The following is a 186882-nucleotide window of genomic DNA, read 5'->3' as shown; positions in this document are numbered from 1 at the left end:
GGCCGCGCCCCCCCCCCCCGCCTCAATTCTTTTTTTTGTTCGGGGGGGGGGGGGGGCCCCCCCCCCCCCCCCCCCGCCGATCGGCGTTCGGCCGGCTTCCCGCCGTCAGTCGTCGAGCGCGGCTAACCGAGCCTTCTCGGCATCGACGTCGAAGTTCGCCGGTGGCCAGGACAGGTCGAGAGACTCGAGGGTCTCCAACAGGATCTGGGCCACGGCGAGGCGGGAGAACCATTTCCGATCGGCCGGGATCACGTGCCACGGCGCGGCGTCGGTGTCGGTCCGATCGAAGATCTCCTGGTAGGCCTGGAGGTATTCGTCCCAGTAGGCGCGCTCGGTGAGATCACTCGGGTCGTACTTCCAGAACTTGTCCGGCCGTTTGAGTCGCTCGGCCAGCCGTGCCTTCTGTTCGTCCTTCGAGACGACGAGCGCGCACTTGATGATCGAGGTTCCCGACGCCGCCAACTCGGCCTCGAACGCGTTGATGTCGTCGAATCGCGGACGCCACACCGACTCCGGCACCAACGAGTGGACCCGCACCGGAAGCACGTCTTCGTAATGTGAGCGATCGAAGACGCCGATGTGCCCCGGCGCGGGCAGCGCTTTACGGATGCGCCACAGGAAGTCGTGCGCCGCCTCGGTTCGCGTCGGCCTTCCGAACCCGGTCACGGCCAACCCTTGCGGATCCACCAGACCGCCGACATGACGCACGATGCCGCCCTTGCCCGCGGTGTCCATCCCCTGCAAGACCAGCAGTACCGAGCGGTCTCCGCCGCTGCGCGCTTCGGCGAACAGCATTTCCTGCAGCGTCGACAGCTTCTCGCCTACAGCAGCCAGCTCGGCCGCGCCCGTCTTCTTGTCGCCGTCGTATCCGGGCGTCGACGCCGGATCGACCTGTGCGAATCCGCCGACCGACCGGGCACGTAGCATCGCTCGCGGGCTCGACGACCAGCCGGTCACGGAGCGTCGCCCGGAAGCGGTGGCATCGGCAACGGGTCCGCCGCGAATGCCACCGGATCACCGTTGCGGGCGACGATGCCGACCAGCGCGCTCCACACCAGCATCGTCAACTCGTCCACGAGTTGTGTCGTCGGCTGATCGCGCGTCACGAGCCACCCGTCGACGGCGCGGATGATCGCGCCGACGATGGCCGTCGCCCACGTCTTCGCGCCGTCGATCTGCGCACCGCGCACCCCGAGACGCTGCTCGATCGTCGACCGTACGGCACCGGTGAAGATCCGTTCCGTGTACGCGGCCGAATTGCTGCCGGCCGACCGTCCGGTCGTGAACACGTACACGTTCGGGTCCGCCGAGACCGTGTCTACATACACGCCGATGACGGTCCGCACCAGGTCGTAATCCGCGAGATCGTCGGTCAGCACGTCGGTGAGCAATGGCAGCAGCGTCGACTCCATGTATGTGACAGTGACCGCTGCGGCCAAGTCGTTCTTGTCCGTGAAGTACCGGTAGAGCACAGTCTTGGAAACCCCGACGTGCGCCGCGATCTCGTCCATTCCGGCATTCGGTCCGAGCGCTCGAATCGCCTCGACCGTGCCTTCGGTCAGTTCGGTGCGCCGAGCCTGCTTGTGGTGTTCCCACCGCTGCTTGCGTCCGTCTCCGGCGACCGCTTCCACCGCGGGTGTGAGGATCCGCTGCTCGAGTTCACGAGTCAGCGTGCGTGCGGCGTTCACAGCGACCGAAGCGGTCGACAACGGGTTCAGGGTAGGCATCACCTAGCAACAGTAGTAGGTGTTCGGGAACACTGTGTACGTGTCGACAACCTTCCGGTCCCAGCCGTCCGCGCCGAAATCGACTCCGACCGTGCTCGGGGCCGCAGGCGACGAGCAGCGGGCGCGTGACCTTCGCAAGATGAAGATCGTCGCCACGGGCTTGCTCGTGGGCGCTGCGGCGATCTACTTCGTGATGCGCTGGATCGAGCACCGCGACGGCTCCGACACGGCGGCCTGGGTCGGATTCGTGCGCGCGGCTGCCGAGGCAGGCATGGTCGGCGCGCTCGCCGACTGGTTCGCCGTGACTGCGCTGTTCCGTCAACCGCTCGGCATCCCGATCCCGCATACCGCGCTGATCCCGCGGAAAAAGGATCAGATCGGCGAACAACTCGGCGAGTTCATCGAAGAGAACTTCATGACTCCCGAAGTCATCGTCGAACGCGCTGTCGGGCTCGACATGCCCGGACGCGTGTCCGGATGGCTCGCCGACCCCGCCAATGGGCCCCGCGTCAACGACGAGGTGTCGCGCGCCATCCGGCTCGGCTCGGAGATGCTGCGCGACGAAGACGTCGAGAAGTTCATCCAGGCAATCCTGAAGTGGGCAGCCGAACCGCTGTGGGCTCCACCTCTCGGCCGGGTCCTCGAGCAGCTCGTCGATGAGAACCGGGTCGAACCGATCATTCAGATGCTGTGCGACCGCGCCCACGAGTGGGCGCTGGACAGTCAAGGGCTCATCGACCGGGTCGTCGACCGTGATGGCCCCGCCTGGGTGCCGTCGTTCGTCAACAATCTCGTCGGCGACAAGATCTACCGCGAGCTCACCGAGTTCACGTACAAGGTGCGGGCCGAACCCGACCACGATCTGCGACGTGCCATGCACGACTTCGTCAGAGACTTCGCGGACGAGTTGCAGCACGACGAGGCGACCATCGCCAAGTTCGAAGAGATCAAGGGCGAGCTCCTCGGCCGTGACGAGGTGACCGGGGCGGCGTCCACCGCCTGGCAGGCGGGCAAGGACGTCATCGAACAGATGCTCGACGACCCGTCGTCGACCCTCCGCACATCGATCTCCGACGCGGTCGTCCGACTCGGCGTGCGGATCAGCCACGACCGACCACTCCAGCACAAGATGAACACCTGGATCGCGCGGACCGCCAAGCACGTCGCCGACAACTACTCGACCGAGATCATCTCCGTCATCACCGACACCGTCCGCGGGTGGGACGCCGAGGAAACCAGCCGCAAGATCGAACTGCAGGTGGGGCGGGACCTCCAGTTCATCCGGATCAACGGCACCGTCGTCGGCTCGCTCGCCGGGCTCGCCATCTACTCCGTCTCCGTTCTCGTGTTCGGGTGACCAGCCCCACCGCCCCGAGTGCTTGCATCTGCTAGCACAGTGTCGGCACACTGGGTACGGGCGAGTAGAGAAGGTAGATCTGACGTGAGCAGCTCCATGCAGCAGTCCGACGACGAGCCGGTCGGCGACACCGGCCCGGCCGAAGTGGTCGCCGCCGCGGCCCAGGACATCGGCGGATTCATCCGTGCGCAGCGGCTGTCGGCGCAGGTCTCACTACGCCAGCTTGCCGAGCGAGCGGGGGTCAGCAACCCGTACCTCTCGCAGATTGAGCGCGGACTCCGCAAACCGTCGGCAGACGTCCTCGCCCAGATCGCGAAGGGGCTGCGCGTCTCGGCCGAAGTCCTCTACGTGCGTGCCGGGATCCTCGAAGAACGGCCGGCTAGCCCGGTTCGCGACGCGCTTCTCGTCGATGAGTCGATCAGCGAACGGCAGAAGCAGATGCTCCTCGAGATCTACGATTCGTTCCGTCGCGAGAACGGGCAGGTCGGCGAGAACTCCGGAGCCAAACGTGTCCCCGCGGGATCGTTCGGCGACCCTGACAACGCGCGTGGGTAAGGTGGCGGAGTGACCGTTCAAAGCGTGGTTCTCGACGCCCGGATGTACATCCTCCTCGTGGTGGGTGTGATCGCCGGGCTCTCGTCGCTCGCCGCGTTCGTGCACGCGCTGATCACGCGGCCGGACGCCTACACTGCCGTGGACGCGCAGTCGAAGACCTTCTGGGTCGCGATCCTGGCCGTCGCGAACCTCCTCATCTGGCTGTTCGTCGTCGGGGGGATGTCGGTTCTCATCCTGTTCCTCGTCGGTGTCATCGCCACGATGATCTACATCGTCGACGTCCGGGTGCGGGTCGACGAGATCCTGAACCGCAGCTGGTTCCGGAAACTCGGATGAGCGTTTCTGCGACGCACAGCATCGACAGGTCGGATCGACAGGCTGGGCAGTGACCGAATACCGCATCAACGAACTCGCAAACGTCTCGGGCGTCAGCGTCCGCAACATCCGCGTCTATCAGGACCGCGGACTGTTGCCCGCGCCCGCGATCCGCGGGCGCACCGGCTGGTACTCCGACGAGCACCTCGTCCGACTCAACCTGATCTCCCGCATGCTCGAGCGCGGCTACACGTTCGCCACCATCAGCGAACTCCTGCACGCCGCCCACTACGGGATGAAGGTCGAGCACGTTCTTCGCGAGTCGCCGAAGAACAGCCGGTTCAAGAACATCAAGCGTGCCGCCACGATCACGATCACCGAGCTTCGCCGGTCGCTCGGGGCGTCCGACCGGTCGATCGCAGTCAGCCAGAAGCTGGGCCTTCTGGCCAAGGACGGCGCGCATTACGCGGTGCGGAACCCGGAGGTCCTCGCGGGTGCGGAAGCGCTCGTCAAAGCGGGCGTCGACATCGATGTGCTGCTCGACATGTGGGTACGCGTCGAACAGGATCTCGAAGACGTCGCGCACAGCTTCGTCTCGCTCATCACGGACAAGTACTTCGACGAGAACCTCCCCGGCCTGGGGGACCAGACGTTCACCCGCATCGCCGAACTGATCCAGACGGTGCGGCCGATGGCCCACGAGATCGTCGAGTCGGCGTTCAGCAAAGCTCTCGACGACGAGATCTCGCGGGCCGTTGGCCAAGCCGGTGAATACTTCGAGAACCCGCGCGATCCGAACTCGGACGCCGCGACGGACTAGATAGGGGAAGACATGGCTGACTCACGACGCGGATGGCGGTGGGGAGCGCGAGCGCTGGCAATCGCAGGAGCCGTCGGTGCAGGGACCGGCGGTGTCGGGCTGGCCGTCATCGCAGGCTCCCTGCTACGTGAGGCGTACCGCTACCCGAGGCCGGTGCAGGACGGGCCGGACCCCATGCTCCAGGCTCCGCCGCACACTAAGTCGTCAGTCGTCGCAGCCTCCGACGGAACACTGCTGCATGTCGTCACCTCCGGTGACGTCGACAGAAGTGACGAGATCCTTGTGTTCGTTCACGGGTGGACCTGCAACACCGGCTTCTGGAACGCCCAGATGCAGCACTTCGGAGACCGTCACGCGACGGTCGCCTACGACCAGCGCGGACACGGGCTCTCCGAACTCGGCAAGACCAGGCTGACCCCCGACGTCCTCGGCCAGGACCTCCAGGCCGTCCTCGAAGAAGTGATTCCCGACGGCAAACGCGCCGTCCTCGTCGGACACAGCATGGGCGGCATGTCAATCATGTCGTGGGCCGCGCAGTTCGGCGCGGGCATGGAGGAGAAGGTGTCGGCGATCGTGCTCACGTCGACCGGGGCGTTCACCGTCGTCCAGCGACAACTGCTGATCCCCGAGGATCTCCCCGCGATCGTCCGCCCGCTGGAGCCGTACGTCGAGCGCGCGTTCGTGTCGACGGCGCTGCCGTTGCCCACGAATCCGGTGAGTGAACGGCTCACGCACTACATCGCACTCGGCCCGGTGGCCCGCCAGGCGCACGTCGACTTCAGCGATGAACAGATCGCGGCGTGCTCACCGACGGCGCGCGCCGCGTGGGGTGCGGCCATGTACGACCTGGACGTGCGCCCGGGGCTCGGCAAGATCACCGTGCCGACGGCCGTCGTCGTCGGCACTCAGGACCGATTGACCAGCCCGGTGCACGCCGAGGAGTTGGCGGGTGTGCTGCGCGCGAACGGTGTGCTCCATTCGCTCACCGAGTATCCGGGCGCCGGACACATGGTGCCGATCGAGCGTTCCGGCCCCTACAACCGCCTGCTAGGCGCCATCCTCGACGATGTCAGCGAGGCAAAGAGCAGTTGACGAACACCGGCTCGGGATGCAGGTCGACGCCGAAGCGTTCGAGCACACCGTCCCGGACGGTCGCCGCGAGTGCCAGCAGATCGGCGGTGGTCGCCGCGCCCCGGTTCGTCAACGCCAACGTGTGCTTGGTCGACAGTCGTGCCGCGGCGTCCTCGTTTGGGTAGCCGCGCGTGAATCCGGCTCGTTCGATGAGCCAGCCCGCGGAGAGTTTCGATCCGCCGTCGGCAGGGAAGCGCGGGATCGGCGCGTCGCCGACCGCGGCTGCGATGCGTTCGAGGACGCGGTCGATCGCGTCGTCGGCGACGATCGGGTTGGTGAAGAACGAACCGGCGCTCCACGTGTCGTGATCGTCGGGGTCGAGCACCATGCCCTTACCGCGTCGTAGTTCGAGGACCATCGCCCGGACCTGCGACGCAGATGTCGTTGCCCCTTCCTGGACGCCGATCCGACGCGCCAACTCGCGGTAGGCGATCGGCGCAGAGACGCCGTCCACGTTGAGGCGAAGACTCACGGCGAGCACGACATGGTCGTCGCGGCCCTTCAGATTGGACGTTCGGTACGCCAGCGCGAGCTCCTCGGGTCGCACCCACCGGACGTCGCCGGTCGCCCGGTCGAGCAGTCGTACCTCACGCAGCAGGTCGCTGATCTCCACGCCGTACGCTCCGACGTTCTGCACGGGGGTGGTCCCGGCGGCGCCCGGGATGCCCGACAGGCACTCGAGACCGCCGAACCCGGCGTCGATGGTCGCGGCGACGAGCGTGTCCCAGTCGGTGCCCGCTTGCGCTGTGACATATGGGCCCGCGTCGTCGGAGCCGAACTCGACGCCCTCGGTCGCGACGACGACCGCCGTTCCGGCGAAACCGTCGTCGCCGATCACCAGATTCGACCCGCCACCGATGAGGAGCACCGGGGTCCCGGCGCGGTCGAGTGACGTGACCGTGTCGATCAGCGCGGCCGTCCGGGTGCATTCGACAACGGCGTCGGCGGGGCCCCCGAGACGCAGCGTGGTGAACGCAGACAGCGGCTGTACGTGACTCATGCCGGTAACGGTAACCTCTCACCCATGTCGAGCAACTTCGAGCACTCGGTCACCTACCCGTTCTCCACCAAGGACTATTGGGCGCTGATCACGACCGAGCAGTACTGGCGTGACCTGTTGGCCGCGACGAACTCCGATCACGGATCGCTCGAGTCGTTCACGCTCGACGGCGACGAGGCGACCGTCGTGACCAAGCAGGGCGTCGATGAGTCGAACCTGCCGAAAGCGGTCACCGCGGTCCGGCCCGGCGATCTGGAGATCCCACGCACGTGTGTCTTCCGACTCTCCGGCGACACCATCATCGGGCGCATGGAGGCGTCGGTGACGGGCGCGCCAGCCACGATCTCCGGTGACATCGTGATCACCGGAGATCCGGCAACTGCCCAGTACACGGGGGTCGTCGACGTGTCGGTCCCGTTCGTCGGCGGACGCATCGAGAAAGCGGTGATCGAGCAGGTCGTGCACCTCCTGGACGCCGAACACGACGCCACCGTCGATTTTCGTCAGAGTTAACCAGCCGGTTACTCTGGGCGTCATGGCACGACGGCTCAGTTATTCCGCCCGCTACGAGCACCCGGCGGAAAAGCTCTACCAGGCGCAGATGCAGCGGCAGTACTGGGACGACCTCATGGAGGGGTTCCGGGAACTGACCCCGATCTCCAACGTCGAGGAGTTCGAGACCGGTGCGGGCGGCATGCGAGTCGTCCTCAAGCAGACCCTGACCCGGGACATGCTGCCGCCGATCGCGCAGACCGTGATGATGAAAGACATGGTCATTACCCGCGTCGAATCGCTCGACGCGTTCGACGCCACCGGCACTCCCGGCTCCTACACCGCTTCGATCCCGGCCGGTCCGGGATCGTTGACCGGCGAGCAGGAACTGTTCGACACGGAGACCGGGTGCACGGTGCGCAAGACCACCGAGGTCAAGGTCTATCTGCCGTTCGTGAACGGCAAACTCGAACAGCTCATGCTGGTGAACCTCGTCGACCTCTTCCGCGGCGAAGCTGAGTTCACCGCCGATTGGGTGGCCAAAAACCTGGCGTGATCAGGATCGGCTGAGCCGCCGTCACGGTGACGCGTGCGGAACGCCTGCCGTCACGGTCCCGTGCAGGCGGCGGGTGGAGGAACCTGTTGACCGTTCCCTGATCGGTCGTCGCCTGATCGGATTGATCGGGCGACTCGGACACGTCCTGGCCGTCGGACGCGGCTAGGATGAGCGCATGTCGAGGCCGGGGCACGGGGAGTCGCAGCAGGATGGTGCGGGCGGGCACGTAGACCACTACGCCGAAACGATGCACGGTGGCACCCTCCCGGAGGTGCCGGGGCAGCAGTACCCTGCGGGGAACTATCCGCCGACCGGCCAGTACGTATCGGGCCAGTATCCCGGCGGCCAATATCCCAGCGGCCAGTATCCGTACGGTGGCCCATACCTAAACGGTGGCCAGCCCGGTCCGCCCCGTGACTCGAATGTCGCGCGTGGCATCGCGATCGGACTGGCGATCGCGTGCGTGCTCGCGCTGGTCGTCGCCGCCGTCGTCATCTGGGCGAAGGTGGCGGGCAAGGACGACCACGCGGACGCGCCCTCCGCCGACCAGGTGACCGTCTCGGTGCCTGCCACGGACACTCCGACGACGTCGACGGTCGTCACCGATCCGGAGGACGACGCGCGAAAGGAACTGTCCTCGGTGTCGCAGACGGACACCGCAGACGTCCGCGCCCGCTACGACGATCGGTGGGTCGCCCAGGTGAGTGCGAAATGGCCTGGCGTCGTCGCGGAGGGCCAGACCTGGGACAACCAGTCGATCCTCGCCGAGTACGAGGGCATGAAGGCCCGCTATCCGAACGTGAAACTCCTGCGGTCCTCGGACTGGCCGGTGTTCTCCAGCCCCGACTGGTGGATCATCGTGTCGGTGCAGCCGTTCGCGAACCCGGAGCAGGCGTTGTCGTGGTGTGCGAGCCAGTCCCTCGACAAAGACCACTGCTTCGCGAAGCTCATCAGTTCGACGCGAGGCCCCGAAGGCTCCACCCGATACCAGCGGTAGGCTCCACCCAATACCAGCAGTAGGGTCCACTCGGTACCAGCAGTAGGGTCCGATCGCCTCCTCAGCCAGGCCCTCTCCGCTGGGTGCGCGTCCTGCATTTCATCGATCCCCTGGCAGTCGCCGGTGACGGCCGACTAGCGTTGACATCCAGACTCGCCCCGGATCGACGACATTCCGGATCGACGACAGTCCAGCCCGACGATATTTCAGGAGGACCCCGCGTGCGCCTCGCGATGGCCCAAATCTCGACAGGCACCGATCCAGCTGAGAATCTGGCCAGAGTTCTCGATGAGACGCGGCAGGCAGCCGCGGCCGGCGCTGACCTGATCGTGTTCCCCGAGGCTGCGATGTGCCGATTCGGGGTGTCGCTGCACACTGTCGCGCAGCCGTTGGACGGCCCATGGGCCTCTGCGGTGTCCGATGTCGCCGATGAGACGGGCGTCGCCGTCGTCGCGGGCATGTTCACGCCGTCCGACGACGGTCGGACCCGTAACACGCTGGTGGTCGCCCGCCCCGGGCTCCCTCGGCTCGCCTACGACAAGATTCATTTGTTCGATGCCTTCGGCTTCGAAGAATCCGCGACCATCGCGCCGGGTGACGAGCCGCTCGTTTTCGACCTCGGCGACCACCGGGTCGGGGTGGCCACATGCTACGACATCCGCTTCCCCGAACTGTTCACCGAACTCGCACGCCGCGGCGCCGATCTCATCGTCGTCCCAGCGTCGTGGGGGTCGGGCCCAGGCAAGATCGCCCAGTGGGAACTGCTGGCGTCGGCCCGTGCACTGGACGCGACAGCATTCGTCGCAGCCGTGGGACAGGCGTTGCCGGAGGACGCTGCGGCGCGAGATTCCGCGGCCCCCACCGGCATCGGTCATAGCCGAATCTCAGATCCGTTCGGTAGCGTGATCGCCGACTATGATTCCGGCGAGCGGGTGGAGCTACACGATCTCGACCTGTCCCGGACTGACAAGGCGCGTGCGGCGCTGGCGACGCTCGCCAACCGCCGGGACATTCCCCGCCTGGATGGGACCGATGCGAAATGACGGACGAGGACAAGAACGAACCGGTCGAGAATCCAGAGACCCCGGAGACTCCTCCGGCCTCGGCTACTCCGACGCCGGAAGGCGTCCATACCCCGGACACTTCAGCGACCTCGGACACTTCAGCGACCCCGGACAGCCCGACAACTCCGCCGACTCCCGAGGACTCGCCGACCGGCGAAGTGGTGACCGGCCCGATCGACCAGAACCGTATCCAGCCTCGTCCGCCCGCGCACGCCCGGCCGGACCCGGCGACGCACGCCTATTCGCAGACGAATCCGTCCACGAAGCAGATGGAGACGCCCGGAACCGGTGAGTTCGGGCCGATCGGGACCGACCCGTCGCTGCCGGCGTCGTCGCCCGACGTGCCGGTGACCCGCTCGGCGCCCGCCGCTGGCAAGCACGGTCGTCGCCGCACGTACGGCCTCGTCGCGGTGGCCGTCGTCCTGCTCCTCGTGATCGCCGGAGTCGGCACCGAGCTGTACATGCGCAACAAAGTGACCAGCTGCATCGAGAACGCGTTCGGCGATCTCACCGGGGCATCGACGGAAGTGTCCGTCTCGCGTAAACCGATGCTGCTGTCCGTGTTCGGAAGCAGTGTGCCGTGGGTGCAGGTAGACACCAGTGACGGTGAACCCACCGATATGCGCCTGCACGCGCGAGCCGAAGGCATCAGCACCGACGGCGGCACGGTGGACCACCTCGACGGCACCGGGTACCTGCCGTACAAACGGATCACCGAGCTGAGTAACGACTCGGGCACCCAGGGCGGCGCGAAGATCACCGACATCGCCGCAGACGACAAGGCTGGGACCATCAAGATCAGCACCGAGGTGCCGATTGCGATCATCTCGGTGCCCGCGACCGTCACCCTGAAGCCGAAGCTGACCAACGGAGCCGTCGACTTCCAAGTGACCGATGCGACCGCACTGATGTTCGGTCTGCCGTCCGACTTCGCTCAGCCGATCGTCGACCAGGTGACCGACTCGATGTTCGGCCCGCTGTTCAAACAGATCAAGGTCGACGAGTTCACGGTCACCAAGACCGGGATCAACTTCAGCTTCGCGGGCGACGACGTGAACATGAAGGAAGCCGCCGAGAGCCCGGACTCGTCGGGCGAGTCGTCGGGCGGCTGCTCGATCTAATTTCGCGGACTAGTTCTACTTCCCCCCGACACAACTAGTTCTACTTCCCCGACACAACTAGGCGAACACGACGGTCTTGCGGCCGTGGACGAGGACACGGTCTTCGAGATGCCACCGGACGCCGCGCGACAGGACCAGAGTCTCGATGTCCCGACCTTGCCGGACCATGTCGGCCGTCGAGTAGTCGTGGTTGATGCGGCTGACGTCCTGCTCGATGATCGGTCCCGCGTCGAGATCTGCGGTCACGTAGTGACAGGTGGCTCCGATGAGTTTGACGCCGCGGTCGAACGCCTGGTGGTAAGGCCGTGCGCCGACGAAGCTCGGCAGGAAGCTGTGGTGGATGTTGATGGCGCGGCCCGCCCATTCCTGACACAGGTCGGCGGGCAGGATCTGCATGAACCGTGCGAGGACGATCGCGTCAGGCGTGTATCCGTCGACGAGCTTCTGCAGAGCCGCGAATGCTGCGGGCTTGCCGTCGGCGGGAAACGGCACATGGTGGAACGGCACACCGAACCGAGTCGTCAGATCTTCGAGGTCGGGATGGTTGCCGACGACCGCGCGAATGGTCGCGGGGAACTCGCCGCGCTCGGCCCGGCCGAGGAGGTCGATGAGGCAGTGGCTGTCGCGGCTGACCAGTAAGACGACGGACTTCTCCACACCCGTGTCGGTGAGGGTCCATTCGGTGTCGGGGCCGATCTGTGCGGCCACCTCGCCGAACCGTCGTCGCAGATCGTCGACGTCGAGGTCGACGCTGTCGGCACGGACCGCCTGCCGGGTGAAGAACCAGCCGGACTGCGGGTCCGAATGGTAGGCGGCCTCGGTGATCCATCCGCCGATCTCAGCGATGAAACCGGAGATGGCCGCGACGATGCCGGTGCGGTCGGGGCAGCCGAGTGTCAAGACGAGACGGCGTTCGTCTGCAGCGACGGGAGAGGCACTTGCGGGGGAGGGCGACGAGGTCGGGGAGGTGCTCACCCTGTCAAGTGTGCCAAGCTCGTATGTTGTGACGAACAGCAACCTGACCGGACCCCACGACAACCCGAATCGGGCGGCCGTCGCGGCCCTCGTCGACCACACGCTCCTCAAACCCGAAGCGACCCGAGCCGACGCCGAAGCGGCCGTCGCCGAAGCCCTCGACCTCGGCGTCTACTCCGTGTGCCTGTCGCCGTCGATGCTGCCCATCGAGACCGGCCCCTTGAGTACCTGTGTCGTCGCCGGGTTCCCGTCGGGGAAGCATCACTCACTGGTCAAGGCTGCCGAGGCACGCTTCGCGGTCGAGAACGGCGCACAGGAGGTCGACATGGTGATCGACGTCGGCTCCGCGGTCGACGGTCGATACGACGAGATCCTCGCCGACGTCCTCACCGTCCGTGAAGGCGTGGGTGCCGACACCGTGCTGAAAGTGATCGTCGAGTCGGCCCTCCTGTTGGAGGCGATCGGCGACGACGGACTGGCGGCCGTCTGCCGCAAAGCCGTCGAAGGCGGAGCCGATTTCGTGAAGACGTCGACCGGATTCCACCCGGCAGGCGGAGCAAGCGTCCACGCGGTACGGGTGATGCGTGCAGCCGTCGGCGGATCGATCGGGGTCAAGGCCAGCGGCGGCATCCGGACGGCCGAGTTCGCGGCCGAGCTCATTGCGGCAGGGGCCACCCGCCTCGGGCTGTCCGGGTCACGTGCGGTGCTTGAGGGGTTCGCCGAGTAGCGACAGTCGCCAGGCGAGCGAGCATCACACTCTCAGACCACGGCCAACGGATCGACGTAGACGGCCGACAGCGCGACGGCGACGGCTGCCGCCTCGGGGACGTGCACACCGAAACACGTCGGGACGATCTCGAGCGGTCGGTCGATCCTGGTCGCCTCGTCGAATGCGGCCTGCACCGGCGCGAGTCCCTGCGGGTGGGCGGCGAACGCGTCGCCCGCCACGACGATCTCGTCGGGGTTCACCACGTCGCGCATCGCAGCGACCGCCTGCCCGAGGACGCGGGCACGTTCGTCGGCGAGCCGATTGGCACCGGGTTCGATGCCGAGGCGGACGGCCGCGTCGACCAGCGCCTGGGTGCCAATCACCGATTGAAGCGGGGCGACGGCTGTCTCGGCGAGAGCTCCAGGGACCACGGTCAGGCCGGCGATCGTGCCGGCCCCGCGCGCGGGCTGATACACCTGGCCGTCGAAGGTCATCGCCATGCCGACGGTCTCGCGGGCGTAGAAGAACAGTCCGGAGGGTCCGCGGACCATGGCACCGGACAGGATCAGTTCGGCGGCGGCCATCGCCTGCACGTGTTCGGACACCGACACCGGCACGCCGAGTGACGTGGTCAGTTCGTCGCCGAGCGGTTGGCGCCGCCACCGGAGGATCGGATGGTCGACGACGCCGGACTCGCTGTCGACGGCACCGCCGATCGCGACACCGCCCCACAGCACGCGGCGCCCGGAGAAGCGGTCGGCGAGCTCGCTCAACTGGCTGCACAGATCGGTGATGTCGGTGGTCCGCACAGCATGCGAATACAGAGTCCGGCCACGCAGGTCGGCGATGACGAGCGCGGTGCGCCGAGCGCCGACGTGCATGCCTGCCACACAGAAGTGGTCGCGATCGATCGTCAACGGCAGCTTGGGGCGTCCGATGGCTCCGGGGTCGACGAGGTCGGGCCGCTCGCTGACGAGCTTCGCGTCGAGGAGCGCGTTGACCTGCCGGTTGACGGTCGCCGGCGACAAGTCGACGGCGGCGACGATCTGGTCGCGAGTGACGGGCCCGTGGACGCGGACCGCGTGCAGGACGGCCGCAGTCGGTCCGGTTCCGACGCGCAGACTTGCCGGAACCACTCCGCTACCGATCATGGCGTCGAATCTAGCAGCCGGGCGCCGCGGCGGGCCGTCTCTTAGACTTTAGATTCATGGGTATCTCAACACAGGCGGCAGACGGGTCCGAACGCAAGGTCGCGGTGGTGACCGGCGCGAGTTCGGGCATCGGCGAGGCGACGGCGCGGGCATTGGCTCACGACGGCTACCACGTCGTCGTCGGCGCCCGCCGCACTGAGCGGATCGAGGCGCTGGCCGCAGAGATCGGCGGTCGCGCACACCATCTCGACGTCACGGACGCCGAGTCGGTCGAGCAGTTCATCGCCTCCCTCGACCGGGTGGACGTCCTGGTCAACAACGCGGGCGGAGCGAAGGGCTTGGCGACGGTCGCGGACGCAGACCTCGACGACTGGCGGTGGATGTGGGAGACGAACGTCATCGGCACCCTGCGCGTCACGAAGGGCATGCTGCCGCTGTTGGAGGCGTCGGGCGACGGACTCATCGTCACCATCACATCGATCGCGGCGATCGAGACGTACGACAACGGCTCCGGCTACACTTCGGCCAAGCACGGCCAGTCGGTGCTGCACCGGACGTTGCGGCCGGAACTGTTGGGCAAGCCGATCCGGCTCACCGAGATCCTGCCGGGCATGGTCGAGACCGAGTTCTCCCTCGTCCGATTCGACGGAGACGCCGAACGAGCGGACGCCGTCTACCGCGGACTCACCCCGTTGACTGCGGGCGACGTCGCCGACGTGATAGCGTTCGCCGCCTCCCGCCCACCGCACGTGAACCTCGACCAGATCGTCCTCATGCCGCGTGATCAGGCGAGCGCCCGCCGCAACGTCAAGACCGGGTGAACCCGGCACGGTCGCCTTACGACCGGGCGAACCCGGCACGGTCACCTTACGACCGGGCGAACCCGGCACGGTCGCCTTACGACCGGGCGAACCCGGCACGGAGCTCGACGACCGCTGCCAGGACCTGCGCCACCTCGTCGGTGTCGGCGATTCGGAATTTGGCTGCGGTCGCGCCGCCGCCGACCTTGACGCTGACATCGCCGGGCAAATTAAGGTGCGCGAACGCCTTCTCGTCGGTGATGTCGTCACCCAGGTACAAGACGGCTTGGGCGTGGACGCGGTCGCGAAGCCGGTCCAACGCATGCCCTTTGCTGGTTTCGATTACGGCGAGTTCGACGACGGCCTTACCGTGAGTGACGTCCACGCCCTTCCATGAGGCGGGGCCCTCGACGGCGAGCGCGAGCGCGGCCCGGGCGTCCTCGTCGGACGCGTTGCGCACGTGCAGCGTGGCGCTCGCCGGTTTCGTCTCGACAGTGGTGCCGGGGAACCGAGCGGTGATCGCGTCGAATTCGGTGACTATCGATGCCAGAAGCGACCGCTTCTCGTCGGTGAGCGGCTCGTCGAAGCCGGATTCGAACTCGGCTCCGTGGCTGCCGACGAGCGTCACCGGGTCGCCGAGCCCGGACAGTGCTGCAAGGTCGGCTCGGGCCCGCCCAGACACGAGCGCCGCCCACGTGTTCGGGAGTTCGGCGGCCGCAGTCAGGGCCGCCGCAGACGCCGGGTCGGGCACCGCGTCCTCCGGACGCGACACGATCGGCGACACGCAGCCGTCGTAGTCGGATGCGATGAGCACCCGATCGAGCGACGCGAACTCGGCGAGTGCGTCGCCGAGGGGCGTCGCCCGAGACGTCGGACTCACCGGGCGGCTTCGTTGGCGGCGGCGGCGCCCGACAGGCACTGTAAGAAGCTCTGCGACCACAAGTCGACGTCGAAGTCGAGGACCTGCTGGTGCAGGACGGCCATCCGCTCGCGACGGTCCTCGGGGGAGTCGGTCACCGCGCGGACCACGACGTCGCGCACATTCTGTCCGTCGTACGGGTTCACCAGGTATGCCTGCTCCATTTCGGCTGCGGCCCCGGTGAACTCGCTGAGCACGAGGGCACCGCCGAGGTCAGCGCGGGCCGCCGCATACTCTTTCGCGACCAGGTTCATGCCGTCCCGCAGCGGGGTCACGAGCATGACGTCGGCGGCGAGGAAGTACGCCAGCAGTTCGTCGCGCGGCACGGGCTGGAGTAGATACCGGACCGGGGGGCTGCTCACCGTGCCATGGGTTCCGTTGATGTGCGCTACCGAGCGCTCGATGCGGTCGCGGACCGCGATGTAGCTGTCGACGTGCTCCCGGCTCGGGCTGGCCAGCTGCACCAGGACGGTGTCGGCCGGGTCGAGTCGACCTTCGCGGAACAGACCGTCGAGCGCGTCGAGCCGGACGTCGATGCCCTTCGTGTAGTCGAGTCGGTCGACCCCCAGCAGGACCGTCGACGGGTTGCCGAGTTCGGCGCGGATCGCTGCAGCGCGGTCGGTCATCGCCGCGGCCTGTTCGGCTACCGCGGAGGCGTCAATCGAGATCGGGAACGACCCGACCCGGATGGTGCGTGAGCCGTCTCGGACGGTGCCGAGTCCGTCGCGGACACCGACGGGGTCCCGCGAGGCGTCCAAGTTCAGGACACGGCGGACCAGAGTCAGGAAGTTCTCGGCGCCGCCCGGCAGATGGAATCCGACGAGGTCGGCCCCGAGGAGACCGCGGAGCAGCTCCTCACGCCAGGGGAGGCGCGCGAACAGTTCGAACGAGGGGAACGGGATGTGCAGGAAGAAGCCGATGCGCAGGTCGGGGCGAAGTTCGCGGAGCATCGACGGGACGAGCTGCAGCTGGTAGTCGTGCACCCACACGGTCGCGCCCTCGTCAGCCGCCTCCGACGCGGCTTCGGCGAACTTGCGGTTGACGACCACGTACGTCGTCCACCAGTCGTGGTCGAAGACCGGCTCCACGAGCAGATCGTGGTAGAGCGGCCAGAGGGTCGAATTGGCGAAACCCTCGTAATAGTCGGCGATCTCATCGCTCGACAGCGGAACCGATCGAATGCCGATTCCGTCGATCCGGGGGTCGTCCGACGAGTCAGGGACGCCGCTCCATCCCACCCACGCGCCCGACCGCGAAGCCAGGGTCGGAGTCAATGCAGTGACGAGCCCGCCGGGCGCACGCTTCCACGTGGTGGTCCCGTCGGGCTCGACACGTTTGTCGACCGGGAGGCGGTTGGCGACTACGACGAAGTCAGCCATGCCGGTTCAGGCGGCCGGCTCGTCCGGTGCGATTCCGAGCATCGAGAGGAGCATCCGGCATTCGTCGGCGTCCGTCGCGTATGCGGCGACGACGCGCCGCGCGGACAGCGCGGTCTCGTCGGCCACGGGCACCAGTTCGTCGTCTGCGGCGATATCAGTTGTCTTAGCAGGCATGCTGCAGATTCTACCCTTCCCCGCTCAACTGCTCCGGTCCGCGTTCGCGACGATCGCATCGCGCACGTACTGCGCCAACCCCGGTTCGAGGTCGTTGTACGTCGCCGCGAACCGCGGGTCGCTGATGTACATCTCGCCCAGACAGCGGTGGAATTCGTGGTCGCAGTCGTAGAACCGCTCGTCCATCTGCCCTCGCGCGCGTTCGGCGATCGCCACCGCGACGTCGCCGTCGGCCGGTTCGCCCGCACGCTTGGCCGCGATGAACGCGTCGTTCGTAGCGTCCTGCTCGTCTTTGATCTGCGCCCAGTCGGCTTTCGTGTAGCGGGCGGTCCGAGCCTGCGACTGGGCCCACCTGTCGGTGTCTCCCCACCGCTCTTGTGCTTCGGCCTGGTACTCGTCGGAGAACCCGTGCCCGAACAGTTCGCGCATGTCCTCGTCGGTCGCCGGTCGGTTGTTCATCTCTCGCTCCAATGCTTGATCGATCGCGTCGACGAGCACCTCGAGCTCGTCACGCCTGGCCGCGACGACGTCACGCTGACGGCGCAGATGCTCGACGGTTCCGTCCGGACCGTCGAGCAGGTCGGCGATCTCGTCGAGCGGCAGCTCCAGCCGCCGGTACACCACGATCTGTTGCAGCCGCACCAGATCCGCCTCGGTGTAGAGGCGGTATCCGGCGCTGCTCCGTTCGGTGGGGCGCAGCAACCCGATCTCGTCGTAATGGTGCAGGGTCCGCACCGTCACGCCGGAACGGTCGGCGAGCCGCCCCACCGTCCAGGTGGCGTCCTTGCGTGTCATCGTCACGCCTTCGATCGTCGACTCTCACGTCGCGTGAGAGTCAAGCCTTCATGTCGGTGCCGTGTCGGCCGGGCCGGCGCATCACCGGTTTAAGCAGGTCAGGTCGCTGCGGTATGCGGATGAGGCCATTGGGAAGACGCGGGCGCCGCAGGGAGCGGGCCAGGAACTCGCCGAGGGTGACTCCGGCGGCGAGCGCGCACCCGGTCGTCAACGCGGCGGCGACCTCACCGAACCCGATCAGCGACTGGCCGCTCATGATTCCGTAGAGGCCACGGTAGATCGAGAGGCCGGGCAGGAGCGGGGTGATGCCAGCGACGGCGACGACGAGCGGCGGGGTGAGCGCCCGGCGGGCGGCGAGACCACCGACGAGACCGACCACGATTGCGGCCGCGGCCGAGCTGAGAATGGTGCCGGAGTCGGTGAGGGCGAGACCGAACGCGACCGCCGCCGCGACGGCGCCCGCTCCGAACGCGACCGGGATGGCGCGTCGTTCGGCGTAGCTACCGACGGCGAACGCTCCGGCCGCGATCGCGCCGCCGACGATGCGCGCGGCGAGGTCGGTTGGGCCGAACGGCATCTGGGTGCCGAGACCGGGCAGGATGACGCCGAAGCTCTCGGTCATCCGCAGACCCAACGCGACGCCTGCGAGGATGCCGCCGGTCAACAGGACGACTTCGCAGAAGCGCGCCGTTCCGGTGATCGGGGCTCCGGTGATCGCGTCCTGCACCGAACCGACGAGCGACAGCCCGGACAGGAGCACCACGATGCCGGCCGCGATGATCTGGGACGGCACGAACGTGTCGTCGAGCCCGAGCGCGTCCCGCCAGTGAAACAGCAGCGCCGCGGGCACGATGGCGATGAATCCGCCCGCGAACTGTTGGAAGAACATCGGGGTCCCGACTCGGGCGAGACGTCGGTTGAGGGTGACGATGACGATCGTCGTGATGAGCGCGGTGATGCCGACGATCCAGGTGCCGCCGAGCAGGATCGAGATGCCCGACGCCATCACTCCCCACCCCGTGTTCGCTATCCAGTACGGGTAGGGGTGCGGGGCCCGGGTGATCTCGTCGACGATGCCGTGCGCCGTCGCAGGGGTGATCGCGAGTTGCCGGATGCGACGGACCAGTCGGTCGACGTGTGCGAGTCGGGTGAAGTCGAGCGACCTCGCGTACACGGTGCGCACACACGTCACCGGCGGCAGGTTGTTCCCGCGCTGCGCGCACACGAGGATCGTGTTGAACGTGACGTCGATGTCGACATCGTCGAGACCGTAGATACCCGCGACGAACTCGATCTGGCGTCGAGTATCGATCGCGCCGGTCCCCGAGTCGAGGAGGACCGCGCCGATCTTGGCAGCGAGGTCGAGGACCTCGGTGATCGCGGCTTCGTCGTCGATTGCGATCGGCTTGCGCGGTGCGACGACGATGCTGCCCGGCTCGATCGTGTCGATCGTGGCCTGGGCTGTTCCGAGGACTCGGTTGAGTCCTCGACGGATGAACGCACGCACGTGCGTGGCCTCCTCTCGGTCCGGTAGGTAGACGGGTGGGTGCGTGGTGTCGCGGCTATGCAAACGATGCTAGTCCCGGCCGGGCGGCGGGCGACCGTTATACTTTTACCCCGCACGCCTCCTTAGCTCAGTGGTAGAGCACTCGCCTTGTAAGCGAGCGGTCGTCAGTTCAATCCTGACAGGGGGCTCCACCACGTTCCCTTCGGTTGTTCGCCGGAGGGAACGTGTGCGTTGCGCACTGTGATGGACGTGGCATATCGCCGAGGTCTCTAGTGCAGAACGCACTGTGCTCACACCGGATTCGCACGGTCTTCTCAGCGGCCGTCCGTAGATTCGCCGCATGAGTTCAACAGCTGACAACTTCGTGCAGACCCGATTCATCGACGGTTGGTCCAGAACGAACGGGGTCCACGCCGCGGTGCTCGCGACTCGCGACGTGGACACCATCGCGCGGGCCGTCGAACGGGTGGCCGACGAGTGCCCCGACGCGCCGAGATATCTACGGCACGGAGTGATCGCGCGAGGGCTGGGACGCTCGTACAACGAGTCGGCGCAGAATCGAGCGGGCCTCACCATCGACATGACCGCACTCGATCGGATCCACCGGATCGACGGAGAGGAACTGGTGGTCGACGTCGACGCAGGCGTGAGTCTCGACCGGCTGCTGCGGACGCTCGTCCCGCTCGGGTTGTGGCTGCCGGTGCTGCCGGGGACCCGACAGGTCACTGTCGGCGGGGCGATCGCCCACGACATCCACGGCAAGAGCCACCACAGCACCGGCAGCTTCGGCGACCAGGTTGTCGACGTCGATCTACTGGTCGCCGACGGCCGCATCCTCACCCTGACGCCGGATGGATCGCCCGACGACCCCGACGGATCGCTGTTCTGGGCGACGGTCGCCGGACTCGGCCTCACCGGCATCATCCTGCGTGCGCGTCTGCGGGTGCAGCGCACCGACAGCGCGTACTTTCTCGCTGACGGTGTCGTCACCACCAGCGTGGAAGAGACGATCGACCTGCATCGCAACGGGTGGGGCGACTCCGCGGACTACAGTGCGGGCTGGTTCGACGCGGTCAGCAAGGAACCCAGGCTCGGTCGCGGCTTCTTCACGCGCGGTCGGCTCGCGACCGTCGAAGAACTGCCCGCGAAGCTGCGGAAGAATCCGCTGACGTTCGACGCCCCGCAATATCTGACGGTGCCCGACGTCTTCCCGAGCGGGCTCGGCAACCGGTACACGTTCGGTCTGATGAGTGAAGCGTACTTCCGCACCGGTTCGACGTTCACCGACAAAATCCACAACATCACCGGGTTCCTGCACCCGCTCGACATCATGGGGGAGTGGAATCGCTTCTACGGTCGGAAAGGATTCCTGCAGTACCAGTTCGTGATTCCGCCGGAGAACCTCGAAGCGTTCGGTCCGCTGCTGCGCGCCGTGCGACGCTCCGGGCACGCGAGCTTCCTCAACGTCCTCAAAATGTTCGGCGACGGCAACCGCGCGCCGCTGTCGTTCCCGACAGCCGGCATGACCGCGACGTTCGACTTCGCAATCAGCCGTGGACTTGACCGCCTCGTCGCCGACCTGGACCGCCGCGTCCTCGACGCGGGCGGACGTCTCTACTCGGCGAAGGACTCGGCGACATCGCCCGCCACCTTCCGCGCGATGTATCCGCGGTTGGACGAGTGGATCGCGGTGCGCCGCCGCATCGACCCGACGGGGGTGTTCGTCTCCGACATGGCGAAACGGTTGAACCTCGTGTGAGAGGAGGCCTCAGCGCAGGGTGAGACGGCCTAGTACAGGGCGATCAGGTCGGTCCGCAGATCCTCCTGCGGGGTCGACGACGGATCGTTTACGTAGATCTCGATCGTCGCGCGGGGCGTCGACCCGCCGTTGGCCTCGTGCACCTCCATCAGCGCCTCCCACGCCGAGCCGAGACCGTCGAAGCCGCCGATGTGGCTCATGATCAACGCCTTGCCGGACGGGAACACCTCGTTGGCGATGTCGTGCGGGTTATCGGGGTCGCCGAAGTCGACGGTGTCGACCGGCGCGTCAACCGGGAAGCCGAGCGTCAGGTCGAACACGTCGGTCGGGTCGCCCTCATACATCGCGTAGCCGGGGCCAGCGGGCCGCGTCTGCGCGAGCGTGTGGAACGACTCGTCGAAAATCTCCCGCAGGTCCTCGAGCCGGACGTCGTAGAACTTCTGAGTGACGACGGCGATCCCGTCGGGCAGCGTCACTTCCATGGGCTGCAGGAACGAGTCGTCACGAAAGAACAGCGGGATGCTCATGCCAACAGAGCGTACGGACGCCCCGATGCGCTCGCACTGCAGGCCGGTGCCGGTGACGGCACAATGGGACTGTGAACTCCGATGATCTGGTCGTCGACACGTCCAACGGACCGATCCGAGGCATCGCCAGCGAATCCGTCGACGTCTGGAAGGGGATCGCCTACGCGCGGCCACCGGTCGGCGAACTGCGGTGGCGGCACGCCGTCGAACCCGCGTACCACGCCGACGTCATCCCCGCGGACACGTTCGGTCCCGTCTGCCCACAACCAGTGATGCAGGTGGTCGAGCTCGCGGCAGGCACTCGGCAAGAAGAGGACTGCCTCTACCTGAACGTCGCGACGCCGCGCGGGGCGGCGGCGAGCGACGCGGAACTCCCCGTCATGGTGTGGATCCACGGCGGAGCCTATCTGTGCGGCGCAGGCTCCCAGCCGATGTACAACCCGGCCTCGTTGATCACGACCGGCAACAGTGCGGGCACCCCGACCGTGATCGTGACCGTCAACTATCGGATGGGCGCGTTCGGCTTCACCGACCTGTCGGCGTGGTCGACGGCCGACCAGACGTACGAGGCCAACTGTGGGATGTCCGACGTCCTGGCCGCATTGGGATGGGTGAACCGGAACATCGCCGGGTTCGGCGGCGATCCGTCGAACGTCACCGTGTTCGGCGAGTCGGCGGGCGGCGGCATCGTCACCACCCTCCTCACCATGCCCGCGGCCGACGGCCTGATCCACCGGGCGATAGCGCAGAGTTCGCCCGCCACCAGCGTGTACGGACGCGAACGAGCGGAGAAGTACGCCGAGCTGATGCTCGCGCCCATGCCACCGGACCGGGTACGGCCGGGCATGCTGCGCAGCGTCCCGGTCGGCGCGCTCGTCGCCGGATCGCAGCGCGCGTTCCTCGACGTCCCGCGAGACTTCCCAGGAACCATCGCGCACACACCGGTGATCGACGGCGATCTGATACCCGACGATCCGCTGCGGGTCTACGACAGCGACGGTGCGCTGCCGGTGCCTCTGCTGATCGGTACCAACCGGCACGAGACATCCCTGTTCAAATGGATGTCGTCGCCGCTGATGCCGGTCAAGTCCGAGCACGTCGACGCGATGTTCGCGCACATCGGCACCGAACAGCCGGAGCTCCCGCTGCCCGAACCCGACCACCTCGACGACTCGTATCAGCATGTGAAGACGCGGGTGCGGAGCATGGCCATCTCGCGCGACATCGGGTTCCGGATGCCCGCGCTGTGGATCACCGAAGCCCACCACCGACAGGCGCCGGTGCACCTGTACCGGTTCGACTGGGCGACTCCGTTGCTCCGATTCATCGGCTTCGGCGCGGCGCACGCCACCGAACTGCCGTACGTGTGGGGCAATCCGACATCCACCAAACGCGACCCGATGTATCGACTCGGCGGCCGCCAGACCGGCGACGACGTGTGTCGCCGCGTACAGCGTCGCTGGCTCAACTTCGCGGCGTCCGGCGACCCCCGAATCGGCGACGGCAGTGATGAAGCCCGGTGGGAGCCGTACACCGACGACCGGCACGCGTCGTTGCGCATCGGCGCGCACGACACGGCATCAGTCGGTCTCGACGACGCATTGCTGCAAGCATGGGGTGAGGAGGTGCTGAGTTTCCGATGACTTACCCACACGTGCGCAGGCACGGTTCACAGGCATTGTTCGACGGCGGATTCGCCTATAGCGCAGAGGTTCTCGACGGTTCGGTGCTCTTCACCGCCGGGGTGTCGCCGTTGGATCGGGACGGCGAGGTCGTCGCTCCCGACAATCCCGTGGCGCAGACCGGGCACACTGTCGCGCTGCTGACGAAGCTGCTCGCCGAGCGCGGCGCGACGATCGGCGACATCGTCAAACTGACCGTCTACGTCGCCACCTCCGATCGGACGGACCTCGCCGCCGTCTGGCAGGTGCTCGCCCCGGAGTTCGGTGCCGACATCCCGCCCGCCGTCATGGTGGCGGTCACCGTGCTGCCGTATCCCGGGCAGCGCGTCGAACTCGACGCCGTGGCAGCAGTCCGATGAGTCGTCCGTTCGTCGACGACGCTCAACGTCGCAGCCGCCTCCAGCGACGGCAGTTGTTGGCCGACGATACGACGCGCGACGTCGTCGACGTGGCCGACGCCGTCGTCGGCCTCCACGCGACCACCGCGTCGACCGTGCACCTGTCGGTGTGGGCGCGCAGCCCGCAGACTCTGCCCGCAACGGTCGACACCGCGCTCTACGACGCCCGCACCGTCGTCAAACAACTCGCCATGCGCCGGACGCTGTTCGTGATGAGTCGGCCGGTCCTGGCCGACGCCGTCGGCGCAGTCGGGAGCCGAGTGGCCGCGTCCGAGCGGACCAGCCTGCTGCGCGATCTTCGGCGGGACGACGGCCCCGCCGACCCGGAGCAGTGGATCGCCGACGCGCGATCCGCCGTCCTCGCACTGTTGGACGGCACCGAACTAACCGCTGCACAGGTGCGGAAGGCGTTGCCCGACTACGACCTATCGATTCTGCGGGACGTCGGCAAGAAGTACGGCGGACCGTCGCCGATGCTGCCGCGGCTGCTCAACCACATGGCCGCCGCGGGCGACGTCGTCCGCGGAACCAACCGAGCCGAATGGTTCGTGTCCCGACCGGGGTGGACGTCGATGACATCGTGGCTCGGTGAGCCGCTCGCCGAGGTGACCCCGGTCGACGGCCACCGCGATCTGATCGCGCGCTGGTTGCGAGCGTTCGGGCCTGGCACCGAGACCGACCTCGTCTGGTGGCTCGGGTCAACCAAGTCCGCCGTCCGGGCAGCGCTCGCCGCACTCGACGTCATCGAAGTGGATCTGGAGTCCGGTGACGTCGGATACCTGCTCGCCGACGACGCCGGCCCCGTCGAGCAGGTGGCTCCGCGGGCACTGCTGCTTCCGGGACTCGATCCGACGACGATGGGGTACAAACAGCGGCGCTTCTACCTCGACGACGCCCACGTCCCGCACTTGTTCGACAGCAACGGCAACGGCGGTCAGACGGCATGGTGGGACGGGCGGATCGTCGGAGGGTGGGTGCAAGAGGACGGCCGGGTCCGCGTCCAACTGCTGCAAGAGGTTCCGGTCGAAGCGGTGCGGGCGTTGACAGCGCGCGCCGACGAGTTGGAGCAGTGGTTGGGGGGAGTCCGCCTCGCTCAGGGGGCGTTCGCATCGCCGCTGATGAGAAAGACCTCGACACGCGACACTAGCGACTCGCGTTCACAGGAAGCTCCCAGGGTTCGGCCAGCGGGAGAGTAGGCGGCAGGGGCATCATCGGTTGGTATGAGCGAGACCCCTGCCGCCAAGATTCTTGTCGTCGACGACGAGGAGAACATCCGAGAACTGCTGTCCGTGTCGTTGAAGTTCCAGGGACACGAAGTGCGGACAGCGGCGAACGGGCCCGCGGCCATCGACATCGCACGCACCTACAAGCCCGACGTCCTCATCCTCGACGTGATGATGCCGGGAATGGACGGATTCGGCCTGCTGCGTAGGCTACGCGCGGACGGCGTCGCGGCGCCCGCGCTGTTCCTGTCGGCCCGCGACTCTGTCGAAGACAAGATCAACGGCCTCACCATCGGCGGCGACGACTACGTGACGAAACCGTTCAGCCTGGAAGAGGTCGTCGCACGGATCGGCGTCCTGCTGCGTCGCAACGGCCACGGCGACAAGGCGACCGAACCGTCACGCATCGTCTTCGCCGACATCGAGTTGGACGAGGACACACACGAAGTGTTCAAGGACGGGGATCTCGTCGCGCTGTCGCCGACCGAGTTCACGCTGTTGCGCTACTTCATGGTGAACGCGGGGACGGTGCTGTCCAAGCCGCGCATCCTCGACCACGTGTGGAACTACGATTTCGGCGGCGACGTGAACGTCGTCGAATCGTATGTCTCGTACCTGCGACGCAAGATCGACACGGGCCCGCAACGGCTCATCCACACCCTTCGCGGCGTCGGGTACGTGATGCGCGAGCCACGCACGTGAACGCGCTCGCAGCACGCCTGCGGGCGATGCCGTTGCGGGTGACTCTCGTTCTGTTGACGGTGATCCTGGTGCTCGTCGGTCTCGGGGCGTCCGGCATCGCCGTCACCTCGGCGATGCGCAGCGACCTCACCTCCCGTGCCGACGGGGAGCTGATCGACGCGGTCAACGGCTGGGCGCAGCCGCACGGGCCCCGTGAGGACGACTCTCCGGGGCCGCCCGGCCTGCGGCGCCCGCCGTCGCAGTACTTCGTCGCGGCCTCCCTCCCGAACGGGTTCCAGATCACCTTCAACGACTACGGCTCGGCCCCCGACCTGTCGTCCCTGCCCGACGGCGACGCGGCACCGCGCACCGTCGGCTCGGAAGGGTCCGGCCCCAACTGGCGGGTCGTCAAACGTGTCTTGAACGGGACGTCCAGCGTCGTCGCGATGCCGTTGACCGACATCGACGCGACGATGACCCGGCTGATCTGGCTGCAGGTCGGGGTCGGCTGCATCGTCCTGACCGTGATCGGCGTCCTCAGCTATCTCCTGGTGCGGACCAGCCTGCGGCCGCTGCGTCGCGTCGAGGAGACCGCGCACGCCATCGCAGGAGGCGACCTTCACCAACGTGTCCCGGCGCGCCCAGTGAACACCGAGGTGGGAAGCCTCGGCGAGTCGGTCAACGCGATGCTCGCCCAGATCCAGGGAGCGTTCGCGGCGACCGAGGCCTCCGAACAGCAGGCTCGTGCCTCGGAAGAGAAGATGCGCCGATTCGTCGCGGACGCCTCACACGAACTGCGGACGCCGCTGACATCGATCAAGGGGTTCGCCGACCTCATGTCGATCGGCGCCGCACCGGATCCTGACGACGCGGTCCGTCGGATCTCCGGCGAAGCCGACCGGATGACGATGCTCGTCGAAGACCTCCTCGTGCTCGCCCGACTCGACGCGCAGCGGCCACTGGCCATCGAACCGGTCGAAGTGCTTCCGGTACTCGTCGACTCGGTCGAGGCGGCGCGAGTGTCCGCTCCGGGTCGGGACATCGACCTCGACATCGTCGGGTTAGACCCGGTGACGACGGTGGCGGGCGACCGGTTGCGACTGCGGCAGGTCCTCGGAAACCTCGTCGGGAACGCGATCGCACACACCGGTGGCTCCATCACCGTGTCGGCGAAGGTCGACGGCCCCGACGTCGTCGTCGCCGTCCTAGACCACGGTCCAGGACTCACTGCGGTCGAACGCGACCACATCTTCGAACGCTTCTACCGCGGCGACCCGTCACGCCACCGCGAGGAGGCCGGATCGGGCAGCGGACTGGGACTGTCGATCGTGGCGGCCCTCGTGCACGCGCACGGAGGCCGCGTGGGCGTGCGTTCCGAGCCGGGGGAGGGTGCCTGCTTCTGGTTCGCGCTCGCGCGCACCAGGGAGTCGGCCACGGACACGGACGAGTCCGCGGGCACGGGCGGACGGCAGTAAGGTCGGGGCATGGCTTCGGTATTCACGCACATCATCAACGGAGATCTGCCCGGGCGTTTCGTCTGGAAGGACGGCCAGTCCGTCGCGTTCATGACGATAAATCCGGTCACACCGGGACACGTGCTCGTGGTGCCGCGCAAAGAGATCGACCATTGGGAGCAGATCGACACGCCCACGTTCACGCATCTCATGGACGTGTCGCAGAAAGTCGGTCGCGCAGTGAAAGACGCGTTCGACGCACCGCGGATGGGCCTGCTCATCGCCGGACTGGAGGTGCCACACCTGCACATCCACGTGTTCCCGGCTCACTCGCTGGAGAGCTTCGACCTGTCGAAAGCCGACCAGGATCCGTCGCCCGAGTCGCTCGACGACGCGGCGACCAAGATCCGGGCCAGCCTCCACAGCCTCGGCTACGGCGAATACGTCGCCGACTGACCCCTTTCCATGACCTACGCAGTCTGATGCACGAGCATCGGGGAGACGGCCGAGGCGCCCGCTTCGCGCAGTGACGCCGCGGCCAACGTGATCGCCCACCCCGACGAGGTCTCGTCGACGACGAGCAGCACGGCCAGCCCAGCGACCTCGGGCGGCGCCGACCCCAGATGGTCGCGCCAGTAGGCTGCTTCCGTCGCGCTCGTGGCGTCCCGGCTCGGGACCGGTCCAGCGACGACCGGATACGCCGAGCCCGGGCGTCGTCCGACGCTGCGGAGACGTTCGGCGAGATCGGCTGCCAGATCCCCGCCGCGCAGATCCAGGGACACGATCGTCTCGGGGCGGATCCCACCGCGCCGTCCCCAATCCGCGAGGACAGCGACCGCGGACTCCGACAGTCGGTCTCGCGCGGTCGCGTCCCCGTTCTTGGCGGCGTCGAGCACATCGCCCCACTGCGGCGCGTCAGCGAAGGCCAGGACCCGCCCGGCCTCCGCCGCGAGTTCGGCGGGGATCCGGCCGCGGCGACCGAACGACCCGCCCGGCCACATCTTGCGCGGCGCCAGGATCTGCGCGTCGCGACGGAGGACGGCCGACAGAGTCGCGACCGTCTCGTCGTCGGGGCGCTCGTTGAGCCCCGGAGTGAGTTCGCCTCGGCACACCGAGCAGCGGCCGCAGTCGTCGGCGGCCGGATCGTCGAGCGACTCGGTGAGCAGTCGCATCAGGCAGCGTTCGCCGCGGACGAACGCCCGCATGATGTCGGCTTCGCGTTGGCGCACCGCGACGACACCCTCGTAGTGCGGTGCGTCGTAGACGTACGGTCGGCCGGTCGCCGCCCACCCGTCCGGCGTCCGCTCGACCACGCCGTCGACGGCCAACTGCTTCACCGCCAACTCGACCTTGCCGCGCCGGACACCGGTCGCCGACTCCAGATTAGGCACGCTCACCGGCCCGCCCGCCTCGTTCATCGCGTCGAGGATCCGATTCATCCGCTTCGGGTCGGGGATGGTCGCCGTCGCGAAATACTCCCAGATCGAGTCGTCGAGCCGCGATGCGAGGAGAACGACTACCGCCTCGTCGAGGGCGCGTCCCGCACGACCCACCTGCTGGTAGTACGACACCGGTGACGGCGGAGCCCCGACGTGGACGACGAACCCGAGGTCGGGCTTGTCGAAACCCATCCCGAGCGCGGACGTCGCGACGAGCGCTTTCACCCGGTTGTCCAGGAGTGCGTCTTCGAGCTCATGACGCTCATCGGCCGGCAGCTGCCCGGTGTACGCGGCCACCCGGGGTTCGTCGCCCCACACGGTGCGGATCGCGGTGACCAGCCGGTCGGCATCGGCGACCGTCAACACGTAGATGATGCCGGAGCCGGGCAGGAACGGCAGCTCCTGCGCCACCCAGCCGTACCGCTGAATCGGTGAGAGTCCATCGACGACGTTGAGGTGCAACGACTTCCGCGCCAGTGCGCCGCGCAGAACGAGCGTGGCCTCGCGGTCGAGTTGATCCGGCCCGCTCGCTTCGCTCCCGGCGCCGAGTTGATCCGGCCCGCTCGCTTCGCTCCCGGCGCCGAGTTGATCCGGCCCGCTCGCTTCGCTCCCGGCGCCGAGTTGATCCGGCCCGCTCGCTTCGCTCCCGGCGCCGAGTTGAGCGGCGATGTCATCGGTCACGCGCTGGTTCGCGGTCGCTGTCGTCGCGAGCACCGACGTCTGCGGATTCAAGTTCTGCAGCACATCGGACACCCGGCGGTAGTCGGGCCGGAAGTCGTGTCCCCAGTCGGAGATGGCGTGCGCTTCGTCGATGACGACGAGACCGAGCCGGCCCGCGAGCGCGTGGAGGACGCGAGCGCCGAAACCGGGATTCGCGAGCCGCTCCGGCGAGACCAACAGGACGTCGAGGCTCCCGGCCAGCAGATCGCCCTCGACGGCGGCCCACTGGTCGACATTGCTGGAGTTGAGCGTCGCAGCGGTCAGGCCGGCGCGGCTCGCGGCAGCGACCTGGTCGCGCATCAGCGACAGGAGCGGCGAGACGATCAGGGTCGGGCCGCCGCCCGCCTCCCGGATCACCGCGGTCGCCGCCCAGTAGACGGCGGACTTGCCCCAGCCGGTGGCCTGCACGACGAGCGCGCGCGAACCGGGAGTCGCGAGCGTCGCGACCGCCGCCTCCTGGTCATCGCGGAGTCGGGCGTCGGGCCCCGCGAGCGCGGTGATCACGCGGTCGGCCACAGATCGCTGGGCATCAGTCAGAACCGTGGGTGTGCTCATGCGACCAAGGTATAGGCGACCGGTGACGAGATCGAATGCGTTATCCACAGGAGCGCCACTGACCCTCTCGTTGGTGTCACCAGGTAACACCGTCGAGAGGGCTAGTGGGGTGCGGGCAACGCGACGCTCACCTACCCGCTGCGGTAGCCGACTGCGCGAGCCTGCCTCAGCGATTTCACAGGTCGAACGCAGAGGTGTCGGAGGTTGAGCGGCGAATGTGGTCGCCATGAAGACAACACTCGCCTCCGCACCGGCCGCCGAGGCCGCACTAGTGCCACGCCCGCCGGTCCTCGACATCGTCGTCCCCGTCTACAACGAGGAGGACGACATCGCGACCGCCGTCGAGCGTCTCCGCGATCACCTGGCGCAGCACGTCCCCTACCCGGCCCGCGTCACCGTCGCCGACAATGCGAGCACCGACCGGACCCTCGCAATCGCGGAACGTCTCGCCGAACAGCACGACGACGTACGGGTGGTCCACCTCCCGCAGAAAGGGCGTGGAGGTGCGCTCAACCAGGTGTGGCGAGCGAGCGACGCCGAGATCGTCGCCTACTGCGATGTCGACCTGTCGACGGACCTGAATGCCCTGATGCCGTTGATCGCACCGTTGATCTCCGGGCACTCGGACATCGCGATCGGCACCCGCCTCGCGCACTCGTCGCGAGTCGTCCGCGGACCGAAACGGGAAGTCATCTCGCGGTGTTACAACTTTCTACTGCGCACGACGATGCACGCGCGCTTCTCCGACGCACAGTGCGGATTCAAAGCGATGCGGACCGACGTCGCGCGACGTCTCCTTCCCTATGTGGAGGACACCGGATGGTTCTTCGACACCGAACTGCTGGTGCTCGCCGAGCGGGTGGGGTTGCGGATCGCTGAAGTGCCCGTCGACTGGACAGATGATCCCGACAGCTCGGTGGACATCGTCGCCACCGCGCTCGCCGACCTGCGTGGATGTGCTCGTATCGGATGGGCGTTCGCACGGGGAGCGCTCCCGATCGCCGAACTGCGCGCGACTCTCGGACGTGATCGCCACGCCGGACCTCAGGTCGACGGTGCACCGCACGGAATGGTCGGGCAGCTCGTCCGCTTCTGCGCAGTCGGCGTCGCGTCGACCCTCGCCTATGCGCTGCTGTACTTGGTGCTCCACTCGGTGTTCGGCGCGCAGGCAGCGAACTTCGTCGCCCTCGCCGTCACCGCGGTCGGGAACACCGCCGTGAACCGACGGTTCACCTTCGGAGTCCGAGGATCCGAGCGGGTCGTCCGCGATCAATTCGTCGGACTCTGCGTCTTCGGCTTCGGCTGGGCCGTCACCGCGCTGTCGCTCGTCGTCCTACACGGCTTCGCACCTGACGCCGGACGCATCGTAGAACTCGCCATCCTGGTCGTCGCGAATCTCGTCGCCACCGCGACGCGCTTCGTCGGGCTGCGGACGCTGTTCGCGAGCCGTGAACGCGCTGCGAACACGGGTGTCGCGTGAACGTCACCGGCACGACCGTGCCGGACTCCGCCGAGCGGCCTGAGCCGTCGCGGCGGGCGACGCTCTGGTCGCTCGCCGTGCTCCTCGTCGGCACCGCCGTCCTCTACCTGTGGAATCTGTCGGCGAACGGGTGGGCGAACTCGTTCTACACGGCGGCGATCCAGGCCGGCTCGCAGTCGTGGAAGGCGTGGTTCTTCGGCTCGTCCGACATGGCCAACTCCATCACCGTCGACAAGCCGCCGGCCTCCCTGTGGATCCCGGGGATCGTCGTGCGGGTGTTCGGGTTGAACTCGTGGACAGTGCTCGTCCCCGAAGCCCTGATGGGCGTGGCGTCGGTCCTCCTGCTGTACGTGATCACCCGTCGACTCTTCGGGCACTGGGCGGGCATCGGTGCGGGCGCGGTTCTCGCGCTGACTCCGGTCGCCGCGATGATGTTCCGCTTCGACAACCCAGAAGCGCTACTGATCCTCCTGATGATCGCGGCGTGCGGTGCCCTGTTGACGGCGATCGAGACCGGTCGCCTGCGGTGGATGATCGCCGCAGGCGTCGCGATCGGCTTCGGCTTCCTCGCCAAACAGCTCGAAGTGATGCTGATCGTGCCCGCGATGGTCATCGTGTACTTCGTGGCTGCGCCGGGCAGTTGGAAGCGCCGCGTCGGGCATCTCTTCGCCGCCCTCGGCTCGCTGATCGTCGGCGCCGGATGGTGGGTTTTCGCCGTCACGCTGTGGCCCGCGTCGAGCAGGCCGTACATCGGCGGCTCACCGAACAACTCGATCCTCGAACTGACACTGGGATACAACGGCCTCGGCCGACTCTCCGGCGACGAGGAAGGAAGCGTAGTCCCCGGTAAGGGAATCCGAGAGCAGACCGGCCGACTCGCCGAAGCAGGCTTCGGGGGCGGCGCTGGGGGCGGCCCCGGCGGGGGCGGCGGGATGTGGGGTGAGACCGGCTTCTGGCGCATGTTCGACTCCGAACAGGGCGGCCAGATCGCCTGGCTGATTCCGGCAGCGGTCATCACCCTCGTCGGGGCTCTCGTCGTCCTCGGTCGAGCACCGCGCGCGGACGGTCGCCGCGCCTACCTCCTACTCTTCGCCGGATGGCTGGTCTCGATGGCGGGCACCTTCAGCTATATGGCTGGCATTTTCCACAGCTACTACACCGCGGCGTTGGCGCCCGCGATCGGCGCCGTCGTCGCCGGATCGGTCGCGATCCTCTGGCCACAGCGAGAGAAGCTGTGGATTCGGGCGGTCTTCGCAGTCACGACCTGGGGGACGGCAGGGTGGGGATTTACGCTCCTGGCCCGCTCGTCCGAGTTCCTTCCGTGGCTCCGATGGGTGGTCCTGGTGGGCGGTGTCGTGGCCGGGGCACTGCTGCTCGTCGGCGGCGTTTCGGCGCGGCAGCGGCGGCTCGCCGTCGGCGCTGCGGCCGGCGCGATTCTCGTTGGTCTCGCCGGTCCGACCGCGTACACGCTCGACACCGTCGCGACGGCGAAGGACGGATCGATCATCAGCGCGGGACCGCAGACCGGTGGCCCCGGCGGCCCGGGAGGGCACGGTCCGGGTGGGGGTCACCGGGGCGGAATGCCCGGCGGCCAGATGTCGCCCGGTCAGATGCCCGGCGGCGGGCCGCCCGGAACGTCAGGCGGCGGGCCGCCCGGAACGTCAGGCGGCGGGCCGCCCGGAATGTCAGGCGGAGGCGAGTTCGGTGCCATGGGCGGTGGTGGACTGCTCAGCAGCTCGGAGCCGACGGAGAAGCTCACCGCCCTCCTGCGCGAAGACGCTGACGACTACACGTGGATAGCCGCAGCGATCGGATCGAACGAGGCCTCCGGTTACCAGATCGCGACCGGCTATTCGGTGATGCCGATCGGCGGCTTCAACGGGACCGATCCGTCGCCGACCCTCGCCGAGTTCAAACAGCTCGTCGTCGACGGGAAGATCCACTACTTCATCGGCGGTGGCGGAGGTGGGTTCGGGAGCAGGGAGGGCACTGCGTCCGAGATCACGGATTGGGTTGAATCCACGTTCACCTCGACGACGGTCGACGGCGCGACGCTGTACGACCTGAGTGGCGACACAGACTGACCTCCGGCGCCTGTTGCACGCCCGATCCACGGGACGCAGTCTAGTGTGACGGCGTGCCAAAACGAACTCAGTTGCAGCGGATGGTCGGGCGCGACCCAGACGAGGGCGAACGGGCGGGGAGCGGCCTGGAAGTCTTCTACGACCTGATCTTCGTCGTCCTGTTCTCGGTGGCCGGCGTCCAACTCGCCGACTACCTAGCCGAAGGCGAGGTTTTCGTCGCGGTCATCGGCTATCTCCTCGTCGCCTTCGCCGCGATCTGGGCGTGGATCAACTTCGCCTGGTTCGCGTCGGCGTTCGACACCGACGATCCGTGGTTCCGCCTGGCCGTCCTCGTCCAGATGATCGGCGTCTCGGTGATGGCGGTCGGGGTGCCACCGGTGTTCTCGTCGATCGACGCCGATGCCCACGTCGACGTCAAGGTCATAGTCTTCGGTTACATGGTGATGCGGCTCGGCCTCGTGCCGCAGTGGTTGCGCGCCGCTCGAGAGTCGGCGCGATGCAGGCAGACGTGCCTGACGTACGCGGTGGCGTGCGTCGTCGCCCAGATCGGGTGGACGATCGTCGCCCTCGCCCCGATGGGGTTGCGGATGACCCTGGTCGCGATCGTGATCTGCATCGTCATCGAGTTCCTCGGCCCGTACATCGCGGAGACGAGGCTGACGGCCACGCCGTGGAATCCCTTCCACATCACCGAGCGGTACTCGACGCTGATCGTGATCACCCTCGGTGAGGGCGTCGTCGGCACGGTCGCCGTGCTCCAGGCGCAGATCGGTCGCACCGGCTGGACCCTGCAGACCGTCGTGCTCGGTGCGACCGCGCTCGGTGTCACCTTCGCGATGTGGTGGCTGTACACGGCGATGCCCAACGGCCAGGCGCTCGCGGACCGCCGCGACCGCTGCTTCCCGTGGGGCTACGGGATGGTCCCCATCTTCATGGCGTGTGCGGCAGTCGGCGCGGGCATGGATTTGATCGCCAAGTGGATCGAAGGCGAGACTCATGACTCTTCGCTCATGGTGATGGCCGCCGTCGCCATCCCGTTGGCGGTCTTCACCATCGGTGTAATCGTCGCCCACTACTACCTCGTCGGCCCGTCCGGCATGGAACTGATTCTGATCGTCACCGCTCTGATTCCGATCGTCGTCGGACTCGTGCTGGTCGCGGTCGGGGTGCCACTCCTGGTGACTGTCGTCGTCGGCGCTCTCGCACCCGTCCTGCCCGTCCTCATCATCGAATTTAGCGAGAGGTTCGAACCCGCTACGCTGTGATGCGTGCGCGCACTGGTGATCGGCTCGGGCGGCCGCGAACACGCCCTTCTCCTCGGACTCGGTCGGGACCCGTCGGTGACGGAGCTTCACGCTGCACCCGGCAACGCAGGCACCGCAGCGATTGCGACCAACCACGCGGTCGATGCGAACTCCGGTGACGCAGTAGTCGCGCTCGCTCGAGAGATCGGCGCCGACCTCGTCGTCGTCGGACCCGAGGTACCGCTGGTGCATGGTGTCGCCGACGCGCTCCGCGCCGCGGGCATCGCAGTGTTCGGCCCAAGCGCGGAGGCCGCGCAGATCGAAGGGTCCAAGGCGTTCGCCAAGGATGTGATGGCCGCGGCGGGTGTCAACACTGCGCGCGCGGAGAGCGTCACGGCGGTCGCCGACGTCGACGCGGCCCTCGATCGTTTCGGGCCGACGTGGGTCGTCAAGGACGACGGGTTGGCAGCGGGTAAGGGCGTCGTGGTCACCCCCGATCGGGCTACCGCTCGTGCCCACGCCGTCGACGTCATCGAGAACGGACACCCGGTGCTTCTCGAGAGCTTCCTCGACGGGCCCGAAGTCTCCCTGTTCTGTCTCGTCGACGGCGAGACAGTCGTCCCGCTGCTGCCGGCACAGGACCACAAGCGTGTCGGCGACGGTGACGAGGGCCCCAATACGGGCGGCATGGGTGCCTACACGCCGCTGCCGTGGCTGCCCGACGGCATGGTCGATCGCATCGTCGACGAGGTGGTCCGTCCCGTCGCCGCCGAGATGGTCGAGCGAGGCGTCGGCTTCTCCGGTCTGCTGTACGCCGGCCTGGCCATCGGACCGGACGGCCCGTCCGTCGTCGAATTCAACTGTCGCTTCGGCGATCCCGAGACGCAGGCCGTTCTCGACCTACTCGAGTCCCCGCTCGGCGAGGTCCTCGGCGCCGTCGCGAACGGCACGCTCGCCGATCTCCCCGCGCTGCGCTGGTACGACGGCAGCGCCGTCGTCGTGGTGCTCGCCGCCAAGAACTATCCGGGCAGCCCGCGCACCGGCGACGCGATCAGCGGGGCCGGCACTGTAGGCGTCCTGCACGCGGGCACCAAGATCGATGATTCCGGCGACATCGTCTCCTCGGGGGGACGTGTGCTGTCCGTCGTCGGCCGCGGCGCCGACCTCGCGCAGGCGCGCGCCCAGGCCTACGCCCGCCTGTCCGAAGTGACCCTCGACGGTTCGCACTTCCGCACCGACATCGGCAAAGCGGCCGAAGACGGTCGGATCAAGCTTTAACACTGAGTGCCGGGTTGAGTACGACGCACTTCGGCACTTTCTTTCGGCGTCAGGCCGAAAGAAAGTGCCGAAGTTCTTCTAGCCCGACGGCCAGCCGCGACACCACGATGCCGCGTCTCAGGCGGCCAGCGAGCGACCGAGGAACGCGATCTGATCGGGGAGCGCCGACCGCCAGTAACGGTTGGTGTGGCCGCCCGGCGACGTCGCGAATGCCGCGGGTGGGTGCAAGTCAGCTGTCCACTGCCGCGTGTACATGTAGAACTGGTCCGATGTCCCGACACTGATCATCAATGGGATGTTCGCGAACACATGCTGCTGCCCGAACATCGAGTTCGCACGGTAGTCGGCGTACGAGTCGAACGCGCGCGGTGGGAACTGTGCGGGATCGGCCCACATCGCAGGTGAACTGACGGCGATCGCGGCGACGCGCTGCGGCCCGAGGATCGCGCCGATCCGCAGCGCGCCGTATCCGCCCATCGACCAGCCGAACAGGCCGATCTTGTCGGTGCGAAGATCGAGCTCGGGACTCTGTTCCAGCATTGGAACGAACTCGTCGATGATCATCGCCGCGCCGTCGGCACCGTCGGTCCGCAGGTGGAAGTAGTTGTTGCCGACGTCGGCGCAGGCGACCGCGAACGGCGGGTTCCCGGCGTCGACGTGTTGTTGGACGAAGCCCTGAATGTTCAGACCGTGACTGAAGATCGTCTTCTCGTTGGTGTTGAGGGCGTGCGCGACGACCACGACCGGCAGTTCGCCGGTCACGCCGCGCGGGCGGGCCACCGCCCAGCGCGTGGGCCGTCCGGCCATTTTCGCCGACACGAACTCACCTGTGACGACCGGCGGATCGTTCGGGATCGTCGCGGGCGTCGTCTCGATCGCCAGTTCGTCGTCGGCGCCGACGTGTGCCGCGCCGTGCGGGGTCAGCGGGTCGTTCGACGCACAGGCCCCCAGCCCGAGCACCGCCAGACCGGCGCCGCCTGCGAGGAGCCCGCGCCGTGAGATCGCACGCGGAAGTGCGCCACCGGACGTCAGCGAACTCGAGAACTCGCTGAGGTGAGGTGTCGTTTCAACGGGAGTGGAACGGTCGTCGGCCATCGCCCGCGAATTCTACCGGGACGGCGGCCGTAATCCGACCTGTCAGCGAGGGCAGGTGCAGCGCTGGTCTTGCGGTACCGGAGACATGACTTCGTCGACATGGGCGCCGCAACCGTCCCAGGTGATCTTGCCGCAGGCCTTGCACGTGACGGGATAACACATGAGCTCGAGGATACGGGGCGCCGCGCATGCGATCGATCCCGACTCCGACTCGGCAGAAGGGCTCGATCCCCAGAAGGGGTTCCCCAGAAGGGTTCCGCAGAAGGGTAGGGATTCGGCAGGTGCACTGGACACCACTAGACTGCACAACGTGGGTAAACCTGCTATCAGCAATGTCCTTGCCAATCGATACGCGTCTGCCGACCTGGCACAGATCTGGTCGCCGCAGCACAAGATCGCGTTGGAGCGTCAACTCTGGATCGCCGTGATGAAAGCGCAGCGCGCCCTCGGGATCGACGTCCCTGCCGACGCCATCGTCGACTACGAGCGGGTCGTCGACCAGATCGACCTCGAGTCGATCGCCGACCGTGAGCGGGTCACCCGCCACGACGTGAAGGCTCGAATCGAAGAGTTCAACGCACTCGCTGGGCATGAACAGATCCACAAGGGCATGACGAGCCGGGATCTCACCGAGAACGTCGAGCAACTGCAGGTCCTGTTGTCCCTGCAGCACGTGCGCGCACACGGCGTCGCCGTACTTGCCCGCGTCACCGATCGTGCGGCCCAGTATGCGAGCGTCGTCATGGCGGGTCGTAGCCACAACGTGGCAGCCCAGTCGACGACCCTCGGGAAGCGTTTCGCGTCCGCGTCGGACGAACTGATGATCGCCCTGACCCGTGTCGATGAACTGATCGCGCGCTACCCGCTCCGCGGCATCAAAGGCCCCATGGGTACCAGCCAGGACATGCTCGACCTACTCGACGGCGACGCGAGCAAGCTCGACGAGCTCGAAGGCAAGGTCGCGCAGCACCTCGGCTTCGCGACCGGTCTGACCTCCGTCGGCCAGGTGTACCCACGCTCCCTCGACTACGACGTCGTCTCCGCGCTCGTGCAGGTCGCGGCCGGACCGTCGTCCCTGGCCACCACGATCCGTTTGATGGCGGGTCACGAACTCGTCACCGAAGGCTTCCAGCCCGGCCAGGTCGGCAGTTCGGCGATGCCGCACAAGATGAACACCCGCAGCTGTGAGCGGGTCAACGGCCTCGCCGTCATTCTTCGCGGCTATGCGTCGATGACCGGCGAACTCGCCGGAGCCCAGTGGAACGAGGGCGACGTGTTCTGCTCGGTGGTGCGACGTGTCGCGCTGCCCGACGCCTTCTTCGCGATCGACGGACTCATGGAGACGTTCCTGACGGTCCTCGCCGAATTCGGCGCCTATCCGGCCGTCATCGCTAACGAACTCGACCGCTACCTGCCGTTCCTCGCCACCACCAAGGTGTTGATGGCATCGGTGCGCGCAGGCGTCGGACGCGAGACGGCGCACGAGGCCATCAAGGAGAACGCCGTCTCCGTCGCCCTCGCGATGCGTGAAGAGGGCCGCGAACCGGATCTCCTCGACCGGCTCGCCGCCGACAGCCGCATTCCGCTCGACCGGGCACAGCTCGACGACCTGATCGCCGACAAGTCGGCGTTCACCGGGGCGGCCGAGGCACAGGTCGCGTCGGTCGTCGAACAAGCACAGAAATGGATGGACGCCCACCCCGACGCCGCCGCCTATACGCCCGCGCCGATCCTGTAGCGCCCGCGCCGATCCTGTCACGACGTCTCCGACCCTAAGGTTCACTCACCCCATGCGTCCAGCACTCGAGTCCTACCGACACATCGCGTCCGGCAAGGTCCGCGACATCTACGAGATCGACGAACAGACGCTGTTGCTGGTCACCTCCGACCGGATCTCGGCGTACGACTTCGTCCTGTCGACGCCGATCCCGGACAAGGGGCGGATCCTCACCGCGGCCAGCTTCTTCTGGTTCGATGCGCTCGGCGTGCCGAACCATCTCGCGGGCGGCCCAGACGACGAGCGGATCCCCGCGGACCTCGTGGGACGCTCGATGGTCGTCGAGAAGCTCCCGATGGTTCCCGTCGAGTGCGTCGCACGCGGCTACCTGACGGGGTCCGGGCTCGTCGACTACCGGGCGACCGGCTCAGTGTGCGGGGTGCCTCTGCCCGACGGGCTCGGCGAGTCGGACAAGCTGCCGGAGCCGATCTTCACGCCAGCCACCAAAGCCGCGGTCGGTGACCACGACGAGAACGTCTCGTTCGAACAGGTCGCAGCCACCGTCGGCGATGACCTGGCGCAAGCTTTGCGGCACGCGACACTCGACATCTACCGGCGGGGTTCGGATCTGGCCGCTGACCGCGGAATCATTCTGGCTGACACCAAGTTCGAGTTCGGACAGGCGGCCGACGGGTCACTCGTCCTCGCCGACGAGGTGCTGACACCCGACTCGTCCAGGTATTGGGACGCGCAGGCGTACACGCCCGGACAGGTGCAGCCGAGCTTCGACAAGCAGATCGTCCGCAACTGGCTCACCGGAGACGGTTCGGGGTGGGACAAGGCGTCGGAGCAGCAGCCGCCCGCGCTGCCTGCGGACATCGTCGAGCGGACCCGACAGCGCTACATCGAAGCCTACGAACGCATTTCGCAACTGTCTTTCGCCGACTGGGCGGACCGACTCTGATGCCGGCCGCGCCAGTGGCGAAGAAGGTCCACTCCGAGCGGATCCACCACGGGGACGTGTTCGCCGATCAGTACGAGTGGCTGCGCGACAAGTCCGACCCCGAGGTGATCGCGTACCTCGAAGGTCAGAACGCGTACACCGAGGAGCAGACCGCGGACCTCGCAGACCTGCGGGCGACGATCTTCGGCGAGATCAAAGCGCGAACCAAAGAGACCGACATGGGGTTGCCCACGCGCAGCGAAGGCTACTGGTACTTCGCGCGCACCACTGAAGGGCAGAGTTACGCCACATACTGCCGGTGCCCGATCCGCGGTGACGATGACTGGACGCCCCCAGAAGTGTCGGTCGACGCCGACCTGCCCGGTGAGGAAGTCTTCTTCGACGCCAACGACGAAGCGGCGGGCACCGAGTTCTTCAGCATGGGCGCGCTGTCGGTGTCCCACGACGGCACTCGGCTCGCGTACAGCGTCGACACCGACGGCGATGAGCGGTACACGCTGCGGTTCCGCGACCTGGGGACCGGGAAGGATCTGCCGGGCGAGGTCCGCGACACCGCGGGCGGCGCCACCTGGTCGAAGGACGGCCGGTTCGTCTTCTATCTGACGGTCGACGACGCATGGCGTCCCGACACGGTGTGGCGGCATGAGGTCGGCGCGGGCGCCGACGACGTGAAGGTGTTCCACGAGCCCGACGAGCACTTCTGGGTGGGTGTCGGATCGACGCCGAGTGACGAGTATCTGTTGATCGGCGCCGACTCGAAGCTGACGTCGGAGATGTTCGTGCTGGCCGCCGACGACCCGACCGGTGAGTTCGTCTCCGTCGCGGGCCGGACACCGGGTACCGAGTACGGAGTCGACCACGCACACATCGACGGCGACGACTACTTCCTGATCGTGCACAACGGTGAGGTCGACGGCGTCAAAGCCGTCAACTATGCGGTGGACATCGCTCCCGTCGACGACATCGCGGCGCGTCGACCGTTCATTCCGCACGATCCGGTTCGTCGCATCGAGGACGTCGACAGCTTCCGCGACTACCTGGTGCTGTCGTATCGGTCCGACGCCCTGCCGAAGCTCGCCGTCGCCGATCTGCGTGCGGTAGTGGGTGTTCCGACTGTCGACGACTTCGTCGAAGTGACGTTCGATCAAGACTTGTGTTCGCCGGGACTGGGCTCGAATCCCGAGTGGGGCACGCCCCGGCTGCGGATCGTCTACACGAGCTTCGTGGACCCGGTGGAAGCCCTCGATCTCGACGTCGCGACGGGGGAGCGGATCCTGCTTCGGCGCCAGACCGTCCTCGGCGACTACGACCCGTCCGATTATGTGGCGACCCGCGATTGGGCGACGGCCGACGACGGGACTCGCGTCCCGGTGTCCCTGGTGCGACGGCGGGACCTCGCCGACGGTCCGGCCCCGGTGCTGCTGGTCGGCTACGGCGCGTACGAGACGCCGATCGATCCCGGTTTCGCTGTGTCCCGGTTGTCGCTGCTGGACCGTGGCGTCGTCATGGCGTACGCGCATATCCGCGGCGGCGGTGAGCTCGGTCGACCGTGGTACGAGGACGGTCGGCTCATGCGCAAGCGCAACACGTTCACCGACTACATCGCGGTCGCGCGGCACCTGATCGATTCGGGCCGTACGTCGCCGCAGCAGTTGATCGCCGACGGTGGCTCGGCGGGCGGACTCCTGATGGGCGCGGTCGCAAACATGGCGCCTGAACTGTTCCGAGGTGTCCTCGCGGCGGTCCCGTTCGTCGATGCGCTGACATCGATGCTCGATCCGAGCCTGCCGTTGACCGTCACCGAATGGGACGAGTGGGGCGACCCGTACCACGACGCCGACGTGTACGAGTACATGAAGTCGTACTCGCCGTACGAGAACGTCGCCCCGCGCGACTACCCGGCGATCCTGGCGCTCGCTTCCCTCAACGACACCCGCGTGCTCTTCACCGAGGCAGCCAAATGGGTTGCGAGGCTCCAAGAGTCGACCACGTCGGGCCACCCCGTCCTACTCAAGACCGAGATGTCCGCGGGGCACGGCGGTGTCAGCGGCCGGTACAAGCAGTGGGAGGAGACGGCCTACGAACTCGCCTGGATCCTCCGCGAGTCCGGTGCCGTGACTGTCTGAGGATCGTCCAACCGAGGCCGACCAGCCCAGACAACTCCGCCGTTCTGGACCGCATAGCGGCACAGATCGGCGGAGTTGTCTGTCTAGCCCGCTGTCCTCACAACCGTGGATCCACCGGTTCGGACTCGAGGGCGAGGACGGCGAAGACGCTCCGATGTATCTCCCACAGGGGTTTGCGGTCGACGAGAGCGGCGAGCGCATCGAGACCGAGGCCGTGTTCTCGAGTCGCCATCGACCGTTTGCGCCCGAGGCTGCGTGATCGAAGGGTGTCGAGTGAATCGGTGTAGTCCGGACCGTAGATGATGCGGAGATACTCGCGTCCGCGAACCTTGAGACCCGGCTGGATCCGAGGCGATACGACGTCGGCCGGTTTGACGACCATGCCTTCGCCGCCCGCAGCGGTCAGGTCGAGCCACCACCGGGTGGCCGCGGCGCGCTCGTCCGTCGACGTCAGGTCGACGCTTCGGTGCCGAGTCCGCGTCAACAACGGGTCGTCGAGCGCACCGAGCGTCGCCATCTGCCATTCGTGCGACTGCGACGTCGCGAGCAGTCGCCCCTCTGCGGCGAGGATCGCGAACGGTGCCACCCGCACCGCCTGCGACTCTCCCGGTTCGCAGTATGCGGCGTACGCGTCGCGGAAGGCGCGGGCGTGGTCGAACCGCCGAGAGGTGCGCGCAGACAGCGCGGCGACGTCGAGCCCACGGTCGGCTGCCTGCGCGAGCGCGGCGTGCGCGGCAGGCAGCGTCGCCCTCGCCGCCGCACCGACCGACGCGTACTGCGCGGTGATGAGCGGCAAGGCCTTCGCCGACCAGGGCAGCAGTTCGCAGTCGACGACCAGCCAATCGGTGTCCAAGGCGGTGAACAGTGGGGACATCGCAGTCCTCAGCCGGTCCACGAGATCCGTCGACTCGGTGAAGAACGGTCGACCGGTCCTCGTGTAGATCGCACCGGACGACCCGTCGGAGACGCCGAAGCGGCGTCGGGCGACGTCGCTGTCCGTGGCGAGGACGGCGACAGCCCGCGACCCCATGTGCTTCTCTTCGCAGATCACCCGATCGACACCCCACCCGAGGTAGTCGTCGAACGCCTTCTCGGGATGCTCCAGGAAACCGTCGACCGTCGATGTCGACGCAGGCGACATCGTCGGCGGCAGGTAGGCAAGCCAGCGGGGATCGACGGCGAACCGGCTCATCACCTCGAGCGCCGCCGCCGCGTTCTCCTCGGGGATCTTGATCTTCCCGGCATGCGGGCTGTCGATCCACTGGGTGCCTGCGACGTCGTCGAGCCGCAGCACCGAGGGGTCGCGCGCGGGCTCCACCGGTGCGAGCGGGCGCGTCGGCGCATACCATTCCCGGTCGGCGGGCACCGAGACCAGTTCGCGCTCCGGATAGCGCAGGGCCGTCAATGATCCGCCGAAGACGACGCCGGTGTCGATGCAGATGGTGTCGTTGATCCACTCCGGAGTCGGCGTCGGAGTGTGCCCGTAGACGACGACGGCCGAACCGCGGTACTCGTCGGCCCACGGATACCGCACCGGCAGCCCGAACTCGTCGGTCTCACCGGTGGTGTCGCCGTAGAGCGCGAATGCGCGAACGCGGGCCGACGAACGGCCGTGGTAGGCCTGCGCCAATCCGGCGTGCGCCACCACCAGTCGCCCGCTGTCCAGCACATAGTGACTGATCAGCTTCTCAAGGAATGTCTGTGCACGGGACCGGAACTCAGTGTCGCCCAGTGCGTCGAACTGAGCCAACGACTCGGCGAGCCCATGCGATACGGTCACCTGCCGTCCGCGGAGCGCACGCGCCAGCTTGTCGTCGTGATTGCCTGCCACACACAGTGCGTTGCCCGCCTCCACCATCCCCATCACCAGCGCGACCACACCGGGGGTGTCGGGGCCTCGGTCGACGAGATCGCCGACGAAGACAGCCGTGCGGCCATCGGGGTGGGTTGCGTTGATCGCCCGCCTGGCATCGTCATAGGCGATCGTGTAGCCGAGGTCCACGAGCAGCGTCCGGAGTTCACCGGCGCAGCCGTGGACGTCGCCGATCACGTCGAACGGCCCGGTCAGATCGGTCCGGTCGCTCCACGAACGCTCGGTGCGCACCGTCGCCGCGTCGATCGCATCCACGCCGCGCAGGTGATGAACCTTCCGGAATCCCTCTTTGCGCAGCTTCTTCAACGACCGCTGCAGGTCCGCATGCTGACGCCGGATCACCGCTGCGCCGAAGTCGCGGTCGTCCCGAGCCAGGGTGCGCTCGACTGCGATCTCTTGTGGCACGTCGAGGACCACGGCATCGACGAGGACGTCGTTGTCCTTGGCGACCTTGATAAACGATGCGCGCGCGGTCCGCTGAACGTTCGTCGCGTCGACGACGGTCAGCAGTCCCCGTCGCAGTCGGATGCCGACGAGGTGGTGCAGAAGATCGAAAGCGTCCGGGGTCGCCGCGAGGTCGTTCTCGTCGTCGGCGACCATCGCACGGCAGGTGTCGCTCGACACGACCTGTGTCGGTCCGAACAACCGTCGTGCGAACGTCGACTTGCCTGCGCCGGACGTCCCGACGAGAAGGACGAGCCCTTTCTCCGGAACACCGATCTGAAATGTGTCAGCCACGAGTGAACACCGCCATCTGCGTCGGCGAGCCGTACGTTTCGTCGGTGTCCCCGACTCCGACGAAACGTGTCCGGTAGCCGTGGTAGTCCGCGACTCGGTCTGCCCACGACGCGAACTCCGTACGCGTCCACTCGAACCGGTGATCGGGGTGCCGCATGCCGACGAGGGCGGGGTACAGCACGTTGTATTCGCTGTTCGGTGTCGTCACGAGCACGGTGTCGGGGCGCGCTTGAGCGAACACGACGTGCTCGAGTGCCTCCAGACGTGCGGTGTCCAGGTGTTCGATTACCTCCATGAGGACGGCCACGTCGAACCCCTCGATCCGCGGATCGAGGTAGGTGAGCGCCGACTGGAACAACTCCAGTCGCGCCGACTGGTGCTCGGTCAACTCGTCGACGTGGAGTCGGTCCGCTGCTCGGCGGAGCTCACGAGTCGAGACGTCGCATCCTGCGATGCGTCCGATGCCGGTGCTGCGAACCACCTTCGACAGGAACTGGCCCGAACCGCACCCGAGGTCGATCACCGACGTCGGACGCAGGTTCTCGATCTCGGCGAGCACGGCTTCGTGGCGTCGAACGTTCAACGTCGGATTCCGCGGCGCTGCATCGTCGTCCCGGATGGTCGCGTCGACGTCGTCGAGTTCGGCGAGCCGCGCACGAGCGACCGCATCGAGGCCGCCCGTGCGCGCCAGATAGCGGTCGACGATCGTGTCCCGGTCGGGGTGAGTCTGGAGCCAGTCGCCGCCGGCCGAGATGAGCTTGTCCACCTCCGCCGTGGTCTGCCAGTAGTGCTTAGCCGAGTCGAATACCGGAAGCAGCACATACAGCTGGTTGAGGGCGTCGGCCAGTCGCAGCTCACCGCGGAGCGTCACGTCGAAGTACCGGGAGTCTCCCCACTCGGGAAACGCATCGTCCAGCGGAATCGGTGTGGCATCGACCTGCCAGCCGAGGGGAGTGAAGAGCCGATCGATGAATGTGCGGCCGTCTCGGCAGCCCATCGCGCGGATGGTGATCTCGAGGTCGATCGCCGAGTCTGCGAGCTCCTGGCGGGAGTCGCAGCGTCCGGTGCGGGCGGTGCTGAAGATCTTGCCGAGAGCCACCGCCAACAGTGACGACGCCGCGTACGGGCGATCGTTCACGTACTGGCCGAGAGCGAAGTCCGGTGACCGCTTTCCTCGCGAGCGGGCGAGCGCTATCGGATCGACCTCGAGCATGAGTGCCGCCGTGCACCGCTGCGGTGTCGCCTCCGGGTAGAAGACCGTCGCAGTCCCGGTCGGCTCGGCGAACTCCTGGACTCGATCGGGATGCTTGTGCAGCAGGTAGCCGAGGTCGGTTGCCGGTAGGTGAGTGGTCGAGACGGTCAGCAGCACCCGATCAGTCAAACATCGGAAGCACCGGACGTCCAGGCGATTTCGCTCGCACAGACGACTGTGCCCCGCTGCTAGTCACAGCGGGGCACAGTCGGTGGATGCTTGGACGTGTCAGTGCACCATGACCGGGGCAGCCTCGACGCCCTCGGTAGGTGCGATCTTCTTGCGGGGCAGGAAGATCGCCGGGATGATCGTCAGTGCGACGAGGACGGTGCTGACGATGAACGTCGTCGCGAACGCCGACGCGGCGTCGTCGAAGCCGAGGTCGAGCACGCCTTGCGGGATGTTCGCAGGAACCCGGTCGGGTGCGACGTGGGACGTGATCGCCAAGCCTGCGCCTGCCGACAACAGTCCGGTGTAGATGACCGTGATCACCGACGAACCGATCGACGACGCGGTCTGCTGGACGACGTTCACCAGGGTGGAGCCGTCGTTGACCTGCTCGGGCTTCAGCGTGGCGAGGGCAGCCGACATGATCGGCATCATCGTCATGCCCATACCGAGTCCCTGGATGAACAGCGCGCCGCACAGGTACAGGTACGACGTGTCGGGGCCAAGGAAGACGAACGCGCCGACACCGATGACGAGCAGCACGAGGCCGCCGAGCACGAACTTGCCCGGACCCATCTTGTCGGTCATCTTGCCCGCGATCGGCATGGTCAGGATTGCGCCGAGCCCCTGCGGCGCCAGCAGCAGGCCGGCGATCAGGGTGGTCTCGCCGCGGACCCCGATGAAGTACTGCGGGTAGAGCAGCGACGACCCGAAGAACGCGATCATGAACGTGACCATCGTGAGCACTGAGACCAGCATGGTGCGGTTCTTGAACAGTCGCAGGTCGAGCAACGGGTTCTTGGAGCGCAGCGCGTGGAAGACGAAGGCGACGATGAGCAGGGCGCCGATGATCATCGGGATGTACACCTTGGGTGCGCCGAACGTCTGCTCCTCAGCGCTCGAGGAGACACCGAACAGGAACAGGGCGAGGCCGGGCGACAGCAGCAGCAGACCGATGCCGTCGATCGACGGGCGGACGGTGTCCTTGTCGGTCGGCAGAGCGAACCACGCGTAGACGATGGCGATGATGCCGATCGGGATGTTGATCAGGAAGACCCAGTGCCAGGAGGCGACCTCGATGAGCCAGCCGCCGAGGATCGGGCCCGCGATCGGACCGAGGAGCATCGGGATGCCGAGGACGGCCATGACCGAACCGACGCGAGCCGGGCCGGCTGCGCGAGTCATGATCATCATGCCGATCGGCATGAGCAGGCCGCCGCCGAGACCCTGGATGACGCGGAACGTGACCAGGGTGCCGATGCTGGTGGCCATCGCGCACAGCACCGAGCCGATCAGGAACAGGACCAGCGACACGAGGTAGACGTTGCGGGTGCCAAATCTGGATGCCGCCCAGCTCGCGATCGGAATCACCGCGGCCAGCGCCAGGGTGTACCCGGTCATCGACCATGCGACGCTGGCGGGCGAGGACGAGAACTCCTCCGCGAAGGTGTTCTGTGCGACACCGACGACGGTCACGTCGAGGATCGACATGATCGCGCCGAGGACGACCACACCGGCGACGATGAACACATCGCGGCCGAGTTTGTCCGGCGCAGGGGCCGAGACGGATGAAGTCATGAGGTCACTTTCTCTGGTGAGAGGTGGGTGAGAACGTCGGACAGAGTGTTGCGGAAGGTGTTCCGCAAATCCTCTGGCAGTGTGGCGACCACGTCGGTCAGATCGTCCGCGTGCTGGGTGAACTGTTCGTCCAACAGTGCGCGGCCCTTGTCGGTGAGTGACAGGCGCTTCACCCGTCGATCCTCCTGGTCTTCTCGTCGATCGACGAGTTCGAGCCCGACCAGCCGGTCGGCACCGCGACCGGCCGCCGCGAGCGACAGTCCGACGGCGTCGGCCAGCGTGTTCACTGAGACGGCTTCGTTCTCCCGATGTAGGACGAAGAGCATGCGTAGCTGGGACAGGGTCATGTCCGTCGCCGCGAGCGAATCCGCAGTGCGGGCGCTCTGTTGGCATGCGAGGGTGTCGAGGAAACGAAACAGGACAGCGCTCGTCGCACTCACTGATTCGTCGATGTCATTGATCGCAGGCACCTGAGAGAACTTACGGGCACGCAACTATTGCTGCAACACAATTAGCCGTGAGGTTACTCACGCTGATTACTGTGTGGGGTATGAGTCACTCCAACATCAAGTCCATCCCGGTCAACGCTCTCGACGGAACTCCGTTTAACCTCAGCGACCTGCCCGGACCGCTCCTCGTAGTCAATGTCGCGTCCAAGTGCGGGCTCACTCCGCAGTACACCGCGCTCGAGCAACTGCAGAAGGACTACGGCCCGAAGGGCCTCACCGTCGTCGGTATGCCGTGCAACCAGTTCATGGGCCAGGAGCCCGGAACGGCCGACGAGATCGCCACCTTCTGCTCCACCACGTACGGAGTCAGCTTCCCGCTGCTGGAGAAGGCCGACGTCAACGGCGAGCACCGGCACCCGCTGTACGCAGCCCTCACCGAGACGCCCGACGCCGACGGCGAGGCAGGCGACATCCAGTGGAACTTCGAGAAGTTCCTTGTCTCCTCCGACGGCGGGGCCATCGCTCGGTTCCGCCCGCGCACCGAGCCCGACGCACCCGAAGTGGTGTCGGCGATCGAAGCCGCGCTCTGACTCGCCGCCCGCGGCCGGTGAAAGGCCTGCGGCCGGGTACGATACGGCCGTAGGACTTTCTCACCGAAGGAGCGGTTGCCTGATGGCACGTGTAGTGGTCGATGTCATGCCCAAGGCCGAGATCCTGGATCCGCAGGGGCAGGCGATCGTCGGCGCGCTGGGGCGTCTCGGATTCGCCGGCGTCGCAGACGTCCGGCAGGGTAAGCGGTTCGAGTTGGAGGTCGACGACGCGGTCAGCGACACCGACCTCGAGCGCATCGCCGAAGATCTCCTGACCAACACGGTCATCGAGAACTTCACCGTCTCCCGCGCGGCGGAGTGACGGCGGATATGACCGCACGTATCGGAGTCATCACCTTTCCCGGCACCCTCGACGACGTCGACGCGGTGCGCGCGGTTCGCCTCGCGGGCGGCGAACCCGTCGAACTGTGGCACGGCGACGCCGACCTGAAGGGCGTCGACGCCATCGTCGTCCCCGGCGGCTTCTCGTACGGCGACTACCTGCGAACCGGGGCCATCGCCAAGTTCGCCCCCGTGATGGGTGAGGTCGTCGCCGCGGCCACGAACGGCATGCCGGTCCTCGGGATCTGCAACGGCTTCCAGATCCTGTGCGAAGCCGGCCTGCTGCCGGGCGCGCTCACCCGCAACCTGGGACTGCACTTCGTGTGCCGCGACCAGTGGCTGCGCGTCGAGTCGAACGTGACCGCATGGACGAGCCGCTTCGACGCGGGCGCCGAGATCCTGATTCCGCTCAAGTCGGGGGAGGGGCGCTATGTCGCGTCCGACGAGACCCTCAAGGAACTGCAGGACGAGGGGCGCATCGTGTTCACCTACGCGGGCGACAACCCGAACGGCTCGCAACTCGACATCGCCGGAATCTCGAGCGCAAACGGTCGCGTCGTCGGCCTCATGCCGCACCCGGAGCATTCGATCGAGGCGCTGACCGGGCCGTCCGACGACGGTCTCGGGCTCTTCTACTCGGCACTCGACGCGGTCGTCGCCGCCGTCTGATCGGTATGACGACGACGGCGAGTGCGGTCGGGCTCGGCGAGTTCATCGACTCCTCGCCGTCGCCGTTCCATGTGTGTGCGACGGTCGCGGCGACGCTCGATGACGCCGGCTACACGCGAGTCTTCGAGGACCGTCCGTGGTCCGGTGACGCTCGGCGCGGCTACGTGGTGCGCGGCGGATCGATCATCGCGTGGGATGCGTCCGTCGTCGACTCGTTCCGGCAGCCGGGAAACCTGCCGTTCCGTATCGTCGGCGGTCACACCGACAGTCCCAATCTTCGTCTCAAGCAGTATCCGGACCGTCGTGCCGCCGGACTGTCGACAGTCGCGTTGGAGCCGTACGGAGGAGCCTGGCTGAACTCGTGGCTCGACCGCGACCTCGGACTCTCCGGACGGATCGCCTACGCCGACGGCGCGTCCGTCGCGCACACGCTCGTCGAGATCGACGAACCGATCCTGCGTGTTCCGCAACTCGCGATTCATTTGTCCGAGGACCGCAAAGGCGTACATCTCGACCCGCAGCGGCACGTCGACGCGCTGTGGAGCCTGGACGAGACGGCCTCGATCATGACGGCCGTCGCCGAGCGCGCAGGAGTCGATCCGGCCGCCGTCCTGGGCTGGGAGCTCATGGCGCACGACGTGACACCGTCACGCATCATCGGCGGTGCAGGAGAGTTCCTCAGCGCACCGCGACTGGACAACCAGGGCACCTGCTATTCGGGCCTGCGGGCGCTCCTCGACGCACAGCGGAGCGACACCGTCGCCGTGCTCGCGCTGTTCGACCATGAAGAAGTCGGGTCGGGCTCCGAACGCGGGGCCTCCAGCGATTTCCTCGTCACCGTGTTGGAACGGCTCGTGGCCGTGAACGGCGGCGGTCGGGATGAGTTCCTGCAGGTCATGGCCGCCAGTGTCTGCGCATCCGGCGACATGGCGCACGCCACGCACCCCAACTATCCGGACCGGCACGAGCACGGCCACCGCATCGCAGTGAACGGCGGACCGGTCCTCAAGGTGAATCAGAATCTTCGGTACGCCTCGGATGCGACGGGCGAAGCTGAGTTCGCGATGGCGTGCCGTGACGCCGACGTCCCGTTGCAGCGGTACGTGCACCGCGCCGACCTGCCGTGCGGTTCGACGATCGGTCCGCTCACCGCGACGCGCACCGGACTGCTGACCGTCGACGTCGGCGCTCCACAGCTCGCCATGCACAGCTGCCGTGAACTCATGGGCGTCGACGACGTCGTCATGTACTCGAAGGCCCTGCGCGCCTTCTTTGAGCGTCCTTCTCGCTGATCAGACAGAGCTGTTCGACCTATCTTGCGTCGTAGGCTTCGCGCGCCTTCTCGACGTCGGGGAGACGACCTTCGACGAGGTCGATCAGCCCGTCCAGTCGCTCCGCGACATCGGCTCCGAGCTCAGTGAGCGAGTATTCGACTCGCGGCGGAATAGCTTGCAGCACTTCGCGAACGACGAAGCCGTCCCGTTCGAGTGACTGCAGGGTCGACGACAGCATTCGTTCGCTGACACCGTCGACGCGACGTCGGAGAGCGCTGAAACGAAGCTCGCCCTCACGCAGTGCCACCAGGGCGAGCAGGCCCCACCTGCTCGTCGCGTCCTGCAACACACCGCGCGACGCGCAGGCGCGTGAGAACACGTCCGGCTCCAACGTCGGGTCGACGTCGTCGGACGGGGCTGAGGCTGTCATGTCCGCCATCTTACACCTACGATTGTGCGCGTGCTGATCAAATCACTTGCACTATCAAAATAGTAAGTGCACGATTGTGGGGATAACTCAACCGATCGTAGGAGAACCTCATGACCACTTATGCAGTCACTGGCGCCACGGGCGGCCTCGGCGGTGCGGCGATCGCCGCACTCATCGCCCGCGGCGTCTCCCTGAGCGACATCGTCGCGATCGCACGCGACGAGGCGAAGGCGGCTCCGCTCGCGGAGTCCGGCGTCACCGTCCGCATCGCCGACTACGAGCAGCTTGAGACCCTGGTCGCGGCCCTGGCCGGAGTGGACCGGCTCCTTCTCGTCTCGGGGTCGGAGGTGGGGCGGCGCACCCCGCAGCACCGCAATGTCGTCGACGCGGCGAAGACGGCAGGAGTTGGTTTCATCGCGTACACGAGCCTGCTCGGCGCGGATACGTCGCCGCTGCTCCTGGCCGACGAACACCGGGACACCGAGGCGTACCTCGCCGAGAGCGGTGTCGATCACGCGATCCTGCGTAACGGCTGGTACTCGGAGAACTATGCGGCGTCCGCTGCAGCAGCGGTCGAGGGTGGCGTCTTCTACGGATCGGCGGGCACGGCGACCGTGGCGCCTGCCGCGCGTGCCGACTTTGCGGACGCGGCCGCCGCAGCCATCATCGCGCCGGAGACCGGCCGCGTGTACGAGCTCGCCGGATCCCGGCATCTGACATACGCCGACATCGCCGCGGTGTTCGGCGAGATCGCCGGCACGACCGTTCGTTACCAGGACCTTCCGGCCGCCGACTACAAGGCGGCGTTGCTCGCCGCAGGCCTCCCCGAGGAGGCGGCGGAGATCGTGTCTGATTCGGACGCGGGCGCGGCCGCAGGCGCACTCGACTCGTCGTCGACCGAATTGGACGATCTGCGGGGCGGAGCCGCGCAGACGCCGTTCGCCGACGTGATCCGGGCGGCGAGCGCTATCTGAGCACGCTGAGCGTCGAGCCCTGGACGAGGACGATGCGGCCGTCGATGACGGACGCGTCACCGTTGATCGGGAATGTCCACGCCTGGTCGCCGGTGGACGGACGGAATGCCGTCAGCTGACTTCCGTTGCCGAAGACCGCGACCTCGTCGGAGGCTCCGACGCACGACAGCATGTCGATATCAGCCTCCGGATGGCCAAGCGCGGGCTCGGGGAGTTCGCCGACCCGCGCGCCGTCGGCGAGCGTGAAGAACACGCGCGAGCGGTCCTTCCGGGCGAACGACACCTGTGGACCGCACGGGCGGGTGTGGACCTTCGAGAGTTCGGCGTCCGCCACCTCCCAGACAGCGCGGCCGGTTCCCGGGTCGAGGATCTGGTAGCGGCCGTGCGACTCGAGGACGGTGTCGCCCGCCGCGGTCACGACGGGCAGCGTCGACGGGCCGGGCACCACCTGCAAGCCGTCGGCACTCCGGGTCCGATCGGGGTCGACGACACCGTCGGAGACGCGATAGAAGTCGAGGGTGGTGGTGCCGTCGTGGCTGCGCGAGACGACGAGGCCGGTCGGATATGTCGTCACCTCGCAGTCCTGGCAGGCGACGACGTCCTCGCCGGTCGCCGGGTCGAGCACGAACCGAGCCCCGTCCGAGGTCGTGACGACGAGGACGCCGTCGGAGACGGCCGGCGTCGCCGACGATGCGAAGGTGCGGCTCCATTGTTCGTCGCCCGACGGGGAGCGGCGGGACACCCCGTACCCGCTGTCGTTCACGTGGATGTAGTCGGCGCCGATGCCGACGAGGTCGGCCGTGTCCGAGCCACGCGACGCCGGCTCCAAATGTCCGGATTCGCGGTCGACGAGGAAGAAGCCGTTGTCGGGTCCGTCGGTCCGGGTCCGCACCGCGCAGCCGATGTCCCCCGACTCGTCGAACGCGCACGCGCCGAATCCGGCGTTGACGGGGGCGTCCCACCGAGACGCGCCGGTGTCGGCGTCGACGAGCACATACACCCGTCGGATGCCCGCAGTATAGGAGACGAGCCAGTCGTCGCCCGAGGTGTCGGCGACCTCGATGTCCCCGTCGCCGGTGAGCCCGGGCAGCGACTGCTCGTCGAGGGTCCATGCCGTCTCCGGCGCCGATGCGTAGCCGTGCAGAACGCCGTGACCTCCGGCGATCTCGTCCTCGGCCGGCTGACCCAGGACGAGGCCCGCAGTGATCACGAGGGCGGCCGAGCCGAGGGCGGCGACGGTGCCCATGCCGAGCGGGAGGAGGCGGGAACGGGTCTGGATCGGCATACGGTCAGTCAATCACGCGGTCGCGCCGCGGGCGCGCAGGAGAAGCGTCATTTGTCCGACCTCGTCGCCCTGCTCGGTGATCATCGACAGCGCCAGCCGTCGGGTCGGCGCCGACGCGGTATCGGAGTTCTGAGCGGCCGTCGCCATCTCGATGCCGCCACGGTGGTGCCGCACCATCAGTTGCAGAAACAGGACCTCCGCGGCGGTGCCCCGCGCATCCGACAGTCGCGCGAGCTCGTCGGTGCTCGCCAGTCCCGGCATCGGCGGCTCGTCGTCGTCGACGGTCGTCTGCTCATGATCGTGGTCGCCGGGATGCATCCACGCCATGGGCCGGTCCGAGGTTGGCGGGAGACCGAACCAGTCGAGCCATCCGCGCATGGTCGCCGCTTCGGCGGCCTGCGTCGCGGCGATTCGGTCGGCAAGCCCCTTGACCTCCGGTGCGACGTCGGCGTTCACGGTGTTCGCGATCAGGATCGCCTGATCGTGGTGCACGCTCATGTCCTGGGCGAACCCGATGTCGACGGCGTTCGGTTCGTGGGAGTTCTCTTCGGCGCGATGGTTCTCCCAGGCGATGCCGCCGAAAAGGCCTGCAGCTGCCATGACGAGCGCCAGCAGGACGGCGCACGCGATCGTGGACGCACGTGTCATCCCGAGACGGACTCTTGATCTGCGGGCGGGGTGTAAACGGACGGACTCAACCGCAACGCGTAGAACCCGCCGTCGGAGCACGTAGTCCACAGTTGGCTGCCGTGGAACTCGGGCGGCGAGAAACACCAGTCGGTGGACATGTCGCCGCCGACGACCATGCCCGAGCGTGGCCCGAGCGCGTCGTTGAGCTTGGCCTTGCCGTTGACGATCGACATGCCCAGACTCAGGAATTCGATCGCGGGAACGCCGATGATCGAGCTGAGGACGTGCCCCGAGTTCGGCAGGTCTGCGATGGTCGAGTTCTTCTGCGCGGGCGGGTTGAAGTAGGCGATCTCTCGGATCTTCGTCAGATCGCGGATGTCGAAGACGCGGATTCCCGACGACTCCCAGGAGCAGGCGAGCGTCGTCGGGTCGTCGGGGCGGTCGGCAGCGCAGTAGTGCGGGTTGCTGCTGAAGAGACTGTTGCCCATCGAGTCGCGAAGATTCGAGTCGAGATTCTCCGGGAGGTTGATCTCCAGTTTGATCTGCGCGGCGTATTTCGGTTTGTTCACCCTCGTCACGTCGAACACCTTGACGCCGCCCGACCCGCCTTCGTCTGCGGTGATGATGTGCGGCCGACCGTCGTACGTCACCGGAATCGAATGCTGATTGAGCTGGCCGTCCGGCCACAGATAGGCCGCCAGATGTCTGACCTGCGGGAAGCGCGCTCGGCGTTGCACGGAGCTGATGTCGAGGACCGTCACGCCCGCCATGTTGGACAGGTACATCCGGTTCCCGTCCGGGGAGATGCCGAAACCGTGGCCGAGGAAACTGTGCAATCCCTGCCAGATGACGCGCGGCGACGACGGGTTGGAGACGTCGATGGCGCTGAGATGCCCGGGGAAGACCCCGGACGCCCAGTAGGTGCGGCCGTCGGGCGACCAGCCGCCCTCGTGTGAGGTGAACGGCAGCGGTGTCGCCGTCCCCGCGCCGTGGTTCAGCAGGCGGGGGTGTTCACAGTCGGAGATGTCGTAGACGGCGAAATACCCGCCGCCCCACAGCAGTGGAACCGAGGTTGCGGCGAGGAGCTTCCGCTTCTTGTTGACCTTGAGCGTCTCCCAAGTGCCGCCGCGCATCGCGGGCGCAGTCAGGGAGTCGACGACCTTCGGCGCACTCGGATCGGCGACGTCGACCACCTGCACGCCGGGTTGGCGGACGAGGTTGTTCCCCGGGAACAGGCTGCCCGTGTAGCTGCAGTGATCGTATGTCGCAGACACGATCCCGCCGCCCGCACCGCGCACGTTGCCGACCTGCGTGAGGTTGCAGTCGTACCCTCGCCGCGAGCGGCCCGAGTTGCGGTCCTCGGCGGTGACCTGGCCCTGCAGGGCGCGTTCGGGGCGCGATCCCGCGCCGCACTCGGCCCGTGGAACGGCGACGTCGGAGATGTCTCCGAAGAAGTGGTTGGCGGCGTTCGCGGCGGGCGCGACCGCCGTCGAACCGACTAATGCGATCACTGATCCGATCGCGATGACGGCGGCGAAACGCCCCTTGGAAGTCCGTGCACGCGCCATGGCCAGTCCCCGCAGTCCGGATGATTATGGTGTGCCGCAAAGTAACACGCAGAACTCGTGGTCCGCGGCCTGTTCAGGGAAATCCGGTCGCGCTGCCGCTGCGTTGAGTGACGTTCGCTCACGGCGTAGACGGCCGGGAACATCATTCCTGCGTGCAGCGTTGTCAACCTCAGACCCCCATCGTGGTCGACGGCATCCGCCCGAGACCGGAGTAATGCGCGGTCGGCTCGCTGCGACCACTAGAGTGGACGTAGGGCTGGTCGTCATACTCTGCCGCGGCTGCGCGGCAACGACCGGGGCGCAAGCTATCGAGGGAGAACAATGTTCGAACGGTTCACCGACCGCGCACGCCGGGTTGTCGTCCTGGCGCAAGAAGAAGCGCGGATGCTCAACCACAACTACATCGGCACCGAGCACATCCTGTTGGGCCTCATCCATGAGGGTGAAGGCGTGGCAGCGAAGGCGCTCGAGTCGCTCGGCATCTCGCTCGAGGCCGTGCGCAGTCAGGTGGAGGAGATCATCGGCCAGGGCCAGCAGGCTCCGTCCGGTCACATCCCGTTCACCCCGCGCGCCAAGAAGGTCCTCGAGCTGAGCCTGCGTGAGGCGCTGCAGTTGGGCCACAACTACATCGGCACCGAGCACATCCTGCTCGGCCTGATCCGCGAGGGCGAAGGCGTCGCCGCGCAGGTGCTCGTCAAGCTGGGCGCCGACCTCAACCGGGTCCGTCAGCAGGTTATCCAGCTGCTGTCGGGATACCAGGGCAAGGAGCCGGAGACGGCGGGCACCGGCGGACGTTCGTCCGACTCGGGCACTCCGTCGACGTCCCTGGTCCTCGATCAGTTCGGCCGAAACCTCACGACCGCGGCGTCGGAGGGCAAGCTCGACCCCGTCATCGGGCGCGAGAAAGAGGTCGAGCGGATCATGCAGGTCCTCTCGCGTCGTACCAAGAACAACCCGGTCCTCATCGGTGAGCCGGGCGTCGGCAAGACCGCCGTCGTCGAAGGTCTCGCGCAGGCGATCGTCGCGGGCAACGTCCCGGAGACACTCAAGGACAAGCAGCTGTACACGCTCGACCTGGGTTCGCTGGTCGCTGGCAGCCGGTACCGCGGCGACTTCGAGGAGCGCCTCAAGAAGGTCCTCAAGGAGATCAATACCCGCGGCGACATCATCCTGTTCATCGATGAGCTGCATCAGCTCGTCGGTGCGGGCGCGGCCGAGGGCGCGATCGACGCTGCCAGCATCTTGAAGCCGAAGCTGGCTCGCGGCGAATTGCAGACCATCGGAGCCACCACGCTCGACGAGTACCGCAAGTACATCGAGAAGGATGCGGCGCTGGAGCGTCGTTTCCAGCCGGTCCAGGTCGGTGAACCGTCGGTCGAGCACACCATCGAGATCCTCAAGGGTCTCCGCGACCGCTACGAGCAGCACCACAAGGTGTCCATCACCGACGGTGCGCTCGCCGCTGCCGCATCGCTGGCCGACCGGTACATCAACGACCGGTTCCTGCCGGACAAGGCGATCGACCTCATCGACGAGGCGGGCGCGCGCATGCGCATCCGTCGGATGACCGCTCCGCCAGACCTGCGCGAGTTCGACGATCGCATCGCCGACGCGCGCAAGGAGAAGGAGTCGGCGATCGACGCGCAGGACTTCGAGCAGGCAGCCAGCCTTCGCGACAAGGAGAAGAAGCTCGTCGCCGAGCGCGCCGAGCGCGAGAAGCAGTGGCGTGCGGGCGACCTCGACGTCGTCGCTGAGGTCGACGACGAGCAGATCGCCGAGGTCCTGGGCAACTGGACCGGTATCCCCGTCTTCAAACTCACCGAGGAGGAGACCAAGCGTCTGCTCCGCATGGAGGACGAGGTGCACAAGCGGATCATCGGCCAGGAGGACGCCGTCAAGGCCGTCTCGAAGGCGATCCGTCGCACGCGCGCCGGTCTGAAGGACCCGAAGCGTCCGTCGGGCTCGTTCATCTTCGCCGGCCCGTCGGGTGTCGGTAAGACCGAGCTGTCGAAGGCGCTGGCGAACTTCCTGTTCGGCGACGACGACGCGCTCATTCAGATCGACATGGGCGAGTTCCACGACCGGTTCACCGCGTCGCGTCTGTTCGGCGCCCCTCCGGGATACGTCGGCTACGACGAGGGCGGGCAGCTGACCGAGAAAGTCCGCCGCAAGCCGTTCTCGGTGGTCCTGTTCGACGAGATCGAGAAGGCGCACCCGGAGATCTACAACACGCTGTTGCAGGTTCTCGAGGACGGTCGTCTCACCGACGGCCAGGGGCGCACGGTCGACTTCAAGAACACGGTGCTGATCTTCACGTCCAACCTCGGCACCGGCGACATCTCGAAGGCCGTCGGCATGGGCTTCAGCAACGACGACGGCAGCGGCAACAACTACGAGCGGATGAAGCAGAAGGTCAACGACGAGCTGAAGAAGCACTTCCGCCCCGAGTTCCTGAACCGCATCGACGACGTGATCGTGTTCCACCAGCTGAAGCGGGACGAGATCCTGCAGATGGTCGATCTGATGATCGCCCGTGTCGAGACGCAGCTGAAGAACAAGGACATGGCGATCGAGGTGACCGAGAAGGCCAAGAGTCTGCTCGCCAAGCGTGGTTTCGATCCGGTGTTGGGTGCGCGTCCGCTGCGTCGCACCATCCAGCGCGAGATCGAGGACCAGCTCTCCGAGAAGATCCTGTTCGAGGAGGTCAAGGCGGGCCAGATCATCCTGGTCGACGTCGAGAACTGGGACGGGGAAGGGGACGGCGAGGACGCCAACTTCACCTTCACCGGTTCGGAGAAGCCGCGCGACATCCCGGACGACGCGGTCGAGCTGACCAAGTCGGTCGGCTCCGGCGACGACGCCTAGGCGATCTGACTCGGTAGCGATCTACGACGAACGGCCGACGGGTACATCCCGTCGGCCGTTCGTCGTGTCCGGCCGGCGGGGCTGGCAGTGTCCCGAACAAATGACGGCGATCTGTGTGGACGACCGTTCGTATGTTTAGGATTCACTTGCGAAAGATCCGGCCTATCCGGCCGATCGTGATCAACGAGTCGGGAGACGAACCATGACATACGGACCGCCGAACCAGCTGCCGCCCAATTTCGGGCAGCAGCCGCCGTTTCCCGGTGCGCCTGTGACGGCAGGACAGAACGGGAAGCCGTCCGTGCAACGGGCGATCCTCGCCCCGACGGCCGCGCCGAACAAGAAGAGTCTGCTGGTCGGTGTCGGTGCCGCAGTCGTCGGCGCTCTGCTGATCATCTTCAGCTTCCTGAACTGGTTGTCGGTCAACGTGTCGTCGTCGCAGTCGATTCCGGGCGCAGGCACGATGTCGATGAACATGGAATTGTCGGTCAACGGTGTCGGCAGCTATGCGACCGACGTCGACGTCGACCTGCCTGATGGCATACCGGACTCCATCGCGGACGACGTGAGGACGAGTGCCGACGAAGGATTCGCGGAAGGCGCAGACGACGGACCGGGCTCGCCCGCTGTCTGGACGATCATCTTCGGCGTCCTGCTCATCATCGGTGGTGCGTTGATCGCGGCTCGTCGGTTCCCCGGTATCGGGTCGATCATCGTCGCCGTCGCGGGTCTGGCGACGACGCTCGCGACGATCGTGTTCGTCGCCGACCCGCTCGGCGCGTTCGGCGGAGACATGGGCGACATGGACGGCGGCGGAGCTGAAGCCAGCGCCGGTTACGGCTTGTGGCTGATCCTGGTGTTCTCCCTGGTCGCTCTCGTGGTGGGGGCGCTCGCTGTGCTCATGACGGTGGCTCCCGAGAAGTTCGGCACCGCGTCGCGGCCTGCCGGGCCGGGCGTCGGCGCTCCGCATCAGTTCGGCGCCCAGCAGCCGGGCTTCGGCCAGCCGCAGCCGGGTCAGCCTGCTCCGGGCCAGCCGCAGGGCGGCTTCCCGCCGGTGCCGCCGCAGGGCCCGAACTACGGTCAGCAGCCGCCGAACTACGGTCCTCCCCAGGGCTGACGTTCGGCGCGACGCCACTGATTCTCTTTTCGTCCGAGAGTTCGGACCACTCGGTGGTCTCAACTCTCGGACGAAAGTGTGTGTGGTCTCGAGTGCTGGTCGAACATCACACGCGAGAGGTCCAGCAGATTCGTGATGTTCACAGGTTCCTATGTGAAACTACAACTCATGTCCTCGTCTCGAATCCCATTGTCGCGCGTCCTGATCGTCGTCATCACGATGGCGATCGTGGCGGGCCTCGGCGTGGCGATCGCGACTGCGCGGGACGCTGACGGTGCCGCCGTCGCCGAACCGTTGATGGCGGCCAAGAACTCACCGGCCGACAAGCCCCGATACGTCGCAATGGGCAGTTCGTTCGCGTCCGGCCCGGAGTCGAACAAACGCGGTCCCAACAACTGTGGCCGCAGTCAAGACAACTACCCCAATCGGGTCGCCGACGCCCTCGGTTACCGGCTCGTCGACGTCACCTGCGCGGGGTCCACGACGTCGGAGATCCTCGGGCCGTCCAAGAGGTACCACAAGCCCGCGCAGATCGACGCCGTCACATCCGGCACGGACGTCGTCACCATCACCACCGGCGGCAATGACGTCGGTTACATCGGCCGGCTCGGCGTGCAGAGCTGTGTGAACCTGGCGATGACCGGCAAGCGTCCGTTGCGCTGCAACGCCAACCGGGTGCCGTCGCCCGCCCCGGTCACCGAATCGTTCGTCTCCGTCGAGCGCCGCATGGAGAAGATGGTGCGCGCGGTGAAAGCCCGCGCGCCCAAGGCTAAGGTCGTCTTCGTCGACTATCCGCCGGTGGTGTCCGTCGCTGACGTCGCCTGCCCGAAGCTGCCGCTGGCGCCGTGGGAGATCGTCGAAGCGGGACTCGTCGCAGACTCGTTGGCCGCAGCCACCGCGCAGGCCGCACGCGCGACCGGCTCGGTCCTCGTCCAGCCGTCCCAGGCGGGCAAGGCGCACACCGTGTGCTCGGCCGATCCTTGGCTGCAAGGCTTCCCCGGCACTCCGCCGTACCATCCGACCGAGTCGGGCAAGGACGGCGTCGCGGATCTCGTCATCAACGCGATGCGCTGAGACGCCGAACAATCCTGGAAAGAACTTCGTCCGCCGATCTGGACCACAGAGTGGAACAGATCGGCGGACGAGACGTATGCGCCGTCAGACCCGCGGACTGGGGTCCACCGACGACTCCGCGTCCTGGTCGATCGGTGCGTCGGTGACTGGGTCGTCGAGTTCGTTGACCTGGGACGGTGCGTCCGCAGCGAGGGCCGTCGCGATGTCGGCGGCACGCTGTTCGCGCGTCTCCGACAACTGGCGGTAGGCGACGACCGCAGCCGACAAGAGGAGCAGCGCGCTGATCGCGGCGATGAGCGAGCCGATCGATGTGTTGCCCCAAAAGCGCAGGGCGAGACCGAACGCGATGCCGCCGGCGGCGACGAGAGCCGACTCGAAGGGGCGCTGCTGACGCCAGTCCTCGCGCTCCCGGCCCGTCGTGATGAGGCTGACCGGGCTGCGGCGCAACGTCTCCACCAGTGCCACCGTCAGGAGGATGGTGATCAGATACGTGAAGAAGATCATCCAGAACTGGCTGAGGTTGATCCACTGACGCGTCGTGCTCATGACCTCCGACAGCACGAAGACGTGCGCCAGATAGATGCCGTACGACCGGTCCGAGCCCTTGCGCAGGATCGTGTCCGGAACCGAGCCCGGAGTCCGGCGCGACTGCCATACGGTGCCCAGGATGTACAGGATGCAGATGATCGACAGCAGCGCGAACGCGTTGTGCAGCATGAAGACGTTCGTCGCACGGAACATCTCCTCGGTGCCGGCGGCCGGATCTTCCATACCGGTCGCGATGTTCGCCTTGCGGGCGAAGTAGACCAGCGTGGTGATGATCGTGGCGAGGCCCGCGCCCACGATGAACCAGCGCCACCGCTTCATGAAGCCGGTGAACGCGTCGAAGTGGTAGGCGGCCAGGCAGCCGGCGAAGATGAAGAACTGGTACGGCAGGATCGTCACCGGCAGGTAGCGCCACAGCGCACCCAGGACGCCCGACTCGAACAACGCTGTCGGAGCGCCGCGCACCATCTGGTACATGAACCACGCTTGGATGAGCGCGCTGAGCGCCAGCAGGTAGCGGTGATAGCCCCACGTCCGTTTGATCATCCACAGGACGGCCGGGAACACCAGGTAGATCTGCATGCTCACCGACATGAAGTACAGGTGATACGCGGCATGGCCGGTGATGAGGTCGTAGCCGATGCTCTTCACTGCGAGCCCGATGTCGTGGGCACTCGAGAAGATCTGGGTGACCCCGTCGATGCCGCCGTGGTCGTAGTGCTTCTTCAACCAGTAGAAGAGCGACCAGACCAGGAACGGCAGGCCGATCAGTTTGTACCGCTTGCGCCAGAACGTCGGAGCGTGCAGTTCGCGGTTGCGGTACTGGTAGGTCAGCACGAAGCCGGTGAGCGCGAAGAAGCAGTAGCGCGTGTACCGGAGCATCAGACCGACGCCCTGCGCGACGACCGCCGTGTACGGGACCATGCCCAAGATCACGTGGTCGAGAATCACTCCGGCGAACGTGACCAGACGGACGAAGTCGATCTGGTAGAGGTGCCGGTCCTTCTTGGCGGGCTTGGCCTGTACCGGGGTCTCGACCTTCTCTTCGGTGAGGTCGCCTGCTTTATCTGACATAGGTGTAGCGGTCCGTCTCGTCCTTCGGGGCGCGCGCGGGCGCGTTTGGTGACTGTAGGCAGGCTACTCGCCCGGCGGGTGACTTTCCGCATCGCGATGGTCGGAGGACGGCGTGTTGCCGGGATTGGGGCGCTGCTTCCGATTCCCGAATCACGTCCGGGCACGCTAGACTGCTGGGACAGATGTTTCTAGTGAGGCTGGTGGGGTTAATGATGCGAGTGTCTGTCGTGCGTGGGGTCGCCGCACTCTCTGTTGCTGTCGCGGCGTGCTCGGGAGCGGGCACCGCGTTCGCCGAGCCGTCGTCGACGACGCCGCGCGTCCCGGCGACGGCGCAGTTGCCGTCCCGCATCATCTCGACCACCGCCGTCACGCCGCGCGAGGCGCTTCTCGAGGTGTACTCGGCGTCGATGGGGCGCAACATCTCGCTCACCGTGCTGCGACCGACCGACCGGGCGCGCCCGGCCCCGGTGCTGTACCTCCTCAACGGTGCGGGCGGTGGTGAGGACTCGGCCACGTGGAAGGCCAAGACTGACTACAAGGCGTTCTTCGCCGACAAGCACGTCAACGTCGTCACGCCGAACAGCGGCGCGTTCTCGTACTACACCGACTGGCAGAAGGACGATCCGGTGCTCGGCCGCAACAAGTGGCAGACGTTCCTCACCCAGGAGTTGCCGCCGCTCGTCGACAAGGCGTTCGACACCACCGGCGCCAACGCGATCGCGGGCATTTCGATGTCGGGAACGTCGGTGCTCAACCTCGCGATCGCCGCGCCCGAGCTCTACCGCTCCGTCGCCGCGTACAGCGGGTGCGCCCGCACGAGTGACCCGCTGGGGCAGGCGTACATCCGGACCGTGGTCGGCGACCGCGGCCGCGGCGACGTCACCAACATGTGGGGTCCGCTTGACGGCCCGGGCTGGAAAGAGAACGACCCGTACCTGCACGCCGACAAGCTCAAAGGCGTCAAGGTGTACATGACCAGCGGCACCGGGCTGCCCGGCCGGTACGACGTGCCGAGTGCGCGACTGATCGACGGCGACCCCGCCGTCCTCCTTGATCAGGTCCTCATGGGAGGGGCTATCGAGGCCGTGGTCAACAGCTGCACTCAGCAGATGAAGCAGGCTCTCGACAAGTCAGGCGTCGACTCGACGGTGACCACTCGACCGACCGGCACTCACTCGTGGGAGTACTGGCAGCGTGACCTGCACACGACGTGGCCGTCGATCGCGAAGGACCTCAGCGCCCCTGCCTGACGGCCTGGGGCCGGTCACTTGGGTGCCGTCAGCTGGGCGCCGTCTGCTGGGCGCCGTCTGCTGGAATGTCGGCTACTTGTCGAGGAGTAGCCGAACGGTCAGTTCCATTCGGTTCGTGACGTCGGTCGCCGAGACACGGCGGGTGAGCCATTGGACGAGGTTCGACATCCACACGTCCGAGATGACTCGGGCGATCGCCAAGTCCTGCTCCGACGGCTCGCCGGGGTCGGACGGGTCGAGGATCGCGCCGGCGAGGAGCCGGTCGATCGTGCCTGCGACGCGGTCGACCTCGGCCGTGGCCGAGGCGTCGGCGAACATGAATGCGCGCGTCATGGCCTCGGTCAGCAACGGGTCCCGCTGCATCGAGTAGGTGATCATGCTGAGCACATGACGCAGACGTTCCATCGCGTCGTCGCCCGGCAGCTGGGTTCGGTCGACGCGTCCCTCGACGCGCTCGAACTCGCGAGCCAACGCGGTCACCAGAAGGTGCACCTTGGACGGGAAGTAGCGGTAGAGCGTGCCGACGGCCACATCGGCCTTCTCAGCGACAGCACGCATCTGAACCGCGTCGTAGCCACCCTTCGATGCGAGCGCGAGCGTCGCGTCGAGGATGCGACGGCGTCGCTCCCGCTGGGCGGCCGAGCCGACCTCGGCGCCCGAAGTCGGGGTGGCGACGGGCGGCGCCGCCGGTGCGTCGTTCTCGCTCGTGGTGCTGGCCGTACCTGCCATGTGCGGCGTCCTCCTCGGATGTCGGGTGGTCGCTGGTTGGCAGCGGCACTTGGATGGTGTACACCCTAGGTGTCATTAGAACAGGTTCTAATTGGCCGCACCAACAGAAACGCAGAGGAAACACCCGTGACAATCGCCACCTCATCCGACCAACTTGCTGTGTACGACAGTGTAACCGAGTGGGCGAAAGCGAAAGCCGTGGTCGACGCGGTGCGGGCCGACGTCGACGGGGCGGGCCCGTCGTGGCGCGGGCTATTCGTCGAGCTCGGCGAACTAGGGATCTTCGCGGCTGCCGTCGACGATTCTCGCGGTGGCGCAGGCGGGACTCTCGTCGACGTCGCGGTGATGTTGGAGGCCTGCGGTTCGTCGCTCGTGCCGGGGCCGCTCGCGGTGTCGGTCGCGGCGGCGTACGCCGCCGCCCAGCAGGAGTCGCCCCACGCGCCGTCACTGCTCGCGGGCGAGCGGCCCGTGGTGGCTCCGGCCGCCGCGATCGCCTCGGGACGACCGTTCACGCCCGTCGACGGCGTCGTCGACCTCGGCCCGGTGCCCGGATGGGTGGACGACGCGTGGATCGCGGCGCCGCTCACCGCTGACGACGGCAGCTCTCGTTGGTGCCTGATCGACGCTGCGACGGTGACGGCCGATGTCGCCGAGATGGCCGGTCCGCTCGATGGGACCGCTGTCCCGCGTCGAGTGCGGTTGTCGGGCGTCGACGACGCGACCATCGTCGATCTGGTCGACGGTCAGTCCTTCGGTGCGGTGCTCACGCTCGGCATCGCCGCCTATCAGGCCGGCGTCGCCCGTCATGCGCTCGATGTCGCGGTCGACTACGCGAAGGTGCGGACCCAGTTCGGCGCGCCGATCGGGTCGTTCCAGGCGATCAAACAGATCTGTGCCGACATGCTGTGCCGCAGCGAGCAACTCGCCGCAGCGACCTGGGACCTGGCGTCCGCGCTGGACTCCGGCGACCGCGAACAGGTCCGGCTGAGTCGGCTCGCCGCCGCGGTCCTCGTCGCCGACCTGGCCCCCGCCAACACGAAGGACGCGATTCAGGTCCTCGGCGGCATCGGATTCACCTTCGAGCACGACGCCCACCTGTACCTGCGGTCGGCGCTGGCGGCACGCATGATCCTCGGGCAGGGGAAGGCGGCGCGGACCGAGCTCGCGCAACTGGGACGAGACGGCGCGCGCCGTGAGTTCTCGCTCGACCTCGACTCCGTGGAATCCCGTCGAGCGGAGATCGCGGCGGCCGCAGACGAGGTGGCCGCGGTCCCCGAAGCGGAGCAGCGGGCGGCGCTCGCGCGGACCGCACTGCTGGCCCCACATTGGCCGGAGCCCTACGGCCTCGGCGCGGGGCCGGCTCTGCAGCTGCTGATCGACGCCGAGCTGGACCGCGTCGGCGTCGTCCGGCCTGATCTCGTCATCGCCGGGTGGGCGTTGCCCACGATCCTCGAGCACGGGACCGACGCGCAACGCGAGAAGTTCGTGGCACCGACGCTCGCGGGCGACATCCGTTGGTGCCAGCTATTCAGTGAGCCCGAAGCTGGATCGGACCTCGCGTCGCTGCGCACCAAGGCCGTGCGGACCGACGGAGGCTGGTTGCTCACCGGGCAGAAGATCTGGACGTCGGAGGCGCACATGTCGCAGTGGGCCGTGTGCCTGGCGCGCACCGACTCCGACGCGCCCAAGCACAAGGGCATCACCTACTTCCTGGTCGACATGGCAGCCTCGGGCATCGACATCCGCCCGCTGCGCGAACTGACCGGCCGTGCGATGTTCAACGAGGTGTTCCTCGACGGAGTGTTCGTTCCCGACGAGATGGTCGTCGGCGAGATCGACGGCGGGTGGCGACTGGCCCGGACGACTCTCGCCAACGAGCGTGTCGCCATGGGCGGATCCGGGCTCGGGAAGGAGGTCGACGCACTGCTGACGCAGATCGACGGCGTCGACCTCGACGACGACCAGACTCGGGCACTCGGCGGGATCGTCGCCGACGCCCACATCGGTCGCGTGCTGGACGCGCGCGCCGTCGTTCAACGTCTCTCGGGCACCGACCCGGGCGCCACGTCGAGCGTTCGGAAGCTGATCGGCGTCGTTCATCGCCAAGCCGTTCCGGAGTTCGCGACCGATCTGCTCGGCGTCGAAGCGCTCGCGTCGACCACAGCGACGGAGCTGCTTCTGCTCAACCGCTGTCTGTCGATCGCCGGCGGTACCACGCAGATTCTCAAGAATGCGGCCGCTGAACGGATTCTAGGTCTGCCTCGAGGCTGATCTCGTGACCAGCGACACCCTCCATCTGATACAAATAGAACAAGTTCTAGTTATTCAGATTGGAGGCACGGGTGGACTTCACCCTGGACCCCGCGGCTGCGGCCGTCGGCGAGGCTGCGGACGAGGTCGTGCGACGTCTCGAGCCCGATTGGGAGAGCAGATTCGCCGGGAACGGATTCGACGCGGACGCGTGGCGCGCGTTCGTGGAGGCAGGCTTTCCGGTGATGCCGCTGCCGGAGAGTGTCGGCGGTGACGACCTCGATGTCGACTCGTTGCGCCCGCTCGTCACACGGGCCGGACGCGACGCCGTCGTCACGCCGCTGCTCGGAACACTGGCCGCCGGACTGATCGTGCGCGCGGACGTCGGTGCGGTCGCGGTCGCGATCGGTGAGCCCGGTTCGGCGCTCGGCGACCGGCAGGCCACAGTCCTGTCGGACGGCGTCGTCACCGGCGTGAAGACCGGCGTCCTGCATGCCGACGCGGCCGACGCCCTCCTGGTCACGACCGACGGCGGCGTCGCGGTCGTGGCGGCAGACGCCGACGGCGTGCAGATCACCCGGACCACCTCGTCGTCGGGGTGGGGTGAATGCACGATCCGCTTCGACGGCGCCCGCGCCGATCGTGTGCTCGCCGACGACGTGTCGCGACTCGTCGACGTCTACCGCTCGCTGCTCGCCGCGTACGCGTCTGGTCTGCTCGCGGGCGCTATCGCCCGCACCGCCGAGCACGTCAGCACGCGCAACCAGTTCGGCAAGCCGATCGCCGCCTTCCAAGCCGTCGGACAGCAACTCGCCGACGTCTACGTGGTGTCGGCGACGCTCGACCTGGTCGCGACCGCGGCCGCATGGGAGCTCGCACAGGGGCGTGACGCGGCGACGGACCTCGCCACCGCGGTCTACACCGTCGCCTCCGAACTGCCCGCCACGATGCGAACCATGACGCACCTGCACGGCGGGATCGGCGTCGACGTGACGTACCCGCTGCACCGCTACTTCTCCATCGCCAAAGACCTCGCCCGACTGGTCGGCGGCGCAGACCGCACTCTGGGGGTGCTCGCGTGTTCATAGCGCTCACCGACGATCAACTCGCGCTCCGTGACGAGCTGCGCACCTACTTCTCGACCCTCATCAGCGACGACGACGCTCGGACGATGAGGACCGAACGCCACGGGCCCACGTACCGCAAGGTGATCAAACAGATGGGCTCCGACGGGTGGCTCGGCGTCGGCTGGCCGACGGAGTTCGGCGGCCGCGGGTTCGGCGAGATCGAACAGCAGATCTTCACCAACGAAGCGGTCCGCGCGGACGTGCCGCTGCCGTCGGTCACCCTGCAGACCGTTGGCCCCACCCTGCAGAAATACGGGACCGCCGAACAGAAGGACATGTTCCTGCCGCGGATCCTGGCAGGCGACGTGCATTTCGCGATCGGCTACACCGAGCCGGACGCCGGAACCGACCTCGCCTCGCTGACCACGAGAGCAGTGCTCGACGAGACCGGCGAGAACTACATCGTCGACGGTCAGAAGATATTCACGACCGGCGGCCATGACGCCGACTACATCTGGCTCGCCTGCCGCACCAACCCGGATCTGCCCAAGCACAAGGGGATCACCATCCTCATCCTGGACACTCGTGATCCGGGTTTCTCGTGGACGCCGATCATCACCGCGGACGGCGCCCACCACGTGAACGCCACCTACTACAGCGGAGTCAAAGTCCCGGTGTCGATGCGGGTCGGCGACGAGGGCGACGGTTGGAAGCTGATCACCACCCAGCTCAACCACGAGCGGGTCATGCTCGGCCCGTCGGGCCGAATCAGCGGGATCTCGGACAAGGTCCGCCAGTGGGCGCAGGCCCACGACGTCGACGGCGAACCGGACGTGCGGCGGACCCTCGCGAAGATCGACGCCTACGAACGGCTCAACGAGTTGCTCAACTGGCAGGTCGCCTCCAGCGGCGAGATCTCGATGGCGTCGGCGGCCGCGACCAAGGTGTTCTCCACCGAGCGCGTTCAGACCATCCACCGGATGGTCGACGAGATCGTCGGCCGTCACGGTGACTTGACCGATCCGGCCACCGCCGACCTCGCCGACTGGCTCGACATGATGGCCAAGCGCAACGCGGTCATCACATTCGGCGGCGGCGTCAACGAGGTGATGCGAGACATGATCGGCACCGCCGGTCTCGGCCTGCCGCGAGTGAAGAGGTGACCCCGTGACGAATGTGACTGTGACGAATGCGAACACGACTGCGTTCGGGACGATCACGCCCGACTCGACGGACGACGAGATCCGCGCGGCGGCCGACGCCATCAAGGCGGCGGGTGCGAGCGCACCCGCCGCGGGGCGCGACCCGGTCAACCGGCCGATGATCCACAACTGGGTCGAGGCGATGGGCGATACGAACCCGATCTACGTCGACGACGACGCGGCACGTGCCGCCGGACTCGACGGGATCGTCGCACCGCCTGCCATGGCTCAGGTGTGGACGATGCGCGGACTCCGCGGCGCCCGCACCGACGACGACCCGTTGGGGCGGGCGACCGCGCTGTTCGATGCGGCCGGTTACACCTCCGTCGTCGCCACGAACTGCGACACCGTCTACCACCGGTACGTTTCGCCCGGCGACGAGGTGACCCTCTCGGCAGAGCTCATCGACATCGTCGGCCCCAAGCACACCGCCCTCGGCGACGGCTGGTTCTTCACCACGAAGAACACGTGGAGACGGACGAACGGGCCGGACGGCGACGGGGGCGGCGAGATCGTCGCCGAGATGAACTTCCGAATCCTCAAGTTCGCGCCCGGTCCATCGAAAGCCGAGAACCCGGCGCCCGACCTCGACCCGTCGAAGCTGATCCGTCCGACCACCTCGCGGGACACCGCGTTCTTCTGGGAGGGCGTGGCCGCCCACGAACTGCGCATCCAGGAGCTCGCGGACGGTTCGCTGCGACACCCGCCGATTCCCGCCACCTGGAAGCCACGCGGTGACGACGGCGAGTTCGGGACCACCGACTATCGTGTCGCATCCGGTCGCGGAACCGTGTACAGCCACGTCGTCCACCACGCGCCCAAGGTGCCTGGACGGTCGTTGCCGTTCGTCGTCGCACTCGTCGAACTCGAGGAGGGCGTCCGCATGCTCGGCGAGCTGCGCGGCGTCGACCCCGCCGACGTGCGGATCGGGCTGCCCGTCGATGTCACGTTCCTCGACTTCCCGGCAGACGGCGACGAACCCGCGTGGACGCTGTATGCGTTCACGCCGAGCGAGGGAGACGGCCAGTGACCGCACCGACGATCGCGGTGGGCGCAGCACTCACCCCCTTGACGATCGAGGCGACCCCGACGTTCGTGGTGTCGACTGCGATCGCCACACGCGACTTCCAGGACGTCCACCACGACCGGGATCTCGCACACCAGAAGGGGTCCAAGGACATCTTCGTCAACATCCTCACTGACACCGGGCTGGTGGAGCGTTTCGTCACCGACTGGGCCGGACCGACGGCGAGGATCGCGTCGATCGCATTGAAACTCGGGGTCCCCTGGTACGCCTACGACACGTTGACGTTCACCGGTGAGGTGACCGAGATCGAGTCCGCGGGCGTGGACGGCGAACGTGTGACGGTGGCCGTGACCGGCACCAACTCACTCGGTAAGCATGTGATCTCCACTGTGGTCTTCACCAGGAAGGATGCCGCGTGATGACTGACCGCGCACTGTCGGGGAAGGCGTCGATCGTCGGCATCGGCGCGACTGACTTCTCCAAGAACTCTGGTCGCAGCGAACTGCGACTGGCCGCCGAAGCCATCACCGCCGCCCTCGACGACGCCGGGCTCACCGCAGCGGACGTCGACGGCCTCGTCACGTTCACCATGGACACCAACATGGAGATCGCCGTCGCCCGCGCCGTCGGGATCCCGCAGCTCACGTACTTCTCCCGCATCCACTACGGCGGCGGGGCAGCGTGTTCCACGGTGCAGCAGGCGGCGATGGCGGTCGCGACCGGTGTCTGCGACGTCGCGGTGGCCTACCGTGCGTTCAACGAGCGCTCGGGCAACAGGTTCGGCCAGGTCAACGCGGCCGTCGCCAACCAGGAGAACTCGTCGGGCACCGACAACGCGTTCTCCTATCCGCACGGCCTGTCGACGCCCGCCGCATTCGTCGCGATGACCGCCACCCGTTACATGCACGAATACGGGGCGACCAGCGAAGACTTCGGTCGGATCGCCGTCGTCGACCGCAAACACGCGGCGACCAACCCGAAGGCCTTCTTCTACGAGAAGCCCATCACTATGGAGGACCACCAGAAGTCGCGGTACATCGCCGAACCGCTGCACCTGCTCGACTGCTGCCAGGAGTCCGACGGTGGTGTCGCGATCGTCGTGGTCTCGGCTGAACGCGCCAAGGATCTGCGCCGGACGCCGGTGTCGATCGCGGGCGCCGCCGCGGGCAGCGGCAGCGACCAGTTCATGATGACCAGCTATTACCGAGACGAGCTGCCGGCTCTCGAGGAGATGGGCCTCGTCGGCCGCCAGCTGTGGGAGCAGTCGGGCCTGCGTCCGGACGACATGGACCTGGCTATCCTCTACGACCACTTCACCCCGTACACGCTCATCCAATTGGAAGAGCTCGGCTTCTGCGGTCGCGGCGAGGCGAAAGACTTCGTGTCCGAACCCGGCGCCCTCGAAGTGGGCGGACGGTTGCCGTTGAACACGCACGGCGGACAGCTCGGCGAGGCCTACATCCATGGGATGAACGGCATCGCCGAAGCCGTGCGCCAGCTGCGCGGCGACTCGGTCAACCAGGTCGACGGAGCGTCGAAAGCCATCGTCACCGCGGGAACCGGCGTTCCGACGTCGGGCCTCGTCCTCACCCTCTGATTCCACTCCCCTCTGATCCCACTCCCCTCTGATCCCACTCCACTGCCACCATCAAGGAGACACCGAGATGAAGTTCAACCTCGCCGACGTGTTCGAGACCGTCGCCGACTCCGTGCCCGAACGCGTCGTTCTCAGCTATGAGGGAACCAACTACACCTACGCGGAGATGGACGTCCTCACTACGCAGGTCGGCCACATGTTCGCTGGGCACGGGATCGGACTCGACGACCATGTCGCGTTGTTCCTCAAGAACAGCGTCGAACACGTCACCAGTCTGCTCGGGCTGATCAAGGTGCGGGCCGCCCCGATCAACGTCAACTACCGGTACACCGACGCAGAGCTCGAGTACATCTTCGAGAACTCGGATTCGTCGGCGATCATCGTGGAGCTGCCCGAACACCAGCAGGCGGTTGCCCGGCTGCTGCCGAAGCTTCCGTTGGTGAAGAGCGTCTTCGTGATCGGCGACGTCGACGACGAACTGTCGGCGACGGTCGCGGGCCTCGGCGACGGGCGGACGGTCGAGATCGTCGACTTCGCCGAGCACACGAGCGCCTCGACGGAACGCGATTTCGAGCCGCGCACCGGCGAGGAGCGCTATGTGCTCTACACGGGCGGCACGACCGGCTACCCGAAGGGTGTCGTGTGGCGTCACGACGACTTCTTCCGTAAGCCGATCTCCGGCGGGAACCCGTACGGCGACCCTCGCGAGGACCTCGCCGAGATCACTCGGGAGGTCAAGAACTTCCCGTCGATCGCGGCGCTCATCGCGGCGCCCCTCATGCACGGTGCGGCGTCGTACCTGCTGTTCACATTCATCTCGCTCGGCAGCCGACTGATCGTCGAACGTGACTTCAACGCCAAACAGATCATCGAGAACATCCCCCGCGACCAGACACAGATCATCCTGATCGTCGGCGACGCGATGGGCATCCCGCTGGTCGAGGAGATGGAGAAGCAGAAGGACACCACCGACATGTCGTCGCTGTTCTCGATCACGTCGGGTGGCGCGATCTGGAGCAGGAGCGTCCGTGATCGGATGGTGGCGGTGAAGCCGGAACTGCTGATGCGCGACAACTTCGGTGCGTCGGAGTCGGGCAACGACGGCGAGATCATGATGGACGAGAAGGGCAACCTGTCGGTGCCGCCGTCGGACAAGATGATGATCGTCGACGAGCGTTTCAACGAGATCACCACACCGAACGAACCGGGCCTGCTCGCCCGCATCGGCAACGTCCCGGTCGGCTACTACAAGGATCCGGAGAAGTCGGCGCGCACCTTCCCGACGCTGCCTGACGGCCGTCGGATCTCGGTGCTGGGTGACATGGGCTACGTGACCGAGGACAAGCACATCGTGTTCCTCGGCCGCGGCAGCCAGTGCATCAACTCGGGCGGCGAGAAGGTGTACGCCGAGGAGGTCGAGGCTGCGCTGCACGGTCATCCCGCGATCGCCGACGCACTCGTCGTGCCGGTTCCCGACGAGCGGTACGGGCAGCGTGTCGGCGCCGTCGCCAGCCTCAAGGAGGGTGCGGACGAGCCGTCGTTGGAGGAGATCCAGGTGCACTGTCGGGAGACGATCGCAGGCTACAAAGTGCCGCGGAGCATCGTGTTCGTCGACGAGGTGAAGCGCACGCCAGCCGGCAAGGCCGACTACCGATGGGCGAAGTCGGCGGCGGCCGCGACCGCCGAGACGGTCTGATCGACTGGCCCCGACAGGTCAACCGACCGACAGCGGACCCCGCCCGTTCTAGGATGTTCGACGTACATCTTCTGAATGGACGGGGTCCTTATTATGCGTTTCCGTGCTGTCACCGGCTCCGGTCTGGCCCCCGCCGCCCTCATTCCCGCCGCCCTGGCACTATCTGCTCTGATCCTGTCTGGGTGCTCGTCCGTCGACGGCACGCCGACCGTCGCCGACTCTGAGCGGGCGGGCATGTCGACGTCGACGTCGTCCACGGCTGGCCAAGACGGCCCGTCGGACGACATCCCGGGGAGCAGTTCGCCGACCAGCAGTGACGAACCGTCCTCAACGGGTAGTACGTCGGGTGAGGGAATCTATCTGAAAGTCGTCCGACAGGGTGGCGCCTTCTCGGATGTGAGCGACAGCGACCTGATCGAGCAGGGCGAGAAGGCCTGCGCGGATCTGCGTTCGGGCAAGAAGTTCCTCGATGTCGTGGACGATGTCGAAGTCGCCAAGGGCGACATCAGCAACGGCGCACGTCTCGTCGGCGTGGCGGTCGGTGCGATGTGCCCCGATCAGACAGACAAGATCAGCAGCTAGTCGCGGTCGGCAGGTGGGCACGATCAGCAGGTAGGGCTCGGGGCGGACGGTAGCGCGGTTAGAGTGAGATGACCCTTCCAGATCGGAGTCCATCCATGCGTGTGCGTACCCTGCTCATCACCCCGCTCATCGCGAGTGTCGCGCTGCTGTCCGTTGCCTGCGGGTCCGACTCCGACTCCGACTCGGACACGAACTCGACGCAACGACAGGCCTACTTGTCCGCCGTGAAATTGAGCGGCGTCACATTCGCCGACGACGACGAAGCGATCTCGGTGGGCCGCAAGATCTGCGAAGACGTCAAGAGCGGCACGAGCATGTCTGACGCCGCGAAGAGCGTGAGTCAGGCGTCCAACACCGCGCAGGGCGCCGCGGTCGTCGGCGCCGCGATCGGGTCGTTGTGTCCGGGCGCGGCGAGCGAGATGCTGCCGGACTCGTCCGACCTGCCGACCATGCCGAGCATCGATCTGCCGGGCTAGAGTTCGGGTGACCTGCCGACCATGCCGAGCATCGATCTGCCGGGCTAGAGTTCGGGTGACCTGCCGACCATGCCGAGCATCGATCTGCCGGGCTAGAGTTCGGGGCGCTACAGTTCCGGACGCTGCCGCATCGATCCGCTCGCGTCGAGTTCGAGCACGGTGTCGATGCCGATCCGCTGCAGGAACGGGTAGTCGTGGCTGACGACGACGAGTGCGCCGCGATAGGCGTCGAGCGCCTCGGCGAGTTGCTGCACGCTGGTGACGTCCAGGTTGTTGGTCGGCTCGTCCAGGATGAGCAGCTGGGGCGGCGGTTCCGCGAACAACAGCTTGGCGAGGACGACGCGAAAACGTTCGCCGCCGGACAGTGTGGACACTGGACGGTCGACGGCCGCTCCGCGAATCAGTAACCGCGCGAGGCGGTTCCGGATGTCGCCGGGTTCGGCGCCGGGGGCGGCTGCCTGCACGTTGGCGAGAGCACTCGCCGCGTCGTCGAGCCCGTCGAGTCGCTGGGGGAGATAGCCGTAGGAGTCGGTGAGCAGTCGCCCCGCCACCCGCCCGGTGACTGGATCGGCGCCCGTCACGAGATGAGTCAGCAGCGTCGACTTGCCCGATCCGTTCGGCCCGACGACCGCGACTCGTTCCGGACCTTGAACGACGACGACGCCGTGCGCGGTGGTGAACTCAATCAGACGTCGGCTGCGCGGCAGGTCGGGTGCAGGCAGGTCGAGGCTGATGTGGTCGTCGTCGCGGATACGGGCGTCTGCGGCGTCGACTGCCGCCTGCGCCGCATCGACCTTGCTGTCGAGGGTGCCGCGCAGAGACCCCGCCGACTCCTGTGCCCGACGCTTGCGCGCCCCGGCGAGGATCTTGGGCAGCCCGCCGTCGGCTTGCGCCTTCTTGCCCGCGCGGGCGCGGTGCGCGAGCCGGGTTTCGGCGTCGACGCGTTGGCGCTTCTCGGCCTTCAACGTCTGCTGGGCGGTGCGCGCGGCTTGGACCGCCGCCGACTGCTCGGCTTCGACGGACTCGCGCCACGCGCTGTAGGGTCCGCCGAACGTCGTGATCGAACCGCCATACAGTTCGGCCGTCACGTCCATGCGTTCGAGGAGTTCGAGGTCGTGGCTGACGACGATCAGGGTACCGGGCCAGTCGTCGACGAGGCCCGCGAGCCTGGCCCGGGTGGCTCGATCGAGGTTGTTGGTCGGCTCGTCCAGCAGGGTGATCGGGGTGCGGCGCAGGGACAGGCCGGTGACGGCGAGGAGCATGGCTTCCCCGCCGGACACGTCGGCGACGCTCCGATCGAGGTGTTCGGCGGAGAAGCCGATCCGGTCGAGGGCCGCTTCGACGCGGGACTCGATGTCCCAATCGTCGCCGACCGTTTCGAAGTGGGCTTCGTCGACGTCGCCGGACTCGATCGCGCGCAGGGCGGCGAGCACATGATCGACACCGAGGAGTCGAGCGACGTCGGTGGCGGCGTCCAGCGTGAGAGTCTGGGGCAGGTAGCCGACCTCGCCCGCGGTGTCGATGTGTCCACTCGTCGGGGTGAGGTCACCGGCGATCAAACGCAGGAGCGTCGACTTGCCCGAGCCGTTGCGGCCGACGAGACCGGTGCGCCCCTCGGTGAACGCGCCGTCGACGTGCGCGAGAGCGACTGACCCGTCCGGCCAGGTGAAGGAGACGTCGCGCAATGCGACGGAGGAGTGCGTGGAAGTAAGCATGTGGCGGCGACCTTACCGAGGCGCCCGGCAGCGTGCACCTGATTTTCGCCTGCGACATATGCCCGGTTGTGAGACGGATGAGGGACTCACTAGACATAGCGTCAGTGAAACTCATACGGTGGATGAGTGTGACTCGGACCACCGCGTGACGGGGGACAGCACGATTCGGACAGGAGCGGACTCATGACAGACAAGAGGGTTGCGATCATCGGAGCTGGGTGCTCCGGCTTCACGACCGCGAAACGGCTGAAAGACCACGGTATCGACTTCGACTGTTTCGAGATGTCCGACGACGTCGGCGGCAACTGGTACTACGGAAACCCGAACGGCCGGTCGGCCTGCTACCAGTCGCTGCACATCGACACCTCAACAACCAGGCTGGAGTTCGAAGACTTTCCGGCGCCGTCGGACTGGCCGCATTTCCCGCACCACACGCTCATCCACCAATACTTCCGCGACTACGTCGACCACTTCGGCCTCCGCGACTCGATCCACTTCGGTACCGCCGTCGAACGGGCAGCGCGCCGCGCCGGAGGCGGGTGGAATCTGACCCTCAACTCCGGTGACGAACAGTTCTACGACGCATTGGTCGTGGCCAACGGGCATCATTGGAATCCGTTCGTCCCCGACTACCCCGGGCATTTCGACGGCGTGATCGTCCACAGCCACGACTATCGAACACCCGTAGACCCCGTCGACATGCACGGCAAGCGCGTGATGGTGGTCGGTATGGGCAATTCCGGACTCGACGTCGCGTCCGAGGTGTCCAATCGGACCGTCGCCGAGCACGTCTGGGTGTCGGCGCGGCGCGGAGTCTGGGTGCTCTCGAAGTACCGCGGCGGAAAGCCAGCCGACAAGATGATGATGCCGCCGTGGATGCCCAAGAAGCTCGGTCTCGCGATCTCGCGGCGCGCGATCAAGAAGTCGCTGGGCAGCATGGAGGATTACGGACTGCCCAAGCCCGACCACGAGCCCCTGTCCGCGCACCCGTCGGTCAGCATCGACTTCCTCGCCAAAGCCGGCTCCGGCGACCTGACGTGCGTGCCGGCGATCGAACGGTTCGACGGCGACGCCGTCGTCCTCACCGACGGACGCAGGATCGACGTGGACGTGATCGTGATGGCGACCGGCTACCGGATGTCGTTCCCGTTCTTCGACGACCCGGCCCTGCTCCCCGGCGATGACCACCGGTACCCGCTGTTCAAACGGATCGTGCGCCCCGGTGTTGACGACCTGTACTTCGCGGGTCTCGCGCAGTCGTCGCCGACCATCGTCAACCTCGCCGAACAGCAGAGCAAGCTTATCGCCGCTCATCTCGCAGGGCGCTACCGACTGCCGACGGAAGACGAGATGCGGACCGCCGTCGCGCAGGACGAACGACGACACCTCGGGCAGTACTACAACGCACCGCGTCACACCATCCAGATCGACTTCGCCCGGTACACCAGGGATCTCCTCGCCGAGATCGAGGCCGGTGCGCAGCGGGTGCGCGAACCGGTAGGCACGCGGTGACGGTCGACGGTGCCTGTGCCGCCGAGTTCGCCGGGGTGCGTGCGGCTTTCGAAGCCGAGTTCGACGCCGGACACGAGGTGGGGGCCTCGCTGTGCGTCATGGTCGGCGACGACGTGGCGGTGGACCTGTGGGGCGGCGTCGCCGACATCGCAACGGCCCGGCCGTGGCAGCGGGACACCGTCGCCACCACCTACTCGGTGACCAAGACGATGACGGCCCTGGTGATCCTGGCCCTGGCCGACCGCGGTCTGCTCGACGTCGACCAGCCCGTCGCCCGATACTGGCCGGAGTTCGGCCGGGCGGGCAAGAGCGAGGTGACGGTCGGCCAGATCCTCGACCACACGTCCGGTGTCTCCGGCTGGGAGAAGCCGATGACGATCGACGATCTCTACCGACAACACGACGCGGCCGCCGCGCTCGCCGAGCAGGCGCCGTGGTGGCCGCCGGGCGACGGCTCCGGCTACCACGCGCTCACCTTCGGCACGATCCTTGGCGAGGTGGTGCAGCGGGTCACCGGTACGACGCTCGGACAGTTTCTCGAAGCCGAGATCGCTGGCCCGCTCGGAGCCGACTTCCGCATCGGCATGCGCAGCGGTCTCGACCGGATCGCCCCACTGGTGCCACCGCCTCCCAGCGGATTCGACCTGGGTTCGCTGGCCCCGGACGTCGAACCCCGGCGAACCCTGGGCAATCCGGTGTTCTCACCGACAGTCACGGCGGATCCGGCGTTCGTCGCCGCCGAACTCGGTGCAGTGAACGGGCAAGGGAACGCACGGTCGGTCGCGCTCGTCCAATCGGTCGTCACAGGTCGCGGCCAGGCTCGCGGTCGTGCGATTCTGTCCTCGGAGACAGCGGACCGCCTCTTCGAACCGAGAACCGACGGGACCGATCGGGTCCTCGGCGTGCCGGTCAGCTTCGGTCTCGGGTGGGCCCTGTCGAGTCCGGCGATGCCGGGCGCGCCCGACGGACAGGTGTGCTGGTGGACGGGATTCGGCGGCTCCGTCGTCTCCTGCGACGCCGGCCGCGGCATCACCGTTGCCTACGTCATGAACGCGATGTCGCCTCAGCTGATCGGCGCCGAACGTCCGAACAGGTATCTGGCCGCTGTGTACGAGTCGCTCTGACCGGGCGCACGTCGCGGCGCGCAGTGCCCGGAAACAACTTCGGCACTTTCTTTCGGCCGTACGCCGAAAGAAGGTGCCGAAGTGCATTCAGGCGTCTTGGACGCGGAACGACACGGCCTTGAGGAGGATGTCGCCGATGTCTTTCGGGTCGTGGGCGATGAAGGAGCTGCCGCCGGTGGCCTCCGAGATTCGCTTGAGGGCGTCGGCATCGGCGTCGTCGGAGATCCCGATGGTGATGATCGGGATACGTCGCGCCGGGTTCTTCATGATGTTCAACTCCGAGACGAGCTGGTTGAGCGTGATGCTGTGCGCCACCTCGTTGCGGCCGTCGGTCATCAGGATCACGCTGTTCGAATAGGCGGGATCGTACGTGTCGTAGACCTTCTTGAACGCGGCCAACGCGGTGTCGTAGAGGCCGGTGCCGCCGCGCAGGTTCTTCAGGCTCGAATCGATGGCCTTGCCGAGGACGTCACGGTTGAGGACGCCGCCGGTCTTGTCCATGATCGGTGCGATCGGTGCGACCTCGCGGTAGGGGACGCCCGGGCCGCCGCGGTCGATGCTGAACTCCCAGTAGCCGAGCGCGGTGTTCTTGGGAAATGCGGCCAGGCCGTAGATGGAGGCGTCGCGCAGGAGTTGCGCACGTGATCGTCCGCCGGCGTCGAGACGCATCGACCCCGACACGTCCTGGACGACGAGGGCGCGGATCGGGCGGGTCAAGGCCGCCCACTTGCGTTCGATGTTGTCGATGAAGGCCCGCTCGGGCGCCTCGATTATGGTGACGTCGCCGACGCCCTGGCCGTCGGCGAGCGGCGACCCGCCGGCCGGCCGGATGTGGTGCGCTGCGCGGATCCGCTCGCCTTCGCCGTCTCTGCGAGCGCACCGATCGCGCCATTGGAAATGACCGCTCTGGCGGAGGGTGCGACGTTCGCGATGCGGTAGTCGAGGGCGACCGTGCCGGTCTGCGGGACGGCCGCGGTCAGCGGAGAGTCGGAGTCCCCGTCGGTGAACCCGGCATAGGTCCGCTCGGAGACGAGGGCGAGCGACGGGGCGTCGTCGTCGGCCATCTTCTTCAGGTCCGGTGCGCCGTCCTCGTCGTTCATGCGCAGCGCGCGGCCGGTCAGCGTCCGAACCAGCTCGGTGTGCGTCATCGATCCCTGCGACATCTCAGCGAGCGCACCGACGACCGCGGCGTTGCTGACATCGCTGACGGCGGGCGGATCGACGCGGAGCGCGGGCATCGAGAGGACCTTCGACCACGACGGGAGGCCGGGCAGGTCACGCCCCGCGACGACGATCGGCGACGTCCCGATCGACGGGCCGATACCCGTCCACGAGTGGCCGAGTGCCGTCCCGACCTGACGGATGCGCGACTGTGACTCGGCGACCCAGATGTCCGGGATCTCGTCGCCTCCGAGCCGGTCGCTGACGTGGCTGGCGGGCACCGCTTCTACGGTGTAGTCGAAGCAGGAAGTGCTCTCTGCCTGGTTGGCGAGCTCCGTCACGTAGGCGGCGAGGTCGCCTTCGGCGATGACCGACACGGGTCGGACCTCGTCGCAGGTTGACCGGGTCTTGTCCCAGACGACATAGGCGCCGACCGCGAGGACTGCGACGAGTGCGACGGACAGTCCGACCCGCAGCCCGGCGCGGCGCGGTGCGCCGCCGTCGGTGTTGTTGTCGTGTCGACCCATCGGGGGCGCCTCCTTGCGAGAATGTCGTGATCGCGAAGAAGGCTAGCGCACGGACGTGAGACGCGGCACATCGGTATGCCCGAGTGGTGGAACTCGACGATCCTCCGCGTGTCGCGGCGTGTTTGCCGAGACGCGCCGACATGTATGCCGATTCAGTTCTCGGTGGCCCGACGCTCGTAGTCGGCTCGGACCGTGGATCCCTTCACAGTCGAGACCTGGTCGGGGACCATGACGCGCATCAGGCGGTCGCGCACCGGCTGCGGCAGAACCCCCGAGAAGGCGACGAGGGGGCCGACGTACGCGGGCACCCAGGTCTGGAAGCGGCGACGTCCCACCGTGCTCACCACGGCGTCCGCGACCTCCGCAGGCGCAAGCGTCCGCACCGAGCCTGACGAGGTGCCGGCCGCGAGTTCGGTGTCGACGACGGTCGGCATCACGACGGAGAGGGTAACGCCGCTGCCGCGCAATTCCTCGCGGACGCCGGTCAGATAGCCGAGCACACCGTGCTTGGTGGCCGCGTACGTCGATTCGCCGGGCGGTGCGAGGCGGGACGCCGCCGACGCGACGGTGACGATCTGGCCTGCACCGCGCTCGCGCATGGCGGGTGCGGCGAGTCGGACGCCGCGGATGACGCCGAGTAGGTTGACCGACACCATTGCCTCGGATGCTCGGGCGGGCTCGGTGTCGAACGGACCGACCCGCATGACGCCCGCGTTGTTGACGAGGACGTCGATCGGTCCAAGGTCGGTCGCGACGGCGTCGAGGAACGACTGGAACGACGGGTCGTCGGTCACGTCGAGGGCATAGCCGCGGACCGTGCCGCCGTCGGCCGACAGCGATGTCGCAGCCTCGCGGGCTGCGTCGGCGTCCACGTCGCCGATCGCGACGCGCGCGCCTTCGTCGACGAGTCGTCTGGCGATCGCGAGACCGATGCCGCGGGCCGCACCAGTCACTGCGACCGTCGAGCCTGCGACGGCTCCACTGTGCTTGTCCCTCGAGCGCCCGATCACCATGCGCACATCCAATCATGGCCGGAACCTTCATGACGGTGGGGGTTCGCCGGGGTCGTTCGGCGCGCGGCCATGAACGTGCGGTCCTACGTTGCGTCGGAGGTGGCGGGCGCGTCCTCGACGACCTTGCGCGGAGTGAACCAGCCGAGGAACACGGCTCCGACGGCCAGCACGCCCCCGAGCACCACGAACGCGGTCTGTAAAGGTTCCTCGAACGCGGACCGCGCCCCGGCGGTGATGTGGTCGGCGATCGGTGAGGCCATTGGAGGCAGTTCGTCGCTGACCTTCACCGCACCGGCCATCGAGCCGCGGATCGCGTCGTCGGCGATGGCGGCCGCATCGGGGTCGATCTTCTCCAGTCGAGCTCTCGCCTCGTCGGCGGTGGGGCCGATCCGGTCCTCGTAGCCTGCGGCCATGATGCTGCCGGCGAGGGCGATGCCGATCGCGGCACCAAGTTCGCGAGCTGTGTCGTTCACTGCCGACCCGACACCCTGGTTGTCCAGAGGCGTGTTCGACATGATGGCCGTGGTCGACGGCGCCGTCGACAGGCCGATACCGACGGCGCAGACACCGAGCAGCACGCCGACCTTCCAGTACACGTCGATCTCGAAGACGCCCAACGCGATCACGCCGACGGCGGCTATGCCGATGCCGATCGCCAGCACGAACCGCAAGGAGTCGAACCGCACGGCCACCCAGTTGCCGATCATGGCGAAGGCGCCGACGCCGACAACCATCGGAAACAGGGCGACCGCCGACTTGAGCGGGGAGTAGCCGAACACGAGCTGCAACTGCTGGAGGATCAAGAAGAACGCGCCGAACGAGGCGAGGAACTGCAACGCCACCGCGAGCGACCCGGATGCGAACGCGCGGTTCCTGAACAAGTCGACATCGAGCAGCGGATCGGCGCGCCTGCGCTCGATGACGATGAACGCCGCGATCAACGCGATGCCGCCGATCAGGCAGACCAGGATCAACGGATCCGACCAGCCGCGGTGCGGCGCCTCCAGGAGACCGAAGACGACGCCCGCGATGGCGGTCATCGACGTGAGCGACCCGCCGACGTCGAACTTGCCCGGATTCTCGTCCTTCGACGAGCCGACGGTCAGCACGAGCACGAACACGACGGCTGTGGACGCGGCGAAGGTGATGAAGACCGAATGCCAGTGGAAGTAGCTGAGGAGGACTCCGGTGATGAAGAACCCGGCGATCGCGCCCGCACCTGCGACGGCCGCCCACACACTGATCGCCACGGCGCGCTTGTCCGTCGGGACGCCCGCGGTGATCAGCGACAGCGTGGTCGGCATGATCAGCGCGGCGCCCGCACCCGCGACGACGCGCGTGATGATCAGCTCGGTCGGTCCGTCGACCCAGATCGCGGCGACTGATCCGGCACCGAACACGACGAGTCCCACCAGGAGGACGCCACGTCTGCCCACGCGGTCGCCGATCGCACCGGCCGGGAGTAGGAGCGCGGCGAGGGCGAGGGTGTAGCTGTCGAGGATCCACGTCATCTGCGCGTTGGTGGCGCCGGTGTCGGCTGCGATATCGGGCAGTGCAGTATTGAGAGCGGCCATGGCGGCGACGACGAGGCTGACCGCGGCGCACGCTATGAGGACGAGCCACGCGGCGCGGACGGTCGTCGTTTTGTCATCGGTTCGATACCCGACACGCATCGTCAGTTCACCTGTTTCTCTAGCAACTTGTGTAACTGTAGTCACACGGGAAGATAACCACCCCGAACGAGCGAAAGTGGATGATCATGGCTGCAGATCGAGTCGCGCGGTCTTCCGAACTGAGCGAGGTCCGACTCCACATCGGACGACTGCTGGTGTTGGTGGCGGGGGTGGTCGGGATCATCGCCCTTCTCGTCCTCATCGTCACCACCGCCGCCTGACTGATATTGCGTACCCGGTATCACCTGACCGGGTACATGATTGACGGCAAGACGCCGCCCGACGCGAAGCGCGTCGAGCGGCGTCAGAACCGGGCATCGTCAGGCAGCGTACTTCTCAATGACGCCGCCCACCGGGACGAGCGCGTCGATGACGTAACCCTTCGCCTTGCCACGCAGGCTCTTGTAGGCCTTCGTGAGACCCGACGGCGCAGACTGCGCCCGGCCGTCGGTCACGGCGAGCAGTGCCTCGGCCGCGGCGTCGCCGTTCGCGGCCAGGTGATTGCCGAACGGTGTGCCCGCGGGCTTGGAGTCCCAGAACGGAGACAGGGCGGTCAGGAAGTCCGGCAGCATCTTGTTCGTCGCGCTCGCGACGACGCCGGGCTTCACCTTCTGGGCAGCCGAGTAGGCGGCCTTGACCGCGGTGCCGGACAGGCCCGACTGCTTCTTCACCTCCGCGTCGATGACGTCGGTGAAGTCGGACGTCATCGCCTCTCGGTTGGCGTCGAGAACGGGAAGCAGGGACGTGGACATGCAGGTCCTTTCGGCTAGGAAGTGCTGAATACGACATTGCCCAGGGCCGCGGCGCCGTCTCGTTCGACGACGCTCACCGCCGCGAGCAGTCGCTCGCCATCTTCCCAGGCCTCGATCTGCAACGTCTCGCCGGGGAACACGATTCCGGCGAAACTCACGGAGTAGTCGACGATCTTCGACGCGTCACCGCCGTAGATCTGGTCGACGACGGCCCGGCAGACCGAGCCGTAGGTGCACAGCCCGTGCAGGATGGGTCGAGGGAATCCGGCGCGCTCGGCGAACGCCGGATCGCTGTGGAGGGGGTTGCGGTCGCCGCACAATCGGTACAGCAGCGCCTGTTGCGGCAGCGTCGGAACCGCGATGGAGTGGTCGGGCGCGCGGTCGGGGAGGTCGACGCGTGTCGATGCGCCGCGGTCGCCGCCGAACCCGCCTTCGCCCTTCGCGAAGATCGACGACCGGGCCGTCCACAGCGGGGCGCCTGCCTCGTCGACGGTCTCCGACTCCTGGATGATGACGGCGGCCGAACCCTTGTCCTGGACCTCGGCGATCCGGGTACGCATGGTCGCGGCGCCGGTCGCGGGAAGCGGTCGATGCACGCGGACCTGCTGGCTGCCGTGGACGACCTTCGCGAGGTCGATGTCGACGCCGGGGAACTCGACCTTGGGGGCCTGCGTCGCAAGGAAGTTCGCGGCGACCGTCGCGAACGACGGCAACGTCTTCGGTTCGACGTCGTCGACGTACTGGAGGCCGACGACGTCCATCGGGTCGGCCGCGCCGCCGACGGCGAGGTTGTAGAGCGCGATCTCGCGCGGCGTCCACGAGAAGGTCTGTTCGCCCAGGTCGGCGCCGACGGCGATGGCGGGATCGATGGGCATGTCAGGCCTCCGCAGCGGTAGTGGCCTGCGTCTGCGACTTGGCGGCGGCGTCGAGCGCAGCCAGGTAGCCGAACACGAGAGCCGGACCGATGGTGGCGCCGGGGCCCGCATAAGTGTGCCCCATGACGGGGGCGCTGGTGTTGCCCGCCGCGTACAGCCCCTCGATCACCGAACCGTCCTCGCGTAGGGCGCGTCCGTGGACGTCGGTGTCGATGCCGCCCTTAGTGCCGAGGTCGCCCGGCACCATCTTGGCCGCATAGAACGGACCCTTGTCGACCGGGCCGAGGCTCGGGTTCGGCTTGTTCGTGATGTCGCCGTAGTAGTGGTCGTACGAGCTGTCCCCGCGATGGAAGTCGTCGTCCTTGCCCACGCGAGCGAACTCGTTGAAACGCGCCGTGGTGGCGGCCAGCTCATCGGCGGGCAGGCCGGTCTTCTCGGCGAGCTCGGCGAGGGTGTTCGCCTTCACCACGACGCCCGACTTGAGCCAGCTCTTGGGTAGCGGCTGGCGTGCGGTGACACCGGCGAACATGTAGCGGTTGCGGCAACGCTGGTCGAAGATCAGCCACGACGGCACGTTGTCGCCGGGGCCCTCGCCCTGGCCGAACTCGCCGCCGTACATCCGGTGGACGGCTTCGACGTACGGAAGCGACTCGTTCATGAAGCGTTCCCCGCGGAGATTGACGATGAACGTGCCAGGCACCGACCGCTCGGACAGTGCGAACCACGGACCCTTGGGGAGCGGGATCGTCGGACCCCACCATGCATCGTCCATGATCGAGACGCCCGCGCCGGTCTTGAGTGCTGCGGTGATGCCGTCACCGGTGTTCGACGACGCGCCGGTCGTCCACTCGGTGCCGATCGGCGCCCGCTGGTGCTCCGCACGCATCTTCTCGTTGTGCTCGAAGCCGCCGGACGCGAGGATCACGCCGCGCCGCGCACGCAGTTCAGTCCGGACGCCGTCAACCTCGGCGACCACGCCGACGACCTTGCCGTCTTCGGTGAGGAGATCGACGAGCGGCGTGTCGAACCGGATGTCGACGCCTGCCTCACGGCAGCCGAGCAGCAGTTCGGCTGCCAGTGCCGCGCCCATAGCGATCAGCTTCTTGCCGCGGGTACGGGCCCAGAAGAAGCGAAGACCGACCTTCATCATCCGCTGGATTCCGCGCCAGTGCCGCATGCCGATGTTGAGCCAGCGGTAGTCGGACTGCAGCACCACCATGTTCAGTGGAGCCTTCGTGTACTGCGGGTGCAGTGTCTTCAGATCGTCGCCGAGGCGGGCGGCGTCGAACGGCTTCGGTTCCACCGAGCGCCCGCCCGCACGGCCGCCGGGGGCCTCGGGGTAGTAGTCGGAGTAGCCGTTGACCCATTCGAGGTCCAGCGGGGCGTGCGCCATCAGATAGTCGAGCGCTTCGGGGCCGCGATCGATGTAGGTGTCGATCCGTTCGGCGGGCGCGTGCTCGCCGATGATCGCGTGGACATACTTGCGGGCTTCGTCGACGGTGTCGTCGACGCCGTCACGGCGCAGCACGCTGTTGTTCGGGATCCAGACGCCGCCGCCGGACCGGGACGTCGAGCCGCCCCAGTACGGTGACTTCTCGATCAGGACGGTGTTCAGGCCCTTGGTCTTCGCGGTCAGCGCTGCGGACAGCCCCGCTCCGCCTGCACCCACGACGATGACGTCGAACTCTTCGTTGGCCATGTACTTCCCTTCGTCCTCCAGCGTGGACGGATCCACAAAACTAGAACAAGTTATAGATTTCGCTACTGGACAGGTTAGACCAGTCGCGGGGACGGCGGAAGAACACGGTCCGGTGATTGAGTGTCGGTGATCACACCTTCACTGTCACACCTTCACTTGGGTCAGCAGCGGAGTGGTGGGACCGGTGGAACCGCCGCGCGGTTCGACGGTGATCGCGAACGCGCTGGTGGAGTCGAGCGCATCGACGAGGATCGGCGTGCTGTCCTCGCCCGCGAACAGACCGGCGGAGACGGGCTGCTCCTGTTTGCCGACCATCCACAACTGCAGCGCGCGGTCGTCGGGCACCGGGTTCCGCACGTCGCGCAGGGTCGCCACCGCCTGATTGCGGGACTTGGAGCTCACCACCGTCAACACGCCGCGCGCACCGTCCAGATCGCCGACCGAGATCGTCGCGTCCTGCGCGCCGAACACGGCCGCCGCCGCCTCAGCCTGGACGTTCGTCGACGACTCGGGAACGGTGGTCCGGCCGACGAGCACACCGGCTCCGAACAGGACAGCGATCGAGGCGGCTGCGGCACCCACCGCGACGGCGATGCGGCGTCGGCGACGCGTGTGCAAGGGGGTGGGGCCGGTGCGACCGATATTCGCATCGAAGTCGGCGAGCACCCGCGCGCGCAGCGCGTCGGGGGCCTCGTGCGTGTAGCGCCGGCCATAGTCGTGCATGAGGTTCCGGAGGTCGGCGACCTGTGTCTCGTACTCGGCTCGCGCTGTCGGGGCGAGCATGTCCAGCTGTGCTTCGACCTCGTCGCTCTCGTCGACGGGAAGCGCGTCGATGGCGTAGAGGTCGATGTGGTCGGCGAGCCACTCGTGATTCGACTCGTGTCTCGTCTCGTCGTTCGTCATAGGTTCTCCGGTCTACACTTCTTCGGTCTTCACACAGTGGCGCAGACTACGCAGTCCGTCACGGATACGAGACTTGATGGTCGGCAGCGGGGTCGCCGTGTATGCGGCGACCTCGGGGTACGTCATCCCGTCGAAGTACGAGAGTTCGATGCTGTCGCGTTGAAGGTTCGTGAGCCTGCCGAGGCAGCGACGCAGCGTGAGCGTCTCCTCGTGCTGTTCGACCACCTCGACGAGCGGCGTCGACGGGACGGCCGCGTTCGCGCTGGTGTACTCCGAACCACGCCGTCGATACAACTCCTCGGATCGGATCCGATCCACCGACCGGCGGTGAGCGATCGTCAACATCCAGTTCACGACGCTGCCGCGTCCGGAATCGTAGCGATGCGCCTGCTGCCAGAAGTGCAGGTATGACTCCTGCACGACCTCCTCGGCGTGGCTTCGATCGTTGAGCACGCGCAGGGCGAGACCGTACACGCGTGCATTGGTGAGATCGTAGAGCCGCGCGAACGCCGCGTGGTCGCCGGCAGCCGACGCGGCCAGCAGTCGCGACAGTTCCGTGCCGTCAGTCGGACTTCCGTGCATGGTCACCTCTTCGTCATCTGCTCGCGGACCGTCGATACAGCCAGAGCGAGAGCGGAATGCAAATGACCAACAGGGTTCCGCTCCACGCCAATGCGTAAACCAGTGCGTGGTCGGCGGGCCAGCCCGTCGGCTCCGGGAAGTCGGGCGGGGAGGCGTTTCCGAACAGGTCTCGGCATGCGGTGGCGACCGCCGTCACCGGATTCCATTCGGCGATCGTGCGGAGTGGTCCGGGCAAGCTGGCCGCCGAGATGAACGCGCTCGACAGGAACGTCACCGGGAACATCCAGAGGAAGCCGACACTCTGTGCGACCTCCACGTTCCGGGCGACGAGGCCGGTGACCGCACCGACCCACGCCATCGCGAGCGCGAAGAACAACAGCAGCACGAACGCGATCACCGCGTCGGCTGCGCTGCCACGGATGCGCCACCCGATGGCGAAGCCGCACGCCACCATCACCACGAGCCCGACAGCGCCCAGCACCATGTCGGACGTGACGCGGCCCGCGATCACCGCGAGTCTGGACATGGGCAGCGACCGCAACCGGTCGACGATCCCCGCCGACAGGTCGTTGGCGAGCCCGACGGTGGTGAACGCCGAGTTGAACAGGACGGTTTGGGCGAAGATACCCGCCATCAGGAACTCCCGGTACTCGCCGCCGCCGAGCGTTGCCCCGAAGACATATGCGAACAGGAACACGAACATCAACGGCTGCACGGTCGCGCTCAGCAGTAGCGTCGGGATGCGTCGAACAGTGATCAGGTTGCGTTCGACCAGTACCGCGGTGTCAGCGAACATCATCGACTCTTTCTGTTTCGTCGCCGGGTTCGCCTGCCGCTCGCTCGTTCGGCTCGGTGAGAGCGAGGAAGACGTTCTCGAGTGTCGGAGCGGTCACGGAGGCGTCGACGACGTCGGCGTCTATCTCGTCCAGCGCCCGCACCGCGGCCACCGCGCTGCGGGTGCCCCCGTCGACCTGGACTCGGAAGCGCACCTCGTCGAGTTGTTCGGGGTTTCCCGAGCCGACGTGGGCGAGCGTCGTCATCACGTCGACCGCGTGTCGGAGTGCGCCGGTCCGCGTGAGTTCCACGGTGAGGCAGGCGTCCCCGAACTCGCGTTTGAGTGATTCTGGTGTGCCGCGGGCATGCACGGCGCCGCCGTGGACGACGGTGATGTCGTCGGCCAGCTCGTCGGCCTCCTCGAGATATTGCGTGGTGAGCAGGATCGTGGCACCCGTCCGGGTCAACTCGTCGATCGCACGCCAGATCTGTCGGCGACCGCGCGGGTCCAGACCGGTCGTCGGCTCGTCGAGGATCACCAGGCTCGGTCGGTTGATGATGGCGCCCGCGAGGTCGAGACGTCGCCGCATCCCGCCCGAGTACGTCCGCATCGGTCGGTCGGCAGCCGCCGTGAGATCGAGCTCGTCGATCATCTCGCGCGCCCTGGCCGACGCCTCACGACGCGACATCCCGTACAGCTGGGCCACCATGCGGAGGTTCTCGAACCCGCTGAGGTTGCCGTCGACCGCAGCGTACTGGCCGGACACTCCGATGAGCCCGCGGACGGCGGACGGGTCGGCGACCGCGTCGACGCCGTCGATCAGAATCTCGCCCGAATCGGCGCGAAGGAGGGTCGCCACCATCGAGACGGTGGTCGTCTTGCCCGCGCCGTTCGGTCCGAGGATCGCGTGAATCGACCCGGCGGGCACGGTGAGGTCGAGGTGATCGACCGCGGTGTGCCTCGTGCCCCGCCCGAACGGTCCGCTCGCGAAGGTCTTGGTGACGCCTCGCAGGACGAGGGCGTGGCTGATCGAAGTGGGGCTGATCGAAGTGGGGGTGATCGAAGTGGGGGTGATCGGTGCTGGGGTGACCGATGTGGTGGCCGTCCCCTCAGCGTCGCGGTCAGCGGATGAGGCGCCCCGATCGATGGTGTCTGTCCCGTCGATCGTGCCTGTCCCGTCGCTGGTGGATACCCCGTCGCTGGCAAATACACTGTGGCGTCCCACGGACTTCCTCTCAGTGGTCGTTTCGCGGCGTCGACTCGGCCGCGGCTCGGTCCATGGACGCGATGAGGCTCGCCGGGCGCATGTCCGTCCAGTTGGCCTCCACGTAGTCGAGGCATTCGGTCTGCCCGTCGGGACCGAACACTCTCGTCCAGCCGTGCGGCACCGGAGCGAATTCGGGCCACAGCGAGTGCTGGCGTTCGTGGTTGACCAACACCAGGAAGGTTCCGTCGGCGTCGTCGAACGGGTTGGGGGTCATCAGATCTCCTTTCGGGAGGCAGCGCGGCTGGCGTCGGCTGCTCAGTTCGGTCGGCGGTTCTCGACGATGTACCCGAACTGTGCGACGTTGCCGGGCAACAGCATGCGGGCGTGGGTGCAGTCGGCGCGGACATCAGTGAGGGTCCCCGTGACGCGGTCGGTCCAATCGGCGCGGGGATCGATCCCGGTGTCGGAGCTGGTCGCGGTCACGAACACGGCGTCGCCGGTGAAGACGCGTGGCCGCCAGTGCCGGGCGAGTGGACCGGCGGCTTCGAACGTCGCCCGGACCGCGTCGAGGTCGTCGGGTGTCAGCTCTGCCAACGGCCCGCCGGATGCCCGGACCGCCGCCGACATCGCGGAGGGATCGGGAATCTCGGAATCGTCTGGCAGAGCGGGGGCGTCGATGCCGAACTCACTGAGCAGGTCGCTCACGGACTCGTGGGGTAGATCCGCGTGATCGGCGAGCACGTAGGAGTCGAGCAGCACCAGCTGCTCCACTCGTTCACCGGATTGCTGCAGGGCCACGCCGATCTCGTGCGCGATCAGCCCGCCGAGCGACCACCCGAGGAGCCGGTACGGCCCGTGCGGCGCGACCTCGCGGATCCGTCGCACATAGTCGGCGGCGAGTTCGTCGATCGACTCGGCGGCGTCGGCGCCCGACAGAGCTGGGCTCTGAAGACCGTAGACGGGGCGGCCGTCGTCGACGTGAGGCAGCAAGGTAGTGAAGCTCCACGCGAGTCCGATCGCCGGGTGCACGACGAACAGCGGGGTCTTCGTCGTGCCCGGGTCGCCCCGGCGGAGCGTCAACAGCGGCGCGAGCGCAGGCGACACCGCTGTGGATGTGGACGCTGTGGATGTGGACGGGGCGGATGTGGAGGGGGCGGATGTGGAGGGCGCGGAACGGTCACCGTCGTCGAGGTCGGTGACGGCGGCCGCCAGTTCGACTGGCGTCGGTGCGGCAAACACATCCGGCACGGTGAGCGCGAAGCCGGCCTCCCTCAGCCGAGTGGCGAGCGTGGTGGCGAGCAGTGAGTCGCCGCCGATGTCGAAGAAGTTGTCGTCGCGGCCGACTCGGTCCACGCCGAGGACGGCGGCGAACGCGTCGGCGACCCGTTGCTCGGTCTCCCCGACGGGTGCGTCGCCGACGTCCGACCGTGCGGCCGGGGCCGTGAGTGCACGTCGGTCGACCTTTCCGACGGCGGTCAACGGGAGATGCTCGAGGGCCGTGACGGTGCTCGGCACCATGTGGCGTGGCAGTCGGCGAGCGACCGCCCGGCGCACCGCGGCCGTGTCGAGAGGCCCCGCGTCGGCTTCGGGCGTCACATAGCTGTGGAGAACCGTCAGACCGGACGTGGTGTCGGCGATCGTGACGGCGGCGCGTACCCGGGAGACAGCGGTCAACGCATCGTCGATCTCGCCGAGCTCGACGCGGAAGCCGCGGACCTGCACCTGGCCGTCGGTGCGTCCGATGTACTCCAGGCACCTGTCCTCCCGACTCCACCGGACGAGGTCTCCGGTCCGGTACATCCGTTGGCCGGCGAACTCGGGACCGAGGACCATCGGAGCCGCTGGATAGCGGGTCGACGTCAACGCTCGGCGCCCGTGATAGCCGCGCGTGATTTGTGGCCCGAGCAGATAGAGTTCGCCCGCGACGCCGGCGGGGACCGGGTGCAGACGGTCGTCGAGGACCACCGCGGACACGCCGTTGTTCGGGCTTCCGATCGTCACCCGGGCCTCGGGGGACAGCGGTGCCGAGCCAGTGGTGATGATCGTGGTCTCTGTCGGGCCGTACACGTTGAGCAGCGTCCGGCCCGGCGACCAGGCACGCACCAGGTCGGGTGCGACGGCTTCGCCGCCGACGGCGAGCGAGGTGAGTGAGGGCACCGCGTCCGCCGACATGGTGGCCACCGCCGCCGGGGTGATGAAGGCGTGCGAGACCCCGCTGCGCGCGAGGAAGTCCTGCAGGTCTGTTCCGCCGTAGACGCTCGTCGGCGCCACGACGAGGGTGGCCGCGCCGGCCGCCGCGAGCAGGAACTCGAGCACGGAGGCGTCGAAGCTCGGCGATGCGAAGTGGAGGACTCGCGACGTCGTGTCGGGTGCCATGCGGTCGGCGAGCTCGTCGTGGACGGCGGCCAGACCGCGGTGCGGCACGAGCACTCCCTTGGGCGTGCCCGTGGACCCCGAGGTGTAGATGACGTACGCGAGCTGGTCGACGTCGATCGGGCGGGGCAGTTCGTCGTCGTCGATCGGCGTGGCCGGAGTCGCGGCCAACCGCCGCCGCATGTCCGGGTCGTCGAGCACGAGCGGCAGGACGCCGTCGGCGGGCAGGGCGGCCGCGTGCGCGGCGGTTGTGACGATCAGGTCGGCGCCGGAGTCGTCGAGCATGTGCGCGATCCGCTCGGCCGGGTACGTCGGGTCTACCGGGACGTAGGCGGCTCCGGTGCGCACCACCGCCCAGATCGTGACGATCGCCTCGAGTGATCGGGGGATGGCGACGGCGACGACTGATTCGGGTCGACGCGCCACGCCCTGCGTGAGCAGACGACGGGCGAGACGGTTCGCCCGCTCGGACAGGTCGCGATAGGTGACGTCCACGGTGGAGCCGTCGGCGTCCTCGGCGCTGACCGCGACGCCGTCGGGGTTGCGGCGGACCGCGTCGTCGAGCAGGTCGGCGTATGTTCGCGCGGTCGTTGCCGCGGGGCCCGACACCGGAGCGAGGCGGTCGACTTCGAGGGGGTCGGTGATCCGGATGTCGCCGACGCAGCGCTGCGGATCGGCGACGAGAGCGCGGACGACCCGCAGTAGACGCACGCCTAGTTCCTCCGCGCCCGCACGGCTATACCGGTTCCGCGCGTACGTCAGCGACAGACCCGGGGCAGGCGATTGGGTGTTCATCCCGGTGACGGTGAACTGCAGGTCGAACTTCGCGGTGTGCGTGTCGAGTTCGGCTATCTCGCCGACCAGGTCCGCGGAGACCGGCATCTGCTCGCCTGCGATCGAGTCGGTGAAGTCGTGGACCGACAGGGCCACCTGGAACAGCGGGCCGCGACCGGGGACGCGTGGCGGGTTGACCGCGGAGACGACGTCGTCGAACGGTGCGGTGAGATGGTCCCAAGCATCGAGGTCCTGGGATCGGACGCGTTCGAGCAGCGACTGTGCACTGGCGGTCCGATCGATCTCCGTGCGCAACGCGACGGTGTTGACGAACATGCCGACGGTCGCCCGGAAATCCGGGTCGCCGCGGCCGCCGCTCACCGCTGCACGAGTGTCGACGGGGGTGCCGATCACCAGGTCGTCGCCGGTCCCGAGCCGGTTGAGCAGCATCGCGAGGGCGGTGTGCAGAACGGTGAACGGCGATGTCGCGTTGCTGCGAGCGAATGCGGTGACCTCGTCGCGCAACTCATCGTCGATCGGCAGGTCGACGCGAGCGCCGCCGGTCCGGTCGGCGACCGCGGGGTCGGCGTCGACACTCGTGGCTGCAGGCGCTCCGGTCAGGACCGACGTCCAGTAGCGCAGGTCGTCGGATTCGCGGGCGGTGTCGTGCGCGGAAGCGTAGTCACGATAGTCGGGGACCGCCGGTGCGTGGGCGATCTGCGGGTCGGCGGCTCCGGTCCGGGCGCGATACGCGTCGAGGAGGTCGCCGATGACGATCGGCATGGACCCGCCGTCCGCGGCGATGTGATGCAACACGATGATCAGTGCGTGCGAATCGCCGTCGCCGGTGAGCGCCGCGCGCAGCGGCGCGTCGCGGGTGAGGTCGAAGGGACGTTCGAGTAGGGCGGTGACCACAGCGCCCGTCCTCTCTGTTCCGGCCCTCTCTGTTCCTGAACTGTGACTGTCGACTTCGATGTCGCCGACCACCTGTTCGGGATCGTCGGATACGACGCCGACGGGGCCGGTGTCGGTGTCGGTGTACGTCGTGCGGAGCACGGCGTGCCGCGTGACTACGTCGACCAGGGCGCCGCGGAGAGCCGCCGCGTCGAGGCTGCCGTGTAGACGCAGGACGAACGGCATCGCGTAGTCGACGCTGTCCGGATCGCTGCGGTGCAACGACCAGATCCGCTTCTGCATCGGGGCCAGCGGGAAGCGGGTCGGGCGGTCCGGCACGGCTTCCGGAGTCGCGACCCCAGGCGGTCGGGCGGCGGGCGTCCCCGTGTCCGGCGTGCCGACGTCCAGCAGCCGTGCCAGGCGCGCGATGCTCGGGTCGTCGAAGATCGTGCGGACCCGGATCGGCTCACCCCGATGGACGGCGTTGATCCGGCTGACCAGCGTCGTCGCTTGCAGCGACGTTCCGCCGAGCGCAAAGAAGTCGTCCTCGGCTCCGACGCTGCCGGCGGGCAGCCCGAGCGCGTCGGCCACGAGGCCGGCGAGCACGCTCTCGGCGCCCGGTGCGGGACGTCGTGACGGGACGCGTTCGGCGCGGCGCGGCGCGGGCAGAGCGGCATGGTCGATCTTGCCGTTCACCGTCAGCGGAATCGTGTCGATCTCGACGACGGTCGACGGGACCATCTGGCGGGGAAGTCGCTGCGCGGAGAAGGCGATGAGCTCGTCCTCGTTGACGCGGGCGTCGCCGAGTCCGGTCACGTAACTGACCAGGTGCGCGGCGTCGCCGGAGCCGACGACCTGGGTGACCGCGGCTCCGACGTTCGGGTGCCGGGCGAGCGTCGCATCGATCTCGTCGAGTTCGATGCGGAAGCCGCGCACCTTGACCTGGCGGTCGTTGCGGCCGTGGAATGTGAGGGTCCCGGACAGATCGGTGGAGGCGAGGTCGCCGGTCCGGTACATGCGGTCGCCCGAACCGTCGATCGCGCTGACGAAGGCCGCACAGGTCTGCGCGGGACGGTTCAGGTATCCGCGCGCCAGCCCCGGACCCATCAGATACAGGTCGCCGGGCGCGAATGGGGGGACGGGCCTCAGCCGTGCGTCGAGGACGACCGCACGGGTGCCGTCGACCGGCTCGCCGATGGTGATAGGGCGGTCGGGCGAGAGCGACGACATCATCACCACGACGGTGGTCTCCGTGGGTCCGTAGCAGTTCAGGAAGGTGCGGCCCGGAGCCCACCGCGCGACCAACTCCCGGCCGAACGACTCGCCTCCCACACCGAGGCAGCGCAGGTCCGGCAGTTCGCGCGGCGCTGCCGCCGCCAGTGCTGCGGGGGTGACGAAGGCATGGGTGATCCGGTGTTCGGCGAGGAATTCGGTGAGTTCGTCACCGCCGTAGATCGAGGGCGGTGCGATCACCATCGTCGCGCCCGCATCGACCGCGAGGAGCAGTTCCAGCATCGAGGCGTCGAAGCCGGGCGACGCGAAGTGGAGGGTCCGGCTGTCGCCGTCGACGCCGTAGCGACGCGTCTGGGTCGCCGCGAACGCGGCGAGGCCGCGGTGGGTGACCGACGTGCCCTTCGGGACTCCGGTGGTGCCGGAGGTGTAGATCACGTACGCGCATCCGTCGACTCGGCGTGTCGGGCGGTCCCGCAGTCGTCCTCGTGCACCGGGCAGATCGGCGGTCAACTCGTCGATGGTCAGCCACGGCAGGTCGTCGGGCGCCGTCGCGAGAACCTCCGGCGTGGTGACGCCGAGGACTGCTCCGGAATCGGTCAGCATGTGGCGGACGCGGTCGACCGGGTGCCGCGGATCCACGGGTAGGACGGCGGCGCCTGCCTTCGTGATCGCCCAGACGGCCAACACCGAGTCCGCCGACCGGCCGATCGCCGCGGCGACGACGTCGTCGGAACCGACGCCGTACTCGGACAGGGTGCGCGCCCACCGGTCGGTGATCCGGCCGGCCTCACGGTAGGTGAGTCGTCGGACACCGTCGTCGAGCGCGAGGTCGTCCGGCCACGTCCGCACCGCCCGATCGAGGAGGTCCGCGAGGTGGCGGGGCTCAGGGGCCGTCACATGCGGGTCGGCGGGGCCGTCGCCGGGCCGGGCCACGTCGAAGTCGCCGATCCGGCGTTCCGGGTGGTCCGCGATCTGCTGAGCGAGAGCGGCGAACCGTTGAGCGAGGTCGGTGATCCGCTGCCGGCTGTAGAGCCCGACATCGTAGGTGAAGCGGGCGATACCGTCGCGGATCCGCAACTCGAGGTCGAAGCGGGCTCCGCCGGTGCCGATCTCGCGGGCCGTGGCAGTCATGTCGGCCAACCGGACGGCGACGTCGTCGGACGGGGCGTCGACGGTGAGTGCGACACCGAACAGCGGATGTCGTCCGGTGCGCGGCGGTGCGAGCGCGGCCACCAGCTTCTCGAACGGCATGTCCGCGTGCGAGATCGCGTCGAGATCGGCGTCCCGGACGGCGGCGAGCAGGTCGGTGAACGGGGCGGCGGAGTCGACTCGGGTGCGCAGCGGGACCGAGTTGACGAACATTCCGACGAGATCGGCCAGCCCCGGATCGGGTCGACCGGCGACAGGGGTACCGATGACGAGGTCGCTGACTCCGGTCTCGACGTGTGCGGACGGATCGGCCGACATCCGGTGCAGCAGGGTAGCGAGGACGGCGTGCACCGTCATGAACTCGGTGGCACCCGCGACGGCACCGATCGCCGAGGATTGGAGGCGGTCGGGGAACTCGACTTCGACGACGCCAGCCCGGCCGGTCGCGGTCGGTTGGTTGACGTCGGACGCCAGCACGGCCGCGTGGTTGATGCCGTCGAGGTTCTCGCGCCACCAGGACGTGAGGTCGTCCAGCCTCGTCGCCCCCGCACCGGACTCGGCCGCGAGTTCTGCGGCCTGCCACCGCAGGTAGTCGCGGTAGGTGAACGACGTCGGGCTCTGTTGCGGCGCGCGGTCGGCGTGCAGGTCGGCGTACGCCGTGGCGATGTCGCCTGCGAACGGAGCCATCGACGCGCCGTCCGCGGCGATGTGGTGGACGACCAGGGTGAGCCGGTGTCGAGTGGGCTCGCCGCCGCCGCTGGGAAGGCGATGCAGGACGGCACGCAGCGGTCGGTCGACGGTCAGGTCGAACGGCTGTGTCGCGAGCGCGCGGGCGTGGTGCTCCCACTCGTCGTCCGTGACGGGGGCGGGAGACAGCGTGATGTCCGCGTCGGGCATGACGTCCAGCGTCGGGCGGCCGTCGTGTGCCGGATACCGGGTGCGGAGCGGCTCGTGCCGGGCGATCGTGTGGCGCAGCGCGCCTTCGAGTGCCCGCACGTCGAGGTCGCCGTCCAGGTCGAGCGCGAACGCGATGTTGTACGCGGCGCCGCCGTCCGGGCCTGCGAGCTGGTTGAGGAACCACAGTTGCTGCTGCGCCGGGCCGGGCGCGACCGGGGCGTCCGACTCGTCGTGGACGAGCGGAGAACGGACATGCTCGTCGTCGGGTCGAGCGCTTGTGTCCGCCTCGCCGATCAGCCTGCTGATCGCCGTCACGGTCGAATTGTCGAACAGTGCGCGGACCGGGACGCGGGTACGGGTGTGCTGCTCGAGTGCGGTCGCCAACTGGGTGGCCAGCAACGAGTTGCCGCCGAGCTCGAAGAAGTCGTCTTCGCGGCCGAGCCGGTCGGCGCTGATGCCGATGACCCGAGCGATCGCGTCGGCCACCGTGTGCTCGGCACGGCTCTGCAGCGGGCTGTGCTGATGCGCCTGTCCGGTGCTCTCGGGAGCGGGGAGCGCGCGGGTGTCGATCTTGCCTGCCGGGGTCACCGGGATCTCGTCGAGCGCGATGATCGTGGACGGCAGCATATGCCGCGGCAGCCGGTCGGCCAGCCGATCGCGGACGCCGCGGATGGCGGACTCGTCGAGCGAGGAACCGGCCGGAGCAGTGGCGTACGCGACGAGGTGCGCGGCGTCGTCGGTACCGGACACGACGGTGACGGCGCTTCGGATCGCGGCGTCCGCGACGAGCGCGGCGTCGATCTCGCCGAGTTCGATCCGGTGGCCGCGCACCTTGGTCTGGTGGTCGACGCGGCCGCGGAAGTCGAGAGCGTGGGCGGCGCTCCACCGAACCAGGTCGCCCGTGCGGTACATGCGGTCGCCGGGCTCGCCGAACGGATTCGCCACGAAGCGTTTGGACGTCAGCGGTCGCACACCGTGGTAGCCGCGGGCGAGATGCGAGCCGCACAGGTACAGCTCGCCGACCACGCCGGGCGCCACGGGCCGGAGCCGCTCGTCGAGGACGAGGGCCGACACGCCGCGGATGGGCCTGCCGATGGTGACCGAGTCGGTGGGTTCGATGCTGGGCGACATGGTCGCGACCACGGTGACCTCGGTGGGGCCGTACGCGTTGATCAGGCGACGGCCGTCCGACCAGCGGCGGACAGATTCCGCGTTGGGGTGTTCGCCGCCGATCACCAGGGTGTCGAGTGCGGGCAGGTCGTCCGGGGACATGGTCGACAGGAGCGACGGGGTGAGGAAGGCGTGGGTGATCGCGGCGTCGGCCATCAGGTCGGACAGTTCGCTGCCGCCGACGATGTGCGCCGGGGCGATGTGCATGCACGCCGCCGAGCCGACCGCCATGATCACTTCGAGGACCGAGGCATCGAAGCTCGGGGACGCGAGGTGCAGGGTGCGGCTCGTCCGGGCCAGTGCCAGACGGGACACCTGTTCGGCGGCGAAGTCGGCCAGGCCGCGATGGCTGACGACCACGCCCTTGGGACGGCCGGTGGTGCCCGACGTGTAGATCAGGTAGGCGGGCTGGTCCACGTGGATCGGGGCGATGCGGTCGGCGTCGGTGACCGGCGAGCGGTCCTCGTCGCGTCCGTGCGCGCGAACGTCGTCGGAGCCCACCAGGACCACGCGGTGGTCGGTCGTCGACAGCCGAGGCGCGGACGCCGCGTCGGTGACGACGATCTCCGCACCGGAGTCCGCGAGCATGAAGTCGGTGCGGGCCCTCGGGTAGGCGGGGTCGACCGGCACCCACGCCGCGCCCGACTTGGTGACGGCCCACAGTGCGACCATCCAGTTCGCGCCGCGCGGCAGCGACACTGCGACATAGCGTTCAGGTCCGGCGCCCTCGTCGATGAGAATGCGGGCGAGGCGATCAGACGCCTCGTCCAACTCGCGATAGGTGAGCCGGTGGCGATTCGCCTCGTCGACGATCGCCCGACGGTACGGTTCCGCCGACGCGGCGGTGTGCAGCAGCTGCGTGAGATGCTCCACCGGGCGGGACCCGCCGCCCATCGCTGGCACGAGGTCGAGGCGGTCGGCCGGGTCGAGAGTGCACGCGTCGCCGACGGACGTGCCGGGGTCGGCGGTCACCGTCTGCAGGAGCCGGACATACCGTGACGCGAGCCCGGCTGCGGTCGCGTGATCGAAGAGTTCGTCGGCGTACCCGAGGTTCAGTTCCATTCCACCGCCGTCGCCCGACCGGTCGGTGACGGTGAACTCGAGATCGAACTTGCTGGTGGCGGTGTCGATCCTGGTGGCGGTGGCCGCGAGCCCAGTGATGTCGAGTGACACCTGCGCGGCGTCCTCGAGCGTGACGGACACGTCGAAGTAGGGCTGACCGCTGCTGCTGCGGGCCGGGTTCAGTTCGGTCACCAGGCGGTCGAACGGCACGTCGGCGTTGTCGAACGCCGCGAGATCGCGGTCGCGCACCACCGCGAGCAGGTCGGCGAACGACGCGTTCTTGTCGACCGGGGTGCGCAACGCGAGAGTGTTGACGAACATGCCGATCAGCGGATCGAGTTCGTCGTCGCCGCGTCCGGAGACCGGCGTCCCGACGAGGATGTCGTCGGTCCCGGACACGGTGCGCAGCAGTGCGGCGACGGCGGCGTGCACCACCATGAACGGTGTGGTGCCGTGGTCGTCGGCCAGTGCGAGGATCCGCGCGCGGGTGTCCGCGTCGATCGGTGTGCGGACCGAAGCACCCGAGCGTCCGGCGGCGCGTGACGGCGGCCGGTCGTACGGCAGTTCGGTGCCGATGGGTGCGTCGGCCAACGTCTGCGTCCAGTGCTCGATCTGGGCGCCTGCGCTCGACGTCGGATCGTCGAGCCAGGCCAGTCGGTCCGCCGCTGCCTGCCGGTAGGTGACCGGCAGAGCGGGCCATGCCGGAGCGGCGCCCGATCGGCGGGCACGGTAGGCGTCGGCGAGGTCGTCGGCCAGCGGCCCGAACGACCAACCGTCCGCGGCGAGGTGGTGGACCACGACGGCGAGCGTGTGGTCGCGGTCGCTGTGAGCGATCAGACGAGCTCGAATGGGGAGATCGACACCGAGATCGAACGGTTCGGCAGCGAACGCTTTGAGACTGTCGGCCGAGACGGTGTCCCGGCGTTCCACGTCGAGGAGCCGGCCGTCGGCGGGCCGGATGTCCTGGCAGGCGACGCCGTCGACGTCGGTGACGGTGGTGCGCAGCGGTTCATGCCGGTCGACGACGTCGTTGCACGCGGCGACCAGCGCGTCGGCGTCGAGGTCGCCGATGAACCGGACGGTGAACGGCATATTGTAGCCGGCGGCCGACTCGGGGTCCAGACGCGAGGCCAGCCAGAGCCGGTGCTGTGCGGGCGAGAGGGGGACCGGACCGTCGATCGTCACGTGCCTCGATGTGTCCGCCGTGTCCGGGAGTTCGTCGGGTACGCCGTGAGCGCGGACGGCGTCGACGATCCCAGCGACGTCGGCGGAATCGAGCACGGTGCGGATTCCGAGACGTCGGCCCGTCGCGGTCGACAATCGCGCGGCGATGCGAGTCGCGGCCAGCGAGTTGCCACCGAGTTCGAAGAAGCCCGCCGACATGGACGTCTCGGTGACGCCGAGCACCGCGCACACGGTTCGGTGCACGAGTCGCTCCAGGTCGGTGGCTGGCGCATCGGCTGCGGCGGTGCGACCGTGGCCGCCCAGGTCGGGATCGGGCAGTGCACGCCGGTCGAGTTTCCCGTTCGCGGTGGTCGGCAGGGCGTCGCATACGACGACGGCGGTGGGGATCATGTGCGGGGGGACGTGTGCCGACAGTTCATCGCGCAGGTCTCGCTGGTCGAGTCCGTCGCCGCTGACGTATCCGATGACGATCCGCTCGGACAGGAGGTCGTCGCGGGCGACGGCGCCCGCCGTGCGGACACCGGGCAGGGCGGCGAGCGCGTTCTCGATCTCCCCGAGCTCCACCCGCTGGCCGCGGATCTTGATCTGCGTGTCGCTGCGGCCCACATAGTCGAGTTCGCCGTCGGGGCGGCGACGGACGAGGTCGCCGGTGCGGTAGAGCCGACCGCCGCCGTGCGGGTCGGCAACGAACCGGTCGGCGGTCAGGTCGGGGCGTCCGAGGTAGCCGCGTGCGAGCTGGACGCCCCCGAGGTACAGCTCGCCGATCGCGCCGGTCGGCGACGGGTCGAGACGCCGGTCGAGCACGTACGCGCTGGTGTTGTGCACGGGCCTGCCGATGGGGACCGTCGGATCGGTCGGGTCGCAGGCATCGTGGTGGGTCACGTCGATGGTGGCCTCGGTTGGGCCGTACAGGTTGTGGATCGGCGCCGTGGTGAGGGCGGCGGTCGCGCCCACGACCCCGGGGGTCAGGGCTTCGCCGCTGGTGAAGACTGCGCGTACCGAGGCGAGCGCGGTTCGAGTCCGGACGCTTGTCTCTGGGTCGGCGGCCAGGGTCTCGGTGAACACGGCGAGCATGGACGGCACGAAGTGCAGGGCGCTCACCTCAGCCAGCTCGACCACCCGTCGCAGATACCACGGGTCGCGATGGCCGTCGGGCGCAGCGACGACGGCTGCGGCGCCGACCGACAGCGGCCAGAAGTACTCCCACACCGACACGTCGAAGCTCGCGGGCGTCTTCTGCAGCACCCGGTCCGCGGGGGTCAGCGCGTACTTGTCCTGCATCCACTTCAACCGGTTCACCAGGGCGCGGTGGGTGATCAGCACGCCCTTCGGGGTTCCGGTCGAGCCCGACGTGAACAGCAGGTAGGCCCCGTTGTCGGGGGCCACGCGCACGCTGGCGGAGTCGACGACGGAGTCGCCGTCGTCGTTCGTGGCGAGGTCGTCCAGACGCGCGGTCGAGGCCGCGATCGGCTGGTCGTGGTCGTGGTCGACGATCACGAGCGAGGGAGAGGCGATGTCGAGGATGTGGTCGCGTCGTGACCCGGGCTCGTCGGGGGCCAGCGGAACGAAGACGGCGCCGGCCGCGAGGATCGCGTGCAGGGCGATGTGCTGGTCGATGCTGCGGGGAAGCATTACGCCGACGACGTCTTCGGGCCCGATGCCCCGAGCCTGCAGGCCAGCGGCCGCGGTGGTCACTCGACGGCGGACGTCGTCGTAGGTGAGGCGGTCGCCGTCCGGATCGATGAGCGCGGGCCGGTCGGCGAAGCTGCGATACGCGTCGGCCAGCAGGTCGGTCACCGTGAGGTCGCCGTAGTCGGCGGTCGGGCCGACGGCGCAGCGGTCGGCGATCGCGATCTCGTCGGAGGTCGTCACCGGGATGCCGGTGACGGGCAGCTGCGGGTCGGCGGCGACGAAGCGCGCGACGAAGTCGACGAGCCTGTGGTGGTGGGCATCGACTTCGGCGTCGTCGTAGACGTTCGGGTTCGCTTCGAGGTCGAGGTGCATCCCGCCGGAGATCGAGTCGTACACGTTCACCGACGCGTCCTCGACGGGACCGGTCGACATGATGTGCAGTGCGCCGGTGAGGGGCCCGAAATCGATGTGCTTGAAGAACAGCATCACGTTGAGCATCGGACCGAAGAACCCGCGGCGGCCGGCTGCGGCGCTGAGGACGTCGGACGTGATGTCCTCGTGCCGGAAGTGCTGGTGGCGGACCGCGTTCTTGATGTCGCCGTTCACCTCGCGGATCAGTTCGTCCACCAGGCGCGGACGGTCTGCGTCGTCGACGCAGGCGAGGACGGGCACCACGTTGGAGGTGAGACCGGCTGACGTGCGCAGCGCCGCGGTGTCGCGCGCGGCGACGGGGAGGCTCAGCATGGCGTCCGCGGTGTTGTTGAACCGGGCGAGGTACACGGTGAGGGCCGCGGCGATCACCGACGCCGGTCGGACACCTAACTCGGCTGCGCGCGACCGGATCTTCTCGACGACGGCGTCGTCGAGGGCCGTGGACACGACGGTCGCCAGCGGGGCCGCCTCGTCGCTGCGGGTCGAGAACGACGTGTTCGGCAACGCGGCCATGTCGTGCCCGAGTCGGTTCGACCAGAAGTCGCGGTCGGCGGTGAACTGCGCCGATCCGCGGTAGTTGGCGTCGAGGTCGGCAACGTCGGCCATCGACGCGATGTCGGCGTCGGGGAGCGGACTGCCGTCGGCCGCCGTGTATCGCTGGGCGACGCGAAGCATCATGTACATCGCGGCGTAGCCGTCGAAGGCCAGGTGGTGGCCCCAGCAGTACCAAATGCTGTGGTCGGGCCCGAGCGTCAGCAGGTACGTCTCCAGGAGGGGGTCGGTGAACAGGTCCGGGACGTGCGAGCGGTGCTCGTCCATCCATTGCTGCGCTGCCCGGAGTGGGTCGGCGTACCGGGAGAAGTCTCGTCGCCCGAGCGTGACGTCTCGGTGGTCGTCGACGAACGCGGTCGGTTCGTCCTCCCCATTCCATACGAGGCGCAGGAGACCGGACTCGGTCTCGACGACGGCGTCGCCGACCGCGCGGTCCAAGCGGTCCGCGTCGACGTCGCCGTGGAATTCGACGTACGCGGCGACCGACATCGGCACGTGCGGGTCGATCTGCTGGGCGTAGTAGATGCCGCGCTGGGCGGCCGTCAGCGGCAGTTGCGCCCGGGTCTGGACGGAATGGATCAGATTGTCTGTGCTCACGCGTTCCTCCTTCGGCAGCTGTCATAGGGTCTTCGGCTGCAGACCGGCCGCGGATGGGTCGTATCTGAAATCGATGAAACGACGCTGGAACTGTGGCGTCGGAGGAGGCGCCAACTCAGCTAGCTCGTCGCAGCCTCGACTATCTCGCCACAACATGAATGTGTCTTAGCAGCCTGGGCCAGGCTGCTAAGACACATTGAGGTTGCGACGACGGAGGTGAGGGTGCGGTAGCGGCAGATCGACTCAGGCCCGTGCGGACACCAGCCAGCAGTGGTTGTCGTGCGCGACGACCCCGTCGACCCGGTCGTCGCGAAGACTCTCACGGACGCGGTCGAGCAGGTCGGACCATCCGTTCTCGCCGAGCCGCGTCCGAACCTTCTCCTCGACGAGTTGGCCGGTGCTTGTGGCGAGGATGACCGCGAGCCGCTCGTCGACGCCGTCGCTCGTCGGGGTCGAGTAGTCGGCGCGGAAGGCGAAGTCGTCGAGTGTCGTGTTCGACCAGCCTGAGTCGGCGAGGATGCCGCGCAGATGGCCCGGGTCGGCGAACGCGACCGGTCCGGGGCTGCCGGGCGCCGGGCGGGACGGTTTCTCGTCGAGCGCTGCGATCAGGGTGCGCGTGCCGAGCGTGAAGATCGGATTGATGCGCCCGTCCTGCCAGCACATGAACGTCATCGATGCGTCTGGGGTGGCCGCGCGCCGGATGTTCGTGAACGCGGCGACCGGATCGGCGAAGAACATGACGCCGAATCGGGACACGATGCGGTCGAAGGCGTGATTCGCGGTGAGGGATCGCAGATCAGCGGTCTGCGCGTCGGCGACGGCGACGCTCGCCCGCGGGACCCGTCGGGTCGCCGCATCGATCATGGCGGGCGAGATGTCCACACCGACCGCCGACGCCCCGGCGTCGACCGCCCGCTCCAGGAGAGTTCCGGTGCCGCAGCCGACGTCGAGCACGGCGCCGGACAGGTCCGCCGCAGTCACGATCGCGTCGGTGACCGGTGCGAAGATCGCGTCGAAGATCCCATCCTGCGCGGCCCAGCCCGCTCCGTGCTCGGTCCAGTTCGGCCGTAACGCGTCATCCGCCATATGGTCGACGGTATCGGAAGCCTCAGCTCCGCCGTCGCACGCTCACGCTCGCACGCTCACCAGTACCCTTCCGGGTCGGCGTCGGGCGACTGGCGAGGGACGATGCCCTCGGCGACGCCGTGCTCGATGGTCGCCGACATGCGCGGACACGTCGGGAGCATCGCCGGGTTGCCGCCTTCGGCGCGGATCTTCGAGATCTCGTCGCAGCGGTCGAGTGCGTCGTCGGTCCACTGGACGCTCGTGTGATGCGGACTCGTCTTCTTGACCATCACGCAGGCGTGGCAGGTCCGACACTCGATCTCGGTGAGACCGCCCGCCAGATAGTGTCGACGATCGCGGGCAGTGGCGGCCGCGATCGTCGACAGACGCTCCGGGTCGGCCGAGTAGTCGGGCGCTTTGGCCCAGCCGCTCGCCCTAGAAGCATCCACGGTCATCAGACCGACGCGCCGGAGTCTTCGGAAGCCTCCTCGTCGGCCTTCTCCTCGGCCTGCACCCGCAGGTTCTCCTCGATCTCGATGCCCCAGTTCTCGAGGGCCTTCTCCGTGTCGATCTCGTACTCGAAGCGTCCGCTCATCTCGTCGGTGACATCGTCGACGTCGACGTAGAACTGCTCGTACCAGCGACGCAGCTGGTAGACAGGGCCGTCCTCCTCCACGAGGAGGGGATTGTCGATGCGTGTCTTGTGCTTCCAGATCTCGACGTCCTGCAGGAAGCCGACCTCCACGCCAGAACTGATCTTCGACGCCATCCGTGCGCCCTGCTCGGGCGACAGGCCTTCGGGGATCTTCGCCATGACACCGAACATCAGGACGAACGAGTTCGAGTCGATCGGGTAGTGGCAGTTGGTGAGGATGGTCTCGACCGCGTACTCGCCGTAGTACTGCACCATCGGGTTAAGCATGTACGACGGGCCGTAATAAGCGGCAATCGACTCGAGTCGGCTGTCGCCGTACGCCGACGTCAGGCTGATGTCCGGGCGACCGCGGCTGTTCATGTACTGCGCGGCGGTCTCGCCCTCGAAGACGTTCTTGAAGTAGTCGGGCAGGGCGTAATGCACGTAGAAGAAGTGCGCCATGTCGACGACGTTGTCGATGATCTCCCGGCAGTTGGACCCGCTGATCACGAGGCGGTTCCACGTCCAGTCGGTCCAGCCTTCGCCGCCGTACTCGGCGAGTTCCGGGATGATCACGTCCTCGGGCGGCGGGTTGCCTTCCGGATCGTTGTAGATGAACACCTGCCCATTGCGGTTCATCGTCGGCCAGGTGCGGGTCTTGGCAAGCTTCGGGTGGCGTTTGGCGTACGGGACGCCTGCGCATCGTCCCTTGCCGTTCCACTGCCAGCCGTGGAACGGGCAGGCCACGTTGTCGCCGCGGACCTTGCCCTGCGAGAGGTCGGCGCCCATGTGCCTGCAGTAGGCGTCGAGGGCCTTCACGTTGCCTTCGGAATCGGCCCACACGACAAGCTTGGTGCCGAAGATCTCCAGGGAGTGCGGCTTGCCGTCGGTGTAGTCGGTGGTGAGGCCGATGCAGTGCCATCCACGCGCGAAGCGGGTCGGCGGGGTTCCGGTGTCGATTTCGCGGATGTCGACGTCAGTCATCTGTTGCTCCTCGATGTCTGTTGTTGATCGGGCTGTCGTGCTGCTCGTATGAATCAATAGTAGAACAGGTTCCAGTCAGAATGAGAACGTGTTCTAATATTGGTCTAGAAGGATCGTCACGAACACTGATTAGGAGAGGCCCATGGGAGCACAGCGGAGCGAAGCCGCACAGGGGGTTCTGAACAAGATCGACGCGCTGCTGCCTGAGCTCGCACAGCGGGCCCAGTCGACCGAAGACGCACGTCGCGTCACCGACGAGGTCGCCGAGATGCTGGCCGACACCGGCTTCTTCAAGTTGATGCAGCCGTCGCAGTGGGGCGGCTACGAGACCGATCCGGTCACGTACTACGAAGCGGTTCGACGGATCGCGACCGCCTGCGGATCCACCGGATGGGTCGCAGGCATCGTCGGCATCCACAACTGGCATCTGGCGCTCTTCCCGCAGCAGGCGCAGGAGGACGTGTGGGGCGACGACCCGACCGTCCGCATCTCCTCGTCGTACGCGCCGATGGGAGTGGGTGAGGTCGTCGACGGCGGCTACAAGGTGAACGGCTCGTGGGCCTGGTCGTCGGGTTGTGAGATCGCCGAATGGGTGGTCGTCGGCGGACCGGTCATGAAGAACGGCAAGCCGGTCGACTTCGTCAGCTACCTGATCCCGCGCAGTGACTACAACATCAAGGACGTGTGGAACGTCGTCGGTCTGCGTGGCACGGGTTCGAACACCATCGAGGTCAAGGATGCGTTCGTGCCCACGCACCGCATGCTGAGCTTCCGCGCGATGAGCATGGGCACCGCCGAAGGTCTCGAGCGCAACACCGCACCGGTCTACAAGATGCCGTGGGGCACCATCCACCCGTCGACCATCTCGACGCCCATCGTCGGCATGGCCTACGGCGCCTACACTGCCCACGTCGAACATCAGGGCAAGCGAGTGCGCGCCGCGTACGCAGGCGAGAAGGCGAAGGACGATCCGTTCGCCAAGGTCCGGATCGCCGAGGCGAGCAGCGACATCGACGCCGCGTGGCGTCAGCTGTCGGGGAATCTGCAGGCCGAGTACGACCTGATCCTCGCGGGTGAAGAGGTGCCGATGGAACTGCGTCTGGCAGCACGACGCGACCAGGTCCGCGCCACCGGTCGCGCGATCGACGCCATCGACCTGCTCTTCGAGAACTCCGGAGCCCACGCTCTGGAGAACGGCACGCCGATCCAGCGGTTCTGGCGTGACGCCCACGCCGGGCGCGTCCACGCGGCGAACGACCCCGAGCGGGCCTACGTCGCGTACGGCAACGGGGAGTTCGGGCTCCCCATCGGCGACACGATGGTCTAAGGATTCCGGGTTCACGGGATCGGCCGCTCCAACTTTTGAGGAATGAGAATGACTGACGAGCAGGGCCCCATCCGGTCGCTGGGCTACATGCGGATCGACGCAACCGACATGGATGCGTGGCGTGAGTACGGACTGAAGATCCTCGGCATGGTGGAAGGTAAGGGGACCATTCCCGGTGCTCTCTACCTGCGGATGGACGATTTTCCGGCGCGCTTGGTGATCGTCCCGTCCGACCGCGACCACCTCGCGTGCTCGGGCTGGGAGTGTGCGACAGCCGCTGGGTTGCAGGATGTTCGGGACCGCCTCACCGCGGCGGGCATCGACTTCCGGGAAGGTACGGCGGACGAGCTCGTCGACCGGGCCGTCGCCGAACTGATCGTCTTCGCTGATCCCGACGGCAACGTGCTCGAAGCGTTCCACGGCGTCGCCCTGCAGCATCGCCGAGTGGTCAGCCCCTACGGCCACACGTTCGTCACCGGGGAGCAAGGACTCGGCCACGTCGTGCTGACCACCACGGACGACGCGAAGGCTCTCGCGTTCTACCGCGACGTCCTCGGCTTCCGGTTGCGCGACTCGATGCGGCTGCCACCGCAGGTCGTCGGCCGGGACGAGGGCGAGGAGCCGGCGTGGCTGCGCTTCTTCGGCTGCAATCCGCGCCATCACTCGCTGGCGTTCCTGCCGATCCCGAACAGCACCGGCATCGTCCACCTGATGGTGGAGGTCGAAGAGACCGACGACGTCGGACTCGCGCACGACCGTGCCCTCCGCAAGAAGGTGCCGATGTCGGCGACGCTCGGGCGTCACGTCAACGATCTGATGCTCTCGTTCTACATGAAGACGCCCGGCGGGTTCGACGTCGAGTTCGGCTGCGAGGGACGCCAGGTGGACGACGACGAGTGGGTCGCACGCGAGTCGACGGCGGTCAGCCTGTGGGGCCATGACTTCACCATCGGATTGAAGGGCTGAGGCGATGGTCGCGCGCTCACCGTTCGGCACTGACGAGTTCGACTCCCGGCAATTCCGTACCGCGATGGGACAGTTCTGCACCGGCATCACCGTCATCACGTCGAAGAACTCCGACGACGAGCCGGTCGGCTTCGCCTGCCAGAGTTTCGCCGCGCTGTCGTTGGCCCCGCCGCTGGTGATCTTCTGTCCGATGAAGACCTCGCGGACCTGGCCTGCGATCGCCGAGCGCGGGACGTTCGTGGTGAACATTCTGTCGAACCGGCAGCAGGCGGTGAGCGCGGTGTTCGGTGCGCCCGGCCAGGACAAGTTCTCGTCCGTCAGCTGGGATTCGTCGCCCGCGGGCATGCCCGTGATCCGCGACAGTCTCACCTGGGTGGAGTGCACGGTCGAGACGGTCACCGACGGCGGCGATCACTACGTCGTCGTCGGTCGCGCGAACATCCTCGGCGACGTACTGCAAGACAAGCCGCTGCTGTTCTACCGCGGCGGGTACCTGTCGACCGAGCATCCGCGCGTGACGCCCGCACAGGAGGAACTGGACAATTTCCTCACCTGGAACGGGGGCGACACATGGCTGTGACTGACGGTGGGGCCCGTGCCGATGGCGGGGTGACGAAGCCGTTCACCGATGCGATCGCAGAAGCGGAGGCGCTCGTCGCGTCCGCCGAGTTCGCCGAGACTGACGCTGATCGTGCGGAGGGCCTCGACTATCTGGCAGGCGGGATCTCGTCGATCCTGCATTTGGCCGGCACGTACAGCAAGACGCACCCGACGTTCGTGACGTCCACCGGACCGTACTCCAAGATGGGGTTGGACAACCCCGACACGATCTATTACCACGCGAGCGTGGTACCGGACGCGACGTACGTTGTGCGCGGTGTGCGCGGGTCGACGACCGACCTGAGTTTTCAGGTGTTGCGCGGCGACTACACGCCGACCGATGTGCCCGGCGGCGACGATGCGTTCGACGATCGGCGCATCACCGTCGCCGCCGACGGGTCATTCGAGATCACGTTCGGGCCCAATCAAACGGGCGCCGGGAGCGGAGTGAGCGGGCCCAATCAAACGGGCGCCGGGAGCGGAGTGAGCGGGCCCAATCAAACGGGCGCCGGGAGCGACTGCTTCGGTCTCGGCGAGGGTGCGTCGATGCTGGCGGTGCGGGAGGTCTACTCCGACTGGGATACCGAGCGTCGCGGGTCGGTGACGATCGAGCGGGTCGATTCGGTGGGGACCGCGCCGCCGGAGCCGACGGAGGCGAACCTCGCGCGACGGTATCGGATCGCGGCGTCGATGTTGAAGACGCGGGTCAACACGTGGTTCAACTTTCCGAAGTGGTTCTATCTCGACGAGCCGGTGAACACGTTCACGGCGCCGCGCACCACTCCTGGCGGCTTGTCGACGCAGTATTCGTCGGTCGGCCATTTCGATCTGCCGGCCGGGAAGTCGATGGTGGTGACGGTTCCGCGTTCGAATGCACCCTATCAGGGATTCCAACTCGGCAGTCTCTGGTACATCTCTCTCGACTACGTCAACCATCAGACGTCTTTGAATTCGGCTCAGGCGCAGACGGATCCGGATGGAATGATCCGGATGGTGATCTCGGCGAACGATCCGGGCGTCGCGAACTGGGTGGAGACGACGGGGCGTCGTCGCGGCATCCTGCAGTTCCGGTGGCAGCGTGTCGACGACCCGATCGGCCCGGAGTCGGGCCCGACGTGTGTGGTCGTCGACGACGCCGACGTCCCCGCCCACTTGCCGTTCTTCGACGACAACCGGATCGACGCGGCGGGCTGGTCGGCGCGTATCGCGGCCCGTCAACGCGCCTTCGCGAACCGCATGCTCGGCTAGCTCTGCTGGTCGAGAGGGGGCGAGACCTACCCGCTTAACCGAGAGGACTGCACACCAATGACACTCTTGACCGACAAGGTCGTCGTCGTGTCGGGCGTCGGGCCCGGCCTCGGCCGATCCCTCTGCCTTCGGGCGGCGGCGAACGGGGCCAAGGTGGTCCTCGCTGCACGCACCGAGTCGCGCCTCAACGACGTGGCCGTGCAGGTCCGCGACCTGGGGGCGCAGGCTCTCGTCGTCCCCACCGACATCACCGACGACGACGCCGTCGAGCGGTTGGTGCGCCGGACGGTCGACGAGTTCGGCCGCGCTGACGTCCTCGTCAACAACGCGTTCGCGATGCCGTCGATGAAGCCGCTCGGGCGGACTGACTTCGAGCAGATCGAAACCAGTCTGAATCTCACGGTGGTCGGCACGCTGCGCGTGATCAAGGCGTTCACGTCGACTCTCGCGGAGAGCCGGGGGTCGATCGTCAACATCAACTCGATGGTGATCCGCCATTCGGAGCCGCGATACGGAAGCTACAAGTTGGCGAAGTCGGCGCTGCTCGCGATGTCGCAATCGCTTGCGACCGAGCTCGGCGGGCAGGGTATCCGGGTCAACAGCGTCGCGCCCGGTTACATCTGGGACGACCAGCTCAAGTGGTACTTCGGGGAGATCGCGAAGAAGTATGAGATTACGCCGGAACAGGTGTACGAGCAGACTGCGTCCAAGAGCGATCTGAAGCGACTGCCGGAGCCTGATGAGATCGCCGACGCCGCCGTCTTCCTGGCATCGCCGATGGCGAAGGCCATCACCGGGCACACCCTCGACGTGAATTGCGGTGAATACCATGACTGAACTGCGTACCTCGGTCGGCACGGTCGATGACCTGCATGCTGCTGCGGCTCGGACCGTCGGGCTCGACGACTTCGGCGATCGCGACTATCTCGACGGCTTGGAGGTGCTCCTCGAGTCGTATCGGAAGGACGCGGGGCTCACCGAGCTCGGCAGCAAGATGTTCCGGTACTTCCTCAAGGGTGCGCTGATCGCGCGTCTCCTCAGTGAGGCGGGCTGGAAGAACAATCCGGGCTACGTCGACGTCGCGGTGGAACGGCCGGTGTTCGTGACGGGCCTGCCGCGGACCGGGACGACGGCGCTGCATCGGCTGCTGGCTGCCGATCCCGCACATCAGGGTCTCGAGATGTGGTTGACGGAGTTCCCGCAGCCGCGTCCGCCGCGGGAGACGTGGTCCGACAATCCGGTGTTCGCGCAGATCGAGGCGGGAATCGCCCAGCACCACGTCGAGAACCCCGAGTTCATGGGCCTGCACTACATGAGTGCGAGCGATGTCGAAGAGTGCTGGCAGTTGCTGCGCCAGTCGCTCATGTCGATCTCGTACGAGTCGCTCGCCTACCTGCCGACGTACTCGCAGTGGCTGCAACAGCGGGACTGGACTCCCGCCTACCGTCGCCATCGGAAGAATCTGCAGTTGATCGGCTCGAACGACCCGGGCAAGCGGTGGGTGTTGAAGAATCCGAGCCATCTGTTCGCGCTCGATGCGCTGTTGGAGGTCTACCCGGATGCGATCGTCGTGCAGACGCATCGTGCGCCGGAGACGATCATCCCGTCGATGTGCAGTCTCGCCGAGCACGCGACGGAAGGCCATTCGACGGTGTTCACCGGGGCGACGATCGGACAGACGCAACTGGACCTGTGGTCGCGCGGACTGCGGGAGTTCTCCGCCGCTCGAGCGAAGCACGATCCCGCGCAGTTCGTCGACGTCGACTTCGACGAGTTGCGAGCCGACCCGTTCGCTGCGGTCGGTCGGGTCTACGACGCTCTCGGTGCTCCGCTATCGGAGGAGGCGCGCGATGCGATGGTCGCGCTCGACTCGGAGTCGAAGTCAGGCGACCGTAAGCCCGCACACAAATACTCGCTGGAGGACTACGGTCTCACCGCGGATCAGGTGCGAGACGCATTCGGGGGCTGACCTCAAGTTCCCCGCTCAGGGGCGGCATCGCTTAGGGGTGAGATCCCGGAGCTGAGTGGGGAATCTGACGTCAGCGAAGATGGTTTCGGTTGACCGAACTTTAATTAGGCAGCTACCCTAATCACATGTTGCGGAGTCGTCGAAACAGTATGTTCGTGCGGACGGGGGCTCTCCTGGGTCCGGCGTTCGTCGCGTCGATCGCGTACGTCGATCCGGGCAATGTCGCCGCCAACATCACGGCGGGTGCGAAATACGGATATCTGCTGGTGTGGGTGCTCGTGTTGGCGAACGGCATCGCGGTGATGGTGCAATATCAGTCGGCGAAGCTCGGTGTCGTCACCGGTCGGACGCTGCCTCAGACGCTCGGCGATCGACTCCCCGGCAAGTCTCGCCTGATGTACTGGGCACAGGCCGAACTCGTCGCGGGCGCCACCGACATCGCGGAAGTGATCGGCGGGGCCGTCGCCCTTCACCTGCTGTTCGGACTGCCGCTGCCGGTCGGCGGAGCGATCGTCGGCGTGATCGCCATGGTCCTGTTGGTCACCGCCAACCGACGCAGACAGCGCCAGTTCGAGACGATCATCGTCGGACTGCTCGCCGTGATCGTCGTCGGGTTCCTAGCGGGGCTGGTCGTGAGCCCACCCGACGCAGGCGGAATGCTGGGCGGGATGGTTCCGCGCCTGGACGGGACCGAGACGGTGTTGCTCGCCGCGTCGATGCTCGGCGCGACAGTGATGCCGCACGCGATCTACCTGCACTCGTCACTCGTCATCGACCGACACGGTGAGCCGACGAGTCCGCAGCGGACACGCCGGCTGCTGTCCGCGACGAAGGTCGACGTCTGGGTGGCGCTGGTCCTGGCGGGCGCCGTCAACATCGCACTGCTCGTGCTGGCCGCGACCAGCCTGTACGGACACGAGGGCACCGACAGCATCGAGGGCGCCCACGCTGCGGTCCGCGATGCGTTGGGGCCGGTCGTCGCGGGTGCGTTCGCCGTCGGTCTCCTCGCCTCCGGGATCGCGTCGACGTCGGTCGGTTCGTATGCGGGCGGCGCGATCATGGCGGGCATGCTCCGCCGACAGTTCCCGATGATCGTCCGGCGGGCGGTGACCCTGATCCCGGCGCTGGTCATCCTCGGCGCGGGCATCGACCCGACGACCGCGCTGATCATCTCCCAGGTGGTCTTGAGCTTCGGTATCCCGTTCGCGATCATCCCGCTGCGCCGCTACACGTCCGACCGTGCGCTGATGGGCTCGTTCACCGACGGTCCGTGGCTGCGGTGGGCGTCCCTGGCCGCGGTCGTCGCCGTCGTCGTGCTCAACATCGCGCTGATCGGATTGACGCTGACCGGAGCAGGGTGACGCCCGCCGTGCCTACTACAGGGGCACCGACTGCAGGGCCTCATGTGGCTGCCCGAACAGCTGGGCGTCGGCCTGCGCGCGCTTGAAGTACAACCCGATGTCGTGTTCCCAGGTGATGCCGATGCCGCCGTGCAACTGGATCGCCTCTCCCGTCACGCGCATGTACTCCTCGGAGCACTGTACGTGCGCGACGGCCGCGAGCCGTGCCGCGTCATCGCGTCCGGCGACGACCGCGGCCACTGCGGCCGCCGACATCGAGCGCATCGCTTCGACGGACACGTACATGTCGGCCATCCGATGCTTGAGCGACTGGAACGACCCGAGCGTCCGACCGAACTGCTTGCGGTCCGACGTGTACTCGACGGTGAGCGCCAAGGCTCGTGCCGCGCCACCGACCTGTTCGGCCGAGAGCATCGCCCACGCCAACGTGCGGATCCGGTCTGCGATTCCCGGTGGCGAACTGACCGCGGTCGCAGGCACCTCGTCGAAGGAGACGCGTGCCAGCGGGCGCGTCGGATCGAGTACCGGGAGCGCGGTCACCGTGATGCCGGGAGCGGACGCGTCGATCTCGTGCAAGGTGATGTGCCCGTCGTCGCCCGCTCGGGCGAGGACGAGGAAGACGTCGGCGGATTCGCCGTCGATCACGTACTCCGCCGTCCCGGACAGCAATCCGGCATCGGCCGAGACGCCCGGTGTGTTCCATCCGGCCGCGCCCGCCCAACAGAGCGCGCCGATCGTCTCGCCCGACGCCAGGCCGGGGAGTAGACGTGCGGCCGCCTCGGAGTCCTCCGACGCGAGGACCGCGCCCACCGCGAGAACCGCCGACGAGAACACCGGCACCGGCGACAACGTCGCGCCGACCTCTTCGACGGCGAGCGCGGTCTCCGCCCACGAGGCGTCGGCGCCGTCGTACTGCTCGGGCACGGCCAGCGCGGAGACACCGATCTCGGCGCACAGCGTGTCCCAGAGGTCGCGGTCCACACGGCCGTCGCTCTGCATGGCCGTGCGAACGGCTTCGGACGTCGACCGTTTGCGCAGAACGTCACGGATCGAGTCGGTGAGGGCAGCGCGTTCCTCGGCGCCGACCTCCGAACTCACAGCGACTCCAGGATCAGGGCCCGATGATGGGCTGGCGTGCCCCACGCGGACAACAGCGCGCGCGTCTTGGTCAGATACAGCGACAAGTCGTGCTCGGCCGTGTAGCCGATCGCGCCGAGTACCTGCAGGCCCTGCCGCGACGCCAGGTACGCGGCCTCGCCCGCCGCGACCTTGGCGGCCGAGACATCCCGGCTGACGTCGGTCCCGTCCGGTACCTGCCCGTCGATGCCTGCCGCCGCGCCGTGCACCAGCGGGCGGGCCATCTCGATCGCGATCGCGACGTCTGCCAGGTGGTGCTTCACCGCCTGGAACGAACCGATCTCACGGCCGAACTGCTTGCGCGACTTCGCGTACTCGGCGGCCAGATCGAGCATCGCCGAGCCTAGCCCGAGGAGCTGTGCGGCGGTCGCGAGGGCGCCGAGGTCTCGACTCCGCTCGATCGACGTGGTGGAGGCCCCGGTCGAGCGCGTGCCCGCCGACAGCACGGCCACGCGCCGCGTCGGATCGACGGTGTTGAGGAGTTCGCCCGCCGTCGCGGTGAAAACGCCGTCGGCGGTGATTAGGTAGGGCGTGGCCGCATCGGGGTCGACTGCGCGCGGACAGACCGGCGGCAGCGCGCACGTCGCCGGAGCGCCGCCGAGCAGAGCATCGAGGTCGTCGCCCGCACCCAGCGCGGCCGGTACGACGGCGAAGGTCTCGGCGATCGGGCCGGGCAGTGCGCCGTAGCCGAGTCGCTCGACACCGGCGACCATCTCCACGGCGCCCGCGCCGCTGCCGCCGAGTTCGTCGGGCACGAGCAGTCCGGTGATGCCCGCCTCGGCGAGCTGCCGGTACACGTCGAGTGCCGCGGACCGGTCGTCGTCCTCGGCCCATGCGCGCGCGACGGCGACACCGCCTGCCCGCTCGAGGATGCCGTCGACCGTCTGCGCGAGATCGGTGTGGATGTCACTGAGGAGGAAGTCCATGATTATCGGTCTCCGCGGGGCAGGCCGAGCAGTCGCTCGGCGATCACGTTGCGTTGGATCTCGTTGGTTCCCGCATATATCGGACCCGACAGCGAGAACAGGTAACCGTCCATCCAGCCGGTGTCGAGTTCGGCGTCGGGGCCGAGCAGCTCGAGTGCGGTCTCGTGCGTGGCGATGTCCCACTGCGACCAGAACACCTTGTTGATCGACGACTCCATGCCGAGTTGTCCGCCCGCGGCGAGACGGCTCACCGTCCGGTACGTCGACAACTCGTAGGCGCGCGAACCGATCCATGCGTCGGCGACGGCCGCGTCGGACGTGGACACCGCATCGCGGCGGCTCTTCCAAAGCGTGATGAGTCGATCAGTCGCGGCGAGGAAACGGCCGGGGGAGCGCAGCGACAACCCGCGCTCGTTGGCCGCGGTACTCATCGCGACCTTCCACCCGTTGTTCACCTCGCCGATCACCCCGGATGTGCCCGGATCGGTCGGGTCGTCGGCGACGAACACGTTCTCCAGGAACAGTTCCGCGAACCCGGGCTCGCCGTCGAGCTGGGCGATCGGCCGGACGGTCACGCCCTCGGCGCGCAGGTCGAACATGAAGTAGGTGATGCCGCGATGCCGCTGGGCCTGTTTGTCGGTCCGGAACAGGCCGAAACCCAGATCCGCGAAACTGGACCGCGAACTCCACGTCTTCTGCCCGTTGAGCAGCCAGCCGCCCTCGGTGCGCGTCGCCGTCGAACGGAGTGACGCGAGGTCCGAGCCCGCCTCGGGCTCGCTCCACGCCTGCCCCCAGATGTCGTCAGCGCGGGCCATGCGCGGCATGATCCGCGCCAGCTGCTCGGGGCTGGCGTGTTCGAACAGGGTGGGGGCGAGCAGGAAGATGCCGTTCTGGCTGACACGTCCGGGCGCGCCTGACCGGTAGTACTCCTCCTCGAAGATCACCCAGTGGAGCAGCGGAACGTCGCGCCCGCCGAACTCCTCGGGCCAGCTCACCACCGACATGCGGGCGTCGGCCATCGTCGCCTCCCAGCGACGATGGGCTTCGAAACCCTCGGCCGTGTCCATCGACGGGAGGGGCTCGGCGGGGACGTTGGCGGCCAACCACGACCGGACTTCGGCGCGGAACTCCTGCGCTGTGTCGTCGAACAAGAGGTCCATCAGCGCTCTCCCGCACTCTTCATCGACTTGGCGTCCATGCCGCCGAGTGAGTCGCCCTGTTCGGCGTTCGCGGCGTGCGCGTAGTGATGCCAGCCGAACACCGAGTCCATCGCGTTGCGCATGCCCATCTGGTCTTCGCAGATGTTGACGGCCTTCTTGCTCAAGAACAGTCCCTGCATCGGCATCTGGACCATTCGCTCGCAGATCGCGTCGACCTTCGCGGCCAGTTCGTCGCGGGGGACCACGTGGTTCACCATGCCCCAGTCGAGTGCCTGCGCTGACGTGAAACGGTCGCCGGTGAACAGGATCTCTTTGGCGCGACGCGGTCCCAGAACGAAGGCGTGCGCGAAGTATTCGACACCCGGGATTCCCATGCGGGCAACGGGATCGGAGAAGAAGGCGTCGTCGGACGCGACGATGAAGTCGGCCGACCAGGCGAGCATCAGGCCGCCTGCAATGCAGGCGCCGTGGACCTGTGCGATGGCGGGCTTGGGCATGTCGCGCCACCGGCGGCACATCCCCATGTACACCTCGGTCTCGCGCGCCAGCCGCTGATCGGCGGTCATGTCGGTTCCGCTGCGGCCGCTGGTGTCGGTGTGGTCCCAATGCAGGGTCGCCGCGTTCTCGTAGTACGTGTCGAAGTCGCGCTCCGGGGTGCCGATGTCGTGGCCTGCTGAGAAGTGCTTGCCGTTGGCGCGCAACACAATCACCTTGACGGCTGCGTCGTCGACGGCCTTGCGGAAGGCGGCGTCCAGCGAATACGTCATCACCGAGTTCTGTGCGTTGCGGTAGTCGGGGCGGTTCAGCGTCACGTATGCGACGGCGTCGTCTGGGCCGCCGACTTCGTAGGCGACCGGGCTGGTGTCGGGCCCGAGGTCGTCGGGGCGCAGTGCGGGAGGGATCACGGCATCGCTCATGCCCTCGACTATAACCGAGCAAGTGCTTGGTTGGTTAGACGGCGGGTAGATCCGCCGTCAGCGCGTCGTCGTCCGCGCGGCGTCGATGTGAGCCACGCAGTGATCGCCGTCGACGAACGGATCCAGCCCCACTCGGGTATCCGACCCGTGGGCGTCGAGGACGCCCTGCATCAGTCCGCGGTGGACCGAACAGGTGATCTCGGGACTCTCGCGGGCCGTCTCCAGAAACGGGCATCGGCGCAGTCGGATCTGCGACGGCGGCGCGACGACCGGGTCGAAGCCCATCGAGGCGAGCATGTGCAGCAGGTCGGACGTGGCGTCGTCCGTGCGGTGGGCGCGGTCGGCGCCGAGCGCTCGTCCGGCGTCGGCGGCGCGTCGCGGCCCGTCTGGGATCACGGCGAGCGCGGTCACCAGCGCTCGTGCCAGGGTCCCGTACTCGCGGGAGCCGGACGGGTCCATGCCGGGCCGCGCGCGGTAGCGGATGCGCGGTCGGCCGGGGCCCACCGCGGACTCGGTCTGTGCGTCGGCGAGCCCGTCGTCGGTGAGTGCTCGTAGGTGGAAGCGAACGGTCGTCGCGGGCACGCCGAGAGTCCCGGCCAGGTCTGCCACCGTGACCGATGAGCCCGCGTCGCGCAGCGCGCCCAGGACGTCCGCGCGCGCGGTCATCGTTGCGCCTGCGGTTCCAGCGACGTCACCAGCGGAGCGTCCGACTCCGCCGGCCCGAGTTTTGCGGCGCCGCCCGGCGACCCGAGTGGAGCGTCGCGGCCGGGGAGCGTCTCGGTGAAGAACTCCGCGTTGTCGTTGATGTACGGCTCCCACTCGTCGGGGACGTCGTCCTCGTAGAAGATCGCCTCCACCGGGCACACGGGTTCGCATGCGCCGCAGTCGACGCATTCGTCCGGGTGGATGTACAGGCTGCGGCCGCCCTCGTAGATGCAGTCGACGGGGCATTCCTCGACGCAGGCGCGATCCATCACGTCGACGCAGGGGAGTGCGATGACGTATGTCATGGCCGGGCTGCTCTCGGCACGATCGGATCGATGGTCAATGTCGGCTCGCGGTGCGTGTGGACCGTGAGGTAGCTGAGCCCCTCCGGTCCGGCGCGGAACGCTCGTTGCGAGCGTCGCGGCAGCCAGAGGAGATCGCCCGCGGCCACCGGGATGTCGTCGGCCTCGGTGCCGAGCGTTCCGGACCCGGCCACCACGTGAACGAGGACGTCCACCTCGCCGCCTGCGTGCTCGGCGATCTCGCCGTCGCCCGCGAGCCGGATCAGATTCGAATCCAGGTGTCGGTCGGCCGACTGCAGCTTCCATGCGACGTCCGCGGCGTCGACGGCAGCGTTCGTCAGCTCTGCGGTGTTGCCGAGCTTGCGGGGCGGTGTCGTCGCGGTGGCCTTGCCGATGCGGATCCGGTAGTCGCGCTTCTCGCGCACGAGGTACTCCCACGAGTAGCCGCCGGCCCGATCGGTCTCGAACTCGTCGTGCAGATGGCGCGGGTCGTGATCGTTCACGAGGATTAGTGCTTCGCCGACGTCGAGGTCGTCGAAGATCGCGAAGATCTTCGGATGACGCTGGGGCTTGGGGATCTCGCGGACGTCGAGCGTGATGTCGGGCATGACTAGCGTCTCCTGTGGGCTGGTGGGAATTAATACAATACCTACTTGTAAAAATACACCCGGGTGTCGAGGGTGGCCAGGGTCTGGCCCATCGAGGTGCGGCGGGAAGCCCGCAGCAGGCGGATCCGGATGTTCAGCGGTGCGACGCGGACCGCGCGGCGTCCGCGACCAGTTCGCCCCATCGCTTCAGCTCGCGCCCGTCCATCGTCGTGTGCGGGCACGAGACGAGCGCGCCGACCACGCGGCCCGTCCCGTCGGTGATGGGCGCTCCGATGGTGACCGCGCCGACCTCGGCGTCGTCGGCCAGTTCGCCTGCGAGGTAGTCGATCGTCGACAGTTCGCCAAGCAAGTCGCGGACGCGATCGCGAAGTTCCGCGGGCACGGTGTCGAGGCCGGCGAGAGTGTCGATCACGGTGCGGTGCCCGTCGGTGATCCGTTCGATCGAGTAACCGCGATCGGCGATCTCGGCGAGCACATCGCGCAGCCGGGCGCGGTCGCCTTCCGGTGCGCGGGCGAGCCATTCGTCTCGTACTGTGCCGTCCGCCCACGCGACGAACTCGCGACAGATCGGCGGGTGCAGTCGAATGGGGCGCCCGGGCTGGGCCCAACTGTCGGTGGCCGGCGCCGCGGCGCCCTCCGGCGTGGCGTACTCGACGACGGTGATCGTGCGGTCGTCCACGGGGCGGGCGAGAAACGCGATCACGCCGGTGTCGGCCACGAGTCGGGTCAGCGCGGGGCGTGCGGCGACGGCGAGGGAGTCGTCGCCGATCGCGGTGCGCGCCGTCGACAGGAAGGCCGGGCCGACGGTGATCGTCAGGTCGTCGTGGCGCGTGAGCCATCCGAGATCGGCGAGTTCGGCCACTATTGCGTGCACCGTTGCGCGCGGCAACGCCGTCTCGCGGACGATGTCGGCCAGAGTGGGAGGATGACCGGCGAACGAGATGACGCAGTCGAGAACGACGGCGACTCGTCGCGTCGGCGGCGACGGTTGACGACGCGGTGATCCTGCACCTAATGTCTGTGACACATTTGCAACACTAAGTGTCGAATATTCGACACGTCAAGGAGGCTTCTGGTCGTGATCGAGGAACTCGAAGCCGAATCGGTGCACATCTTCCGAGAGGTCGCGGCCACCTTCGAACGCCCCGTGATGCTGTTCTCCGGCGGCAAGGACTCCGTCGTGATGTTCCATCTCGCGCGCAAAGCGTTCTGGCCTGCGCCTGCCCCGTTCCCGCTCATGCACGTCGACACCGGACACAACTTCGACGAGGTGATCGAGTTCCGGGACCGCATCGTCGAACAGACCGGTGCTCGCCTCGTCGTCAGCAGCGTGCAGGACGACATCGATGCGGGGCGTGTCGTCGAACAGACCGGCCCCGGCACTTCGCGGAATCGGTTGCAGACCGCGGCGCTGCTCCGCGGCATCCGCGACGGCAAGTACGACGCGGTGTTCGGCGGCGCGCGCCGCGACGAGGAGAAGGCCCGCGCCAAGGAGCGCGTCTTCAGCTTTCGCGACTCGTTCGGCGCCTGGGATCCTCGCAACCAGCGGCCCGAACTGTGGAGCCTCTACAACGGGCGGCACGCGCGCGGCGAACACATCCGCGTGTTCCCGCTGAGCAACTGGACCGAACACGACATCTGGGAGTACATCGCCGCCGAACAGATCGACCTGCCGTCGATCTACTACGCGCACGAGCGCCCGGTGGTCCCGCGCGACGGGATGCTTCTCGCCGACACCCGGTTCCTCGAGAAGTATCCCGGCGAGACTGCGCACCTCGAGCGGGTCCGCTTCCGCACAGTCGGCGACGCGACCTGCACCGGATGTGTCGAGAGTGATGCCGACACCCCGGCGAAGGTGATCGCCGAAGTCGCCGCCACCCGAGTCACCGAACGCGGTGCGACGCGCGCCGACGACCGGATATCCGAAGCCGGGATGGAAGACCGCAAGAAGGAAGGCTACTTCTGATGACCGGCGACATGCTCCGCATCGCGACCGCAGGCAGCGTCGACGACGGGAAGTCGACGCTCATCGGTCGGCTGCTCTACGACTCGAAGTCGATCTTCACCGACCAACTCGAAGCGATCGAACGCACCAGTTCACAGCGCGGCGACGAGAGTGCGGACCTCGCGCTCCTCACCGACGGGTTGCGCGCTGAACGTGAACAGGGCATCACGATCGACGTCGCGTACCGGTACTTCTCCACGCCGGAACGCAAGTTCATCGTCGCCGACTCGCCCGGGCACGTGCAGTACACGCGGAACATGGTGACCGGTGCGTCGACGGCGGACCTCGCGATCATTCTCGTCGACGCGCGCAAAGGTGTGCTGGAGCAGACGCGGCGGCACGCGTTCCTGTCCTCGCTGCTGGGCATCCCGCACCTGACGGTGTGTGTCAACAAGATGGACCTGGTCGACTACTCGGAGGAACGCTACGACGAGATCGTCGCCGAGTTCACGGCGTTCGCGGCCAAACTGAACGTGACCGACGTGATGTTCATTCCGATCTCGGCGCTGCGCGGCGACAACGTCGTCGACCGGTCCGAGACGATGGGCTGGTACACGGGCCGCTCGCTGCTCGGGCATCTGGAGACCGTGCACATCGCGTCCGACAAGAACCTCATCGACGCGCGCTTCCCCGTCCAATACGTGATCCGGCCGCAACGCGCCGACGGTCTCGACCATCGGGCGTTCGCTGGCACGGTCGCGGGCGGTGGGCTCTCGGTGGGCGACAAGGTCGTCGCGCTGCCCGGCGGCTTCGGCACCGAGGTCGTCAAGATCTGGGGGCCGGGCGGCGCGGAGCGGTCGGAGGCGTCGGCAGGCGACGCCGTGTCGGTCGAGTTGGCCGATGAGATCGACATCGTCCGCGGCGACATGATCGTGCGGCCCGGCAACCGTCCGCACGTCGGCCGCGACCTCGACGCGATGGTCTGCTGGTTCTCCGAGACGCGCTCGCTGTCGGAAGGTGACACGTTCTGGATGCTGTGCGGCACCCGTGAGACGCGGGTGTCGGTGACCGGCATGAACTACCGGCTCGACGTCAACACACTGCACCGTGACGGCGCCGCAGACGAGTTGGAGCTCAACGAGATCGGCCGGATGACGCTGCACTGTCAGCAGCCGATGATGTTCGACGAGTATCGCCGCAACCGGCAGACCGGCAGTTTCATCCTGATCGACGAGGCGACCAACGCGACCGTCGCGGCGGGCATGATCGGCGCGCCCGTCGCCCACGATTCGAACGTCGTCTGGGAGGCCGGGAAGGTCACGCGCGAACACCGCGCGTACCGCGGTGCGACCATCTGGCTCACCGGGCTGTCCGGGTCGGGGAAGTCGACGATCGCCACCGAACTCGAACGACGACTCGTCGCCGAAGGCAGACCCGCATACCTGCTCGACGGCGACAATCTGCGACATGGGCTGAACGCCGATCTCGGGTTCAGCGACGACGACCGTCGCGAGAACATCCGGCGCACCGCCGAGGTCGCGTCGTTGTTCACCGACTCGGGAGCCGTCGCCCTCGTGTCGTTGATCAGCCCGTTCGCCGCCGAACGCCAGCGCGCGCGGGAAATCCATGCGGCCCGCGACCTCCCCTTCTTCGAGGTCTTCGTCGACACACCCCTCGACGACTGCGAGGCCCGCGACCCGAAGGGTCTGTACGCGAAGGCTCGCGCGGGCGAGATCGCACAGTTCACCGGCATCGACTCGCCGTACGAGCGCCCTGTGACCCCCGAGTTCGTGATCCGGCCGTCCGACGGCGGCCCCGCGGATATCGCCGAGATGATCCTGCAGCGTCTGGGGATGTAAGTCGCCGTGAATCCCGTTGCACAACGGTCGCTCAGCGACCGTTGTGCAACACTAATCGGCTCGCCGAGAGAGCGCGGCGCGCACATCGGCCGCGGTGAGCGTCATCAGATCGGCCTCCGACAGCGCGTCGACGTTGTTCGACGTGGCGAGACGGTGTTCGCGCTCCTCCTCGGCGGCCTCGATCAGGTTCCGGACGTGGCGGCCGTTGCCTGCGACGTCGATGGCGCGGCGGGTGCCGATCGACGTGGTGCACAGCCTCTCGAACGATGCTTCCAACACCTGGTAGGCATCGGCGGCCAGCCGGGAGTCGCGGCCGGCCGCCATCGATTCGGCGATCCGCACCAGTTCGCTCGGCGAGTACGAGTCGAACCGGATCCGGCGCGCGAACCGGGACGCCAGACCCTCATTGGCAGCCAATAGGCGATCGATCTCGTCGTCGTAGCCGGCGATCACCACGACTAGCCGATCCCGGTCGTTCTCCATTCGGGCGAGCAGCGTGTCGAGGGCTTCGCGGCCGAACGCGTCGCCGCCGGAGAGTCCCTCCTGGATCAGGGTGTACGCCTCGTCGATGAACAAGACACCGTCCAATGCCGAGTCGATCACTGCCGACGTCTTGGGCGCCGTCGACCCGAGATGCTCGCCGACGAGATCGCCTCGGCTGACTTCGACGACGGTATCGGTGGCGAGGATCCCGAGGCCGCGATACATGCGCGCGATGACGCGTGCGACTGTCGTCTTCCCCGTTCCCGGCGGGCCCGTGAAGGTGAGATGCAGGCTGCGCGGTGCGGTCCGCAGCCCTTTCGAAGCACGCAGATCGGCGAGCAGCACAGACGAGCGCAGGCGTTCCACCTGTTCTTTGACTGCAGCCAAACCAACTTGGGATGCGAGCTCGGTGTCGGCGGCCGCAAGGTCTGCGTGCCGATCGACGACCGCAGGTGCGGATTCCTCGTCTGGAACGTCGATCACCAAACGGTACGACGGGTCGTCCAGTGCGCGCCGTGCATCGGATAGACGAGGATCGAGCGCGTACGCCTCCTGAAAGCACGCTCTCGCCGCAGCTTCGTCACCCCGCGTGCGCTGGGCCATCCCGATGGCGAACGTTGCCGCCGCGCGTGCGTTGTCGAGACCACTGTCCCGGGTCGCCGACAGGAGGCGGACGCCCTCGTCGAACATGCCGAGCTGGATGCACGCCGTCCCCGCCACATACTCGGCCGCGGCCATCAGCACGGGGTCGGCCCACGAGTCTCGGGCGGCCAGCGCGCCGAGTGCGGCCCGCCACTCTCCGGCCCTGAGATGCAGCACACCGCGGCAGTAGCCGATCACCGGTTCGTCGGCGGTCGAGTCCAGGGTCCGTCGCGCGCCGTCGAGGTCGCCGCCATCGATCAGCGACGAAGCGTATGCGGCGGCGGCACGGTCGGCCGTCGTGATCGGGTAATCGACGAACAGGCCGACAGGCGCCAGCCCGGCGAGTGCTCCGCGCGGCAGGCCGACCCGCCGCTGCTGCACCCCGATGCTGTCGTGGGCGCGATGCAGGCCGAAGAGGGTGGAGCCGGAACGGTCGCCCGCGGCGAGCCGCCCCAACCAGGCGTCGCCCATCGTCGGATCGATCTCGCTGGCGCGCGTGAACGCGGCGAGCGCACGGTCCTGGTCGGGTGGATCGTCGCAGACCAGGTGGCCGAGCGCCGCCATGCCTGCGTCGAAGAGTCGTCGGGCGTCACCGACTGCGATGCGCTGCCTCGTGCTTGTCATCTGGTCCCCCCGAACCTCGACACGGTGCAGCGACTCTAACCCTCCGGACCTCGCCGATATCAGATTTTCACGAGTATTGCCGGACTCGATGGCCAGTCTGATCGACGTCCTTTTTGTCGGGAACAGGCAGTAGCGTCGACGTCCTACCTCGGTAGGCCGATCGAGAGACCCGGGTGACGGGCCGAGCACTCCGCGCCCTCGCATAGACTGTCCGGTGTGAGCGCCCAGGTAGATACCGTTTCCCACGCCGCCGAATCCCCCGACACCGCGCAGCCGTACGCCGAGCTGGGTCTGAAGGACGACGAGTACACACGTATTCGCGAGATCCTGGGCCGCCGCCCGACCGACGCCGAGCTGGCGATGTACTCGGTGATGTGGTCCGAGCACTGCAGCTACAAGTCGTCGAAAAAGCATCTGCGGTACTTCGGCGAGACCACCACCGACGAGATGCGGGCCGGGATGCTCGCGGGCATCGGCGAGAACGCAGGCGTCGTCGACGTGGGCGACGGCTGGGCCGTCACGTTCAAGGTCGAGTCGCACAACCACCCGAGTTACGTGGAGCCCTACCAGGGCGCGGCGACCGGCGTCGGCGGCATCGTGCGCGACATCATGGCGATGGGCGCACGGCCGATCGCGGTGATGGACCAGCTGCGCTTCGGCGCTGCCGACGCGCCGGACACGCGGCGCGTCGTGGATGGCGTGGTGCGCGGCGTCGGCGGCTACGGCAACTCGCTCGGCCTGCCGAACATCGGCGGCGAGACCGTCTTCGACGCCAGCTACCAGGGCAACCCCCTCGTCAACGCGCTGTGCGCGGGCGTCCTCCGCACCGAAGACCTGCACCTGGCGTTCGCGTCGGGCACGGGCAACAAGATTATCCTGTTCGGCGCTCGCACAGGTCTCGACGGCATCGGCGGAGTGTCGGTGCTCGCATCCGAGACGTTCGACGACTCCGATGACGCGGGGCCGTCGCGCAAGAAGCTGCCGAGCGTCCAGGTCGGCGACCCGTTCACCGAGAAGGTCCTCATCGAGTGCTGTCTGGATCTGTACCGCGAAGGCCTCGTCGTCGGCATCCAGGATCTCGGCGGCGCAGGTCTGTCGTGTGCCACGAGCGAGCTCGCGGCCGCGGGTGACGGCGGCATGCGTATCGACCTCGAGCAGGTGCCGATGCGCGCCGAGGGCATGACGCCCGCCGAGGTCCTCTCCAGCGAGTCGCAGGAGCGCATGTGTGCGGTCGTGACTCCGGAGAACGTCGACAAGTTCATGGACGTGTGCCGCAAGTGGGACGCGCTGGCCACGGTGATCGGTGAGGTCACCGACGGTGACAACCTCGAAATCATGTGGCACGGCGAGACCGTCGTCGATGTGCCGCCGCGCACCGTCGCCCACGACGGACCGGTGTACGACCGTCCGCTGGCCCGCCCGGACTGGCAGGACGAGGTCGTCGCGTCGACCACGGCCGGACTCACTCGTCCCGAGTCCGGCGATGAACTGCGCGCGACGTTCCTGAAGATGCTGGCCAGCCCGGCGCTGTGCAGTCGCAAGTTCATCACCGAGCAGTACGACCGCTATGTCCGCGGCAACACGGTTCTCGCCGAACATGCCGACTCGGGCATGATCCGCATCGACGAACAGACCGGCCGAGGCGTCGCGATCTCGACCGACGCGTCGGGCCGCTACACCTACCTCGATCCGTACACCGGCGCGCAGCTCGCGCTCGCCGAGGCTTTCCGCAACGTCGCCGTGTCCGGCGCGGCGCCCGCGGCGGTCACCAACTGCCTCAACTTCGGCTCGCCGGAGGATCCCGCCGTCATGTGGCAGTTCAGCCAGGCCGTGCGTGGCCTCGCCGACGGATGCGCCGAACTCGGCATCCCGGTAACCGGCGGCAACGTCAGCTTCTACAACCAGACCGGCAGCACCGCGATCCTGCCGACGCCGGTGGTCGGTGTGCTCGGCGTCATCGATGACGTGCGACGTCGCATCCCGACCGGGATCGGCACCGAACCGGGGGAGACGCTCATTCTGATGGGCGACACGCTCGACGAGTTCGACGGCTCGGTCTGGGCGCAGGTGGAGCATGATCATCTCGGCGGCGTCCCGCCGAAGGTCGACCTCAAGCGTGAGCGGCTGCTCAGCGACATCTTGATCGCCGCGTCGCGCGACGGTCTGGTCTCCGCGGCGCACGATCTCTCCGAGGGTGGTCTGATCCAGGCCGTCGCCGAAGCGGCGCTCGCGGGCGAGACCGGCTGCCGGGTCCTGTTGCCCGAGGGGGTCGACCCGTTCGTGTGGTTGTTCTCCGAGTCGACGGGACGCGTCCTTGTCGCGGTGCCGCGGACCGAGGAGTCGCGGTTCACCGGCATGCTGACCGCGCGTTCGATGCCGTGGACTCGTATCGGCGTCGTCGACCAGGGCAGCGACGAGCTCGAGGTCCAGGACCAGTTCGCGGTGAAGCTCGACGAGCTCCGCGACGTCCACGAGGGGACGCTGCCGAGACTATTCGGCTGATCCGACGACGATCGAGGGCCGGGCAGTCGACACGTCTGTCGTTCGAACGTACGGCTCTCGATCGTGGGTGGTGTCGGCGGTTACGATCAGTCGACGTTGACCGCACTCGGTGGTCAGACGACGAGGGGAAGACATGACGAACCCGCCCGGAGACCACGGCGACCCCACATCGGGGGGCGACCCGAACGCCGAGCCGGACCCGTTTGCCGAGACGCAGTTCGGGCAGACGCCCAACTTCAAGAAGGAACCCCAACAGCCGGAGACACAGCAGCCGGGGACACCGCAGCCGGGGACACCGCAGCCGGGGACGCCGCAGCGGGGGACCCAGCAGCCGGGGACACCGCAGCCGGGCTTCGGACAGTCGGCGCCCGGGCAGCAGCATTTCGATGCAGCGTCTCAAACCCCAGGCAACCCGTACCCCGGCAGCCCGTATCCGACGAACCCGTATCCGGCCAGCCCGACGGGCAACGCGGGACCGGTGCCGGCGAACAGTCTCGTCTCGGCGATCCTCGTGACCGTCATCGGTTTCGTCGGAACCTGTTTCACCTGCTTGAGCCTGGTGGCCGGCATCTTCGGCATCGTCGCAATCGTGAAGGCAAATGCGGTGGCCGGTCAATGGCAGCGGGGTGACACGCTCGGCGCTCAGCGTTCGGCCGACGAAGCGAAGAAGTACTCGACCTATGGGTGGATCGCGATCGGCGTGTCCATCGCGCTCTGGGTCATCATGATGATCGTGTTGATGGCCACCCACACTTCTGCCGGCTACTACGACTTCAGCTGATCGCGGACTGACCATCTAACGACCCCGCCGCACTCGGCGCACGACGAAAGACTCCTATGACCACGCCGCAGAACCCGGACGGTTTCGGGCAGGACCCGTTCAACAAGCCCGACTCGGGCCAGCCCCAATACGGCCCGCAATACGGTCAGCCCCAATACGGTCAACCCCAATACGGTCAACCCCAGTACGGCCAACCCCAGTACGGGCAGAACCCGTATCAGGGTGGACCCCCCGGTATGGAGCCCGACAACAACCTGGTGTGGGCCATCCTGAGCACCGTGCTGTGCTGCTTGCCGTTGGGCATCGTCTCGATTGTAAAGTCGACGTCCGTCGGCAAACTGTGGGCGATGGGCGACTACGCCGGCGCTCAGCAGGCGGCCGACGACGCCAAGAAGTTCGCCATGTGGAGTGCGATCGCCGCCGTCGCGTGGTGGGTGATCTTCGTGATCTTCTACGCCGTGGTCATCGCGGCTGCTGTCTCGAACACTGCGTAGGACATGAGCGTCGCCGTAGGGACCGCCGACCGTGTGCTGGGGACCGTGCAAACGGTCTCCCGGCACAGGGTCGCCGGTCCCGCGTCGGTTTTCGTCGGCGTGGCGGTGGCCGGGACCCTCGTCTGGTTCGCTGATCCGACCACGCCGGGCGGAATCATTCCGCCGTGTCCGACGAACGCACTGCTGCACATCAACTGTCCGGGGTGTGGGGCCTCGCGCGCGGTGTACTGCCTGCTGCACGGCGATCTCGGCGGCGCATTGCACTACAACGCGGTCGGCGTCGTCGCCCTCGCGTTCCTGGCCGTCGCTTTCGTCACGTACACCGTCGGGCTGTGGCGTGGACGCCGGGTGCGCGGCTGGCAGCAGTGGCGATACACGCCGGTGACAGTGCTCGTGGTGACACTCGTCTGGTTCCTCATCCGAAATATTCCGATCTCACCGTTCGACAGTTTGAAAGTGTGACCCGACTTGACTACCCCTGATGATCCGTCCGGCCAGCCGTCGAACGACGAGGACTGGACCGCGTACGAGCCGACGCAGGTCGGCACCCCGAAACCCGATCTGACCAAGCGCGACGTTCCGGCGCCCGCGGAGTCGGCGACGAACGGGCCACCCGCGTACGAGCCGACGCAGACCACTCCGACGCCACCGCCGCTGCCCGAGCCGGGATTTGCCCAGCCGGGATTTGCCCAGCCGGGATTTGCCCAGCCGGGATATGCCCAGCCAGGATATGCCCAGCCAGGATATGCCCAGCCGGGGTACTCGGAGCAGGCTTATGCTCAGCCGCCGGTCGTCGCGCCGGGGCCGTACGGTGCGGCGTACCCGTATCCAGGACAGCAGTTCGGGGCTGCACAACCGGGGCCCGCGCCGCAGACCGGGCAGATCTCGTCGATCGTCGCGCTCGTGTTCGGCGGCATTCTGACCGTGAGCTGTTACGGCACGCTGATCGGTATCGCACCCCTCGTGCTGGGCATCATCGGCCTGACGAAAGCGAACTCCGTCGGTCGTCTCTGGTTCGCGGGGCAGACTGCCGAAGCCTCGCAGGCCGCGGAGTCGTCGAAGAAGGCCGCGATGTGGGCGTGGATCAGCCTGGGCATCGGCGTGGTCCTCGCGATCATCGTGATCATCATTCTCGTCGTGTGGGCGGTCAACAACGATCCCTCACCGGATACGACGTACACGTACGACACCTGATCGGTGTCCAGCCGCGTCCTGCGGTAGGTCAGTAAACGCCTGCGCTGAGCGTCCGCGCGTAATTCACGCGGTTGTTCAAATCCATCACGACGGCCCGAGATCCAGCCGGGATCATCGTCGTGTAGCTGCCTGCGGCGGTGTTGACCGTCACCTGGACGCTGCCGGTGGTGCGCTCTTCCTTCGCTAGAAGAAACAGCAGGCTCAGCGCGCACACCAGGAAGAACCCGAGGATCGCGCAGATGATCGCCCACTGGGGGATCTCCTGCTTCGTGTACGTCGTGTCCTGCAGGCTCCACTGCGCGCCTTGGACGGGGAAGATCCCGGCCGGAGTGATGATCTGCGTCTGCGTCACTTGGATGTCGTTGATCACGACCAGGGGAGGCGACACGCTCGGGCCCATCGGGAAACTCATGGATGGAATCTAACCACGCGTCGACCAGCCTGGTTCGCACCGCGATCGGACACCTGTCCAGTCAATCGACCACGAGACTCGGTGATGGCCTTTAGCGTGGGGGCATGACTCTACGCGTAGTGGAATGGTCCACCGGAACTGTCGGACGGCACGCGATCGTCGGAATCGACGCTCACCCGGATCTCGAACTCGTCGGGGTGTGGGTGTCCGATCCGGCGAAGGTCGGGAAGGACGCGGGACGCCTCGCCGGACTCGACCGTGACCTCGGTGTCCTGGCAACGAACGACCGCGACGCGCTGTTCGCGTTGAAACCCGACGCGATCGTGCACACGGCGATGACAGACGACCGGATCGTCGAGGCGATCGCCGACCTCACGTCTTTCGTCGAGGCCGGGATCAACGTGGTCTCGTCCGGGCCTGTCCTGCTGCAGTTCCCGTACGGCGTGATGCCTGACGCGATGATCGGGCCGATCGAGGACGCCGCCCGCAGGGGCGGCGCGAGCCTGCACGTGAACGGCATCGATCCGGGCTTCGCGAACGACGTCCTGCCATTGTCTATGACGAGCCTGTCGCAGCAGATCGACGAGGTGCGGTGCATGGAGATCGCCGACTACTCGACCTACTATCAGCCCGTCGTGATGGGCGACCTGTTCGGTTTCGGCAAACCGATGGACCATCAGTCGATGCTTCTGACACCCGGCGTCCTGTCGATGGGGTGGGGCAGCGTCGTGCGGCAGATCGCGAAGGGACTGGACATCACGCTCGACGAGCCGCTCGTCGAACGCGTCGAGAAGGTCGCCGCCGACCGCGATATCGACACAGTGTCTGTGAAGATTCCCGAGGGGACGCTCGCCGCTCTCCACTTCGAAGTGGTCGGACAGGTCGACGGTGTTGACCGCGTCGTCCTTGAGCACTACACGCGTACCAGCGCCGACCAGTGCCCGGACTGGCCGCGGCCCGACTCCGGTGACGGCTCGTATCGCATCGAGATCCACGGGGAACCGTTCATGCGCGTGGAGATGACGCATCACGGCCGCGACGGCGACCACAATGTGTCGGGCATGATCGTCACCGCGCAGCGGCTCGTGAACGCGGTGTCCGCCGTCGTCGACGCCGAGCCGGGCCTCGTCACCGCCCTCGATCTGCCGCTGGTCACCGGGCGCGGCCTCGTGACGCGGTAGCGGAGTTCACGGCGCGACGACGACTGATGCGGTTGCGGCTTACAGCGGCCAGCTGTGGACGGGCTCGCCCTCGTGCATGAGGGTCGTGTAATCGGCGAGCATCCCGTGCAGTGCCTGCCTGCGGCTCTCGCCCGCGTCCTCGCGGGCCTTCACAGCGCGCCGCTGCCACACCGATCCGGTCTGCCTGGTGGCGCATCGTCCTTCGATGACGCCGAGGTAGCGGCGCCGAGCCTTCTCCGACACCCCGAACGATGTCAGCCCCTTCTCGGCGAGCGGAAGCAACCGCCGAAGGGCGAGTTCGTCGGGGCTCACCCAACCGATGTTCGGCCAGTACAGCTGCGCGTCGAAACCCCACTGGGCGCCCGCCGCGAGGTTCTCGCGCGCCGCGTCGAACGACATCTGTGACCACAGGGGACGATCGGCCTCGACGAGGCCGCGCACCACCCCGTAGTAGAAGGCGGCGTTCGCCATCACGTCGACGACCGTCGGCCCGGCGGGCAGCACACGGTTCTCCACCCGGAGATGTGCGTGGCCGTCGATGACGTCGTACACGGGCCGATTCCAGCGGTAGACGGTTCCGTTGTGCAGGCGCAACTCGGTGAGTTCCGGAGCCCGGCCCGCGTCGAGTTCGGCAAGTGGATCGACGTCGGTCGACACGGGCAGCAGGGCGGGGAAGTAGCGGGTGTTCTCCTCGAAGAGATCGAAGATCGTGGTGATCCACCGTTCGCCGAACCAGACTCGCGGTCGGACTCCCTGATTGCGTAACTCGAGCGGTCGAGTGTCGGTCGCCTGCTCGAACACGGGGATCCGCGTCTCATGCCAGAGTGCTCGTTCGGCAAGAAACGGCGAGTTTCCGGCCAACGCGACCTGGACTCCGGCGATCGACTGGGCAGCGTTCCAGTGGGCGGCGAAGTCTTCGGGCGCGACGCGCAGGTGCAGCTGCAATGATGTGCACGCGGCTTCCGGGAGGATGGAGTCCGACGTCGTCGCCAGGCGTTCCGGTGACGTCCGCGCCGACAGCGGTACACCGGCGATGTCGAGTTCGAGGTCCTCGCCGCGCGCCGCGAAGATCTGCTCGTTGAGGACGCTGTAGCGCTGGTTCGTCGAGATCCACTGGTGCGTGAAGTGTTCGCGCCGGAGCGTCGGCAGCATGCCGATCATCACCAGGTGGTTCCCGGTCGACGCCGCACGCGCCTCCGCCCGATTCAGTGACGTCCTCAGCGTCTGCTCGAGACTCACCGTGTCCCCGCCGACGAACGGTCGAGGCGACACGTTGATCTCGACGTTGAACTGGCCGAGTTCAGTCTGGAAGTCGGGGTCGGCGATCGCTTCGAGCACGGTGGTGTTCGCCATCGCGGGTTCGGCGTCGGCGCCGATGAGATTGAGTTCGACTTCCATCCCGAGAAGCGGTTCAGGCGGTCGGCCGTGGTCGGTGAACAGTCCATCCGTCAGCATCCGGGCGATCGCGTCGGTGCCTCGCGACACCTGCGACCGGAACCGGACGCGATCGGATCCGCTGAACTTCTGTTGGCTCACTTCAGCGCCCATGGGTTCATGGTGCCTGAAAATGCCGAACGAGTTCATTGGATAGGTGCAACCGCAGATCCCCGCCACTGTGGATACCGGGGAGTTCATCCACAGATCGCGGTGATCGGCGGTCAAGCGGGGACACCGACCTCGCCCGTCGGTGACGCTAACCGGCATGATCACGATTCCGTCCGGCGTGTACCGGACTCGGCAACTGGCAGATCTGGTCGGTCGCACCGGGCTTCGAGCGATGCTGACATCCGGTGACGCCCGTCTGCTCCGCTTCGGCTGGTACGAGGTCGGCACGGGGCGTCGCGACGAAGTCGAAGCGGTGCGGCGGCGTCCTCAGCTGCGTGAGCGCACTTCGCCGACACGGTGTGTGGGTGCCCGACCACCACGACGTGCATGTGCGCGGGAACTCGTCGGCGGTCCGGACCCAGCCGGGGCCGTTCTGTCGCGAGTTTCGTCGTCCGTCGCCGGAAGGTCCTGCGGCCGTCGACGACCTCGACATCGTGGTCCGTCATGCCGCGCGATGTCTCGATGACGAGGGCACTGTTGTCGTGTTCGACTCGATCCTCAACAAACAGCTCATGTCGTGGGACGAACTGCAGTACCAGTTCCGCGATGCGCCGGAGTACATGCACGGTCGGCTCGCCAAGTGCGACGGCGCGGCCGACTCGGGGCCGGAGACGATGGCGCGACTCCGGCTGCGGCGCCAGAACATCAAACTGCGCGTTCAAGTGAAGATCGACGGGCTCGGCACGGTCGACATGCTGGTCGGCAAGTACCTGATCATCGAGATCGACGGTTGGGAGTGGCACAGCGGTAGGCGCCAGTTCCAGAAGGATCGGACCCGCGATGCGATCGCCCACGAACTGGGCTACTGCCCGCTGCGGTTTACCTACGACGACATCGTGTTCGACTGGGACAAGACGAACGCGAGAATCCTCACCGCAATCCGTGCGGGTGCGCACCTTCGGTCGTTCCTTCCGGGCATTGAGGAGGGTGCGTGACGTCAGATTCCCCGCGCAGCGCCGACATCGTCCGTACCGCCGACGGTGATCCCTCACGGGGAATCTGAGGTCACGGCTCACTACAATCGACCCATGCTGACCGCCGACCTCCACACGCACACTCGTTTCTCGGACGGGACTGACACGCCGGAGGAGTTGCTGACCGCGGCACGGGGAGCCGGACTGACGACGGTCGGGCTGACCGATCACGACACGGCCGCCGGATGGGATCAGGCCGCCGAACACGTCCCGACCGGAATGCGCGTGCTTCCGGGGGCGGAGTTCTCCACCAAGCACCCGGGGCCGGACGGAGCGCTGGTCTCGGTCCACCTGCTCGGCTACCTGTTCGACCGCCAGCATCCTCGGATCACCGCCGAGTGGCAGCGGATCGTCGACGAGCGCACCAGTCGCGGAGCGCGGATCGTCGAGAGCCTGGTGGACGCCGGGTACCCGATCAACATCGATGACGTCCGCGAGAAGGCGGGCCGCGGCAACATCGGGCGACCGCACATCGCTCGCGCCTTGATCGACGCAGGTGTCATCGGCACTGTCGGGGAGGCGTTCGACGGACTCTTGGAAGACGGCGGACCGCACCACGTCTCGCTGCGGTCGACGTCGCTGATCGGGGGCATCGAGATGATCGTCGCGGCGGGCGGCGTTCCCGTGATCGCCCACCCGCGCGCGAGGGGCGCGGCAGCGATCCTCACTGGACCCGTCCTCGAATCGCTCGTCGAAGCCGGACTCGCCGGACTCGAAGTCCGTCACCCCGACCACGACGACGCCGCCCGTGCGGAACTCGTCGGGATCGCGACCGACCTCGACCTGCTCCAGACCGGGTCGAGCGACTATCACGGCGGCAACAAGACGCTGCGCATCGGCCAGGAGCGGACCGACGACGACGTCGTCGAACAGATCATCGAGCGGGGCGCCACCGCGCCGTTCGTCGGATAGAGCGATGGCACCCAACGACAAGGTCGACCCTGCTCAGACGCGTGCGGCGGTCCTCGCCGTCGCCGACTGGCTGCGCGACGAGACCCTTCCACCGCCGCCGCGGCAGGCACTCGCCGCAGCGGTCCGGACGACGGCGCGCACCGTCGGACAGGACGCGCCAGGCAACTCCGTGGAACTGCGCGTCCCGCCGTTCGTCGCAGTCCAGTGCATCGAGGGTGTTCGCCACACACGCGGGACACCGCCGAACGTCGTCGAGACGACGCCACGGCAGTGGCTGCTCCTGGCGACCGGCCTCGAATCGTTCGACGATGCCGTCGACGCGCACCGCGTCAGCGTGTCCGGACACCGGGCTGGCGACGTCGCCGCCCACCTCCCGGTGGTCCCGCTGCGGCGGTGAGCCGGAAGCCGGAGCGTTCAGTACGCCTTCATCTCGGTGCCGCACTGGCCGGTGGTCACGCGCTTGGCATCCACTGCGCTGGTGTTGGAGACGTTCGCCTGGAACGTGATCCGGCCGACACCGGTCTTCACGCCCGGGAACGTCACGGTGTTGGTGGGGCCGACGACCCGCTTCGACCACTGCTCGCCGCCGTTGCGGCCGGTGTCGAGATTCGCCCAGGTGAATGAGACGTGCTGCCGGTAGCCGACGACGGATACCGCATCGGTCCGCACCTTCATCGTCATCTTCCCGTTGCCGCCCGCGCTCGCCTCGAAGACCGAGTTCGCTTGGAGAGGCAGCGGCGCGACGTTGGGGTTCAGGTAGGCCATCGTGCAGGTGGTCGCGGGCGTCGCGGACGCTTGCCCGGCGCCGACGGCCGGTGCGACGACGACGCCGACTCCGACCGCCGTGATCGCCAATATCGCGGATCGTGATTTCATCAATAGTCCCCTCCCAACGGTGTTGCGGCCGCGGCATCTGCAGGGCCGCATACCCTATGTCGTCGATCACACGTGGATCGTTAGTCTGCACACGTCGGGGCCGGAAGGTTTTCCCAAGTCGCCCCTCGGTAAGTACCCTTGGGGTACGCCCGTCCAGCCCACGACTTGGAGCGTCGCCTCGTGACTGATCTGTCGATCAACTCCCGCAATCTGCTCGCAGCCCAGCAACCAGACGAAGTCGAGAACGAGCCGCGCGAGGAGTGCGGCGTCTTCGGCGTTTGGGCACCGGGCGAGGACGTCGCCAAGCTCACCTATTACGGCTTGTACGCGTTGCAGCATCGCGGGCAGGAAGCCGCGGGCATCGCCGTCGGCGATGGCGCGCAGGTCCTCGTGTTCAAGGACCTCGGCCTCGTCAGCCAGGTGTTCGACGAGCAGACCCTCGCCTCGATGGTCGGACACGTCGCGATCGGACACTGCCGCTATTCGACGACCGGATCGACGACCTGGGAGAACTCGCAGCCGATCTTCCGGCACACCGACGCGGGCAGCGGGGTGGCGCTCGGTCACAACGGCAACCTCGTCAACACCGCGGAACTCGCGTCTCGCGCTCGCGAGCTCGGCGTGTACGGACCGCGCACCACGGCCACCTCCGACTCCGACGTCGTCGGGGCGCTCCTCGCGCACGGCGCCGCGGACAAGACGCTCGAGCAGGCGGCCGTCGACCTGCTGCCGACCCTCAAGGGTGCGTTCTGCCTCACCTTCCAGGACGAGAGCACGCTGTACGCGGCGCGTGACCCGCACGGTATCCGTCCGCTCTCGCTCGGCCGACTCGACCGCGGGTGGGTCGTCGCCTCGGAGACCGCGGCGTTCGACATCGTCGGCGCGTCGTTCGTCCGCGACATCGAGCCCGGTGAGCTCCTCGCCATCGACAGCAACGGCGTCCGCAGCACCCGGTTCGCCGAGCCGACGCCGAAGCTGTGCATCTTCGAGCACGTCTACTTGGCACGCCCGGACAGCGTGATCCACGGACGCTCGGTGCATTCGACGCGTGTCGACATCGGCCGCAGTCTGGCCCGCGAACAGCCCGCCGAAGGCGACCTCGTGATCCCGGTGCCCGAATCGGGTACGCCTGCGGCCGTCGGCTTCGCGCAGGAATCGGGGATCCCGTACGGCCAGGGCCTGATGAAGAACGCCTACGTCGGCCGCACGTTCATCCAGCCGTCGCAGACCATCCGTCAGCTCGGCATCCGCCTCAAGTTGAATCCGCTCCGCGAGGTGATCCGCGGCAAGAAGCTCGTCGTGGTCGACGACTCGATCGTTCGTGGCAACACCCAGCGCGCCCTCATTCGGATGCTGCGGGAAGCCGGAGCCGTCGAAGTGCACGTCCGTATCGCGTCGTCGCCGGTCCGCTGGCCGTGCTTCTACGGCATCGACTTCGCTTCGCCCGCCGAACTCATCGCCAACGGCATGGAGTCCGAGGAGAACATGGTCGACGGTGTGCGCCAGGCGATCGGCGCCGACAGCCTCGGCTACATCAGTGTCGAAGGCATGGTCGAGGCGACCGGCGAGAAGTCGTCGGACCTGTGCGCGGCATGCTTCGACGGCACCTACCCGATCGAGCTGCCGACCGAGACAGCGATGGGCAAAGCGGTGCTCGAGACCATGATGTCGACGTCGCAGGGCACAGCTCCCGATTCGTTGATCGCGAAGAACGATAACGTCAGCGCGGTAATGCGCCCCTGACCGCCGATCGCGGAGAGAGATTTAACCTCGCACTCAGGTAGCGTGAGTGCGTTGACCATGGCGACGGTCGGTGCTCGACCACGCCTTTAGCGAGTGTGTAGGAGAAGCACCACCATGACGGACGGGGCTGCCGACCAGGCATCCGGGAATGCAGCGGGCGGTGCGTCGTACGCAGCGGCCGGTGTGGACATCGACGCGGGCGAACGCGCAGTGCAGTTGTTCGCGCCGCACGCAAAACGGGCGACGCGCCCGGAGGTCATGGGCGGGCTCGGCGGTTTCGCGGGCCTGTTCTCCCTGAAGGGTGACTACCGCGAGCCGGTCCTCGCCGCGTCGAGCGACGGCGTCGGCACGAAGCTCGCTGTCGCCCAGGCGATGGGCGTGCACGACACGGTCGGTCGAGACCTGGTCGCGATGGTCGTCGACGACCTGGTCGTCTGCGGCGCGCAGCCGTTGTTCCTGCAGGACTACATCGCTGTCGGCAAGGTGATCCCCGAAATGGTCGCCGACATCGTGAAGGGCATCGCGGACGGCTGCGTCGACGCGGGCTGTGCGCTGCTGGGCGGCGAGACCGCGGAACACCCGGGTGTCATGGAAGACACCCACTACGACATCTCGGCGACCGGTGTCGGCGTCGTCGAAGCCGATTCGATCCTCGGGCCCGACCGCGTCCGTCCGGGCGACGTCGCGATCGCGATGGGGTCGTCGGGCCTCCATTCGAACGGGTACTCGCTGGCACGGAAGGTGCTCCTGGAGTGGGGTCACCTGGACCTCGGCGGCCACGTCGAAGAGTTCGATCGTACGCTCGGGGAGGAACTCCTCGAACCGACCCGCATCTACGCCAAGGACTGTCTGGCGCTCGCCGCAGAGACCGAGGTCCGGACCTTTGCGCACGTCACCGGCGGCGGTCTCGCCGACAACCTGGGCCGTGTCCTCCCGGCCGGTCTCGAAGCGGTCCTCGAACGCAGCTCGTGGACGCCTGCCCCGATCTTCTCGATGATCGCTCAGCGCGGTCGCGTCGAGCGCGCCGAGATGGAGCGCACCTTCAACATGGGGGTTGGCATGGTCGCGATCGTCGCTCCCGAAGACACCGACCGCGCGCAGGCGATCCTCACCGCCCGCCACGTCGACAACTGGGTCCTCGGTTCGGTCAAGCGCGCAGACGACGCTGGACCCGGATCCGCGCGTCTCGTCGGAGACCACGCGCGTTTCTGACGACAACAAGTCCGCCGATCCGTGCCAGATGGTGGCACAGATCGGCGGACTTTGTTCGTTGAGTGGGAACTCAGTCAGCGAAGCGAGTGGTGGGACCTCGTCAGCTCATGCGTGCCGAGGTCGTTCGCCGTAGCGCGTCAGGCGTGTCGCCACTCGTCTTCAGAGTCCCGGCTGTCCTCATCCGACCAGGTGTCGGTGAACGTGTGTTCACCACTGCCACCGGACAACTCACGCTGCAAGCTGTCGAAGTCGGTGTTTTGGGTGGAGTACTTCAGCTGACGTGCAACCTTCGTCTGCTTTGCCTTAGCCCGGCCGCGGCCCATTCGGGACCCCCTCGCACAATGACGGGGCGGCCATCGTGGTGGCGGCCCCGTTCTATTCGTTAGTAGTTCTCGTACTGACAGTCTAGCGCGCGGACGCAATTAAGTCTCCTCGCGTCGGGCCGAGAACGCCGCGAGAGGCATCACATGACGTGTCTCACAAGGTCAGGAGCGTCCTCGAAGCCGATCCTGAGCGGCCCGCCCGGCAGGGACCGTGTCGTCTGAGATGTACCGATCGCCGTCGATCCGAGCGGCCGTCCCGGATGCGGGGTCGCCGGCGATCAGGTCTGCATCGGCCGGGACGGAGCGTTTCACCAGGGCCAGCGCGATGGGGCCGAGCTCGAAGTGGTCGACGACGGTGCCGACGCGACCGACGGTCCGCCCCCCTGCCGACACCGGGTCGCCGGTCGCCGGCCGTGCGTCGGAACTGCCGTCGAGGTGGAGGAGGACGAGCCGTCGAGGCGCCCGGCCGATGTTCGCCACCCGCGACACGGTCTCCTGTCCGCGGTAGCAGCCCTTGTCGAGGTGGACCGCTCCCTGCTCCTGTGGGCCGCCGATCCACTCGGCCTCGTGGGGGATGGTGCGTTCGTCGGTGTCGAGGTGGAGTCGGGCCCGGCCAGCAGCGACGCGCAGTGCTTCGAAGGCCCACGCGCCTGCGGGGTGAGCGCCCGCGGTCGTCAGTTCCTTCCACCAGCGGGGGATGTCGTCGCGCGGGACGACCAGGTCGACGACGGGCGTCGTGCGCCCCTCGCCGATCGGCGGCATCACACGCCAGAAACCGAGCGGTTCGTCGTCGTGGTGGAGTTCGGGCAGATTCCCGGCCGTGTAGACGTCGGCGTCGGCCGGGATGTCGAGGAGTTCGGCGATCGCCCCGGACCGCACCTGCGGTCCGACGAGGGTCAGCACCGTCATATCGGTGCGCAGGGCCGGTGTGACCTGCGCCCAGAACACCATCTTCGCTAGGAAATCGTGCAGCGGGACGCTGCGTTCGGCTCCAGTGTCGAGCCACGTGACCTCGTCGACGTCCGTCAGGACGAAGTGGTCTTCGACGCGGCCGTTCAGATCCAGCGACAGGTTCTCCGCGCTGCGGCGGTCCGGGAGGTCCGACACGTGCTGCGAGGAGATCGTGTGCAGCCACGTGAGCCGCTCGGGGCCGGCGAGTTCGATCACGCCGCGATCGCTGCGGTCGACGACCGAAGCTGTCCGGGACGCGGCACGTTGCTCACCGAGCGGATCACCGTAATGCCACGCGACGCCGGGACTCGGATCGCCGTCGGGCGTCGGAACGGCTCCGGACGTCGAGGAGAGGATGGGAGAGCGGGCGGGCTGAACTGAATCCGCGGACATGCCGTCAGTCTACGGTGGACGACGTGATCGTGGTCGATGGTGATGGACGACTCCTCAGCGAGGCTCAACCGCTGCTCTTCGCGGACGACCTCGGTGTCCTGCATGGCGACGGGGTCTTCGAGACGATGCTGGTGCGCAGCGGGCGAACTCGGCTCGTCGACGCACACCTCGCGCGGCTGGCTGACGGCGCCGCCCGCCTCGACCTCCCCGCACCGGATGTCGACGGGCTGCGGCGCGCTGTCGCGCTCGCGGAGGTCGAGTGGACGACGAGTGGGCCCTATTCGGTGGACGGCGCGCTGCGTGTGGTCCACACGCGTGGCCGCGAGTCCGATCCGGGCGTCCCGACGTCGTACGTGACGGTGTCGCCGGTCCCCGAGCGGTCCGTGCGCGCCCGCCGCGACGGTGTGCGCGTGACACTGCTGTCGAAGGCGCACGACCCGGACGTCGCCGCACCGTGGGAACTGTCGGGCGCGAAGGCGTTGAGTTACGCGCGGAGCACGGCCGCGCTCCGGTATGCGCGTGGCCGCGGATTCGACGACGCGATCTATGTGTCGTCGGCTGGCACTGTTCTGGAGAGTCCACGCGCGAACGTCGTCGCCGTCGTCGACGGCGCGCTGACGGCGACGCCCACCGGTGACGGCGTCCTCGCGGGCACCACGCAGGCCGCGGTGTTCGATGTCGCGGCCCGGCACGGACTTGCGGTGCGGTACAGGCGGATGACTCCCGCTGACCTTGTCGCCGCGGAGGGGGTGTGGCTGCTCTCGGCGTTGACTCTCGCTGCGCGCGTCCGGCAAGTGGACCGCCACGTGTTGCCCGAACAACCGAAAAATGCCGTTGATGTCGAAAAGCTGATCATTGAAGCTATTTCCACGCCATGATGTGACCGCGGACACAGTGATGTAGGGCCCGGCGAATGTGTGCCCTTCGTCGCCTGGGTCACGATGAGCTTGTATTCCAGCCCATCGCTACTACGCTACGTAGTAGCGCACTCGGAATTGACGTGCTCTTGGAACTGACGATTGTGAGGCGAGCGTGGACGTCGTTGACATATCCAGATGGCAGTTCGGAATCACGACTGTTTATCACTTCATCCTGGTGCCGCTGACCATCGGTCTGGCGCCACTGATCGCGGTGATGCAGACCGTCTGGCATCGCACCGGAAACGAACAATGGTTGCGCGCCACCAAGTTCTTCTCCAAGTTGTTCCTCATCAACTTCGCGCTCGGCGTCGCGACCGGCATCGTGCAAGAGTTCCAGTTCGGGATGAACTGGAGTGAATACAGTCGGTACGTCGCCGACGTGTTCGGTGCGCCTCTCGCGATGGAGGGCCTCGTCGCCTTCTTCCTCGAGTCGACGTTCATCGGTCTCTGGATCTTCGGCTGGGGCAGACTCCCGCGGCGCGTGCACCTGGCCTGTATCTGGCTCGTCGCCATCGGCGTCAACGCGTCCGCGTACTTCATCATCGCCGCTAACTCGTTCATGCAGCATCCGGTCGGCGTCGTCTGGGACGACGTCCGGATGCGGCCTCGCATGAACAACTTCCTCGCCGTCATCACCAACAACACGACGCTCGTCGCGTTCCCGCACGTGATCGCGGGCGCGTTCCTCACCGCGTCGACGTTCGTGGCCGTCATCTGCCTCTGGTGGATGGCGCGCAACGGCTACCGTGCCCGCAAACTCGAACAGGCGTCGCTCTCGGGCGACGACACCCAAGTCCCTGCCACGACGTCGCCCAGTCAGATCGATGCGACCCCCGAGCGTCTCCGCCACGACAACGTGACCCTGTGGAGACCCGTCGCCCTCCTGGGGCTCTGGGTGGTGATCGCGTCCGGCATCGCGCTGTTCATCACCGGCGACCAGCAGGCCCGCCTCATGTTCAAACAGCAGCCGATGAAGATGGCGGCCGCCGAATCGCTGTGTGAGACCGAGACCGGTGCGAGCTTCTCGGTACTGAGCATCGGCCGCCAGAACAACTGCGACAACATCGAACACGTCATTCAGATCCCCAACATGCTGTCGTTCCTGTCCGATCATTCCTTCGACAGCACCGTCCAAGGCGTCAACGAACTGCAGGCCCAGTATCAGCAGGCGTTGAACATGCCGAACCAGAACTTCGCGCCCAACCTGTTCGTCACCTACTGGGGCTTTCGCGCCATGATCACGTGGGCGCTCGGCTCGGTGGTCGTCGCCATCGGTGGGCTCTGGTTCCTGCGTCGCGGTCGCAGTGAAATACCGCGCAAGGTCGGCACGGTGATGCTGTGGATGCTGCCGACCCCGTTCCTGGCCAACGCGTCCGGCTGGATCTTCACCGAGATGGGCCGTCAACCGTGGGTCGTCGTCCCCAACTGGGCCGATGCGGACGGTGACCCGCTCCGCATCCACATGCTGGTGCAGGACGGCGTCTCCAACCACACGCCACCGATCGTGTGGACGTCGTTGATCGGCTTCACTGTGCTGTACGGCGCGCTGGGCGTCGTCTGGTTCTACCTGCAGAGACGGTATGTGATCGAGGGTCCCGGCGAGAAGGATGCGATCGCCCCCGACGTCGGAGCCGATTCGGACTCCGACAAACCACTGTCGTTCTCGTACTAAGGAGTGCACCGATGAGTTTGGAAACATTCTGGTTCGCGCTCGTCGCGGTCCTGTTCGTCATGTACTTCGTCCTCGAAGGGTTCGACTTCGGCGTCGGCATGCTGCTGCCGTTTCTCGGGCGCCACAGCGAGCCCGACGGCGACAAACGTCGGCGGGTGCTGCTCACGGCCATCGGACCGGTCTGGGACGGCAACGAGGTGTGGCTGATCACCGGCGGCGGTGCGCTGTTCGCGGCGTTCGGCGGGTGGTACGCCACCATGTTCTCGGCGTTCTACCTTCCGCTGTTGTTGATCCTGGTCGGGTTGATCGTCCGCGTCGTCGCCATCGAGTGGCGCGGCAAGATCAACGACCGGAAGTGGCGCATGTGGTGCGACGTCGGGATCGGGCTCGGCTCGTGGCTGCCCGCGATCCTGTGGGGCGTGGCGTTCGCGAACGTCGTGCGCGGCATCCCGATCGGCGCCGACGCCCAGTACACGGGCGGCTTCTTCAACCTGCTGAACCCGTACGCGTTGCTCGGCGGGCTGACGATGGTGCTGGTGTTCATCACGCACGGCGCCGTGTTCCTGGCGTTGAAGACGACCGGCGACCTGCGCCACGATGCGCAGAGCGTCGCCCTGCGTCTGGCGATCCCGACCACTGCCGTCGCCGCGGCGTTCCTGCTGTGGACTCAGCTCGAATACGGCGAGGGTTGGACGTGGGCGGTCGTCGCGATCGCTGTCGTCGCCGCGGTCGTGATGGTCGCCGGCGCGTATCTGCGCCGCGAAGGGCTCGCGTTCGGCGCGACCTGCGTCGCCATCGCGGCCACCGTGGGACTCCTGTTCTGCGTGCTGTTCCCGAACGTGCTCCCGTCGACCACCGATTTAGCGTTCAATCTGACTGTGGCGAACACGTCGTCGAGCCACTACACGCTCGTCATCATGACGTGGGCAGCCGTGATCATGACGCCCATCGTGCTGCTGTACCAGGGGTGGACGTACTGGGTGTTCCGTCAGCGGCTCGCGGTAGAGCGCATCCCTGAGCACGGCGGGCTTCCGCTGCGCGAGGAAGCATCGCGTGCCGGACGAAGCTAGCGCCCGTGCGCTGCCGGTCGAACGGAGCCGAGACGGCGACCGCACACCCCCGTTCGACCCGCGGCTCCTGCGCTACTCGCCGTCTGCGCGTCGGTACGCGGTAGCGATCGCGGCGTTCTCCGTCGGCACCGTGATCGCGGTGATCGCGGGTGCGGTCGCGCTGGCCGGTCTGCTCGGCGAACTCGTCACGGACCCGGCGTCGCGCACGTTCGGCGCTCAATCCGTGCACCTGTCGGTGATCGCGGCGGCGTTCGCGGCCCGCGCCCTCATGACGTACCTGCAGGAGAGATACGCCCACCGAGCCGCGTTGGCGACCATCGCCGAACTCCGTTCGGCGGCGGTCGACGCGCTGACCGATGCGAGGCGGACGTCGCCGCACGTCCTCGCCGCCGACCGCGACAGGTCGTCGACGGTGCTGCTGCGCGGTCTCGACGCCCTCGTCGACTACCTCGCCGACTATGTGCCCGCACTGTTGTCGACTGCCGTCATCACCCCGCTGGTGGTGATCGTCATCGGCTGGGCCGACTGGCCGTCCGCCGTCATCATCATCGTGACGATCCCGTTGATCCCGCTCTTCATGGTGTTGATCGGCCTGCTCACCCGCGACCGCACGCGTCGCCGGCTCGACGCGATGAGCAACCAGAGCTCGCAGCTCCTCGACCTGCTGACCGGGCTGCCGACGCTGCGCGCCATCGGTCGCGCCGTCGGCCCAACCAGGCGGGTCGACGAGCTCGGGCGCGAGTTCGGCCGGACGACGATGTCGTCGTTGCGAATTGCATTCCTGTCCGGGGCCGCGCTGGAACTGCTCGCGACGTTGAGCGTCGCGCTCGTCGCGGTCGGCATCGGACTGCGTCTGGTGTTCGGCGACATGAGCCTGTACGCAGGCGTCCTCGCCCTCGTTCTCGCGCCGGAGGCGTACCTGCCGCTGCGGCGGATCGGGTCGGCGTTCCATGCGGCGCAGGACGGCATGGAGGCTTCCCGCGAAGTGCTCGACGTCTGCGCGCGCACCGGCAGACCGGGCGGTACCCGGACCGTCGAAGTCGCCGGAGCGCCGATCGACCTCAGCGAGGTGGGCGTGCAGACCCGCGACGGGTGGACACCGCGCGGCGTCACCGCGTGCTGTTCGCCCGGGCGGGTCACCGTCGTCGCGGGCCCGAACGGATCGGGCAAGTCGACGCTGTTGTCGACGATCCTCGGCTTGGAGACGCCCGACGAGGGGGCCGTCCGGATCGGCGGCGTCGACGTGCACGAGCTCGTCCCGGACGAATACCACGCACAGGTCGCGTGGCTGCCGCAGCATCCGGTGATCATCGCGGGGACCGTCGCGGACAACCTCGCAGTGTTCGGCACGCTCGCCGACGCCCCAACCGCGCGAGCCGCACACGCGGTCGCCTTCGACGAGGTCCTGGCCGACTTGCCGAACGGTGCGGCCACCCCCCTCGGCTCCGACGGATCCGGACTGTCGGCGGGGCAGCGGCAGCGGCTCGCCCTCGTCCGGGTCCTCGCGTCCGACGCGCCGCTGGTCCTCCTCGACGAACCGACGGCCCACCTCGACGACGACACCGCCGAGCGCGTTCTCGACGCGATCTCCGGTCGCGCCGCCGACGGCGCGACCGTCGTTGTAGTCTCGCACCGGACAGCGGCACTCCGGATCGCCGACACCGTCGTCGATATCCGCCGGGAGGTTGTCGATGCGACGCGATGATCCGCTGCTGCGAGCGCTCAACTTCGCCGGCGTGCGGCGACACACCCCGCTCGTCGCGATAGGGCTCGGCGCCGCAGGCGCGCTGTCCGCGCTCGGACTCGCCGCGTTGTCGGCGTGGCTCATCACCAGGGCTTGGCAGATGCCACCCGTCCTCTACCTGTCGGTCGCGGTCACCGCCGTCCGGGCGCTGGGCATCTCCCGCGCCCTGTTCCGCTACCTCGAACGCCTAGCCACACACGACGTCGCGCTCCGCGCGATGGCGACCGCGAGAGCACGTCTGTACCGTGCGCTCGCCGGTGGCGACCCGGCGGTGACCGTCCGATCCGACCGTTCCGCGCTTCTGGCGCGCACCGCCGACGACGTCGACGAGATCGGCGACGCCGTGGTCCGCGGCCTGGTCCCGATGGCTGTCGGTGCGGTCACGTCGGTCGCCGCGGTCGCGATCATGGCCGTCGTCTCTCCGCTGTCCGCCGTGGTCCTCGCGGGTGCACTGGTGATCAGCGGCGTCGTCGCACCATGGTCGGCGGCCCGCGCGTCGACGCGGATCGTCGCCGACGGGGCGCACGCCCGTGAACGCGTCGGAGCCGACGTCACCGGGCTTCTCTGGCATGCGGGCGAACTGACCGTCGCACGGCGACGGGAGTCCGCGCTGGCACGGCTGCGCGACGCTGACGCCGACCATGCTCGGGCCGTCGACGGTGCCGCCGCACGGCAGGCGGGTGCCGCGTCGCTGACTCCGGTTGCGATGCTCGTCAGTGTCGTCGCCGCCGCGGTGATCGCCGTCGACCTCGCCTCGCGCGTCTCCGGTTCGTTGATGGACGTGTCGTCCACCGACGGCGCCGTGACGCCGATGCTGTTCGGTGTCCTGGTGCTCCTCCCGTTGTCGTCGTTCGAGTCGACCGGGCCCTTGACCGACGCCGCGATCGCGTGGGAGCGCGGACGGCAGAGTGCGGCGCGGGTCATGGCGCTGGTCGACGCGGCGGGCCCACCGCGGGTCGCCGCGGACCCGGTGTTCGACCCCCGCCCGGCGACGGTGACCGTCCGCGGCCTGCAGTGGGGTTACGGCGTCCCGCTCGGTCCCGCGGACGGCGTGGACCTCGACCTGAGCCCCGGCGACCGTCTCCTCGTCACCGGTCGTAGCGGGGCGGGCAAGTCGACGTTGGGGATGACGTTGGCCGGGCTGCTCGAACCGCTCGACGGTTCGGTGACGAGCGATCCCGCCGACCTGCGATGCGCGGCCGCGTACTTCGCGGAGGAGGCGCACCTGTTCTCGACGTCGGTCCGGGAGAATCTGCGCGTGGCCCGCGGCGACGCGACCGACGGCGAGATCGTCGACGCACTGACCGGTGTCGGTCTCGGTCCCTGGCTGGCGGGTCTGCCGGACGGGCTCGACACCGAGCTCGCGGGTGCGGCGTCGGTGAGCGGCGGCCAACGTCGGCGGATCCTGTTGGCGCGAGCGCTGGTGCACACGGCACCGGTCGTCGTGCTCGACGAACCGACCGAGCACCTCGATCGCGACGACGCGCCGGGTCTCCTGCGACGGATCTGTGATCGGACGGATCTATTCGGACCGGACCGGACCGTGGTGGTTATCACGCATCAGTCGTCAGACGTCGAGGGTGTGCCGGTAATCAAAATCGACTGACCTGCATCTGAAGGGTTCAACGCTATTTAGCCTTGCCTTTAATAAGGTAGGAAAGCCTAAAGTGAATTCGCTGAAATATCGCCTTGACCTGCAAATAAGGTATGCCGTACCTGGCTGGACGGATCTGAATTCGTGGCTATTCTGGATTGTGTCCGAAAGAATGCGGAAGACTCCGAATTCTCTCTTTGAACGTTAGGAAGCCGCCATGAAGATGAGCGAAGAACTCGAAGCCCAATTCATCAAGCAGATCAACCGCGAGTACGAGTCGTCTTTCCTGTACCGTCAGCTCGCCATCGAGATGGAAGTCCGTGACCTGCCGGGCATGGCGTCGTGGCTGCGTGCACAGTCGGCGGAGGAGCTGACGCACGCCGACCGTCTCATCACCCACCTCACCGACCGTGACAACCATCCGGTGATCGGTGACATCACGATCCCGTCGATCAAGGTCGAGAAGGTCGAGGACGTCTTCGAGATCGCGCTCGACGCCGAGCGTGCCGTCTCCGAAGGCGTTCGCGACTTGTACCGCCAGGCCGAGGATGAGCGCGACCTCGACTCGCGTCCCACCATCGACTGGTTCATCTCCGAGCAGGTGGAAGAGGAAGCGACGGTCTCCGAGATCCTGGGCCGGCTCCGCATCGTCGACGGCGATGGTTCCGGCGTCCTCCGCATCGATGCGGAACTGGCCTCGAGCGGCGTCTAGCGATACTCGGTACCAAGTCTTCCCGCACCGAGAACGAAGCGAGTCGAAACCCGTCTGGGCTTCGACTCGCTTTGTTTAGTTCGGGTCTATCCGATGACTCTGTGCAGTTTCGCGGACAGCCGGGGCGTGAGTTCTCCGTCGGCGTCGACGCGTTCTTCGACGTAGGCGAGATCGCCGTCGGGCACGAGCCCGTACAGGCGCTTGGCGCCGCCGGTGTGGACGCCTGTCTCAGTGCGGAGAGTGACGTCGGTCGTCAGATTCCACGACGTCTGGTTGAGCGGTCGTCCGTAGAAGAGTTCGATCACGCCTTCGGCATGTGTGAGAAGCAGTTCGATGTCGTCGCTCTCGCTGATCCGCCAGAAGCCGGACTCACGGAGGTCGGGGCGCACGTATGCGCCGTCGTCGTCGAGCACCCACGAGCGCGACTGCCACACGAGGTAGTCGCCGCCGTCGTGGCTGATGACGATCTGCTGACCGAACTGGTAGTCGTCGCCGGTTATCGGGTTGTGGCCTTCGCCTTCGCCCTCCCAGACACCGACCAGCGGCAGCAGTGCGAGAAGCGCCGGACTCAGGTCCGGACCCTCGCGGAGGTTCGCAGTGTCGATCGGGAGCGGAAGATCGCCGATCGCCGGCACGTTCTTGCCGGCGGTCTCCTGAGCGCGGAGCTCAGCGTCGGAGATCGCCTCGTTGCCCGACCGAGTCATGACTCGTCGTTGACCAGGCGGTAAACGGTGTACAGCGCGAACCACACGATGAGCACGGACGCGAGACCAAGCAGGATTTCGAAGAAGAGGACCACGTATCGGATTCTACCGCGCACTGGCGCGACCCGATAACGGTGGTCGGTGAGTGCCGGATATGTCACACGCCGTCGCGGATCACGCTGCCGGGGCCGTCAACCGTCGGCGGTGTTCGTTGCGATGTACGAGTTCGTTGGTGAGTGCGCGGACGTCCGGCCAGCAGTACATCACCTGCCGGTAGCTGAGCCGGACCACGCGATAGCCGAGAGCCTGGGCTCGCAGGTCGCGCTTCCGGTCGTTTTCGAAGGCGGTCGACGACGAGTGATACTCCTCGCCGTCCACTTCGATGATGAGCGAGCAGCCGATGAGAAGGTCCACACGGCCGACGTCGGGAATCTGAACCTGCGGTCGGATCTGCAGGTTCGGCGCCGAGAGCCGTAGGCGGACCATGGTCTCGGTGCCGGACTCCGCACGTCCGTCGACCCGATCGAGTGCGGCCCGGACGGGTCGCGGCGCGTGCCGAAGTATGTCGTCGACGTCGGTGGGAGCCAGTAGTCGCTTGTTCAGAAGCGAGTCGCAGACCATCACGAGGTCTTCGGCGCGAAGGCAGCGTGCGGCGTGCGCGAGGGCGGCCGGCAGGTCGTCGACCGCGTCATTCTCGGCGGGTTGCCTGCCGAGCCGTCGGCACCATCTCGGATGATCCCGCGCCGTGTTGCTGTTGCCTCGGATGTGGACGCGGTCCGTCGGAGGGTGGATACCGCATACGTGCTGGTAATTCTGGACGGACGACGATGCCCCGGCTGCGTGTTGTGGCCGGGGCATCGTGAGCGTGCGGAATGTACTACTTCGAGACGGTGACGTCCTGGTTGTAGACGCCGGGGCCCTCAGGTGAGACGGTGACGTCGCCGTTGCCCTGCGAACTGAGCGCACGGAGCGTCCAGGTGCCGGGGGCGGCGAAGAACCGGAAGTCGCCGGTGGCCGACGCGACGACCTCGGCTGTGAACTCGCCGGTGCCGTCGAGCAGACGCACGAATGCGCCCGCGACCGGGTTGCCCGAGCCGTCCACGACCTGACCGGTCAGGACGGTCTCTTTCTCGACGTCAACGCCTGCCGGCAGGGACTGACCCTGCTTGGGTGCTGCACACATGTGGGTATTCCTCTCAGATGAAGTCGGAGCTCTAGAGCTCGACCGGTGCGCCGACGAGGGAGCCGTATTCGACCCAGCTGCCGTCGTAGTTCTTTACGTTCTTCTTGCCGAGCAGTTCCTGCAGCACGAACCAGGTGTGGCTCGAGCGCTCACCGATGCGGCAGTAGGCGATGGTCTCCTTGGCGTCGTCGAAACCCTTCTCCGCGTACAGCGCGGTGAGGTCGTCCTCCGACTTGAAGGTGCCGTCTTCGTTCGCGGTCGACGACCACGGGATGTTGATCGCGCCCGGGACGTGACCGCGCTGCTGTGCCTGCTCCTGCGGGAGGTGGGCGGGTGCGGCGATCTTGCCGGTGAACTCGTCGGGGCTGCGGACGTCGACGAGGTTCTTGGAGCCGATCGAGTCGATGACCTCGTCGCGGAATGCGCGGATCGAGGTGTCTGCTGCCTGTGCGACGTACTTGGTGGGTTCGCGGGTGACGGCGTCACTGCTCAGCTCACGACCGTCGAGCTCCCACTTCTTGCGGCCGCCGTCGAGGAGGCGGACGTCCTTGTGACCGTAGATCTTGAAGTACCAGTACGCGTAGGCGGCGAACCAGTTGTTGTTGCCGCCGTAGAGGACGACGGTGTCGTCGTTGGCGATGCCACGCTCGCTCAGCAGTGCGGAGAAGCGGTCGGCGTCGAGGAAGTCGCGGCGGACACCGTCCTGCAGGTCCTTGCGCCAGTCCAGGCGGATGGCGCCCGGGATGTGGTTGAGGTCGTAGATCGAGGTGTCCTCGTCGACCTCGACGAAGACGACCTTGTCGGTGTTGAGATTCTGCTCAGCCCAATCGGCGCTGACCAGGACATCGGAGCGTGCCATGTGTGTTCCTTTCGAGGGGATACGAGCGCTGTCACCCTTGGGCGTGACGCAGTAAGGGTGGAGACGTCGAAGACGGTACAACACTGAAGGCTGGCTGGGACGTCGCGCCGAGCGTTCAGTAGTCGATCGGCTTGACAATTCGCGCATCGTTGTTCCCGGCGACGATGAGGTCACTTCCCCTGCTCAGAGCGTTGCTCGCGGCGATGTTCCACGCCATCGGGAGCGTCGGCAGGGTCGCTGAGAAGCGCTCGAGAACGTGTGCGCGAAATTCTGGCGGGACGTCCGCGGAGTAGTGGTCTTCGGGGCCGTCGTACAGTCCGGTCGCTTCGACGTGCACGCGGCCGTCGACGACGAAGACCTTCGCGCTGACACTGATCTTCACCTTCGGCGCCGTGTACCCGGACGCGGACGGCGGAAGACCGTCCGCGTACTCGGGCGATCCCGGGTAGGGGACGGTCCCGCTGAGCATGATGCCGTCGGTCCGTTCGAGGAGCCCGTCGCCGGGACCTCCGCCGCCCGCCTTCCCCTCGGGGGCAGGCGTGTTGATGTACAGGTCGGTGATCCCCATCAGCCTGCCGAGGTTCACTGAGTCGATGCGGGTCTCGGCGGTGATCGCGGCCGCGCGGATCGGGGTCGTCGCGTCGACGTCCCAGATATCGCCGGTCGTGACGTCGTCGAGTCGGGCGTCGACGGTGGCCGTGCAGGCGCCGCGGTCGCCGCACCCGGTGATCGTTACTCCTCGCGCGCTGACGAGCATCGACGGGAACCGCCCGTCGCCCGCCCGTGTGAGGAATCCGAGGCCGCCGAGGTTCACCTCGGGTTCGAAGTCGACGCGGCCGGATTCTTCGATGGCAACCGCGACGCGGTGCTCGGCGCGCGACGCCGCCAGATTGTCTGCCAGAAACGCGATGACCAGCACAATCACGACGACGACGGCGCCGATGGCCGCGATCTGTGCGGCACGGCGCGAGGGTCGGATTCGGGCGGAGGTGGACATCGGGTCTATTCTGTCATCACATCTTCACGAGCTGCGACCAGCGTCGATCGACAGTTCAGCCAAGAGGCCACGACGAGAGCGGAGTGGTGAGTGGACCTGTTGCTGTTGACGTCGGAGTCGTCGCCGGACTCTGTACTGGAATCCTTAACGCTGCTACCGCACGATGTGACCTTGGCTCCGGTCGACACATCGTCGCTGGTGAACGCGTCCGAATCAGAACTGGTGCTGGTCGATGCCCGCACCGATCTGGCCAATGCGCGCAGTCTGTGCCGCCTGCTGGAATCGACCGGTTCCCGTGTGGTCGCCGTCGTCGGCGAGGGCTCGCTGGTCGCGGTGAACCAGGACTGGGGGATAGACGACTTCCTCCTGCCCGGCACCGCCCCCGCAGAACTGGACGCCCGTCTCCGGTTGACATTGGCGCGAGGCACCGCAACCGAACCCGAGCTGTCGGACAAGGTGACGCTGGGCGAACTCGTCATCGACGAGAGCACGTACACGGCTCGGCTGCGCGGAAAGCCGATCGACCTGACGTACAAGGAGTTTGAACTCCTCAAGTACCTCGCACAGAATGCCGGTCGAGTGTTCACCCGCGCGCAGCTGTTGCACGAGGTGTGGGGCTACGACTTCTTCGGCGGCACCCGCACCGTCGACGTCCACGTGCGACGTCTGCGCGCCAAGTTGGGCTCGGACCACGAATCGTTGATCGGCACGGTGCGCAATGTCGGCTACAAAGCGGTGAAACCGTCCGTCGGCCGTGCCGCCGACGAGTCGGGGGCAGGCGAACCCGACTAGTGCCAGACTGTCGGCCGGATCGAGTCGAGGGCCCGACCCACTACCCTCGGAGGCTATGAGCAACTCGTTCCCGATCAGGATCGTGCGCGGTGCGTTGACCGCGGCCGACGTGGACCATGCGCTGGCAGCGCTCGATGCGGCCGAGGCCGCGGACGGGGTCGAAGCACTTAGCGAACAGCATCGTCTGGCGGTTCGGAACGGTGGGGCGTTGCACGTCGTCACCGAGCACGGCTACGCGAACGTCCTCGAACCGCGCGACGGGGAGGCTCCGATGGCCGAAGCCGTCGTCCACCCGGACCACCGGGGCGACGGGGAGGGGCGGGTGCTGGTCGGCGCGGTGCTCGACGCGGGAGCCGAACTCGGCGACCGTCCGCAGGTGTGGGCGCACGGCGATCTGCCCGCCGCACGCCGCGTCGCCGCCGCGCTCGGGTTGGACCGCCATCGGGAACTGCTGCAACTGCGTCGCCCGCTGACCGAGACGCTGCCGGAGCTGCCGGAGCGTGACGACGTCGTAGTCCGCACATACCGGCCTGGCGACGACGACGAAATCCTGCGCGTCAACAACGCGGCCTTCGACTGGCATCCCGAACAGGGCGGGTGGACACCGCAGGAGGTCGACGAGCGGACCGGGTCGTCGTGGTTCGATCCGGCAGGCGTCTTCCTCGCGTTCGACGCGGCCGATCCGGACACACTTCTCGGCTTCCACTGGACGAAGGTCGACAAGCCCGGACTCGGTGAGGTGTACGTCGTCGGCGTCGACCCGGCAGCGCAGGGCCGCGGTCTCGGCAACCTGTTGACACTCGCAGGCCTGCACTACCTGGCTGGACGAGGCCTGGCCGAGGTGGAACTGTACGTCGAGGGCGACAACACTGCGGCCCTGCACACCTACGAACGACTCGGGTTCACGCGGTACCGCGCCGACATCACATATCGAAGGCCGTGAGTCGGCAGCAGGTGATTCTTCCGCCCGACACCTGCTGTTCGCCTAGTCGACCCGATTGTTCGTCGGCCGGCCACCGACGCGTCGACTCCGCCTAACCAGGCGTGGATAGGTTCGCTTCGAATCCCCCCGAAGCAGACCGAAAGGCCATGGACTCCCATGAGCGTCAACCCCAAGCTCGTTCGCAGCGCCGGTGCCGCAGCTGCCACCGCAATGGCAGCCACCCTCGTCCTGTCCGCGTGCAGTTCCTCCGGCGAGGGCTCCATCACCGGTGAGGGCTCCACCGCTCAGCAGAAGGCGATGGAGCTGTTCGCCGACGTGCTCACCGACGACGGCGCCGTCAACCTCGACTACACCGGATCCGGGTCCGGCGACGGCATCAAGAAGTTCATCGCGGGCGACGTCGACTTCGCGGGCTCCGACTCGCCGCTGAAAGACGACGAGGTCGCCAAGGCTCGGGAACGGTGCGGTGGCAACGACGCATGGCACCTGCCTCTCGTCGCGGGCCCGGTCGCGCTCGCCTACAACCTCGACGGCGTCGACAAGCTCACACTGAACGCGCCGACTCTCGCGAAGATCTTCGACTCGAAGATCACGCGGTGGAACGACCCGGCGATCGCCGCCCTCAACCCGGGCGTCGACCTGCCGTCGACCGAGATCATCCCGGTCCACCGTAGCGACAGCTCCGGCACCACCGACAACTTCACCAAATACCTGCACGCCGCAGCCCCGCAGGACTGGCCGTACGAGCCGGGCAAGGAGTGGACGGGCCACGGCGGTTCGGCCGCAGCCAAGTCGACCGGAGTCGGCGACACCGTAAAGAAGACGGCCGGCTCGATCGCCTACGTCGAGTGGGGCTTCGCCACCGAGAACGACCTCGGCGTCTCGCAGGTCGACTTCGGTGCCGGAGCGACGCCGCTGACCGCTGAGACCGCAGGCAAGGCCCTCGACGCGGCCGAGTTCGTCACCCCGGGTAGCAAGGACCTCGTCGTCGACACCGATGCGCTGTACAAGATGAAGGAGCCGGGCGCCTACCCGCTGGTCCTCACGACGTACGAGATCGTCTGCTCCACCGGCTATGAAGATGACCAGGTGTCCGGCAATCTCAAGACCGCGTTCAGCACCATCCTCGACAACGGCCAGGACGGACTCGCCGAAGCCGGCTATGTGCCATTGCCCGAGGCGTTCAAGCAGACTCTGCGCGGCACGATCGACGCGCTGTGACGACTCCACACACGACTGTCGAGGATACGGTGGACAGCAGAGCATCGACGGCTCCGGAGGCGGGGCGAGCTGCAACTGAGCAGCCCGCCCCGCCTTCGGGCCGTCGGGGATCGTCGCGCCTGACGGACTCGGCCGTATCGCGGACAGGCGACCGCGTGATGCGCACGCTGTCGACCGGTTCCGGCCTGCTCGTCTCCGTCGTGATCGGTCTGATCGCGATCTTCCTGCTGATCCAGGCAGTGCCCGCGCTCGCGGGCAACACGCAGAACTTCTTCACCTATCAGGGCCCGTGGGCCACGTCGGGCGATCTCGCGTTCGGCATCCCCCGCCAGTTCTACGCGACGGTCCTCGTATCGGTGATCGCATTGATCATCGCGATGCCGGTCGCGCTGGGCATCGCCCTGTTCGTCACCGAGTACGCGCCGAAACGTGTCGCGACGCCGATCGCCTACGTCGTCGACCTGCTCGCCGCCATCCCGTCGATCGTCTACGGACTGTGGGGCATCCTGGTGCTCGGCCCGGCGATGGTCGGGGTCAACACCTGGCTCGTCGGCAACCTCGGATTCCTACCGTTCTTCAGCGAACCGGACAACGCCGCCAACATGTCGACCGGCGGCACCGTCTTGACGGCGGGCATCGTGCTCGCAGTGATGATCCTTCCGGTGATCACCGCGGTGACGCGAGAAGTGTTCGCGCAAACCCCGCACGGCCACCGGGAGGCTGCGCTCGCACTCGGCGCCAGCCAGTGGGAGGTGGTTCGGTACGCGGTCCTGCCGTTCGGCTTCTCCGGCTACATTTCGGGTTCGATGCTCGGCCTCGGTCGCGCACTCGGCGAGACGATGGCGCTGATGCTCATCATCTCGACGGCCGGCCCGATCAACTTCAACCTGATGGAGAGCGGCGAGACGTTTGCGACGATCATCGCCAACAACGCCGCCGAGTTCGACGACCCGTTGAAGACGGGCGCCTACATCTCGGCGGGCCTGGTGCTGTTCGCCCTCACCTTCATCGTCAACGCGGCCGCGCGCGCGGTGATCGCCAGGAAGGCGTGAGCATGGAACTCTCCACTATGTCGACCCGGCGGAAGCTGACCGACACCACGGCGCGCGTCGGCGTGACACTGGCCGTCGTACTGGCGGTCCTGCCGCTCGGCTGGCTCTTGTGGACGCTCGTGTCACGCGGGATCGGCCCGGTCCTCGACCCCGACTGGTGGCTGCAGTCCGAGCGGTTCGGCGGTGCGGCCAACGCGATCGTCGGCACCCTGATCCAGACGGCGATCGCGGCGCTCGTCGCCGTACCGCTCGGCGTGCTCGTCGCGATCTACCTCGTCGAATACGGGTCTCGGAAGAGCGTGCTGACGCGGGTCACCACATTCATGGTCGACGTGCTGTCAGGTGTGCCGTCGATCGTCGCAGCGCTGTTCGTCTACGCCGTCTGGCGTACGACGCTCGGCCTGCCGCGGTCAGGCCTCGTGGTGGCGCTCGCGCTGGTCCTGTTGATGGTGCCGCTCGTGGTGCGCGCCACCGAGGAGATGCTGAAGATCGTCTCGCAGGATCTGCGGGAGGCGTCGTACGCCCTCGGCGTACCGAAGTGGAAGACCATTCTGCGCGTCGTCCTGCCGACCGCGATGTCCGGGATCATCACCGGCGTCATGCTGGCCGTCGCCCGCGTGATGGGTGAGTCGGCGCCGGTCTTGATCCTGGTGGGCGCCACGCGCGCGATGAACGTCAATCCGTTCGACGGAAACCAGCAGTCACTGCCGCTGATGATGCTGCAGGAGTACAACAAGGGCCCAGGCGGCTACGAGACGGTGTGGGGTGCGGCGTTGACGCTGGTGATCGCGGTCGCGATCGTCTACCTCATCGCCCGATTGATCTCGCAGTTCACCGGCCCCATGAGACAAGGACGTTGACCATGGCGAAAAGCCTGACCATCGAAGACCTGAACGTCTACTACGGCGACTTCCACGCCGTCCAGGACGTCTCGGTGAAGATCCGCCCGAAGTCAGTGACCGCGTTCATCGGACCGTCGGGGTGCGGCAAGTCGACGGTGCTGCGCACGTTGAACCGCATGCACGAGGTGACGCCCGGCGCGTACACGACGGGGTCGGTGAAGCTCGACGACCTCGACCTGTACGGCAAGAACGTCGACCCGGTCGGGGTCCGCACCACCGTCGGCATGGTGTTTCAGCGCGCGAACCCGTTCCCGACCATGTCGATCCGCGACAACGTCGTCGCCGGGTTGAAGCTCGGCGGGGTCCGCGACAAGGCGAAGCTCGACGAGGTCGCCGAGGCGAGTCTGCGCGGAGCGAACCTCTGGAATGAGGTGAAGGATCGCCTGGACAAGCCGGGCGGCGGACTGTCCGGCGGACAGCAGCAGCGTCTGTGCATCGCCCGTGCGATCGCCGTCTCGCCGCAGGTGCTGTTGATGGACGAGCCGTGTTCGGCGCTCGACCCGATCTCGACGCTCGCGATCGAGGACTTGATCGCCGAGTTGAAGAGCGAGTACACGATCGTGATCGTCACCCACAACATGCAGCAGGCGGCCCGAGTCAGCGACCAGACGGCGTTTTTCAACCTGAAGGCGACCGGCAAGCCCGGTCAGCTCGTCGAGGTCGGTGACACGTCCAAGTTGTTCTCCAACCCGGACCTGAAAGAGACCGAGGACTACATCTCCGGTCGCTTCGGGTAGGCACGGCCGGGCGGCGGGCAAGCCCCGCCGCCGGCCGAGTCGAGTGGTTGGTCAGGCGAAGCCGAGCAGCGACTTCACTTCGAGGAACTCGTCGAAGGCGTAGTCGCTCCACTCGCGACCGTTACCGCTGCGCTTGTAGCCGCCGAACGGCGCGGACGGGTCGGGCGACGCCGAGTTGAGCGAGATCGAGCCGGCGCGCAGCTTGGACCCGATGCGGCGGACTTCGTCGACGTCCTCGCCGGAGACGTACCCGGCGAGCCCATACTCGGTGTCGTTGCCGATGGCGACGGCCTCGTCGACATCGTCGTAACCGATGACCACGAGGACCGGACCGAAGACCTCCGTCTGGGCGATCTCCATGTCGTTGGTGACGCCGGTGAAGACGGTCGGCTTCACGTAGTAGCCGGTGTCGAGCCCGTCGGGACGACCGGGGCCGCCGACGACGGGGGTCGCACCGTCGTCGACCGCGCGTTCGATGAGGCCCTGGATCTTGTCGAACTGGACTTCGGAGACGACCGGACCCAACTGAACCTTGGTGTTGGGGTCGCCGACGGTGATCGCGGCCGCCGCCTGCTCGATGGCGGCCTGTACCTCGTCGAGGCGCGCGGCGGGCACGATCATGCGGCTAGGCGCGTTGCACGACTGCCCCGAGTTCAACATCATCGTCGACACACCCGCAGCGACGTTGGCGGCGAGCGACGCGTCGTCGAGGAGGATGTTGGGGCTCTTGCCGCCGAGTTCCTGGGCGACCCGCTTGACCGTGGGCGCCGCGTTCTTGGCGACCTCGATGCCCGCACGGGTCGAACCGGTGAACGAGATCAGATCGATGTCCGGATGCGAGGCGAGAGCGGTGCCGACGCCCGGGCCGTCGCCGTTCACCAGGTTGAACACGCCTGCGGGGACGCCTGCCGCGTCGAAGATCTCGGCGACGATCGCCGACGAGAACGGTGCGACCTCGCTCGGCTTCAGGACCATGGTGCAACCGGTCGCGAGTGCCGGAGCCACCTTGCACATCACCTGGTTGAGCGGCCAGTTCCACGGCGTGATGAACCCGCACACGCCGATCGGCTCCTTGACGATGCGCGAGGTCCCGCGATCTTCCGCGAACGAGAACGTCTTGAGTGCTTCGGCTGCGGTCGCCAGGTGGGCGAGGCCGAGCGGCACGTGGGCGGCGGCGGCCAGTCCGGCAGGCGCACCCATCTCTTCGGTGACCGCGGCGGCGAGATCGTCCGCACGCTTCTGGTATTCGGCGATGACGGCACCGATGACGGCGACCCGCTCGTCGACGGTGGTCTGCGACCACGAGTCGAATGCGCGTCGTGCTGCGGCGACGGCAGCGTCGACATCGGCCGATCCGCCGATCGCGACGGTTCCGGCGGCCTTCTCTGTCGCCGGGTTGATGACGTCCAGGGTGCCTGAGCCGCGCGCGGGCGCGACCCACTGGCCGTCGATGTAGAACTGGTTGAGGTCAGGCATGTAGTCCGCCGTTCTATGAGGAGGGTGGGTCTCTTCGATTACAGACGCTCGGCGGTCGGATTGGGGGCCGAACGCGTAACACCACGGGTCTGATAACGCACGTTATCAAAAAAGTCGGATCCGGAAACGGCTGCTGGGGAATGAGATCAGTCCGCTCATCGGGCGTCGGCGGCAATGTGCCCTCACGGCGCGATGAGCGGACTGATCTCATCGGTACTCGTCCGCGGATCGCGACGTCTACGACGCTTCGAGCAGTTGTTCCGGCGTCTTGCCGGTGGCCTGGAAGACGACCCGTCGAGCGATCAGTACCGCGTGATCCGCGTACCGCTCGTAATATCGGCCGAGGAGGGTCACGTCGACGGCCGCGGAGACACCGTGCCCCCATTCGCGGTCCATCATGACGGTGAACAGGTGGCGGTGGAGGTCGTCCATCGCGTCGTCGTCGTCGATGAGTGCGAGCGCGTCGTGGTAGTCCTGGCTCTCGACGATCCGGCGCGCGTTTCCGGCGAGTTCGACGGCGAGCCTGCCCATCTCCTCGAAGTAGCCTGCGACTTCGTCGGGGAGAACGTTCGCGGGGTGTCGGCGGCGCGCGACTTTGGCGACGTGGAGTGCAAGAGCGCCCATCCGGTCGATCTCGGAGACGAGCTGGAATCCGGAGACGATGGACCGGAGATCGCCTGCGACGGGTGCCTGCAGCGCCATCAGTTGGAAGGCGAGGTCTTCGGCTTCGACAGACTTCTCGGTGACCGTGTCGTGGTCCGAGATCACTTGCTCGGCGAGCTCCAGGTCGGCTTCGAGGAGCGCCTGGGTGGCCAATTCCATCTCACGGCCGACCTCGTCGATCATCTGGCCGAGAACAGTGTTCAGGGCAGCCATCTGCTCCTGGTACGCGTCACGCATAGACCGAGTGTACTGATCGTCGGGGGAACGAATGTGCAGGCCGGAGTGAATCCGACGTGAACTCTGGGAGGCGTGTCAGCTGCATGTGGTGTCGCCGGCGTTCGTGACGGATAGGTCGTTGGGCAGGTCCCCGTGCGACGTGTTCTCCGGGAGTTGGCCAACGGTGAGAGTCGATCCGGCGTCGGGAAGCGTACCCATCGACTCGACACCGGTGAAGTCGCTGCCGATGATCACCTGGACGCCAGTCTTCACGGTCTTGTCGAGTTGGATCTTCGCGCCGGGGAACAGCGCGGCGACGGTGGCGGCCGAGTCTCGTTCGCCGGGGCCGTAACGGACGACGGTCGAGTCGACGTTGACGGAGGCGTCGCCGATGCCCGAGACCTCGACGCCTTGGCGAATGAGCTCGTTCATCACCGTGTCAGCGAGCCCGGACTGCTCGGTGCCGTTGAGGACGCGCACCATCATGTTGCCCGCGTACTGAGCGGTCATCTCTTTGGCCTCGGGCGCCTTGCTCGTGGTGGTCGCGGGCGCATCCTTCTTCGGCTGCTTCTTCTTCTCGCCAGGCAGCGGCTCATCGTCGATGATGGCGTTGAAGATGGCGTCGATGTCTTCGGTGCGCGGGATCTCGTTGTTCTGGCCGTCGGTGGACGTGCCTGCCGTCGGGACCGTCAGGAACGTGACGGCGCCCGCGTCCATCCCCTGCATAGATTCGGCGAGATTGATGAGAGCGTCCGTGTCGACGTTGTCGACATAGCTGTACTCGGTGAACGTGGAGACGATGCTGTTGAGCTTGCTCGGATTGGTGATGACGTCGCTCGACAGGGTGGACCGCAGGAGAGAGGACAAGAACAGCTGCTGCCGCTTGATGCGGCCGTAGTCGCCGTTGCCCTCCACCGCGATGTGGCGTGCGCGCACATAATTGAGCGCCTGCTTGGGCGTCAGTTTGATGTCGCGGCCCGTCGTCTTCACGATATAGCCGATCTGGTCGTCGAACAGCGGCACCTTGGAGCACACCTCGACGCCGCCGATGGCGCGGACGACGTGTTCGAAACCGGCGAAGTCCATGGCGATGAAGTGGTTGATGTTGAGCCCACTCATCTGGGTGACGGTCTTGACCAGGCACGACGGCCCGCCGTCGCCGAAAACACTGTTGATCTTGACGTCGTTCGCCGCGGGGAGCGGCTCGCCGTACTCCTTGGTGCCGAAGTCCCATTGGTCGCAATCGGGGCGATCGACGGCGAGGTCGCGCGGCCACGACACGGCGACGACGCGGCTGCGGTCGGCGGGCACGTTGACCAGGAGGATGGTGTCGGCGCGGGCGCCTTCGACGGTGCCGGCCTCGCCTGCGCCGACGTCGGCGTTCTTGCCGTTGCGAGTGTCGGTGCCGACGATCAAGTATGTCTCGTCGCCGTACTGACCCTCCTTGTTGCGGATGTTCTCGTCGTCGGGATCGAGCGCGTTGACGACGTTCCAGGCGCCGTTGAGCGTCCGGTTCAGGTTCCAGACGTAGCCGGTGCCGACGAGCGCGAGGGTGCAGACGAGTGCGAGGAGGACGCGACCGGTGTTAGTCGCTGTCCTGCGTGCGCGCGCCTTGGCGGTGATGGGCCGTTTCTGCGGACGGATCCGCTTGATGGCCGCGGTCAGGTCGGGAGTCGGTTCGAGCGGGCGGCGCCGAGGCCGCTCGTCCTCGACGGCTGCTGTTTCGGACGGATCCGTCTCGGGAGCGCTGGGCGTGGCCGCGGGGATCCGTTCGGTCCCGGGCGCGTCGGGATCGGGGGATGTCGGTTCGCCCGTGCGCGATGTCGGCGACTGGCCGCGCGACTCGCTGGTCGCTCGAGCGGCGGTCACCTCGTCGGACAGATCGACGGGCTCCCACTCGTATCCTGCGACGGGCGGGATCGACTGTGTCGGTTCGGGTTTGGCAGGGCCCGGAGTTTGGGTTCCGGAAGTTTGGGGGCCTGAGCTCTGGGGACGCGGGGCCTGCGGGCGGGCAGGCGGCACGGGACCGCGCTGGGGCGCGTTCTGTTGCGGAGGCCCGGGACGGCGCGGCGGGGGAGGTGCTGGACGGTTAGAAGGCTGGCGGTTCGGACGTCCGGGCCGACGAGACGGTTCGGGGCTCGGGGGATCGGCTGGGGGCCGCGCCGTCTGTGCTGCGGCGTCGTCGACGCCCATCTGCTCCATGAGCTGCCGGACGGTGAGACGGCCGCGCGGGCGGACGTATTCGTCGCGGGCGGACGGCTCGCGGAGGCCTTCGGCGCGTGGCAGCGATCCGGTGTCGCCGAAACGGTCACGGAAGTCGAAGGAGTCAGACGATCGTCCGGCGCGACGAGACCGCCGGGGCGGTGTCGGCTGGACGTCCGGCTCGTCGTCGCCGGGGCGGTCTGAACTCACAGAGGAACCTCACTGGTCAGGGGCTTCGAACATGATAGAGGCCCGACCTGAAAGTTCAATAATGACGAGCCTGCGACGGCTCGCTCAGCCGCCCGAATGCATGATCTCGGCGCCTTCGGGCACGATGTCTTCTTCGGGGTCGTCGAGCCATCCCTCCGGGAGGGCGACCGCGGCCGGCGATCCCTGCCGGCCGCGCGGGCCGTGGGCGTCGTCCGGGAACGGCGTGTCGGTGGGTAAGCCGTCGATGAGTCGTCGCAGGTCGTCGAGTGTCTTCACGAGCGACAGCTGGGAACGGAGGTCAGAGCCCGCCGGGAACCCGCGCAGGTACCAGGCGATGTGCTTGCGGATCTCGCGCATGCCCTTGTCCTCACCGTGGTGTGCGGCGAGGAGTGAACCGTGGCGGAGCATGATCTCGCCCACTTCGCCGAGATTCGGCGGCTCGGGGGAGTCGACGCCGCGGAGGCGGGCCGACAGTTCGGCGAACAACCACGGGCGGCCGAGGCAGCCGCGGCCGATGACGACGCCGTCGCACCCGGTCTGCTCCATCATGGCGACCGCGTCGTCGGCTTCGAAGATGTCGCCGTTGCCGAGGACGGGCACCGTGGTCACGTGTTCTTTCAGGCGGGCGATCTCGTCCCACGCGGCGGTGCCGGAGTACCGCTGGGACGCGGTCCGCGCGTGGAGTGCGACGGCTTGCGCGCCTTCGTCGGCGGCGATCCGTCCGGCGTCGAGATGGGTGTGGTGTTCGTCGTCGATGCCGATGCGGAATTTGACGGTCACCGGGATGTCGGTGCCTTCGGTGGCTTTCACCGCGGCGGCGACGATGTTGCGGAACAGTCGGCGCTTGTAGGGGATGGCCGAGCCGCCGCCGCGTTTGGTCACTTTGGGGACCGGGCAGCCGAAGTTCATGTCGATGTGGTCGGCCAGGTTCTCGTCGACGATCATCTTGGCGGCCTTGTACGTGTATTCGGGATCGACCGTGTACAGCTGCATCGACCGGGGCGTCTCGCTCGGGTCGAACGTCGTCATGTGCATGGTGACGGGATGGCGTTCGACGAGGGCGCGCGCCGTCACCATCTCGCAGACGTACAGTCCCGACACCGTGCCGGTGCGTTGTGCTTCGAGTTCACGGCACAGGACGCGGAATGCGACGTTGGTGACCCCTGCCATCGGCGCGAGGACGACGGGGCTGGCGAGTTCGATCGGGCCGATACGCAACGGATCCCGACCGGTCAGGAAGTCCGGTCGGGAGTCTGTCGCGTCGAGTGTTGCGGTGTTCAGGACGCCTTCTTCTCGCGCTTGGCGGCCTCTCGGGCCAGGGCGCGGTCGCGCATCTCTTCGAAGCGTGTGGCGTCCTTGTCGAGTTGGTCGAGGAACGTGGCGAGTTCTTCGCGGGTCTTCTCGCCCGCGGGGGAGAAGTCGTTGCGTTCGAAGACATTCCACTTGCGCAGCACCGGCTGGATCACTTCTTCGAGGTGCTGTCGCAGATCGTAGATGCCGTGCTTGGCCATGAGGACGCCGTGGCGACGGAAGTTCGGCATGCCTGCACCGGGCATCTGAAAGTTGGTGACGATGTCGGTGACGGCGCGCAGCGTCTGGTCGGGCGAGATGTCCATGCCCGCACCGCAGATGTTGCGGTAGAAGATCATGTGCAGGTTCTCGTCGGCTGCGATGCGCTGCAGCATCCGGTCGGCGATCGGGTCGTTGCACGCCTTGCCGGTGTTGCGATGGCTGACGCGCGTCGCGAGTTCCTGGAACGTCACGTAGGCGACCGAGTGCAGAAGACCGATCTCTTCGCCGTTGGCGAGCATCTCGTCGGCGCGGTCGGCGGCGGCGAGGATCGGGTCGTAGCCGTTCGTCATGTGGATCATGCGCGCTTCTTCGAGCGCGTTGGGGTCGACGCCGCGGGTGACGACGAGGTAGTCGCGCATGGCGATGCCGTGGCGGTTCTCTTCGGCCGTCCAACGGCCGACCCAGTGTCCCCACGCGGAGTCCATCGAGAAGTTGTCGGCGATCACCCGGTGGTACGAGGGCAGGTTGTCCTCGGTGAGCAGGTTGGTGATCATCGCGGCTTTGGCGACCTCGTCGAGCTTCGACTGCTCGGGGTCGTAGTCGACGCCGCCGAGCGCTGCGAAGTTCTGGCCGTCGTCCCACGGCACGTAGTCGTGCGGGTTCCAGTCACGGGCGGTCTTGAGGTGTCGGTTGACGTTGTCCTCGGCGACCGTTTCGAGCTCCCGGAGGAGTTCTATCTGAGTCAATTCGCGTGCCATCGGTGAAAATCCTCCGGTCGGTTCTGCATGCGGCATGTTCGGGCGTGTGTCGGCCCGCTTCCGGTCGACGTGCACTTATCACGTCCAGGCTACGTCAGTTGGGCAGTGGCCCCAAGTCTGTGGCCTACGTGTTTGTCGTCTCGCGCGGTCTCGTTGTTACTCAACCGTAGGTTTCTGGAGGTCGAGCGAAGTTCGGAGCGTCAATCGGTCAACGCCCGCAGCGGTGCGGGCGTCCAGAGCAGCCAGTCGACGGGTCGAGCGGTGCCGTCAGGACGGGTCGAAGAGTTCGGCGGAGAAGCGAGTCGCCCGGTCGGCTTCCTTCCTCATCGGCTTGCGCCGTGCTTCGGACCGGTCGGCCGATGTCGCAGTCATGACGGGCAACGCTTCGTGGGCGGGAGACTTTCCACAGTTCAGGCAGCTTCCAGGTGTGCTGCAAGCCAGGCTTCAAGTGCCGAACCGGATCCGCTGGGCGGGCTGTGCGGCAGGTATTCGGGCTCTTGCCCGACGTGGTGAATCCGATTCACCTGCAGTCGGCGGGCGGATCCGTGTGGCCGCCAACCGACCCGACCCTTGTTGGGGCCGTTCGGGACGATCCGCGTCTCCCATTTGCCCGGGCCTTTGCCTTCGGAGCGGTTGTGCTTGCCGCATGCCCCGGCGAGGTTGACGATGTCGGTTTGGCCGCCGTCTTCCCAACGGATGACGTGGTGGGCTTCGGTGCGGGCAAACGGGACGTCGCATTCGGGGGCTGTGCACCCGCGGTCGCGGGCGAACATGGCGAGCCGTTGGGCTTTGGAAGCGAAGCGTTTGCCTCGTCCGAGGTGCAGCACTTCGCTGGTGTGGCCTTTGAAGATCGCAAGGTGTGGGGTCGCGTGGGCGGCGATCTCCACGAGGTCTTTCACCGGGATGCGCGCCCCGGTGGCGGTCAGCGCGACGCCGGATTGTGCGGCCAACTCTGCATCGGTGATGGTGATTACGAGTTCGGCAGGGATCCGCTCGGGCCTGCCGAGAGCGTTGTGGCCGAGAACGAAGTCGAGCATCGCGGCGAGCGCGTCGTGGTTGCGCTGGGCCGTCGTGCGGGTGTCGCGTTCGGCTGCGGCGGCGAGGGCGCCCTCGTCGAGTTCGGCTTGGTCGACGGCACCGGAGGGGGATTGGTCGTCGGCGGGATTGTTCATCCCCGGCGCCGCCCACGCGGTGAGCAGGACGTCGAGCTTGGCGCGGACGGCTGGCGTCAACGAGCCTTTCAGCTTGGACATTAGCCGCGCATCTTGCGGAGCGAGGGTGAACCCTCGCGTCCGCTTGCGATCTAGGTCGTCCGTCAGTTCGCCGTCTGGGTCGAGATGGCCGAGCAGACGAACTCCAACTTTCCGGACGCTCTCCGGCGTCAGGGTTCGAGCGGCGTCCGCGAGCTGCTGTTCGGCAGATGCAACCGTTTCGGCGTCGATTGCGGCAGGAACCCTGTCCACGACATCGGCAATGTCGCGGACGTGTGCGCGGTTGATTGCGCCGTCGCGCAGCGCTTGCGCGGTGGCGGGGTGTTGTGGTGGGAGCGGATCGCCGCCGATGCCGATGAACTCACCGGTCGCGTACATCAGCTTCATCCGGGTGCTTGCTTCCGGTGTGCCGAGACGCAGGCCGGTGGTCATGTACTTCTGCACGGTTTGAAATCCGGCCGCGTGGAACGCGAACTGGTTGTTGATCTCGATCATCAGCGACGTCGTCGCAGCTTCCGTGCGGGCGCGTGTCTGCTCGTTGACGTCGGCCACAGCCAGAAGGTCTTCGCCCGACAGCGACGCGAACGACGTACCGACGAGCTTGGCGACGGCCGCGTCGATGTGTTTCACGAGCTCGGCCGGTGAATCCGGGAGGGCGCGGCCGCTGTAGGTCGGTTCGGTCATCGGATTCACCTCCTGGGAAAAACGTGTTCGTACAGTTCATAGCTTCTTTCTGAAGCTTTGACACGACACGAACAGGAGGGTCCGACAATTCTTTTTCGGCGGAAATGCCAAGGTTGCAGCGTCCGCTACTTCCGTCGTCCGAACATCGCGCCGGTCGTCTCCAACCACTGGCGGGCGGGCGCGTCGAGGGTGCCGAGTTCGGCGGCGCGGTCGCACCACTTGCGGGCCATGAGACCGAACTTCATCGGGTTGTAGACGTCTTCTTCGCAGCTCCACAGGCCGTCGCCGGCGTAGGTGAGGATGGTGATGTTCGTGGCGGTGAACTGCGAGCCGTCGCCCGGATCGCGCATCGGGTTGTCGACCTCGCAGATCACGCGTCCCGTCGACGGATCGGTCACGTGCCACAGTGACGGGTATCCGGTCATGTGGCTGCCCGGGAACTCGTTCATCGTCTTGTTGATCCAGACGCGGATCTCCTCGCGCCCGTGCATGGTGCCGTACGCATGCTCGACGTAGTCGGCGTCTTCGGTGAACTGGTCGGCCCACACGTCCCAGTCACGGTGGTCGGCAACGTCGGCGACGGTCTTCTGGAACTGGGTGAATGCGGCGTCGAGTTCTTCTGCACTGAACGTTTCGGTCATGTTCGCCGATCGTAAGGGAGTCGGTGCGAGCGGTGCAGCGAGTTCGGAATGTCGGTCGCGGACTTGCCAGTTCGGTGTTCGGGTCATTCACCCGACCTGCGTCGATTCGGGGCATTGACCACTACTGCCGGTAGCATGCGGCGCATGTTCGAAGTCGGAGACGAGGTCGCGGGGTACCGCATCGAAGCCGTGCTCGGGGCGGGCGGCATGGGTGAGGTCTATCGCGTCCGGCATCCCCGGCTTCCGCGCAGCGACGCGCTAAAGGTGTTGAGGTCGGCGCACACGGGCGACCCGGTGGTGCGCGCTCGGTTCGAGCGGGAAGCGGACCTGGTCGCGCCGCTCGTGCACCCCAACTTGGTGCGGGTGTACGACCGCGGCGTCTTGAACGACGTCCTCTGGATCGCCATGGAGTTGGTCCCGGGCACGGATGCGTCGAAGATCGTGAAGCAGTCGCCGGGCGGTTTGGACGCTCGGCTGGTCGCCAACATCGTCGATGGTGTGGCGGCGGCGCTCGACGTCGCGCATCGACACGGCATCCTGCACCGCGATGTGAAGCCGGCGAACATCCTGATCACGCCCGGCCAGGATCCGATCCTCCCGGATGCGGTGAAAGTGACGGACTTCGGCATCGCGCAGGCGCTCGGTGACGCGGGCGCTGAACTCACCAGTACCGGCACGACGGTCGGCACCATGCGGTACTGCTCGCCCGAACAGATCGACGGCCGGGGCGTCGACGGCCGCGCCGACCTTTATTCGCTCGCCGCCACAGCGTTCGAACTGGTGACGGGTAGTTCGCCGTACGATTCGACGAGCATCCACGGGTTGATGACGGCGCACATGTTCGCCGAGCCGCCCCGGGCGAGCGAACGCAACCGGAGCCTGTCGCCTGCCGTTGACGCAGTATTCGCCGTCGGACTCGCCAAGGATCCGGCGCAGCGTCAGCCGTCGTGCCTGGCGTTCGCGCACGCTCTGCGCGTCGCACTCTTCGAGGGCCGCGGGCCGGTGATCCCGCCGTCGTTCGCGAACACGCCGGGTGCGCCGGTCCGCAACATCGCGCCCGGCGCTTACGCGCCGAACGTCATCCACACCGGCATGGTGCCGACCCCGAGCGGGCCGCACGAGAACGCGTCGCCGCCTTGGTATCGCCGGACCCCCGTCGTGGCGACCAGCGTGGTCGCGGTTGCGGCGGCCATCGGCATCGGCAGCGGTTTCGCGTGGGCGTCGGGCAGTGGGCTGTCGGCCCCGTCCGGTGTCGAGGTCACAGCGTCTCCGAAGGGCGTCGAGATGTCGTGGGACGACGTCTCCGGCGCCAGTGAGTACCTCGTCAAAGAGGACGACAAAGTGATCCGGACGGTGAGCGGTACGTCGTTCACCTATACGAGTCCGTTTCCCGGCGAGCACACGTACTCGGTCGCCGCGCGCAGCACGACGACGAAGGGGTCGGACTTCACGTCGTCCGACCCGGTCGACGTCTACCTGACTTGGGGAGTGCTTGGTGATGTCGCCGCCATGTATCCGGAATTGCTGCCTGCGACGCCGGTCAGCACCAACGGATTCGGCGGTATGAAATGCCGTGCGGAAGGCCCGAAGACGTCCGACTACAAGCCGGGGTCGCTGATCACATGCTCGAAGATCGACAGCGCAGACCAGACTGAGTTCGTGGTCCGGATCGGTGTTTACACGGACGCGGACACTGCGAGTTCGGCTGCATACGGTGAGACGCCGATCGACAACGAGGACGAGTACAACGTCAAGTCTCCGCAGAACGCGAAGGGCAGCATCCAGACGGGGGAGAAGGGCGGAGAGTCACGGTCGGTTTTCATCTTCAGCAGCGACGATGAACCTCGGAGTAGGACGTTCGTGGAAGTCGCCTATCCGGGACCGAAGAAGACCAAGCAAGCTCGCGACCTGCTGGGAAGGCTGCCGTTCTGATGACAGTTCATCATCCGGGCGCCATGCCCGGCCGCGAGCAGTCGGATGGGATTCGTCGCACGTGGTGGATCATCGCGGCAGCAGCCGTCGTGGTTCTCCTCGCCTGCCTGTTCGGAGTTCGTTTTGCAGTCGGCGGCTCCGGCGCGGTCGATACCCCGTCGGGTCTGACCACATCGGTCGACGAGGCAGTGGTGAAGGCCGCGTGGACCGGCGTCTCAGGAGCCGACCGGTATCAATTGGTTCGTGACGACTCGGTGGTCGTCTACGACGGCGCCGCGACGACATACGTCGACGATCAGGCGGCGACCGGAAAACACAGGTACACAGTGCGCGCGGTGTCGGACGATGTCGTGTCGGCGTCTAGTACTGCGAGCGAGACGACCGTCGGTTCCAGTTGGGGCGCCTATACGACGTTCGTGAGGCAGTTCCCCGAATTGTTGCCGCAGACGCCCGACCTGTCCGGTTGGAAGAGCATCGAATGCTACTGGATGCTCAGCGGGTTCAAAGGCGAGACCGGTGCCGCCGTCGACGGCAGCGGGAACGCCCTTTCCCGTGCTCGTATAGCGTGCGACGGACCCGATGTTGCGGTCTCGGTGGCCTGGCTCGACTCGAAGTCGGCCACTGATGCGATATTCGTGAACGCGTCGAAGCGGCCCGGGATCGAGGCTGTCAAATGGCGATTCGGTACGGGATACTTCGACGGCGCCGAGCACGTCATGCATCTCCGTCCGGACAACCACGAGAACGTGTGGATCGGAATCGGTGCGAATGGTGCAACTAAAGACCAGTTGCTGGAATTCGCGAACGGCATTCCGTTGGATTGAGTGGGTTCATCACCGCGCTGGGAACACTGCCACTCGCGATGTGACGGAATGCGCTGGAGTCCAGCAGCCCTACCGTATCGCCAGTTCCGGGAACCCGGCGACGATCGCGGCAATGTTGTAACCCGCCGTGGATAGCACGTCCTTTCCGTCTTTTCCCTTCACGAGCCTCGGGTATCCGGCATGCCCGCTCGCTGCTTGATGGTGTGCGCCCTTGGGGTCTTCGCCTTCTTTAGTGGACAATTCTTCTATGCCGTCTATCTCGTAGGGATTGGTCCCCCAGAAGTGCAATTTCGTGTGGGCTGCGAAATAGTTGACGGTGGGATCGTCGCTCGTGCGCATGATGTACGCCGAATTTTCTGGAAGGCCGAGCTCGTCGACGCGGTCTATCACCAACCCCGGGGATCCATAGAATACTGCGCTGCTCACCACCTGCGGCGCGCAGTCCGCCTTCTTTGATTTCAGCATCTGCAACGCCAACGACGCAGCCAGCGATCCGTAGGAGTGACCGAGTAGCGACAACCGGCCTGTCGGATTGTTCTGACGGATACCACTGAGGAACTCGGCGAGGTTGGGCGCCGCTTCACGGGCGCGCCGCGTCGTCGCCATGTTCCAGGCATCGATGATGCGACGTGTCTCCACAGCATCGAGCGGCGGGTCGTAGCCGAGCCACGCGATCGTTGCCGTACTGGCCGGGCGGGCCTCCGACGTCAGGATCTCCTTGACGGCCCTGTGAAGCTGGACCGCTTCAAACACCATGCCGGGCAGCGACCGCGAGTCGGTGTCGACCCCTGGAATCGTCACTGAGACGGTGGCCGCCGTGTCCGGGTCGCCGACGGAGATGACCGCGTGCATCTGCCGGTGGCCATCCGGCTCGTACAGCATCAGGAATTTTGGTCGAGTTGGCCCGTCGAGCGCTTTGCCGATCGGATGCAGCTGCTCGAGCTGAGCCTCGGCCGACTGCAGCCGTGAGGCCGCCTCGCGCATCCGGCGTCGCGTCTTCGCTCCGCGGTCGCCGCGTTGCGTCTGCCGAGTCAGTTCGTCGAACTCGGATCGGGACTGCTCCCGAATGGCTTCGTTGCGCGAGATGTCCTCAGCGAGCCGTCGCCGGTTGTCGCGATCGGCTATCTGTGTCGGCGTGTCGACCGACGCGGACTCCGGAATCGCCCCATCGATCTGACCCCCACTGGTCATCGCTTGAATCCTCCCGAGGTACGCGCAAGCCGGTCTGCATTCGAGGCTACCGCCGCGACGCAGCGGCACGACGCGCAGTGTTCGAGCTCCTCGTCGCCTCGGATCGATGCGGTCCGCCAACCGAATGAGCAGATTGCGTGGTCCGTCGGCAGCGCATGCGAAGATCTGTCGGAGCTGACCGCATTCCTTGATCAGGTGGGGAGAACCGATCCGTGCGTACGAACCTTCTGGCCGCAGGCGGAGCCGCAGCAGCGGTGATCGCCGTGCTGGCTGTGACGCTGTCCGGCGTATTGACTCCATCGTCGGACGGGACGGCGGTGCCCGACGAAGAGATGCAGGCGCTGAAAGGCCTCGTGCACGCGTCGACGTCGCTCGCCGACGCGCCGGCAGTGAAATACAACGGGACGATCACGTCGACGTTGGCGAGCGGAAGTCTCACTCTCACCGTCACCGACCTGACCGTCACCGCGGCGGGCGACGTGCACGGCACTGTGAAGCAGGAGGGGAACGGCTCCGCGGAATGGTTGCAGATCGCGGGCAAGACCCTAGCGAAAGGCAACAAGGAGTTCTGGCAGAAGCGGCCCGACAAGAAGCAGCCCGCAGGCGTTTTCATCGCAAGTGTGCCGGACGACCAATGGGTGTCCACCGAAGAAGCGACCCTCGGTATCGACCTTCGTGACGCCCTGCGGCCGGCACGCTTGGGCGCGGTCCTCCGGCAGCAGGACACCAGCCTCGGCGGCACCGAAGTGAAAGGGACCCCGCTCACGCGCGGCGACAAGACGCCGGACCTCCGCGTCACCGACAGCGTCGACTCCACCGGAGTCTCCGAAACGGAGGTCGAAGACGCGGACGGTGGTGTCGACGGAGTCCGGCGCTACCAGGCCACCTCGATGACCGTCGGTGTCGACGACGACGGCGTCGCCACCGCGCTACGCGGCTCGCTCGGCAAGGGCTACGGCGGCGACACCGTCAAAGTGGAAGCCGACCTCAAGGTTGCGCCTCTCGACGACGCAGGCATGCGCGAGTTTTACTCGAGCGCGAAGACGTCCGTCACCGGCGCCAAGATCGGGTCGCGCGAGATCGTCGTCCCGGATCCAGACGGGGGCCTGGACTGCAGCGGAGCGCGCTGCGTGATCACCTACGACCTTAGGAACACCACGCCGGGACTCGACCGCGGAGCCGTTGCGATCGCCCTACATTCATCGCTCAAGTCGAACGGTCGCGACATCGGCTCCTGTGACGGCAACGGCAACATGCCCGTCAACGGCCGCGGCCGCGTGACCTGCTCGGTGCCGTTCGCGCAGAACGCCGACGTCAATTCGTCGTCCCGGATGACCCTCACCCTGAACGGTGAACTCGACCCGGCCGCTCTCGCCGCCGCCGTCCAGACAGGCATCGACGTCAGTGCCGCATCGAAGGGCTGGACGATGACCGCGCCCAAGGCCACCGAGGAAGCGCGACGCTTCAACCGGCAGATCGCGCTCGTCTCTTCCGGCTACGTATACCGAGTCGGCGACTACGCCTTCGACGGTCGAGAAAAGGACGGCACCCTGCTCCTCGTCCACGGGCCGGGTTACGACGCGCATGTCGCGTCGAACGGCGGATTCGACCCCGCGTGGGCGGGCACCGAACAGCTGCTGTCGCAGGCGCGTGACGCACGAGAAGCCGCAGGCGACAAGCCGATCCGCATGGTGTTCGCCGAGGGGCGCTCGGCCGACGCGGCCCGCGGGCTCCTCATCGCCAACAAGATCGAGAACGTCGAAGTGGTGACGGTCCCGCTCTACGCCTGATCGGGACCGTCGCAGCCGCAGAACCGCAGCGACGCCTCGATCACCAATCGCCGCACGTGAGAGTTGCAACAGCCTGGCAATCCGCCTAGTGTGCGGTGAGTCACAGGCCTACTAATTTCAGGAGGCAACAGCCCGTGCCCGACCTCACTCAAGTCCAGCTTCTCACCGAACTCGAGCCGGCCGCAGAAGCCGAACTGAACCGACACCTCTCACTCTCCCGTGAGTGGCATCCGCACGACTACGTCCCCTGGGACGAGGGCCGCAACTTCGCGGCGATGGGCGGCGACGACTGGGATCCCGAGCAGTCCCAGCTCAGCCCCGTCGCGAAAGCCGCGATGACCCTCAATCTTCTGACCGAGGACAATCTGCCGTCGTACCACCGCGAGATCAGTGAATACTTCTCGCCCGACGGCGCGTGGGGAACCTGGGTGGGCCGCTGGACGGCCGAAGAGAACCGGCACGCCATCGTGATGCGCGACTACCTCGTCGTCACCCGCGGCGTCGACCCCGTCGCCCTCGAGAACGACCGCATGGCGAACATGACGAAGGGCGCCCACTCCGACGACCTGCACGGCCTGCTGCGCGGCGTTGCCTACGTCGCTGTCCAGGAACTCGGTACGCGCGTCAGCCACAAGAACACCGGCAAAGCATGCAACGACCCGGTCGCCGACCGGATGCTGCAACGCATTGCCGCCGACGAGAATCTGCACATGGTGTTCTACCGCAACATCTGTGGCGCCGCGCTCGACCTGGCGCCCGACCAGGCGATGGAAGCGATCACCGGCGTCGTCACCAACTTCGACATGCCCGGCATCGGCATGCCGAACTTCCGCAAGATGAGCCTGATGATGGCCAAGCACGGCATCTACGACATTCGCCAGCACCTCGACGACGTCGTCTGGCCGGTGCTGCGCAAGTGGAGGATCTTCGAACGCGACGACTTCAGCGGACGCGGCGAACAAGCCCGCGAAGAGCTCGCCGCATGGCTGGACAAGACCGAAGTCGACGCGAAGCGATTCGAAGAACAACGCGACCGTTTCCTGGCGCGCGAAGCCGCCAAGAAGGAAAAGGCCAGCGCCTGACCCGGGGGTGTCGGACGAGCGTGCCGGAACCTCGGTTCCGCACCGCTCGTCGCAAGCGCTCCTCACCCGCTCGCCGGCGGGTGAGGAGCGCTTTCGTCGTGGGGGCGAGCGAGTTCGCGACCTACGTCCGCGCGGGTTCGCCACAGGGCTACTGTGAAGCATGTGTCAGGGGTCTCGGCTCCGTTCGACCAGCCGAGACGCTCGGCCGTCGCACGGCCCCCTCGACCAGCGGAAACGGGTAGATGGCGTGTGAGAACAGAGGTTGCGGCATGGAAAGACTCAGCGGACTGGACGCGTCGTTCCTGTATCTGGAGACGCCGTCGCAGGTGATGAACGTCGCCGCGATCCTGCAACTCGATCCGACGACCGTCCCCGGCGGATACACGTTCACCACGATGCGCGCCGAGATGGCACGACGCGTCACCGCCCTCCCGTCGCTGCGACGCAGACTCGCCGACTCGCTCACCAACGTCGACCACCCGGTGTGGATCGAAGACGACGACTTCCGCATCGAACGCCACGTCCACCGGATCGCGGTGCCGTCGCCCGGACGCGTCGAAGAACTCTCGCAGACGTGCAGCCACCTGATCGGTCAAGTCCTCGACCGCAAGAAGCCGTTGTGGGACATGTGGATCCTCGAAGGCATGGAAGACGGCAAGATCGCGATCATGCTGCGCATGCACCACGCGTGCGTCGACGGCGCCACCGTCGCCGACCTCCTCGGCGAACTCGCCACGTCGACCCCCGAACCGCCGGTGGTCGACCCCGGGAAGGTCGCGATGACCGCGGGCTCGGCGTCGCGACGCGACCTCGCGGTCGGCGGCGCGATCAACGTCTTCCTGCAGCGCCCCGTCGCCGCCCTGAAACTCATCCCGAAGACGGTGCCCGTCCCGTTCGAATGGTTCCGTCGCGTCCGCAGCGGGCAGGGGATGCCTGCCCCGTTCCTCGCGCCGCACACCAGATTCAACGGGCCGCTCACCGCGCGGCGCTCCATCGCGCTCACCCAACTCCCGCTCGCTGACGTCAAACGCGTGAAAGAGCACTTCGGCGTCAAAGTGAACGACGTCGTCCTCGCCATGGCCGGGGGCGCCCTCCGCGAATACCTCGAGGCGCACGACGAACTCCCCGACGCGCCGCTCGTCGGCCTCGTGCCCGTATCGGTGCGCGGCGCCGAGGAGAAGGACCTCGTCGTGTCCGGCACCAACAAGGTCACCGGCATGTTCACGCGACTGCCGTCGAACGTCGCCGACCCGGTCGAACGCATCCGGGTGGCCCGCGAGTACGCGACCCTGTCGAAGGCGCACCTGCAGGAGATCGACGACAACATGCTCCGGTCGTTCGCCGAGTTCGCGCCCGGAAACTCAATGGCCACCCTCATGCGTCTGTACGGCGATCGGCGCGTCGCCGCACTGCACCCGCCGATCTTCAACGCGATCGTCTCCAACGTCGCCGGACCGGCGTCGGACATGTACCTCCTCGGCGGCCGCGTCGAATCGGTGTATCCGCTCGCGCCGATCTTCCACGGGCTCGGACTCAACATGACCGTGTTCTCGGCCGCGGGCGAACTCAACGTCGGGTTGTTGACCTGCAACGACCTCGCCAACGACATCTCGGCGCTGGCGTCGGCGTTCCACGATCAGCTCGCCCTGCTCCTCGACGCCGTCGACCGAGGCGAGACCCTCGGGGCGGACGCCTGACATGGGGCTCCTCGCCGTCTATGCAGGCGTGCCCACCGGCGTCGCCGACCGGCTGGCCGACGTCGACCCCGACGACGCCGTCGAATACGTGGAGAGCGTCCTGGAATCCGGTGCACCGTCGGTCGACATCGACAAGGCGTGGGACGGGCTGCACTACCTGCTCACCGGGCGCACCGCGACCGACCCGATCGAAGACGACGCACTGAGCGAAGCGGTCGTCGGCGTGTACGCGTTCGAGAGCGACGACCTCGTCGGCGTCACACCGCACGACGAACTGTCGCGCATCATCGACGCGCTCGAGGCAGTCGACCTCGACGCACTCCTGCACGCCGTCGACTTCCCGGCGTTCACCGCCGCCGAGGTGTATCCCGAGACGTGGGCCGACGAACCCGCCGACTGGTTGCGCGCAGCGTTCGCCGACGTGCTGAACATCCACCGCCTGTGCCAGGCGGACCGGCTCGACCTGCTGGTGTCGATCTACTGACGGGGGCCGTGGAGTTCGCGGAGCCACGCATCCGACGGGGCGTCCGACGGGGAACGCCAGTCGCCGCGCGGGGAGAGTGAACCGCCGGAACCGATCTTCGGGCCGTTGGGCATCGCGGTCCGCTTGAACTGGTTCGCCATGAACCGCTTCAAGAACACCTCGAGCCACGCGGCGATGGTCTCGTCGTCGTACTCGTTGCGTTGGTCTTCGGTCATCATGTCCGACCAGACGCCGCGCGTCTTGTCGCCCCACGCCTGGCGGGCCAGATAGGCGACCTTCGACGGCCGGTAGCCGAAGCGGGTCAGGTGGTAGAGGAAGAAGTCGTGCAGCTCGTACGGCCCCACCGAGTCCTCGGTGCTCTGGATGTTGCCCTCGGCGTCCGCGGGCACGAGCTCGGGGGAGATGACGTCGTCGACGATCTCGCGCAGCGCGCCGATCGTCGCCTCCGGATAGCCGGCGGTCGCGATCTTCCACCGGATCAGATGTTGGATCAACGTCTTCGGGACCGAACCGTTCACGTTGTAGTGCGACATCTGATCGCCGACGCCGTACGTGCACCAGCCGAGGGCGAGTTCCGACAGGTCGCCGGTGCCCAACACGATGCCGCCCAGGTAGTTCGCGAGCCGGAACAGGTGCGACGTCCGCTCGCCCGCCTGCACATTCTCGAACGTCACGTCGTACACGGGTTCGCCGTCGGCGAACGGGTGCCCGAGATCGGCGAGCATCTGCGTGCACGACGGCCGGATGTCCAGTTCGTTCCCGGTGACGCCGAGAGAATCCATCAGAACGTGGCTGCGCGCGAGGCTGGCGCCGCCCGTCGCGAACCCGGGCATCGTGTACGCGTGGATGTCGGTGCGCGGGAGCCCGAGCAGGTCGAACGCCTGCACGGCGACGAGCAGGGCGAGTGTGGAGTCGAGCCCGCCCGAGACGCCGATGATGATCTTGCCGATCCCGGTCGCGTTCAACCGTCCGACGAGCCCCTGCACCTGGATGTCGAGGACTTCACGGCACCGCTCGTCGCGGTCGGCGACCCCGGACGGCACGAACGGGAACCGTGCGACCGGCCGACGCAGATTGCCTGCGCCGTCGTCGGCGGGGTCGAGCTCGAACGGGATGCGGCGGATCTCGCGGGCCCGATCGGCGAAGTCGCCGACCTGGTCGCGCATGCTGATCAGACGGGAACGTTCCTGCCTGATCCGGTCCAGATCGATGTCGGCGACGACGAGCTGCGCTGTCATCGAGAACGTCTCCGACCTGGCGAGAACCGTCCCGTTCTCGGTGATCAGTGCATCGCCGTCCCACGCGAGGTCGGTCGTCGACTCGCCGAACCCCGACGCCACGTACAAGTGCGCGGCGACGTTGCGCGCCGAATGGCTCACCGCGAGAGTCCGCCGATATTCCTCCTTGCCGACCGTCACCGGGCTGCCCGACAGATTGATCAGCAACGTGGCGCCCGCGAGCGCAGCCCACGTGCTCGGCGGGATCGGGACCCATCCGTCCTCGCACACTTCGGCGTGAAAACGCAGGCCGGGGAGGTCGACGGCGTCGAAGACGAGGTCTGCGCCGAACGGAACCTCCTGGTCGCCCACCGTGATCGTGTCGACGACGGCGTCTCGGGCGGCCGCGAAATACCGCTGCTCGTAGAACTCGCGATAGTTCGGTATGTACGACTTCGGGGCGACACCGAGCACCTGGCCGTCGTGGATCACCACCGCGCAGTTGTAAAGGGCGTCGTCGATGCGCAGGGGCGCACCGACGAGAACCACCGGAGAATAGCGTCGCGTCGCTTCGACGATGCTCATCAACGCGTCCATCACGTCGTCGAGCAGCGCGTCCTGTTGGACGAGGTCGTCGACGCTGTACCCGCACAACCCCAGTTCGGGGAATGTGACGAGCGCAGCGCCCTCGTCGTGAGCGCGCGCGACGAGTTCTACGGTGCGGGCCGCGTTCTCCACCGGGTCGGCGAGAGCGACGGGCGGGACAGCGGCCGCGATGCGGGCGAAACCATGTGAGTAGACCGACACACCTACAGGGTAGAGGTCATGCAACGATGGACTCGTCTCCAATCAGTCTGAGTCGTGGGAGTTTGTGATGTTCCGGTTGTTCACACGTTCGACGGTCGCGGCCGTCGTGATCGCGATCGTCGCGCTGCTCGGCGGGGTTGTCGCGGGCCCGGCGTCGGCGCACTCGTCGCGGACCGGAGCGTCCCCGGAGGACGGGGCGTCGCTCTCGACCGCGCCCGACCGGGTGACGCTGACCTTCAACGAAGATCTGCAGGAGGCGTACGCGACTCTCAAAGTGGTCGGCCCGGACAATCACTTCTGGCAGAAGGGCGAACCGACCATCGACGGGCGCGACATCTCGGTCGCGATCGACGGGCTCGGACCCGCAGGCGAATACAAGGTCAACTATCGCGTGACGTCCGCGGACGGGCACCCCGTCCAAGGTCAGACGACGTTCACCCTCACCGAGGCAGGCAACGGCGTGGCCGGTCCGGCCGTGCCAGCAGACTACGAGGCCCCGTCGGAGAGCGAAGGTGGCATCAAAGCCTGGTACATCGTCGTTCCGGTGGTCGTGATCGTCCTGCTGATCGGTGCGGGCATCGCGTTCGTGCTGGTGCGTCGCCGCAGCTGATCCCCGGATGACCCGTCGCCGCGTCACCGTCGCCGCAGCAGCGACGCTCGCTGTACTCGTCGGCGTGGTCATCACCTGGGCACTGGCCCGACCAGACGGACCCGAGCCGTCCGCGTGGGCCGACGGGCTCGCGCTCACCGCTGTCAGCCTGTTGTTCGGGCTCGGGATGCTCGACCTCGTCGACGCCCACCCCGCGCCGGTCGCGGTCGCCGTCGTCGCCGCAGTGTGGGGTGCGACGTCGCTCGTCGCGGCCTGGCTGCAAGTGGCGCAACGCGTCGGGGTCGGGGCGTTCGACGTAACGCTCCGCGACGTCACCACCGGCGTCGACGCCGGGCTCCCCGTCATCGTGTGCGTGCTCGGATCCCTCGCGGTCCTCGCCTGGTCGTGGTGGACGGCGCGGGGCACCGGGCCCGCCAACGCGTACGTCGTCGCCGCGATCGCCGGCGTCGGCATCCTCGTCACCTCCATCACCGGGCACGCCGGACAGTCGTCGTGGGTGCCCGTCGTCGTGGGTGCGCACGCCCTCGCCGCAGCATGGTGGGTTGGCACGATCGGCGCCCTCGTCGTCACCGTCCGTGGGCGCGGCGGGTGGGCGCGATCGCTGCCCGCATTCTCCGAACGCGCATTCGGCGTGGTCGCGGTCCTGACCGCGACCGGAATCATCGCCGCCGTCGCGCGGATCGGCGTCGGCACCCAATGGTGGGACACCGGTTACGGCCGAATCCTCGTCGCCAAACTCATCCTGCTCATCGCTGCCGCAGCCCTCGCTCGATGGCATCGCACCACGTGGCTCGCGAAGGCCCGACGGCACGGCGTCGACGAGGCGACTTCCCTCCGCAACGCCGGAATCGAAGTCGTGCTGCTGACCGTGGTGCTCGGCCTGGCCGCAGGATTAGCGACGACCGGCACACTCTGAAACGACTTCGGCACTTTCTTTCGGCGGGTGGCCGAAAGAAAGTGCCGAAGTTCGTTTAGAAGTCAGTCCCACGACTCCAAGAGCGTGTCGATGATGTCGATGGACCAATTGAGGCCGCTGAGATGACTCTGGCCGGGGAGGGTGTGCAGGGTGGCATGGGGGAGCAGCGACACCATGTGGAGGCCGTGGGCGTAGGGCACGATGTTGTCGGCGTCGCCGTGCCACCACTCGATCTGCGCCTGGACGTCGCCGACCTGGAATCCCCAGTCGCGGACGAACAGCTGCAGGTCGGCGAACGGCGCATCCATGCGACGGCTGCCGCCGTGTAGCAGATCGTCCAAGAACATCGCGCGGAACTCGGGGCGCGCCAACAGCTCCCGGTCGGCCTCGGGGGAGAATCGGGCGTACAGGCTGATCGCGGGATCGGCGATCGGGCGCGCAACCGAGAGAACTGTACTCAATGCCTTTCCGATCGGGCGGCCCGCGACGTCGATCAACGGAACCGACCGCTTCGCGAACGCCAGTGCGCCGCCCCCGACCGCTTCGGGGCCGCTCACCGGAGCCACGCCGCCGACGATGCCCGTCGACACCACCCGGTCGGCCAACACATGCGAGACGGCGAGCGAGTACGGGCCGCCGCCCGACAACCCGATCACCGAGAACTTGTCGGCGCCCAAGGTGTTCAGCACCGTCTGGAAGTCGTGCGCGAAGTCGGCGATCGACGAGTACGAGTGGGCCGTCGACGAGCCGACGCCCGGCCGATCCAAACCGATCAGGCGGAAGCCGCGTTCCTCCGCGTACTCGCGCGCCTCCATCGGAATCTGGCGGCGTGCGCCGGGAGTGCCGTGGAGCCAGACGATCGTCGGGCCGTCGGGGGAGCCGAACTCGGAGAAGCCGATGCGCCGTCGGCGCTTGTCACCGACAGCGATGGAGCCTTCGAGTTTCGGGCGGTCGATAGGGATCACGACGGCAAAGTATGTCAGATCACGCCGAGATTGATACGGATTCACAGAAACGTCCAAGGTGGCGGGTGTAGTTTCGGTCGCATGATCGAACGCAGTGCGCAGACCGCCGACGGCACCAGCAGCCGCTTCTGGGACGCCACCGTCACCGGTTTCGGAACCGCGCAGCGGGCGGTGCGCCACACGGTGAAGCCGTACCCGGTCCGCGACCTTCCCGACGGCCGGAGACTCGAACTCCCTGGCCGCGGCACCACGTACATCACCGAATCCGGGCCCGCCGACGCGCCGACCGTGTTCCTGCTTCATGGCGTCAGCACGTCGGGGATCCTCTGCTGGTATCCGTCGATTCCCGCGCTTAACAAAGACTTCCACGTCGTCACCATCGACCACCGGTGGCACGGGCGCGGCATCCGCTCCGCCGAGTTCTCGCTGGACGATTGTGCCGACGATGTCGTCGCGGTCGCTGACCAGCTCGGCATCGACCGATTCACCGTCGCAGGCTTCTCGATGGGCGGCGGCATCGGGCAGCTCGCGTGGCGGAGGCATCCCGACCGTGTCGGCGGCCTCGTCCTCTGTTCGACGGGCCCTTACTTCTCGAGCATCGACCCCGTCAAACTCGCGGCGGAGGAGCGGATCGGGCGGATGCTCAGGTACGCCGACAGAATCCTGCCGACGCCGACCGACGAACGGCTCGACAACTGGCGGGGCAATCACATCCGGTGGGGGATCGCGCAGATGTCGTCCACCAAGCTCGGCGATCAAGGCGTGTTCGCGGCAGGGATGTCGCGATTCGATTCACGTCCGTGGCTCGGCGAGATCGATGTGCCGACGTCGGTCGTGGTGTCCACCCGCGACAAGATCGTCCAACCCGAACGCCAACAGCTGCTCGTCGACGGCATCCCCGGCGCGCGACGGTTCGAGGTCGATGGCGGCCACGCCTGCTGCGTGCTCGGCGCGGAAGACTTCATCCCGCCCCTCGTCGAGGCCGTCGAGTCAGCGGTCGGAGCCGAATCAGTCCACTGACGCGTGGCGAGGCTTTCGGTTCGGCCACCACATCGCGTCGCCGAGCAGAACCATCGTCGCAGGCACGAGGAACGATCGGACCACCAGGATGTCCAGCAGGAGACCGAGCCCGATCGTGAAACCGATCTGGACGAGGTTCAGGGTCGTTCCGCTCATCAGCGCGAACATGGTGATCGCGAAGACGACGCCTGCGGTCGTGATGACGCTGCCCGTGCTGCCGAAGCCGCGGATCATCCCGGACATCATTCCGCGCCCAGCCGACTCCTCTCGGATCCGGGACGCGAACAGCATGCTGTAGTCGGCGCCCACAGCGATCAACGCCATGAACGACACCGGTGCCACCGACCAGTCGAGCGGAATCCCGATGATGTGCTGCCACACGAGGGTGCTCAGCCCGAGGACCGCGGCGAACGAGAGGATCACGGTCACGACCAGCACGAGCGGTGCGACGATGCTCCGCAGCAGGACTGCGAGAACCACTGTCACCGCGGCGATCGCGACGAGGCCGAAGACGAGCAGGTCCCGGACCAGTTGGTCGTCCATGTCGGCGGACAACGACGCGAGACCGGTGTTCGTGACCTCGGCATCTTTCAATCCCGTCTCGGCGAGCGCGGCCTTCGCGGCGGGCGCGAGGTCACGAACCCGGTCGAGTGCCTCGGGCCCGTACGGGTTGACACCCCACGTCACCATCATTCGCGCGGTCGTGCCGTCCGGCGAGATCAGCAGTCGGGCACCTTCGACGAATCGCGGGTTCTCCATCGCCTCAGGCGGAAGGTAGAAGCCGCGCCCGGCGCCCGACGACGTCGCCGCGCTCATGTCCGAGAGATAGTCGGTCGCCAGGCGCAGGCCGTCGTGCAGTTTGTCCGTCAGCGTCGTCAGCTGCTCGGTGCCGTCCTGTACTTGATGGAGGCCGTCGGACAGTCGCGTCATTCCGGTCGAGAGCTCGCCGACGCCTGTCTTCAACCGTGCGAGGTCGGAGCGGATCTCGTCGGGGGAGCGTCCGTCGAGCTGTCCGAGCAGGCTCTGCAGTGATCCGAGCAGTTCCCTCAGCGGAGCCATGGAGGCCTCCACTCGCCGCGACGCCTGCGCCGGCACGCCCGCCGCGTCGCGGAGACCGTTGAGCGTGCGGCGGGCCTTGCCTCCGGTCGCCTTGTTCAACTGGTCGAACGCGGCGCGCGCGGTGGCACATGCCGGATCGGCCGAACACGATGCGGGGCTGCGTGACTGCAGGAGCGGGCCGAAGAGTTCGTCGAAGCCGTCGAGGGCAGGCTGCGCCGCATCGGCGGCCTTGCGTAGGTCACGGACGATGGGTGCGACCCGGTCGAGTCCGGTCCGCAGTTCGTCGGCTGCACCCGCGAGATCGGACTTCCCTCCCGTCGCGGCGTCGACGAAACGTTCAGCCGACTCCATCGAGTCGAGGACCCCGGTCGCCATCGACACCACCTGATCGGTGCCGTCGACCAATTCCGGCATGCGCGCGGACGCCTCATCGGCTCCGTCGGTCAGTTCGCCGACACCCGACGCGAGACGCTGCAGGTCCGGGCGTGCGTCGCCGAGCTGCTTCGACGCGTCGCCGAGCTGGTCGCCGACCTGGCCCGGTACGTAGCCCGCGGCCGACTCGGTGAGCGGCTTCCCGTCCGGTCGAGTGATTGATCGGACGGTGCGGACGCCGTCGACCCGGGAGACTGCGTCGGCTGCCAGTTCGAGCGCCGCGAGGTCGGCCGTGTTACGGAGGTCGTGATCGGATCGGATGAGCAGGTACTCGGGTGCGATCGCGTTGGCCCCGAAATGCTTGTACACGGCGTCATAGCCGAGGGTCGACTCGTTCGCGTGCACGAACATCGACGATTCGTCCCAGTTCCGTTGATGGGTGAACAGGATGGCTGCGCACGAGAGCAGCAGGAGCAGCGATACGGCGGCGTACGCGCCCGCGTGGCGGATGATGCGTGCGCCACGTCGACGCCACCGCTTCTCCGACGACGGACCGGGTTCGGCGAGGCCGCGTCGTCCCGCGAGCGACAGCAGAGCCGGCGGCAGTGTCAGTGCGACGGCCAGTGCGATGAGCACAGCGATCGCGGTCGGCGGGCCGGCGGTCCGGAACATGCCGATCGAGGTGAAGGCCATCGACGTGCAGGCTGCCGCGATCGTCAGCGCCGACGCCACCAGAATCGGGGCGGTGCGGCCGCTCGCAGACGCCACCGCGTCGCCGACGGGCAGGCCCTGACGTCTGGCCTCCTGGTAGGACGACAGCGTGAAGATCGCATAGTCGGTCACCGCGCCGAGGACCAGAGCAGTCATGATCGCGATCGTGAAGTTCGAGACGGGCAGCCACTCGTGGCCGCCGAGGAACGAGATCACCGGGCGGGCGACTGCGAGTCCGATACCCAAGCTGATGAGCGGGACGGCCGCGGTCGAGAACCGTCGGTAGACGGCGAACAGGATCAGCGTGATCAACCCGATCGAGACCAGCGTGATGATCAGCAGCGACACGTCGATCGCGGTGAACAGATCGGCGAGTGTGGCGGTGGGGCCCGTGTAGTAGGTCTGCAGGTCGGCTGGCTTGTCGGCCTCATCGATCTCGGCTCGAATGCCCTGCGTCGCATGGTGTGCCCGCGTGGAACCGACGGATCCCTCGGCCGCGACCAGCAAGGTCAGCGCCTTGCCGTCCGGGCTCGCCGCAGCCTCGCGCGTGATCGGGTGCCCAGCGAAGTCGAGCACGTAGGCGACGTCCTCGCTGTCGAGGAGCCGGGTGACGAGCCGTTTGTAGTACGCCTCATCGTCGGCTCCGATCCCGTCGTCGTTGATCAGGACGACGCTGCTGACGGCGTTCGACACCGGCGCGTCGAAGTCGCGCGACATCTCCTCGAGGTACTGGTTCGCCGGCAGAGACTGCGGGAGGAAGTCGGCCGACGTCTGTGAGACCGTGGTCTCCAACTGCGGGACTGACACGTTCAGTACTGCGGCGACGACGATCCAGAAGCCGACGACTAGCCACGCGTGGCGGTGGGTGAACGTGCCGACACGCATGAACGTGCGGCTGGGGCCGTGTGCCATCGGATCTCCTGTGCTTCGGGCGGCGAGCTGCGCCGCTTTAATGGAACCGTAGGTCACATAGAACGAATGGTCTATTGTGTTGCTCGTCACGGGCATATTCGAGGGTGTGGGCGCTGTCGTCGGCCGATGCTGGGTATGTAGAGTGGAACCGCTGCATTTGAGCGGCATGCCCCTATAGCTCAGTTGGTAGAGCTACGGACTTTTAATCCGCAGGTCGCAGGTTCGAGCCCTGCTGGGGGCACAGTGAGACGCAGGCCGCGGCACCCCGGTGCCGTGGCCTGCGTTCGTTTCTGGGAGAAGTTGCGAGAACATGCCCTGAACTGGCGATTTGTGTTTTCGGAAGCGTGTGCCATAAAGTTGTCTTCGCTCCCAGCGGGAACAAGCACCGGCCCCCTTCGTCTAGCGGCCTAGGACGCCGCCCTTTCAAGGCGGTAGCGCGGGTTCGAATCCCGTAGGGGGTACGCAGATCGACTGATGTCGAGAAGCTCCAAACCACCTGATTCGGTGTAACGGAGCGGATCGGCTAAGGTCGAAACGCACAACAGAATATGGCCCTGTGGCGCAGTTGGTTAGCGCGCCGCCCTGTCACGGCGGAGGTCGCGGGTTCGAGTCCCGTCAGGGTCGCTTGAGGTTCGGTTGTCTTGCCGACACTTCTCTGGCCAGGTAGCTCAGTTGGTACGAGCGTCCGCCTGAAAAGCGGAAGGTCGTCGGTTCGATCCCGACTCTGGCCACGTTGAAACCCCCACTCATTATTGAGTGGGGGTTCTTCGTTTCTGGGTTAAAGGCCGTGTTAAAGGGTTAAAGGCCAGAATGTGTGTACGGCTTGGGTGTGTCGGTTGAGGTTTTAGCTGGTTTTGCCGCCCCAGCCGTGTTGGATTCCGTTGCCGTCTTCCCAGCTGAAGTCGGTGCCGAAGTGTGGTCCGATGTGTTCGTCCTCGAGGGGTGTTTCCTTGGGTCGTTTCGGTGGCGGGTTGTAGTGCTCGGGCCGTACGAGGGTCCATGGGTCGTGTGGGTGGGCGGTGTAGCTGTTCAGGAGCCACTCGGCGGCGCGTCGGGCGTGGTTGGCGGGCATCCCGCGGTGGGTGCGGAGCATGTCTTTGATGGCTTTGTTGGGGCCGCCCTCGAGTGGTGAGGTGGTGCGCGCGAGTGGGTGCTCGTCGTCGGTCAGGCGGGGGTCGATCCAGGTGAACAGGTGTTCCTGGGTGATGAGTCGGCGGAACAGCGAGCGTGTCGTGCGTAGGTCACGGTGGGTGTACCACCGGGTACTGCGTTCGGAGACGCCTGCCGGGCGCACTGCGTGGGCTTTGGCGTGGGTGCGGTGGCGCAGGAATTGGTCCCATTTCTGTTCCCACACGTTGTAGGCCTGCAGCCACAGGACAGCTTGGTCGGCGTTGCGGACGTTCATCAAAGCTTTTGTCAGGGTGAGGATTTCGCGCCCGGCATCGAGGCGGGGTTTGAACGTGTGGTGTCGTCGGACGGTTTGGAAGATGTGGAAGTAGCAGCGCTGTACCCGGGTGGTGGGCCAGTCCTCGGCGATCGCGGCGAGCAGACCTTGGCCGCCGTCGATGACGGCTATACGTGGTGCGGGTTGGCGGGTCAGGATCTGGTGCCAGGCGATCTTCTTCTCGTGATCGCACCACTGCCAGTCCACGACGTGGGTGCCGTCTGAATCGCCCCGGCAAGTCCGGAGACTTTTTAGTTTGAGGCTCCAGCGGTGGCTGGGGCCTGGTGGTGAGCGTAGTGCGCTTGCTCTGCTTGGACCGGCGTGAGGTCGTCGCAGTATTCGAATGGCC

Annotated in this window: 159 protein-coding genes, 5 tRNA genes and 1 pseudogene; 93 read left to right on the top strand and 72 right to left on the bottom strand. The window is 67.2% G+C overall.

The features are described from left to right. Positions 1 to 105: 105 nt before the first annotated feature. Both L5G33_RS08870 and L5G33_RS08865 read right to left on the bottom strand, forming a co-directional pair. Positions 106 to 927, bottom strand: coding sequence for a polyphosphate kinase 2 family protein (locus tag L5G33_RS08870; protein ID WP_236997819.1), 822 nt, complete (start codon positions 925 to 927; stop codon positions 106 to 108). A 26-nt stretch (positions 928 to 953) separates the two neighbouring features. Continuing rightward, positions 954 to 1727 carry a TetR/AcrR family transcriptional regulator gene (locus L5G33_RS08865; protein WP_236997804.1) on the bottom strand — a complete coding sequence of 258 codons (774 nt, stop codon included), beginning with the start codon at positions 1725 to 1727 and terminating at the stop codon, positions 954 to 956. A 139-nt stretch (positions 1728 to 1866) separates the two neighbouring features. On the opposite strand from L5G33_RS08865, the gene L5G33_RS08860 reads away from it, so the two are divergent. The 5 genes from L5G33_RS08860 to L5G33_RS08840 all read left to right on the top strand — a co-directional run bounded on the left by L5G33_RS08860 (position 1867) and on the right by L5G33_RS08840 (position 5866). After that, on the top strand, positions 1867 to 3084 hold the full coding sequence (locus L5G33_RS08860) for a DUF445 domain-containing protein (RefSeq protein WP_236997818.1): 1218 nt from the start codon (positions 1867 to 1869) through the stop codon (positions 3082 to 3084). A 96-nt stretch (positions 3085 to 3180) separates the two neighbouring features. Beyond that, the gene (locus L5G33_RS08855; RefSeq protein WP_236997817.1) at positions 3181 to 3639 is read left to right on the top strand and encodes a helix-turn-helix domain-containing protein; all 459 of its coding nucleotides are present in this window, start codon (positions 3181 to 3183) and stop codon (positions 3637 to 3639) included. A gap of 9 nt (positions 3640 to 3648) precedes the next feature. Then, positions 3649 to 3975 carry a DUF2516 family protein gene (locus L5G33_RS08850; protein ID WP_236997803.1) on the top strand — a complete coding sequence of 109 codons (327 nt, stop codon included), beginning with the start codon at positions 3649 to 3651 and terminating at the stop codon, positions 3973 to 3975. Between the two features lie 49 nt (positions 3976 to 4024). Next, on the top strand, positions 4025 to 4774 hold the full coding sequence (locus tag L5G33_RS08845; protein ID WP_236997802.1) for a MerR family transcriptional regulator: 750 nt from the start codon (positions 4025 to 4027) through the stop codon (positions 4772 to 4774). A gap of 12 nt (positions 4775 to 4786) precedes the next feature. Next, the gene (locus L5G33_RS08840) at positions 4787 to 5866 is read left to right on the top strand and encodes an alpha/beta fold hydrolase (RefSeq protein ID WP_236997801.1); all 1080 of its coding nucleotides are present in this window, start codon (positions 4787 to 4789) and stop codon (positions 5864 to 5866) included. On the opposite strand, the gene L5G33_RS08835 is transcribed toward L5G33_RS08840, so the two are convergent. Next, complete coding sequence (locus L5G33_RS08835) at positions 5844 to 6905, bottom strand: UDP-N-acetylmuramate dehydrogenase (RefSeq protein WP_236997800.1); 1062 nt, start codon at positions 6903 to 6905, stop codon at positions 5844 to 5846. The two genes, L5G33_RS08840 and L5G33_RS08835, sit on opposite strands and share 23 nt — an antisense overlap. Before the next feature lie 24 nt (positions 6906 to 6929). On the opposite strand from L5G33_RS08835, the gene L5G33_RS08830 reads away from it, so the two are divergent. The 5 genes from L5G33_RS08830 (at position 6930) to L5G33_RS08810 (ending at position 11135) form a co-directional block, all read left to right on the top strand. Continuing rightward, positions 6930 to 7418 (top strand): DUF2505 domain-containing protein, encoded by a 489-nt coding sequence (locus tag L5G33_RS08830; RefSeq protein WP_236997799.1) that lies wholly within the window; start codon positions 6930 to 6932, stop codon positions 7416 to 7418. Positions 7419 to 7440: 22 nt separating this feature from the next. Beyond that, a complete protein-coding gene (locus L5G33_RS08825) occupies positions 7441 to 7953 on the top strand; it encodes a DUF2505 domain-containing protein (protein WP_236997798.1) in 513 nt (170 codons plus the stop codon). Positions 7954 to 8128: 175 nt separating this feature from the next. Beyond that, a complete protein-coding gene (locus L5G33_RS08820; protein ID WP_236997797.1) occupies positions 8129 to 8950 on the top strand; it encodes a hypothetical protein in 822 nt (273 codons plus the stop codon). A gap of 221 nt (positions 8951 to 9171) precedes the next feature. Continuing rightward, entirely contained in the window at positions 9172 to 9993 is an 822-nt protein-coding gene (locus tag L5G33_RS08815; RefSeq protein ID WP_236997796.1) for a carbon-nitrogen hydrolase family protein, read from the top strand. Further along, positions 9990 to 11135: an LmeA family phospholipid-binding protein gene (locus tag L5G33_RS08810; protein ID WP_236997795.1), complete on the top strand. Its 1146-nt coding sequence runs from the start codon at positions 9990 to 9992 to the stop codon at positions 11133 to 11135. Before L5G33_RS08815 ends, L5G33_RS08810 begins: the two co-directional genes overlap by 4 nt. A gap of 57 nt (positions 11136 to 11192) precedes the next feature. On the opposite strand, the gene purU is transcribed toward L5G33_RS08810, so the two are convergent. Further along, entirely contained in the window at positions 11193 to 12110 is a 918-nt protein-coding gene (gene purU, locus L5G33_RS08805) for a formyltetrahydrofolate deformylase (protein WP_308191554.1), read from the bottom strand. Positions 12111 to 12138: 28 nt separating this feature from the next. On the opposite strand from purU, the gene deoC reads away from it, so the two are divergent. Next, the gene (gene deoC / locus L5G33_RS08800) at positions 12139 to 12837 is read left to right on the top strand and encodes a deoxyribose-phosphate aldolase (protein ID WP_236997794.1); all 699 of its coding nucleotides are present in this window, start codon (positions 12139 to 12141) and stop codon (positions 12835 to 12837) included. A gap of 32 nt (positions 12838 to 12869) precedes the next feature. Here the strand turns inward: deoC and L5G33_RS08795 are convergent, their stop codons facing one another. Next, positions 12870 to 13970 carry an ROK family transcriptional regulator gene (locus L5G33_RS08795; RefSeq protein ID WP_236997793.1) on the bottom strand — a complete coding sequence of 367 codons (1101 nt, stop codon included), beginning with the start codon at positions 13968 to 13970 and terminating at the stop codon, positions 12870 to 12872. Positions 13971 to 14026: 56 nt separating this feature from the next. Here L5G33_RS08795 and L5G33_RS08790 point away from each other — a divergent pair, with 56 nt between their 5' ends. Beyond that, a complete protein-coding gene (locus L5G33_RS08790; protein ID WP_236997792.1) occupies positions 14027 to 14791 on the top strand; it encodes an SDR family oxidoreductase in 765 nt (254 codons plus the stop codon). A gap of 76 nt (positions 14792 to 14867) precedes the next feature. Here L5G33_RS08790 and otsB read toward each other — a convergent pair whose 3' ends face one another. From otsB to L5G33_RS08765, 5 genes are read right to left on the bottom strand one after another with little or no spacing between them, the layout of a single operon-like run. After that, entirely contained in the window at positions 14868 to 15650 is a 783-nt protein-coding gene (gene otsB / locus L5G33_RS08785; RefSeq protein WP_372476877.1) for a trehalose-phosphatase, read from the bottom strand. Next, positions 15647 to 17068, bottom strand: coding sequence for an alpha,alpha-trehalose-phosphate synthase (UDP-forming) (locus L5G33_RS08780; protein WP_236997791.1), 1422 nt, complete (start codon positions 17066 to 17068; stop codon positions 15647 to 15649). The genes otsB and L5G33_RS08780 overlap by 4 nt, the downstream gene beginning before the upstream one ends. A gap of 6 nt (positions 17069 to 17074) precedes the next feature. Continuing rightward, entirely contained in the window at positions 17075 to 17242 is a 168-nt protein-coding gene (locus L5G33_RS08775) for a hypothetical protein (RefSeq protein ID WP_236997790.1), read from the bottom strand. A 24-nt stretch (positions 17243 to 17266) separates the two neighbouring features. Continuing rightward, entirely contained in the window at positions 17267 to 18037 is a 771-nt protein-coding gene (locus tag L5G33_RS08770; protein WP_236997789.1) for a MerR family transcriptional regulator, read from the bottom strand. 40 nt (positions 18038 to 18077) lie between these two features. Then, positions 18078 to 19544, bottom strand: a complete 1467-nt coding sequence (locus L5G33_RS08765) for a threonine/serine exporter family protein (RefSeq protein WP_236997788.1) — start codon at positions 19542 to 19544, stop codon at positions 18078 to 18080. Positions 19545 to 19660: 116 nt separating this feature from the next. Here L5G33_RS08765 and L5G33_RS08760 point away from each other — a divergent pair. Together L5G33_RS08760 and dprE1 are read left to right on the top strand one after the other, a co-directional pair. Next, positions 19661 to 19735: transfer RNA gene (locus tag L5G33_RS08760), tRNA-Thr, on the top strand. 149 nt (positions 19736 to 19884) lie between these two features. Next, positions 19885 to 21303, top strand: a complete 1419-nt coding sequence (dprE1, locus tag L5G33_RS08755; RefSeq protein WP_236997787.1) for a decaprenylphosphoryl-beta-D-ribose oxidase — start codon at positions 19885 to 19887, stop codon at positions 21301 to 21303. A gap of 29 nt (positions 21304 to 21332) precedes the next feature. Here dprE1 and L5G33_RS08750 read toward each other — a convergent pair whose 3' ends face one another. Continuing rightward, complete coding sequence (locus tag L5G33_RS08750) at positions 21333 to 21830, bottom strand: GyrI-like domain-containing protein (protein ID WP_236997786.1); 498 nt, start codon at positions 21828 to 21830, stop codon at positions 21333 to 21335. Between the two features lie 71 nt (positions 21831 to 21901). Between L5G33_RS08750 and L5G33_RS08745 the strand changes: the two genes are divergently transcribed. From L5G33_RS08745 to L5G33_RS08720, 6 genes are read left to right on the top strand one after another with little or no spacing between them, the layout of a single operon-like run. Beyond that, positions 21902 to 23473 (top strand): carboxylesterase/lipase family protein, encoded by a 1572-nt coding sequence (locus tag L5G33_RS08745; RefSeq protein WP_236997785.1) that lies wholly within the window; start codon positions 21902 to 21904, stop codon positions 23471 to 23473. After that, on the top strand, positions 23470 to 23871 hold the full coding sequence (locus L5G33_RS08740) for a RidA family protein (protein WP_236997784.1): 402 nt from the start codon (positions 23470 to 23472) through the stop codon (positions 23869 to 23871). The genes L5G33_RS08745 and L5G33_RS08740 overlap by 4 nt, the downstream gene beginning before the upstream one ends. After that, complete coding sequence (locus L5G33_RS08735; RefSeq protein ID WP_236997783.1) at positions 23868 to 25106, top strand: winged helix DNA-binding domain-containing protein; 1239 nt, start codon at positions 23868 to 23870, stop codon at positions 25104 to 25106. Before L5G33_RS08740 ends, L5G33_RS08735 begins: the two co-directional genes overlap by 4 nt. A gap of 24 nt (positions 25107 to 25130) precedes the next feature. Continuing rightward, positions 25131 to 25835 (top strand): response regulator transcription factor, encoded by a 705-nt coding sequence (locus L5G33_RS08730; RefSeq protein ID WP_236997782.1) that lies wholly within the window; start codon positions 25131 to 25133, stop codon positions 25833 to 25835. Positions 25836 to 25861: 26 nt separating this feature from the next. Then, a complete protein-coding gene (locus L5G33_RS08725; protein WP_236997814.1) occupies positions 25862 to 27289 on the top strand; it encodes a sensor histidine kinase in 1428 nt (475 codons plus the stop codon). 9 nt (positions 27290 to 27298) lie between these two features. Then, complete coding sequence (locus tag L5G33_RS08720; RefSeq protein WP_236997781.1) at positions 27299 to 27724, top strand: HIT family protein; 426 nt, start codon at positions 27299 to 27301, stop codon at positions 27722 to 27724. Between the two features lie 14 nt (positions 27725 to 27738). On the opposite strand, the gene L5G33_RS08715 is transcribed toward L5G33_RS08720, so the two are convergent. Further along, a complete protein-coding gene (locus L5G33_RS08715) occupies positions 27739 to 29982 on the bottom strand; it encodes a RecQ family ATP-dependent DNA helicase (protein ID WP_236997780.1) in 2244 nt (747 codons plus the stop codon). Between the two features lie 226 nt (positions 29983 to 30208). Between L5G33_RS08715 and L5G33_RS08710 the strand changes: the two genes are divergently transcribed. From L5G33_RS08710 to purD, 4 genes are read left to right on the top strand one after another with little or no spacing between them, the layout of a single operon-like run. Then, the gene (locus L5G33_RS08710) at positions 30209 to 31462 is read left to right on the top strand and encodes a bifunctional glycosyltransferase family 2/GtrA family protein (protein WP_236997779.1); all 1254 of its coding nucleotides are present in this window, start codon (positions 30209 to 30211) and stop codon (positions 31460 to 31462) included. Then, a complete protein-coding gene (locus L5G33_RS08705; protein ID WP_372476876.1) occupies positions 31459 to 33546 on the top strand; it encodes an ArnT family glycosyltransferase in 2088 nt (695 codons plus the stop codon). The genes L5G33_RS08710 and L5G33_RS08705 overlap by 4 nt, the downstream gene beginning before the upstream one ends. A 53-nt stretch (positions 33547 to 33599) precedes the next feature. Beyond that, positions 33600 to 34811 (top strand): low temperature requirement protein A, encoded by a 1212-nt coding sequence (locus L5G33_RS08700; RefSeq protein WP_236997778.1) that lies wholly within the window; start codon positions 33600 to 33602, stop codon positions 34809 to 34811. Between the two features lie 3 nt (positions 34812 to 34814). After that, entirely contained in the window at positions 34815 to 36068 is a 1254-nt protein-coding gene (gene purD / locus L5G33_RS08695) for a phosphoribosylamine--glycine ligase (protein ID WP_236997777.1), read from the top strand. Between the two features lie 117 nt (positions 36069 to 36185). Here purD and L5G33_RS08690 read toward each other — a convergent pair whose 3' ends face one another. After that, positions 36186 to 37163: an alpha/beta hydrolase gene (locus L5G33_RS08690; protein ID WP_236997776.1), complete on the bottom strand. Its 978-nt coding sequence runs from the start codon at positions 37161 to 37163 to the stop codon at positions 36186 to 36188. Positions 37164 to 37205: 42 nt separating this feature from the next. Then, entirely contained in the window at positions 37206 to 37325 is a 120-nt protein-coding gene (locus L5G33_RS19535; RefSeq protein WP_504877688.1) for a DUF8730 family Cys-rich protein, read from the bottom strand. A gap of 148 nt (positions 37326 to 37473) precedes the next feature. Here L5G33_RS19535 and purB point away from each other — a divergent pair, with 148 nt between their 5' ends. Genes purB through L5G33_RS08675 form a run of 3 tightly spaced genes read left to right on the top strand, consistent with a single transcriptional unit; the run spans position 37474 to position 41970 of the window. Further along, positions 37474 to 38901, top strand: a complete 1428-nt coding sequence (gene purB, locus L5G33_RS08685; RefSeq protein WP_236997775.1) for an adenylosuccinate lyase — start codon at positions 37474 to 37476, stop codon at positions 38899 to 38901. A 52-nt stretch (positions 38902 to 38953) separates the two neighbouring features. Beyond that, positions 38954 to 39844, top strand: coding sequence for a phosphoribosylaminoimidazolesuccinocarboxamide synthase (locus L5G33_RS08680; RefSeq protein WP_236997774.1), 891 nt, complete (start codon positions 38954 to 38956; stop codon positions 39842 to 39844). Beyond that, positions 39844 to 41970 (top strand): S9 family peptidase, encoded by a 2127-nt coding sequence (locus L5G33_RS08675; protein WP_236997773.1) that lies wholly within the window; start codon positions 39844 to 39846, stop codon positions 41968 to 41970. The genes L5G33_RS08680 and L5G33_RS08675 overlap by 1 nt, the downstream gene beginning before the upstream one ends. 97 nt (positions 41971 to 42067) lie before the next feature. On the opposite strand, the gene L5G33_RS08670 is transcribed toward L5G33_RS08675, so the two are convergent. From L5G33_RS08670 to L5G33_RS08655, 4 genes are all read right to left on the bottom strand, one after another. Beyond that, the gene (locus L5G33_RS08670; RefSeq protein ID WP_236997772.1) at positions 42068 to 44581 is read right to left on the bottom strand and encodes a polynucleotide kinase-phosphatase; all 2514 of its coding nucleotides are present in this window, start codon (positions 44579 to 44581) and stop codon (positions 42068 to 42070) included. Then, on the bottom strand, positions 44574 to 45962 hold the full coding sequence (locus L5G33_RS08665; protein ID WP_236997771.1) for a 3' terminal RNA ribose 2'-O-methyltransferase Hen1: 1389 nt from the start codon (positions 45960 to 45962) through the stop codon (positions 44574 to 44576). The genes L5G33_RS08670 and L5G33_RS08665 overlap by 8 nt, the downstream gene beginning before the upstream one ends. Positions 45963 to 46061: 99 nt before the next feature. Beyond that, entirely contained in the window at positions 46062 to 47579 is a 1518-nt protein-coding gene (locus L5G33_RS08660) for a DHA2 family efflux MFS transporter permease subunit (protein ID WP_236997770.1), read from the bottom strand. Beyond that, on the bottom strand, positions 47576 to 48049 hold the full coding sequence (locus L5G33_RS08655; RefSeq protein ID WP_236997769.1) for a MarR family winged helix-turn-helix transcriptional regulator: 474 nt from the start codon (positions 48047 to 48049) through the stop codon (positions 47576 to 47578). The genes L5G33_RS08660 and L5G33_RS08655 overlap by 4 nt, the downstream gene beginning before the upstream one ends. Before the next feature lie 80 nt (positions 48050 to 48129). Between L5G33_RS08655 and L5G33_RS08650 the strand changes: the two genes are divergently transcribed. The 4 genes from L5G33_RS08650 to L5G33_RS08635 all read left to right on the top strand — a co-directional run bounded on the left by L5G33_RS08650 (position 48130) and on the right by L5G33_RS08635 (position 50921). Next, positions 48130 to 48618 (top strand): glutathione peroxidase, encoded by a 489-nt coding sequence (locus tag L5G33_RS08650; RefSeq protein ID WP_236997768.1) that lies wholly within the window; start codon positions 48130 to 48132, stop codon positions 48616 to 48618. 82 nt (positions 48619 to 48700) lie between these two features. Continuing rightward, positions 48701 to 48940 carry a phosphoribosylformylglycinamidine synthase subunit PurS gene (gene purS / locus L5G33_RS08645; RefSeq protein WP_236997767.1) on the top strand — a complete coding sequence of 80 codons (240 nt, stop codon included), beginning with the start codon at positions 48701 to 48703 and terminating at the stop codon, positions 48938 to 48940. Between the two features lie 8 nt (positions 48941 to 48948). After that, positions 48949 to 49629 carry a phosphoribosylformylglycinamidine synthase subunit PurQ gene (gene purQ, locus L5G33_RS08640; protein ID WP_236997766.1) on the top strand — a complete coding sequence of 227 codons (681 nt, stop codon included), beginning with the start codon at positions 48949 to 48951 and terminating at the stop codon, positions 49627 to 49629. Between the two features lie 5 nt (positions 49630 to 49634). Further along, positions 49635 to 50921 (top strand): M18 family aminopeptidase, encoded by a 1287-nt coding sequence (locus tag L5G33_RS08635; protein WP_236997765.1) that lies wholly within the window; start codon positions 49635 to 49637, stop codon positions 50919 to 50921. 19 nt (positions 50922 to 50940) lie between these two features. On the opposite strand, the gene L5G33_RS08630 is transcribed toward L5G33_RS08635, so the two are convergent. Beyond that, positions 50941 to 51333, bottom strand: a complete 393-nt coding sequence (locus L5G33_RS08630; protein WP_372476875.1) for a winged helix-turn-helix transcriptional regulator — start codon at positions 51331 to 51333, stop codon at positions 50941 to 50943. Positions 51334 to 51443: 110 nt separating this feature from the next. On the opposite strand from L5G33_RS08630, the gene L5G33_RS08625 reads away from it, so the two are divergent. Further along, positions 51444 to 52307, top strand: a complete 864-nt coding sequence (locus L5G33_RS08625; protein WP_236997763.1) for an NAD(P)H-binding protein — start codon at positions 51444 to 51446, stop codon at positions 52305 to 52307. On the opposite strand, the gene L5G33_RS08620 is transcribed toward L5G33_RS08625, so the two are convergent. The 3 genes from L5G33_RS08620 to L5G33_RS08610 are packed head-to-tail and all read right to left on the bottom strand — an operon-like array spanning position 52300 to position 55790. Continuing rightward, on the bottom strand, positions 52300 to 53592 hold the full coding sequence (locus L5G33_RS08620) for an outer membrane protein assembly factor BamB family protein (protein ID WP_236997762.1): 1293 nt from the start codon (positions 53590 to 53592) through the stop codon (positions 52300 to 52302). The genes L5G33_RS08625 and L5G33_RS08620 overlap by 8 nt on opposite strands. Before the next feature lie 12 nt (positions 53593 to 53604). Next, complete coding sequence (locus L5G33_RS08615) at positions 53605 to 54240, bottom strand: DUF305 domain-containing protein (RefSeq protein WP_236997761.1); 636 nt, start codon at positions 54238 to 54240, stop codon at positions 53605 to 53607. Next, positions 54237 to 55790 carry an LVIVD repeat-containing protein gene (locus L5G33_RS08610; protein ID WP_236997760.1) on the bottom strand — a complete coding sequence of 518 codons (1554 nt, stop codon included), beginning with the start codon at positions 55788 to 55790 and terminating at the stop codon, positions 54237 to 54239. The genes L5G33_RS08615 and L5G33_RS08610 overlap by 4 nt, the downstream gene beginning before the upstream one ends. Before the next feature lie 321 nt (positions 55791 to 56111). Between L5G33_RS08610 and L5G33_RS08605 the strand changes: the two genes are divergently transcribed. The 3 genes from L5G33_RS08605 to L5G33_RS08595 all read left to right on the top strand — a co-directional run bounded on the left by L5G33_RS08605 (position 56112) and on the right by L5G33_RS08595 (position 60846). Then, positions 56112 to 58655: an ATP-dependent Clp protease ATP-binding subunit gene (locus L5G33_RS08605; protein ID WP_236997759.1), complete on the top strand. Its 2544-nt coding sequence runs from the start codon at positions 56112 to 56114 to the stop codon at positions 58653 to 58655. A gap of 202 nt (positions 58656 to 58857) precedes the next feature. Further along, positions 58858 to 59772, top strand: coding sequence for a hypothetical protein (locus tag L5G33_RS08600; RefSeq protein WP_236997758.1), 915 nt, complete (start codon positions 58858 to 58860; stop codon positions 59770 to 59772). Between the two features lie 168 nt (positions 59773 to 59940). Then, positions 59941 to 60846 carry an SGNH/GDSL hydrolase family protein gene (locus L5G33_RS08595; protein WP_236997757.1) on the top strand — a complete coding sequence of 302 codons (906 nt, stop codon included), beginning with the start codon at positions 59941 to 59943 and terminating at the stop codon, positions 60844 to 60846. A gap of 84 nt (positions 60847 to 60930) precedes the next feature. Here L5G33_RS08595 and L5G33_RS08590 read toward each other — a convergent pair whose 3' ends face one another. Continuing rightward, positions 60931 to 62466: an acyltransferase gene (locus L5G33_RS08590; RefSeq protein WP_236997756.1), complete on the bottom strand. Its 1536-nt coding sequence runs from the start codon at positions 62464 to 62466 to the stop codon at positions 60931 to 60933. 209 nt (positions 62467 to 62675) lie between these two features. Between L5G33_RS08590 and L5G33_RS08585 the strand changes: the two genes are divergently transcribed. Next, positions 62676 to 63716: an alpha/beta hydrolase gene (locus tag L5G33_RS08585; RefSeq protein WP_236997755.1), complete on the top strand. Its 1041-nt coding sequence runs from the start codon at positions 62676 to 62678 to the stop codon at positions 63714 to 63716. Between the two features lie 72 nt (positions 63717 to 63788). Here L5G33_RS08585 and kstR read toward each other — a convergent pair whose 3' ends face one another. After that, positions 63789 to 64445, bottom strand: coding sequence for a cholesterol catabolism transcriptional regulator KstR (gene kstR, locus L5G33_RS08580; RefSeq protein ID WP_236997754.1), 657 nt, complete (start codon positions 64443 to 64445; stop codon positions 63789 to 63791). A 126-nt stretch (positions 64446 to 64571) separates the two neighbouring features. Here kstR and L5G33_RS08575 point away from each other — a divergent pair, with 126 nt between their 5' ends. The 9 genes from L5G33_RS08575 to L5G33_RS08535 all read left to right on the top strand — a co-directional run bounded on the left by L5G33_RS08575 (position 64572) and on the right by L5G33_RS08535 (position 74342). After that, positions 64572 to 66716: an acyl-CoA dehydrogenase family protein gene (locus L5G33_RS08575; RefSeq protein ID WP_236997753.1), complete on the top strand. Its 2145-nt coding sequence runs from the start codon at positions 64572 to 64574 to the stop codon at positions 66714 to 66716. 71 nt (positions 66717 to 66787) lie between these two features. Further along, positions 66788 to 67783: an acyl-CoA dehydrogenase family protein gene (locus L5G33_RS08570; RefSeq protein WP_236997752.1), complete on the top strand. Its 996-nt coding sequence runs from the start codon at positions 66788 to 66790 to the stop codon at positions 67781 to 67783. After that, positions 67774 to 68925 (top strand): acyl-CoA dehydrogenase family protein, encoded by a 1152-nt coding sequence (locus L5G33_RS08565; RefSeq protein ID WP_236997751.1) that lies wholly within the window; start codon positions 67774 to 67776, stop codon positions 68923 to 68925. The genes L5G33_RS08570 and L5G33_RS08565 overlap by 10 nt, the downstream gene beginning before the upstream one ends. A gap of 52 nt (positions 68926 to 68977) precedes the next feature. Beyond that, on the top strand, positions 68978 to 69994 hold the full coding sequence (locus tag L5G33_RS08560) for a bifunctional MaoC family dehydratase N-terminal/OB-fold nucleic acid binding domain-containing protein (protein ID WP_236997812.1): 1017 nt from the start codon (positions 68978 to 68980) through the stop codon (positions 69992 to 69994). Next, positions 69991 to 70410 carry a MaoC family dehydratase gene (locus L5G33_RS08555; protein ID WP_308191553.1) on the top strand — a complete coding sequence of 140 codons (420 nt, stop codon included), beginning with the start codon at positions 69991 to 69993 and terminating at the stop codon, positions 70408 to 70410. Before L5G33_RS08560 ends, L5G33_RS08555 begins: the two co-directional genes overlap by 4 nt. Next, positions 70410 to 71588: a lipid-transfer protein gene (locus L5G33_RS08550; protein WP_236997750.1), complete on the top strand. Its 1179-nt coding sequence runs from the start codon at positions 70410 to 70412 to the stop codon at positions 71586 to 71588. The genes L5G33_RS08555 and L5G33_RS08550 overlap by 1 nt, the downstream gene beginning before the upstream one ends. A gap of 67 nt (positions 71589 to 71655) precedes the next feature. Continuing rightward, positions 71656 to 73284, top strand: a complete 1629-nt coding sequence (locus L5G33_RS08545; RefSeq protein WP_236997749.1) for an AMP-binding protein — start codon at positions 71656 to 71658, stop codon at positions 73282 to 73284. A gap of 93 nt (positions 73285 to 73377) precedes the next feature. Further along, positions 73378 to 73866: a DUF732 domain-containing protein gene (locus L5G33_RS08540; protein WP_236997748.1), complete on the top strand. Its 489-nt coding sequence runs from the start codon at positions 73378 to 73380 to the stop codon at positions 73864 to 73866. A 95-nt stretch (positions 73867 to 73961) separates the two neighbouring features. Further along, complete coding sequence (locus tag L5G33_RS08535; protein ID WP_236997747.1) at positions 73962 to 74342, top strand: DUF732 domain-containing protein; 381 nt, start codon at positions 73962 to 73964, stop codon at positions 74340 to 74342. A gap of 107 nt (positions 74343 to 74449) precedes the next feature. Here the strand turns inward: L5G33_RS08535 and L5G33_RS08530 are convergent, their stop codons facing one another. Then, entirely contained in the window at positions 74450 to 76057 is a 1608-nt protein-coding gene (locus L5G33_RS08530; RefSeq protein ID WP_236997746.1) for an ABC-F family ATP-binding cassette domain-containing protein, read from the bottom strand. Between the two features lie 183 nt (positions 76058 to 76240). On the opposite strand from L5G33_RS08530, the gene L5G33_RS08525 reads away from it, so the two are divergent. Beyond that, positions 76241 to 77569 carry a flavin-containing monooxygenase gene (locus L5G33_RS08525; RefSeq protein WP_236997745.1) on the top strand — a complete coding sequence of 443 codons (1329 nt, stop codon included), beginning with the start codon at positions 76241 to 76243 and terminating at the stop codon, positions 77567 to 77569. Further along, positions 77566 to 78693: a serine hydrolase domain-containing protein gene (locus tag L5G33_RS08520; protein ID WP_236997744.1), complete on the top strand. Its 1128-nt coding sequence runs from the start codon at positions 77566 to 77568 to the stop codon at positions 78691 to 78693. The genes L5G33_RS08525 and L5G33_RS08520 overlap by 4 nt, the downstream gene beginning before the upstream one ends. An 87-nt stretch (positions 78694 to 78780) precedes the next feature. Here L5G33_RS08520 and L5G33_RS08515 read toward each other — a convergent pair whose 3' ends face one another. The 4 genes from L5G33_RS08515 to L5G33_RS08500 all read right to left on the bottom strand — a co-directional run bounded on the left by L5G33_RS08515 (position 78781) and on the right by L5G33_RS08500 (position 83067). After that, on the bottom strand, positions 78781 to 79410 hold the full coding sequence (locus L5G33_RS08515; RefSeq protein ID WP_236997743.1) for a VWA domain-containing protein: 630 nt from the start codon (positions 79408 to 79410) through the stop codon (positions 78781 to 78783). Positions 79411 to 79463: 53 nt separating this feature from the next. After that, the gene (locus L5G33_RS08510) at positions 79464 to 80381 is read right to left on the bottom strand and encodes a substrate-binding domain-containing protein (protein ID WP_236997742.1); all 918 of its coding nucleotides are present in this window, start codon (positions 80379 to 80381) and stop codon (positions 79464 to 79466) included. Between the two features lie 152 nt (positions 80382 to 80533). Continuing rightward, positions 80534 to 81394 carry an SDR family oxidoreductase gene (locus tag L5G33_RS08505; protein WP_236997741.1) on the bottom strand — a complete coding sequence of 287 codons (861 nt, stop codon included), beginning with the start codon at positions 81392 to 81394 and terminating at the stop codon, positions 80534 to 80536. Between the two features lie 83 nt (positions 81395 to 81477). Beyond that, entirely contained in the window at positions 81478 to 83067 is a 1590-nt protein-coding gene (locus tag L5G33_RS08500) for an MFS transporter (RefSeq protein ID WP_236997740.1), read from the bottom strand. A gap of 86 nt (positions 83068 to 83153) precedes the next feature. On the opposite strand from L5G33_RS08500, the gene L5G33_RS19270 reads away from it, so the two are divergent. Further along, a complete protein-coding gene (locus L5G33_RS19270; protein ID WP_265742708.1) occupies positions 83154 to 83288 on the top strand; it encodes a hypothetical protein in 135 nt (44 codons plus the stop codon). Positions 83289 to 83387: 99 nt separating this feature from the next. On the opposite strand, the gene L5G33_RS08495 is transcribed toward L5G33_RS19270, so the two are convergent. From L5G33_RS08495 to L5G33_RS08440, 12 genes are all read right to left on the bottom strand, one after another. Continuing rightward, positions 83388 to 83819: a DUF6918 family protein gene (locus tag L5G33_RS08495; protein WP_236997739.1), complete on the bottom strand. Its 432-nt coding sequence runs from the start codon at positions 83817 to 83819 to the stop codon at positions 83388 to 83390. 14 nt (positions 83820 to 83833) lie between these two features. Then, positions 83834 to 84694: an enoyl-CoA hydratase ChsH3 gene (gene chsH3, locus L5G33_RS08490; protein WP_236997738.1), complete on the bottom strand. Its 861-nt coding sequence runs from the start codon at positions 84692 to 84694 to the stop codon at positions 83834 to 83836. Position 84695: 1 nt separating this feature from the next. Then, positions 84696 to 86393 carry a 3-oxosteroid 1-dehydrogenase gene (gene kstD, locus L5G33_RS08485; RefSeq protein ID WP_236997810.1) on the bottom strand — a complete coding sequence of 566 codons (1698 nt, stop codon included), beginning with the start codon at positions 86391 to 86393 and terminating at the stop codon, positions 84696 to 84698. 144 nt (positions 86394 to 86537) lie between these two features. Continuing rightward, complete coding sequence (locus L5G33_RS08480; protein WP_236997737.1) at positions 86538 to 87296, bottom strand: anti-sigma factor; 759 nt, start codon at positions 87294 to 87296, stop codon at positions 86538 to 86540. Positions 87297 to 87308: 12 nt separating this feature from the next. Next, entirely contained in the window at positions 87309 to 87878 is a 570-nt protein-coding gene (locus L5G33_RS08475; protein ID WP_236997736.1) for a sigma-70 family RNA polymerase sigma factor, read from the bottom strand. 13 nt (positions 87879 to 87891) lie between these two features. Continuing rightward, on the bottom strand, positions 87892 to 88674 hold the full coding sequence (locus tag L5G33_RS08470) for an ABC transporter permease (RefSeq protein WP_236997809.1): 783 nt from the start codon (positions 88672 to 88674) through the stop codon (positions 87892 to 87894). Next, positions 88664 to 89728 (bottom strand): ABC transporter ATP-binding protein, encoded by a 1065-nt coding sequence (locus L5G33_RS08465; RefSeq protein ID WP_236997808.1) that lies wholly within the window; start codon positions 89726 to 89728, stop codon positions 88664 to 88666. The genes L5G33_RS08470 and L5G33_RS08465 overlap by 11 nt, the downstream gene beginning before the upstream one ends. Positions 89729 to 89888: 160 nt before the next feature. Continuing rightward, positions 89889 to 90134, bottom strand: a complete 246-nt coding sequence (locus tag L5G33_RS08460; protein ID WP_236997735.1) for an MbtH family protein — start codon at positions 90132 to 90134, stop codon at positions 89889 to 89891. A gap of 41 nt (positions 90135 to 90175) precedes the next feature. Then, a complete protein-coding gene (locus tag L5G33_RS08455; RefSeq protein ID WP_236997734.1) occupies positions 90176 to 103810 on the bottom strand; it encodes a non-ribosomal peptide synthetase in 13635 nt (4544 codons plus the stop codon). Positions 103811 to 104053: 243 nt separating this feature from the next. Further along, positions 104054 to 104896, bottom strand: coding sequence for a class I SAM-dependent methyltransferase (locus L5G33_RS08450; RefSeq protein ID WP_236997733.1), 843 nt, complete (start codon positions 104894 to 104896; stop codon positions 104054 to 104056). Positions 104897 to 104952: 56 nt separating this feature from the next. Further along, positions 104953 to 105330, bottom strand: coding sequence for a hypothetical protein (locus tag L5G33_RS08445; protein ID WP_236997732.1), 378 nt, complete (start codon positions 105328 to 105330; stop codon positions 104953 to 104955). Beyond that, on the bottom strand, positions 105330 to 106493 hold the full coding sequence (locus tag L5G33_RS08440; RefSeq protein WP_236997731.1) for a 3-ketosteroid-9-alpha-monooxygenase, oxygenase component: 1164 nt from the start codon (positions 106491 to 106493) through the stop codon (positions 105330 to 105332). The genes L5G33_RS08445 and L5G33_RS08440 overlap by 1 nt, the downstream gene beginning before the upstream one ends. Before the next feature lie 142 nt (positions 106494 to 106635). Between L5G33_RS08440 and hsaA the strand changes: the two genes are divergently transcribed. The 7 genes from hsaA (at position 106636) to L5G33_RS08405 (ending at position 113964) form a co-directional block, all read left to right on the top strand. Further along, positions 106636 to 107820 carry a 3-hydroxy-9,10-secoandrosta-1,3,5(10)-triene-9,17-dione monooxygenase oxygenase subunit gene (hsaA, locus tag L5G33_RS08435; protein WP_236997730.1) on the top strand — a complete coding sequence of 395 codons (1185 nt, stop codon included), beginning with the start codon at positions 106636 to 106638 and terminating at the stop codon, positions 107818 to 107820. 48 nt (positions 107821 to 107868) lie between these two features. Further along, positions 107869 to 108786 carry an iron-dependent extradiol dioxygenase HsaC gene (gene hsaC / locus L5G33_RS08430; RefSeq protein WP_236997729.1) on the top strand — a complete coding sequence of 306 codons (918 nt, stop codon included), beginning with the start codon at positions 107869 to 107871 and terminating at the stop codon, positions 108784 to 108786. Positions 108787 to 108790: 4 nt separating this feature from the next. Continuing rightward, on the top strand, positions 108791 to 109366 hold the full coding sequence (gene hsaB / locus L5G33_RS08425; RefSeq protein ID WP_236997728.1) for a 3-hydroxy-9,10-secoandrosta-1,3,5(10)-triene-9,17-dione monooxygenase reductase subunit: 576 nt from the start codon (positions 108791 to 108793) through the stop codon (positions 109364 to 109366). Further along, the gene (locus tag L5G33_RS08420; protein WP_236997727.1) at positions 109357 to 110634 is read left to right on the top strand and encodes a hypothetical protein; all 1278 of its coding nucleotides are present in this window, start codon (positions 109357 to 109359) and stop codon (positions 110632 to 110634) included. Before hsaB ends, L5G33_RS08420 begins: the two co-directional genes overlap by 10 nt. A 57-nt stretch (positions 110635 to 110691) precedes the next feature. Further along, on the top strand, positions 110692 to 111471 hold the full coding sequence (locus L5G33_RS08415) for an SDR family oxidoreductase (RefSeq protein ID WP_236997726.1): 780 nt from the start codon (positions 110692 to 110694) through the stop codon (positions 111469 to 111471). After that, positions 111464 to 112603: a sulfotransferase family protein gene (locus L5G33_RS08410; protein WP_236997725.1), complete on the top strand. Its 1140-nt coding sequence runs from the start codon at positions 111464 to 111466 to the stop codon at positions 112601 to 112603. The genes L5G33_RS08415 and L5G33_RS08410 overlap by 8 nt, the downstream gene beginning before the upstream one ends. A gap of 125 nt (positions 112604 to 112728) precedes the next feature. Next, on the top strand, positions 112729 to 113964 hold the full coding sequence (locus L5G33_RS08405) for an Nramp family divalent metal transporter (RefSeq protein WP_265742707.1): 1236 nt from the start codon (positions 112729 to 112731) through the stop codon (positions 113962 to 113964). Between the two features lie 15 nt (positions 113965 to 113979). Here the strand turns inward: L5G33_RS08405 and L5G33_RS08400 are convergent, their stop codons facing one another. The 8 genes from L5G33_RS08400 to L5G33_RS19405 all read right to left on the bottom strand — a co-directional run bounded on the left by L5G33_RS08400 (position 113980) and on the right by L5G33_RS19405 (position 120746). Then, positions 113980 to 115062: an acyl-CoA dehydrogenase family protein gene (locus L5G33_RS08400; protein ID WP_236997724.1), complete on the bottom strand. Its 1083-nt coding sequence runs from the start codon at positions 115060 to 115062 to the stop codon at positions 113980 to 113982. Then, a complete protein-coding gene (locus tag L5G33_RS08395) occupies positions 115059 to 116027 on the bottom strand; it encodes an acyl-CoA dehydrogenase family protein (protein WP_236997723.1) in 969 nt (322 codons plus the stop codon). The genes L5G33_RS08400 and L5G33_RS08395 overlap by 4 nt, the downstream gene beginning before the upstream one ends. A 2-nt stretch (positions 116028 to 116029) precedes the next feature. Beyond that, entirely contained in the window at positions 116030 to 117187 is a 1158-nt protein-coding gene (locus tag L5G33_RS08390) for an acyl-CoA dehydrogenase family protein (RefSeq protein WP_236997722.1), read from the bottom strand. Next, a complete protein-coding gene (locus L5G33_RS08385) occupies positions 117187 to 118104 on the bottom strand; it encodes an enoyl-CoA hydratase (protein ID WP_236997721.1) in 918 nt (305 codons plus the stop codon). The genes L5G33_RS08390 and L5G33_RS08385 overlap by 1 nt, the downstream gene beginning before the upstream one ends. 57 nt (positions 118105 to 118161) lie before the next feature. Next, positions 118162 to 118770: a helix-turn-helix transcriptional regulator gene (locus tag L5G33_RS08380; RefSeq protein ID WP_236997720.1), complete on the bottom strand. Its 609-nt coding sequence runs from the start codon at positions 118768 to 118770 to the stop codon at positions 118162 to 118164. Continuing rightward, complete coding sequence (gene fdxA / locus L5G33_RS08375) at positions 118767 to 119114, bottom strand: ferredoxin (RefSeq protein WP_236997719.1); 348 nt, start codon at positions 119112 to 119114, stop codon at positions 118767 to 118769. Before fdxA ends, L5G33_RS08380 begins: the two co-directional genes overlap by 4 nt. Then, complete coding sequence (locus L5G33_RS08370; protein WP_236997718.1) at positions 119111 to 119719, bottom strand: DUF2249 domain-containing protein; 609 nt, start codon at positions 119717 to 119719, stop codon at positions 119111 to 119113. The genes fdxA and L5G33_RS08370 overlap by 4 nt, the downstream gene beginning before the upstream one ends. A 133-nt stretch (positions 119720 to 119852) precedes the next feature. After that, entirely contained in the window at positions 119853 to 120746 is an 894-nt protein-coding gene (locus L5G33_RS19405) for an IclR family transcriptional regulator (RefSeq protein ID WP_236997717.1), read from the bottom strand. 51 nt (positions 120747 to 120797) lie between these two features. On the opposite strand from L5G33_RS19405, the gene cysD reads away from it, so the two are divergent. After that, a complete protein-coding gene (cysD, locus tag L5G33_RS08360; RefSeq protein WP_236997716.1) occupies positions 120798 to 121685 on the top strand; it encodes a sulfate adenylyltransferase subunit CysD in 888 nt (295 codons plus the stop codon). Beyond that, positions 121685 to 123523, top strand: coding sequence for an adenylyl-sulfate kinase (cysC, locus tag L5G33_RS08355; RefSeq protein ID WP_236997715.1), 1839 nt, complete (start codon positions 121685 to 121687; stop codon positions 123521 to 123523). Before cysD ends, cysC begins: the two co-directional genes overlap by 1 nt. 51 nt (positions 123524 to 123574) lie before the next feature. On the opposite strand, the gene eccA is transcribed toward cysC, so the two are convergent. Further along, positions 123575 to 125272, bottom strand: coding sequence for a type VII secretion AAA-ATPase EccA (gene eccA, locus L5G33_RS08350; protein ID WP_236997714.1), 1698 nt, complete (start codon positions 125270 to 125272; stop codon positions 123575 to 123577). 216 nt (positions 125273 to 125488) lie between these two features. Here eccA and purL point away from each other — a divergent pair, with 216 nt between their 5' ends. From purL to L5G33_RS08325, 5 genes are all read left to right on the top strand, one after another. Next, positions 125489 to 127774 (top strand): phosphoribosylformylglycinamidine synthase subunit PurL, encoded by a 2286-nt coding sequence (gene purL / locus L5G33_RS08345; protein ID WP_236997713.1) that lies wholly within the window; start codon positions 125489 to 125491, stop codon positions 127772 to 127774. 133 nt (positions 127775 to 127907) lie between these two features. Continuing rightward, positions 127908 to 128555 carry a CD225/dispanin family protein gene (locus tag L5G33_RS08340; RefSeq protein WP_236997712.1) on the top strand — a complete coding sequence of 216 codons (648 nt, stop codon included), beginning with the start codon at positions 127908 to 127910 and terminating at the stop codon, positions 128553 to 128555. Between the two features lie 56 nt (positions 128556 to 128611). Further along, positions 128612 to 129049, top strand: a complete 438-nt coding sequence (locus tag L5G33_RS08335) for a CD225/dispanin family protein (protein ID WP_236997711.1) — start codon at positions 128612 to 128614, stop codon at positions 129047 to 129049. A 3-nt stretch (positions 129050 to 129052) separates the two neighbouring features. Beyond that, on the top strand, positions 129053 to 129511 hold the full coding sequence (locus L5G33_RS08330) for a DUF2752 domain-containing protein (protein ID WP_236997710.1): 459 nt from the start codon (positions 129053 to 129055) through the stop codon (positions 129509 to 129511). Positions 129512 to 129517: 6 nt separating this feature from the next. Further along, a complete protein-coding gene (locus L5G33_RS08325; protein WP_236997709.1) occupies positions 129518 to 130243 on the top strand; it encodes a CD225/dispanin family protein in 726 nt (241 codons plus the stop codon). A 28-nt stretch (positions 130244 to 130271) separates the two neighbouring features. Here the strand turns inward: L5G33_RS08325 and L5G33_RS08320 are convergent, their stop codons facing one another. Beyond that, positions 130272 to 130655, bottom strand: coding sequence for a hypothetical protein (locus L5G33_RS08320; protein ID WP_236997708.1), 384 nt, complete (start codon positions 130653 to 130655; stop codon positions 130272 to 130274). Positions 130656 to 130759: 104 nt separating this feature from the next. Between L5G33_RS08320 and L5G33_RS08315 the strand changes: the two genes are divergently transcribed. Then, complete coding sequence (locus L5G33_RS08315) at positions 130760 to 131836, top strand: NAD(P)H-dependent amine dehydrogenase family protein (protein WP_236997707.1); 1077 nt, start codon at positions 130760 to 130762, stop codon at positions 131834 to 131836. A 39-nt stretch (positions 131837 to 131875) separates the two neighbouring features. Here L5G33_RS08315 and L5G33_RS08310 read toward each other — a convergent pair whose 3' ends face one another. Further along, positions 131876 to 133384, bottom strand: coding sequence for a glutamate-cysteine ligase family protein (locus tag L5G33_RS08310; protein WP_236997706.1), 1509 nt, complete (start codon positions 133382 to 133384; stop codon positions 131876 to 131878). Between the two features lie 332 nt (positions 133385 to 133716). On the opposite strand from L5G33_RS08310, the gene L5G33_RS19400 reads away from it, so the two are divergent. The 3 genes from L5G33_RS19400 (at position 133717) to L5G33_RS08295 (ending at position 135724) form a co-directional block, all read left to right on the top strand. Then, positions 133717 to 134376, top strand: a complete 660-nt coding sequence (locus L5G33_RS19400; protein ID WP_236997705.1) for an endonuclease domain-containing protein — start codon at positions 133717 to 133719, stop codon at positions 134374 to 134376. Positions 134377 to 134469: 93 nt separating this feature from the next. Then, positions 134470 to 135327 carry a PHP domain-containing protein gene (locus tag L5G33_RS08300; RefSeq protein ID WP_236997704.1) on the top strand — a complete coding sequence of 286 codons (858 nt, stop codon included), beginning with the start codon at positions 134470 to 134472 and terminating at the stop codon, positions 135325 to 135327. 4 nt (positions 135328 to 135331) lie between these two features. Next, on the top strand, positions 135332 to 135724 hold the full coding sequence (locus L5G33_RS08295) for a sterol carrier family protein (protein ID WP_236997703.1): 393 nt from the start codon (positions 135332 to 135334) through the stop codon (positions 135722 to 135724). Positions 135725 to 135741: 17 nt separating this feature from the next. On the opposite strand, the gene L5G33_RS08290 is transcribed toward L5G33_RS08295, so the two are convergent. Further along, positions 135742 to 136203, bottom strand: a complete 462-nt coding sequence (locus L5G33_RS08290; RefSeq protein ID WP_236997702.1) for a hypothetical protein — start codon at positions 136201 to 136203, stop codon at positions 135742 to 135744. Between the two features lie 180 nt (positions 136204 to 136383). Between L5G33_RS08290 and purF the strand changes: the two genes are divergently transcribed. Both purF and purM read left to right on the top strand, forming a co-directional pair. Next, positions 136384 to 137946, top strand: a complete 1563-nt coding sequence (gene purF, locus L5G33_RS08285) for an amidophosphoribosyltransferase (protein ID WP_236997701.1) — start codon at positions 136384 to 136386, stop codon at positions 137944 to 137946. A gap of 114 nt (positions 137947 to 138060) precedes the next feature. Further along, a complete protein-coding gene (purM, locus tag L5G33_RS08280) occupies positions 138061 to 139158 on the top strand; it encodes a phosphoribosylformylglycinamidine cyclo-ligase (protein WP_236997700.1) in 1098 nt (365 codons plus the stop codon). 137 nt (positions 139159 to 139295) lie between these two features. On the opposite strand, the gene L5G33_RS08275 is transcribed toward purM, so the two are convergent. Both L5G33_RS08275 and ygfZ read right to left on the bottom strand, forming a co-directional pair. Continuing rightward, entirely contained in the window at positions 139296 to 139481 is a 186-nt protein-coding gene (locus L5G33_RS08275; protein WP_236997699.1) for a DUF3073 domain-containing protein, read from the bottom strand. Positions 139482 to 139643: 162 nt separating this feature from the next. Beyond that, positions 139644 to 140825, bottom strand: a complete 1182-nt coding sequence (ygfZ, locus tag L5G33_RS08270) for a CAF17-like 4Fe-4S cluster assembly/insertion protein YgfZ (protein ID WP_236997698.1) — start codon at positions 140823 to 140825, stop codon at positions 139644 to 139646. A 23-nt stretch (positions 140826 to 140848) separates the two neighbouring features. Here ygfZ and L5G33_RS08265 point away from each other — a divergent pair, with 23 nt between their 5' ends. From L5G33_RS08265 to L5G33_RS08240, 6 genes are all read left to right on the top strand, one after another. After that, positions 140849 to 141703, top strand: coding sequence for an aminodeoxychorismate lyase (locus L5G33_RS08265; RefSeq protein ID WP_308191552.1), 855 nt, complete (start codon positions 140849 to 140851; stop codon positions 141701 to 141703). Positions 141704 to 141857: 154 nt separating this feature from the next. After that, the gene (locus L5G33_RS08260) at positions 141858 to 143417 is read left to right on the top strand and encodes a cytochrome ubiquinol oxidase subunit I (protein ID WP_236997696.1); all 1560 of its coding nucleotides are present in this window, start codon (positions 141858 to 141860) and stop codon (positions 143415 to 143417) included. Between the two features lie 11 nt (positions 143418 to 143428). Then, complete coding sequence (gene cydB, locus L5G33_RS08255) at positions 143429 to 144487, top strand: cytochrome d ubiquinol oxidase subunit II (protein ID WP_236997695.1); 1059 nt, start codon at positions 143429 to 143431, stop codon at positions 144485 to 144487. After that, complete coding sequence (gene cydD / locus L5G33_RS08250) at positions 144471 to 146192, top strand: thiol reductant ABC exporter subunit CydD (protein ID WP_236997694.1); 1722 nt, start codon at positions 144471 to 144473, stop codon at positions 146190 to 146192. The genes cydB and cydD overlap by 17 nt, the downstream gene beginning before the upstream one ends. After that, positions 146179 to 147837 (top strand): thiol reductant ABC exporter subunit CydC, encoded by a 1659-nt coding sequence (gene cydC / locus L5G33_RS08245; protein WP_236997693.1) that lies wholly within the window; start codon positions 146179 to 146181, stop codon positions 147835 to 147837. The genes cydD and cydC overlap by 14 nt, the downstream gene beginning before the upstream one ends. Before the next feature lie 205 nt (positions 147838 to 148042). Beyond that, positions 148043 to 148537, top strand: coding sequence for a ferritin (locus L5G33_RS08240; protein WP_236997692.1), 495 nt, complete (start codon positions 148043 to 148045; stop codon positions 148535 to 148537). 86 nt (positions 148538 to 148623) lie between these two features. On the opposite strand, the gene L5G33_RS08235 is transcribed toward L5G33_RS08240, so the two are convergent. The 5 genes from L5G33_RS08235 to L5G33_RS08215 all read right to left on the bottom strand — a co-directional run bounded on the left by L5G33_RS08235 (position 148624) and on the right by L5G33_RS08215 (position 152280). Beyond that, positions 148624 to 149241 carry a heme-binding beta-barrel domain-containing protein gene (locus tag L5G33_RS08235; RefSeq protein ID WP_236997691.1) on the bottom strand — a complete coding sequence of 206 codons (618 nt, stop codon included), beginning with the start codon at positions 149239 to 149241 and terminating at the stop codon, positions 148624 to 148626. 174 nt (positions 149242 to 149415) lie between these two features. After that, positions 149416 to 150099 (bottom strand): endonuclease domain-containing protein, encoded by a 684-nt coding sequence (locus tag L5G33_RS08230; RefSeq protein ID WP_236997690.1) that lies wholly within the window; start codon positions 150097 to 150099, stop codon positions 149416 to 149418. Between the two features lie 19 nt (positions 150100 to 150118). Then, on the bottom strand, positions 150119 to 150424 hold the full coding sequence (locus L5G33_RS08225; protein WP_236997689.1) for a DUF1416 domain-containing protein: 306 nt from the start codon (positions 150422 to 150424) through the stop codon (positions 150119 to 150121). 31 nt (positions 150425 to 150455) lie between these two features. Continuing rightward, positions 150456 to 151283, bottom strand: a complete 828-nt coding sequence (locus tag L5G33_RS08220; protein WP_236997688.1) for a sulfurtransferase — start codon at positions 151281 to 151283, stop codon at positions 150456 to 150458. 115 nt (positions 151284 to 151398) lie between these two features. Beyond that, a complete protein-coding gene (locus L5G33_RS08215; RefSeq protein WP_236997687.1) occupies positions 151399 to 152280 on the bottom strand; it encodes an LmeA family phospholipid-binding protein in 882 nt (293 codons plus the stop codon). 90 nt (positions 152281 to 152370) lie between these two features. Here L5G33_RS08215 and L5G33_RS08210 point away from each other — a divergent pair, with 90 nt between their 5' ends. The 6 genes from L5G33_RS08210 (at position 152371) to pstB (ending at position 157927) form a co-directional block, all read left to right on the top strand. After that, positions 152371 to 153072: a winged helix-turn-helix transcriptional regulator gene (locus L5G33_RS08210; RefSeq protein WP_236997686.1), complete on the top strand. Its 702-nt coding sequence runs from the start codon at positions 152371 to 152373 to the stop codon at positions 153070 to 153072. A 55-nt stretch (positions 153073 to 153127) separates the two neighbouring features. Then, a complete protein-coding gene (gene mshD, locus L5G33_RS08205) occupies positions 153128 to 154015 on the top strand; it encodes a mycothiol synthase (RefSeq protein ID WP_236997685.1) in 888 nt (295 codons plus the stop codon). A 156-nt stretch (positions 154016 to 154171) separates the two neighbouring features. After that, on the top strand, positions 154172 to 155236 hold the full coding sequence (pstS, locus tag L5G33_RS08200) for a phosphate ABC transporter substrate-binding protein PstS (protein ID WP_236997684.1): 1065 nt from the start codon (positions 154172 to 154174) through the stop codon (positions 155234 to 155236). Positions 155237 to 155265: 29 nt separating this feature from the next. Beyond that, the gene (gene pstC / locus L5G33_RS08195; protein ID WP_236997683.1) at positions 155266 to 156288 is read left to right on the top strand and encodes a phosphate ABC transporter permease subunit PstC; all 1023 of its coding nucleotides are present in this window, start codon (positions 155266 to 155268) and stop codon (positions 156286 to 156288) included. A 2-nt stretch (positions 156289 to 156290) separates the two neighbouring features. Further along, entirely contained in the window at positions 156291 to 157148 is an 858-nt protein-coding gene (gene pstA, locus L5G33_RS08190) for a phosphate ABC transporter permease PstA (RefSeq protein WP_236997682.1), read from the top strand. Between the two features lie 2 nt (positions 157149 to 157150). Next, positions 157151 to 157927, top strand: coding sequence for a phosphate ABC transporter ATP-binding protein PstB (gene pstB / locus L5G33_RS08185; protein WP_236997681.1), 777 nt, complete (start codon positions 157151 to 157153; stop codon positions 157925 to 157927). Between the two features lie 51 nt (positions 157928 to 157978). Here pstB and L5G33_RS08180 read toward each other — a convergent pair whose 3' ends face one another. The 7 genes from L5G33_RS08180 to L5G33_RS08150 form a co-directional block, all read right to left on the bottom strand. Next, complete coding sequence (locus L5G33_RS08180) at positions 157979 to 159403, bottom strand: aldehyde dehydrogenase family protein (protein ID WP_236997680.1); 1425 nt, start codon at positions 159401 to 159403, stop codon at positions 157979 to 157981. A gap of 237 nt (positions 159404 to 159640) precedes the next feature. Further along, a complete protein-coding gene (gene phoU / locus L5G33_RS08175; protein ID WP_236997679.1) occupies positions 159641 to 160303 on the bottom strand; it encodes a phosphate signaling complex protein PhoU in 663 nt (220 codons plus the stop codon). 75 nt (positions 160304 to 160378) lie between these two features. After that, positions 160379 to 162694: an LCP family protein gene (locus L5G33_RS08170; protein ID WP_236997678.1), complete on the bottom strand. Its 2316-nt coding sequence runs from the start codon at positions 162692 to 162694 to the stop codon at positions 160379 to 160381. Between the two features lie 84 nt (positions 162695 to 162778). After that, positions 162779 to 163930: a tRNA dihydrouridine synthase DusB gene (gene dusB, locus L5G33_RS08165; RefSeq protein ID WP_308191555.1), complete on the bottom strand. Its 1152-nt coding sequence runs from the start codon at positions 163928 to 163930 to the stop codon at positions 162779 to 162781. A gap of 41 nt (positions 163931 to 163971) precedes the next feature. Further along, complete coding sequence (locus L5G33_RS08160) at positions 163972 to 164964, bottom strand: acyl-ACP desaturase (RefSeq protein WP_236997677.1); 993 nt, start codon at positions 164962 to 164964, stop codon at positions 163972 to 163974. Positions 164965 to 165374: 410 nt separating this feature from the next. After that, a complete protein-coding gene (locus L5G33_RS08155; RefSeq protein ID WP_236997676.1) occupies positions 165375 to 166859 on the bottom strand; it encodes an HNH endonuclease signature motif containing protein in 1485 nt (494 codons plus the stop codon). A 125-nt stretch (positions 166860 to 166984) separates the two neighbouring features. Continuing rightward, positions 166985 to 167500, bottom strand: coding sequence for a nuclear transport factor 2 family protein (locus tag L5G33_RS08150; RefSeq protein ID WP_236997675.1), 516 nt, complete (start codon positions 167498 to 167500; stop codon positions 166985 to 166987). Between the two features lie 144 nt (positions 167501 to 167644). Here L5G33_RS08150 and L5G33_RS08145 point away from each other — a divergent pair, with 144 nt between their 5' ends. Continuing rightward, the gene (locus L5G33_RS08145; protein WP_236997674.1) at positions 167645 to 169432 is read left to right on the top strand and encodes a serine/threonine-protein kinase; all 1788 of its coding nucleotides are present in this window, start codon (positions 167645 to 167647) and stop codon (positions 169430 to 169432) included. Further along, positions 169432 to 170256, top strand: a complete 825-nt coding sequence (locus L5G33_RS08140) for a hypothetical protein (protein ID WP_236997673.1) — start codon at positions 169432 to 169434, stop codon at positions 170254 to 170256. The genes L5G33_RS08145 and L5G33_RS08140 overlap by 1 nt, the downstream gene beginning before the upstream one ends. A 69-nt stretch (positions 170257 to 170325) precedes the next feature. Here L5G33_RS08140 and L5G33_RS08135 read toward each other — a convergent pair whose 3' ends face one another. Continuing rightward, the gene (locus L5G33_RS08135; protein WP_236997672.1) at positions 170326 to 171516 is read right to left on the bottom strand and encodes an alpha/beta hydrolase; all 1191 of its coding nucleotides are present in this window, start codon (positions 171514 to 171516) and stop codon (positions 170326 to 170328) included. A gap of 143 nt (positions 171517 to 171659) precedes the next feature. On the opposite strand from L5G33_RS08135, the gene L5G33_RS08130 reads away from it, so the two are divergent. The 4 genes from L5G33_RS08130 to L5G33_RS08115 all read left to right on the top strand — a co-directional run bounded on the left by L5G33_RS08130 (position 171660) and on the right by L5G33_RS08115 (position 176500). Beyond that, positions 171660 to 173237: a hypothetical protein gene (locus tag L5G33_RS08130; RefSeq protein WP_236997671.1), complete on the top strand. Its 1578-nt coding sequence runs from the start codon at positions 171660 to 171662 to the stop codon at positions 173235 to 173237. A gap of 134 nt (positions 173238 to 173371) precedes the next feature. Next, the gene (locus tag L5G33_RS08125; protein WP_236997670.1) at positions 173372 to 174319 is read left to right on the top strand and encodes an acyl-ACP desaturase; all 948 of its coding nucleotides are present in this window, start codon (positions 173372 to 173374) and stop codon (positions 174317 to 174319) included. Positions 174320 to 174588: 269 nt separating this feature from the next. Next, the gene (locus L5G33_RS08120; protein ID WP_236997669.1) at positions 174589 to 176016 is read left to right on the top strand and encodes a WS/DGAT/MGAT family O-acyltransferase; all 1428 of its coding nucleotides are present in this window, start codon (positions 174589 to 174591) and stop codon (positions 176014 to 176016) included. A gap of 1 nt (position 176017) precedes the next feature. Continuing rightward, the gene (locus L5G33_RS08115; protein ID WP_236997668.1) at positions 176018 to 176500 is read left to right on the top strand and encodes a DUF1877 family protein; all 483 of its coding nucleotides are present in this window, start codon (positions 176018 to 176020) and stop codon (positions 176498 to 176500) included. Here the strand turns inward: L5G33_RS08115 and L5G33_RS08110 are convergent. Then, entirely contained in the window at positions 176494 to 178524 is a 2031-nt protein-coding gene (locus L5G33_RS08110; protein ID WP_236997667.1) for an NAD(+) synthase, read from the bottom strand. The genes L5G33_RS08115 and L5G33_RS08110 overlap by 7 nt on opposite strands. A gap of 67 nt (positions 178525 to 178591) precedes the next feature. Between L5G33_RS08110 and L5G33_RS08105 the strand changes: the two genes are divergently transcribed. Further along, positions 178592 to 179134, top strand: a complete 543-nt coding sequence (locus L5G33_RS08105; RefSeq protein WP_236997666.1) for a copper resistance CopC family protein — start codon at positions 178592 to 178594, stop codon at positions 179132 to 179134. A gap of 7 nt (positions 179135 to 179141) precedes the next feature. Next, a complete protein-coding gene (locus L5G33_RS08100; protein ID WP_236997665.1) occupies positions 179142 to 180050 on the top strand; it encodes a CopD family protein in 909 nt (302 codons plus the stop codon). A gap of 62 nt (positions 180051 to 180112) precedes the next feature. Here the strand turns inward: L5G33_RS08100 and L5G33_RS08095 are convergent, their stop codons facing one another. Further along, positions 180113 to 181015: an alpha/beta fold hydrolase gene (locus L5G33_RS08095; RefSeq protein WP_236997664.1), complete on the bottom strand. Its 903-nt coding sequence runs from the start codon at positions 181013 to 181015 to the stop codon at positions 180113 to 180115. Positions 181016 to 181096: 81 nt separating this feature from the next. On the opposite strand from L5G33_RS08095, the gene L5G33_RS08090 reads away from it, so the two are divergent. Further along, positions 181097 to 182035, top strand: coding sequence for an alpha/beta fold hydrolase (locus L5G33_RS08090; RefSeq protein WP_236997663.1), 939 nt, complete (start codon positions 181097 to 181099; stop codon positions 182033 to 182035). Here L5G33_RS08090 and L5G33_RS08085 read toward each other — a convergent pair. Next, positions 182024 to 185089, bottom strand: a complete 3066-nt coding sequence (locus L5G33_RS08085) for an MMPL family transporter (protein ID WP_236997805.1) — start codon at positions 185087 to 185089, stop codon at positions 182024 to 182026. The genes L5G33_RS08090 and L5G33_RS08085 overlap by 12 nt on opposite strands. Positions 185090 to 185257: 168 nt before the next feature. On the opposite strand from L5G33_RS08085, the gene L5G33_RS08080 reads away from it, so the two are divergent. The 4 genes from L5G33_RS08080 to L5G33_RS08065 all read left to right on the top strand — a co-directional run bounded on the left by L5G33_RS08080 (position 185258) and on the right by L5G33_RS08065 (position 185820). Next, a tRNA-Lys gene (locus L5G33_RS08080) sits at positions 185258 to 185330 on the top strand. 147 nt (positions 185331 to 185477) lie between these two features. Beyond that, positions 185478 to 185550, top strand: a tRNA-Glu gene (locus tag L5G33_RS08075). Between the two features lie 89 nt (positions 185551 to 185639). Further along, a tRNA-Asp gene (locus L5G33_RS08070) sits at positions 185640 to 185713 on the top strand. 33 nt (positions 185714 to 185746) lie between these two features. Continuing rightward, positions 185747 to 185820: transfer RNA gene (locus L5G33_RS08065), tRNA-Phe, on the top strand. 113 nt (positions 185821 to 185933) lie between these two features. Here L5G33_RS08065 and L5G33_RS08060 read toward each other — a convergent pair. After that, positions 185934 to 186755, bottom strand: a pseudogene (locus L5G33_RS08060) (transposase); the annotation flags it as partial. Between the last annotated feature and the right edge of the window lie 127 nt (positions 186756 to 186882).

Origin of the sequence: Gordonia liuliyuniae (assembly GCF_021738805.1) — a bacterium.
Classification (GTDB): domain Bacteria; phylum Actinomycetota; class Actinomycetes; order Mycobacteriales; family Mycobacteriaceae; genus Gordonia; species Gordonia liuliyuniae.
Note: the sequence above shows the minus strand (reverse complement) of the source record. Positions and strands in the feature narration are given on the sequence as shown.

Excerpts from the sequence above, each read along its gene's own strand:
- L5G33_RS08680 (WP_236997774.1), top strand. The coding sequence starts at position 38,954 with ATGCGTCCAGCACTCGAGTCCTACCGACACATCGCGTCCGGCAAGGTC.
- cydC (WP_236997693.1), top strand. The coding sequence starts at position 146,179 with ATGCGACGCGATGATCCGCTGCTGCGAGCGCTCAACTTCGCCGGCGTG.
- L5G33_RS08825 (WP_236997798.1), top strand. The coding sequence starts at position 7,441 with ATGGCACGACGGCTCAGTTATTCCGCCCGCTACGAGCACCCGGCGGAA.
- L5G33_RS08220 (WP_236997688.1), bottom strand. The coding sequence starts at position 151,283 with ATGGCACGCTCCGATGTCCTGGTCAGCGCCGATTGGGCTGAGCAGAAT.
- eccA (WP_236997714.1), bottom strand. The coding sequence starts at position 125,272 with ATGACAAGCACGAGGCAGCGCATCGCAGTCGGTGACGCCCGACGACTC.
- L5G33_RS08275 (WP_236997699.1), bottom strand. The coding sequence starts at position 139,481 with ATGGGCCGCGGCCGGGCTAAGGCAAAGCAGACGAAGGTTGCACGTCAG.
- L5G33_RS08450 (WP_236997733.1), bottom strand. The coding sequence starts at position 104,896 with ATGGCGGATGACGCGTTACGGCCGAACTGGACCGAGCACGGAGCGGGC.
- L5G33_RS08750 (WP_236997786.1), bottom strand. The coding sequence starts at position 21,830 with ATGAGCATCCCGCTGTTCTTTCGTGACGACTCGTTCCTGCAGCCCATG.
- L5G33_RS08100 (WP_236997665.1), top strand. The coding sequence starts at position 179,142 with ATGACCCGTCGCCGCGTCACCGTCGCCGCAGCAGCGACGCTCGCTGTA.
- L5G33_RS08320 (WP_236997708.1), bottom strand. The coding sequence starts at position 130,655 with ATGAGTTTCCCGATGGGCCCGAGCGTGTCGCCTCCCCTGGTCGTGATC.
- L5G33_RS08530 (WP_236997746.1), bottom strand. The coding sequence starts at position 76,057 with ATGCTTACTTCCACGCACTCCTCCGTCGCATTGCGCGACGTCTCCTTC.
- L5G33_RS08610 (WP_236997760.1), bottom strand. The coding sequence starts at position 55,790 with ATGGCGCGTGCACGGACTTCCAAGGGGCGTTTCGCCGCCGTCATCGCG.
- L5G33_RS08475 (WP_236997736.1), bottom strand. The coding sequence starts at position 87,878 with ATGCACGGAAGTCCGACTGACGGCACGGAACTGTCGCGACTGCTGGCC.
- L5G33_RS08710 (WP_236997779.1), top strand. The coding sequence starts at position 30,209 with ATGAAGACAACACTCGCCTCCGCACCGGCCGCCGAGGCCGCACTAGTG.
- L5G33_RS08725 (WP_236997814.1), top strand. The coding sequence starts at position 25,862 with ATGCCGTTGCGGGTGACTCTCGTTCTGTTGACGGTGATCCTGGTGCTC.
- L5G33_RS08770 (WP_236997789.1), bottom strand. The coding sequence starts at position 18,037 with ATGACACGCAAGGACGCCACCTGGACGGTGGGGCGGCTCGCCGACCGT.
- L5G33_RS08605 (WP_236997759.1), top strand. The coding sequence starts at position 56,112 with ATGTTCGAACGGTTCACCGACCGCGCACGCCGGGTTGTCGTCCTGGCG.
- L5G33_RS08340 (WP_236997712.1), top strand. The coding sequence starts at position 127,908 with ATGACGAACCCGCCCGGAGACCACGGCGACCCCACATCGGGGGGCGAC.
- L5G33_RS08870 (WP_236997819.1), bottom strand. The coding sequence starts at position 927 with ATGCTACGTGCCCGGTCGGTCGGCGGATTCGCACAGGTCGATCCGGCG.
- pstA (WP_236997682.1), top strand. The coding sequence starts at position 156,291 with ATGGAACTCTCCACTATGTCGACCCGGCGGAAGCTGACCGACACCACG.
- L5G33_RS08540 (WP_236997748.1), top strand. The coding sequence starts at position 73,378 with ATGCGTTTCCGTGCTGTCACCGGCTCCGGTCTGGCCCCCGCCGCCCTC.
- L5G33_RS08820 (WP_236997797.1), top strand. The coding sequence starts at position 8,129 with ATGTCGAGGCCGGGGCACGGGGAGTCGCAGCAGGATGGTGCGGGCGGG.
- L5G33_RS08790 (WP_236997792.1), top strand. The coding sequence starts at position 14,027 with ATGGGTATCTCAACACAGGCGGCAGACGGGTCCGAACGCAAGGTCGCG.
- L5G33_RS08390 (WP_236997722.1), bottom strand. The coding sequence starts at position 117,187 with ATGGACCTCTTGTTCGACGACACAGCGCAGGAGTTCCGCGCCGAAGTC.
- L5G33_RS08405 (WP_265742707.1), top strand. The coding sequence starts at position 112,729 with ATGTTGCGGAGTCGTCGAAACAGTATGTTCGTGCGGACGGGGGCTCTC.
- L5G33_RS08740 (WP_236997784.1), top strand. The coding sequence starts at position 23,470 with ATGACTTACCCACACGTGCGCAGGCACGGTTCACAGGCATTGTTCGAC.
- L5G33_RS08690 (WP_236997776.1), bottom strand. The coding sequence starts at position 37,163 with ATGGCCGACGACCGTTCCACTCCCGTTGAAACGACACCTCACCTCAGC.
- L5G33_RS08160 (WP_236997677.1), bottom strand. The coding sequence starts at position 164,964 with ATGGCACGCGAATTGACTCAGATAGAACTCCTCCGGGAGCTCGAAACG.
- fdxA (WP_236997719.1), bottom strand. The coding sequence starts at position 119,114 with ATGACATACGTCATCGCACTCCCCTGCGTCGACGTGATGGATCGCGCC.
- L5G33_RS08300 (WP_236997704.1), top strand. The coding sequence starts at position 134,470 with ATGCTGACCGCCGACCTCCACACGCACACTCGTTTCTCGGACGGGACT.
- L5G33_RS08410 (WP_236997725.1), top strand. The coding sequence starts at position 111,464 with ATGACTGAACTGCGTACCTCGGTCGGCACGGTCGATGACCTGCATGCT.
- chsH3 (WP_236997738.1), bottom strand. The coding sequence starts at position 84,694 with ATGCCCATCGATCCCGCCATCGCCGTCGGCGCCGACCTGGGCGAACAG.
- L5G33_RS08775 (WP_236997790.1), bottom strand. The coding sequence starts at position 17,242 with ATGCCTGCTAAGACAACTGATATCGCCGCAGACGACGAACTGGTGCCC.
- purS (WP_236997767.1), top strand. The coding sequence starts at position 48,701 with ATGGCACGTGTAGTGGTCGATGTCATGCCCAAGGCCGAGATCCTGGAT.
- L5G33_RS08505 (WP_236997741.1), bottom strand. The coding sequence starts at position 81,394 with ATGGTGATCGGGCGCTCGAGGGACAAGCACAGTGGAGCCGTCGCAGGC.
- L5G33_RS08840 (WP_236997801.1), top strand. The coding sequence starts at position 4,787 with ATGGCTGACTCACGACGCGGATGGCGGTGGGGAGCGCGAGCGCTGGCA.
- cydB (WP_236997695.1), top strand. The coding sequence starts at position 143,429 with ATGAGTTTGGAAACATTCTGGTTCGCGCTCGTCGCGGTCCTGTTCGTC.
- L5G33_RS08730 (WP_236997782.1), top strand. The coding sequence starts at position 25,131 with ATGAGCGAGACCCCTGCCGCCAAGATTCTTGTCGTCGACGACGAGGAG.
- L5G33_RS08470 (WP_236997809.1), bottom strand. The coding sequence starts at position 88,674 with ATGTTCGCTGACACCGCGGTACTGGTCGAACGCAACCTGATCACTGTT.
- L5G33_RS08090 (WP_236997663.1), top strand. The coding sequence starts at position 181,097 with ATGATCGAACGCAGTGCGCAGACCGCCGACGGCACCAGCAGCCGCTTC.
- L5G33_RS08445 (WP_236997732.1), bottom strand. The coding sequence starts at position 105,330 with ATGACCGTGGATGCTTCTAGGGCGAGCGGCTGGGCCAAAGCGCCCGAC.
- L5G33_RS08625 (WP_236997763.1), top strand. The coding sequence starts at position 51,444 with ATGACCACTTATGCAGTCACTGGCGCCACGGGCGGCCTCGGCGGTGCG.
- L5G33_RS08650 (WP_236997768.1), top strand. The coding sequence starts at position 48,130 with ATGAGTCACTCCAACATCAAGTCCATCCCGGTCAACGCTCTCGACGGA.
- L5G33_RS08460 (WP_236997735.1), bottom strand. The coding sequence starts at position 90,134 with ATGACCCCCAACCCGTTCGACGACGCCGACGGAACCTTCCTGGTGTTG.
- L5G33_RS08440 (WP_236997731.1), bottom strand. The coding sequence starts at position 106,493 with ATGACTGACGTCGACATCCGCGAAATCGACACCGGAACCCCGCCGACC.
- L5G33_RS08810 (WP_236997795.1), top strand. The coding sequence starts at position 9,990 with ATGACGGACGAGGACAAGAACGAACCGGTCGAGAATCCAGAGACCCCG.
- L5G33_RS08120 (WP_236997669.1), top strand. The coding sequence starts at position 174,589 with ATGGAAAGACTCAGCGGACTGGACGCGTCGTTCCTGTATCTGGAGACG.
- L5G33_RS08225 (WP_236997689.1), bottom strand. The coding sequence starts at position 150,424 with ATGTGTGCAGCACCCAAGCAGGGTCAGTCCCTGCCGGCAGGCGTTGAC.
- L5G33_RS08145 (WP_236997674.1), top strand. The coding sequence starts at position 167,645 with ATGTTCGAAGTCGGAGACGAGGTCGCGGGGTACCGCATCGAAGCCGTG.
- L5G33_RS08600 (WP_236997758.1), top strand. The coding sequence starts at position 58,858 with ATGACATACGGACCGCCGAACCAGCTGCCGCCCAATTTCGGGCAGCAG.
- L5G33_RS08715 (WP_236997780.1), bottom strand. The coding sequence starts at position 29,982 with ATGAGCACACCCACGGTTCTGACTGATGCCCAGCGATCTGTGGCCGAC.
- L5G33_RS08140 (WP_236997673.1), top strand. The coding sequence starts at position 169,432 with ATGACAGTTCATCATCCGGGCGCCATGCCCGGCCGCGAGCAGTCGGAT.
- pstS (WP_236997684.1), top strand. The coding sequence starts at position 154,172 with ATGAGCGTCAACCCCAAGCTCGTTCGCAGCGCCGGTGCCGCAGCTGCC.
- L5G33_RS08660 (WP_236997770.1), bottom strand. The coding sequence starts at position 47,579 with ATGACTTCATCCGTCTCGGCCCCTGCGCCGGACAAACTCGGCCGCGAT.
- L5G33_RS08480 (WP_236997737.1), bottom strand. The coding sequence starts at position 87,296 with ATGACGAACGACGAGACGAGACACGAGTCGAATCACGAGTGGCTCGCC.
- L5G33_RS08370 (WP_236997718.1), bottom strand. The coding sequence starts at position 119,719 with ATGCCCGACATCACGCTCGACGTCCGCGAGATCCCCAAGCCCCAGCGT.
- L5G33_RS08595 (WP_236997757.1), top strand. The coding sequence starts at position 59,941 with ATGTCCTCGTCTCGAATCCCATTGTCGCGCGTCCTGATCGTCGTCATC.
- L5G33_RS08615 (WP_236997761.1), bottom strand. The coding sequence starts at position 54,240 with ATGACACGTGCGTCCACGATCGCGTGCGCCGTCCTGCTGGCGCTCGTC.
- kstR (WP_236997754.1), bottom strand. The coding sequence starts at position 64,445 with ATGGCAGGTACGGCCAGCACCACGAGCGAGAACGACGCACCGGCGGCG.
- L5G33_RS08380 (WP_236997720.1), bottom strand. The coding sequence starts at position 118,770 with ATGACCGCGCGCGCGGACGTCCTGGGCGCGCTGCGCGACGCGGGCTCA.
- L5G33_RS08415 (WP_236997726.1), top strand. The coding sequence starts at position 110,692 with ATGACACTCTTGACCGACAAGGTCGTCGTCGTGTCGGGCGTCGGGCCC.
- L5G33_RS08330 (WP_236997710.1), top strand. The coding sequence starts at position 129,053 with ATGAGCGTCGCCGTAGGGACCGCCGACCGTGTGCTGGGGACCGTGCAA.
- purM (WP_236997700.1), top strand. The coding sequence starts at position 138,061 with ATGACGGACGGGGCTGCCGACCAGGCATCCGGGAATGCAGCGGGCGGT.
- hsaB (WP_236997728.1), top strand. The coding sequence starts at position 108,791 with ATGGTCGCGCGCTCACCGTTCGGCACTGACGAGTTCGACTCCCGGCAA.
- L5G33_RS19270 (WP_265742708.1), top strand. The coding sequence starts at position 83,154 with ATGGCTGCAGATCGAGTCGCGCGGTCTTCCGAACTGAGCGAGGTCCGA.
- L5G33_RS08180 (WP_236997680.1), bottom strand. The coding sequence starts at position 159,403 with ATGCCTGACCTCAACCAGTTCTACATCGACGGCCAGTGGGTCGCGCCC.
- purQ (WP_236997766.1), top strand. The coding sequence starts at position 48,949 with ATGACCGCACGTATCGGAGTCATCACCTTTCCCGGCACCCTCGACGAC.
- L5G33_RS08290 (WP_236997702.1), bottom strand. The coding sequence starts at position 136,203 with ATGAAATCACGATCCGCGATATTGGCGATCACGGCGGTCGGAGTCGGC.
- L5G33_RS08335 (WP_236997711.1), top strand. The coding sequence starts at position 128,612 with ATGACCACGCCGCAGAACCCGGACGGTTTCGGGCAGGACCCGTTCAAC.
- L5G33_RS08240 (WP_236997692.1), top strand. The coding sequence starts at position 148,043 with ATGAAGATGAGCGAAGAACTCGAAGCCCAATTCATCAAGCAGATCAAC.
- L5G33_RS08675 (WP_236997773.1), top strand. The coding sequence starts at position 39,844 with ATGCCGGCCGCGCCAGTGGCGAAGAAGGTCCACTCCGAGCGGATCCAC.
- L5G33_RS08620 (WP_236997762.1), bottom strand. The coding sequence starts at position 53,592 with ATGCCGATCCAGACCCGTTCCCGCCTCCTCCCGCTCGGCATGGGCACC.
- L5G33_RS08550 (WP_236997750.1), top strand. The coding sequence starts at position 70,410 with ATGACTGACCGCGCACTGTCGGGGAAGGCGTCGATCGTCGGCATCGGC.
- L5G33_RS08235 (WP_236997691.1), bottom strand. The coding sequence starts at position 149,241 with ATGACTCGGTCGGGCAACGAGGCGATCTCCGACGCTGAGCTCCGCGCT.
- L5G33_RS08310 (WP_236997706.1), bottom strand. The coding sequence starts at position 133,384 with ATGGGCGCTGAAGTGAGCCAACAGAAGTTCAGCGGATCCGATCGCGTC.
- L5G33_RS08315 (WP_236997707.1), top strand. The coding sequence starts at position 130,760 with ATGACTCTACGCGTAGTGGAATGGTCCACCGGAACTGTCGGACGGCAC.
- ygfZ (WP_236997698.1), bottom strand. The coding sequence starts at position 140,825 with ATGTCCGCGGATTCAGTTCAGCCCGCCCGCTCTCCCATCCTCTCCTCG.
- hsaC (WP_236997729.1), top strand. The coding sequence starts at position 107,869 with ATGACTGACGAGCAGGGCCCCATCCGGTCGCTGGGCTACATGCGGATC.
- L5G33_RS08525 (WP_236997745.1), top strand. The coding sequence starts at position 76,241 with ATGACAGACAAGAGGGTTGCGATCATCGGAGCTGGGTGCTCCGGCTTC.
- L5G33_RS08585 (WP_236997755.1), top strand. The coding sequence starts at position 62,676 with ATGATGCGAGTGTCTGTCGTGCGTGGGGTCGCCGCACTCTCTGTTGCT.
- L5G33_RS08855 (WP_236997817.1), top strand. The coding sequence starts at position 3,181 with ATGCAGCAGTCCGACGACGAGCCGGTCGGCGACACCGGCCCGGCCGAA.
- L5G33_RS08420 (WP_236997727.1), top strand. The coding sequence starts at position 109,357 with ATGGCTGTGACTGACGGTGGGGCCCGTGCCGATGGCGGGGTGACGAAG.
- L5G33_RS08835 (WP_236997800.1), bottom strand. The coding sequence starts at position 6,905 with ATGAGTCACGTACAGCCGCTGTCTGCGTTCACCACGCTGCGTCTCGGG.
- L5G33_RS08535 (WP_236997747.1), top strand. The coding sequence starts at position 73,962 with ATGCGTGTGCGTACCCTGCTCATCACCCCGCTCATCGCGAGTGTCGCG.
- L5G33_RS08635 (WP_236997765.1), top strand. The coding sequence starts at position 49,635 with ATGACGACGACGGCGAGTGCGGTCGGGCTCGGCGAGTTCATCGACTCC.
- pstB (WP_236997681.1), top strand. The coding sequence starts at position 157,151 with ATGGCGAAAAGCCTGACCATCGAAGACCTGAACGTCTACTACGGCGAC.
- L5G33_RS08215 (WP_236997687.1), bottom strand. The coding sequence starts at position 152,280 with ATGTCCACCTCCGCCCGAATCCGACCCTCGCGCCGTGCCGCACAGATC.
- L5G33_RS08395 (WP_236997723.1), bottom strand. The coding sequence starts at position 116,027 with ATGGACTTCCTCCTCAGTGACATCCACACCGATCTCGCGCAGACGGTC.
- L5G33_RS08630 (WP_372476875.1), bottom strand. The coding sequence starts at position 51,333 with ATGACAGCCTCAGCCCCGTCCGACGACGTCGACCCGACGTTGGAGCCG.
- L5G33_RS08830 (WP_236997799.1), top strand. The coding sequence starts at position 6,930 with ATGTCGAGCAACTTCGAGCACTCGGTCACCTACCCGTTCTCCACCAAG.
- cysC (WP_236997715.1), top strand. The coding sequence starts at position 121,685 with ATGACCGGCGACATGCTCCGCATCGCGACCGCAGGCAGCGTCGACGAC.
- L5G33_RS08780 (WP_236997791.1), bottom strand. The coding sequence starts at position 17,068 with ATGGCTGACTTCGTCGTAGTCGCCAACCGCCTCCCGGTCGACAAACGT.
- L5G33_RS08860 (WP_236997818.1), top strand. The coding sequence starts at position 1,867 with ATGAAGATCGTCGCCACGGGCTTGCTCGTGGGCGCTGCGGCGATCTAC.
- L5G33_RS08105 (WP_236997666.1), top strand. The coding sequence starts at position 178,592 with ATGTTCCGGTTGTTCACACGTTCGACGGTCGCGGCCGTCGTGATCGCG.
- L5G33_RS08510 (WP_236997742.1), bottom strand. The coding sequence starts at position 80,381 with ATGGGTCGACACGACAACAACACCGACGGCGGCGCACCGCGCCGCGCC.
- L5G33_RS08295 (WP_236997703.1), top strand. The coding sequence starts at position 135,332 with ATGGCACCCAACGACAAGGTCGACCCTGCTCAGACGCGTGCGGCGGTC.
- phoU (WP_236997679.1), bottom strand. The coding sequence starts at position 160,303 with ATGCGTGACGCGTACCAGGAGCAGATGGCTGCCCTGAACACTGTTCTC.
- L5G33_RS08545 (WP_236997749.1), top strand. The coding sequence starts at position 71,656 with ATGAAGTTCAACCTCGCCGACGTGTTCGAGACCGTCGCCGACTCCGTG.
- L5G33_RS08795 (WP_236997793.1), bottom strand. The coding sequence starts at position 13,970 with ATGATCGGTAGCGGAGTGGTTCCGGCAAGTCTGCGCGTCGGAACCGGA.
- dprE1 (WP_236997787.1), top strand. The coding sequence starts at position 19,885 with ATGAGTTCAACAGCTGACAACTTCGTGCAGACCCGATTCATCGACGGT.
- hsaA (WP_236997730.1), top strand. The coding sequence starts at position 106,636 with ATGGGAGCACAGCGGAGCGAAGCCGCACAGGGGGTTCTGAACAAGATC.
- L5G33_RS08385 (WP_236997721.1), bottom strand. The coding sequence starts at position 118,104 with ATGAGCGATGCCGTGATCCCTCCCGCACTGCGCCCCGACGACCTCGGG.
- L5G33_RS08115 (WP_236997668.1), top strand. The coding sequence starts at position 176,018 with ATGGGGCTCCTCGCCGTCTATGCAGGCGTGCCCACCGGCGTCGCCGAC.
- L5G33_RS08155 (WP_236997676.1), bottom strand. The coding sequence starts at position 166,859 with ATGACCGAACCGACCTACAGCGGCCGCGCCCTCCCGGATTCACCGGCC.
- mshD (WP_236997685.1), top strand. The coding sequence starts at position 153,128 with ATGAGCAACTCGTTCCCGATCAGGATCGTGCGCGGTGCGTTGACCGCG.
- L5G33_RS08230 (WP_236997690.1), bottom strand. The coding sequence starts at position 150,099 with ATGCCCCGGCCACAACACGCAGCCGGGGCATCGTCGTCCGTCCAGAAT.
- L5G33_RS08500 (WP_236997740.1), bottom strand. The coding sequence starts at position 83,067 with ATGCGTGTCGGGTATCGAACCGATGACAAAACGACGACCGTCCGCGCC.
- L5G33_RS08735 (WP_236997783.1), top strand. The coding sequence starts at position 23,868 with ATGAGTCGTCCGTTCGTCGACGACGCTCAACGTCGCAGCCGCCTCCAG.
- L5G33_RS08085 (WP_236997805.1), bottom strand. The coding sequence starts at position 185,089 with ATGGCACACGGCCCCAGCCGCACGTTCATGCGTGTCGGCACGTTCACC.
- L5G33_RS19535 (WP_504877688.1), bottom strand. The coding sequence starts at position 37,325 with ATGTGTTATCCCGTCACGTGCAAGGCCTGCGGCAAGATCACCTGGGAC.
- kstD (WP_236997810.1), bottom strand. The coding sequence starts at position 86,393 with ATGGCCAACGAAGAGTTCGACGTCATCGTCGTGGGTGCAGGCGGAGCG.
- L5G33_RS08495 (WP_236997739.1), bottom strand. The coding sequence starts at position 83,819 with ATGTCCACGTCCCTGCTTCCCGTTCTCGACGCCAACCGAGAGGCGATG.
- L5G33_RS08150 (WP_236997675.1), bottom strand. The coding sequence starts at position 167,500 with ATGACCGAAACGTTCAGTGCAGAAGAACTCGACGCCGCATTCACCCAG.
- L5G33_RS08865 (WP_236997804.1), bottom strand. The coding sequence starts at position 1,727 with ATGCCTACCCTGAACCCGTTGTCGACCGCTTCGGTCGCTGTGAACGCC.
- L5G33_RS08590 (WP_236997756.1), bottom strand. The coding sequence starts at position 62,466 with ATGTCAGATAAAGCAGGCGACCTCACCGAAGAGAAGGTCGAGACCCCG.
- L5G33_RS08720 (WP_236997781.1), top strand. The coding sequence starts at position 27,299 with ATGGCTTCGGTATTCACGCACATCATCAACGGAGATCTGCCCGGGCGT.